This window comes from Novipirellula herctigrandis (assembly GCA_007859835.1).
In the GTDB taxonomy this organism is placed as follows: Bacteria; Planctomycetota; Planctomycetia; order Pirellulales; family Pirellulaceae; genus Novipirellula_A; species Novipirellula_A herctigrandis.
Genome location: SJPJ01000001.1, coordinates 6,521,659 through 6,697,886, shown reverse-complemented (window position 1 = coordinate 6,697,886; position 176,228 = coordinate 6,521,659). Strand labels below are relative to the sequence as shown.

154 protein-coding genes, 2 tRNA genes, 2 rRNA genes, 1 pseudogene and 1 riboswitch (1 of these 160 running past the window's edge) are annotated in these 176,228 nt (G+C 52.5%); of the genes and pseudogenes, 87 read left to right on the top strand and 72 right to left on the bottom strand.

Going from position 1 to position 176,228, the window contains the following annotated elements; all coding sequences use genetic code 11:
* Positions 1-275: 275 nt before the first annotated feature.
* The 14 genes from CA13_RS24595 to CA13_RS24530 form a co-directional block, all read right to left on the bottom strand.
* Complete coding sequence (locus CA13_RS24595; RefSeq protein WP_146401203.1) at positions 276-986, bottom strand: GAP1-N2 domain-containing protein; 711 nt, start codon at positions 984-986, stop codon at positions 276-278.
* Positions 987-1,006: 20 nt separating this feature from the next.
* On the bottom strand, positions 1,007-1,924 hold the full coding sequence (locus tag CA13_RS24590; protein ID WP_146401201.1) for a TRAFAC clade GTPase domain-containing protein: 918 nt from the start codon (positions 1,922-1,924) through the stop codon (positions 1,007-1,009).
* Positions 1,921-2,946, bottom strand: coding sequence for a formylglycine-generating enzyme family protein (locus CA13_RS24585; RefSeq protein ID WP_146401199.1), 1,026 nt, complete (start codon positions 2,944-2,946; stop codon positions 1,921-1,923). The genes CA13_RS24590 and CA13_RS24585 overlap by 4 nt, the downstream gene beginning before the upstream one ends.
* 58 nt (positions 2,947-3,004) lie before the next feature.
* Positions 3,005-3,550 (bottom strand): hypothetical protein, encoded by a 546-nt coding sequence (locus CA13_RS24580; protein ID WP_146401197.1) that lies wholly within the window; start codon positions 3,548-3,550, stop codon positions 3,005-3,007.
* A 186-nt stretch (positions 3,551-3,736) separates the two neighbouring features.
* Positions 3,737-5,095: an FHA domain-containing protein gene (locus CA13_RS24575; protein WP_146401195.1), complete on the bottom strand. Its 1,359-nt coding sequence runs from the start codon at positions 5,093-5,095 to the stop codon at positions 3,737-3,739.
* The gene (locus CA13_RS24570; protein WP_146401193.1) at positions 5,092-6,750 is read right to left on the bottom strand and encodes a response regulator; all 1,659 of its coding nucleotides are present in this window, start codon (positions 6,748-6,750) and stop codon (positions 5,092-5,094) included. The genes CA13_RS24575 and CA13_RS24570 overlap by 4 nt, the downstream gene beginning before the upstream one ends.
* Positions 6,747-9,602: a hybrid sensor histidine kinase/response regulator gene (locus tag CA13_RS24565; RefSeq protein ID WP_146401191.1), complete on the bottom strand. Its 2,856-nt coding sequence runs from the start codon at positions 9,600-9,602 to the stop codon at positions 6,747-6,749. The genes CA13_RS24570 and CA13_RS24565 overlap by 4 nt, the downstream gene beginning before the upstream one ends.
* Positions 9,603-9,613: 11 nt before the next feature.
* Positions 9,614-10,882 carry a methyl-accepting chemotaxis protein gene (locus CA13_RS24560; protein ID WP_146401189.1) on the bottom strand — a complete coding sequence of 423 codons (1,269 nt, stop codon included), beginning with the start codon at positions 10,880-10,882 and terminating at the stop codon, positions 9,614-9,616.
* Positions 10,883-10,971: 89 nt separating this feature from the next.
* Entirely contained in the window at positions 10,972-11,556 is a 585-nt protein-coding gene (locus CA13_RS24555) for a chemotaxis protein CheW (RefSeq protein WP_146401187.1), read from the bottom strand.
* Positions 11,557-11,589: 33 nt separating this feature from the next.
* Positions 11,590-12,009, bottom strand: coding sequence for a hypothetical protein (locus tag CA13_RS24550; protein WP_146401185.1), 420 nt, complete (start codon positions 12,007-12,009; stop codon positions 11,590-11,592).
* A gap of 12 nt (positions 12,010-12,021) precedes the next feature.
* Complete coding sequence (locus tag CA13_RS24545) at positions 12,022-12,411, bottom strand: response regulator (RefSeq protein ID WP_146401183.1); 390 nt, start codon at positions 12,409-12,411, stop codon at positions 12,022-12,024.
* 76 nt (positions 12,412-12,487) lie between these two features.
* A riboswitch (cyclic di-GMP riboswitch) is annotated at positions 12,488-12,562 on the bottom strand.
* 176 nt (positions 12,563-12,738) lie between these two features.
* Positions 12,739-13,035 carry an ATP-binding cassette domain-containing protein gene (locus CA13_RS24540; protein ID WP_146401181.1) on the bottom strand — a complete coding sequence of 99 codons (297 nt, stop codon included), beginning with the start codon at positions 13,033-13,035 and terminating at the stop codon, positions 12,739-12,741.
* 330 nt (positions 13,036-13,365) lie between these two features.
* The gene (locus tag CA13_RS24535; protein ID WP_146401179.1) at positions 13,366-14,022 is read right to left on the bottom strand and encodes a transposase; all 657 of its coding nucleotides are present in this window, start codon (positions 14,020-14,022) and stop codon (positions 13,366-13,368) included.
* A gap of 140 nt (positions 14,023-14,162) precedes the next feature.
* A complete protein-coding gene (locus CA13_RS24530) occupies positions 14,163-14,726 on the bottom strand; it encodes a hypothetical protein (RefSeq protein WP_146401177.1) in 564 nt (187 codons plus the stop codon).
* A gap of 618 nt (positions 14,727-15,344) precedes the next feature.
* Between CA13_RS24530 and istA the strand changes: the two genes are divergently transcribed.
* Positions 15,345-16,190, top strand: coding sequence for an IS21 family transposase (istA, locus tag CA13_RS24520; RefSeq protein WP_146401175.1), 846 nt, complete (start codon positions 15,345-15,347; stop codon positions 16,188-16,190).
* 16 nt (positions 16,191-16,206) lie between these two features.
* On the opposite strand, the gene CA13_RS24515 is transcribed toward istA, so the two are convergent.
* The 4 genes and pseudogenes from CA13_RS24515 to CA13_RS24505 all read right to left on the bottom strand — a co-directional run bounded on the left by CA13_RS24515 (position 16,207) and on the right by CA13_RS24505 (position 21,820).
* Positions 16,207-16,881, bottom strand: a complete 675-nt coding sequence (locus CA13_RS24515; protein ID WP_146401173.1) for a transposase — start codon at positions 16,879-16,881, stop codon at positions 16,207-16,209.
* Positions 16,882-17,070: 189 nt separating this feature from the next.
* On the bottom strand, positions 17,071-17,913 hold the full coding sequence (locus CA13_RS24510; protein WP_419195151.1) for a pentapeptide repeat-containing protein: 843 nt from the start codon (positions 17,911-17,913) through the stop codon (positions 17,071-17,073).
* A gap of 21 nt (positions 17,914-17,934) precedes the next feature.
* A pseudogene (locus CA13_RS35605) lies at positions 17,935-18,054 on the bottom strand (pentapeptide repeat-containing protein); the annotation flags it as partial.
* Positions 18,055-18,223: 169 nt separating this feature from the next.
* Positions 18,224-21,820, bottom strand: a complete 3,597-nt coding sequence (locus CA13_RS24505) for a dockerin type I domain-containing protein (protein ID WP_146401169.1) — start codon at positions 21,818-21,820, stop codon at positions 18,224-18,226.
* A gap of 190 nt (positions 21,821-22,010) precedes the next feature.
* Between CA13_RS24505 and CA13_RS24500 the strand changes: the two genes are divergently transcribed.
* Positions 22,011-23,756 (top strand): glycosyltransferase, encoded by a 1,746-nt coding sequence (locus tag CA13_RS24500; RefSeq protein ID WP_146401168.1) that lies wholly within the window; start codon positions 22,011-22,013, stop codon positions 23,754-23,756.
* A 382-nt stretch (positions 23,757-24,138) separates the two neighbouring features.
* A complete protein-coding gene (locus CA13_RS24495; protein WP_146401166.1) occupies positions 24,139-24,912 on the top strand; it encodes a PIG-L deacetylase family protein in 774 nt (257 codons plus the stop codon).
* Positions 24,913-24,958: 46 nt separating this feature from the next.
* On the opposite strand, the gene CA13_RS24490 is transcribed toward CA13_RS24495, so the two are convergent.
* Both CA13_RS24490 and CA13_RS24485 read right to left on the bottom strand, forming a co-directional pair.
* The gene (locus CA13_RS24490) at positions 24,959-26,389 is read right to left on the bottom strand and encodes a phytoene desaturase family protein (RefSeq protein ID WP_146401164.1); all 1,431 of its coding nucleotides are present in this window, start codon (positions 26,387-26,389) and stop codon (positions 24,959-24,961) included.
* 100 nt (positions 26,390-26,489) lie between these two features.
* Positions 26,490-27,200, bottom strand: coding sequence for a hypothetical protein (locus CA13_RS24485; protein ID WP_146401162.1), 711 nt, complete (start codon positions 27,198-27,200; stop codon positions 26,490-26,492).
* 38 nt (positions 27,201-27,238) lie between these two features.
* Here CA13_RS24485 and CA13_RS24480 point away from each other — a divergent pair, with 38 nt between their 5' ends.
* From CA13_RS24480 to CA13_RS24460, 5 genes are all read left to right on the top strand, one after another.
* On the top strand, positions 27,239-27,568 hold the full coding sequence (locus CA13_RS24480) for a nucleotide pyrophosphohydrolase (RefSeq protein WP_146401160.1): 330 nt from the start codon (positions 27,239-27,241) through the stop codon (positions 27,566-27,568).
* Positions 27,569-27,667: 99 nt separating this feature from the next.
* A complete protein-coding gene (locus CA13_RS24475; RefSeq protein WP_146401158.1) occupies positions 27,668-29,923 on the top strand; it encodes a ribonuclease R family protein in 2,256 nt (751 codons plus the stop codon).
* A 131-nt stretch (positions 29,924-30,054) separates the two neighbouring features.
* Positions 30,055-31,182, top strand: a complete 1,128-nt coding sequence (gcvT, locus tag CA13_RS24470; RefSeq protein ID WP_146401156.1) for a glycine cleavage system aminomethyltransferase GcvT — start codon at positions 30,055-30,057, stop codon at positions 31,180-31,182.
* Between the two features lie 60 nt (positions 31,183-31,242).
* Complete coding sequence (gene gcvH, locus CA13_RS24465; RefSeq protein ID WP_146401153.1) at positions 31,243-31,644, top strand: glycine cleavage system protein GcvH; 402 nt, start codon at positions 31,243-31,245, stop codon at positions 31,642-31,644.
* 409 nt (positions 31,645-32,053) lie between these two features.
* Entirely contained in the window at positions 32,054-32,881 is an 828-nt protein-coding gene (locus tag CA13_RS24460; protein ID WP_146401151.1) for a PhzF family phenazine biosynthesis protein, read from the top strand.
* Positions 32,882-32,933: 52 nt separating this feature from the next.
* Here CA13_RS24460 and CA13_RS24455 read toward each other — a convergent pair whose 3' ends face one another.
* Positions 32,934-33,146, bottom strand: coding sequence for a hypothetical protein (locus CA13_RS24455; RefSeq protein ID WP_146401149.1), 213 nt, complete (start codon positions 33,144-33,146; stop codon positions 32,934-32,936).
* Positions 33,147-33,359: 213 nt separating this feature from the next.
* On the opposite strand from CA13_RS24455, the gene CA13_RS24450 reads away from it, so the two are divergent.
* From CA13_RS24450 to CA13_RS24405, 11 genes are all read left to right on the top strand, one after another.
* Entirely contained in the window at positions 33,360-33,671 is a 312-nt protein-coding gene (locus CA13_RS24450; RefSeq protein WP_419194769.1) for a DUF1559 family PulG-like putative transporter, read from the top strand.
* The gene (locus CA13_RS35600) at positions 33,668-34,006 is read left to right on the top strand and encodes an NAD(P)-binding protein (protein WP_473087484.1); all 339 of its coding nucleotides are present in this window, start codon (positions 33,668-33,670) and stop codon (positions 34,004-34,006) included. Before CA13_RS24450 ends, CA13_RS35600 begins: the two co-directional genes overlap by 4 nt.
* Positions 34,007-34,430: 424 nt before the next feature.
* On the top strand, positions 34,431-35,204 hold the full coding sequence (locus tag CA13_RS24440) for a DUF1573 domain-containing protein (RefSeq protein ID WP_146401143.1): 774 nt from the start codon (positions 34,431-34,433) through the stop codon (positions 35,202-35,204).
* Between the two features lie 429 nt (positions 35,205-35,633).
* Positions 35,634-36,578: a hypothetical protein gene (locus CA13_RS24435; RefSeq protein ID WP_419194768.1), complete on the top strand. Its 945-nt coding sequence runs from the start codon at positions 35,634-35,636 to the stop codon at positions 36,576-36,578.
* Between the two features lie 25 nt (positions 36,579-36,603).
* Complete coding sequence (locus tag CA13_RS24430) at positions 36,604-38,529, top strand: hypothetical protein (RefSeq protein WP_146401139.1); 1,926 nt, start codon at positions 36,604-36,606, stop codon at positions 38,527-38,529.
* Positions 38,526-39,572 carry a DUF1559 domain-containing protein gene (locus CA13_RS24425; protein WP_146401137.1) on the top strand — a complete coding sequence of 349 codons (1,047 nt, stop codon included), beginning with the start codon at positions 38,526-38,528 and terminating at the stop codon, positions 39,570-39,572. The genes CA13_RS24430 and CA13_RS24425 overlap by 4 nt, the downstream gene beginning before the upstream one ends.
* Positions 39,573-39,592: 20 nt before the next feature.
* Positions 39,593-40,207, top strand: coding sequence for an NAD(P)-binding protein (locus CA13_RS35595; protein WP_419194767.1), 615 nt, complete (start codon positions 39,593-39,595; stop codon positions 40,205-40,207).
* Entirely contained in the window at positions 40,146-41,201 is a 1,056-nt protein-coding gene (locus CA13_RS35590) for a hypothetical protein (protein WP_419194766.1), read from the top strand. Before CA13_RS35595 ends, CA13_RS35590 begins: the two co-directional genes overlap by 62 nt.
* 326 nt (positions 41,202-41,527) lie before the next feature.
* A complete protein-coding gene (locus CA13_RS24415) occupies positions 41,528-42,325 on the top strand; it encodes an ABC transporter ATP-binding protein (RefSeq protein WP_146401135.1) in 798 nt (265 codons plus the stop codon).
* The gene (locus tag CA13_RS24410; protein ID WP_146401133.1) at positions 42,322-43,128 is read left to right on the top strand and encodes an ABC transporter permease; all 807 of its coding nucleotides are present in this window, start codon (positions 42,322-42,324) and stop codon (positions 43,126-43,128) included. Before CA13_RS24415 ends, CA13_RS24410 begins: the two co-directional genes overlap by 4 nt.
* 44 nt (positions 43,129-43,172) lie before the next feature.
* Complete coding sequence (locus tag CA13_RS24405; protein WP_146401131.1) at positions 43,173-44,156, top strand: ABC transporter substrate-binding protein; 984 nt, start codon at positions 43,173-43,175, stop codon at positions 44,154-44,156.
* A gap of 22 nt (positions 44,157-44,178) precedes the next feature.
* Here CA13_RS24405 and CA13_RS24400 read toward each other — a convergent pair whose 3' ends face one another.
* Both CA13_RS24400 and CA13_RS24395 read right to left on the bottom strand, forming a co-directional pair.
* Positions 44,179-45,903, bottom strand: a complete 1,725-nt coding sequence (locus tag CA13_RS24400) for an FMN-binding protein (RefSeq protein ID WP_146401129.1) — start codon at positions 45,901-45,903, stop codon at positions 44,179-44,181.
* 169 nt (positions 45,904-46,072) lie between these two features.
* Entirely contained in the window at positions 46,073-46,903 is an 831-nt protein-coding gene (locus CA13_RS24395) for a protein kinase domain-containing protein (protein WP_419194765.1), read from the bottom strand.
* Between the two features lie 54 nt (positions 46,904-46,957).
* Here CA13_RS24395 and CA13_RS35585 point away from each other — a divergent pair, with 54 nt between their 5' ends.
* Together CA13_RS35585 and CA13_RS24390 are read left to right on the top strand one after the other, a co-directional pair.
* Positions 46,958-47,104, top strand: coding sequence for a hypothetical protein (locus tag CA13_RS35585; protein ID WP_419194764.1), 147 nt, complete (start codon positions 46,958-46,960; stop codon positions 47,102-47,104).
* A 41-nt stretch (positions 47,105-47,145) separates the two neighbouring features.
* Complete coding sequence (locus CA13_RS24390; RefSeq protein ID WP_146401127.1) at positions 47,146-47,613, top strand: hypothetical protein; 468 nt, start codon at positions 47,146-47,148, stop codon at positions 47,611-47,613.
* A gap of 135 nt (positions 47,614-47,748) precedes the next feature.
* Here the strand turns inward: CA13_RS24390 and CA13_RS24385 are convergent, their stop codons facing one another.
* Entirely contained in the window at positions 47,749-48,285 is a 537-nt protein-coding gene (locus CA13_RS24385; RefSeq protein ID WP_146401125.1) for a hypothetical protein, read from the bottom strand.
* 248 nt (positions 48,286-48,533) lie between these two features.
* Between CA13_RS24385 and rpmB the strand changes: the two genes are divergently transcribed.
* From rpmB to CA13_RS24370, 3 genes are read left to right on the top strand one after another with little or no spacing between them, the layout of a single operon-like run.
* Positions 48,534-48,803: a 50S ribosomal protein L28 gene (gene rpmB, locus CA13_RS24380; protein WP_419194763.1), complete on the top strand. Its 270-nt coding sequence runs from the start codon at positions 48,534-48,536 to the stop codon at positions 48,801-48,803.
* Positions 48,804-48,814: 11 nt separating this feature from the next.
* On the top strand, positions 48,815-49,126 hold the full coding sequence (gene gatC, locus CA13_RS24375; protein WP_146401121.1) for an Asp-tRNA(Asn)/Glu-tRNA(Gln) amidotransferase subunit GatC: 312 nt from the start codon (positions 48,815-48,817) through the stop codon (positions 49,124-49,126).
* 14 nt (positions 49,127-49,140) lie between these two features.
* A complete protein-coding gene (locus CA13_RS24370; protein ID WP_146401120.1) occupies positions 49,141-50,742 on the top strand; it encodes a Na+/H+ antiporter NhaC family protein in 1,602 nt (533 codons plus the stop codon).
* A 558-nt stretch (positions 50,743-51,300) separates the two neighbouring features.
* Here the strand turns inward: CA13_RS24370 and CA13_RS24365 are convergent.
* Positions 51,301-51,594, bottom strand: a complete 294-nt coding sequence (locus CA13_RS24365) for a hypothetical protein (protein WP_146401118.1) — start codon at positions 51,592-51,594, stop codon at positions 51,301-51,303.
* Here CA13_RS24365 and CA13_RS24360 point away from each other — a divergent pair.
* On the top strand, positions 51,575-51,892 hold the full coding sequence (locus CA13_RS24360) for a hypothetical protein (RefSeq protein WP_146401116.1): 318 nt from the start codon (positions 51,575-51,577) through the stop codon (positions 51,890-51,892). The genes CA13_RS24365 and CA13_RS24360 overlap by 20 nt on opposite strands.
* A gap of 141 nt (positions 51,893-52,033) precedes the next feature.
* Here the strand turns inward: CA13_RS24360 and CA13_RS24355 are convergent, their stop codons facing one another.
* The 3 genes from CA13_RS24355 to CA13_RS24345 all read right to left on the bottom strand — a co-directional run bounded on the left by CA13_RS24355 (position 52,034) and on the right by CA13_RS24345 (position 57,316).
* Entirely contained in the window at positions 52,034-53,383 is a 1,350-nt protein-coding gene (locus tag CA13_RS24355; protein WP_146401114.1) for a rhomboid family intramembrane serine protease, read from the bottom strand.
* An 89-nt stretch (positions 53,384-53,472) separates the two neighbouring features.
* Complete coding sequence (locus CA13_RS24350; protein ID WP_419194762.1) at positions 53,473-55,272, bottom strand: flagellar basal body P-ring protein FlgI; 1,800 nt, start codon at positions 55,270-55,272, stop codon at positions 53,473-53,475.
* Between the two features lie 112 nt (positions 55,273-55,384).
* Positions 55,385-57,316 carry a TlpA disulfide reductase family protein gene (locus CA13_RS24345; RefSeq protein ID WP_419194761.1) on the bottom strand — a complete coding sequence of 644 codons (1,932 nt, stop codon included), beginning with the start codon at positions 57,314-57,316 and terminating at the stop codon, positions 55,385-55,387.
* An 823-nt stretch (positions 57,317-58,139) separates the two neighbouring features.
* On the opposite strand from CA13_RS24345, the gene CA13_RS24340 reads away from it, so the two are divergent.
* The 7 genes from CA13_RS24340 (at position 58,140) to CA13_RS24310 (ending at position 65,424) form a co-directional block, all read left to right on the top strand.
* Positions 58,140-58,213: transfer RNA gene (locus CA13_RS24340), tRNA-Ile, on the top strand.
* 70 nt (positions 58,214-58,283) lie between these two features.
* A tRNA-Ala gene (locus tag CA13_RS24335) sits at positions 58,284-58,356 on the top strand.
* 876 nt (positions 58,357-59,232) lie between these two features.
* Positions 59,233-62,108, top strand: a 23S ribosomal RNA gene (locus CA13_RS24330).
* A 113-nt stretch (positions 62,109-62,221) separates the two neighbouring features.
* Positions 62,222-62,330: ribosomal RNA gene (gene rrf / locus CA13_RS24325) — 5S ribosomal RNA — on the top strand.
* A 265-nt stretch (positions 62,331-62,595) separates the two neighbouring features.
* Positions 62,596-63,570 carry a putative 2-dehydropantoate 2-reductase gene (locus CA13_RS24320; RefSeq protein WP_146401112.1) on the top strand — a complete coding sequence of 325 codons (975 nt, stop codon included), beginning with the start codon at positions 62,596-62,598 and terminating at the stop codon, positions 63,568-63,570.
* 40 nt (positions 63,571-63,610) lie between these two features.
* On the top strand, positions 63,611-64,462 hold the full coding sequence (locus CA13_RS24315; protein ID WP_146401110.1) for a hypothetical protein: 852 nt from the start codon (positions 63,611-63,613) through the stop codon (positions 64,460-64,462).
* Positions 64,463-64,560: 98 nt separating this feature from the next.
* Positions 64,561-65,424, top strand: a complete 864-nt coding sequence (locus CA13_RS24310; RefSeq protein WP_146401108.1) for a hypothetical protein — start codon at positions 64,561-64,563, stop codon at positions 65,422-65,424.
* On the opposite strand, the gene CA13_RS24305 is transcribed toward CA13_RS24310, so the two are convergent.
* Positions 65,421-65,777: a hypothetical protein gene (locus CA13_RS24305; protein WP_419194760.1), complete on the bottom strand. Its 357-nt coding sequence runs from the start codon at positions 65,775-65,777 to the stop codon at positions 65,421-65,423. The two genes, CA13_RS24310 and CA13_RS24305, sit on opposite strands and share 4 nt — an antisense overlap.
* 117 nt (positions 65,778-65,894) lie before the next feature.
* Here CA13_RS24305 and CA13_RS24300 point away from each other — a divergent pair, with 117 nt between their 5' ends.
* On the top strand, positions 65,895-66,344 hold the full coding sequence (locus CA13_RS24300) for a hypothetical protein (protein WP_146401106.1): 450 nt from the start codon (positions 65,895-65,897) through the stop codon (positions 66,342-66,344).
* Positions 66,345-66,373: 29 nt separating this feature from the next.
* Here the strand turns inward: CA13_RS24300 and CA13_RS24295 are convergent, their stop codons facing one another.
* The 3 genes from CA13_RS24295 to CA13_RS24280 form a co-directional block, all read right to left on the bottom strand.
* The gene (locus CA13_RS24295; RefSeq protein ID WP_146401104.1) at positions 66,374-67,300 is read right to left on the bottom strand and encodes a sugar phosphate isomerase/epimerase family protein; all 927 of its coding nucleotides are present in this window, start codon (positions 67,298-67,300) and stop codon (positions 66,374-66,376) included.
* A gap of 397 nt (positions 67,301-67,697) precedes the next feature.
* Positions 67,698-67,913, bottom strand: a complete 216-nt coding sequence (locus tag CA13_RS24285) for a hypothetical protein (protein ID WP_146401102.1) — start codon at positions 67,911-67,913, stop codon at positions 67,698-67,700.
* Between the two features lie 58 nt (positions 67,914-67,971).
* On the bottom strand, positions 67,972-70,743 hold the full coding sequence (locus CA13_RS24280; protein WP_146401101.1) for a hypothetical protein: 2,772 nt from the start codon (positions 70,741-70,743) through the stop codon (positions 67,972-67,974).
* Between the two features lie 409 nt (positions 70,744-71,152).
* Between CA13_RS24280 and CA13_RS24275 the strand changes: the two genes are divergently transcribed.
* Positions 71,153-71,443, top strand: coding sequence for a transcriptional regulator (locus CA13_RS24275; protein ID WP_146401099.1), 291 nt, complete (start codon positions 71,153-71,155; stop codon positions 71,441-71,443).
* Here the strand turns inward: CA13_RS24275 and CA13_RS24270 are convergent.
* The gene (locus tag CA13_RS24270; RefSeq protein ID WP_146401097.1) at positions 71,440-72,576 is read right to left on the bottom strand and encodes a M24 family metallopeptidase; all 1,137 of its coding nucleotides are present in this window, start codon (positions 72,574-72,576) and stop codon (positions 71,440-71,442) included. The genes CA13_RS24275 and CA13_RS24270 overlap by 4 nt on opposite strands.
* Positions 72,577-73,108: 532 nt before the next feature.
* Here CA13_RS24270 and CA13_RS24265 point away from each other — a divergent pair.
* The 3 genes from CA13_RS24265 (at position 73,109) to sdhB (ending at position 77,050) form a co-directional block, all read left to right on the top strand.
* Positions 73,109-74,008 (top strand): succinate dehydrogenase cytochrome b558 subunit, encoded by a 900-nt coding sequence (locus CA13_RS24265; protein ID WP_419194759.1) that lies wholly within the window; start codon positions 73,109-73,111, stop codon positions 74,006-74,008.
* Between the two features lie 117 nt (positions 74,009-74,125).
* Positions 74,126-76,090 (top strand): succinate dehydrogenase flavoprotein subunit, encoded by a 1,965-nt coding sequence (gene sdhA / locus CA13_RS24260; RefSeq protein ID WP_146401095.1) that lies wholly within the window; start codon positions 74,126-74,128, stop codon positions 76,088-76,090.
* A 102-nt stretch (positions 76,091-76,192) separates the two neighbouring features.
* On the top strand, positions 76,193-77,050 hold the full coding sequence (gene sdhB / locus CA13_RS24255; protein ID WP_146401093.1) for a succinate dehydrogenase iron-sulfur subunit: 858 nt from the start codon (positions 76,193-76,195) through the stop codon (positions 77,048-77,050).
* Here the strand turns inward: sdhB and CA13_RS24250 are convergent, their stop codons facing one another.
* On the bottom strand, positions 77,051-78,793 hold the full coding sequence (locus tag CA13_RS24250; RefSeq protein WP_146401091.1) for a GspE/PulE family protein: 1,743 nt from the start codon (positions 78,791-78,793) through the stop codon (positions 77,051-77,053).
* Entirely contained in the window at positions 78,790-79,302 is a 513-nt protein-coding gene (locus tag CA13_RS24245) for a hypothetical protein (protein ID WP_146401089.1), read from the bottom strand. The genes CA13_RS24250 and CA13_RS24245 overlap by 4 nt, the downstream gene beginning before the upstream one ends.
* 66 nt (positions 79,303-79,368) lie before the next feature.
* On the opposite strand from CA13_RS24245, the gene CA13_RS35580 reads away from it, so the two are divergent.
* Positions 79,369-79,515: a hypothetical protein gene (locus CA13_RS35580; RefSeq protein WP_419194758.1), complete on the top strand. Its 147-nt coding sequence runs from the start codon at positions 79,369-79,371 to the stop codon at positions 79,513-79,515.
* Between the two features lie 9 nt (positions 79,516-79,524).
* Here the strand turns inward: CA13_RS35580 and CA13_RS24240 are convergent, their stop codons facing one another.
* Entirely contained in the window at positions 79,525-79,893 is a 369-nt protein-coding gene (locus CA13_RS24240) for an ATP-dependent Clp protease adaptor ClpS (protein ID WP_146401086.1), read from the bottom strand.
* Positions 79,894-80,208: 315 nt separating this feature from the next.
* Between CA13_RS24240 and CA13_RS24235 the strand changes: the two genes are divergently transcribed.
* The gene (locus CA13_RS24235; RefSeq protein WP_146401084.1) at positions 80,209-81,594 is read left to right on the top strand and encodes a dipeptidase; all 1,386 of its coding nucleotides are present in this window, start codon (positions 80,209-80,211) and stop codon (positions 81,592-81,594) included.
* A gap of 2 nt (positions 81,595-81,596) precedes the next feature.
* Entirely contained in the window at positions 81,597-82,880 is a 1,284-nt protein-coding gene (gene serS, locus CA13_RS24230; RefSeq protein ID WP_146401082.1) for a serine--tRNA ligase, read from the top strand.
* Between the two features lie 13 nt (positions 82,881-82,893).
* Here serS and galE read toward each other — a convergent pair whose 3' ends face one another.
* Complete coding sequence (gene galE, locus CA13_RS24225; protein ID WP_146401080.1) at positions 82,894-83,877, bottom strand: UDP-glucose 4-epimerase GalE; 984 nt, start codon at positions 83,875-83,877, stop codon at positions 82,894-82,896.
* A 175-nt stretch (positions 83,878-84,052) separates the two neighbouring features.
* On the opposite strand from galE, the gene xerD reads away from it, so the two are divergent.
* Entirely contained in the window at positions 84,053-85,006 is a 954-nt protein-coding gene (gene xerD / locus CA13_RS24220) for a site-specific tyrosine recombinase XerD (RefSeq protein ID WP_146401078.1), read from the top strand.
* 9 nt (positions 85,007-85,015) lie between these two features.
* On the opposite strand, the gene CA13_RS24215 is transcribed toward xerD, so the two are convergent.
* Positions 85,016-85,678 (bottom strand): FHA domain-containing protein, encoded by a 663-nt coding sequence (locus tag CA13_RS24215; RefSeq protein ID WP_146401076.1) that lies wholly within the window; start codon positions 85,676-85,678, stop codon positions 85,016-85,018.
* 233 nt (positions 85,679-85,911) lie between these two features.
* Positions 85,912-87,126, bottom strand: coding sequence for a class I SAM-dependent rRNA methyltransferase (locus tag CA13_RS24210; RefSeq protein WP_146401074.1), 1,215 nt, complete (start codon positions 87,124-87,126; stop codon positions 85,912-85,914).
* Positions 87,127-87,409: 283 nt separating this feature from the next.
* Here CA13_RS24210 and CA13_RS24205 point away from each other — a divergent pair, with 283 nt between their 5' ends.
* Entirely contained in the window at positions 87,410-87,694 is a 285-nt protein-coding gene (locus CA13_RS24205) for a 4Fe-4S dicluster domain-containing protein (RefSeq protein WP_146401072.1), read from the top strand.
* A 141-nt stretch (positions 87,695-87,835) separates the two neighbouring features.
* Here the strand turns inward: CA13_RS24205 and hemQ are convergent, their stop codons facing one another.
* Positions 87,836-88,720: a hydrogen peroxide-dependent heme synthase gene (gene hemQ / locus CA13_RS24200; protein WP_146401070.1), complete on the bottom strand. Its 885-nt coding sequence runs from the start codon at positions 88,718-88,720 to the stop codon at positions 87,836-87,838.
* Between the two features lie 271 nt (positions 88,721-88,991).
* Between hemQ and CA13_RS24195 the strand changes: the two genes are divergently transcribed.
* From CA13_RS24195 to CA13_RS24160, 8 genes are all read left to right on the top strand, one after another.
* On the top strand, positions 88,992-89,681 hold the full coding sequence (locus CA13_RS24195) for a helix-turn-helix transcriptional regulator (protein WP_146401068.1): 690 nt from the start codon (positions 88,992-88,994) through the stop codon (positions 89,679-89,681).
* 48 nt (positions 89,682-89,729) lie between these two features.
* On the top strand, positions 89,730-90,545 hold the full coding sequence (gene sufC, locus CA13_RS24190; RefSeq protein ID WP_146401066.1) for a Fe-S cluster assembly ATPase SufC: 816 nt from the start codon (positions 89,730-89,732) through the stop codon (positions 90,543-90,545).
* A gap of 123 nt (positions 90,546-90,668) precedes the next feature.
* Entirely contained in the window at positions 90,669-92,075 is a 1,407-nt protein-coding gene (sufB, locus tag CA13_RS24185) for a Fe-S cluster assembly protein SufB (protein ID WP_146401064.1), read from the top strand.
* Between the two features lie 165 nt (positions 92,076-92,240).
* Positions 92,241-93,545, top strand: a complete 1,305-nt coding sequence (sufD, locus tag CA13_RS24180) for a Fe-S cluster assembly protein SufD (protein ID WP_146401062.1) — start codon at positions 92,241-92,243, stop codon at positions 93,543-93,545.
* A 156-nt stretch (positions 93,546-93,701) separates the two neighbouring features.
* Positions 93,702-94,022 carry a metal-sulfur cluster assembly factor gene (locus tag CA13_RS24175; protein WP_146401060.1) on the top strand — a complete coding sequence of 107 codons (321 nt, stop codon included), beginning with the start codon at positions 93,702-93,704 and terminating at the stop codon, positions 94,020-94,022.
* Between the two features lie 27 nt (positions 94,023-94,049).
* Complete coding sequence (locus CA13_RS24170; protein ID WP_146401059.1) at positions 94,050-95,075, top strand: ATP-grasp domain-containing protein; 1,026 nt, start codon at positions 94,050-94,052, stop codon at positions 95,073-95,075.
* 6 nt (positions 95,076-95,081) lie between these two features.
* Positions 95,082-96,104 carry a hydantoinase/oxoprolinase family protein gene (locus tag CA13_RS24165; protein ID WP_146401057.1) on the top strand — a complete coding sequence of 341 codons (1,023 nt, stop codon included), beginning with the start codon at positions 95,082-95,084 and terminating at the stop codon, positions 96,102-96,104.
* A gap of 10 nt (positions 96,105-96,114) precedes the next feature.
* Positions 96,115-96,714, top strand: coding sequence for an amino acid kinase family protein (locus CA13_RS24160; protein ID WP_146401055.1), 600 nt, complete (start codon positions 96,115-96,117; stop codon positions 96,712-96,714).
* Between the two features lie 117 nt (positions 96,715-96,831).
* Here the strand turns inward: CA13_RS24160 and CA13_RS24155 are convergent, their stop codons facing one another.
* Genes CA13_RS24155 through tilS form a run of 3 tightly spaced genes read right to left on the bottom strand, consistent with a single transcriptional unit; the run spans position 96,832 to position 100,615 of the window.
* Positions 96,832-98,676, bottom strand: a complete 1,845-nt coding sequence (locus CA13_RS24155) for a tetratricopeptide repeat protein (RefSeq protein WP_419194757.1) — start codon at positions 98,674-98,676, stop codon at positions 96,832-96,834.
* A 47-nt stretch (positions 98,677-98,723) separates the two neighbouring features.
* Entirely contained in the window at positions 98,724-99,587 is an 864-nt protein-coding gene (gene kdsA, locus CA13_RS24150) for a 3-deoxy-8-phosphooctulonate synthase (RefSeq protein WP_146401053.1), read from the bottom strand.
* Between the two features lie 50 nt (positions 99,588-99,637).
* Entirely contained in the window at positions 99,638-100,615 is a 978-nt protein-coding gene (gene tilS / locus CA13_RS24145; RefSeq protein WP_419194756.1) for a tRNA lysidine(34) synthetase TilS, read from the bottom strand.
* 482 nt (positions 100,616-101,097) lie between these two features.
* Here tilS and rny point away from each other — a divergent pair, with 482 nt between their 5' ends.
* The gene (rny, locus tag CA13_RS24140) at positions 101,098-102,666 is read left to right on the top strand and encodes a ribonuclease Y (RefSeq protein WP_146401049.1); all 1,569 of its coding nucleotides are present in this window, start codon (positions 101,098-101,100) and stop codon (positions 102,664-102,666) included.
* A 237-nt stretch (positions 102,667-102,903) separates the two neighbouring features.
* Here rny and CA13_RS24135 read toward each other — a convergent pair whose 3' ends face one another.
* The 10 genes from CA13_RS24135 to CA13_RS24100 all read right to left on the bottom strand — a co-directional run bounded on the left by CA13_RS24135 (position 102,904) and on the right by CA13_RS24100 (position 111,304).
* Entirely contained in the window at positions 102,904-104,196 is a 1,293-nt protein-coding gene (locus tag CA13_RS24135) for a DUF1559 family PulG-like putative transporter (RefSeq protein ID WP_419194755.1), read from the bottom strand.
* Between the two features lie 20 nt (positions 104,197-104,216).
* The gene (locus CA13_RS24130) at positions 104,217-105,140 is read right to left on the bottom strand and encodes a DUF1559 family PulG-like putative transporter (protein ID WP_146403864.1); all 924 of its coding nucleotides are present in this window, start codon (positions 105,138-105,140) and stop codon (positions 104,217-104,219) included.
* Entirely contained in the window at positions 105,137-105,529 is a 393-nt protein-coding gene (locus CA13_RS24125; protein WP_146401044.1) for a hypothetical protein, read from the bottom strand. The genes CA13_RS24130 and CA13_RS24125 overlap by 4 nt, the downstream gene beginning before the upstream one ends.
* Complete coding sequence (locus CA13_RS24120) at positions 105,526-105,990, bottom strand: type IV pilus modification PilV family protein (RefSeq protein WP_146401042.1); 465 nt, start codon at positions 105,988-105,990, stop codon at positions 105,526-105,528. The genes CA13_RS24125 and CA13_RS24120 overlap by 4 nt, the downstream gene beginning before the upstream one ends.
* Positions 105,983-106,504: a hypothetical protein gene (locus tag CA13_RS24115; protein WP_146401040.1), complete on the bottom strand. Its 522-nt coding sequence runs from the start codon at positions 106,502-106,504 to the stop codon at positions 105,983-105,985. The genes CA13_RS24120 and CA13_RS24115 overlap by 8 nt, the downstream gene beginning before the upstream one ends.
* The gene (locus tag CA13_RS24110) at positions 106,491-107,609 is read right to left on the bottom strand and encodes a type II secretion system F family protein (protein WP_419194754.1); all 1,119 of its coding nucleotides are present in this window, start codon (positions 107,607-107,609) and stop codon (positions 106,491-106,493) included. The genes CA13_RS24115 and CA13_RS24110 overlap by 14 nt, the downstream gene beginning before the upstream one ends.
* Positions 107,606-108,532, bottom strand: a complete 927-nt coding sequence (locus CA13_RS35575; protein WP_419194753.1) for a hypothetical protein — start codon at positions 108,530-108,532, stop codon at positions 107,606-107,608. The genes CA13_RS24110 and CA13_RS35575 overlap by 4 nt, the downstream gene beginning before the upstream one ends.
* Entirely contained in the window at positions 108,526-109,482 is a 957-nt protein-coding gene (locus CA13_RS24105) for a type II secretion system F family protein (protein WP_419194752.1), read from the bottom strand. The genes CA13_RS35575 and CA13_RS24105 overlap by 7 nt, the downstream gene beginning before the upstream one ends.
* A 231-nt stretch (positions 109,483-109,713) precedes the next feature.
* Positions 109,714-109,857 (bottom strand): hypothetical protein, encoded by a 144-nt coding sequence (locus tag CA13_RS35570; RefSeq protein WP_419194751.1) that lies wholly within the window; start codon positions 109,855-109,857, stop codon positions 109,714-109,716.
* Between the two features lie 127 nt (positions 109,858-109,984).
* Complete coding sequence (locus tag CA13_RS24100; protein WP_146401033.1) at positions 109,985-111,304, bottom strand: Gfo/Idh/MocA family oxidoreductase; 1,320 nt, start codon at positions 111,302-111,304, stop codon at positions 109,985-109,987.
* A 70-nt stretch (positions 111,305-111,374) separates the two neighbouring features.
* Between CA13_RS24100 and CA13_RS24095 the strand changes: the two genes are divergently transcribed.
* On the top strand, positions 111,375-111,638 hold the full coding sequence (locus CA13_RS24095; RefSeq protein WP_146401031.1) for a hypothetical protein: 264 nt from the start codon (positions 111,375-111,377) through the stop codon (positions 111,636-111,638).
* 63 nt (positions 111,639-111,701) lie between these two features.
* The gene (locus CA13_RS24090) at positions 111,702-112,844 is read left to right on the top strand and encodes a DUF1559 domain-containing protein (protein ID WP_146401029.1); all 1,143 of its coding nucleotides are present in this window, start codon (positions 111,702-111,704) and stop codon (positions 112,842-112,844) included.
* A 211-nt stretch (positions 112,845-113,055) separates the two neighbouring features.
* On the opposite strand, the gene CA13_RS24085 is transcribed toward CA13_RS24090, so the two are convergent.
* Complete coding sequence (locus tag CA13_RS24085) at positions 113,056-113,481, bottom strand: DUF2752 domain-containing protein (protein ID WP_146401028.1); 426 nt, start codon at positions 113,479-113,481, stop codon at positions 113,056-113,058.
* A 229-nt stretch (positions 113,482-113,710) separates the two neighbouring features.
* Here CA13_RS24085 and rpsJ point away from each other — a divergent pair, with 229 nt between their 5' ends.
* The 22 genes from rpsJ (at position 113,711) to CA13_RS23975 (ending at position 126,154) form a co-directional block, all read left to right on the top strand.
* On the top strand, positions 113,711-114,037 hold the full coding sequence (gene rpsJ, locus CA13_RS24080; protein WP_146401025.1) for a 30S ribosomal protein S10: 327 nt from the start codon (positions 113,711-113,713) through the stop codon (positions 114,035-114,037).
* Between the two features lie 309 nt (positions 114,038-114,346).
* Entirely contained in the window at positions 114,347-115,000 is a 654-nt protein-coding gene (rplC, locus tag CA13_RS24075) for a 50S ribosomal protein L3 (RefSeq protein WP_419195150.1), read from the top strand.
* A 7-nt stretch (positions 115,001-115,007) separates the two neighbouring features.
* Positions 115,008-115,661: a 50S ribosomal protein L4 gene (gene rplD / locus CA13_RS24070; RefSeq protein ID WP_146401021.1), complete on the top strand. Its 654-nt coding sequence runs from the start codon at positions 115,008-115,010 to the stop codon at positions 115,659-115,661.
* Between the two features lie 79 nt (positions 115,662-115,740).
* On the top strand, positions 115,741-116,064 hold the full coding sequence (gene rplW, locus CA13_RS24065) for a 50S ribosomal protein L23 (RefSeq protein ID WP_146401019.1): 324 nt from the start codon (positions 115,741-115,743) through the stop codon (positions 116,062-116,064).
* Between the two features lie 63 nt (positions 116,065-116,127).
* Complete coding sequence (gene rplB / locus CA13_RS24060; protein ID WP_146401017.1) at positions 116,128-116,988, top strand: 50S ribosomal protein L2; 861 nt, start codon at positions 116,128-116,130, stop codon at positions 116,986-116,988.
* Positions 116,989-117,012: 24 nt separating this feature from the next.
* Entirely contained in the window at positions 117,013-117,285 is a 273-nt protein-coding gene (rpsS, locus tag CA13_RS24055; RefSeq protein WP_146401015.1) for a 30S ribosomal protein S19, read from the top strand.
* A gap of 18 nt (positions 117,286-117,303) precedes the next feature.
* Positions 117,304-117,663: a 50S ribosomal protein L22 gene (rplV, locus tag CA13_RS24050; protein ID WP_146401013.1), complete on the top strand. Its 360-nt coding sequence runs from the start codon at positions 117,304-117,306 to the stop codon at positions 117,661-117,663.
* A gap of 69 nt (positions 117,664-117,732) precedes the next feature.
* Entirely contained in the window at positions 117,733-118,443 is a 711-nt protein-coding gene (rpsC, locus tag CA13_RS24045; RefSeq protein ID WP_146401011.1) for a 30S ribosomal protein S3, read from the top strand.
* Positions 118,382-118,798, top strand: a complete 417-nt coding sequence (rplP, locus tag CA13_RS24040) for a 50S ribosomal protein L16 (RefSeq protein ID WP_146401009.1) — start codon at positions 118,382-118,384, stop codon at positions 118,796-118,798. The genes rpsC and rplP overlap by 62 nt, the downstream gene beginning before the upstream one ends.
* 99 nt (positions 118,799-118,897) lie before the next feature.
* On the top strand, positions 118,898-119,098 hold the full coding sequence (gene rpmC / locus CA13_RS24035) for a 50S ribosomal protein L29 (RefSeq protein ID WP_146401007.1): 201 nt from the start codon (positions 118,898-118,900) through the stop codon (positions 119,096-119,098).
* A 44-nt stretch (positions 119,099-119,142) separates the two neighbouring features.
* A complete protein-coding gene (rpsQ, locus tag CA13_RS24030; RefSeq protein WP_146401005.1) occupies positions 119,143-119,478 on the top strand; it encodes a 30S ribosomal protein S17 in 336 nt (111 codons plus the stop codon).
* Between the two features lie 85 nt (positions 119,479-119,563).
* The gene (gene rplN / locus CA13_RS24025; RefSeq protein ID WP_146401003.1) at positions 119,564-119,932 is read left to right on the top strand and encodes a 50S ribosomal protein L14; all 369 of its coding nucleotides are present in this window, start codon (positions 119,564-119,566) and stop codon (positions 119,930-119,932) included.
* Positions 119,933-120,008: 76 nt separating this feature from the next.
* Positions 120,009-120,359 carry a 50S ribosomal protein L24 gene (gene rplX, locus CA13_RS24020; RefSeq protein WP_146401001.1) on the top strand — a complete coding sequence of 117 codons (351 nt, stop codon included), beginning with the start codon at positions 120,009-120,011 and terminating at the stop codon, positions 120,357-120,359.
* Between the two features lie 64 nt (positions 120,360-120,423).
* Entirely contained in the window at positions 120,424-121,002 is a 579-nt protein-coding gene (gene rplE / locus CA13_RS24015) for a 50S ribosomal protein L5 (RefSeq protein WP_146400999.1), read from the top strand.
* 79 nt (positions 121,003-121,081) lie between these two features.
* The gene (locus CA13_RS24010) at positions 121,082-121,267 is read left to right on the top strand and encodes a type Z 30S ribosomal protein S14 (RefSeq protein WP_146400997.1); all 186 of its coding nucleotides are present in this window, start codon (positions 121,082-121,084) and stop codon (positions 121,265-121,267) included.
* A 28-nt stretch (positions 121,268-121,295) separates the two neighbouring features.
* Positions 121,296-121,694, top strand: a complete 399-nt coding sequence (gene rpsH, locus CA13_RS24005; RefSeq protein ID WP_146400995.1) for a 30S ribosomal protein S8 — start codon at positions 121,296-121,298, stop codon at positions 121,692-121,694.
* A 74-nt stretch (positions 121,695-121,768) separates the two neighbouring features.
* On the top strand, positions 121,769-122,314 hold the full coding sequence (gene rplF, locus CA13_RS24000) for a 50S ribosomal protein L6 (RefSeq protein WP_146400993.1): 546 nt from the start codon (positions 121,769-121,771) through the stop codon (positions 122,312-122,314).
* A gap of 12 nt (positions 122,315-122,326) precedes the next feature.
* Positions 122,327-122,695: a 50S ribosomal protein L18 gene (gene rplR / locus CA13_RS23995; RefSeq protein WP_146400991.1), complete on the top strand. Its 369-nt coding sequence runs from the start codon at positions 122,327-122,329 to the stop codon at positions 122,693-122,695.
* Between the two features lie 80 nt (positions 122,696-122,775).
* Positions 122,776-123,309: a 30S ribosomal protein S5 gene (rpsE, locus tag CA13_RS23990; RefSeq protein WP_146400989.1), complete on the top strand. Its 534-nt coding sequence runs from the start codon at positions 122,776-122,778 to the stop codon at positions 123,307-123,309.
* 96 nt (positions 123,310-123,405) lie between these two features.
* Entirely contained in the window at positions 123,406-123,915 is a 510-nt protein-coding gene (gene rplO, locus CA13_RS23985; protein WP_146400986.1) for a 50S ribosomal protein L15, read from the top strand.
* 265 nt (positions 123,916-124,180) lie between these two features.
* The gene (secY, locus tag CA13_RS23980; RefSeq protein ID WP_146400985.1) at positions 124,181-125,578 is read left to right on the top strand and encodes a preprotein translocase subunit SecY; all 1,398 of its coding nucleotides are present in this window, start codon (positions 124,181-124,183) and stop codon (positions 125,576-125,578) included.
* A gap of 9 nt (positions 125,579-125,587) precedes the next feature.
* A complete protein-coding gene (locus CA13_RS23975) occupies positions 125,588-126,154 on the top strand; it encodes an adenylate kinase (RefSeq protein ID WP_146400983.1) in 567 nt (188 codons plus the stop codon).
* Positions 126,155-126,249: 95 nt separating this feature from the next.
* On the opposite strand, the gene CA13_RS23970 is transcribed toward CA13_RS23975, so the two are convergent.
* The 4 genes from CA13_RS23970 to acnA all read right to left on the bottom strand — a co-directional run bounded on the left by CA13_RS23970 (position 126,250) and on the right by acnA (position 136,716).
* Positions 126,250-129,114: an alpha-amylase family protein gene (locus CA13_RS23970; RefSeq protein ID WP_146400981.1), complete on the bottom strand. Its 2,865-nt coding sequence runs from the start codon at positions 129,112-129,114 to the stop codon at positions 126,250-126,252.
* 138 nt (positions 129,115-129,252) lie between these two features.
* Positions 129,253-131,352 (bottom strand): efflux RND transporter periplasmic adaptor subunit, encoded by a 2,100-nt coding sequence (locus CA13_RS23965; protein WP_419194750.1) that lies wholly within the window; start codon positions 131,350-131,352, stop codon positions 129,253-129,255.
* 116 nt (positions 131,353-131,468) lie between these two features.
* Positions 131,469-133,583 (bottom strand): efflux RND transporter periplasmic adaptor subunit, encoded by a 2,115-nt coding sequence (locus CA13_RS23960; RefSeq protein ID WP_146400977.1) that lies wholly within the window; start codon positions 133,581-133,583, stop codon positions 131,469-131,471.
* Positions 133,584-134,010: 427 nt separating this feature from the next.
* A complete protein-coding gene (acnA, locus tag CA13_RS23955; protein WP_146400975.1) occupies positions 134,011-136,716 on the bottom strand; it encodes an aconitate hydratase AcnA in 2,706 nt (901 codons plus the stop codon).
* A 228-nt stretch (positions 136,717-136,944) separates the two neighbouring features.
* On the opposite strand from acnA, the gene CA13_RS23950 reads away from it, so the two are divergent.
* The 3 genes from CA13_RS23950 to CA13_RS23940 all read left to right on the top strand — a co-directional run bounded on the left by CA13_RS23950 (position 136,945) and on the right by CA13_RS23940 (position 140,495).
* Positions 136,945-137,799, top strand: a complete 855-nt coding sequence (locus tag CA13_RS23950) for a hypothetical protein (RefSeq protein WP_146400973.1) — start codon at positions 136,945-136,947, stop codon at positions 137,797-137,799.
* A gap of 146 nt (positions 137,800-137,945) precedes the next feature.
* Positions 137,946-139,670 (top strand): hypothetical protein, encoded by a 1,725-nt coding sequence (locus CA13_RS23945; protein WP_146400971.1) that lies wholly within the window; start codon positions 137,946-137,948, stop codon positions 139,668-139,670.
* A gap of 30 nt (positions 139,671-139,700) precedes the next feature.
* The gene (locus tag CA13_RS23940; RefSeq protein ID WP_146400969.1) at positions 139,701-140,495 is read left to right on the top strand and encodes an MBL fold metallo-hydrolase; all 795 of its coding nucleotides are present in this window, start codon (positions 139,701-139,703) and stop codon (positions 140,493-140,495) included.
* 171 nt (positions 140,496-140,666) lie between these two features.
* On the opposite strand, the gene CA13_RS23935 is transcribed toward CA13_RS23940, so the two are convergent.
* Entirely contained in the window at positions 140,667-146,291 is a 5,625-nt protein-coding gene (locus CA13_RS23935) for an ATP-binding protein (RefSeq protein ID WP_146400968.1), read from the bottom strand.
* A gap of 503 nt (positions 146,292-146,794) precedes the next feature.
* Here CA13_RS23935 and CA13_RS23930 point away from each other — a divergent pair.
* Positions 146,795-147,817, top strand: coding sequence for a class I SAM-dependent methyltransferase (locus CA13_RS23930; RefSeq protein ID WP_146400967.1), 1,023 nt, complete (start codon positions 146,795-146,797; stop codon positions 147,815-147,817).
* Between the two features lie 28 nt (positions 147,818-147,845).
* On the opposite strand, the gene CA13_RS23925 is transcribed toward CA13_RS23930, so the two are convergent.
* The 4 genes from CA13_RS23925 to CA13_RS23910 form a co-directional block, all read right to left on the bottom strand.
* Positions 147,846-149,138, bottom strand: a complete 1,293-nt coding sequence (locus CA13_RS23925; RefSeq protein ID WP_419194749.1) for an OmpP1/FadL family transporter — start codon at positions 149,136-149,138, stop codon at positions 147,846-147,848.
* Positions 149,139-149,303: 165 nt separating this feature from the next.
* Positions 149,304-150,410 (bottom strand): HD domain-containing phosphohydrolase, encoded by a 1,107-nt coding sequence (locus tag CA13_RS23920; RefSeq protein ID WP_146400965.1) that lies wholly within the window; start codon positions 150,408-150,410, stop codon positions 149,304-149,306.
* A gap of 16 nt (positions 150,411-150,426) precedes the next feature.
* The gene (locus CA13_RS23915; RefSeq protein ID WP_146400964.1) at positions 150,427-150,795 is read right to left on the bottom strand and encodes an Hpt domain-containing protein; all 369 of its coding nucleotides are present in this window, start codon (positions 150,793-150,795) and stop codon (positions 150,427-150,429) included.
* A gap of 462 nt (positions 150,796-151,257) precedes the next feature.
* Positions 151,258-151,932, bottom strand: coding sequence for a DUF502 domain-containing protein (locus CA13_RS23910; protein WP_146400963.1), 675 nt, complete (start codon positions 151,930-151,932; stop codon positions 151,258-151,260).
* Positions 151,933-152,109: 177 nt separating this feature from the next.
* On the opposite strand from CA13_RS23910, the gene CA13_RS23905 reads away from it, so the two are divergent.
* Positions 152,110-153,168, top strand: coding sequence for a YSC84-related protein (locus CA13_RS23905; protein ID WP_146400962.1), 1,059 nt, complete (start codon positions 152,110-152,112; stop codon positions 153,166-153,168).
* Here CA13_RS23905 and CA13_RS35565 read toward each other — a convergent pair.
* The 3 genes from CA13_RS35565 to CA13_RS36160 all read right to left on the bottom strand — a co-directional run bounded on the left by CA13_RS35565 (position 153,114) and on the right by CA13_RS36160 (position 154,047).
* Complete coding sequence (locus CA13_RS35565) at positions 153,114-153,311, bottom strand: hypothetical protein (RefSeq protein ID WP_419195188.1); 198 nt, start codon at positions 153,309-153,311, stop codon at positions 153,114-153,116. The genes CA13_RS23905 and CA13_RS35565 overlap by 55 nt on opposite strands.
* 91 nt (positions 153,312-153,402) lie before the next feature.
* A complete protein-coding gene (locus CA13_RS35560) occupies positions 153,403-153,627 on the bottom strand; it encodes a hypothetical protein (protein ID WP_419195187.1) in 225 nt (74 codons plus the stop codon).
* Between the two features lie 114 nt (positions 153,628-153,741).
* On the bottom strand, positions 153,742-154,047 hold the full coding sequence (locus CA13_RS36160; RefSeq protein WP_473087483.1) for a methyl-accepting chemotaxis protein: 306 nt from the start codon (positions 154,045-154,047) through the stop codon (positions 153,742-153,744).
* Positions 154,048-154,529: 482 nt separating this feature from the next.
* Here CA13_RS36160 and CA13_RS23890 point away from each other — a divergent pair, with 482 nt between their 5' ends.
* Positions 154,530-158,792, top strand: coding sequence for an FAD-dependent oxidoreductase (locus CA13_RS23890; RefSeq protein WP_419194748.1), 4,263 nt, complete (start codon positions 154,530-154,532; stop codon positions 158,790-158,792).
* A 293-nt stretch (positions 158,793-159,085) separates the two neighbouring features.
* Positions 159,086-159,400 (top strand): carboxymuconolactone decarboxylase family protein, encoded by a 315-nt coding sequence (locus tag CA13_RS23885; RefSeq protein ID WP_419194747.1) that lies wholly within the window; start codon positions 159,086-159,088, stop codon positions 159,398-159,400.
* A gap of 96 nt (positions 159,401-159,496) precedes the next feature.
* On the opposite strand, the gene CA13_RS23880 is transcribed toward CA13_RS23885, so the two are convergent.
* The 3 genes from CA13_RS23880 to CA13_RS23870 form a co-directional block, all read right to left on the bottom strand.
* Positions 159,497-160,669: a hypothetical protein gene (locus CA13_RS23880; protein WP_146400959.1), complete on the bottom strand. Its 1,173-nt coding sequence runs from the start codon at positions 160,667-160,669 to the stop codon at positions 159,497-159,499.
* Positions 160,669-162,594 (bottom strand): FAD-dependent oxidoreductase, encoded by a 1,926-nt coding sequence (locus CA13_RS23875; protein WP_146400958.1) that lies wholly within the window; start codon positions 162,592-162,594, stop codon positions 160,669-160,671. Before CA13_RS23875 ends, CA13_RS23880 begins: the two co-directional genes overlap by 1 nt.
* A gap of 517 nt (positions 162,595-163,111) precedes the next feature.
* Complete coding sequence (locus tag CA13_RS23870) at positions 163,112-165,382, bottom strand: hypothetical protein (RefSeq protein WP_419194746.1); 2,271 nt, start codon at positions 165,380-165,382, stop codon at positions 163,112-163,114.
* 562 nt (positions 165,383-165,944) lie between these two features.
* On the opposite strand from CA13_RS23870, the gene CA13_RS23865 reads away from it, so the two are divergent.
* On the top strand, positions 165,945-167,432 hold the full coding sequence (locus CA13_RS23865) for a glycoside hydrolase family 125 protein (protein ID WP_146400957.1): 1,488 nt from the start codon (positions 165,945-165,947) through the stop codon (positions 167,430-167,432).
* Positions 167,433-167,569: 137 nt separating this feature from the next.
* Positions 167,570-167,914 carry an alpha-L-rhamnosidase C-terminal domain-containing protein gene (locus CA13_RS23860; RefSeq protein WP_419194745.1) on the top strand — a complete coding sequence of 115 codons (345 nt, stop codon included), beginning with the start codon at positions 167,570-167,572 and terminating at the stop codon, positions 167,912-167,914.
* Positions 167,915-168,040: 126 nt separating this feature from the next.
* Here CA13_RS23860 and CA13_RS23855 read toward each other — a convergent pair whose 3' ends face one another.
* The 3 genes from CA13_RS23855 to CA13_RS35555 form a co-directional block, all read right to left on the bottom strand.
* On the bottom strand, positions 168,041-169,144 hold the full coding sequence (locus CA13_RS23855) for an ROK family protein (RefSeq protein ID WP_146400955.1): 1,104 nt from the start codon (positions 169,142-169,144) through the stop codon (positions 168,041-168,043).
* Positions 169,145-169,321: 177 nt separating this feature from the next.
* Positions 169,322-170,482, bottom strand: a complete 1,161-nt coding sequence (locus CA13_RS23850) for an MFS transporter (RefSeq protein WP_146400954.1) — start codon at positions 170,480-170,482, stop codon at positions 169,322-169,324.
* A gap of 204 nt (positions 170,483-170,686) precedes the next feature.
* A complete protein-coding gene (locus tag CA13_RS35555) occupies positions 170,687-170,818 on the bottom strand; it encodes a hypothetical protein (protein ID WP_419194744.1) in 132 nt (43 codons plus the stop codon).
* A gap of 682 nt (positions 170,819-171,500) precedes the next feature.
* Between CA13_RS35555 and CA13_RS23845 the strand changes: the two genes are divergently transcribed.
* The 3 genes from CA13_RS23845 to CA13_RS23835 form a co-directional block, all read left to right on the top strand.
* On the top strand, positions 171,501-172,859 hold the full coding sequence (locus CA13_RS23845) for a glycoside hydrolase family 99 protein (RefSeq protein ID WP_419194743.1): 1,359 nt from the start codon (positions 171,501-171,503) through the stop codon (positions 172,857-172,859).
* 18 nt (positions 172,860-172,877) lie between these two features.
* A complete protein-coding gene (locus CA13_RS23840; protein WP_146400953.1) occupies positions 172,878-175,052 on the top strand; it encodes a GH92 family glycosyl hydrolase in 2,175 nt (724 codons plus the stop codon).
* Between the two features lie 92 nt (positions 175,053-175,144).
* Positions 175,145-176,228, top strand: the 5' portion of a protein-coding gene (locus tag CA13_RS23835) for a sulfatase (protein ID WP_146400951.1). It continues 398 nt past the right edge of the window; only the first 1,084 of its 1,482 coding nucleotides appear in the window; the start codon lies at positions 175,145-175,147; its stop codon lies beyond the right edge, outside the window.

Below are 176,228 nucleotides of genomic sequence, written 5' to 3'. Positions count from 1 at the left end.
GATTCTTCCCCTTATGACCGATTCTTCCCCTTATGACCGATTCTTCCCCTTATGACCGATTCTTCCCCTTATGACCGATTTTCCCCTTATGACCGACCCTGCGAATACGCCTTAATCACCGCTGGGGCATAGACACGCCGCTTGGGCTGCAGTTTTCCAACAATCTGTTTCACTTCGGTGCCCAGGGTGTCGCAAACAAGGAACGCTCGCACTAGAACCCGTCACGGCAACTTTGACATCCGTATCGACACGCCCCACAGGGCGACAAAAGGAGTTCAGGTTGCACTGAGATACTGAATGCCTTGCGAATCCAGAGTCTGCTTGTTCGGCGAATCGTCCGACGAAAAGAAATGAGCCTGAAAGGGACGATTCACCGAAGCTGACAAACCCGTAGTGAAGCTGAAACACTTTCGAGATTCTGCGGGCATCCTCGATATCAAACAATCGACAAAGTCCAACGGTTGATCAAGTCCACCGACGGCTACGCGGCGGGAGTCGTCGAGAAGCTCAACAACTTCATCAACAACACAGTCGTCAATCTTTCCAACCGAGTTGCGACTCTCCGCAATCGAACGAATCGGCAGCGTAGCTGGTGGCAGCTGTGCGCACGACTTATCCAGTGGAAGGCGAAGCCAGCCAATTCCCATCGCCGTTCGAGCAACCGCAATCGGATTAAATCCATACGCAGCGAACTGTTCATCACGGAGCACCAGAAACAGCGTAACCACTTCGGTACCACCGCGACCACTGTACTCTGGGCCTCCGAGAACGGTGCGTGTAATTGCGAACGAGTTATTGGAGATCGGGAAACAGTTCAACGTCCAATGGCTAGGATTATCGCTCGGCAATCGAGTCGGAGCCCATCGACACAATTCTATGCGGGAGGCTCGGTCCAAGCCCGAGGACTTCGAGATTAACTGATAGCCCTTTATGCTGCCGCGATCGGACGACGCGAATACAGCCTGCTCGACGTTCATGGTTTCCATGTTGAACGAACCTTTGCTGACTAGTCTTGATTGACGATCCACTGAAGCGGTTCCAGCACACCACACGGTTGTACATGGAACGGAATGCGCATCCTACGACCTTGTTGGTCGGCGAGCAGGCCCGAACTTCCAGCTACGCCGGAGGCAAAGAATGCGTGACGCTTAAATTTTTCACGACAATACTCGTGCAAACGTGACGTGTTATTGGCAGCGAATTCACCCGGATTTTCCAGTGCTTCGGGACAGTCGTCACATTTCGTAAAAACGATCGCCACCGCCGGTCCAGCGTTGCGTTTTCGCCGCGTGATCTTGTCATTGTCTAGCCCGTGCATGTGAGCAATATAACTGGCCAACTTAATGGCGAAGAGGTCCTCGCCAGAGCCCAAGTCTCGAACTCGGATTGAATCACACAAGATCAAAATCCCGCTCGACTTTTTCACGACGTGGCCGATCACCGGGTAGGTTCCCGCTTGGTTGACTTCCATCGCAATGGATTCGCCAGCAAAGTCCGGAGAGATCAGGTCCACATTACGTGTCTTTTTCTTTTGAGCGACCGAGATCTGGCAATGCAACCACTTCCATGCATCGGCTTCCGAAGGAGTTTTTTCAGGAAAGGTACGTCCCTCAAGCGCCGAGACGACTTGCTCTTGAAGATCCATTGAGAAGGCACTGGTCGCAAAACCTCGGAACGATTTAGGGCCTTTGCTAAGAATGTCCAGCAGCAAACCTAGATAGACTGTCTTGCCCGCATTGCTAGCGCCCAAAACTGAAACGAAACTCTGGGCCCCGCCACGCATCGCTACCGTTTGCGAGAGCTTCGAGGGCGTATCACATTCAGGACAATATTCGTCTCGCTGAGAAAGCCGATAATTGCAACAAACGCAGTGGAGCACGATCGGAGGAAAATCACTGCGTGTTTGATTCGCTGAGGCGATCATTGGCCACCAACAGATGAGGTTATCGAGTGAGAAGGGTCCACCAAAGCATTATTGCTAACACAGCATCGAAAGCCGACATTGTGGCCGCGATATAAAAGTGGTTGGCCGGTACGAAATTGGCAACTCGCTTGCGTTTGGAAATACGTATCAAACGCACCGCCGCGAATCTCAGCCATTGTTTCATTCAATGCGTTCGAGACACTGGCATCCGTATCAGGACAGAATAAAGTGTTCACCCATTCCCATACATTACCAATCAATTGCCGGACTCCATTCGGCGTGCTTGCGGCGCTAAATGATGTAACCGGAACCGTATCACCGATTTCACTGGCCCACACGTTGGCCTTTGACGGGTCGAACCCATTTCCCCAAGGATATCGCAACTCGGTCCCGTGACCGCAGTGACCCTTGGACCAAGTCCCGGCACGCTGCCACTCGTCGGACAATGGCAACCGTTTCCCAGCCCAATTTGCATAAGCGTTTGCCTCGTGCCAGCAGACCCCAACGACTGGATGATCCAGTTTTTGTGGCGGTGGAGTTCCATCGGACCAAAATTTGGGCCCTGCTTGTCCCGTGCTATCGACAAACTGTAAGACAATTGGCAGAACCGCTTCGGGCCAATACTCTGGATTTCCGTAGCCATCAGCCATCACAAACCTTGCAAAGTCAGCGTTTGTGACGCAATCGCGGTCGACGTAATGGGACTCGACGGTAATCACTTGATCGGGGGTAGAGACCATTTCAAAACCCGATTGGGTCGCGACAATCACGTCACATACACGGCGAATCTCACCGCCTGGAACCAGCGCCATATCGTGTTCGAGGGCTTTCCATGCAAACGATAGTGATACCTCATCGAATGGCAATTCATTCTGCTTCGCCAAGACACGGCAGTAGCGTCGATTTCGAATCAGCCGGCGAGAGTCAGGTGGTGCGTCTGCTACATCCGGAAAAACAGGAATCGTGTCATCCGGCACTCGACATTTCCAGATCCCCACCGCATTGGTTAAAAGCGTTGCCAAGGACAATTCAATTCTCCGCAAAATAGTTCATCGATTGATGCTCGATTTCGAGTTTCCATTACCGCCGTCCCAAATGAGGCCGGCTCGATTCGATTTCTCGCCGTAGACGTTGAAACTGTTGAACAGTCGTATCTGATGAATGTTTGACGTTCGAACTGAGCGAATCTGCCGAAGGTATCGGTTCGCTTTCGTACCGCTCTGGGCTCGTCCTGGTCACCGCAGAAACTGCGTCACCGGAAACCGAAGATTCTTGCGAACCGAGCATTTGTAGTTCCTTAGCCTGGAGAAGTTTACGTTGCTCCGCCTCAAGATGAAGCCAAGCTTGGGTAATTTCATCCAGTTTTCTTTGGATTTCTAACTCCTCACATTGGCGTTGGTTGTCCCACTCTGCTTGCTGACGCTGAAAATCCTTAATGCGTTTGCGAAGTTGCGGATCTGTGGTGGGAAGTGGTTGGTGCGAAACCACTGTATCCGATAATCGATCCAACCAGCACGACAGGAATTGGTCAACGTCGGAGACGACGACTTGCAACTCCTCCACCGCCGCTGCAACGACCATTTCCGATTCTTCTGTATTTTCGGGTTGTGTGTATGTTTGGTTCATCGAGTGTCTTGAATATGACGAATTTAGCGACAAGCACGTCGCCCACTTCTCAAGGATCTTTAACAAGATCCACTACCTCAAAACTAAAGGTGGATGAAGCACTTGCTTTTAGTCAATATTGAATCGCAGGCTAGCCGCCTACGCTACGTTAATCCGCCTACTACCAAACTTAGTTTTGACGAAGCACTAGTACTCGACTCGCTTCCAGAGCTTTGTGAGACGCGTGACAATGGATGCCTCCTTCTCTTCCGCCTTCTCCTGCTCGTGAATCTCACGCAGGTGCTGACGTAAGCCTTGAATCCGTTGCGCAGTCTCCGTGTCGGCAGTGCAGTCAGACTTGGGAAGTTCTTCGACTTTGGCCAGTTTGCTGGAGAGTTCATAACGCAGACGTGAAAGCTTAGCATGTTCTTTGGCTATGTTCACGCGTTCTTCACGCAGGCTGAGTTCCTGATCGCTGGAAATTTGTTCGCACCGTTGCTCGAGTGAACTCTTCTCTTTCTTGAAACGTGCCAATTCCTCCTGCAACGACTGATTGGTTGCTTGTAGGTTCTCTAATGTGTCTTCGTATTGCTTTGGAGCATTTCCGCTAGCAGCAGCCTGTCGAAGTTGCTCTCGTAGTTTGTTCTGCAGTTCTGTCGATTCCTTCAATTGCTGATTAAGGACATTGATCTCCGCTGCATGTTCTTCTTCATGTTGTCCAACTCGGTTTTCAATATCGGCAACCCAGGCTTCCAACTGTTTGCGTTCCTCTTTCGCGGACCGATTTGCCTCTTCGGCTGTCGTCAAGATCTCTTCGAGCATCAAGACGCGTTCATCGCTACGGTTGGCTTCGTCAATCAGTTCCTGCATTCTTAGCATCACGGTATCCGGATCGGAGTCCATCGTATCGTCGTGGCCCTGTTCACGCCGCTCTTCACATCGTGCGCAAGACTGCTCGAAATCTTGCGCGGCATCACGTTGTGCAAGGGCCGCCTGCAGGTCTTCGATCTCTGCAAAAAGCAAGGCGACGGTCTCCTTGTCATAAGTTTCCTCCTCTGCAAATTCAAACAGCCCGGACTCAAAGTCGACTGGCTCGGGAATGTCAGAAATCGGCATGTCCTCGATGCACTCTTGATTCATTGCTCCATCAATTTCCGACACCACGACCTCTTCCGTTGGTGAAACGCTGAGTTCGAATTCAGGAGTTTCAGATTCGAAACGCTCTCTTTTTGGCACCTGCAGAGTTCGGTCGTCAGACACCAAGATTTGATGCTTGCCGATTTGAATAACATCACCAAGTCGCAGTTCAACCTGTCCCGACATTTCCTTACCATTGACGCAGGTCCCTTCGGCCGATAACCATTCCTGGATATGCAACTTGCCGTTTTCACTCGAAACATGGCAATGAATACTGCACAACCCAGGACCGTTTAGCTGCAATCCACAGTTCGTTGATGATCCAACAAAGACACTCTGGTTTGATTCCAAATCGTAATTACGAGTTGCACCGGTCGGGTCCGTTGCGATCAAACGAATCGTCTCTAACATAGTATCTTCTTTGATCATGATTGGACTCCAACCGAGTTATCGACGTGTTGATTCAACGGTGCGACTTGAACCGGGGCAACCGGGGGCGCGTCCGACTGGACATGCTGTTCGCGTGCATCGTTCGACGCAGACTTGCCACCAGCAAGCAGTCGGTCCATTTCGCGGAACATCAATTCTGCGGTGCAGGGCCTAGCAATGATTACCTGAGGATCAAATCCAACGCGAGCCATCCAATCGATCGGCGGATCGTTGGCCGTAGAACCCACTAAGGCAATGCGTTTTATTCTTGCAGCATTGGGGTTTTGGGTTGCAAAGAGTTTTCGGACCATCTGGCAACTTGATTCGTCATCAGCGGCAAATATTAACGTATGTGGCAGGACTCGCTTGAGCAAAAGTTTAAGGGCCAATTGGTCCCGAACAACCTTCCCGACGTAACGATTGTCACTGTCCTCCAAGGACGTTCGAAGGTTTTGTGCTGCCACAGCGTTCGGTTCAAAAACGACGAACTCGCCGCGAACTTGGTGAGTTCTCTGTTCCACAATCTCTGCCATGACGAATCCACGCATGACTTGGTGTACCTCATCGGTGTTCCAACCGAGGGCGGAGGCGAGTTCGTTAGCATCTTTCGGTTCGGAGAGTACGTTCAAGACTTTCATATGCCGCGCTGATAGCCCCGCGCGATCGAGGTTTTGCCCTCGAATAGCTCGACGAACATAACACCGATTGTCCAACTCCGTGGTCTCTGAATCATCGTTGTAAAATGCGCCTTCGACCAACAGCGCAAGCAAGCTAATATCCAATGGTAGATTCTTGTGCAGCGCATTTGGAGAGTTCCCGAAATCAAAACGAAATTTGCTGAGTTTGCGAGTGAAGGCGGAATGGACCAGCATTGCAGCCTGGAAGCGAAGTAGCTTCGTCATCAATCGCGGATCCAAGACCTTTTGGTTCAGCAACTGAACAAACCCGTCGACTTCAGCGCAACTACGACCGCCGATCGTCATCCTCAACACGGGCGCCAAATTCACCAATGATTGCGGAAGTAGGCTCACCATGCGATCGATCTCTTCAGATTCAACTCCTGAGGCATACACACCTTGAATTCGCCCATTGTTCAAATGAAATCGAATCCGTGAGCGTTCGGCTTCGACCTCCAACACACCGGTTTTGCGTCCATTAGTGAGAAAGTCGATCAGTTCGCGAAGTCCGATGAATGCGAATGATCCCGAGACATCCGCGTCTTCCAACTGCTCAATGACTTCGGGAACCGCGGTGCCACCGGACTGTGACGTGACGACCATCACCGCGGTCTCGATTGCGTTAGCGACTGTGGATTGCAGCAATTCCTCGGTGTAAGGCTTCGGAAGCATGTCGACAACGTTGTCTAGGTCGAGGTACTCGGCGTACGCTTTCTTGCGCAATGTCGAGCTGACGACAACAGGGATTCGACAAAGCTTTGGTGACTCGACCAACCGACAGCAGACCTCATAGCCGGTTGTGCCAGGCAATTGATGATCCAACAGAATGAGATCAGGGTTCACCTCGGCTGCCAGCTGCAAGCCATCCTCCGCGTTCGGTGCTAACACGACGCGGAATCCTGCGGGTGTCAGGTGAGTGTCGACAAGTTTCCGAATGGTGGCACTATCATCAATCACAAGTACTGTTTTTTCGCTCATTGGTTCTCTCCGTTTGGCCTAGATGTTTCTGTTGAGTTGGCTCGTAAATCTTTTAGCGGCTCGATGCCTTTTAGCGACTCATCAAGAGATTCGTCTGCGACTGGCTTCATCAAATAGCAATGAGCACCTAACTGTTTGGCGCGGTCTGTGAATTCCACTTCGCCGCGACTACTGATGATGACCACGGGCGGCGATTGGGCACCTTGGCGTGATCGGATCTCTGACAGTAGTTCCATGCCGCTGACGTGAGGCATTTCCATATCGGTAAAGACGGCTGCGAAACGCTGTCCTTTCAGAAACTGAAGTGCTTCCCGGCCGTTGGATGCTTCAGAGATGTCGATGGCATATCGTTTGAGCGAGCGAACAACACGTTTCCGGGCACTGATTGAATCATCGACGACGAGCACTCGCGGTCGAATCGCGGTATCGCCCACGCACTGTTTTTCCGACTGGCCGAGAGTGCCGGATGACATCACCGCTTTGGTCGATTGAAGTAGTTTTCCGTGCGATTCTACAACGCGGTGTGCGTCAAGGAATAGAACGGTCTGTCCCATGCCTGAAAGAGTTGCACCGGAGCAGAATGGATGGTTCTTTAAGAGCGCAGGAAGTGGGCGCACAACGACTTCCTCGGGGCCTACGATCTCGTCGACCAACAGCGTAATGCGGGACGGACGATCACCAGTTCCCTGCGTGGTTGGATCCATGCAGACTATCTCGATCCCTTGACGTGGTTTGCCGTTTTGGCCTGCAGTTGCGTTCAAGAGATGTGACAAGACGAGACAATTTGATTCCATGTCAATAACCCCCGCTCTTTGCACAGACTGCATCGGCAAGGCGAACAGTTGGTCGGCTGATCGAAACACCATTGCGTGTTGAATCACAGATGGCAGCGGGAAACTCAGGCGAATTCGTGTGCCCCGGTTTGTATCCGAGTCGATTGCCAGCCAACCTCGCATGCGTTGCAACGTGTTAGCGACAACATCCATCCCAACCCCACGGCCAGCGGTTTGGTTGGCGGTTTGTCGAGTCGAAAATCCCGGATGAAAAATTAGCTGAGAAAGTTCCTCGTGGCTGGCCATTTGGTTTGCGGCCAAAAGCCCTGTTTCGATTCCCCGACGCCGAATCGCGTCATAGTCCAGCCCTCGTCCGTCATCACGAATCTCGATCACAAATAAATCGGGACCTGAAGTTGCTTCGAGCGTGATTGTACCGATGGGGGGCTTTCCACATCGAGCACGTTCATCAACCGATTCGATTCCGTGACAGACACAATTCCGAACGATATGCAGCAGTGGCTCATACAAACGTTGCTGCAATGAACGCTCAATCCCAGCATCTTCACCGAGCAGTACCAATTGAACTTCTTTGGATTCCGCGTGTGCTGCGTCGCGAACCACCCTTTGCAATCGACGGAACAGACCTGCTACGGGCGTTCGTCGAAGCTCCACCAGCTCTTTGCGAAATTGGCGAATGAATTGTGATACAGCCGTGTTCCCTTCGGCGACCGGACGCGCACAAGTGCGAACATTCTGGGCAACTTCCAGCACGTCATTGGCGATTTCTGAAAGCTGCGATGAACTAGAGACGACGACACCATCGTGGTTCTCGTTGCTCAGTAGCCGCATCTTTGAAACACTTCCGATCAGCTCATGATATACCTCTTGTAACTCGGATAGTTCTGTCTCGCGGCGATTTCGAAGCATCACCAACTCGGCAAGCATATCCATGAGTCGATTGAGCTGCGACGATTTCACTCGCACCGACTCGTCGTCCGACTGGCCCTCGTCAAAGGAAGCGAGGGGGGGGGGCGACGCTTGCTGGCCAGGAAGGTCAGTCGTGCTGTGTGCGGGAAATTGCTCCGATTCTGGCGGAGAGGGCCCTGACCCTTCGGATACTTGCGAACGGATTGAGTCGACAATCTGCAACAATGAATTGATTTTCGGGGCTCGACCGGCGACTTCATCTTCGCGAAGGCTGTCTTCCAGTTGATGCAGTTGATCCGCCAAATCATTCAGCGCCACGCTCGCTGAAGCACCCTTCAACGTATGTAGTTCTCGACAAATTTGATTCAACGATTCCTGGTGCTGGGGATCCGACTCCAGACGAAGCAGCGCCGCTTCCATCGAACTGACACAACTCGCCGCATCTTCAAGAAACGCCTCCCGAAGTTCGGGATCAAGTGATGCGATTGTCACTGTCGGTGGTTCCGCATTGGATGCATTCGCTAGCTCTGATGCTGGCTCATGCGAGAGCATCGCTTCGGCACGAAGCTCAGATGATTCCGATAGGTGGTCCGACGGTGGTGTGTCTGTCTGTCCCAATGAGCTGAGCAAGGATGCGATCTCAGCAGCGCTCGGCGCGACAACATCGGCATCGGTATCGTGATTCTCCTCGGAGTCGCTTTCTTCGCAATCGCCGATGTCCCACACGTCGTTCGTGGATAGATCGTTCGCGGAAAGATCGTTCGTGGATAGATCGTTCGTGGATAGATCGTTCGCGCACAGATCAAATTCGAATTCATCATCTGCCACCAATCGATCTCCCCAACGTTTCAATGCCTCCGTTTGAAGCGATTCGATTCGTTCAGAGTTGGGAGCTTCCGATTCCATGGCTAACTGAATCTCTTTGAGGCTGCTATCGAGGAAGGTCTTGATTCCTTCATCGATGATATCATCGCTAAGCGAGCAATCATTTAGTTGAAGCACTTGGCATACCAACGTCGCGAAGTTACTCAAGTTGTGCTGTGACGTGCCTTCGGTTGCCAGGTGTACTTCGCTCAATAGCTCACGCGATTCATCGAGCGAGAGCTGCGAGTCTTGCTGAGCATGATCAGAATTGATGTTTGTATCCATAATGCCTCCTTTCAACCGACCGGGGTCATAGTGGGATTCAACGCCGGGACGACAACCGGCGCGACGGAGGTTGATCGAGTAGATTCCTGCTCAGGCTGGACCCGTGAGTCAACGGCGCAACCTCGGAGTCGATCGATGGCACCGCTGATTTGTGGATTTCCTTTGGAGAGTGACTTCATTGTCCAGCCAATTCTCTCGGCCCCACCACGATTTGCCTTAGCGATTTTCGATATTTGCTCAATGGCCAATACGACATCATGCGTGAGTTGCAACTGCTGGCTAGACGACGCCGCTATCTCGCTGAGATGCGAAGCATCATGTTCGAAAGCGTCACAAATCGTTTGTAGTGCATCTTTGACCGCGGCGGCGCGGTCGGTAGCTGACTCGACTTCATCTCGCTCAATTTCGATGCCGCGGATGGACTCCTGCGTTACTACCTGCATTGACTCGATTAGGCTTTCAATTTCTCGAGTCGCGTCGGTCGCTTGTTCAGCCAATTGCCGAACTTCATCCGCAACGATTGCAAATCCGCTGCCATGTTCACCGGCTCGAATCGATTCGATTGACGCGTTCAAAGCTAACAAGTCCGTCTTTGCAGCGATTTCGCTGATCGTTGTGACAATGGCGCTGATCTGCTGCGAAGGATCGCACAGACCTCGTAATTTTTTCTCGCAAGATAGAGAGACGCTGCGTACTCGATTCATGCTCTCATTCAATTCCCCAACCAAACTGAGTGCTGTGGAGGCCGATTCATGGCTGTTCTGGGCAGCGATGTTCGCGGAAGCAACGTTGGCGGAAACCGAATCGATTGTCGAAGCTAGTTGCTCGACGCAAGCGGTCGTCTTGACAACCACATGACCTTGAGCCTCCGCACCATCAGCGATCAATTGTCCGGATTCTTGAATTTCAACACTCGTGCGATCGTACTCTTTAAATTGTGTGTGCAGAGTGTTTCCCAATCCAGCAAGCAATCCACGGAGTTGCATGCTGGAAGGTTCGTCATTCGCATCGCGCCGATTAAGCAATTTCAGCAAGGAATGAAACTCGCTAGATTGTTTTCGCGTATTCGCCGCGATGCTTTCCCAACTCGCGGCCTTCGTTCCGATTCGTATCGCCACGGCATCAAACTCAGCAATTCCCGTTTTCAATGCATCGGTTTCCACGTCGTGCGATATGGCTGATTCCAGCACAGACAGTCCTGCTCGGATACGCCTGGAAGCGAACCAGGTCGAGAGCAAAATCGTAGCGATCGTGACGATGCCGGCAGTCGCGATAGACAATGTTGAGCCCAATTGGGTAGCGGCAACAGAACAACTCGCGATTAGGACGCTGGCGACCGCATGGGTCCCGAGAAAAAGTGTATTAGTCTTCAAAACTGGGTTCCCGATTTCGTACCAGATGGATGGTCACTTGGCGTGTGACTGAGCGGTTGTTTTGTGGCGTTCCACAATTCCTCGAGCACTCGACGCACTTGACGGTAGAGTGTTACCGAATCGAGAATGCGTACGATTTCTTCTCGAAACATCGCAGTGCCCATTACCGGAGACTGAGAAGTGTCATCTGCACGAGACTCGGCAGTGCCGAGAGCTTCGAGAGATTCCAACGAGGCCGCCTCTGCAATTTGGATTGCCCAGCAACCAGCTGTTTGGCTCCCCACTCCATGAATCACAATCAATTTATTGTTGGGCTGCGATGCAGACGTTTTTTCAAAACCAAGCAAAGCGTTTATTGAAATTACCGGCACGAACTCACTCCGCAGATGACAAATACCCGCGAGTGATGAGTGACACGCCGGAACCTGAACCAGATTCGGCAACAGTGCGATCTCACGAACCGAAACCGCTGGAACAGAGAACCACGAGGCACCGCTACGAAAAACGCAGTGCTTGTCCGACGCGGGAGCATCGTTCATTGCCGTGGCCGTCGAGTTCAATTTTTGTTCGTTTGAATTCATGAGCTTGGGGTATGTCGCTGACAACGTTCTGTCTTAAGATGCATTCTCGATCTGCTTAGCCAAACGAAGTTTGATGGCGCTAAGTCGATCGAGCGCGTCAATGTCTTCATCCGGTTCATGGCGTGTTTCTGGTTCAATCGCTTGTTCTTTTTGTTCTAGGTACGATGAACTTCGTATTTCCGTGCTTAGCTTTTCAGCGGGTACTGCAACAGGTTCGGGCCGACTGCAGTCATTCGGTGCATCCGATTGTATTTTGGTCTGGTGTTGGGATTCATGATGTTCAGAAAGAGATTGAGATAACGAAGTCAACCGGTTTTGTGTTTGCGTCAGAAAACCATTGAGCTCTGACTTCCATTGATGAAACGTTTCCGAGTCCAACACTGGCGTAAGCGTTGTCTCATCGTCGTAATGGCGATCACATTCGCGCGAATCACTGGTACTTTGAGAATTCAACCTTGTGTCTCCCTAGCAGGATTGTGCGAGAGATTGGCGGCTCAGTAGTGATCGAACAGTCGCAAGAAGGGTGTCTCCGCACACCGGCTTTTGGAGGTACGCGCCGAGATCGTTTCCGAGTGCATCAAGATGTTTTGCGTTATTTTTGGTTAGGAAGATGATCGGCAGATCGTCTCGGCGACCCTCAAGTTTCAGAATCTCTTCACACGCCGCGTAGCCGTCCATTTCCGGCATCTGAATGTCCAGAATGACAAGATGTGGACGTTCGCAGCGAGCCAGTTTGACCGCCTCAATTCCGTCGCACGCGAGTATCACATCGAAGTTTTCTGCGCAAAGGGTGCGATAAACGACGGCGCGAATCGTACGGCTATCGTCAGCGACGAGGATGCGTGGTGGATGCATGAGACTCTCCGGCAAGTGATCCTCGACACCCGAAAGTGACAGTGATCAAATGTTGGTTGAAAAGGGGAATAGCTTCTTCGGCAGCCCGGCCATCTCATAGAGATCCGTGGCTTTGCGTCCCGGCCTCGCGACCGGTTTGCCATTTTCGGAAGACCCGTTCAGAGTCCCAGCGATTGGGAAATTGAATTGGTACACCGATGTTTGCGCAGACGCGACGTGACTCGCGCCCACCTGAAACATGGGTTACCTATGCGAAGAGTCAAGTAAAACCATCAAAAAACAGATTGACTTCGGCTATTTGGGCAGCCAAGTACCCTGCTGTCGCAATTAGGCGGACTGTTTCCGGTCGCCGCAGAGGCTTTGATAGAAGCGGTTACGTCCGATCAAGTCTTGGTGGCGACCGCTATCGGAGATATTGCCGTTTTCAAATACCACTACTCGATCTGCCATTGATAGGCTTGTGGGGCGATGAGTGATCATGACGCCGGTTCGCCCGATCAAGAACTTGGCAAGCGTTTGATGGATCAATGGCTCGCTTTCTAAATCGATTTGGCTGGTCGCTTCGTCAAGAATCAGAATATCGGGATTCCTCAAAAACGCTCTTGCTAATGCGATTCGTTGCATTTGGACAAATCAAAGCACTGCCATGGCTGTATTCGTTGATTGCTGTCAGCGCGTACGTTCAGCGGACTACCTACGAGGGTAGTTTTTTCGGACTCGATTGTCCAATGGCTTGTGGCGTCAGAAGCACTCTCTGTCGCTTTCCGGAGGTTCAGTCTCGTCACCCTGGTAGATATCCGAAGCTCGAAGGCTCCACACTGTCTCATCCGACGTTTGAACCGCGAACAGAGCATCACGCTTTTGCCACGGTCTTGTTGACTGCGGCTCCGTAAAGCCACGTCTATCCCTCGGGGTCAAGACGACGTTGTTCTTGTGCTTCTCACGACCGACAAGTCAGCGGGAACTTCGAGCTTCGGACGTTTCTGATTCTACTGCTTCAGGGTCACTGACTCCAAGACGGGCTAACAACGGTACCAGGAAGTCGCCGAGCGCCGTCGGCCCCCGACCTTTCTTGCGGGCCAGTTCGGCCAGCGGTCTGGCTTCCTCGGCGTAGCATGACTTTGGGAGCCAACCGAACGCTTCATTGAGTTCTGCGACAGATTGGGAAACTTGTATTTGGTGCTTTTGATGAAAGATCTGAAGCTTCGACAACAGGTACTCGCGATCAACCCCTTTGCCACGCCAAAGCTGCCTACCGCCGACGATCTGGTAGACCATTCGCATCGCACGGTTGGCGATTCGGCAACGACGATCACGGGGATCGACTCTACGTTGCTTCCAAGTGTTCGATAAACCGCGATAATACGGATGACACTTGATCAAGTTTTCCGCCACCAACATCGCGGCGCTGCGAAGGCGACGGTTGGCCTGACGAACCAACTTTCCGTCAGGGTTGTCGACCTCGTCGCTTTGGTAACGCGAGGGATACAGGCCGGCCCGTCCGTTGATCGCGCGGGCCGAAGCGTAGTGCTCGATCGGCACCGCTTCGCCAACAAAGAAAAGGGGAACAAAGAAAAGGGGAAGTGACAAAGAAAAGGGGAAGGGGGTCATTTTTTGGGTTTTCTTCTCTTTTGGGAAAGCAAAACGCCCCCCTTCCCCTTTTCTTCTCTTTTCTTCTCTCAACCGCAACCGCAACCGCTAGGGTCACTGGAAAGATCTGCGGTGATGAGCCAGTTGCCAAACCCTAAAAACTACCTGCTTCGTCTTTTGTGATTTTCGTTTTCGCCGAGCAAATACTCCCGGTCGCTTCGTGCGAGTACAAACGGGATGACTCGTCGGAGTTTATGGAGCCGAATTGCGCGCGGACCAAATGTCCCAATACCGAGCAGCAGATCGGGACTGAGCTGTCGGAGTTCGCCGCGAAGCCAACGAATCGGACCGCGGTTCTTTGTGCGGTAATCGAGGATATACGAGTAACCGGCAACGATATGCGAATGATCGATCAAGGTGTCCATCGGTAACCGTGCCTGACGGTCCGCGATCGTTCCAAACGCGTTGTAGCCTTCGCCCACAATCTCCGAGACAGGCCGAAAAGCCTTGCCCAACCAAGGCCCCGTTGCTCCAAAGGCTGTCCGAATGAATAACGCTCCAACACAATCCCCTTGATCGAGTAGCGTTCCGTCGTATTCGCCCCTGACATCAGCCATCTGAGGTGCCTGAAGGTCTTGATAGATCAGCTTCAAGCGAAACCGATCGAGACTCCGTAATTCGGCGAGCCGATCCTTGTCGCGAAACGACAGATTTTGGCCGAGCATCCACCCAACTCCAATTTGACTGAAAACGAACCTAACAACCAACTTTCCTAGCAGAAACCCGCTTCCCACCGCAACACATCTCCCACTCCGCGTTACGACCCCAGTCGAAGTCGAAGTCAACCAAGTGTGTAGTCAAATTCAGCGTTGGGACAATTGCGAGCGGAGCGTTTGGAACGCGAAGGCGTTGGCAAAATGATCATCGGCATCCGTTTCAAGTTACGAACCCGCCCTTGCAGCATTGGTATCTACACAAGTCAGGAAAGGATTACGTCGGCAATCGAGGTCATTGAAAAATCTAAATTGACAATTGTAAATTTGAAAGTCTAGAAACGTTTCAGTGGAGAAGATCGATGGATCAGCGCGGTGAAGATCTGGAAGACCGATTGTTGGATTTTGCAGCACCCATTGGGAAATTGGTAGATGCGTTGCGGGACACTCGGCAAGGCTGTGTCTAGCGACAATTAGTTTTCCCTGTCGGCGACAACTAGAATTCCCCGGTTTGGCTGATTGCCCAGGGGTTTCACGCGGCGGCGTTTCCCGCGTTAGCGACAACTAGAATTCCCCTGTTCGGGACAATGATTGCATCATCACAAGCTCCTGCTTTCCAAGGAGATTGCGATGGTCACGGATGGACAAGTTTCTGAACTCAGGCGTCTGATTGCTGCTGGCAAGTCACTCGCCGCCTCTGCCAGGATGGCTTTGATGGACAAGAAGACCGCTCGATCCTATCGCGATGATCCGCGACTGCCCTCGCAACGAAAATCGCCACGCGATTACCGAACTCGCGTCGATCCGTTTGCCGACGTTTGGGACGATGTCGAGCAGTTGCTCCGGCACGAACCCGACCTCAAAGCGATCACCCTGTTCAGCGACCTGCAACGACAGCATCCCGGCAAGTTCGATAATTCGACCCGCCGCACCTTTGAACGCCGCGTTGCCAACTGGCGAGCGATTCATGGACCCGATAAACCCGTGTTCTTTCCGCAGGATCACCACCCCGGACGCTTTGCCGCAAGCGACTTCACCGTCTGCAACGAACTCGGTGTGAAGATCGCCGGAGCGACGTTCAAACACACGCTCTTTCACTGCGTGCTGACGTACAGCAACATCGAAGCGGTTTCGTTATGTTTCTCCGAATCCTTTGAAGCACTCAGTGAGGGAATTCAAAATGCCTTCTGGCAATTTGGTGGCGTGCCCGCTCAGCATCGAACCGACTCGCTCAGCGCAGCCGTTCGCAACCATTCCGATCGAACGACACTGACGATGCGATACGCGGCGCTCATGGATCACTATGGCTGTGTCGCTCAGAAGACTAACGCCAGGTGCGCCAACGAGAATGGGGATGTCGAATCACAAAACGGACACCTCAAGGATCGCATCAACCAAGCACTCTTGCTTCGCGGCAGTCGTGACTTCACCAGTCGGGGGACGCAAAAGGTGTCAAACACCATTTTGGGGGTTTAGGCGGTTTCAGGTGTCGTCACGTCAGTTTCTTCGGGCGGCCTCGCGGCCGCATTGTTGATTCAAGATCGAATTGTCGGGCAATCGCTTCCACCCAACTCTCCTCGCCAAAGGGCACTCCTCGGCGAACACTCCACTCGAGTTGCTCCCGCTCGGATTTACTGAAGTCGGTGCGGACACGCGAAATCCAATTGCTAGAACGTCGTACCGGCCAGGACGAAAGAACTCGTCCGAAAGGTTGCGTTTTATTTGACCAGTGATACAAGCTGCCCCAACGCCACTGTTCAGGGCTATCGCACAACTTAGCAGCGAATGCATTCCGCTCGACGTAACGGCAAACGGTCAGGAAATGTTCGTCGTTCTGAACGGGAAACGATTTGAAACGCCCCTGGTAGAGATGCCCCGAACCAGCCGTGTGATAGTGGGCATGGTAGCGCTGCGTGTGAGTTAAAATCAACCACTGAGCAAATCGGCCCATCTCGCCGTCCGCGTTGGGGCTGACGCACATGTGCCAGTGGTTAGGCATCAAACAGTAAGAAAACAAACGGATGTCAAATCGCTGAACCGCTTCGACAAGCACTGACTCGAAAGCATCGTAGTCTTGTTCTTTGTGAAAAATGGTCGCGCGAAGGTTTGCACGATTGAGCATGTGATAGCAGTGGTTGGCCGCATCGGCCCGTTTTGGACGTCCCATGACACCACAGCATAGCCGCCCAAAGTTATCTAGTCAACCAAATCGGTGTCCGACACCTTTTCTCCGATGTCCGACACCTTTTCTCCGATGTTTTCCCTGAAGACCCGCGTCGCTTGCCCTTCTTCGAGTGCGCAGATTATGGCTGGCACCAACATCTTTGCTGGCTGGCCCCAAAATTTTTGCTTTCCTTTAATCGAATAGACGATTCGGGAGTTCGATATCCGTCATGTGACCGTGTTTAAAGTTCCATGTCGATTCTATTTGCTCGCGCGTGAGCCCGGTACACTCTTTGAATGAACTCGCCGTAATGACCGCATCGTCGAACTTGCAGTTCGTGAAATCGCATCTCCAAAACTTTGAGTTGGCAAGAAGTTGGCCCGAGAAATCCGCGCCGGACAGATCACTCGTCGAAATTCGGACCTCGGACAGATTACCTGTTTTGTAGCTCTTAGTCACATGAATGTTGGCTCCGTCGAGTCCGCCTTTTGCGACAAAACCATTGATTTTGGCATTCTCAAAATTCACATGAAAGTCTGAATGGCTGTTTAATGCTCCACCAACTAAGTTCCTGCCGGAAAAATCGATGGGCCCGGAAAATTCAACTCCTGCAAACTCAACACCCGAGAAAGTGAACGACGCTGCGCTGCTCCAACGCTTCAAGTCAATCTTGCAGTTTGAAAACCGGTTTCCGTAAAGGACCGCATCATCAAAAGCACAGTTTGTCAAATCACAGTACTGAAATGTTGCGTCTGCGATCCTTGACTTTACGAATTGAGCGTTCGAGATGCGAAAGAAGTAAGCACCTGCCAAGTTGAAATCTGCAAAGTCATAGGACGAGTCAAAGGAATTGCTTGGTACAACACAATTATGCAAATCTCGATTTTTGTACGACCAAGTAGTCATAAATTGCGCCGCGCTCATTCCCATAGCTTCCCATTGGTCATTCAGATCTCCATAATTGATACCATTGACAACGGCATCCGAAAACTCGTTTTCGCCCCAATCGCAATCGTTGATCGTCATTCCAGTCATCAAGGTGCGTCTGAAAGTGGTGCCGAATAAATTGCACTGACGAAAAGTAACACCTGTTAATTCACAATCATCAAAAGATGCATGCGAGAGATCTTGACCCACGATTTCTGATCCCCAAAGGCGATATCCCTTGGCGACCATACCAGGCTCGATCTTTAAGTCGCCCGCCCAGGGGCCCAATTCAACCTTCGGCTGATAAACATCTCCGCTGGTTATACACGGGATAAGTACGGATAGTAGGATTGATATCCAAGTCCGGAAATGCTGTTTGTTGACCACAATACGTTGGTTCGTACGTCGTATCCTATGTTTAAGGCTCATACTTTGTCACCTTCATCGATTTGAACTGAACACCACTTCCCCAGTGCGATTGCAAGCTAAACCTACCGAGGGCACCTGGGGTAAAGTCGTTGTCACGAAATGTCTCATCACCTCCTAGCCTGACAACGAGGGTCCACTTCTCGCCGACTTTCGTGAGATCAATGACCATTTTTCCATCGGGACGGTTCTTGTTGCTCAGATGAGTAAGATGATACTCTTCCGCGTCGGCTGGCTTGTCAGTCGCTAAAGGTTCGGGGTCGTACCTTGGATTGTCCCTCATCTTTTCATACTCACCTCCATAAACCACCGCAGTCATCAACCTATTTAGAGGCTCGGCCATGTAATCCGGCGTCACCACGTCAATCTGCCCGTTGTCACTCGTAGCATTTTCTACCACTGCCGCACTATCAGCTCCTTCCGGAAGGGCGTCTACATCCAAGCCCGACGCTTCGGCAAACAATGCATCCACATCGAGAATGTTGATTTCCCATGGGTTGTCAGAGGTGGCGGGTTTAGTACCAAACTTAACCCCGCTATTACCCACAAAGCTGAGCCTTGCCCCCGTGTCAATCGCTTGAACATATCCATTGGTTCCCCGATGCACGAACTCGTAAGTAATCTCAGCTTTAAAACCGTTGGGATATGACTCGGTACTTTCGGATAGTTCGCCATCATTGTCCGTTCTGGCCGGAACAATTGCACCAGTCGCCTCATGTGGTGCCGTTGTGCCTGGATGAACGGTTTCGATCGTGCCTAGATCGCTTGGTTTTTTGATGTAGTCGATCAGTGCTTTGTCAATGAACCATCCCTCGTTCAGTTCGAGTCCAATCCATTTGCTGGAGTTATCTGTCGGAAAGTCCTGATATCCCGCAGGAGGATCTGCAAAGGGCCAGACAATCTTTTCAACGCTGAAAACAATCTTGTCAGTCGCAATGACCTCGTTATGAATGTTTGTTACTTCCGCGATTATCGAGTAGGTTCCGGTTTGTATCCCCTCAACATAGAACTCAGTAGGATAATGGTACTCATGATCCCATAAATCCCAAACCGAATATCCGTCCGCCGATTCGGGCAGTTCAAGAAGCTCTTGCTTTGCAGTGCTCCAGATTCGCAGCCCACTAGGAACTGTCAGCCAAAGGTCGTTGCCAGGAATCTGCGAATCCGCACTGATACTGAGCGTGACCTTTGCCAAGTCGTTCTCATTCTCTACTTTTGGAACGAGTTCTTTATCTTCGTCTTTGTCGGCGATGCCGTTGCGGTTGTCATCGTCGATATTGATAAATATTCGTTTCGCTTGATCCTCTTCGATTAAGTCTTCAGGAACTCCGTTTACGCTATCACCAATCAAGCCGGTGTTGTTGGAATCGGTATTCATGTCAAGTGCGGGTACAGGAACCGTCACAAGAACCTCACCAAGAAGCAGGAGATCGTCCGTCTGCGTGTTGTTGTCGTCGGCGAGATAGCTGACATAAATCGTGTCGGTCCCGAACTGAGTTCCTTCCACCCAAACACTAGTTACTCCCGCTGGCAACTCCCAACCAAAGTAGGAATTGCCGATATTTAATGTTTCCGTCTTGTGGCTGTCTAACCAAATCCGAGCGACGGTGGATATGCCATACTCATACGCCATTTGGTCATAGTTGTAGTCAATGTAGACGGTTCCGTTATCCGAAGTCGTTTTGCCATTGAGGATCGCAGAGAGGTCCAATTTAACGAGATCGTCTTCCTCGGGAATCCCTAATACTTCTTCCCGATCCTCGATCAAGTTGACGTTATCGTCATCAGAATTGAGACCGACGGTTAGCGTCTCGAACCGGTACTTCGCCACTCCGGTGTCATCATCGGCAATCGTTAACGTTACCGGATAAACTTCCGGTGCCCGGTCGGATGCCGACACGGAGAAGACCCGAGTGATTCGGCCGTCTTCGGATACTTCGGTCGGCTCTCCGTCACCCCAGTGGACCGTTTGGGTGATTACATCATCGACACCTGGATCGGTAAAAGCAATGTTTGTCACCGCGACTTGCAGATTTTGATCGTCAACCCATGTTGAGCCAACGTCAGGTCGTTGGCTCAATTTTGGTGTGACGTTGAGTGCGGTCGCCGTAAGCTCTTCAGAGTCACCGGTCACCAAGGAAACCTTGACGTTGATCGTGTCCTGTGCGGTTCCATTGCCGCCAGTCGTTGTACCGTCGTTGAGCGTTTCTCCCGATGGCCCATCGTCCTTGACGAGAAACTGTTTCTCAAAGTAGTTTCCACCGGTCGACAATCCGGTAAACGACTCACCGGCGTCCTCTTGGTCGTTATCGTTGAGGTCGGCAAAAATGGTGATTTCCGGTAAGTCGGTATTACTGCCGTCCGAGGCGGTCACGCGGGCCGAGACTCGCAAATATTGGCCTTCGGGGATTTTATCAATCGCGGTATTCCCCGAGAAACCGAGTCGGACTTCTTCGAGTGAGTAGGTTACCGGCCCGGTGGGGCCTGTTTCACCGCCACCGCCGTCACTATCACTGGAATCGTCCACTGCCCCATCGCCAGACGAATCATCTCCGTCACTTTCGTCGGTTTCACCGCCTTCCTCCGAGCCACCGCCGTCGCCGGTCGGCCCCGTGCCGGTCGTACCCATTTCACCAGTCGCCCCCGTGCCGGTTTCACCCGTCGAGCCGGTTTCGCTCGTCGTACCAGTCTCACCTGTTTCGCTCGTCGTGCTGGTTTCACCTGTCTGGCCAGTCGGTCCCGATGGACCGCTGGACGATGTCTCGCCGGTCGAACTGGTTTCACTTGTCGAACTGGTTTCACTTGTCGAACTTGTCGAACTTGTTTCGCCCGTCGTCCCCGTTGGCCCGCTTGGTCCGGTAACGCCCGTGCTTCCCGAGTCGTCTGTTGTTCCCGTATCGTCTGTTGTCCCCGTATCGTCTGTGGTTCCCGAGTCGCTGGTTTGTCCACTCGAGCCTGTCCCACCCGTCTCGCTTGTGGTTCCCGTACTACCAGAATCACCGGTCGGGCCGGTTGGACCACTTGAACCCGAGCAACCGAGCTGGCTCAGCTCGGCTTCGGCAGCCTGTATCAACGACTGGACATTAGCCAGCTCCGCCTGCAAGTCCGCGCCGGTCTCTTGCATCTGTTGCTCGTACTGTGCGGCTTGAAAAAAGAGCTGATCAATTGCAAATTGTTTGGCCATGCAAACCGGGTCTTCCGAATAGCTCGATGCAGCATATTGCATTTCCGGTGCCTGGAAGTCCGACAAACTGAGTAACGCCAACGCTTCGATCTGCAACACAGCATCAAGTGAATCGACAACCGAGTCGTCATTGAGATCAAACTGCGGATTGGTTGTAGCGTCCACGGCGGATGCGGTAGCATTGATCACTTGCAGTGCGTCCAGCGGCGTAAACACTCCATCGCCACTGACATCGACACCCACAAAATCATCCAAGGTCGAATCACCTGCAACTACTATGCTCGCCCCCCCCGTTAGATCCGCTGCAAGTAGTTGTCGGCGTTCGAGTGATTCCACCAGCAAGTGACGACGTTGACGGCGAGAGGTGGATCGGCGATGCCAACGGGGTAGACGCTTTCGTTTCATGATTGGCCCCAAAACGCTCCAAAATAAAACAGATGCGGCTTGAAAGATGATTCGTCAACCGAACACCGCAAAATGAATCGGATGTAACCCTTTGTCCTAGACCGGCAATCCGATGTCAAGTAAAAACGGCTTCTCTTGTGGATAAATGTCTATTTTTCTGTTGTCGTTCTTTTTATGAGAAAACCGACTGATGGTTGATCCTGATGAAAGTCAATCGCGTCGCTGTGTGGTAGTGGGATGTTATCGAAGCGGCACAAGCCTTGTCGCCGGAGTGTTGCACTACCTCGGTGTCGATATGGGAGCGCCGTATAAAGATCCATTTTTTGAATCCGACGACTTAGCCCGACGATTGAGACATTGGTGGACCGAGCCTCGTTTGGTTGCTTCAGTCGCACGCAGCTCGCGGCGCACGCAGTTGTCACACTGGATAGAAACGAGATCGAGCAAAGCGGCATTGGTCGGAGCGAAACACCCGTTGTTGTCACTCTGTCTGGAGGATATCTACCACGAGTGGGGAGCCGACACAATTTTCATCTGGTGCCGACGCGAGTTGTCCGAATCGATTGCGTCGCTTGAACGGATGCAATGGTGGAAGGACGCCGCCAGAATCCAACAAACGCTCCATTCCGCCAACGAGCGGTTCTTTAGCGACCATGACTGCATTGAGGCTGACTTTCGCTCGATGATCAATGCCCCAGCCTCGCAAATCCAGTGGCTTATCGGTTTATTGGGCCTGTCACCCACAGGTGAGCAAGTCGAGCAGGCAATCGACTGGGCATCAGGCGGGCACAAAACGTTCTTTGACGAACCTTCGAGCGAAAGCGACGGTTCGATTGCGAACGATCGATCACCAACCTGGATGGCTACTCCAAGTAAGATTGTCGCAACCATGTTGAGCGGGAATTCCGAAAAGTTTGTTGCTGACGCGGTGAAGTCGGCATCGGATTGGGTGGATGAGATTTGTTTGATTGACACCGGAATCTCAGATGCAACGGTTGAACGAGTCAAACAGGCAGCGGGCGAGAAGTTTTCATTGTCTCAATTCGCCTGGTGTAACGATTTTGCTGCGGCGCGAAACGCGGCACTGGAAATTGCTGCGGCACATGGTGCCCAATGGGCAATGACATTGGACACTGACGAACGAGTCGAGTTTGATGGTATCGCATCGAAATCCGAGTTAGTGGCAACGCTGAATTCCGAAGAAAGGGTACAGGCTTGGATGGTCGCCAGTCGTGATGGTCGTTATCAAAAAGAGCGTTTCATTCGGCTTCCTGCAACCGTCCGCTGGCAAGGGGCAACTCACGAAGCACTTGTTGGCTGCAACGAACCCGAACGTCAAACGCTTTTGGGATGCCAGTTCTGGGAGACATCCAAGAGCAAACAGGGCTTTCGTGAAAAACTCTCGCGGGATTTGGAAATTTTGTCTCAGCAAACCACCGCAGACCCATTGAACGCTCGGTGGTGGTACTATCTCGGCCAGACGCATGAAGGATTAGGGCAGGACGCAGCCGCAATTGAAGCCTATGATCGTTGCATTCGGCTCGATGGATGGCCGGATGAATCGGCATGGGCCTGCTACACGGCGGCGCGGTGTCTGACGCAACTAAAAGAGTATCGGGATGCGGAGGAGTATTGTGTGTTGGGGATGACTCGGAAGCCAACGGTCCCAGAGTTACCGTGGTTGGCCGGTTGGTGTTGCCATCAGCGAGGATCCTATCGCGATGCAATTCTATGGTGTCGGTTGGCGGCCGAGCTTGGGAAAAAGAAAGAGCGGTCTCATGCGGCTGCGTTTCGGCATGTACCGGCGTGGTACGAGGCGCCGTATGACGTGCTGCGTTTTGCCTATCGTGAACTCGGCGATCAAGCTAACGCAGAAGCAGCCGAAAAAGCATACTTCGAACGAAAACGGTCGCGAGAACGGATGACAAACATTTGATTGATTTTGAGCATCGCCTACTTCGCGATCGCCGCCTACTTTGACTGCGACAAAGCTGGATAAAATCGCCCAAGCCATCGGGTCCCCCAAGAATCGCAATCGCCTCGACCCCATAAGCCTGCTCCATGCGGCCTGCTCCATGCGGCCTGCTCGTGAAGCAGACCATTGCGTTGACTCTTCACCTTGTAACATCCCAAGGTAACATCCCAAGGGAGAAAACAAAGGCAGCTTTCACGTTCTCTTAATAGGCAGACGCGAAGGCTTCAATTCATGATCCATCAACACAGGCTACCGGAGAGAAGGAAGACCGACTATCTTTTAGCCTGAGCAATCGATCCGTTTGCAATCGAAACAACACCCGCCGTTCAGAGAAGAACCCATCATGCCATCCGTCCTCGCCATCGCGGCCCACCCTGACGACATCGAATTCTACATGGCCGGCGCAATGCTACAGCTCGCTCGTCGTGGCTGGGATTTGCACTATGTGAACCTGTGCGACGGCTCACGCGGGTCGACCACATTGGACCGGCCGACTTGTGCCGCCGTTCGGCTGCAAGAAGCGAAGGACGCATGCGAAGTACTGGGCGCCACCTTTTACGGACCAATTTACTCCGACATGGAAGCGTCTTACACGACCGAGAATTTGAAGAAAGTGGCCGCGATTGTCCGCATGGCAAAACCGACGATCGTGCTAACCCATTCGCCAACCGACTACATGGAAGACCACGAAACAGCATGCCGATTGGCTGTTAGTGCCGCATTTTGTCACGGCATGCCGAACATGGAAAGCGATCCGGAAATGGACGTCTACATGGAACCGGTAACGGTTTACCATGCACAACCGGTCGGATTGCACACACCGTTGGGTGAATTCGTTACACCGCATCTGTATGTCGACGAGACCGATGTGATTGAACAAAAGGTGAAGGCGTTAGCGTGTCACGCTAGTCAAAAGCAGTGGCTCGATGAAAGCCAAGGGCTCGACAGTTATCTGCAAACATTGCGTGACCTGAGCACGGAAATGGGAAACCGCAGCGGTAAATTCCCGGTCGCTGAAGGATGGCGACGGCGACAACACTGGGGTTTCTGCAACGCAGACGATGACCCGTTGCGAGATGCATTGAAAGACATCATCGTTGATACACGCCAAGCGTAGGCGTGCATTGGCATTCCTACTCGGGCCTACTCGGGCCTACACCGGACTACACCGGGAACGCTTTGCTAACCAACGCTTGATCCACTTCGTTACTGACGATTACGCCATAGTTGATCGCTCCGAGCCATCCACTCATGATGATCCCAACACTGCCGGCGTGATACATGCCGCCGACTTGTTGCGGTAGTTCGCGGCTTACACCAAGACCTTCGAACTTCGTCCCAAAACTGGCGCCCATTTCGTGACGCGTATAGTGTTGAAAAGTGCGGGGCGTCGCAGCCTCGGCCCAATCGATTTTCTGCCGAATGCCGGGCAAATACTTTTCTAACGCATCGATCGTCGTTTCGACCAAATCCTTCTTGCTCGCTTCGTAATCCGCGTCATTTAAATCAGCCCAATCGGACCAATTCGCATTCGTGCTACTGACCACCGCATAGCGATCTTTTTTCTCTGGTCGCGTCCGTGGATAGTAAAAACTAAATGTACGACTGGTGATGTCGCGACTTAACAGCAGATCCGTTCGGAATTCTTTCGAAGTACTAGTGAAAAACAGATCGCCACTCGACTCATCGATGTGCTCTCCCTCTTTCAGTGCCATGTAAACCTGCGTGCTACTGTTGTTCAACCGCACCGCATTCGCTCGTTCAATGAAATCCTTATCGAGAACTTCGGTGCCGAGCATCTTCAAAATTGTTGTCTTCAAATTTGCATTGCTGACGACAGCCTTACAGCGGATCGTTCGTCCGTTGGTTTCCACCGATTCAACATGGCCGTCTTTGACGTTGATCCGATCGACGCCACATCGAATGCGTATGTCAACATTATTCGATTCGAGTTCCTTTTTCATCCGAGCCACCAAATCCTCCGTGCCTCCTTCGTAGATGAACACACCCTTGCTCATAAAGTTGCTAAAGACGATCCCGTAAGTGATCGCGGGGTCTTCCAGCGTCGAGCCGTTGGCATAGGTAATCGGTTCCATCAACAACCGGACCACATCATCGCGTCCAGGAAAGAACCGCTCGAACAATTGTTTGGTTGTCGTGGCTTGGTCATCGTAGAAATTCATTCCACGAGCGGTGTCGAAAAAATCGACGACGTTTTGATGCTCTATTCCGAATTTCGTCGTCAGCAGCTTCGTGAAATCTTCACGATTGAACGTGGTCGATAACGAGAACTGCGGATTGTCGAAACGGATGTTGTTGAGTTGAACGATCCGGTCGGCGATGTCGCGGTTCCAATAGCGGCGACACGACTTGATCATCCCGTGTGGGAACCCGTGCAATGAGACATCAAAGATGTGCCCACCGGGTCGCAAGAACCAAGTCGCCAGCCCCCCGAGTTTGTAGTGCTGTTCAAGGAGCAGCACACGGTGGCCGGCCCGGCCGAGAATATTCGCGGAAGTCATCCCGGCAAGTCCGCTGCCGATCACAATGACATCGTATTCGTCAGCGGCACCTTTAAGGAAATCACGTGGCATGAGAGGAAGCTTGAAGGATGAAGGGTGAAGGTGGAAAGAAATAAGTTTGGCATTGGAACGGAAAAAGCATTTCACGCTTTACTCACTCCATTTCAAACTTCTAAATCGGTCCTGCGTCGGGCTGCAGCTCAGCAAAGATTCCGATGGTGTCCGCTTCGGGCGGCCTATCACCGTACAAAAAAACGCCTCCGCCGCCGACCAGCCAACGCTCATCAAAGAGCCGAATGGATCCATTTTTTTCCGCAATGACGGTTTCATTACCAATTCCGGCACGAATCGCGTCGTTTGATGACCGAAAGATCGGCACTTGGTCCTCGGGCAACGTCGTGGCAACTCGCTTCGTTCCCAAAGAGCTGCGAGCAACGGCCGAAATTTTCCATATGGAATCGCGTGGATCGGCTTGGACTTTTACAGTCAAAACGCACTCGCCTGGAGGCAAATCCAGCGCTGCGAACCATTCGGGATGCCCTGAGTGCCTTGGCCACAGTGTGCTATAACAAACTCGGTATCGGCTCCGATTGGGTACGCGAATTCGAGCCCGGTAGGTGAGTGGTTGGTCCGAGGGTGCACGCGAAGCAGCGATTTGCCCCTCTTCGCTGGGGGCTAGGTAGCCATTTTCGGCTCGCAACCGCGCCAATTCCAATTCGGTCGCCCTTAGCCGCGCTATCGTGACCGCGAACCCAATCAACAACATCATGATCGTCGATAGGCCGATGAATTCGCGCAGACTCAACCTCCACCATGACGAATTCCGCTGTGCGGCGTGCGTCTTAGTGTTTGAATTCGCAGGCGTTTGATCATCGATTGCCATGCGACCATTGTATAAGCATGACCATAGAGAATAAAAACATGACGGACCAAGAAACGACCGTGGCTCAGTTAAGGGACGTTGTCGAGCGTTTTGTGGCGGAGCGAAATTGGCACTCGTTCCACAACCCAAAGAATTTATCGATGTCGCTGGCGATCGAAGCAGGGGAGTTGATGGAACATTTCCAGTGGCTCAGCCTGGATGAAGCGGCATTGGTCGCCGCGGATCCGAAACGAAAACATGACGTCGGCGAAGAATTGTCCGATTGTCTGGCTTACATTCTGGCAATCGCCAATGCGATGGAAATTGACCTTACGGAAGCCTTGAAAGCGAAAATGATCCGCAACGCAGTGAAATACCCCGCCTCCTAGGTGCCTTTTCGTCGTGACGTGGCCAATCTCGCAGGCAAATAAGCCAATCTCGCTGGCAAAGAACGACACTCCCCGCATAAATCGGATATCTTCTCCCCAATGGATGTATCAACTGAATTAACGGACCGGCTGCTCCGTCACCTAAGCATGCCTGCTTACCGCCCGAGCAAACCGAAGCAAATCGCAGCGGAATTGAAGCTTGCCCCCGACCAAACCAAAGAGCTTCGCCGCGTTGTCAAACAATTGGTCTTGGAGGGCCGCGTCGTCTACGGCTCGAACCACTTGGTCATTCCCGTGGGTGCATTTACAGGAGAACCGGACATTGTTCGTGGCACGTTTCGCCGGGCGATGGGTGGCGGCTTTGGATTCGTCCGACCAGGCGACCATGAGAACGAAAACGAAGTCGCCGAGCATTTATTCGTTCCGCCTGGCGCGACCCTTGGCGCGTTAGAAGGCGACCTCGTCGAAGTTCGCGTGCGTCCGAGTCGAAAAGGTGGCGAGGAAGCTGCCGTTATCAAAATTCTCGAACGGGCTCGGCGTCAATTCACCGGCACGTTCCGAATGCTTGATGGCAACGCCACGGTGCTGCTTGATGGTACACCGTACGAGCATCCCGTTTCGGTTGGCGATGTTCGCGGATTGCCGCTAAACGAAGACGACAAGGTTTTTGTTGAGATCGTTGAATTTCCCGGCGAGGATGGCTTTGGCGGTGAAGCAGTCATCCTCGAACGTCTCGGTAGCAGCAAGAACCCGGCGATCGACACGCTGCTGATCATGCGACAATTCGGGCTGCCTGATGAGTTCCCGGAAAAGGTGCTCAACGAAGCTCGCGCCCAAGCCGACGCATTCAATGACGAATCGGTTCCCAAAGACCGCAAGGATTTAACCGATCTATTGACAATCACAATCGACCCGTTCGATGCACGCGATTTTGACGATGCGATTTCGCTTGAACGAGAACAAGGGCGATGGCGACTTTGGGTCCATATCGCGGATGTGAGTTCGTTCATTCCCGTCGGTACCGCACTGGATGAAGAAGCGAAAAACCGAGCGACCAGTGTCTACTTGCCGGACCGCGTCGTGCCGATGATCCCCGAAATCATCAGCAACCATTTAGCGAGCTTGCAACCCGAACAGATTCGGTTGGTGAAAACGGTCGAAATCGAAATGCTCGATGATTTGACGATCACCCACACCGAAGTCCACAATGCGGCAATCCGCAGTGACAAACGGCTGAACTACGAAGAAGTCGACCAATTTTTAGCCGACGAAGAACGACACGTCGAATTGTGGGGGTCCCCGGTTTGCGACTTGCTTTCACGGATGCATAAGTTGGCGATGCAAATGCGTCGTGCCCGTTTCAAAGCGGGGTCGCTGTCGATGGACATGCCCGACACGAAACTACTCTTTGATGGTAGTGGCAAAGTCAAAGGAGCGTTTTTGGTTCAGAACACCGAAAGCCATCAGCTCATCGAAGAGTTCATGTTGGCGGGCAACCAAGCGGTCGCCACATGGCTTGATGACATGGAACTCAATTTTTTACACCGTATCCATGAAGCACCTCAGCGGCGAAAACTTCGTGCATTGCAAATCTTTGTCCGCGACATTGGGCTCGATGTGGGCTCAGTCGAAAGTCGCTTTGAAATCCAAAAAGTGCTCGATTTAGTTGTCGGAACGCCACTCGAACAAGCGGTGAGTTTTGCGGTTTTAAAATCGATGAACAAAGCGGTCTACGGGCCTCAGCGTGAAGGGCATTACGCCCTCGACATGCAACACTATTGCCACTTCACCAGCCCGATTCGTCGCTACCCGGATCTGACGGTCCATCGCTTGGTGCAAAAACTGCTTGAAGGAAAGAAAACGCCCGATGAGCCCTTCCCGGTGCTGCTGAAGTTAGGGCATCACTGCAGCGACATGGAGCGGAATGCACAACAAGCCGAGCGTGAATTGATCGAACTGAAATTGCTGCACTTTTTGAAAAAGAAGATTGGCGAGTCGCTCGATGCCGTAGTCAGCCGTGTGTTTGCCGACGGCATTGATGCGCGGTGTATCAAATTGCCGGTCGACGGTTTCTTACCGGTCACATCACTGCCAAAGGACAAGTACCGGTTCGAACGCCAAGGGCAACAGTTGGTCGGTTTTCGCGAGGGACACCGATTCCGGCTAGGAGATCTGCTCACGGTGAAAATCGCCAAAGTCGATTTACAGGAACGGCAATTGTTCGTCGATTTTGTCAAAAACCACACTTCGGCAGGCGAGGTAAAATCGAAAAGGAAAAGCAAACCGACCAACTCGAAATACAAATCCAAACGCAAGACCGAACGTCGCAGCAGTAAAAAACGCCGAAAACGGTAAACTGAACAGCACTCGACGAAAGTTTGCCGGGGTTTGTCGCGAAGGGTCTGACAGCTAGACTTTTCGTGCAGAGATTTCTCGATCGTGTGGCTTCCCTCCGACCTAAACTCCATCTCCACGACGAACCAACCATGACTTCGACTGGTACCGCGACGACCCTTTCTAAAACTCCACTCGATGCTTGGCACCGAGCCGCGGGTGCCAAAATGGTCCCGTTCGCCGGCTACGAGATGCCCATTCAATACAGCTCGATCGTTTCCGAGCATCAAGCCTGCCGCAGCTCGGCGGCATTGTTTGATGTTTCGCATATGGGACGAATCCGCTTCGATGGCGAAGGAAGCGAACAACTTCTCGATCGGCTTTTGACGCGGCGTGTGACTGGCATGGAAGTGGGCCGGGTTCGCTATGGATTGATTTGCAACGAGGCGGGCGGCGTCCTTGACGATGTATTGGTTTCGCATTTGGAAACCCCATCGGGCCAACGCTACCACTTGATGGTCGTCAATGCGTCGAACCACGACAAGATTGTCCAATGGATCACGCCGCTAGTCGCCGATTTCCCAGGCGTGACCATGAGCGATCGGACCCAACTAACCGCGATGATCGCGGTACAAGGCCCCAAGGCGATCGAAGTATGTAAAAAACTATTTTCGTTTGACCCAAGTCGTTTGAAGTACTACCACGCTCGCATTACCGAACAATTCAAGAAACCAGTCATCGTCAGCCGCACCGGCTATACGGGCGAAGATGGTTTCGAACTGATCGTTCGCGCCGAAGATGCGAACCGCGTATGGGAAAACATTTTGCTCGCCGGACGCGACGAAGGGTTTACGGCCGCAGGACTGGGGGCCCGCGATACCCTGCGGATGGAAGCTGCCATGCCGCTCTATGGTCACGAATTGGATGAAGCGACCGATCCGATTTCGGCTGGCCTATCGTTTGCGTGCAATTTTAAGGACCGTACGTTTATCGGCAGCGATGCGTTAGGTAAGATTAAGGCCGATGGACCGTCGCGTGTCCGCGTCGGCATGATCCCCGAAGGCAAACGCCCCGCTCGCGAAGGATGCCCCGTGCTCGACGCAGCGGGAAAAACCATCGGTGTCGTGACAAGTGGCGGGCCCTCACCCACGTTGGCTCATCCAATCGCAATGGCTTACGTCGATACGGAACATGCATCGGATTCCGAGTTTCAAATAGACATTCGTGGCAAAGCCGTTCGCGCCGTACCGACCCCTTTACCGTTTTACAAACGCCCCTAGTTTCGTCAAACTGATCCCCCAATCCAAACCCAACCAAAAAACCTCGAAGGACAATCAAACATGTCACGCGATCCCGCCAAATTGTTGTATGCAGAAAGCCACGAATGGGCCGATGTGAGTGAGCAAGATGGTCAAAAGATTGCCACGATTGGCGTATCCGCATTTGCAATCGAGCAATTGAACGATTTGGTCTACATGGACCTTCCCGAAGTCGGCAAGGTGGTTTCAGCGGGTGAAGAATTTGGCGAAGTCGAATCGGTCAAAGCGGTCAGCCCGTTATACAGCCCCGTTAGTGGCGAAGTGATCGAAGTCCATACCGAGTTACCCGACAACTTGGATAAGCTCAACGAAGATCCGTACAATTTTGGCTGGGTTGTCAAAGTGAAATTGAGCGACGAAGCAAGCTTGTCAACGCTCATGGACGCAGCCGCCTACCAGAAGCAATGCTCCGAAGCAGGTTAAGGACCGGGCTCGAGAACGATTGCCCCATCAAGCGTCCTTTTTTTGAAGATAGTCGACGCGAGTTCTTCAAGGTGGTGGACGAAGCAATGAGCCCCATAACCACATGAACCCGAAATCAGGGGGGGGCCGGCTCCTGGTCCACAACGAGCAGTTTCCTTCGAACCTCCCCAAACCTCCCGGCGATCCTTCGCCTGTGGGGCAACGCGTGGCACACCATGCAATGGGGAAATTCAATGCACAAGGTAAACGCAGAGCCGAGCCACACATCCATCGGCAATCTCGGATTGGAGGGATTTTCGTTTGTTTTTTGCCTTGATGCCGTGCCCTCAAACAATGAACTTGGCGCCGCACCAACTTCATTAACCTCATTGCAACAAATTTCGATGGCATTCCGGAAACATCCTAGCCAATGATTCAAAAGCACAGCGTTCCGATTTGGCAAATTGACGCATTTACCGATCGCCCTTTCACCGGAAACCCTGCGGCAGTTTGTATCCTGGACGAATTTCCCCACGACCAGTGGATGCAAAACGTTGCCGCTGAAATGAATCTCGCCGAGACAGCATTCGTCGTCCCCACCGCGGATGATGACAAATTTCGATTGCGGTGGTTTACGCCGACAACCGAAGTCGATTTGTGTGGCCATGCCACGCTGGCTGCCGCGCATGCGTTAATCGAACAGGGGCATGTCGAACAGGGGAGGGCGATTCGGTTTGAAACTCAAAGTGGAGAATTGACTTGCCAAAAGCAAGGCAACCAACTTACCCTCGACTTTCCGGCGACTCCGATCGTGGAGACCGTTGCCCCGTCGATGACAAGCGAAGTATGCGAAGCTCTTGGACTCCAACGTGCCCTCGTCATGCGTTCCAAGTTCGACATCGTGACGATCGTCGATGAAGCAAAAATCGTTCGCCAAGTGGCTCCTGACTTTCAGCGTTTGATCAAAATCAACACACGCGGCGTCATCGTGACTTCACCATCGGATCATGCCGAGGCCGACTTTCTTTCGCGTTTCTTTGCACCGCGATGCGGCATCAACGAAGACCCTGTGACCGGATCTTCCCATTGCTGCCTCGCACTGTATTGGGCCGATCGATTCGGTCGAACGAATCTTGTCGGCCATCAAGTATCGCCTCGCGGTGGAACGGTTCGTTGCCAGGTCGCCGGCGATCGAGTCAAACTTGCCGGCTCGGCAATCACGGTCCTGGCGGGACATCTGCTCATCGGCCAAATGTAAGCTAAAAGGCGCCAAACGTAAGTTAAAAGGCTTTGTGCCGGTATATTTTCTTCTACTTTGGCAATCTCCACTCCAACACACCGCCGGACACGTTCGGTTGGAGTTGGGCTTCGATCCGCAACCCCGTCGTTGTGATTGGACGGAATGTCACCGCATTGAATTGGTCCGGAGCAACGCCGTAAGGAACCGACGCATCGACGGGCCGCCAAGCGTCACCGGACTTGTACACCAATTGCCAATTCGCTCTTTTGCCGTGATCACTCACAGCTGCCCAGCGTCCCGACGAACAAGCTCAAAGTAAGCTCTTGTCCCCTATCGTCGACAAGGAACTCGAAGGATCGCGTTGTTTTTAATCCCATTGACGCACATTGCCTGCCACATAGGTCAAGCAGGAATCGATGGAGCCAGACAGCAGGGCACTTGATGGAAACGGTTTTCCCAAATCGTCGATAGGATTATTGTCCAACCAGCGGCCGAATTGACCGGAACGCGTTGGGCCGGCGGTCGTCCGTACTATGCCAGTGCTGCGACGGCGTTGCCACCGTGTGCGCCCAAGTGCGCTTCGGGCGGGGGCGATTTTCAATGGGGCGTTTATACCGCGGGAAGCCGTCATCCCGGTGGTGCGCACGTGGCGATGGGCGATGGTGCGATTCGGTTTGTCACATCCAGTATTGACGCGGGCGATGGAACGGTGGATGGCGTGAGCACATTGACGGGCCCGTCGCCGTACGGAACATGGGGCCAAATGGGAACCAAAGCGGGACAAGAAGTCGCAAAGGAATCGTTTTGAAAGACAAAGGGGTAAATCGATTGGCCGACTCGGACGACCCGTCCTGCAACCAAGCAATCATCATCGGTGCCGGTCCGGCGGGGTTGACTGCGGCATTTGAACTTGTCACTCGCACGAATTGGAAACCGATTGTTCTCGAAGCAACCGATTGTGTCGGAGGCATCTCGCGCACCACGGTTCACAATGGCAATCGCATCGACCTTGGCGGCCATCGTTTCTTTTCCACATCCGATCGGGTGATGACAACGGCTTGGCACAGAGATCGATTACTCGTGTTGGTCAAAGATGAAGAGGAACTCGTTGAAATTCATCCACAACGAGCGAGCAACATCTAAGGTTTTTCACCACACGAGAATATGTCAGGAGCTGATTGACCGTCCAGGAGAATTGATTTGCTCTCGCCGGTTTACCCTATAGGCTCTCGAGAAAAAAACAATAGTAAGCCCTATTGCTTTGCCCAAGTCGGTCTCGTAGCATGTGTCCAAGAAGGACTCTGCTGGCTTCCTGGTTTTGGCGGGATCGGCTGCAGTGAGTTTCTGTTAGAACACAATAGGGGCCAGGGGCAATGAGCGTAAACGCTTATCCAACCAATCTCGCCGGGGATTCAATCAACCCGGATCAACCCGGATCAACCCGGATCAACCCGGATCAACCCGGATCAACCGCGATGTCAAGAGTCTTCTTTACGTTCTGACTCGGTTGGGGATCGGCGCAGCTTTGCTGTATGCGGGAGTGAGTAAGTCTTGGGGAGGTCAGTCGATGCTGATCGCAGGCCAGTGGATTTTGCCGCCAGCCGTCGTTGTCACGCTGGGATTGTTCGAATGTGTGCTGGGTTGGCTGGTGATTGCTTTCATCCCGTCGCGGCGATTATCGATTGTCGTGGTCAGCGTTTTTGTGCTATTCGTTGGTGTTTTGGCTTTGCAAGCGAATGCGGGCTTGCAGCGATGTTCTTGTCTTGGCAGCAGTGGATTGCCGGTGAACACGGTTCTCGTTTTTGACGTTTTCGCCGTATGCAGTTGTATGTGGTTACGTGAGCATTGGTGTCAACCGCTGCGTATATCCAGTGATATGGTCGCCGATCTGATTGGCGGAATCAAGTTCGCAGTTCCGGCGGCATTGGTTGCAGCACTGGGGTGGTTTGGTTCGTTGGAAGCGGCTTCAGACTTCATCGCTGGCAGTCCTCTTCGAGTGAACTCGCGAGAGCAGTTTCTGGGGCAAGTTGAACCGAATACCGAAATCGTGACAACATTTTCTTTACGCAACACAGCAGCGGAATCGATTCGGATTCTCGGTGCGAAGTCATCCTGCCGATGCTTCGCCGTCAAGGACTTGCCGCTTGAACTCGCCGCTGGCGAAGAGAAGCAAATTAGAATATCGCTTTACAGCCAATCGGACGCAGGCTCGCAACGCGAGAGCGCGATGCTGATATTCAGTCGTTCCGCACCCAGAATCGTTCTGGGTGCGACGGTCTTGGTGCATCCGGGCCGCGATCAACAGGATGCAAAGCTTAAGAGGGAGAAGTCAGGTGATTAGAAGTCTTATGAATTCGCTCGGGTCGTTGGGGATTGTGCTCGTGCTGTCTGCAATCATTCCACAACAAGCGGCCCTTGCATCGACGTACACCGCGGCTTCTTGCAGCGGTGGATGCAATGACAATCCAGACCCGGCAAACGCCAGGAAAAGGATTTGCGAACCCAAAGCGGGCAGTGATGTGTGCGCCGGAAATATTGGCACGACATCGTGTTCATGTGCCTTTAGATCGGGAAATTGTGGGTGTGATATCGGTGGTTAGATTACCCCTACGCTCGCCCATCTAATTGCGTAAAACAATTTCCATAACAATGAGCAGATCATTTACCGGTAAGATAAAATTGTTTCGGCTGTGATGGCAACCGCTGGCTTTGCGGCAAATATGCCGCAAAGCCAACTTTCGTCTCTTCAAAAGTAGTCGCAAAGTATAGTATGAAATTTATATTTCTGGTCTTCAGTTTTTCAATCATTCCCAGTTTATCGCTGGTTGCTAAGGACGAAGTTCGTTCCGCGGAGGAAATACCTGAGCAACTCAAAACGCTGCATGCGATCATGGATGCGCAGCAGCAGCGAGAACGCCTCTACGACAACATGCATGGAGTTTGGGAGATTCGAGAGCAAAAAGAGGATGGAACCGTTTCGGAAAAGACTATTGAATACTGGGCCCGCGAAGGAAAGTACTTTCGTGTCGAATGGCGCCCTCACGCGAAAAACGGTGCCGCCGTTTCAGCGACTCGTGTCATCATTCGTCCTGAAGGCTACGTTCGCCTGCTTATCGACTCTAGTACAGACATCGGTACGATTATAGAGATTGATGAAGCCGACAAAGGAATGTGGCGGGCAACAGATGAGCATTTCTATGCTCAAGGGAATCGCACTTACGACCTGCCGATGTGGCAAATTATCCGCGATAAAATCGAAGGAACCAGCTCGACTGAAAAGTTCCTCCTGGAGGAAACCGATGGCTTGGTCACCCTCCTGACGCTATTTGAGAAGGGAGAGAACTATCAAATCGTTGAAACCGTTCGATTCGCTTCCGACTCGAAGTTGGTTCTAGGTTCCTCCGACAACATTGAATATGATGATGGCAAAATCGCGACAAACACCCTCGATTACACTTATGAAAGTATTTCGCCGCAGGTTCCTTCGAGTCTCAAGATTACGTTTCTACCAACTCATGGCAAAAAAAGCATCGAAACCCACACATTAAAAGAGTTGCAACTAGAACCTGCGGCGATGGAAGCCTTCGACATCGACTCGAGTATTTTTGCACCGCCCACTGTGGGTTGGAGTTGGCCTCGAAGAATCATGGTGATGCTGATTGGCTTAGCTTTGATTGCCGCATATTTCCATTGGCGACGTAAGGCGAACGCTTAGCATGTCCAAGCGGGCAAGATCGCAAATGTTGCTCTTGGTGGGGCTATGTTCGGCCGTCGTTTTGCTCACGCAAGCATTCTTGAAGTCGCCGGTGTCCGATGAAGTGGGCCAGTTCTATGCGTCCGTCGCAACGGTTCGTTATGGCGATCCCGCGTACTATCGCGTTAACCCGCCACTGCATCGCTGGGTCAGTGGCGTGGTGGTCGAAGCGTTGTGCGATGTGCCGATCCCGCGACCTTACCCAGCGTCGATGATGGTCTCCGGAAATCGGGCCGAATTCCCAATGGGGACGCGTGCCACCGAAGCTTCCCCTAACACCTATCGTTGGCATTTCCTCGTCGGACGCATTCCACGCATTATGGTTGTGGTCGGGTTTGCGTGGGTTCTTTTGCGAGGCTTTCCGATGCTGTCATTGCGGTCCAGGACGATCGCCACCGTGTTGTACTTGACCAGCCCACTGACACTTGGTCACGGGTGGACGATGATGCCCGATGCGCTGTCGGCTTGCACGATGATATTGCTCATGCTGACGACGTTACGCTGGCTCAATGACCGTTGCTGGCTCAATGACCGTTGCTGGGTCAATAGTGTTTTGGTCGGAGTCGCCTGGGGTGCTTGCCTAAACGTCAAGTTCACCTATTGCCCAATCTATCTGCTATGGCCGCTCCTACTGGTTGGCCACGAAGCGGTCGCACGGCGAATCGGTTGGGGCAACTTCATGCGACTTGGATTGAATCATTTCGGACACGGTGTCATCGCGCTACTAATTACGATCGTAGTTTATGAGGGCAAGGATGTTGGCGTGCCGATGATCAATCATTTGTTCGCGAGTGAGTTACTCTGGTCGTTGGCGACTCGCCTTGGAAGTCTGCCGTCGCCACTGCCTACTCAATACCTGATGGGGATCGACGAACAACAATTGTTTATTCAACGGGGTGTTCCCAGCTACTTTTGCGGTACTTTTTATCCCGAGGGGATGTGGTGGTATTACATCGTAGGAGTTTTCGCAAAAGAACAAATCGTGTTTCTAGGCGTCTGTGCGTTGCTGGCTGTTTGGTTACCGATACAAGCGATTAAACGTTTCTATCCACCGCTGCTCCGTCAGCGTAAAAAGTTTGGGCTCGCCGTAGTGGACCAGGCAACGAGTCCTCCGAGTACGATTCAGTCGCAAGAACACGTCGCCTCGTCCAGTACGATAACAGTCAACACCACCGACCCGAGGTTTTGGTCCGCCGTGTGGTTTCTCGTCGGCGTTGTCACCGTTGTGTTTGGCATCCTGAGTTGGAACTGGCAAATGGCGCTCAACGTTCGGTATCTTTTTCCAGGATTACCGGCTTGTTATTTGCTACTCGGAGTCGGTCTGGACGCATGGTTAGCGGAAACGCGTCTGTCCACACGGCTTATCTATGCGATCGGGTTAACGGTTATCGCGTTTGATATTGCAATCGCTTGGCCGCACCAATTCGCTTACATCAACCCGCTGTTTGGCGGCAGCTATCGAACTCCGACAGTTTTACATGACAGCAACTTTGATGGCGGCCAGGATGTGTGGACGCTGGAGAAATGGGATCGTGAGCATCCTATTCCCGAGGGTACTCGGCGGTACTATGCGTTCTATACTGACATTGCTCGTTCGGCAATCAATTTACCCAAAAGCGTTCCCTCTGAAGCGATCCTCGAAGCACTCGTTGAAAGTAGGTCCGAGGATTCGTCGGACACGTCGACGCTGGAACTCAGTTCGGAAGACGTAGTCCCGGTTGAAGTAATCATCGCACGTTGCTTGCAAGCACCCGCGCCCTGGCATCGCTTGTGGGAGGAGTCGGAACGCTTTCATGACTTGGTGCATCAGACGGCGACTATCGTGCCCGACGAGTTCATAAGTCCGACCGTGGTCGTCTATCGCTTTGAATTTGAGAAGCTCCAGAGCGATCATGGGGAGGAATCACCATGAAGGCAAGGCACAATGCTTTTACCTTGATCGAAGTACTCGTGGTGATCGGAATCATCGGGGTTCTGGTTGCGATCGCATTGCCAGCGGTTCAAGCGGCACGCGAAGCCGCCCGGCGGATGCAATGCTCGTCCATTCTGAAGAATATCAGCTTGGCTACTGCGAACTACCAATCGGCCTTTCGGGTTTACCCCGCGCCTCGTCGCAGTGTGGTTAGCCGCGTGGATGATAACGGCGAAGTTGGGTTGAGCTGGGCAACGGCAATCCTGCCGCAACTCGAAGCCGAGGCCTCAGCATTCCGGCTGCAAGCAAAAGTCAATCGAGGCACGGTGCGTGATCCTTGGCTCGACCCACTTTTTTATCGAACGATCTATCCGGCGGGCGTGTTCGCTTGCCCCAGCGACGTAACGAGTGCATCAAGCGTGTTTGATAACACGGGACAACTCAGTTACCGCGCCAGCTTGGGGGATACGATCGAAGACCATCACTTACCAACCACCAAGTCACGAGGCATGTTTACCGACAATCGGTCACCTCGGCCGGCCGAGGTGACCGATGGGCTTAGCAATACGATCCAGTTCATGGAAATGGCGTCCGGGCGACACGCGGGGCCATCCGACAGGATGGGCGGGATGTTGCTGGTTTCCGATGGCGTGTTATATCGCAGCCCCAAACCGAATGATTGTCGCTCGGCGTGGGACGGCGAGAACATTGTCGTCCAACCAGCGGCCGAATTGACCGGAACGCGTTGGGCCGACGGTCGTCCGTACTATGCCAGTGCTGCGACGGCGTTGCCACCGTGTGCGCCCAAGTGCGCTTCGGGCGGGGGCGATTTTCAATGGGGCGTTTATACCGCGGGAAGCCGTCATCCCGGTGGTGCGCACGTGGCGATGGGCGATGGTGCGATTCGGTTTGTCACATCCAGTATTGACGCGGGCGATGGAACGGTGGATGGCGTGAGCACATTGACGGGCCCGTCGCCGTACGGAACATGGGGCCAAATGGGAACCAAAGCGGGACAAGAAGTCGCAAAGGAATCGTTTTGAAAGACAACAGGGTAAATCGATTGGCCGACTCGGACGACCCGTCCTGCAACCAAGTAATCATCATCGGTGCCGGTCCGGCGGGGTTAACTGCGGCATTTGAACTTGTCACTCGCACGAATTTGAAACCGATTGTTCTCGAAGCAACCGATTGTGTCGGAGGCATCTCGCGCACCACGGTTCACAATGGCAATCGCATCGACCTTGGCGGCCATCGTTTCTTTTCCAAATCCGATCGGGTGATGGCGTGGTGGCAACGAATGATGCCACTGCAAGGGACTGATGCGAACGATTCGATAGGATTGAAGTACCAGGGGCAAGCCCGCACGATTGACGGTGATGGCAATGGGCCTGATCCCGAAACGACCGAAAATGTGATGCTGGTGCGGCAGCGCAAAAGTCGGATATATTTTCTCGGCAAATTGTTCAACTATCCTTTGTCGTTAAGCGCGACGACCGTGAAAGGCTTGGGGATGGTGAGGATGACACGGATCGCGATCAGCTATCTACGCAGCTCGCTGTGGCCCATCCGACCCGAGAACCATTTAGAAGATTTCTTCATCAATCGGTTTGGGCGTGAGTTGTATCGAACGTTCTTTAACGTCTTATACCGAAAAAGTTTGGGGGGTTCCCTGTGATCGGATTAGCGCCCAATGGGGCGCGCAGCGGATCAAGGGGATGAGTATCCGCCGCGCGGTCGCCCATGCGGTGAAACGCACCGCGTCTCGATGGTTCAACAACCGGGTGAGCAACTCGGTGGCAAGCAAAGATACCGAAACGTCTTTGATTGAACAGTTCTTGTATCCGAAGTACGGTCCTGGCCAAATGTGGGAGAAGTGCGCCGAAGAGATTGTCAAACTTGGCGGCGAGATTCACTTTCAATCGCGTGCGACGAAAATTGAGGCAAACAATGGTTTGTGTATCGGTGTGGTGGTTACCGATACGGTTACCGGAACGGAACGAAGGTTCGATGCAAAGTATGTGTTTAGTTCGATGCCGGTGGTAAAACTGATTCGCGCCATGGAGCATCCTCCGCTGGAGGTTCGCGAAATTGCCGAAGGACTGGTCTATCGTGACTTTATCACGGTGGGGGTTCTGCTGCGGCGGATGCGCAGCTTGGATCGAATCGAATCGGCAATGACCGACAATTGGCTTTATGTTCAAGATCCCCAGTACACGGTGGGCCGCATTCAGCTTTTTCACAACTGGAGCCGATGGCTGGTTCGCGATTCAAGTTTGGCTTGGCTGGGATTGGAATACTTTTGCAGTAAGGGAGACGCATTGTGGCAACAATCCGATGAGGCGATTGCCGCAACCGCGATGGATGAGCTGGTTGCCATGGGCATCGCTGACCGCGATGATGTGTTGGACCAAATTGTATTGCGGGTCCCCAAGGCGTATCCGGCCTACTGGGGAACTTATGCGCGGTTCGACCGTATCGTCCAGTGGACCGACGGGATCGAGAACTTGTATCTGGTTGGCCGAAACGGCATGCATCGCTACAACAACCAGGACCATTCGATGCTTTCGGCGATGGTTGCGGTAGACAATATTATCGCGGGACGCCGAGACAAATCGAACGTCTGGCGAGTCAACGCGGAAGAAGACTATCACGAAATCGACAGCAAATGAGTCACGCGATGGGTTGCTTTGGATGTGGCATGCCGATGGCGCGTTCCACAAGCTCAGCGACGCTGGAAAAGCTGTGGAGCGTCCTGCGGATTCTTAGCCGCCACGTGTCACGCCACATGTGCACCTTCATACCTAAACGGATCGATGTCGATGAGAAATATTCCCGTCCCTACGGGATTTAGGCAAAAAAGACAAAATAATTCGCGTAAGCATCTCTTCGCAAAAGCATTTCGGGAGAGACACATTTCTTGAAAGCGATGCGATGGGTAGAATCCAAGCATTGAAAACTATCGACTGGAAATTATCTTTCTTAACCACTTGAACTCATGTCAGGCAATCCCGCCAAATCGTTGAAGATGAACCAGGCGGACGATGCAGCTCGCTTCTCGATTCGTTGCAATGACTTATCCGTTCAATTTGCAAACAACTTCGTTGCGGTCGATCATGTGCAACTTGACATTGAAGCAGGCCACATTTCCGTTCTGATCGGGCCGAGCGGTTGCGGAAAGACGACGATTCTTCGTTTAATCGCCGGTTTGCAGACACCATCGACAGGCAACGTCGATCTCCGCCCGAATTCAACGGCCGGCGACGGGCAAATCGCATTCGTGTTTCAACAACCATCGCTTCTGCCCTGGCGAACGGCGATGGAGAATGTGATCCTACCACTTGAACTACTTGGCCGTGGCGATGCTAAGGATCGTCACAATCAAGCCATGCAGACGCTGGCGTCGGTCGACTTGGCCGATTCGCATGATCGACTGCCACACCAACTTTCAGGCGGCATGAAAATGCGTGTCTCGTTGGCTCGCGCGTTGGTCACCGAACCAAGTGTGTTGCTTTTGGACGAACCCTTCGCGGCACTTGACGATATGCTGCGCAGCCAACTTGGCGAGCTACTTTTGAGACTGTGGCAAGAGCGATTATTCACCACCGTCATGGTGACGCACAACATTGCCGAAGCGTGCGTAATGGCCCATCAAATCCATGTGATGCGAGAAGGGCAAATCGAGCAATCGATTGAAAACCCTTTGCCGTGGCCGCGTAGCGAAACACTGAGGCGACGTCCCGAATTCGGCGATTTTTACGGCCGCGTCGGCGATGCGTTGAGGGATGACGCATGATGAGCACAGGTGACGAACATCGAACCAAGCAGGTTTGGCTCGGTGCGGCGTCGGTCATCGGCGTCGCAGCGTTGGGCTTGGTTCTTTGGCAATGGGCGATTTACTTTTTTCACTTGCCACCCATTCTGCTACCGTCGCCTTGGCAAGTTCTGCAAGCCGCAATCCAAGAGCGGCACCCCCTCTTTGAAGGGACTCTTGCGACCGGTATCGCGGCCGTCGTGGGATTAGCGACTGCAGTCGGAATCGGCTGTATTTTGGCGATCGCGTTCAGCCAATCGAATTTGATTCGCAAGGCAGTGTTCCCTTACGTCATCTTTTTGCAAACGGTCCCCGTTGTCGCGATTGCACCGCTGTTGATCACCTGGAGCGGCTACACATTTCGAACGATCGTATTGGTTACAGTCATCATTTGTTTGTTCCCAATCGTCAACAGTGTGACCGAAGGTTTGATGTCGGCCCAAAAGGATCTCAATGATCTGTTTCGTTTGTACGGTGCCGGACGAGCCAAACGGTTGGCGTGGCTGCAAATGCCGACCGCAATTCCGTTCTTGGTGATCGGCATGAAAACCAGTAGCGGCTTGGCCGTAATCGGGGCGATTGTGGCCGAGTTTTTTGTCGGAAACGGTTCCAATTACAACGGGCTCGGTACATTGATGACCGGATGGCAAGCTTACCAACGAACCGATGCGTTGATCGCGGCGATTTTTGCTTCAACGCTTCTGGGTTTGCTACTTTTTGGATTGGTAAGTTTGCTTTCAATCACGGTTTTCGGCCGCTGGACAACCGGCTATCGTAATCGTTAGTCGTCTTTTCGCGTCATGGTTCCGACTTCTGAAAGCATCTGACTATGCAACCCAAGTACATCTTTGTCGTCCTGGCCTTTCTGTACCCGCTATTTGCTGGATGCAGCACCGAAAAAGAGAGCTCCGGATCGAAAACATCCGGTAACGAAATAGCCATTCAATTGAATTGGTATCCTGAATCGGAACATGGTGGAATGTACCAAGCTCTTGCTGATGGAACTTACGGTGCTGAGGGATTGGAGGTTGAGATTCGGCCTGGTGGACGAGCGACGCCGGTTGCGCCCGAATTAGTGCTCGGACGAGTCCAATTCGCGATGGCAAACGCCGACGATGTCGTTTTGTTTCGGGCTCAAGGAGCCGACATAGTCGCCGTGATGGCTGCAATGCAAAACCACCCTCGCTGCATTTTGGTTTGCCAAGACAGTGGCGTCGAAACGTTCGCTGATCTAGCGGGCAAGACATTGCAGCGACAAACCGGCCGTGTTTTCATTGACTTCATGCGATCCAAAGGACTACTCGATAACGTCAAGGAAGTCCCTTATCACGGCAGCGTTTCTTCCCTTGTTACCGACCCTGGCATCGCCATACAAGCTTACTCGTTCGCCGAACCGCATTTAGCGGAACAACAAGGCGTGAAGGTGCGAAAGCTGATGCTCAGCGAGATTGGTTGGAACCCGTATTCAAGCGTTCTGATCACCAGCGGGGAACTGATTCAAAAGGATCCCGACCGAGTCCGAAGGTTCGTGAAAGCCACTCGCCAAGGCTGGATGAACTACTTGACGGATCCAACCAAAGGGAACGAAGCGATCTTGGCGGCGAACCAACATGGCATGACCGCCGAAGCTTTGGCGTTTGGCGAAGCGGAATTGCGGTCGCTTGCGTTGCCAAACGACCAACCGATTGAATCGGCGGGGCAGATGTCAGCCGACCGATGGGACACACTGGTCGACCAAATGGTCAAGCTCGGTGTCGTCGACTCGGGAAAAGTTCAAGCCGAGGAATGTTACACAACCGAGTTTCTGAAGTAACCGAACGTTAACTAACGTAACGTTAACTAACGTAAACCGCAAAGGCAAAAATTGTGAGACACGTAGCCAGCGTGTCACGGCGATTCCATCGGCCGCTCGATCCGGTTAGCCGTACGTAACCTAGCACGGCGCCGGTGGGGCAACCGTAATGGCAATATGCCATGGGAACAAACAACGATGCAACCAACCCCACAATCGCAACCGTGATCGTCGCCCAGCCTGCGATACGAAACACGAACGCGTCAAACGGCTCAATGCCGACCAGCGATAGCGGCAAATGCAACATTGCAACCGAGACAACAACGATCAAAAGCACCGCTGGAACCAATCGTAACGTCCGATCAACCACACGAGGCACGCGTAGGCGCAGTGGCACACGCCGGGCCCAATCCTGCATCGCACCGAAGGGACACAGATGCGTGCAGTAAACTTGGCGTCCGGTCACGATTGGACACACGAGTGCTGCGATCGTAAGGAGCACCAGCGCCGGTGCGGCTTTCCAAGCGATTCCGTTTTGCGTCCATCCGACGGCTTGTGCTTGCGAGAGCATGTCGGCATTGATGAAACCAAGATAGACGATCAAAACGAACTGTAACCCAATTCGCACCCAACGTTTCCCTCGCAAGTGCGTTAGGGCGACGACAAGAGAAAGCAACACGACGGTGGCAGTTCCGTAGTCACGCCCCGAAAAGGACAGCCACGATTCGGGCTCTCGTTGAGTTAGCGGTTGTTCAAGCTCAATTTGCTTGGCGGTGTAAATCAACGCTTCCGCGACGGTCGTGCTTGTTTTGGTTGCACCGGAAACCCCTTCAATACCTGCGTCGACCATATCCAACGAGGAAACATCCGTAAGCGTAAAGCCTTTGAACAAGTTAAAAAAGTAACGGTCTTCTTTGACGTAGCGGACGTAAGGTTCATTGTCAAAACTCTGTCGAATGGCCGCCCCTAAAACACGACCTTGGTTGTCCATGGCGACTAACGTATCGGTTGGCCCTTGGTAACCAATCATTTGGTCGGCGTGAGGCGAAGTGCGAAACAGTTTCCCAAGTTCGGCTCCTGATGGGTCGATCACGTTCCACATACTCGGTTTTTGCGGGTCGGGTTCCAAACCCGTTGCTGCGGAAAAAAACGCAGACGCCTCCTGGATCGTGATCGGATCCGAAAAACGCGATGAAGGGTTGGCTCCTCCGAGTCGTCGCCGAATTCCATCAATGACCGACATGCTAGTGAGCGTCGCGCCCGAAACCGAATCCACGTCTGCCGCACTCGCTTGCTGCCAATTCAATCCGTGAAGCGACTTCATGAAGGATTCGTTGTGGATGACGTCTTCGGTATGCTCTCGCGTATCTCCACTTCGCAAGACCGTCATTCCGCAGATTCGATTGTCCGTGCCAAACGCAACCAACGTATTGATCGGCCCAGAAAAACCGATCACATCGTCCGATTCAGGCGACGTTTGCACGACAAATCCAAGCGACTCTCCCGCGGAGTTTAGAACGGTTTGACCACCGTGATCGGGATTGAACGGGCCCAGCGAAGCGGCGTTCGGAAACAACGGCAGCACTTTATCAATGGCAACCGATTCGGATGTTTGTCCGCGTTTCTGCGCGGTGAACCAGCGATGCTCGGCATGGACGAGTCCAACGATGACAGCCAGCAAACCCATTCGATAGGCATGCATCGCGTAGGTGCGCATACGCCCATGACGACGCGATGTCGGTCGATCGACGATAGGCAAGGACGTCATAAAGCGAATACATGGTTTGAGTTGGCAACCCGAAGCCAACAGTTTAGCACCATCAAGGAAAACCGTGTCTCATTCACGCGGCTCAATGGTTTCGCGGTGACGGGTGTATCCTAATCCTCGTCGAACCGAAGGAGAGTCGCCGGCTCTACTTCCAAAGCCGTCCCGAGTCCTACGCCGCTCGGCGGCTACGTCGCTCGGGTTCGATATGGCAGCCCAGACTCTCGATTTCAAGTCTTAACAGTTCGCGTGTGATGCCACTGGCGGTCGGCCGCTCGGTGGGATTTTCAGCGACCATTTGCTCAATCAATTCAGCAACAGGCGATAGTTGCAGTTCGCTGGCCGTTTTGACTCGCGTCATCCATTGCCAAAGCACCCGTCCGAGCGAAAAAACATCCGACGCAGGCAACGTGACGGATTGTCCAGTCAACGTTTCCGGAGCCGCGTATTGAGGTGTTCCACGGAACAATCGACTGGGTAACGAATGCACTCGATCCGCAAAACCCAAGTCAATCAAAGTCACGTGGCCGGTTGGCCCAATGATCACGTTATCCGGCTTGACGTCACCGTGGACCCAACCGCTGGCGTGCAAAGCCTCGAGGGCCTGCGAGACTTGTCGAATGAACCACAGTGCCACAGGCAGTGCTTTGCGAGGCTCCGCATCGAGGGACGTTTGCATTGTTTCGCCGTCGAGCCGCGGCATTACCAAGAACGGAGACGTATCCGAATCCGACGCATCCAAAACCGCGATCAAATTAGGATGAAAAACTTGCGATGCGCATACGGTGAACTGGCGGACTTGTCGAACGCTCTCGATTTCACTCGCGCCGATCGATCGCCGCAGGATGTAATCCCACCTTGGGCTACCCGTCGCGTCGGCGGGCTGGGCCAACGACAACTCGGCGCTCTCGCTGCGGTAGACCACCTGACCAAGACGCCAAATCCCAAGGATGGTGCCGCTGTTGGTCTTGGCGGTTTGTTTTTTTAGCAAAACTTCTGGCACAACAATTTTTCCCACCACAATGTCGATAAGTCAAAGACGCATCCCAACGTGGCGATGGCTCGAAAACCAATCTTGGGACGCAACGTCTACCTGTTGACCATCGACCATTTGGCGATCGAGCGTCGAACTAGCGAAAAGGGAACCGTAGAAAGCCCCAGGATTGCCCAATCGCACCTTGGGAAAAACATTGGCGTCGAGTAGCTTTAGTCACACTATCACTATGGAGCCCTCACGGAGCCACAATGGAACCCGAAAATCCCCCCCAGGCGTTTAATCCCTACCAGCCGAACGATGCAGAGAACGTGTCTGGCGTTCCGACTGGGAATTTTTCGACATCGGTGAAGGAGCTATCGCGGTGGCAATACTTTTTTGCTGTCCTTCTGATCATCGGTTTGGTATTGATGATCGGCATTTTCGTCGTATCGATGCTGATCGAATCCAACAATGATGTCACGGCCGCGATATCCGGGATGGTTTGCATGGGCTCGTTCGGATTGATTCTGTACGGCCTTCCCGCCTTACTGCTGTGGCGAGCAGCAACGTCGGCAAAAGAATTGGCCAACGGAAATACGCAAATTCAACTCGAGAATTTCGCCTCAACCCAAGTCAAGTTCTGGCGAGTCCTTGGAATCATCGCGTTGATTGTGATGGCTTTCTACGCGATCGCAGTGGTGGTTGTCGTCGCGGGGTTTACGTTCCTTGATGTCTGACAAACCTTGATGTCTGACAAAGCCCGCGTTTTCCAGAGCGTGGGTTTCGCGATCAACCATCATGGTGCCCGCGACGACAGCGAACATGCTGATTCACCGTCCAATGGCGCCCCGTCGATAAGGGGCCGCAGTGGTTTAGATTCCCAAGGTTGCGCTAAACAAGTTCTTCATATCGATCCCTGCGGACCTTTGGACATAGACTCGGTCGCCGGGGCGAAGGGCATAATCAGATTCTGGGACCACCGTTTTTCCGCCAGGGGACATTTTGACGGCCATTCGCACGCCGCCGATCGATTGAGGCGAACTGCGGTACAAGATCGGCGCCACTCCACCCATTTTCTTCACCGCACCACTCTGAGTCAGCAGCGTGCTGACGAATACCGATTTGCCGTCTGGGGGTAAAGGTAAAACTCGCGAAGCATCGCTATCCCCTTGAACTTGGAAGACGATCGCATTGTTCGCTTGCGCCTCGCGGACCTTGTTGTACACGGTTTCGTCCATGGTCTCATCGAACCCGTTGAACTCGCCGCCGCCGCCCCCGGAAACGTACTTTGTCCCGTCTGGAGAGAGATCCAAGCTAGGGAAATCGAAGCTGGCGCAGCCGGTAAACGACAGCGCGAACAGCGAAAACAGCAGCACCTTGGCGTACGTCGGGTTGGCTGGCTGGTGCATCGAGTCACTCGTATTTTGGGGAGGATGTTAAACTTTTCGGATTACAAAGCTTGTAGGGAGCATCGTCGTTCAGCGGGAAAAAACTGAAGCAAAAACACCAAAAGTCAGTAAATTCGTTGAAGAACCGGCCGAGCGGGGCCGTTTTCCTGCTTCACGCCGAGCCGCTCGATCGCTATATTGCCGAGCTTCTATCAGTTCCAAAAACAGCTTTTGACAGCGAATAACCACAACGAGTGGCGGAGAATAAGATGGCACGGCAATGTGAAGCGTGCGGTAAAGGCGTCCAAATGGGCAACCGCATCGAAACTCGAGGTAAAGCGAAGTACCTCGGCGGTGTTGGTACCAAAATCACTGGATGCACCCGACGTAAATTCGTTCCCAACCTGCAAAAAGTGCACGTCACGATGCCAAATGGCACCAACAAGACGATGCGTATCTGCGTTCAGTGCCTGCGTAGCGGTGCGGTTCGCAAGACCGTCAAGGTCAAACCATTCGATGTTAGCGGCACCAAAAAGTAGCATTTCTAGCGATGTCTTTGACCGCAGATGATGTCCGCCGACTCGCGTTATTGGCTCGTTTGGAATTGACCGACGAGGAAGTGGATGCGATCGGACCGCAAGTCACCAAGATTTTGGGGTTTGTCGAACAATTGGCTCTCCTTGATACCGAGGATGTCGAGCCGATGACGACTGCGCTGGATCTGGACAACCGTTGGCGAGCCGATGAGCTGGTCCCCAGTTTGACCAACGAACAAGCCCTTCAGAATGCTCCGGCGAAGGACGATTCATGCTTCCTGGTTCCGCCGGTTCTCGGAACGGCGGCATCCAAAAGTAGCCATTAGCGGAATCGATCACCGTGCAGCATGGTTTCGAGAGTTTACTGCCACCGATTGTCGCCATTGCTCTCGCAATCCTAACTCGCCAAGTTCTGCTGCCGCTCGGGACCGGCATTTTTGTAGGCGCGGTCCTGCTTTCTTATAGCCAACCCGAAGCCCGTTGGTTCGATAGCGTCCTTGTATTCCTTGAATCGCTGTATCGATCGGTTCATGACTTCGATCACCTCCAAACGCTTGCCTTCACGTTGCTTCTCGGGGCAATGGTTGGAGTCATGGAATATGGCGGTGGCATTCGCTCGCTTGTGACGAACCTTTCCAGCCGCATTCGCACCCGCTCCGGTGCTCAAACAATGATCTCGCTGAGCGGCCTAGCGATCTTTTTCGACGATTACGCCAACACGCTTCTGATCGGCGGCACGATGCGGTCGCCCGCCGATCGCTACGGACTTTCGCGGTCAAAGTTGGCTTATTTGGTCGACTCCACCGCGGCACCGGTCGCGGGATTGTCGGTGATCAGTACTTGGACCGCGATCGAAATCAGCTACATGGCGGATGGACTTAGCGCCGCCGGCGTGTCCGACGGTTCGGCGGCCTTTGCATTATTCCTTGAATCGATTCCTTATCGGTTTTATCCGTTCCTTGCCCTTGCGATGGTATTTGCGGTGTCGATCACTGGCCGAGATTTCGGACCAATGCGACGAGCGGAACAAAAGGCATTGGATGAGTCGCCTGATTTAGTGGCGAACCTTACCGAGGGTTCATCGGGATACGATGCAAGTGAGCCAAAGCGATTGTGGCTCGCTTCGGTCATTCCAATCGCCCTTTGCGTCGCAGCGATCGGTATCGTCCTGGTGATAACGGGGACCAACGAAGCAACGATTTTGGAATCGATGGGCCCGCTTCGCGCCGCCATTGAAACACTCGGAAGCGGCAATTCGTACTTGGCGTTGATTGCCGGCGGTGCAATGGGGTTATTCGCAGCGATTTTGATGCACATGGCAATTGCGGACTGCGGCCTCCAGCGATTGCTTGACGGTGCGATGCGAGGTGCACTGCAAATGATGCCGGCGATGTTGATCCTGTGGCTCGCCTGGGCACTCAGCGCGATGACGCGCCCCGATGCACTCGACACGGGCGGCTATCTATCGAGCGTCCTATCGAATCGACTCGATCCCCGCTTGCTTCCCACCGCAGTCTTCCTAATCTCTGGGTTCGTTGCGTTCTCGACAGGTACCAGTTGGGGGACGATGGCGATCCTGACTCCGCTGTCAGTGACGTTGTCGCTGCAACTTGATATTTCGGGTGACCCCAGCGGCGTGATTTGCTTGGCAACCGCCGGTTCCGTTTTAGCCGGTGCCATTCTCGGAGATCATTGCTCCCCCATTTCAGATACAACCGTTTTGTCGAGCCGCGCGAGTGGTTGCGACCACTTACAGCACGTCCAAACGCAAATGCCGTACGCGTTGACGGTCGCCACTGTCTCGATTCTTTGTGGTTGCCTGCCTTGCATGCTTGGGATTTCTCCATGGGCGTGCCTCGCTACGGGAGTGATGGCGATCTTTTTGCTAGTGCGACTGGTTGGTCGCCGCCCCAATGGCCAGCAATCCAACGCACAGGAATGAAAAGTTTACAACCGTTTTGTAACAATCACGGACTCTCGGGCGTCTTTCGATCTATATCTCCCCGATTCTGAGAATTTCAGAAAAACGGCATTCCTATTGCACTGCATCCCCAAAAGACACTAACAGGCGAGATGTAAATCTGCGTCATGCTGACAGGATAGTAAACGAAGGTAAAGGAATGACACAATACAATCTCTTTTCGATCGTAGGCTTGGCTCTTTTTCTAGCATTGCCGACCGCCGCTCATGCCCAAACGCCTTCGGCCACTTTCGACACACCGCAAACTCGCTTAAGGCCGATTGGTGCTCCGAGTGCCGTTGATCGCTACCGAAACGACGACCAATCCAGCCGTGAAACACAAGCCAGGTTGGCTTCCGCCAATAGGTCTGTTTCAGCAACCGGGGATTACCCAGTTCGACAAACGGTATTGATGCAGTCAAACGGTCAAAATATTGCTGCGCCACAATTGCCTCCTGGCGGATTTACCCCGCCGCCAACCATGAACGCAGCTCCGCAGACCCAGCCCCCAGCAGCTCAATTTACACCACCGCCATCGGCCTATTCGCAACCACCGATGACCGCGCCACCGATGACTGCGCCGCCGATGACCGCGCCACCGATGACCGCGCCGACGACGAATCCGGCACCTCGCAGCCCCGCATCACCAAGCAACTCAAACGCACTTTCGCCAGTGCCTCCCATGCCGTTGGGGACAACATCATCTAGCACAATGTCGCCCGGCGGCCCCTTGCCTCGAAACAGCGCACTGCCCGTTGCCACAAGCGACTTTGCTCCGCTTTCCCAACCGACGCTGCAGAGCGAATATGCAACGATGAATAACTGTAGTTGCATCTCAGGACCGAGCGACTATTCGGTGTATGATTGCGGCATTGGATGTTCGCCCGTCAGCTACACAACCGTCACTCCAACAACCTCTGCACCCACGTCGGTTGCTGCACCTATGGTCATCGCTGGGCCACCAACGTTAGCTCCTACGATGACGACCGCGACAGTTGCCCCGATTAGGTCGCTCTTTACGCTCGGCCAAGAGGCAAACCCGGTTCAGGTCGGGCAAGGTCTTTGGGGCCAACCGGTCGCCTACGTTCCCGGTCAAGGCATTCGAAACTGGGTACGATATTTTTTCCCATAATCATTTGGCCGACTGAATCCGAAGCCCAAAACGCGAAACGGCAAAACGGCAAAACGGCAAAACGGACCTGCGGCAAAAGCGTGCTTCGCTAGTAGTGAAGGGCACTTGGCGCTAAACAATTAGCGAACGAAAAAGGAGCGATTACTGAACCGACGCCAACAGTTGCTGGCGTTTTTTTAGAATATCTGGTTTTTGGTTCGGCGAGGCATCAATTTGCTGAAGCGTCACTAGGGCCAACTGCGGTTTTTTCAAGACCGAAATTTGGACCTGGGCAATTCGGATTCTTGATTCGTCAGCCAACGCTCCATTGCGATTTGCGATTAGATTCAAAGGACGAATCGCCTCGACCCATTTCTTCTGTTTCCCCAGCATCGCGACATACCGAAACAACATCCGCTCCGACAAACCGGGTGTCAATTTCAATTGTTCCAGTCGCGAAAACGCCTGCTCGGCCATTACCAAATTCTCGGTGTCGACCGATTGCCTGAGAGTGAACGACAGCCGATTGAATTCGGGATGTGCGTTCACGTCGATCACTGGAACCGCCGCATTGGACATCGACGTCTGCTCTGCGGCGGGTTTTGCCTTGGCAGGTGTTTTGGTCGCCGCGGAAGCAACTGGCCGTGGCGTCGATACCACAGGCTTCCTGACAGGTGCTTTTGACGGAGACGCATTCGCCGATGCCCCCGCTCGCCCCTTGCTGGCACCATCGAGCGCCAATGCTCGTTCGACTGGATCATCATCCGTTCGATCGGTCGTTTGGACTCTCCGGCGTTGATCGTCCGACGCCAACCAAGGAAGTTCCAACAGTGCCGGATTTCGCGAGACGACGTCCCACCCTTCGCAATCAACCCAACCTTGCCGCAGCATCAGAAAGCCGACCGGCGTGCCGATCACAGCCCCAATCATGTGCAGCATCTCCGACGACATCGAAAAACCGTTTAAGAACAAGAACGCGACCTGCATAAAAACGAAGGTTACCGCCAGGGTAATGATGCGAATGTCGACCGACCCAACCAATCGAAAGAACCAATAAAAACAACTAATTTCGTTCTCGGGCGCCCAAATCAACGCGATCATCATCAATGCAAATATCACTCCGGAGGCTCCAAGCGCGCCGCTTTCGCCACTGAGGACGAACATCGGAATTTGCACCATCGCCCCATCGATCGCCGTCATCGCAAAGTACAAAATCGTGAAAACGACGCCGCCAATTTTGCCTTCCACCACGACGCCGAAAGCCCACAAAAAGAACATATTGCCTAGCAAATGCGAAAAATCCGCATGCATAAATGCTTGGCTAACCCACTGAAATGGATTGATTTGGTTGAATTCCAGAATCAACCAATGCAACGATTCATACTCGATATTGCCACACATTGCTTGAAACGTGGTGGCGAAAAAGACAATCACATTTACTGCGATGATCGAGCCCGTCGCGATCGGCCAATGATATAGCGGCGCATCGGTGCTATAGGGGACAAACAACATGGGATGCTTCCACGACTGAGCCAGACACAGGACGAGCAAATCGTCAACCCAATCATTTTAGCAGGCTCCCAGAACCGCTGCAGCCACTTCTACTGGTCGTCTTCCGATGAGTTTCCATCGGCGTTATCGCTGCTCGCAGACAGTTCCTCGTCCAGTTCCTCGTCATCTGGGTCACCATCATGATCTGGGTCACCATCATGCTCACCGCGGAAGTAGGTTCGCAAGCGTTTGGGCAGCGGATTGATCGCCAACTGGTCCTTCAAGAAATCTCGGTGTTTCGCTTCTCGTAGTACCGCCACGACATCGCCATAACCGCCACCCACCGCTGCGATCCCTTGGATCACCGATTTGGCATCGGATGAAACCGTCACGCGTTTGTCGTCTTCGCCCGCTTTAAACCGGCTGATTCGTACCATCCCCGGCTTGCTAGGCTCGTTCTTCAACATGATGCCGTGCGGCCCCATCAAGAACGTCGGAATTTCAATCGGCCGAGGATTTCCCATTAACACAATTTCAGGGTGTTCTCGCAGTGAAACAATGATCGCAGGGGAGGCATCGGAGGCGACATCGTACAAACGAAACGAATCGGCGAGAACTTCAGCGGCAAGGTATTGACGAGCATCCGGACGACGGCGAATTGCACAAAACGCACCATAGCGAGCTTCTAAACTCGCCTCGTTTAGCAGCCGAGACAGACCATCGATGGCTAATCGCTGTTCGATACCCTCTAGCGCGATCAGTGCTGGATGCCGAAACGCAGCCGTACTGCTGGCTGCTTCGATAAGTGGATCAATCGCCTCGACTCGGTCCAAGTAGGCCAGCGCTTCGGCCGCATAGAACCGCAGTTCGGGATCGGACGCCTGCAAACCTTCTAACAACGTCGGAATGGCGCTTTCCCCGAGTCCTTCAAGCTGTAGAGCGGCGTCAGACGAGGTCGCTGGCTCAGCCAAACGACGAGCCAATTCCGCTAACCGTTTCTGAGTGGCCGATGACTCCGGTGCGACGCCAAGCGACCTAACCACGGCAACCATACGGTCTTCGTTACCACGATAACGTGGATGAACTTCGATTTCGATATAGTCGTCTTCGATCGCTTTGGCGATCCCTCGACGGGTCGTCCCATCAAAGAAATAGAATCGGCGATTGATTGCCGACGCTATCGCGGCGGACATCTTCACATGCTGGTATTCAGGACGAAGGATCAATCCTAATTTTCGTTCGATTTGAACCCGTCCGCCACCCAACACAATTCCTTCGAGACGATACGCCACATCTTCGGACGGATCATAATCGGCTCGTGTCAAAACCGGCCCCGTACCGACGACCATCACCTCACTTTGGCGAACACTGCTTTGCAGCATCTGCTGATGACGTAACCTGGACTCCAAGACCCAACCGCCATGCAAATCCTTCGTTTCCGTTCGCGGCGGAGACATCACCTGCAGATCGACCGGATCGCCACGCCGAGCGCCTGGCGGAATGAACGCGCGAACGCGAACGAGCGAGGTTTCATTGAGTTCAAGGAAATGATTCGGGTCTTTCACATCATGCCGACGCATTTCTTCAAGCAATTGATCTCGGTAGATCGATGGAATCGCCGGTGCCCCGGTACCAGACAACCCGTTGACGGCGGCAACACCATCAACTTGGATCGTATTCATCCCCTGAGTGATCGAGGCATCCCGAATCAAATCAGGTGGCTTGGGAACGGTCAGCAGCTCTTTGAGTCTCGCTTCCTTTTCGCTTTCATCGTTTTTCCCCGTCCAAAACGATGTGCAACCTCCCATCGCAAGGAGACTGACGAGCATCATCATCGCAACCGATGCGGCGTGCCAACGGGCGGCGTAACGGGCAATGGGGTAAACGGGTTGGGGCTTCCTGCCTCGCATCGGATCACTCAATTGAGAAAAAAAAAAGAACCATTTCAACCGCTGGACAGCGGACACAAAGTCTTTAAAGCAAAAGTCTTCAAAGCAATCGAAGACGCCTTTCGCTCTACCACTACTTCGTCAATTTATTCAATTCGGTTTCGAGCTCTGCGGCTCGAACGTTGTGGCGAACCACTCGGCCTTTTTGGTCGACCAACATCATCGTCGGCAAAGTCTGGACGCCGAACGCCTTGGCCAAATTGCTCGATTCCAAACCACCATCGCTAAACAACTGAATCCACGGCAACGAATTCTCCTTCAAGAACCGCCCAGCCATGTCGCGAGTCGCGTCAACATTGATGCCTACCAATTGAATCCCCGCTTTCGCATAACGAGCTTGCAAGCCTCGCAGCAGCTTCATGTCTTGCTTGCACGGTTCACACCATGTCGCCCAATAATGGATTACCACAGGACGGCCGCGAAGCTGCGACAATCGGAATGCTTTGCCATCGATCGACTTGCCCTCCAATTCAATCACTTTGCCGACGGATTCGAGTCGCCGTGCGGCGCCAGCAGCCTTCTCGGCGGCTTCGGTTCCACGGAACACTTGAGCGATTTTTTTGTAATAACCAAGTGCATCCTTTTCCTTGTCTTCAAACTCTTTGCTCAATGCCAATTGCAACATCGCTTGTGCCGCTTCAGGCATCTGAGGATGGCGATCGACAAAATCGGTTAGCGTTTCAAGATACCATTCCTGAACTTTGGCAAAATCAGCATCAGGGGTCTGTTTCGCGGCATATTCGGTACCAATCAGCACATATTCCGAATACGCACGCATCGGTTCGTTGTCTTCGCCAAGCGAATTGGAAATCGCCCGGAGCCGCTCCAAACCTCCGGGATAAAAACCGCTTTGCGTCGCCGCACTGACCGTATCGATCAACTGGCGAGTCCAGGCATCACGTTCCTCTGGTGCATCGGTCGCCTTGATCAAACGTGCAACCAATTGGGCACGCGACTCATGCAACGTCGCCACTTTCTTCGGATCGGTGGCTTGCGATAGCTCTCGGTCCACCTTTTCAAGGTCGGTTACCAATTGCTGAGTCTGAGGTGCGATACCGGGCCCCGCGTCTGTGTTCGCACCGCCGATTCCACCCGGAGTAAAGAAATTGCCCGCCGATTGCGCAACGGCTTCGCCCTCGGCTCCCGCATTTGGAATGTCAACAATTCTCCAAGTATCGCCAACTTTGATGATCGTCCCAACCAACAATTGACCGCTGCTGCCGTTGTCGTCAAACATCGCTACGGCGTTTTCGTAAACCGTAACATCCTTGCTCGAGCCTTCCGTTCCCGCAGGAACCACGCCTGGTGTGGCTGCAGCGAATTGAACCCAACGAGCCGAACGACCAACAGCCGTTTGGCGTTTCGCGAATCCGTCAAAGTCAGTGGCTGCTCGGTTAGCCTTGGTCGCCAATCGGCGGATCGTCTCTTTGCCCAACCCGATCGACGCAAGCTCTTTTTCGCTTATCAGCAGACGTGCGAATCGAACGGCATCTGCTTCACGGATAGCCGAAACGACTTCTTCGGTTACTTCCTCGGGTGAAATTTGAACCCAGGAATCGATTTGGCCGTTTTCATCACGGTCCACACCCCAGCGTGTGCCGGCGGTCCCGAGCCAGCGATACTGGTCTGCTTTTCCATTGAAATCCTTATCGACATCCCGATAAATCTCGACCCCATAGTTGAAATAGCACCATAGGTCGACCTTATTGTCACCGTTGGTATCCGCAAAGCGACGCAGCAAGGTTCCATCAGCTGCATGAACTTCCCATCCCGACCAATCGGGGTGGTCGATATCGTTGACGGTGCAATTCGCGACTGCATCCGCCTCCGGCTGTTCATACTGGATTCCTTTCTGGACTGGCGTCAGTGTCAAAGCGTCCTTCGCCGATGGTGTCGCTGCAAATGCAGTTGCGTTTACAGCGACAATTCCAATCGCGACAACAAAAGATCGAAAGATGCGGGAGCGATGCGGCGGGAACTTTGCGGAAGGATGAACGTCCATCATGCCAGACAATTCCATTGGTAGGGTTAGGGGGTTTGCGAGGAAGCGAGCTTAAGCCCTTCCCCGCAAAAGGTTCATAGGTCAACGAATCGCCATATCTTTCATGACATTGGGGGTTTGAAGCAAGACCAGTCTCTCCAGACAACCAACGGCCCCGAATGCCAATGCCGGCCAACAACACCGCTTCACAACCGATTTCGCCAACATACCCACCGGCAGTGCACGTTTGTTCCGCATCAATATTCAGTGGCAATATTCAATCGCAATCGATGGTAGGAACGGACGATGGCTTCCTTTCCAGTGGGGCGTTGGTGCAAGACAGAAAGCAGCTCACCGCCGAAGCGGATCCCGATTGGCGGTCCTGCGTTCTCTTGTTTTGGACTTTTGCGTTGAACCCAAATGGCATCATTCGCGTCCAAATAGACCGGCAAGTGACCGCTCGTTTTCGAGCAGGATCAATAAAAGCCGGAGCGTTCGAACAGAAAAGGGAAGGAATTGCGATCATAAGACGGTTGATAGGTCTGAGCCTACGGCGGAATACCTTCAACACCCTCAACCTTCACCACTGCGGGGCATCGATTAAAGTCCGAAGGGGCCTGCAGCCGAAAACAATTCTTCGCGAAAACACTCAAATGAGATGACAAAAGCGACGCATTGGCATGAAAAGTGGTGAGATTTCGCAGAATCGGGCGAGTCTTCCCTTTGACAGCCAAACGAGTTTGCGTAAACTTTGCCGCTCACGAGTCATTCGTGTTGGCGATTCACGTCACATGAAGGTATCGCGAGGAACCTGCCTCACCCGGCGGCAGTTTCTAAAAGAGAGTTCGGGCGTGTAGCTCAGTTGGTTAGAGCGCGTCGCTGATAACGACGAGGTCCCAGATTCGAGTTCTGGCACGCCCACTTCTCAGTTCACAATGACCAGTTGACAGTTTCAACCTGTTAACTGACAACTGTGACCTGATAACTAGTTGGGGGTATAGCTCAGTTGGGAGAGCGCCTGCTTTGCACGCAGGAGGCCGTCGGTTCAAGTCCGTCTACCTCCACTTTTGTGAATCACTCATGTGACTCATAACAGTGACCACAAAAACAAGTAAGTTCGTAAGAAGTATAGAGGGAAGTGTCTCCGAAGCCGTTTTTAGCGAGTCTTCATGAGACCCAAACAAAATCGCAACTTTTCCTCAATCAGAGGTTGACCAAAAGCTGCGAACCGCTATCCTTCTCATTCGCTCAGGAAATGAGCCACACAGCAACCTCCAAGGCACCATGACCGGGCCTTCCAGGTGCGAAAAGATGGCCTCCACTGAGCGGATTCAACCAGTTGAAAAAAACTTTTCAAAAGTCTTTCAAACTCGGTTGACGGCAAAGAACCGCCTCGCTATTCTTCGCCCTCGCTTGTGACTAACCGGCTGACGCCGAACGCCTCAGAGAGAGATTCCTGGGCTACCTGCGTCGACCGGCTGTTCACAAGAACAGCGTCTCTTGCTGACTTGGCTTACCGCCATAGGCAAGACATTGATATTTGACAATTTGGTTGTTTTGGTAGTTGGCATCTAAAAGAGCACCACGCTCATTTGGAATACCGCGAAGTTACCTTCAAGCTTGCTTGCTGGTGACAGAGTGTCCAATTGAGATGGTAGTTTATAAGAACAAGTTCTACGAAGCGTGCCAGCCGAGGAAACTCACCGCTACTTAACGGTCGAGTAAACGAAGCTGGCAAAGTATTCTAATAGGATTCTGTGCGAACACGATTGCCGCCATGGATTGAAACGCTTTCGGGCGATTGGATTTCAGCGTGGCAATCGACACATGTGATATCGTTAATCATAGAAACCATCGAGGTTCTAGATTTCAAGATCGCAAATTTAGTCGAGCGAGCAATCGCAACGCTAAGCTTGTTGTTTTGAGTTCGGGATTTCGACGGCCAATCTATTAAGGGCACATGGGGGATGTCTTGGCGTTAAAAGTAGAAGGGCGTGGAAGTCTGCGAAATGCCTGGGGGAGCTGACAAACAAGCAATAATCCCGGGATTCCCGATTGCTACCTGCTGAATACATAGGCAGGCTAGTTACAACCTGGTGAACTGAAACATCTAAGTAACCAGAGGAAGAGAAAGAAAAATCGATTCCGTCAGTAGCGGCGAGCGAAAGCGGAACAGCCCAAACCGAGAGGGTTTCCCTCTCGGGGTTGTAGGACTCCAATGTTGGATTGTGTGTTGTTAGTGGAAGATTCTGGAAAGGATCGCCACAGAGGGTGACAGTCCCGTACACGAAAATAAACACACACCATAGGAGCACCTGAGTAGGTCCAGTCACGTGAAACCTGGACTGAATCCACGGGGACCATCCCGTAAGGCTAAATACTCTTTAACGACCGATAGCGTACCAGTAGCGTGAGTGAAAGGTGAGAAGAACCCCTGCTAGGGGAGGAATGTGAACCTGAAACCATGTGCCTACAAGCGGTCGGAGCACTATTTTAATGTGTGACGGCGTGCCTTTTGCATAATGATCCGGCGAGTTGTGGTAAATGGCTTGGTTAAGTTCTTACGGAACGAAGCCCAAGGGAAACCGAGTCTGAATAGGGCGATTTTGTCATTTGCTGCAGACGCGAAACCTGTGTGATCTACCCATGAGCAGGTTGAAGCGCGGGTTAAACTGCGTGGAGGACCGAACCCACTTAGGTTGAAAACTGAGGGGATGACTTGTGGGGAGGACTGAAAGTGTAATCAAACCAGGAGATAGCTCGTTCTCTCCGAAATAGCTTGAGGGCTAGCGTCGAGTAAATTAGTAACCGGGGGTAGAGATACTGAATCGGATGGGGGCCCTTCCAAGGGTACCTCACTGAACCAAACTCCGAATACCGGTTTACCTTACCTCGGCAGTCAGTCCCTGGGGGATAAGCTCCAGGGTCGAGAGGGAAACAACCCAGATCGCCTGCTAAGGTCCCTAAGGACCACTTAGTCACTAAGGAAGTTGAAATGCTGTGACAGCTGGGATGTTGGCTTAGAAGCAGCCACCATTTAAAAAGTGCGTAACAGCTTACCAGTCGAGCATTTCTGCGCCGATAATGAACGGGAGTAAGTGGTACACCGAAGCAGCGGGTTCTAACATTCGTGTTAGAGCGGTAGGAGAGCGCCGATGATCAGATACAAGCCGTACGGTAACGAGCGGTGTTGGGGTCATCGGGTGATTATGCCGGAATGAGTAACGATAAAACAGGTGAGAATCCTGTTCGCCGAAAACCTAAGGTTTCCTGGGGAAGGCAATTCCGCCCAGGGTTAGCCGGTACCTTACCCGAGGCCGAAAGGCGTAGGGGATGGATAGAAGGTCAATATTCCTTCGCCGGTTGTGTATTCGATGCAGGGACGGCGTCCAGAAAGTAAGCGGTACGAATAGAAATGTCCGTAGCGAAAACTGAGGTGTTGGGGGTTAAAATACCTGACATAAGCCAAGGTTGAGCTCGAGAGCGTTTAAGTTCTCGAAGTTACTGGAAGGACGTCCAAGAAAAGCTGCTAGGTTAAGCAACTGACCGTACTAAAACTGACACAGGTAGGTGAGAAGAGAATTCTAAGGCGCTCGGGAGAACTGTGGTTAAGGAACTCTGCAAAATGGCCCCGTAAGTTCGCGATAAGGGGCGCCCACTTCGGTGGGCCACAGAAAATCGGCTCTAACGACTGTTTATCAAAAACACAGGTCTCTGCTAACACGCAAGTGGATGTATAGAGACTGACGCCTGCCCGGTGTTGGTAGGTTAAGGAAGACTGTTAGCGTAAGCGAAGCAGGCGACCGAAGCCCCAATAAACGGCGGCCCTAACTATGAGGGTCCTAAGGTAGCGAAGTTCCTTGTCGGGTAAGTTCCGACCTGCATGAAAGGCGTAACGATTGGAGCACTGTCTCAACCACAGACCCGGTGAAATTGTAGTTGTGGTGAAGATGCCACATACCCGCGGTTAGACGGAAAGACCCCGTGAACCTTTACTGTAGGCTGATATTGGGTTGAGATATAATTTGTGTAGGATAGCTGGGAGGCTTTGAGACCGGTACGCCAGTATCGGAGGAGCCATCGTTGAAATACCAGCCTGGTTATATTTTAATTCTAACTTCGATCCCCTGAATCGGGGCGAAGGACAGTGTCAGTCGGGCAGTTTGACTGGGGCGGTCTCCTCCCAAAGAGTAACGGAGGAGTGCAAAGGTACACTCAGCCTGGTCGGTAATCAGGCGTAGAGAGTAAAGTTAGAAGTGTGCTTGACTGCGAGACTCATAAGTCGAGCAGGTACGAAAGTAGGTCTTAGTGATCCGGTAATCCCGAATGGAAGGGTTATCGCTCATCAGATAAAAGGTACTCCGGGGATAACAGGCTTATCGCATCCGAGCGTCCACAGCGGCGATGCGGTTTGGCACCTCGATGTCGGCTCATCACATCCTGGGGGTGTAGAAGCTCCCAAGGGTTTGGCTGTTCGCCAATGAAAGTGGTACGTGAGCTGGGTTCAGACCGTCGTGAGACAGGTCGGTCCCTATCTGCCGTGGGCGTTCGAGTCTTGAGGAGATTCAACTTTAGTACGAGAGGATTTAGTTGGACGAAGCGCTGGTGTACCAGTTGTCACGCTAGTGGCACGGCTGGATAGCTAACTTCGGAAAGGATAAACGCTGAAAGCATCTAAGCGTGAAGCCCGCTCCAAGATTAGGACTCGTAGTCTAACGACGAGAGCCCCCTGAAAGACGATCAGGTTGATAGGCTGGACGTGTAAGCACGGTAACGTGTTAAGCTAACCAGTACTAATGGGCGAAAGATTGGCCGTCGATATCCCGCACTCAAATCTATTAGAATTGAGCGTTTCGACGAGCTTGAGTTTTAGTATACAACTACCAAACAACCGGCGTCATAGCGGTGAAATACCCGTTATGATGTCTTTCCGGCGACCATATCGTAAAGGTTATACCTGTTCCCATCCCGAACACAGTAGTCAAGCTTTACGAGCCGATGATAGTGCATACCAGCGTGAAAGTAGGTATTGCCGGATTTTTAAAAAACCTTTTTGCAGCTTGCTGTAAAGAGGTTTTTTTTTGCGCTGTGTCGATTGCCGTTGGGAATCTTTATACGGAGTCCAAACGGTATCGCGAATGTCCGTCGGTACTCATGCGTTAGCGACAATCTTGGGATTGCTGTGTAGAACCTATTTGAAGGATACCTTCTGTACTTTTTTCGGGTAACGTCTACGGTTGAGCAGCGTTTTCCAATTTTGCAGACTCATCGTCTTCAAGCAATCTTTTTTAACAGATCGAATCATGACCAAGAACACTTACGCGGTGATAGGCTCTGGGGCCCTCGGCGGTCTTTACGGTGCTATGCTCGCTCGCTTAGGCTTCGATGTTCATTTTCTTCTCAATAGCGATTACGACTTCGTCAAGAAAAACGGCTTGAATGTCGAAAGCGTTTGGGGTGATTTTCATCTTTCGGATGTCAACGCCCATGCCTCCACCGAAACGATGCCTCCCTGTGACGTTACGATCGTTGGTTTGAAAACGACGAACAATCACTTGTTGTCTGAACTGCTGCCATCGCCGACTCGCGAAGGTGGCGTAATTCTGGTTCTGCAAAACGGTCTCGACGTCGAGCTAGATTCAGCAGAAGTCGTTGGGGAGGGCAGAGTGTTCGGCGGGTGTTGCTTTCTCTGTAGCAACAAGGTCGGGCAAGGGCATATTCGCCACATTGATTACGGACGAATTGTTTTCGGGCAATATGGAACAGTGAACGATGCCATGACTAAAGTTGGTGGACAAATCAACGCTGACTTTAATGCGGCAGGGATCGACACGAAGTTTTCAGATGACTTGGCGGTCGTGAGATGGCGTAAATTAATGTGGAACATTCCGTTCAACGGATTGTCAGTTGCGTTAAATGCATCGACAAAGGAAATCGTTGAAAATGATGCTGCATGCCAATTGGCTGACGATCTTATTCGTGAAGTCCACGCCGGAGCAGCCGCGTGTGGGGTCAAAATACCTGACGAGGCGATTCACATCACCCTGGATCATACTCGTAAAATGAAACCGTACGATAGCAGCATGCGATTGGACTTTTTACAGAGGCGGCCGATGGAAATTGAGTCGATTTTGGCTACTCCGCTACGAGCTGTTCAAAAGTTTGGATACAGCATGCCAAAAGTTGAGATGTTATATCAACAGCTTAGCTACCTTGATGCAAAAAACCGCGAGGCAAAAGGAAGTTGTGAAGATCAAGAATCTGTTCCCTCTCGGTAGAATCATCAATCCCCACGAGAGATGCAAGAAATGCAAATGGTTGCTGCCTTCCCCGCCTAGCATTTTTGCATTGGCGTGCATTTTTCTTTTGACGGTAGCGACCTTTGCAGAGGGCATCACGGTACTTCCGCCAGGGACGGATGTGGACAATTCGGATAGGTCGGCATGGAACCGAGTCGTTTTAGTAGCGACACCGCGATTCGCTAGCGGTGATGTGGATGCGGTCAGCGAGTCAATTCGGCAATCGGTCTCTGATTTCCAGCTAACCATTATGGCTCGAACCAGCCAAGCCCCTCAAACATCGCAATATTCATTGGCGGATGTTGGGGTCGGGTACAGCATGGTGATAGATGGAAGATCGGTCGTGATTGATTCAGAAAGTGCATCACAACTTGGTGCTTCGCTCGGATTCATCCAAAGACGCATACTTAGCGGGAATGAGGCCCAAATTGTAAAAATTGTTGTCAAGGTTCGGACGACGACTCTGTTGATCTTTGACGTTCCATCTATCTTTTTGCATCGAAAAGATGGCCAGTTTGAGCACCGTGATTTCGTCAATCGCCATTTGGTATGGATTGATCCGACATCGGGGGAAATCTTCATGGCAACTTGGCTAATCGATCCCACTGAAAAGATACCCGACGTGCCGCTACGAATCGTCGCTGCCGATACGCGAGAGGATCGAAGGATTCACATCGACAAGAGTGCGTTTTTCTTGGGGATTCCGAACGAACGTGCCTTCGCGCTAGAAAATCTACCGCCAGGAAAAGAGATTGGCTGGAACGAGTTATTACGAAAATTAGCCAGTCGTGATTCGTATAACCTTGAGTCGCTTCGTCAATTGACCGATGCCATCAATCGAGTGTCTCGGCGGGATCCGACGGACGGTTGAACATCCGTCGAAGACCGAATTTCTACCGCGAGATTTTTCCTGAGGAGAAAAAATGTTATTTGCCGAACGCCGAACTTAGTTTGAATGCAGTCTTCGCCATGATGTCTACCGAACGGTTGTTGGGGGAAAAACGGATTCATATGGTTCCGTTAGTATTGAACTCGATGTCAGATGGGTATCGTGGCGATGCGTTTGAGAACCAACGAAATAAGCAATCCAATAGGATCAAATTGATGGAATCCTTCACTCCGATCACGCTTCGTATCCCTGGAATTTGGTCAAATCCAGCGGAACTCCTCAGCCGAATCCCAGACGGTTTTCGAATGACACCGGATGGACTTGTTTTACCGGATGGTGATTTGGTCAAACTCATTCCGATGGAACCGGATGACCAATTCGCTGACATCTTCCAAATCTCATGTCGCCGGACCGCATCTGAGGGAGATATGGCGATCGTTCGCGACTATACCGTGAACATCGCTTTGACCGCACCGGGAGGATCGCTCAAGGCAGCACGATCGATCATGAAAGCCGGCGCGGCAATCGTTCAAGCAGGCGGAGGAGGTGTCTTTATCGACAATAGCGCGTTAGCCCATGGCGGCACGGCGTGGGTCGAATTGGCCGAAGATGGCAGCCCAGACGCATTGAGTTTTGCCTTTGTGGGCATCGTCCGCGGCAAGACCGAAGCACGAACGATGGGCATGAATGCACTTGGCTTGCACGATGTTGTCATGCAATTGGCAGACTTGGATGAAACGGGCGAATCAATGATCGAGTTGATTCGCTACATGGCGAGCAGTGAAAATCCGATCGGCGATGGACACATTTTGGCAGACGAACATGGTCTCAGGTTCAAAGCAGTCAAAACCAGCGACGATGAGTTTGATGGTGACAGCCCCATGCACAATCCGCGGGGACGTCTGAAATTGATCAGCTTCAAAGAGATTGCTGAGCAGAATTAAATTGGATCGTTGCTGGATTCTTCCGAAATTTTGCTCTCATCTCGCCCCGCTTCCAATGCAGCCTTTGCGGCTTTCTTGGCTTTGCGTTTGGCGAGGTGGTGGGCAGCCATTTGTTCGATCGACAGAACGTTGTCGGGCAAGTTTTTACCGAAACTTTTCTCGTAAAGGGCTTCGATGTACTGTGGCAGCGGCAATTTCCACGGTTGTTCTTTGCAATTGGCGTAGGAGCTGAATCGCTTTGGATTGAGCCCCAGTTCACGAGCCATTTGCACATGAGCGTGTGAGAGATTGAATTTCTTCCGAACATCAATCCAAGGAAGGAATTTGTGGGGAATTCGGTTCTTTTTGGCCATGCTTTGGGTCAATCGTTCTCTGGGGGGTAATCGCGCGTGTTAGAATCGAGTTCAAGACGTCTCAGGATCCATTTCCACCGCAACAAAGTGATCCTCCGGTTTGACGGAGTATTCTACATGCTGCAACATTTACACCAATGGGCAAATCAATTGCCATCGTGGACGTTACGACTGCTCGTAATGATCGCGATTTGCACGCTCGCTTACACGGGAAAATTGAGAGCAATTGGCCAAACGTGGGTTGTTTGGTTCACTTTGGCGGCAATTTTTACCGAGCTCACCCGAGCAGCGGTCATCTTTGGTGGTTATCTCTGTTCAAGCCGTCCCAATCAAAAAATGCGTTTGCGAGAGAATCTGGACGATCCGAGAATGGAGGAGCTAGTTCAAGCCTACGATGCCTCGAAGCAGACCGAAGATAGGCTGGAATGCCTGTATCGCCACTCGGCATGTGCTGCGGAAGATGTCATCCGCGCCAATGCGATCCGATTGAAAGCCGAAATTGATCTGGTTCGGTATCAAAGCGGGCCAAGAACTTGGCAAGAAGAGATGCAACACGATCTTGGCTAGCGACTCGCACAAACGCATCGACAAAGCGATCAAGTATTCTGCAGACCGGCCAGCACACGGTTGCGACCTTCGCGATGAGCTTCAACGGCGGACATCGTCCTCGGCGTTTTTTCCTCGATGCACTGCTCCATCACGATATGCGGATGAACAATTTTCGAATTGATAAATTCGAAAATCGCTGTGTAGTCGATGTCGCCGTCCAACTGAAACGCTTCGGTCCAAATGCCATCAACGGATTGTCGCAAGTGGAGTTCAACAATACGATCAAGATATCGCTTTAGCGAATCAAACACAGCCACTTCGGAATCGCCACAACCGCGAAATACCCAGTGTGAATCGAGACAAAACTTGACGTTTTCGGGGTTGGTCGCGGTCAGCATGTGGTGAAACTCACGTGCACCTTGCCGCATTTCTGCGTCATGGTTGTGGTAGGCCAACGTTTGCCCTTGGCTTCGGAGTTCTGCGCCAAGTCGATCGAGAGCCTCTGCTTGTGTGCGAAGTTGGGTATCCGATTTGTCTTCCGGTTCGCCCCAACGAATGGGCGATGGATTGGTGACGACTATCTTGGTCCCCAGCTTTGCTGCGGCCTTTCCGATTGCCAACACTTCCGCGATGCTTTTCTCTGCGTCGTCTTGCTCGTGAAGCGAACTATTGACATAGATCGAACGCATTTCGAGCCCGTGATTCTTCAGTCGCTCCTTTAAACCGTCGAATTCAGCAACGTTATTAATAATGGGTTCGTAACCGGTGATAGCGGTCGATGCTATTTCGCCAAGCAACTCATCGGTATGCAAAACCTGCTCGTATCCTTCACGGCGAGAAAACGTATACCAGGGATAGGTATTGGTCGCGATGTGCGGGTTGTCTGGGTCGGCTGCGAACGCTCGATTGGAGATGGTGGCCAGAAGAGCCGAAGTGCCGATTGCGGCAAGGGATTCGCGACGCGTAAGTTTCATGGGGACACACTTTAAGTAGGCGGGTGGGTTTGGGTATGCGAGGGTGTCTCACTACCAACTATTTTTGTCGTCGCACCCAGGCAAGGAAACCGGCAAGTTGCTCGTGCGCGAGCAACGCTTCGACGCTATGGTAATCGCGCCCCAGTTCTTTTTCACTGGGAATAAACTTGTGAATGGAATGGTGGCAATCGCGACAGACGGAGATGGTTTCCCGCATTTGCTCGCGCGTGAATCGTCTTTTGAACCATTTATTTGAATGGCAGGTGCGTGGGATCAGATGGTGCTCGGTCGTGCCTCGTCGGGTCACTCTTCCACACAACCGGCACGCTCGCAATTGGATGTTCGACATCAGAAAGCTCTTTCGGAGCGGAAAGGTCCGTTCGCCTTATCCCACCCCTTAACCCTGCGATGAATCGATCTCGTAGAGGACGACTAACATCAAGTGACCAGCGGCAAACGAGTTCATTCCGCCTGCGGTGGGGGCGGGTTGAGCGGTTAGATTGCCGGTCACGGAAATCACTTTGGCACCGCTTTTCCGCATCCAGCGGTTCATTTGCTGCTCCAATTCCGAGATTTCGTTATCGACACCTTTGAATATCTTGACTTGTTGCATCGTGTGGGACTCTGCGAAGGATCATGTGTTTGTTTAGACACACAGTATCGCCTAGACCCTACCGGTTTGTCGACTCGTTCTTTTCGTCACCTACAGACGCGTTAAGTGGGTAAAACGCGGCGGGCGGCTTCATATTGGTGTCAGTATCCCAAATTCTCAATTCCACCTCGTCGATCATGACTTCGCCATCGCCGAGCAATTCGAACATCACGCTGACTTCGGTTTCATCGATCGTTTGCCGGTACAACCGCACGGGCGTCCACGCCGACCGGCCACGCAAAAGCACTCCCGTTTCTTGCCCACCGATTGTGTCGTAGACCAACACACCTTGATGAGGCCTGCCAAATCCAATGGTTCGAACCAGGGCATCGATCCGAACCGCTGTTCGCGGCGGGATGCGCACTGCGGGACTGCGAATTTGGATCACGGTTCCTTCATAGCCGCCGGGGAGAGGATCGTCGACGATTGATGTTGCGCGTGCCATTAGCGCCCCTGGACCGCTATAGGAACCGCGATTTGCAAACACGACTTCGCTATCGGCGCGACCTTCGAGTCGTTTGCCAAACGTCCATCGGTCTTTGCCGATCATGTCAGCACTGTCGAGCGAACCGGTCGTCATGAAATTCGTACTCCAGCCGCGGTCTCTCATCAGCGGATACCACACCGCTTGAACTTCCGCTGCACCACAATCGATCGTTGGGCAACTGGTTGGACGCGGCCAATCAGGCATCAACGTTTCGGACAGTTGCCATTGACAACGCAGTGCCCATGCATCGGCTCGGCGTGCCATCCGTAAACTGGCATCCGTATCGCCAGCGCGATACAACGGTTCGGCATCGGCGAGTGTTTGTTGCGCGATACGAACAAGATCGGTTGGTGGAGGCCGGCTGGTGATTCGTGACGCCACAGTCGTCTGCCATTCATCACGCGAGCGACGAACCAAATCACCCGCCAATTGCCAACGATCCAGGGCAGCTTGGCGTGCAAAGCGAGCAGCGTTTTGTGTTAATTCGGAACCAACCGCCGGATCGCTACTCATCACGATCACTTCGGTGGCATCAGGTGAAACGATTTCCAAACGCGCCCCTTGCCCAGTACCTTGGGGCGTCAATCGTTCGGCTGAAAAATGGGTCAAACGCCAAATCATCTTGTTCGCATCAGTAGGTGAAAGCAACAAATCGAGCGACTGGCCATCACCGGCTAACACTTCCGAACCTCGCGACGCGGAGGACGTCAGAATCAACACCTCCACATTTCGTTTAAACAAACGAGTGCATCGATAGGGAGCACCCTGCATCGGAACAGCAGTAACCGACGTGGCACCGGCTGCCCAAGGTTCAATCATTGCGACCATGCGATTGACATAGCTCAATGCCATCGAACGTTGGTTTTCAATCTCGCCACCACTAACGAGAGAGCGAGTCGATCGAAATACAATCGCGGAGGGGGCTGTTTCTAGACTTCGCATCGCCTGCAACCACATCGAATGCCACCGAAACGCGGTTGGCCGAGGGGCGCCGATCGAATCCGCGATCGATTCGGCTTGTATGATGGTGGCTTCGGGCGGCATGCTCATCACCCCAACTGCCATTTGCATTCGATCACCTACTCGCCGATGCACGCTGTCCAATTGGGCGACTTCTTCGTGATCGGTCACACCTCGCGATCGAATGGGCATGTCGTACAGTAAGGCGTCGATTAGCGGTACATATTGGCTAAAACTCTCCGTTGGCGCGGCGACGATCGGGCGTTGCCAGGGAGTTGGAAAAGCTCGAATGCGCCGCGATGTTCGTTCGGCAGCGGCCAGCTGACTTGAATCGAGTGTCGTATGGCTTCCCAGATACCAACCCGCCACGGGTTGCAAGAGCGGCTGCAGCGAGGGGGCCGGCGACGATGGCGGTGGGCAATAGATTGCCACGCGTGCTCGAATTGCTTCACCAAGGATCGCAGCATCCGGTGGGCGGGACAACAAGACCGCGTCGAAACCGAGTGAACGCACCCACGAAAGAGGTTCGCCATTGTATTGTAGAATCCGCGTGATTCGCCCCAGAGGGAATGCATTGGATTGGATTGAGTTATCATGCTCACTCATACGAGCCGCACGAAACGAATCAGAATCCTGATAGTCCGAAGCTGAAGGAACCGTGGCGGCAACTTCGCTGACGCTGACTAAACCATCGACTCGAAGCTCATCAAGACGCAACGAACTGACGCCTGCTCCGGTGTAAGCATTCACAACCACCGCATCAACGTAGGGATCACGCAAATCAACATCGCTTCCGAATTCACCTCGAATGGCGATTACTTTTGAGCTCAACGGTTTTTCAATCATGCCGACGCCGATCGAAGCGAACTTACCGGGATCGTCATAGCTAGCACCGTAAACGATGACCGACTTCGCTTGACGTGAAACTTTGCTGCGCAAGTAGGGAAACCGAACACGGAAACCGATTCTCGCTCCTTCTAAAGCACTCATCACGGAAATGTTGGCGGTCAAACCATCGATGGGAAGCACCGGTTCAATCGGGTAAGCCAGAACGATTTCGGTACCATGCGTTGCGGTCACCGTGACGACTTCACAGGCGCGGTCGTCCACGCCACCGTTGGCGAGATGTTTGTGTGAAACAAGTCGTGCTTCACAATCGGAACTGTCCAAGTGCCATCGGGGCGGATAGGCATCGAGCGAATCGTAGATTTGGGCATGTGCCACAGGTGCAGCGAGAAGTAGCGCCAAGAAGATAAAAACCGACTTACCTAACGCAAAACGTAGGGCTTGCCAGGTCGGAATGTTCCGCTGCGAATTTGGTGAGGTTTGGTTTGGATATGACATTGATCGTTGACCTAGCAGATCAATAACGGAACAATCACACGCAAGAATTGCCCGACGAAGAGTTCTGCTCGAAAACGAGTTCCTCTCACAATCCGGCAACTTGCAGCGAGGTGTGCGGTGAACGCGACACGGTGTTGAGAAAAATCCACAACCGATCGCCAGCCGTCCTCATACAACGTAAAACCTTTCCATACCAAGATTTAAGTCACCGAGCCAAGGTGAATTCGTGATTACTTTTCGCAACGTGGCGTTTTGACAACGCAGCCATGCGAATCACGCTAAAGCATTGACACAAAAGGGTTTACACAAGCGAGGGAACGCAAATACCAGGGATTTGGTATCGCAAATGCAATGGATAGCAAATCAACTGAATCACACAACTTGCTGTTTTTTCTCGGAGCACACTCGCATGCCTAACACAATCGGAAGCACTAACAAAGTCAACGACGAAACACCTGTCGAGCTTCAAGAGATGGTCGAAGCGATTAACGCTCTGCCTGCTCGCTACCGTGACGCTGTGACACCGGCGCTTCAACGCGTTGTCGAATGCAGCACTCGTCGCCGTCGGATTTTGAACTTGGTTCAAGAGGCCTTATCGCAATTGCGATTGGACATGAAATACTTGATTTTCGATCTCGAAGCGACTCGTCGCGAGCGTGATTCATTCCGCGAGCAATTGGAAAATCGCGGCGACGTTTAAGCCCAATTCAAACCGAATGGCAATTCATTCAGATTTCTTGGTTCGCCTTCGGTAACGACTAGCATATCTTCGATTCGCACGCCGCCAACTTCGCGGCCATAAAGTCCAGGCTCGATGGTAAAAACTTCACCTTCGAGCATTTCGCTGCCTCCAAAGTCCAACAGAATCGGCTCATGCACATCGAGACCGATGCCATGGCCCGTACCGTGTTGGATACTTGGCTTATCGGTCAACGAGCCACGGGAAAGGGGGTAGCCGTGACGTTTGAGCACATTTTCGGACGCGACGTGGACTTCGCTTCCAAAGTTACCTTCGACCAATTTTTCTTCGGCCGCTTGCTTGGCTTCCACCACGGCCGCATGCATCGCTTTGACCGTATCGGACGGTTCGCCGTGAACAACGGTGCGAGTGCAATCGCCGTGATAGCGGCTCGATTCATCTCGTGGGAACAGGTCTACAATCACCGGATGACCGGTAAACAGCGGGCCACTGCCTTCGTGATGACAATCGGCCACCTGAGGAAGGGTCGCAATGATGGCGCCGTGAGTCATGCTACATCCTCGGCGCAGAAACTCCATCGCGGCGAGACTGCGCAGGATTTCACTCGTAAGCATTTCGCCATCGACGACCAAACGGCCTTCGGTATCCACGGTGGCATTGGCAATTCGGCGAAGCATCAGCTCCATCACTTCTTCGGTTTTTGCTTGAGCAACAGCAAGTGCTTCGATTTCCTGATCGCTCTTAGACCGACGATCTAGAACGCCGAAGTCTTCGTCATAGAGAACTTCGATCTCCGCTTGTTGCAGATGCCAGGCAAAGATGTAGGGCAGGGTTCGGTCGGCGACGACCCGTTCAATTTTCTTGGAGCGAAGAATTTGCACGGTCGCTTGTGCCGTCGCGGTCTCTCGGTCGGGGCTGAGACCTAATGGCGTTTCGTGTTCGCCCGGGCAAGTGACGTGATCGGCGTGGCTTCGTTGGCGGACCCGGTCCATTTCCAAGTCGCGAACCACCGCGATCGTATGATCAGGGAGCTCGATCCAAGCGGCCGGATCACCCAAAGGAACCTGAACGCGGCGGTAGAGTGAAGCGTTTTTCTCAGCAAAGCCGGCTAAGATTCTTGCTTTTAAATGCATGAGGATTGGATCACTGCAAAAGAGGCTTCGGAATATGGATTCGGAGCAAGGATGCCGAGCAGTTTAGCAAATTTTGCTTGCATCAGGTTGGTCGCCCTCTACGAGATCTTGATTTCCAGGTGTGGCATACTGTCCGCTTCGCAAAAACCGTTGGTCGCGGACCTTGGCATTTTCCCCTTTCAACCGTAGATTCTGGGGCATCGAAGTGAGCCAAAGTCATTGGTTTGCTAAGCGAGAGCGGCTAAATGTGTTAGCCCGGTTAGCTATCCGACGGTAATGAGGGTAACAGGTTGTACAAACTGCCCTTGGTCCGATTGGCTCGACTTTTTCGCTCCAAGCAGCATTGACGGGCTTTTGCTTGAAGGCTTTTTTCCGTTACGATGTCTTGTTCAAGACTTTTCCTGTTTTGACTATGCGTCTTTGACTCCCTTGTTTAACGCGTCGATTGTTTAACGTGTCGACCGGATCCAATTCCGAATCGACATGGCAAACGAAGACGGTTTCCACTTCCGCTTTCCCCCCGACGACAGACGTGTCCAACTCTACCCCTGAAACTTCGTTCTTCCTACGTCACGAGTTTGCACTTCGCCGACTTCACTCTCTCACTGGGATTGTACCGTTAGGGTTGTACATGATCGTTCACCTGACGGTGAACGCCAGCCTCCTTAACAGTGTTCAGTCTTTTCAAGGAGCGGTGTACGGCATTCATAGTGCTGGCAAGATTCTCCCCTTGGTTGAATGGGGCGGCATTTTCGGACCGCTGTTGTTCCATGGGCTGTTCGGCGTTTGGATTGCCAAAAATGCCAAACTGAACACCAACCATTACAAGTACGTTAGCAATCGCCGCTACTCGTGGCAGCGTTGGACCGGCGTGATCGCGTTGGTTTATCTGTTCCTACATATTCTTCACCTGCATGGCTGGTTCCATTTCGAACCTTACCTTGCTGTCATCCAGCCACTTGGGCTCGGATCGTTCAAACCGTACAACGCTGCTAGCACGTTAGCGATTGCGATGAACCAATTTGGCGGTGTCGTATGGCCTCCGATTTACCTGATTGGCGTGCTCTGCTGTGTTTATCACTTGGCCAACGGAATATGGACCGCCGGGATCACATGGGGAATCTGGATTTCACCGACCGCTCAGGCACGTGCGTCGAAGGTGTGTACGGCATTCGGTCTTGGACTTGGATTCGTTGGAATGGTCGCCTGGTGGGCAGCCGTCTCTCCGGGAGACAACGAAATCGAAGTGGCAAAGAAGATTGAAGACCGGATGTATCGCGTTGGTGTCGAGGCAGGCTATGTCCCGCTAATGGAAGAAAAGCGGTCTCAACCTGACGTCGTTGCAGAGGAATTCGAAGCAAAAGGATTCGTCGAATACGAAGCGATGGAACACTCCGAAGAGACAGAAGAACTGGCCGACTCGCAAGAATAGCAGCGACCAGCGAAGACTGAGCAAAAATGGAGAGCCACGCGTGCCCCTTTCGGGCCACCAGCGAGGCCTTCTTAGAAACAAATTTTTTAGCTAACCACAAACCGTTTGATTTGAATTATGTCTGAGCATCGTGTTGTCGTGATTGGTGGTGGACTTGCCGGGCTAGCTTCGGCAATGAAACTGGCCGAACTTGGCGTCAAAGTAGACCTGATCAGCCTTACGCCCGTCAAACGCTCGCACAGCGTTTGTGCTCAAGGCGGTATTAACAGTGTGAATGATTCGACTCGCCAACTTGGTGATGACGAATGGAAGCACTTGGACGATACGGTTTACGGTGGTGACTTCCTAAATCACCAACCTCCCGTCAAAGAAATGGCTTATTGGGCACCGAAGGTCATCGATTTGATGGACCGACTCGGTGTGACCTTTAATCGAACAGGCGAAGGTTTCCTCGATCACCGACGTTTCGGCGGCACGCTCTACAAGCGAACCGCGTTCGCCGGAGCAACCACAGGCCAACAATTGCTTTACGCTTTGGACGAACAAGTCCGGCGTTGGGAATCCGAAGGAATGATCAAGAAGTACGAGTTTTGGGATTTCTTGAATCCGATCGTCGACGAAACCGGCCGTTGTCGCGGTGCAGTTGCCCAAGACATGGTGTCGATGGAAATCCGAGCCTTTCCTGCGGATGCGGTCGTCGTGGCAACCGGTGGTTGCGGTCTAGTTTACGGCCGAAGCACGATGAGCGTGTTCTGTACCGGAAGTGCTGCGAGTCGTTGTTTCCAATCGGGTGCGAAATACGCCAATGGCGAATGCATCCAAGTTCACCCAACAGCGATCCCCGGTAGTGACAAGCTGCGACTGATGAGCGAATCAGCCCGCGGTGAAGGTGGCCGAGTTTGGGTGCCACGCAAGGCCCAAGACCCTCGCCCACCGATGGAGATCCCTGAGAACGAGCGTTACTACTTCCTCGAAGAACGCTACCCCGCATACGGCAACCTCGTTCCGCGTGACATCGCGACTCGCGAGATTTTTGATATTTGCGTCAACGACGGCCTGAGTGTCGACCCAGACAAAATGTGCGTCTACCTTGACCTGACACATATTCCGCGGGCGGAACTCGATCGTAAGCTTGGCGGCATCTTGGAAATCTACGAGAAATTCCAAGGTGTTGACCCACGCGACGAACCGATGCGTATTTTCCCAGCGGTTCACTACAGCATGGGTGGATTGTGGGCCGATTATGTAAAGTCGGCCGAAGGTGGCTTAGAATCAGGCGCCCCGGAAAACCACATGACCAACATCGAAGGCTTGTATGCCATCGGTGAGTGTGACTACCACTATCACGGTGCAAACCGACTCGGTGCAAATTCGCTGCTTTCCTGCATTTTCACCGGCCTCTTCACCGGCCCATCGATTTTGAACTACGCCAACAATCAAAAGTCGGGTTCAAACGATGTTGCACCGGAAGTCCTGTCAGCAGCCGTAGCCAAAGAGCAGAAACGTCACGACGATTTGCTCACCGGCAATCCTGGAAGCGATGAAAATCCCTATTTGATTCACCAAGAATTAGGCAACTTGATGACGCGTGTGGCAACGGTTGTTCGCCGCAACGACCAATTGGCCGACGCGATTGAGAAGGTCAAAGAATTGCATGAACGAGCAATGAAAGTGAACCTTTCGGACTCGGGCAGTTGGACGAATCAAAACGTGATTTTCGCCAAAGCACTTCAGGACATGTTCCCACTTGCAAAGACAATTTTGCAGGGAGCTCTTTTGCGTGACGAATGCCGTGGTGCCCATTACAAGCCAGACTTCGAGAAGCCATCGTTGACCGCAGAAGATCCAGCCGAACGTCGCCGACAAGCCGAAGTTTGGTGCGATGAGTTTGAAGCCAACAACGAACGGTTCCTCAAGAGCACGATTGCGGGTTGGAATCACGACACCCAAATGCCCGACATCACGTACGAAGATGTGGATACGTCTCTGATCCCGCCTCGCCCACGCCTATATGGATTGGTTGGTGCTGAGGAAATCGAAGAGGTTTGGAACGAGCGTGCTCGTGCCAAGGCCGAAGGATAATCTCGTGACCCGGCTGGAGCCAACTAGGCTTCATCCTTTTCTGTATCACACTGCGTTTTAACTTACAACTTTTCCATTCATTGAACTCGCCAGGATCGACGGATGACCACCGCCATCGAACCCACTAAAAAACACCGTATCGACTTCATCAAGATTCGGGTGCGTCGCCAAGACGGCCCCGGCAAGAAGCCATATTGGGAACTCCACAAACTGCCATACGAGCCTGAGCTGAATGTGATCAGCATTCTGCAAATGATCGCCGCTCAAGCAACGACAAGCGACGGAAAAAAAGTTGCGCCCGTGACCTGGGACTGCGGTTGCCTCGAAGAAGTATGCGGCGCTTGCACGATGGTGATTAACGGCAAGGTACGGCAAAGTTGCAGTGCATTGGTGGACCGCTTGCTCGAAGACAACCCCGACGAGATCGTCTTGGAGCCAATGCGGAAATTCCCCGTTCTGCGTGACTTAATGGTCGACCGGCAACGACTCTTCCATGCCCTGAAACGTGTAGAGGCATGGGTTCCCGTCGACGGTTACTACGACATGGGACCTGGTGACAAGCAATCACGCGAAGCCCAAGAAAGCAATTATCCGCTTAGCCAATGCATGAGCTGCGGTTGTTGCGTGGATGCTTGCCCTCAATACTTGAAGATTGAAGTAGCGCGTCTGGATGGTGAAAGCGACGAAGCGTTCGAGAAGCGAAAGCTAGCCGAATACGAAGCCGGCTTTGTCGGTCCGCATGCAATTTCGCAAGCGATTCTGTTCAACAACAACCCAACGGGCAAAGTCCTCGAAGGCGAGCGACTCGACGCACTCAGTGGCGAAGGCGGCATTCAAATTTGCGGCAATGCTCAAAACTGCGTCGCAGTTTGCCCGAAAGAAATCCCGCTGACAACTTCAATCGCTCGAGCAGGTCGCGCTACGACGCTGCACGTGATCAAGCAGTGGTTTGAGAAGTAATCACGGCCGTTCGGAAATGACATCCGCACTAACGTCGCCCGCTAGGACGTGCGAGCGGAGCATTTCGCCGATCATCGGCAATCCAGCGGAAACCGCAGAGGCATAAAACGCCTCTGTGTCTCGGACTTCGCGAATCGCTTTGGCAGTCGATTGGTCAACAGGGATCACCTCATAAGCGGTGACGCTGCCCTTGTATCCCGTTTGGGCGCAGGTTGAGCACCCCGTCGGCCAAGCAACATTTGCGTCCGATTCGACGCCAAGCTTGAGCGCCAATTCTAACGACAACGGCGTTTCGTGTCGGCACTGGGCACAAAGCCGGCCGACTCGCGTTTGGGCTACGATACCCACAAGCAAACTGGCCTGTGCGGCATGATCCATGCCAAGCTGTTCGAGCCGCACAACCGCACTGGCAGCATCACGACTATCGATCGTTGCGATCACAAGGCAACCTTCCGCCGCTAGCTGCGAAACCATCGCGACACTGTCACGATCATCAAGCCGGTCAATCGCCACGACATCGGGCAACTGAGTCAGAACTAACTCGATCGCGTCGGGCTTGGTGAACCCTGGCAACTCGCAGAGCGACACTTGATTGACGCCATCCACCACCACCGACGCTGCGTCTTCGATACTGCAGACATGCCGAGCGGGTGTCTTTGTGTCAGCGAGTGCTGAGTAAAACGTTGTCGTCTTGCCGCTGCGCCGTGGTCCTGCGATGACGATCAGACCATTCTTCCTCTGTAACGCATTACGAAGACTGTCATGCTGGGCCGTTTGCAAACCAATCTCGCGAAGGTGCTTTGCGGTGGAAAAGACCGCACCTCGCACGATCGTCACCATCACGCCACCAGCAGTTGGACAAAACGTCGCTCGAAGCGGAACACGCCGATCGCCATAGCGAACGCGAAACTCACCCGTTTGACCACTTGCAATAAAATCCTTTCGCGAAGCGTCCGCTTCCAAGCCAACTCGCGACAGGATTTGCGTGAGGACATTTTTGCCGGCGGATCGGCTGAGTGTTTCAAGTTCGTACAGTCCGCTGCCGTGGCGAGCTCGGATTTGAAAGGTTCGTCCACGCGGTTCAATGAGAATTTGCTCAACAATTCCCTGCACCAAATGACGCAAAATCCGACTCAGCAATTGCGAGTCGTTTTCCGCCTCGGACCCAACGACGGCGATCGATGGTGTCTTCGACGGCTCTTTTGTTGGGCTGGCTTCGCTAGCTGGCCCAATTTCGTTTGGATTTAGAACAAGATCAGGTGTGTAGAGGAGATTCAACAATCGATCGACTACGCTCGAGGGCGCGAAAAACGGCCGCATTTGTCGGCCACTGAGCGTCCGAATTTCGTCTGCCAATAACAAACTGTCAGGCTTGGTGATCGCGACTTCTATCGTTTCCCCGTCATCGCTAAGCGGAGCAACTCGGTTCTCGAAGCACCACTTGCTCGGCAACGACTCCCCGACGTTTGGTCGCACCGGCAACGGTTCATTGGCGGGCGGATCGAACAGCGGAAGCAAGTAATGCTTGGCGTATCGCTTTGCTTCGTCGAGCAACACTTCATCCGAGTCGAAGACGTCACTCTCCGACAAGCGACTTTCATCTCCCACTTCCGTTTCCACGATGTCCGACGATTTTGACGGGGCTAGGATCGCAAACCCGTCCTGGTCGAAACCATCGCTGAACTCGGCTCCGTTATTGGATGATACAGCCAAAGCGATTGGAAACGCGGGTGTGGTACTCATCGGTCTAACTTTGCAAGCGTCATGCGGTGGAAACAACGAGACATTTGGGCTGAACACGATACGAGTGATGTCTCAACCGACGAACGTGATGCGTCAAAACCTGAATCATCGAAAGTGATCTCGTAGTCACCAAAGACAGGTGACAAGCCGGCTCGTTGGATGGTCAATCGCCAATGAGCATTCGAGCTATCGGAAGCAGTCAATTCCATGGACCCAATCGAAAAATGAGCGGGAGCTGGCTTTGACAAATCCAGGTCGACAAGATTAGCAGCGTAGTGCCCGGTTTGCGTTTGATAGAGTTGCTGGGCAAATTGAACTTCAACCAAGTACTCAAACGCTTCCGTTGCTCGAGCTGTTTCGAGCTGTTGTGCGCGAGCAACAAACAGAAATCCGCCGATACCACTCAGGCACGCCAAGAAGGCAACGACGCCAAACGTCGAGAGCCCTTTTCGTGCGGGCATCCTCAACGGAGGAGTCTGCGGGATGTTTTGGATGTTGAACAATTTCATGGCAATGCTTCGAGACCTTGGGTCAGCTACCTAAATGGATAGCTCGAATGCCTCGAAGTCGGCCTGATGAACACCCCAAAAGAACCCGCACTTCATCCGACCGGGTATCGGATGTGCGGGTATTGCGGACAAGAAGGATTAGCATTCGGAACGAATGCAGCGTCAGCACCCAATGCGTGGTTCAAGCACCCACCGCTTGGTGAAGTTGGCTAACGCGTTGGATCAGTCACCAATCGGTTCGATCGTCGCCGACATACTGCCTTTGCAACGGGCGATCAATTCATCTTTGCCGAACGAGTGAATTTGGTCACGTTTCAGTTCAGCGTGCTCAAGCGTTGTGGTCAGAACAATGGCTTTGCCCGAAGCGTCGACTTCCTTAGCAATTTGGAATCCCGATTCGATAGGGAGACGAAAAAGACTCTTCATCATCAACACAACGTAATCGTAGCTGTGATCGGTATCGTCCCAAAGAATGACGCTATAACGAGGTTGTCTCTTGACTTCTTGCTTCTGTTCGGGCTTGAATTTCGGGCGTGCGACTTCAGGCGGGGCCAATTCAGGTTCTGCTACTGCGGATTGATGATCTGACATTGCTGACCATACTCCTTCAATACTTAATGACTTTTCTGGTGGTGGTCCGCTTCGGGAATGCAACCGAAAGAACCTACAACCTTTGAATGGATGAAATGAAACGTAACGCCTATGTCCAATGGCACTTCTCGTGCTCGATACGTAGGATGGACTCACGTTTTCGTCTGTGACGAAGCAGCCTATATTGTAGCGCACGACATGTAGAATCGGCAGGGCTGAAAATGAGGTTTTTGCCTATCCTGTCGCCAAAATCACCTGTGCTATGGTAATCTTTGCGGGCATCAAGACCACTTCCAAATCACCCAAACCGGACAAATGAATTTCTCTAACATCCTCGCCGCTTTGGACAACGCCAAGGAACGCCATCTCGAAGATTTGACGGAATGGCTGAAAATCCCGAGTGTTAGCAGTGATTCCACACGGAAAAGCGAGGTCGCCGCAGCCGCGAATTGGGTCGCGGAAAAGCTGAAGACTGCAGGAATTGCTACCAAAATCGTTCCCACCGACGGCCATCCTCTCGTGATCGCCGAAACTCCGCCAATTTCCGGGGCTCCGATTGCATTGGTTTATGGACACTATGATGTTCAGCCCGCCGAACCGCTCGAAGATTGGATCTCCGGAGCATTCGAACCCACGGTCCGCGACGGGAATCTTTATGCTCGCGGAGCGACCGATGATAAGGGGCAAGTGCTGACGCATATCCAAAGCGTTTGCGACTGGATGGCAACCGGCGAGCCGCTACCCCTTCAAATCAAATTTTTGATCGAAGGCGAAGAGGAAGTCGGTAGCGAGAATTTGGAACGAATGCTTCCGAGCCTGCGCGACGAATTGGCTTGCGATTGTGTCGTGATCAGCGATAGCGGCCAATACGCCAAGGACCAACCAGCGATTACGTACGGTCTGCGAGGCATCGCGACCTATGAATTGAAGATCCAAGGTCCGAGCCAAGATCTCCATAGCGGCTCGTTTGGCGGCGCGGTCATGAACCCCGCAATCGCCCTATGCCATCTGCTTTCATCCATCGTTGATAGCGAAGGTCGAATTCAAATCGATGGCTACTATGACGATGTCCAAGCCCTCAGCGAAGCCGAGCGGGCCGCTTGGGCGAAGTTGCCTCAGTCCGACGATCAATTCGCCAAGGAAGTTGGCGTCGACGCTCTGTTCGGCGAAACTGGATTTACAACTGACGAACGACGTTGGGCACGACCAACGTTTGACATCAACGGATTGACTTCGGGGCATCAAGGCGAAGGGGTAAAAACAATCATTCCAGCAACAGCGTCAGCGAAAATCAGTTTTCGTCTGGTGCCAAACCAAGACCCTAAGAAACTCACAACCGCATTACAAAACCATATCAACCAACACGTTGCCACCGGGGTGAAAGCGACGTTGGAACCCTCACATGGCGCACCGGGAATGGCGGCAGACCCCGAAAGCCGATACGCCAAAGCAGCAGCACGAGCAATTGCGTCCGCGTTCGGTACTCCGCCAGTGATGATTCGCGAAGGGGGATCGATTCCGATCGTGACTCGTTTCCAGGACGTGCTCCAATGCGACTGCCTGTTACTGGGATGGGGCTTATCCGACGATAATGCCCATAGCCCGAACGAAAAATTTTGTGTCCAAGATTACTACCGAGGCATCAAAGCATCGGCAATTCTGTGGACGGAACTAGGAAAATTGAACGAAAGCCAAGCGTAAACATGCTCGACCGAAAATACATTATCCAAAACGCAGAAGCCGTTGCTAAGAATTGCAAACGGCGTGGGGTTGATTGCGATATTGAAAGACTCGTCGCACTCGAAGAACAACGACTCGCAAAATTACAATTGGCACAAGACCTCAATCGACAAGCCAACGAAGTTAGCAAGAAGATCGGGCCGGCAAAGGACGCCGAAGAACGCCAGCAGTGGATCGAAAAGGGCCGCGAATTGCGTGAGCAAAAAGATGCCGCCCAACGCGAGCATGACGAACTTGACACCGAAGTAGCCGAATTGCAAACGGTAATCCCAAACCTAACGCACCCCGACGCACCTACCGGTGGCGAAGAGGATGCAAATGAGTTGTCGTTTGGTAAAACAGCAAAGCCAAAGTTCAGTTTTAAAGCTCTCGATCATCTTGAACTGAGTGAAAAACACGACTTACTTGATTTTGAATCAGGTGCCCGTGTCGCAGGAGCTGGGTTCTATTTCTTGCGAAACGCAGCGGTTCGAATCGATTTGGCATTGCAGCAGTTCGCTATCAGCTTCTTGTCCGACCGAGGATTTACGCCGGTCACGACACCCGACTTGGCACTCACCAGTGTGCTGCACGGAACCGGGTTTAACCCGCGCGGGCCGGAAACCCAAATCTACAGCATCGAAAACACCGAGCTGAACCTTGTCGCGACTGCCGAGATTCCGCTTGGCGGAATGATGTCGGGACAAACGGTGAATGTAGAAGAGTTGCCACTTCGACTATGCGGACTGAGTCATTGTTTTCGCACCGAAGCAGGGGCCGCAGGGAAAGCGTCAAAGGGGCTTTACCGCGTGCATCAATTCACCAAAGTGGAAATGTTCGCTTTCGCCGCACCCGACCAAAGCGACGCGATTCACGAAGAAATGAGGGAATTGGAATGCGAACTGTTCGATTCACTCGAAGTTCCCTACCGAGTGATCGATACCGCCAGCGGCGATCTTGGCGGACCTGCGTACCGCAAGTATGACCTGGAAGCGTGGATGCCCGGGCGAGGTGAAGCGGGCGAATGGGGCGAGGTGACCAGTACGAGTAATTGCACCGACTACCAGGCAAGACGACTCAATGTTCGCTTCAAAAGGCCCGGCCAAAAGGGAACGGAATTTGTTCACACGCTCAACGGAACCGCAATCGCGACCGGTCGAGCAATGATCGCGATTCTGGAAAACCACCAGCAAGCCGATGGCTCCATCAACATCCCCAAGATCCTAAGACCTTGGGTGGGTAAGGATGTACTCAGCACAGAAGACTGAGGTCCTACGGTCTTTATTTCGCGTAACCGTGCGGATGAGACTGGTGCCACTTCCATGCGGTTTCGACCATCGATTTCACATCCATGTACTTCGGCTCCCAACCTAGCAACTCCTTTGCCAAGCGAGCGTCGGCGACCAACTTCGGTGGATCGCCGGCTCGTCGTGGGCCCATTTTTTCAGGGATCGGATGCCCGGTGACTTCGCGGCATGCTTCGATAATCTCGCGGACACTTGTGCCACGCCCCGTACCCAAGTTAACCCGCAACCCCTTTCCGAGCTCAATCTTTTCGAGTGCCAACAAGTGGGCGTCGCCGAGATCGTGAACGTGAATGTAATCACGAACGCAGGTCCCATCCTCCGTTGCATAGTCATCACCAAAGACGGTGATTTCATCGCGTTGGCCAAGTGCAACTTGTAGCACGATCGGAATCAAATGCGACTCGGGATCATGATCTTCGCCAATCGATCCGTCGGGACGAGCACCCGCGGCATTGAAGTAGCGAAGTGCGGCGTATCCAAAACCATAAGCGGACGCGTAATCCGCGAGCGCATGTTCGAAAACGAGCTTTGTGAACCCATACGGATTGATCGGATTCTGAGGAGTCGTCTCAGGGATCGGCACAATTTCAGGTTCGCCGTAGGTCGCTGTGGTGCTGCTGAATACGATCTTCTTGACATCCGCTTCGCGCATCGCATCGAGCAAGTTGACCGCATCGATCACGTTGTTGCGATAGTAGAGAGCGGGATCGTTCACCGACTCGTTGACGAGTGCGAAAGCAGCAAAGTGCATGACCGCATCGATTTTTTTGTCACGCAGCGTTTTGACCACTTTAGCGGTATCCGATAGCTCTCCTTCGACCAGCAGCCCCTCAGGAACGGCCCCCCGGTGACCTCGCGACAAATTATCGTAAACGGTGACCGAGTGACCGGCATCGAGCAACAAACGGACTGCATGCGAGCCGATATAGCCGGCGCCACCTACCACTAGAACATTCATGGTAATCGTACTTTCTGGAAAACATGGAATGGTTGAATCGTCAACGCAACAAAAACGGGGCCATGGACAATCGACTTGGGATAACCGCCATCACTGCTGACGATGCAGGATAAGGGCAGATAGCGTTATCTGCCAACACCCTTAAGATCGATCCGCTCGTATTATTGAACCGCCTGTGGCAAAACGACCCACTAAGCTGCAATTACTTAGCCAAACCGGACCTTCGACCAAAACGTGCCAGGCGACTGAGTCGGTCTGCGCTGATTTTTTGGACTATTTACGCAGCGAATGCCATTTGGCCGCCAACACGATTGCCGCCTACGGTCGTGACATGCAGCGGTTCGCCACCTGGGTCGGAAAGCGAAAACTCAATCAAATTACGATTCGCGATTTGTCCGGCTACATCGCTGACCTGCAATCCTTCGGCCTGGCCCCCGCCTCGATCGCCCGCAACGTTGTCGCGACGCGGACTTTTTTCAAATACCTGCAACTCGAAGGAATCGTTGAAGGCAACCCAGCGGAATTGATCGCCACGCAAAAAATGTGGCAGCGAATGCCGGGCGTGTTGTCAAAGAGCCAAGTCGAAGCATTTTTGCGATCGCCTCGCAAAACCGACGCCTATTGGCAACGCGATATCGCGATGTTGGAAGTCCTCTACGCGACCGGATGCCGTGCGTCGGAGGTCTGCTCGCTTCGCGTCCGCGATCTTTCTCTCGTCGAGAAACATCTCAAATGCGAAGGCAAAGGAGGCAAACAGCGAATGGTGCCGATCGGGGCACGTGCGATCACGGCCATCCACTTTTACACCGAACAGATCCGAGGCAAGTTAGCCGCCAAAAGTCCTCATCCACCCGAGCAACTTTTTCTATCGCGCAGTGGTCGCGCACTCGACCGAATTCAACTTTGGCGACTCGTGAAATTTTATGCTCGTCGCGTGGGAATCGATCCAAAGATCAGTCCGCATAGTTTGCGACATAGTTTCGCCACCCATCTATTGGCTGGCGGTGCAGACCTTCGATACGTGCAGGAAATGTTAGGTCACGCCAGTATCCAAACGACACAGATCTACACGCACGTGGAACATTCACGACTCAAGAAAGTACACCAAAATTTTCATCCCCGCGCGTAATCGCTAGCCTCAACTAGGCCAATCAGGGTCAGCGATTTTCCGCGCCATTGCCGAGAGGCATGCTTGGGCATCAAGCAACCGTTGCCACGCCGAAAATTTCAGATGGACCTCGTCGTTGGCCTCGTCCGTTTTGGCTCCATCGATCAACTTGTGCAACCGCGACTGCAAGTAATCAAGGATCTCGCAGAGTTGAGCTTTTTGCCCTGGTGACATGTCATCCGGAATCGATGGCACTTCCATGATTTGAATGACGTCCGCCGGATAGGGCGACTTCGGTTCTTGGTTCAATTCCACGGCGATTGAACTATCTGACGATGACATTTCGCGACTCAACGTTGGGCTGTCGTTGCCCATCGCCGCCAACCGTGCAGCGATTTGTTCTTCGGAACCGACCAGGATCAAACTTCGGCCGACCGCGATCAAATCACCATGCCGCAAAATCTTCAGTTGGCATTCGGTCCCGTTTACCTTGGTCCCATTGGTGCTGTCCAAGTCGGTCAGGACCAAACGGTCGTTGTCTCGTTGCACTTTAAAATGGCATCGGCTAACGCGTTCATCGTTTAGCTGAATATCGTTACCTTCTTCACGTCCGATCGTCAGCGGCGGCTGCAAGTCGTCATATACTTTGCCACGGTCAGCACCATGAAGAATTTTGAGGGTCACGCCCGGCATGGAGGGAATCCGAAGGGGGAAAAGTAGGGTGATCGCGTCGTCCAAGACGCTAAAAAGTATAGACCGAAATCGATGACGCTGTAAGGATTGGGCGTTTCTTTATCGTTGGGACCAAGGGGCTTAATCGCTGGGACCAAGGGTCTTAGTCGCGGGGATCAAGGGCAGTACCAATGCCCCGCTGCAAACACCAACCATCCAGAACATACGTTACTCTGAATCAATACGCGTCAAAATCACTCAACTTGTGCAATAACACATTTCAAGTAATCGGTTTCTGGACAAGATATCGCGATCGGATGATCGGGCGCGGGGCCCCGATTCTCCAGCATAATCAGATCGCGACGTCGTCGACGGCCAACATCCAAAAGCATGTTCAAAAAATCAGTTCGTGAGACACGTCCCGAGCAACTGCAAGTGACCAAAACACCACCAGGTGGAAGTAAGTCAACCGCCATCGAGTTGAGCCGGCGGTAAGCGCGCAGTGCCGTGTCGACCTGATGCCGATTACCCGCGAATCGGGGTGGATCGAGAATGACCGCATCGAACGACTGGGCTTCCTCGCCAAGCTTCTTCAGCTCGGCAAAACAATCCGCCATACGAAAGCTTGATTGGCCGAAGGCCTCGCCATCAAGTCCGTTACGAGCAATCGATAGCTTTGCCTGCTCGAGCGCCGGGGCACTGGAATCGATTCCCGTAACCGAAGCGGCGCCATGCTTGAGTGCCAACAAGCCAAAGCCGCCGTTGTAGCAGCAGACATCGAGCACATTTCGGCCACTCATGTATTGGGCCGCCGCAAGATGATTAAGGCGCTGATCAAGATAGCCACCCGTCTTTTGGCCTTCGTGAAGGTCAACTGCCAATTGCAGGCCGTTTTGGGTGTATAGCACCGGTCCATCAGCGTTGGCTCCCTCTAACCATTGGCCCTGGGGTTCGACACCCTCATGTTTCGAAGTCTTCTCATCCATTCGGACCATTACACTGCGAGCCGACAAAGCGGTACGAAGGTGATCCAAAATCGCGCCTTGCCAACGCAACATTGCTCCGGCGGTAAACTGCACCCCTAGGCAATCGGCGTAGCGATCGACGATCAATCCACTCATTAGATCCGATTCGCTGAAAATAGCCCGTTCAGCTCCCTCGGGATCGAATGGGCCAGTCAAACGACGGCGAGCGATCGCCGCATCGATCCGTGATCTCCAAAGCGACTCGTTAATATCGATATTCGCATCAAAGGTGTACAAACGAATCCGCAAGCGGCTCTTTGGATTGATCACCCCACGAGCGACCCAGTTGCCTTCGAAATCGAGCAAATCGACGACTTGCCCACAATCAAGGTCGTCGCCCAATTCGGCTAGGGCGTGAGCATGAACCCAAGGATGGCGGGCTAAAAAAGGAAAATGACGCGATGGTTTGAGCCGAAGCGGGACGGGAATGTCAGAGATGGCCACGCAGATTCCTAAAGGAGACAGTAATAAAGACGGCAATTCACGGGGAAAACAACAGGCTTGCCCATTTTCGCGAACCCAATCGATTGGATGAAGCTCTTTATCATGCACGATTCCATCGAAAATCAAAATGCCCGCTCGCCACAGAACACGAAACTGGGCACAATAGGCATGTTTAGAGTGCAGAGGCCGGAGTGTCCGACCGATAAATCCAACGTAGCGGGAGTCGCTGTTTCGAAGCGTCTCCGTTGCACCACGAATAGCAAGAAAGAAAGGTCACATACTCATGACACACGTTGTTTGCGAGCCATGCTCAGGATGCAAATACACTGACTGTGTAGTCGTTTGCCCCGTTGAATGTTTCTACGAAGGCGACCAAATGCTGTACATCCACCCGGAAGAATGCATCGATTGCGAAGCATGTATCCCCGAATGTCCGGTCGAAGCAATCTTCCACGAAGACAATGTCCCCGAGGAATGGAAGAGCTATACCGAACTTAACGCTGAAAAAGCGGAGTCGGATGAATGTGACGTGATCACCGAAAAGAAAGAACCTCTGTGCGACGACTAAGTCCGCAGAACACTTCGTATCGACGAAGTTCAAAGCCTGACGAGTTCAAAGCCTGACGAGTTCAAAGCCTGACGAGGAAAACTCGTTAGGCTTTTTTTGTATCGTCTTTCTGTATCACTGCTCGTTCAAAACACTGCTCGCTTACTTCATGCGGCAGTGCTCGATAATTTCGTCCGCCGTCGCCTTGTATCCAACATAAAACGGCCCGAATTCACCGTATTTTGCGCTCGCTTCATCGAATCGCATTTTATAAACGATATCCTTCAAATATTGCGGATTTCGCCCCCAAAGGGTCACCATCCATTCCCAATCATCCAGCCCAACGCCGACCGTAATTAATTGGCTCACTTTACCCGCGTACGCCATGCCACTTTGGGCATGTTCGGCCATCATCGCGTTGCGTTTGCTAAACGGTTCGGTAAACCAATTCGCACCAACGACCCGGCTTTTGTTCATGGGATAAAAACATGCCGACGGCCAATCGGGAATTTCTGGCCGAAGTCGTTGCTCCATCATCATCGGCAAACGTCGCTCGTATGCGTTCATCTTTGCCACCAATGCCGGTGAATCGGGCTCCGCACCACTCGCGATCAATCGTTCGCGGTACTGGTCCAATGACGGAACATATTCGCTAATCTCGCTCATCGAAACAAACGACCAAGTCGCTTCGACAAACTGCCCAAGCGGCGGCGCCATGATCTGTTGATGAACCGCGTCGACCTTGGCGGGATCCGGATCCATCGCCATAACTACAAAATCCGCCCGATGACCGCTCGTCCAATATGCCCCTAATCGCTCAGGCCCTTCGCCCGATTCAGAATGCAATGCCGCACGGAATTGATCCTGACAACTTCGACTCAGAGGCCCGCAAATCAATTCGCGGCGGAATCGATACATCGTATGGCCACAGTGCCAGCCCTGTTCGGGAATAGTCGATGGCTCGGGCAGTGCTGAGCCGTGGTGGCCTGGACGCGCAGGTGGACGCGGGGGGCTAGATGGACGGTGGGGTTCAGGAGCGGATGTCATGAGACTTCGGTACGAATGGAAGAAAAAGGGGGGATAAACCAATCGTGTCAAACTTAGCCCAGCGGCTGACCGGCTGGAAGCCTAGCCCCCATTTTGGCAGGGCCAAATCGAACCCTCGGGGCGTTTACTGGGAACCCAGCGGCCTTTAGCTAGCTTCAGCGGAATCTCACCTGCCATTTTTAGCAAGAGGCGTTGTCAAAAAAGAGTTCGACGTAATAATACCACCAAACATAGCGATCACGTCCGCCACTCCACATCCGTCCTCAACCCGATGCCTAGCACCCCAAATACCATCTCTCAGCCTGAGTCTTTGCGATCGGTTGATCGAGCTTTGCTTGTTGTGATGCGTAGTGGCGAAGCGTTCGGAGTTGGGGAATTGACCGAACAACTTGGTGTGACCGCGACCGCCATCCGCCAACGGATCGAGCGTTTGTTGGAGATGGGGTTGATCGAGCGTCAAAAAATTGTCGCGGGACGAGGTCGGCCGACATTTGAATACCAACTGACGGTTGATGGCCATCGCAGTGCTGGCGCGAACCCGGCGGACTTGGCCGAAGCGATGTGGCAAGAGATTTTGGCAATTCCCGATTCTGAGATTCGGCAAAACGTCCTTTCCGCTGTCGCGGCCCGTTTGGGACGACGAGTGGCTGAGGGGATTCATCGAGCCGCGATCGACGATGAATCGCTTGAATCACGTATGAAACGCGTCTCCGAAATGTTGGCCGAGCGTCACATTGCAGCGGAGATTTCGCATACAGGCGCGCTGCCTGTCATCGACGTGGGGGCTTGTCCCTATCCGTCGCTGACCGACACCTCCGACGACCGAGCGATGTGCCGTTTGGAAGAGGAAATGCTCTCCGAAGCACTTGGCCGCCCGGTACACCTTAGTAGTTGCCGTCTCGACGGTGATCACCTTTGTCAATTCGCAACCGATACGTCATCGGTGGATTCATCCAATTAACGTAAACCATCCATTCCTTTTCAAAACTCGAAACCTTTCACATCAAGCATGACACACGTACTGCAAATCAAAAATCTGCACGTCTCCGTTGGTGATAAACCGATCCTTCGCGGCGTAAATCTATCGATCAATCATGGTGAGACTCATGCTTTGATGGGGCCAAACGGCAGTGGCAAGAGTACGCTCGGACTCGCAATCATGGGCCATCCTGGCTACGCGGTGACCGAAGGCGCAATCACGATGGACGGTGAAGACGTTCTGGCAATGGCTCCTGACGAACGAGCTCGTTCTGGCATTTTCTTGGCTTTCCAACGACCGATGGCGATTCCGGGGGTCAAAATGGCTGACTTCCTTCGCCATGCAACAACCAATGTGCGCCGACCCGACCGCAAAGAAGGCGAAGAACTGATTCCGATGCGTGAGTTCCGCGCCGAGCTAAAAGAAAAGATGGCTCATTTGCGTATGGATACCGAATTCGCTCGCCGTTACGTCAACGATGGTTTTTCGGGTGGCGAAATGAAGCGAGCCGAGATTCTTCAACTGGCAATGCTGCAGCCGAAATTCGCAATTCTTGACGAAACGGATAGCGGTTTGGATGCCGACGCAGTTCGCTTGGCGAGTGAGTCAATTGCCGAGATTGGTCACGGCAAGATGGGGCTATTGATCATCACGCACCACGACAAATTGCTTGAGCACAATCCACCGGAATTCACGCACGTGATGCTGGGTGGTCGCTTGGTTGAAACAGGCGGCACGGAATTGGCCGATGAACTGCATCGTCACGGCTACGACCGTATCCGCAAAGCGTACCCTGAAGCAGAAGCAGCAAATCAAGAGATGCTTGCCGAAGAAGCAACTGTTTAAAACGTAGGCCGGAGCGACCCATGGGAGTTCTGGCACAAGCCTCGACGAAAACGCAAACCACGCAACATGCCAGAACTTCTCTTGATTGTTCCGGTCTAAAAATGAACGAGTTAGGAAATAAAGATGTCTACTGACGTAACTGAAAAAGCTGAAGTTGGCGAAATCAACAAATACAACTTCCGCACCGAGACGACCGGAGTCTTTAAGGCAAAGAAAGGGCTCAGCGCTGAGGTTGTCAATCAAATCTCGGATATCAAGAACGAACCCGATTGGATGCGGAAATTCCGTCTTGAGTCGTTGAAGAAATTCGAAGAACGGCCAATGCCCAATTGGGGCGGGTCGATCGACCTCGACTTCCAAGACATCTACTACTATCTCAAACCAACATCCGGCCAAGGTAAGTCGTGGGACGATGTACCTCAGGAAATTAAGGACACGTTCGACAAACTAGGCATTCCTGAAGCCGAAAAGAAGTTCTTGGCCGGTGTGAAGGCCCAATTCGAAAGCGAAGTCGTTTACGGTTCGCTTGAAGAAGACCTTGCCAAACAAGGTGTAATCTTCACCGACACCGATACGGCTGTACGCGAGCATCCCGAACTACTGCGTGAGTACTTCGGCAAGATCATTCCGCCAGACGATAACAAATTCGCAGCACTCAATAGCGCCGTTTGGTCGGGTGGATCGTTCATTTACATTCCCAAGGGCGTCCACATCGACTTCCCACTTCAAGCCTATTTCCGTATCAACGCGGAAAGCATGGGCCAGTTCGAACGGACATTGATCATTGTCGATGAAGGTGCCAGCGTGCACTATGTCGAAGGCTGTACCGCGCCAATGTACACAACGGAAAGCCTTCACAGTGCCGTGGTCGAAGTGATTGTCAAACGCAACGCGCGGTGCCGCTATACGACGATCCAAAACTGGGCCAACAATATCTATAACCTCGTCACCAAACGTGCCTACGCCTATGGCGATGCAACGATGGAATGGGTCGACGGGAACTTGGGCAGCAAATTGACGATGAAGTACCCGGCGGTCCACATGATGGAACCGGGTGCTCGCGGTGAGATATTGTCGATCGCATTTTCGAGTGCAGGACAACATCAAGATGCGGGTGCGAAGTTAGTGCATGCGGCTCCCAATACAACGGGCCAAATCATCAGCAAGAGCATCAGCAAAAATGGCGGACGAAGTAGCTATCGCGGTCTCGTTCGCGTCGAACCTGGGGCCCACAACAGCAAGAACAGCGTTGTTTGCGACGCTTTGATTTTGGATCCTGAAAGCCGCAGCGATACGTATCCTTACATTGAAATCTGTGAACAAGATGTTCAAATTGGACACGAAGCAAGCGTTTCGCGAATCGGCGAAGAGCAGATGTTCTATCTGCTTAGCCGCGGTCTGACCGAGCAAGAAGCAAGCACGATGATCGTCAATGGCTTCATCGAGCCGCTCGTAAAAGAGTTGCCGATGGAGTATGCAATCGAAATGAATCGCTTGATTCAACTGCAAATGGAAGGAAGCGTCGGCTAAGCGGCCACGGCTTCACGAAAACATTGCGGAAGTTGCTGAGACTTTCGCGGAAATCCCCTAAGCCACCGGACTCTCCGCGGGCTCGGCTATCGGCCGATATTCCCGAATTCTCTGCGACTTCGGCCACGACGAAACATCTATATTACCACCACAACCTGACTTCTGATGACTCAAACGACCTCTCTTACTTTTGATTCCGTCGGCTTCGAATCGTTCCTCCGCTCGCGAACGGAACCACAATGGCTCATTGAGCTCCGTCGCGACGCTTGGCAACATTTCGAAGCGATGGCATGGCCCGAGCGTCGGGCGGAAGAATGGATTCGCACCGATATCCGCGCTTTCAAGTTAGATCGATTTGGATTGCCCGCATCGGAATCACGCGACGTGCCTTCGAAAGCACAACTGCGTCAGGGGGTCGACCTCGGTGGTTTGATCGAAACGGTCGATAGCTACGTTATCAGCGAATCGCTAGACCAAGAACTTGCCGATAAAGGTGTCATCTTTTGCGACCTGTCCAAAGCCAGTCAAGCGCATCCCGAAATCGTTCGTCCGCACTTGTTTACGGCGTTCGATCCTGATTGTGACAAGTTTGCAGCACTGCATGCAGCGTTCTGGGCTGGGGGGCAATTTTTGTACGTGCCACGCGGCGTCGTTCTCGACAAACCGCTGTACATCGGATCGATGATGAGTGATGGTGGAACCGACACGACCCATACGCTCATCGTGCTCGATGAAGGTGCGGAAGCAACCGTGCTTCACGAATCAAACGGTGTTGCCGAAAAGTCCAAAGGGCTGCATGTCGGCTCCGTCGAAGTGGTTCAAAAGGCCAACTCGCATTTACGCTATGTCAATTTGCAGGAATGGGGCTACGGCGCCTACCACTTCGCTCACCAAAAAGCATTGGTAGGCAAAGACGCGACGATCCAGTGGACGATTGCGGCAATGGGGTCGATGCTGTCGAAGGTGAACCAATCGGTTGATCTCGTTGGCCCTGGTGCTGACAGCCAAGTCAACGGAGTCATGTTCACCGAGGGACGGCAACATTTGGCCTACCACACTCAGCAATACCACCGCGCACCTTCTTGCCATAGCGACTTCTTGTATAAAGCAGCTCAGCAGGACAAGAGTCGAACCGTTTGGCGAGGGATGATCAAAGTCGATCCGATCGCCCAAAAAACGGACGGATATCAACGAAACGACAACCTTGTTTTGTCCGAAGCGTCCCGAGCGGACTCGATCCCAGGCCTGGAAATTGAGGCGGATGACGTGCGCTGCACTCACGGCAGCACCACGGCGAAGGTCGATGAAGAGCAAATTTTTTATGCCCAATGTCGTGGGTTTACGCGGAAAGAAGCGACACGAATGATCGTCAGCGGCTTCTTCCAGCAGATTTTCGATCGAATCACGATCCCAAGCGTTCGTGACGCCCTTGGGGCTGCGATCGCCCGCCAGGTGCGTGAATACGAATAACGGCTGCGAAATCGCTCAGTCTTCCCTTAAGCGGCTATTTTGGTAGAATTCAAGACATTGGTTGGAGCCGTTTGGGCGTGTGACCCCAAACGCTGGCGACTTTTATTCCGCCGCCTTCCATGTCGTTTCCGATAATCAACAGGCAACGAACGTCCCATGGCACTTGCAGAAGATAAAGTTCGAGAGGCTTTGAAACAGGTCATTGACCCCGAACTTTTCGTAAACATCGTCGATCTTGGATTGATCTATGAACTTCGCGTCGGCGACGAGAAAGAAGACGGTCGCCACGACGTGCAGATCGACATGACAATGACGAGCCCGATGTGTCCGGCTGGACCTCAATTGGTCGCCGGAACCAAGTCGGCTGCCGAGGGACTCGATGAAGTGGATTCGGCGGAAGTCAAAGTCGTTATGGACCCACCCTGGTCCCCCGATTTGATGACCGATGATGCCCGAGACCATCTCGGCATTTTTTAGGATTTCTTTAGCTGGCATCAAATTAAAATGCGTATTTTCGTGGGCGAATACACGTGCGGTGGCGGGTTGGCCGACAAGGATTTAGTCGACATACCTTCCTCACTTCGCGACGAAGGCTCCGCAATGCTTCGTGCAATTGTCACGGACTTATCGGAGTTCGCCGACGTGACAGCTCCCCTTGATCCGCGTTTCGACGTGGAACTCGATGCGGCGGAAATTGTCCCAATGCGTTCGGACTTGGCATTTTTCGGCCAATGGGTTGCGGCGGCTCGCAATTGTGACGCAGCTCTAATAGTTGCACCCGAAAACGATGGAATACTGGCTAAATCGGTGGCCATGCTGCGTGCCGCTGGCGTTGATGTGATCGCCGGAAGTGGGGATTTCCTTCGCGTTGCGAGCGACAAACTTCAAACCGCGAAAGTGCTCCTTTCGTCAGGCGTGGCTCACCCCTACTATGTTGCGAGCTCCGACAACCGTTACGAATCGGAAATCCAAGGTTACGATCGGTACGTGCTGAAGCCACGCGATGGTTGTGGCACACAGCAAATCCGCACGTTCGATTCGTATGACGAGGCAAGAGCGGAATTGAAGGATGATTTGCTTCTTCAACCGTGGGTTTCTGGACGAGCGATATCGGTATCGTTGGTTGCGTCGGGCCAACACCAAGTCTTCTTGCCCGCAGTCAGCCAAATGCTCGAAAGCGACTCGTGTGAATATGCGGGCGGACAAGGTCCGCTTGACGACGACTCGCAGTCACGAGCCGCCGTGTTGGCGTCCCGTGCGATCGCAGCCATGCCGCCAACCGTTCATGGGTTCGTCGGTCTTGATTTATTGCTTGGAGATTGTGCCAGCGAAGACTACGTGGTGGAAATCAACCCACGCTTGACAACCAGCTACGTCGGTTTGCGTCAGATGATTCAGGGAAACATAGCAGCAAGACTTTTCGATGTGGAAACGGGCCCCGTTTCCTGTATCGCAGGAGTGAACTCGGTTCGCTGGACACCAAGCGGCCAAGTTTGGATCAATAACGCCGCAATCGCTGAACCGATATAGAGCGGAGTGACACATCCAAAACGCATTCTCGGCATCGATATTGGTGGTGCCAATCTTAAGCTAGCGGATGATCGTGGTCATACGCGTTCGCGATCGTTCGCTTTGTGGCGACACCCCGATCAACTCGCCGATCAGCTGTGCGAAGCAATCTCATTCTTTGAAAATCCAACGTCGATCGCCGTGGTCATGACCGGCGAATTGACTGACTGTTTCGTCGATCGCATTGAAGGCGTCGCCCACATTGTCGCCCATGTTCGCACGGCCGCCAAAAAGTGCAAAATTCCGAGCACGCATTTCTACGGCGTCGATGGACGCTTCCGCGAATCCGTTTGCATTGACAAAGAGGCCGATTTGTTGGCAGCCGCAAATTGGCATGCATTAGCAAATTTCGTTGGTCGCGAGATTTGCTCGACCGGGTTGCTTGTCGACATTGGTTCTACGACCACCGATATTATCCCCATTCTTTCAGGCCGAGTCGCCACGCAAGCGAAAACCGATTACGACCGACTCACCGAAGGCTCGCTTATCTACGTCGGATGCCAACGGACACCGGTTTGCGCGATTGTCGACTGCTTTGAGTTTCGTGGAAAACGCTGTCCGGTAATGAACGAGGTGTTTGCAACAATCGATGATGCCAGAATTGTATTAAAAAATGAACCGGAGCATCCCCAAGACAATGAAAGCGCTGACGGCAAACCCCGCTCACGCTCCTTCGCGACGAACCGATTGGCACGCATGATTGGTCTTGATCGTCGGACGGTTTCGAGTGGAGAGGCAGTTCCACTGGCAAAACAAGTGATGCAAAACGCCATTGATAGAATCGATTCATCAATAACCAAGGTCTTGGAACTCCACGGACTATCAACAGATACGTTCGTGATCAGCGGTCATGGAAGCGATCTATTGAAACCATGCAAGGACAAGCTGCGAATCCTCCTCGCGGATCAGCTCGGATCGTCCATTTCTCGATGTGCGCCATCGTACGCAGTCGCCCGATTGTTAAAAGGCAAACAGCAGCCGACGATTTGAATGTTGCCCTATGAACCAATCGCTTCCAAAGAAAACAATACGACGCGTCATCAAAATTGGCGGTAGTTTGTTGTTGCGAAAGGATTTGACACGCCGCATGCCGCGTCGTATCAAGGAAATCGCTCACGGCCAGCCATCCCAAAACGTGGCCATCGTCGGCGGTGGTGAACTAGTCGACGCCGTTCGCAGCTTGGATCAATGCCGATCGCTCGATGCGACTCAAACGCACTGGCGATGCATCGAATTGTTGCAGCACACGTTCGAAATCTTCCATCAGTGGTTTCCAACCTGGCACCGAATCGACTCGTTGCAACAGCTTCACGGTGCGACGGATGTCGGTTTTGTAACCGACCGACCAACGCTTGTCAACGTCAATGCCTTCTACAATCGTGAAAACGCATTTGACCTACCGACGGATTGGCGAACCACAACGGATTCGCTGGCGGCGTTATTAGCAAAACAAGTCGACGCAGCCGAACTCGTCTTGCTAAAATCCTGCGAAATCGATGGTTCCCGATCCACCACGGAATTAGCAAGTGCGGGAATCATTGACACCACGTTGCCAAAATTCAATCCAGTGGATTGGAGACTTCGGATTGAGCAGTTCTAGACGTGAAGTTAGAAGTTTCTCGCGATAGGATTCAGACGAATCAAAACCGTTGGCCCTAAATACTCAGCCTCACCAATGCGAGAGATTCGCAGGCAGTTCATGAAGGCCCACGTTCATCTAATCACTAACCGACTTTGACAACAATCGAGCTCGGATTCGATTTCCGTGTTCTTGTAAGTTGCCGTCGTTTTTGTAGAGTTCAATCGCATCGGATTCTCCGTCCAAATGCTCGATCGCACGACCGAGATTGTAACGGGCCGCGGGGACCCAACGTGAGACTTGACTTTTATCAAGCACGCGTTTTCGGAACCATGTTTCAGCATTGTCGAAGCGTCCGTCGTCGTATTGAATTAAACTCAGCCAATACGTCGCGGTTTGCTTGCCCATTCGCATCATCGTTTGTGCTTGCTGCAATTGACGATCGTAAATTTGGGGATCCTGGCCAAGTTCACGTCGCACTCCGTAGGCTTTCTGTAACTCGACATCGATTCGCAAATCCTCAATTTCAAACTCGGGAGCTCGCATCTCGAGATAGAGCGGTCGGGCCCCTTTTACATCCCCTTCATCATTGGTGTCAAATTGTCCGTGAAGGTGACGCCAGCGAGCGAGTGCAAATTGCTTGCTCGACCGCATTTCCGATTCCAATACGGCCCACCGCGAAAAGAACCAAAATGCCAATAGCGGATCACGTTCCGCAGCTTGCTCAACCGTCTCCTTGTACACTTCGGATTGAACCGGGACCGCCCACAGCCGAACTCCTGCCACTCCGCCAACATCATCGAGTTTCTTCCCGATAGCATCAACGTCGTTGTAGAGTGCCATTCGTTTCTCGCCAGTCAAACGTGACTGCAAGTGTTTCATCCGGCCACTCATCGCAACCGGCGAGACATTCAGCAGGGCAATGTTTTGCTGGACATCTGGCTTGCTATACGGGTAGTCAAAAAAGCCGGGAATGTTTAACCGACGCATCACTGACGCATCGGTTCGTGCTTGAGCAAGCGTGGCAATCCCGATCTGGTCGGGACCAGAGATAAACATGCCAAGCGACGGTTCGAATAAGTAAATGTCGTCGCCGATTAGAACCCCCACCGACCATGGTTGTAGCTCGCCCGTTTCGGTTGATTGGATCGCCAAGACCGCGGCGACAATTCCCGCTTGATTACATAGCTGCGTAAACACACCTGACCGCTGCAACGCATCGCCAGTCCCACGCCAAATCGCTTGATAATCCGTTTGCCGATACCCAGGACCTTGGAAAACCATCCCCAACGGGAACTCCGGTGGAGTGATCTGCATATTGGGAAGCTCAATGACTGGCTCAATCGCAATATTTCGAATCGTCCAATCAAATAGGCGGCATGCTGTTTGAAGCTTGCTCGTGTTGGCCTCGCCCAACGTCGCCTGTTGGTCCGCCAACCACTGCGTCAGCAACACATCATCACTAGGCGGTGCATCGACCCAATTCTGGATCGTTTGAAACAAATACGCGTCTCGTAAATGGTCCACGTCGTTTTTGATGAAAATGTCGCCACGAAGTTGCTCATCAGCAAGTGTTTCGGGCACCAAGTCCTTGATCGTTTTGAACATTGCTGGGATCACCGACGGTGACAAGTCTTCCTCAGGGATCGGATTCGCATCGGTCCAACGATTGAGGTGATAGGTGATTTGGCGCCGCGATTCGTCGGGGTTCAATTCGATCAATCGCGTCAGCATGTTGTGAACTTCCCCCAAATGGTCCTGCTTCGTTTGGGTCTGTAGCCGCGTTTGCCGCTGAGCTTGGATCTCTCGCACAACATCCGAATCGTCACCGCATCCGACGACAAACATGGCGATGAAGGCCAACACAAAAAACGAGACCGATCGATTCAACCAATCAGCCTCCCCAAACCGCATGGTCGGGAAATGGAGTCGCCACCAGCCGTTGGCGAGATTTGAAAGTCGAGCAGGGATGATTGGAGCCATTGTGAATTCTTCAAACGCCTCGTTTGCCGCTCGTGAAAGCGGGTTCGCTATTGCATGATTTCTTTGGCGACGCGGTGCAGTCGAAGCAGCCGATCGATCATTGGCTCAAAAGCAGCCAGACGAATCATGTTCGCGCCGTCACTTGGCGAAGAATCGGGATCGGGATGCGTCTCAAAAAAGATCGCGTCGATACCGATTGCTACGGCGGCGCGAGCCAAAGGTTCGACCATTTCGCGATTTCCGCCCGTCGCCCCCCCTAAACCACCTGGACGCTGGACGCTGTGAGTGGCGTCAAAAACGACCGGCACGCCGAGTGAACGCATGATCGGTAGGGACTGCATATCGTTGACGAGCCGCCCATAGCCAAAAAACGTCCCTCGCTCGCAAAGCATCGCCCCGCCCGATCCGCTGGCCTGAACTTTTTCGACCACGTATTTCATATCCTCGGGCGACATAAATTGGCCCTTTTTGACATTCACTGGCCGACCTGTCTTCGCCGCAGCAACGACCAAATCGGTTTGCCGAGCCAGAAAAGCGGGGATTTGAAGCAGCGAGCAAACTTCCGCAACCGCCGCTGTCTGGTCTGGCAGATGAACATCCGTCGTGACCGGCAATCCACAATGCATCTTGACATCTTCTAGCATCCGCAGTCCCGTCTCGATTCCCGGTCCGCGGCGGGCATCGACGCTCGTTCGGTTGGCTTTGTCAAAGGAGGCCTTAAAGACGACGTTCACGTCATCACGCTCGTTGATTTTCGCCAAGCAGTCGGCAATCTCAAACGTACGTTGTTGGGTTTCTAGGACACAGGGCCCCGCGATCAACAGCAGCGGTTGACCATCGCCACAGCGATACGGGCCGACAGCAACGGGAGCGACAACGGGCACTGGGCTTGAATATGGGGATGTGTTCATTCCGCCATCTTTAATGATCGCTCAAGCTTCGGCAAGGGATTGAGTTTTACTCATATCGGAGTAATCGTCACATGGTCGCCACTTGCCCGCACATCCAAACCACCGGGCAACTGATAGCGTTGGCTAGACCGACCGGCGATTGTGCCCACAATCGATTGCCAATGCGACTTCGTCATCTCACCAAGCGCCCAATTCCGATCGCCCCAAATCCGTTGCAGTGCTGCTACAACGATCGCCCCATCCGTCCGCGAATCGCGTCTCAATCGCAGCGTATCTGCTTCGCAAGCATGCCCGTCTACGCAGATATGAATGTCGATCCACTCCGAAGCCGCCGAATCAACCAAGTCAAGCCAATCCCGTTGAGATTCCGACGCTCGCGAAATCGCCGCTTCCGCATTGGGATATTTTGATGTAATCATGGGGATCAATTTGTGGCGAATCCAATTCCTGCGGTAACGCGGGTCCTGATTACTCGCGTCTTCTCGCCAAGAGCAACCCTTGTGGCGAAGTCCCGCGCGAATTTGCTCACGTGTGATTGCCAACATTGGCCGCACCAGCACCAAGTCATCGCCGAGCGAGCGATGGGGAGCGATTCCCGCCAACCCAGTTGGCCCGGTGCCGCGAAATAAATGATGTAACACGGTTTCCACATTGTCGTCCGACGTATGCCCCAGCGCGACATAACGTGCACCGACATTTTCGGCCTGAGTCCGCACGAACGCCATCCGATTTTCGCGGAGTGACGCTTCGTCCGTTACATCGGAGCCAACGATCCTTTCGACCACGATTGGCACATCAAGCGATTGAGCCAAGTCACGTACGAATGCTTCATCGGCGTCCGACTCTTCTCCTCGGATCGCATGATTCAAGTGGGCTGCGACAATAAACCCTCGACGGCCCTCCGCAGGTTGCTGGGACCGAATTTCGCACAACCCCCTTAGCAGCCCGACACTATCTGCACCGCCGCTGACCCCGACTACCACACCGACGTTTCCCCAGCGTGAGACGGGCCACCGGCGTGAAATCATTGAACAAAACGCTTGCCAATCGGATGGCTCAAACGGGCCATCTAGCATTGCAACGACTCATCCACCGGCCTCAAAAATCCAATAACATAAAGTGTACGCATTTACATATTCCGTCGCATATTTAGACGCATCTACTCAGAATTCTGAATCCGTTGTTTCGCAGCAATAAGCCACCTGTTAATCTGGATTGTTCATCGTTCGGCTCGAAAACAGCGGTACAAACGGCCGTTTCTGTGGCGTTCGGTGTTACAAATTGAGACTTACAACCAAAAATTCCTCTGAACAACAGAATCGAATTCGCTACGATTCTTTACCCAACCAATCCATCATGTGGACCTTTTTCTTACTACTAGTCGCTCGGATTAACGTTCCATGGACATGCGCCAGCATCGCCGGTGGCGCCGACCGAACCGAATCGGTTGCAAAACAAAAGATTGCTTGTGAAGGTAGATTCTGGTGTTCTCGTTTCCGAGGACATGACCATGATAGCCGCTATCGAGACGACAATATTGTATTGCTCGCTCGCTTTTTTCCTTGGTGCCGCAATCGTAGCAGGCATTGCCCAACGATTGCAGGTTACTCGCCGTAAACAGATCCAACAGGAAGCTGACAAACTTCTAGAATCGACCAAGGTTCAAGCCAAAACACTTCGCCAAAAAGCCATTCTGGACGGTAAAGAGTCCGTCTTGGCGATTAAGGCCGAAGCTGAGAAAGAAATCGCCGCTGAGCGAAAACAAGTACTGCAACGCGACGCGAAACTCGATCGCCGTGAGGAATCGTTGGTGCAGCAGGAGGAAGGTCTGCGCAAACAGCAGCGTGGACTCGAAAGCACCCAAACACGACTCGACACTCAACTGCGCAACGCCGGCCAACAGCGAGCTCAGCTCGAAGAAACGGTCAAGCAGCAGCAAGTGGTCTTGGAACAAGCCAGCGGCATGACCCGCGAAGAGGCCAGCGAGAAGCTGCTCTCGACACTCCAACAAGATCTTGAGCAAGAAGTGGGCTCGGTCCTGCTCAAACACCAAAAGCAACTGAGCGAAACCGTCAAAGCACAGGGCCGCGAGATGCTGCTGACCGCGATCCAGCGATACGCATCGGCGCACACAGCCGAATCGACCACCAGCACCGTTGATGTCCCGAGCGACGACATGAAGGGCCGCATTATCGGCCGCGAAGGTCGCAACATCCGCGCTTTTGAAAAAGCGACGGGCGTCGACGTGATCATCGACGACACACCGGGCGTAGTGATCGTCAGTGGATTCGATCCGGTCCGCCGCGAAATCGCGCGTCAATCGCTCTCGCGCCTGATCAATGACGGAAGAATCCATCCCTCGCGAATCGAAGAAGTGGTCAAAGAGGCAACCGCCGAAATGGACGACTTTGTTATGCAGAAAGGCCGCGAGGCCGCGGACGAAGTCAACATCAACGGTATTCACGACCGCGTCCTGCAAATGCTCGGCAGGCTCCACTTCCGAACCTCGTATAGCCAAAACGTGTTGCGGCATAGTGTTGAAGTCGCCTTCATCGCGGGGCTACTTGCCGAGATGCTCGGAATGGATGCAACCCTCGCTCGGCGCTGCGGACTTCTGCATGACATCGGCAAAGCGGCCGATCACGAGCTCGAAGGGGGACACCCCAAAATTGGTGCCGACCTGCTTCGCCGACACAACGAAGGGCCTGAAGTCGTTCATGCCGCATTGGGGCATCACGACGAAATCGTTACCGAACATCCCTACACGATGCTTGTCGCAACCGGAGATGCCTGTAGCGCGAGCCGCCCAGGGGCTCGTCGCGAATCGCTGGAACGGTATATCAAACGAATGGAAGAACTTGAATCGATCGCGGAGCGTTTCTCGGGCGTTCGACAAGCCTATGCAATTAGCGCTGGCCGCGAACTTCGCGTGATTGTCAACAGCGACAAAACAAGCGACGAACAAGCGGCAACCATTTGCCGAAACATCGCCAAGGCCTATGAACAGGAGCTAACGTATCCAGGCGAAATCAAGGTCACGGTGCTAAGAGAATCACGGTTTACCGAAACAGCTAGATAAAAAACGGAGTCGTACAAAACCTGACTTTCATACGCGTCATCCTCCGCGATTTCAGACTCGACCGGAGGAGCCCAACGCGACAGAACGAGAAGTTTCTAAAGCATTCTCATCATTAACGTGGGATCACTGTAGCCCACATTGAGATAGCCCAGCATTGAGATGCTCTCAAGGATCGATGAAAAGACACCTCTGTGGCAACTCGGGTGCCATGCCAATTCAGCGTTACTGGATTCAGCGTTACTGCACCGACCTGGTTTCAAACCCGATTGCTTTCCATTCTCCGCTGAATCGCGTCCCTAAAGCTCCCCATAATCCGAACGGGCTCTTGCTGCCGGGCGGATTAGAGCCTCCGTCGAACACGGTACATTGGTTCGTGTCTCCCGCGTCGATGCTGTCGGTCACAAACACAATCGTCCCGTCGACCATGCAAACGTGCGCACCACCTTGATGACGACTACTGGCAGTCAAAACGCCTGAGGATTGGTCGTCGTCTTTCTCGAGAGTGATCTCGCGGTTGGGAGGCAAGATCGTATTAAAACCAGTATACAGGGGCATGCCATCCGCCCATCGATACCCGCGCCGCATTCCAGCCGAGCCAAGCAACTTGCTATTATTGAATTGATTGACCCAAAAGCGGGGACGCTCAACATCGATCTTGTCCGTATCTCGTGCCCACGTTGGATGACAACGAAGCGGAGTGCCGGCGCCAGCCAAAGGGCCCGGAATCGGCATCGTCCGCGTGTCTTTGTCTCCCAAATCGGTCGCAATCTCTCCGAGAAGAATCGTCGTTGATAAGCCATCGCTGACATCCGAAAGCCGCGTCACCACTCGCGGCACAAAAACGCCTCTCATCGATGCATTCGTTTGTTTTGCCAACTCCGGGTCATAGACGAAACGACCATTGACTTCTTTGAACGGCCCTGTTTCGGCCGCCATCATGCCATCGCCAAAACAGGCGGCATAGTTCGACCGTCCAATGGACGGTAACCCCTCGCCGGGATCACTTGGACATCGATACGTCGATACGTCATGCCACGGCCCGTATTGATACACGAACGGTTCCGGACCTCCGGCAACCCAATTCTTCGGCTCCCCGTCGGCGTCCATCGAATCACTTTCCGACGCTTCGTCCATGCCTCCCGTCCCATACTCATCCATGGACCAATCGTCATACCCCATTGAGTAACCCATGTCATAAGAGTAGCCCATCGAGCTATCCATTTCGTCGCGTGGTAACGCTTGCTGGATTTCTTCCCATCGCGGCTGCTCGTCGATCATCGGCAATAGGGCAACGAGGAAACTCAATCGCCGATCGTTATCTTGCTGTGCCTTCGTGCTTCCGTCGGTGCCCGACAATTGCACAGGAAATTGATCAAACGAAGTGTGGTAGACGTGCGTGGCAAGACCAATTTGCATAAGGTTGTTTGCGCAACTGGTCCGTCGAGCCTGCTCGCGAGCCGATTGAACCGCTGGCAGAAGCAAGCCGACCAAGATACCAATGATTGCCACAACCGAACAAATTTCGATCATGGTGAAAGCGTTCCGCCTGATCATTCGCTTTGATCCTCTTCCGCTTCGGCTGGTTTCGTCACTTCGACCGGTTTGGTTACGGGTAATGATTCGCTTGGTGGCTCGATCGTCTTCCATTGAAGGGGTACCTCACCATCGGCACGCGTCCCCATTTGACGAAGCACTTCCAAATCGGTCGACTCGCTCATGAATTTGTAATCGCCTCCACCCATCAATAGATGAGCACCGCCAGGATGATCACTGGCCAAACCACCAACGTACGAGATATCCGCTTCGAGATTAAAACTTTCCTGACCGCGAACGCGAACGAGCTCAGCATTAATTCGATGCCCCATATTGCGGAGGCTCGACCGCGTACCACTGATCCAACCCAAATCTTCTTCGAATCGCGACAGTTTTTCGCCGAGAAACGCAGTATAAGAAAGCCCGTCCGTAATGTCGTCGTCTCGCACCGGAATGTTCAAGAACAAAACTCCATCGTTGGTTTCATCAATAGGGGTTTCGATCGAAGCGTGTATGCCCGCGTAGCAAGTCGTGTTTTGACGCATCCCTGATTCCGAAGGGCATCGGAGCGTCGGAATCGCCAAACTTCGAACATCCGCGTTGCTAGGTGCATAAACACTCACGTCACGATCGATTGCGTCATAGACAGCTTGCGCGTCGAGCGTCGGCAAGATGCCTGTGATCCAGTTGTGATGGTAGCCAGCGGCCTCATTTCGAATCGGTCCCGATTCGGCAATCGTACCCATCGGGTAATGCGTGTGTCGTAGCGAATAAGCGGACAAGCCGAGTGACAATTCGACTAGATTCTGCTGGCATGCGTTCCGTCGCGACAACTCGCGCAAGTTCTGCATCGCTGGCAGGGACAACCCCACCAACACGCCAATAATCGCGATCACGACCAACAACTCGACCAGCGTAAAACCGATGTTTCGCTTTCTCATTCTTCATCCTCTTCAGTTGTTTCGTTGGTTTGGATCGCTCGCGTTTCGGAATCAAGCGTGACGAAATCGAGCTTCTTATCGCCACGGAACCAAACGGCCGTTCGTTTTGTTTTGTCGTCGCTGACGTTGACGATGATCCGCTCTGACGGAGTCACCGGCAATTCAAGTTCCACCACGGAACCATCAACGTTTTCGTCAAAGATCGGCTTCGCGGCATCGATAGCGGCAATCATCATTCGCACACGCTGTCGTTCCGTGCCGCCACGGCGCGAGGAAACTTCGGCTTTGACCATCGTTCGCACCGCTGCCACAACAACGAGTAAAACGAGAATCACCAGCAGCAAAAACGCTGCCCCCGATCGCGGTTGAGATTGAATTCGCTGTTTCATCTTGCCGCCTCAATTACCCAGGCTGGGATCACGCCCGCATCCGTCAACCGCACCGAAACACGATCCGAATCGACCTCAACGACGCGAGCGTCCGATTTGGGAAGAAGAAACGCATCGACCGACGAGGGCGAATCACCGCCGGTAAACACGCTGCGGCGAAGCATCGAATGCGTCGCATCGACTTCATAGCGGATACGCATTTGGTCACTCTGCAACTCAAGTGGAAAACCGTCGCTTTCAACATCAATTTCGTCCGCCAAGCTTACATCAGCACGTAGTCGATCAGCCAATCGTTCGGCCGACCGGCGTGCTTGGTTCGCCTGGTTCCCCTGCCGTCCAATTTCGGTCACCGAACGCAAAATGCCTGCTGCCGTGACGCCAAATGTCAACAACACCGACATCGTCGCCATGATTTCGATCAACGTGATCCCGCGACGATTGCAGTTTGCCACTCTACTCATCATCGTCTCCCGTTGTCTCAAAACGCCAATCATGCAGAGTGACCGACACGCTATCCGATTGCTTTGCTCGGACAACAAAATGGACGCCAGTCCGTTGGTTTGATTCAAACAGTTCCGTTTTGACATCCACATCGCATTGACACGTTTCTGAAATCGCTTTGGAGATCTCGTCGGACGAACTGTCGATCAAAGCAAACGGCAACGCCTGCAATCGCCCGATTGCATTTTGTGCTGCAAGGGTCACTGCCAAACGTCCGTTGGCTTGTTCGTTGAGTACCTTCATGGCTTTGGCAAACTTCAATAGGGCTACCGTTGCAGTCACTAAAAGCACGGCTGAAATCGCAGCTTCGACGAGCAAACTGCCTCGTTTGCGTCGTGCGGATTGCCGACGGCCCGCATATCGACGGCCCGCATATCGACGGCCCGCATATCGATGGCCCGTTTGTCGATGGCCCGTTTGTCGATGGCCCGTTTGTCGATGGCCGGTTTGTCGATGGGTATTACGCAAGTCCACGAATCAAATCCGTCAACGAAAGGAAAAAACCGGTCACATACATCATCACCAATGCCCCAATCACCAGAATCACTGCGGGGAAAAACAGCTCCATAAACCAACGTGCATTCGCACTCGCATCTCGCCTGTCTTGGTCCGCAATGGATCTCAATAGTTCAGCGGTTCGCTGCGGCGATGCGTTGGCAAGCCATTGAGCGTCCTGGCCGTTAATCCATCCACATTTCTGCATCGCTGCGACCGGCGTAGCGCCTTGTTCGACTCGAATCAATGCTCGCTGAAACTCGGCTCGCTCGTTTGCCTTGGTCGAAATTGACTGGCCAATGGCAAACACTTTTTCGACCGGAAAGCCTGCCTCGATCGCATCGGCAAGTCCTCGCAACCGCTCCGACTTTCGCTCGGCAAACCGAGGCAGCAACGGCATAAAGATTCCAAGGAAACGACCAGTGCTGAAGACGGGAATCACCACCAGCATCAATGCAACCAATACCAACAGCCCCCAACTGATCCACGGCCCCGATAGGAGCCAACGATATTCGGAGGTCGCCATACCAAATTCCTCGAGCATTTTCTCGATCGTTGGAGTGATAAACACCGTCATAAACTTGAACACCGACAGCGTAATCAGCGCCGTGAGCACCAAATAAATGAATTGACCGTAGAGGGGAAACGTCGTCGTGTCCGCGCTGTAAAACTCGTCTCGATAATCGCGCCGACTTGTTTTGGATTCCTGCGTCTGTTGTGCGGCTGAACTTGGAATTCGAAGCGCGATTGCGGTCGACAATTCCAGTGGCACCCCTGAAACCGCTGCGGCTTGCAGCGGCTCTTGACCTGCGCGAAGTCGCTGAGCGTATTCATAACATTGCCATCGCATCGGTCCCGAGCGAGCGAAGGACGACACCACTTTTTCTAACCCTTTATCCTGGCCCGCAACGGTCCGGATCGCCGAATTCATCATCCGAACATAATGACCACGACGACGATAGCGAAAATCTATGATTGCCGAAGCAAACAGAATCGCAATGATGAGACTAAAAAGCGATGGTAGAAGGAAAAGCACCAACAACACGGCAACGGCATAGGCAATCCCTGTGTAGATTTTCCTCATGTCAGTCCTCCGATTAAACGAGTGACCGTCACCCAAAACCATCCAAGTGAACTGGAAATCGCGAACCAAATGATAAAACCAGCCACGACTGTCGATAGGAACGGCATCGACTGAGTCAAAAGCGTCAAACGCCCTTTCGCAACCCGATAGAAATGGTCTGACGCCAATTGCCATTGCTGAGTGGGATTCTCGCCCGTTGGATCGATCAACGATTCGAGCATCGCAACATCGTTGCGTGAGTAGGGGGACACACCGCGAACCGTCTCCCCTCGCTCAACTCGCATTGCTGTTTCCGTTAACCATGTACGGCTGGTGCGATTCTGGACGACTTTGGCCGCCGTCGAGTAGGCCTCGGGATAGGTACAACCAACCGCAAGGAGCCGGGTGACCGCATCCGTCGCAGTGGACCAATCGATCGCGGAACTTGTTGATCGGTAACCGGGAAAGAAGCCAAAAAACGCCCCGATGATGCCGCCAACGACCACCACCAACGAGACAACGACCATCAAACCAGGAATCCAAAAAAGCCGCCATCCGCTATGGCCGTACACATCGTCCAACCCCATTTCAGATGCCATCTGATAGACATCCATCGACAATTTCACGCCGATGACACTGCCAACGATCGCCGCGACGGCAACCATCAGCCAACTGCTGATCGTGCACGATCGCGCTCGCCAAATCATCGCTCGGCGAACGTGCTGTCGCTCGAGCCACTCGATCGCATTGGCGGATTGAGAATCGGTCGGCAAGTCAACCGACGCCTCCGCAGGACGCGTCTCCCCAGGACGCGTCTCCCCAGGGCGCACCGAACCGCTACACGCAGTATCGCCACCTGGCGAATCGCCCGCGATTGAATCACAAGCACCTAGCAAACGCTTTGCCACTGGATCGAGTTTCGCCTTGGAGCGTTCCGTTACCATTGCGCCACCTGACGATAGATTGGGCCCATCACCCACCAAACATAGGAGATCGCCAAACCACCACCAATCACAGCCATTGCAATTCGTGGCAACAAGCAAGACAAAAGGTAAACGTGGCGACGTGATCGCTCGGCGTACATCGCAGCCAAATAGTGAAGCACCGATACGGTCAATTGCTTTTGGTTGACATTGCCAATCGCTTGAGCGGGAATGTCCGCTTGTGCCAGAATCTGCTCCATTTCCGGGGATTGCATCGATGGATTACCAATCGATTGCATTTCGCTATCGCCTGATAACTGTGCCGCCGAGCGAATCGCCACATCATCGGGGACATCATGCGAAATCTGGTCGGCCAACGAGCTACAAAAAAGTCCCATCCGAACCGAATGCGGAAAATGGTCTCGCCATCTCAGTGCAAAGTATGCCAACAAACACAACACCGCGAACACAATCGGCGGCCATACCCAATTCACCTGCAGCCAATCGGCGGTCGCAACAACCCAATCTGCCCAAGCGATTTCCCCGTTGTAGTTCACTCGAACCGTGTTGCCCCGAATCACCGGCGCAAGAAAAAAGACGGCGACTCCGTACCCAACAACAACCAGGAGCAGCGGATAAAACCAAGCGAACCAAAGCGAACGCGTATATTCAGAACGACGCTTCAGTTGCGCCGCAAAACGCTCGATCAATTCAGGACTGTTCGCCTTTTCGCTTGCCGAAACCGACGCCGCCACCTGAGTCGCCAAGGAAGAATCGAGTGACTGGACCGCAGAGTCAAACGACTCGCCTCGTTCAAGACGACCAGCAATCATCGATGCCGTTTTAGAGACACGTCCGAGACGGTTTCTCTCGAGCCGACGCATCGAATCGGCCAACGGGATGCCCCCACGCATCGCACTAGCGATCTCTTCCAACAACGACGCGAATTGCAAATCGGAAAGATTAGCCACAAGGAAACCAAAAACAAGAGTCCAGCAGGTCCAAAAGCTCCCCTCACGATAGGCTAACGGAAAAGAGGACGCAACTAGGAGGAGAGGGCTACACGCAGACAAAACAGCCCACAGGGCAAAGCAGTGGCAGAACATACTGCAACAGAGGCTAAATGAAGGGCGTTCCATGCCCAGGATGCCAGCGTTGAGGATGCCAGCGTTGAGGATGCCAGCGTTGAGGATGCCAACGGTTCAGACAACAGCATTGGCCTTGGCCCAGTGGAGCCTTCCCTTCATGCCGAACTCAATCATCGCATCGAACTCAATCATCGCATCGGGCTCAATCATCGCATCGGGCTCAATCATCGCACTGGGCACAATTGACCATCTAGTCAACCAAGCCGTCCTGGCACCTCGCGACCAAAAAGGGCGAGGCGCCGAGGAAGAACGGAGTCCTTGAGACGGTCGCGTCATCTCAATGCAATACAAGAACTCGATGCTTTACAAGAAGATGCAACGACGATCAAACACGCGGAATCTCAAAGCCGTCGCGTTGCTCTCTCGCGAAGAACGAGGCGGCTTGCTCATCGCCAACGATCGTTTCTGCTTTGGGATCCCATTTGATTTCACGCCCCAAACGAGCGGCAATTGCCGCTAAGTGGCACGAGTTCATTGTCTGCACATGAGTGAAGACGTCCGAAACGGGCAAGCCACCTTCACGAATACAACGATAGAAATTGTCTTTGTGCCCTTCGTATGGCTTGCCTTTGTATAGCGTCGACAAATCGTCCGGTCCAAACTTGCCCTTGTCCCAATTCTCTTCAATCGGTTTGCCGGAAATTCGTTGACGATTGACAAAGATGCGTCCCTTCGTTCCTTCGAACAACAACCCATTGTCACTTCGGCTATCGACAACCATTTCAATTCCATCGTCGAACTTACACGTGATTGCAAAGTCGTGAGCCGTATTGTAACAATCGTCTACCGTAGGATACCCATCTTTAAATGGAACAGGATGCTTGGCGTCGCTACCGTCGAACGAAACGGGCCCTGTTCCATCACCATTGCGACCGAGTGCCCATAGCGCGATGTCAATATGGTGGGCGCCCCAATCAGTGAACTTGCCACCGGAGTATTCATACCACCATCGGAAGTTGCCATGACCACGTGACTTAACGTATTGCACCTTTGGAGCTTGCCCGAGCCAAAAGTCCCAATCCAATTCCGCTGGTGGATCCGCCGGCTTAAATGGCCCGCCAACGGATCCGCCATCGATCCCAACCGTTATTTTCGCGATGTCACCTAAAAGCCCCTTTTGAACCATGTTGACGGCACGCAGGAATTTTCGACTGTCGCTGCGTTGCTGTGTCCCAACAAAAAAGACCTTGTTTTCGTGTTTCTTACAGGCATTTCGGATCAATTGGTTTTCTTCGAGCGTCAACGTCAGCGGCTTTTGGCAAAAGACATGCTTGCCAGCTTCGAGTGCTTCGATACAGATTTTGACATGCCAATGGTCAGGCGTGACACAGCTAATCACATCAATATCATCGCGACTAATCAGCTCGCGATAATCGGTATACTCGTCGCCTTTGCCCTGATTAATTTTTTTTGCCGATGCAAGATGACGCGTATCGACATCACACAAGGCAACCACATCTCCAAACCGTCGATGCCCCCCCAAGTCACCACGGCCCATCCCGCCAAGCCCAATGCATCCAATCACCGGCCGATCGTTTGCTGATTCGTTCGCAAAAGCTCGTTGAGCAGAAGTGAAATAGGGAGTCGAAGCGAAAGAACCTACTACTGCAGCAGATGTTTTCAAAAAGTTACGGCGGGTGGTCATTAAATGTACCTATTCGACGGGGAAGGGAAGTTCAGGAGAGGTAATCCATGATATTAAACAAATGGACGCGATGGTACTCAAACGACACGTTCATAAACAAAAACTCGTCGCAATTCGCCCGAATCACGAGAGTGAAATCGAATTAGGAGAGCGAAAGCAGCAAAATGGAGTCGACGATCACGAATCGACGACCCTCGTTCGCAATACCCCCTCAATCGCAATCCCATTCCTCATGCTGGCGGTTTCGCTTCTGAAGATCGCGAAAGAGCCATTACAAAAGACAAAGGCTCGATTTGCCCCCGCCAAACCGACAACCAAGTCGCTTTTGAGTTAAACTTGCAGACGATGACGGCACCTGCCTTTCCAGGAATCACTTTCCGTTACCGAGGAGCCATCCATGCAAATGCGTAGGGCCTTCACACTGCTCGAACTTTGTGTCGTGATCCTCATTGCGGTCATTCTGTTCGCGTTGCTTTCGATATCGCTCTCTGATACGCGGGGACCTTCGCGCCGCACACAATGCTCACACAATCTAAGGAACCTCTCGCTCGCTGCGATTCAGTACGAAAACACCCACCGCCAATTCCCTGGCTACCTGATGAACTTTGGCACTTTCCCAGGTTCAGTCGACCCTAGTAATCCGGATGCTTCACCAAAATCCCTCCAACCTCACCGCAAGATCGGCACGGTAAGCGTTGCCCTTCTGCCATGGCTCGATGCTCAACCCACGTACGAACATTGGACGGAAGATCGATACCCGATCGTCTACTTCGATGGCGTATCGCAAACCGCAAGCAAGAATGGATTCGTGGAATTGGCAGCACCCAATCTCGCTATTTTCCAATGCCCGCAGGACTCCAATATCCACTGGAAAGTAGGACGAAACAGCTACATTTCCAACAATGGAATGCACCATCAATCGCCATCCGGGCTCGATTCGTGGACGCTTACCCGCAGCGATGGCACCGCAACTGAGGTGAATTTCGCTCGTTCCATGGAGATTGCCAACGGCGTTTTCAACAACCAATTCGCTGGCCTCGATCCCGATGGCGTCCCGATGCCCATTGGTCCGCAGATTGGAATGGAGGACTTCAAGGACGGCCAGGGCAATACCGTATTGTTCAGTGAAAGCCTTCAAGCCCTGCCGTGGCAACAAGCCGGCTTTGTGGACGCGGAAGCACTTCGGGTTGACGAAACAGCCGCCGAAATCCGCTATCCCCGCAAAGCACGCTTTGGCCAAGGAATGGTTTGGCACTACGAAGACAGCGATCAAATCAACGGTGCAGGCACAGTATCGCCAGTCCATCGGATCAACGGTGGCTCACCCCTTTCAACCAAGATGACACCGCTTAATGCCGCCGATATCGCCCGCCCATCCTCAGCCCATACCGACGGCGTCAACATGTCGATGGGCGATGGAAGCACGAGGTTTATAACGGAAACCATTGACTACCGCGTCTATCAAGCCCTGATGACACCTCGTGGAAAATCGAGCTTGGTGCCAAAAGAGGATTACGTCTTGGACGCGGATGCGCTGTAGCGATCACCGCCGGCTTACTCAGCATTCGGCAAATTGCTCCAGACCCCTCGTCACATGAAAGTGCAACGATTCTTCGGATGAACCGAAAAGTGCCGACGCCAGCCTCGACATCCTCCTGCAAATTGCAGCTTCGGTGTGCCGATTAGAAAGCAACGGGCCGACAGAAGACTGAAAGAAACACAACACGTGCCCAACAACTAAAAGTGCCCAACTAACTGAACAAACGCACAAACCAATCGATCATCGTCACCGCAGCGATCCCAATCGCGGTGAGGGCGACGGGCTTTTGGTACGAAAACAGCGGTGTATCAGGCTTCGCGACGCAGAATGCGGCAACTCCAATCACCCCCCAAGCGGCGATTGCCAAAAGAAAACCGCCTAGATTCGTAGCCGCACTCTGAAACCACTGGCCATGCATAAAATAGGCCCAAGATGTCGTCATCCCGCAGCTTGGGCACCGCACACCAAACAATATTCGAGAGGTGCAGGGCGGAAACCCGAGCTGCTGATGCGTGCCAAGCCCAGCAGGGCTCGGGTCCAATCGGGCAGCAGTCATCATCAACGCCAGCGGCACAGAGGCAATAAAAACAGCAAAGATACGCACCTTAAGCAATTTACTCCGCGGTGATTCACTCATCAATCAGGCAAACCTCACGCAGAATTCAAAAAGTTTTTTCACGAATTGTTCAACAGCCGTTGACGCACACCGCACCGGAACGTAAATTCTCCGCCTTCCACCTGGGCGAATTGTTCGCTCCGGGGCAAGTGTGTTCTAACCTGCAGCCGACTTCCCTTCAACAGGGAAACAAAGGGTTGCAAATAACACCCCATTCGCATCCACCTATCTATCCGACGGGTCCTGAATCGTGTCAGCCGGTACAAGTGAAGTCATTCGCATTCGTATGGAAGCATACGACCATTCCGTGCTTGACCAAAGTGCTCAAGAGATCGTTGATACGGTAAAGCGAACACACAGTGAAGTTCACGGTCCGATTCCACTTCCGACTCGAATTGAGCGGTACACGGTTTTATCGGGTCCGTTTGTTAATAAAAAAGCTCGTCAACAGTACGAGATCCGAACGCACAAGCGTTTGATTGATATTGTCCAGGCAACCGCCAAGACGATTGAAGCACTAAACAAGCTAAGCCTTCCAGCGGGCGTTGACATCAAGATCAAGGCATCAGCGAGATAAGTCGCTGGTTGGTAAAGTTCCACGACAAGCCGCCTGCCCCTCGCGGGTTTCTCGAGATTCTCTTTGGTCTCGTTGGTGGTTTTCTGGCTCAAATTGTACATCAGTCTATTTTAGCGGTTTCCGAATGAACGGAAGCCGAGGCGATAACCTCGAGGATTGCACAACTGTGGCTCGCGTATGCGACACGGTTCACTGCGTCTAGGGTTCGCTTCGGCAAACTTGGGTTCCAACTCGAACGACGGACGTCCTGCGAAAGCGTGGGGCGAGATGAAAGTTATGTCACCATCAATTCTCGGCCGAAAAGTCGGGATGACTCAGATTTACCTGGAAGACGGTACCTCCGTACCTGTGACTGTGATCCAAGCGGGTCCATGTCCAGTGCTGCAGGTCCGCAGCGAAGATCGTGATGGCTACCAGGCCGTGCAGTTGGGATTCGAGGATAAGCCGCGTCGGTTGGCCATTCGCAGTGAGCGTGGCCATGTCGCGAAACTAGACAGCAAGCGTGCGAAAGATCGCACCGCGAAAGGTGTTGAGCTACTGCAGAAGGCTGATTGCGAGCCCCAGCGATTCGTACGCGAGTTTCGCGGTGTCGCCGACGTTGAAGTTGGAACGACTTTGACCGTCGACCAGTTCGCTGAGACCAAGAAGGTCGACATCACCGGCACCAGTAAGGGCCGTGGTTTTTCGGGCGTGATGAAGCGACACAACTTCGCTGGCCAGCGTGCGACTCACGGTGTGAAAAAGTGCCATCGTTACGCAGGAAGCACGGGTTGCAGTGCTTCGCCGAGCCGCGTATTTAAAGGCCGCAAAATGCCTGGCCAATACGGCAATGCCCAAACGACGGTACGGAACCTGGATGTGGTTCGCGTTGACGCTGAGAACAACTTGTTGCTCGTGCGTGGTGCGGTACCAGGGCCTAACGGCGGTTTTGTGACGGTCCAAGAAACAAATAAGGTTGGTTAGACAGAAGATGGCTACGCTAACAATTTACAGCGAAACTGGCAGTGAAGTTGGCCAGTACGAAATCGACACCGAGCAGATCGCCGCTCGCATCAGCAAGCAGCTGCTGCACGACGTGGTTGTGATGTACCAAGCGAACAAACGCCAAGGTTCACACAACACACGAACTCGTGGCCAGGTTTCGGGAACGACGAAGAAAATGTACCGCCAAAAAGGCACGGGCAACGCACGTGCCGGTAGCAAGCGAACCAATGTTCGTCGCGGTGGTGGTGTTGCACGAACGATTAAACCACGCGACTATTCCTATCGGTTGCCGAAGAAAGCAATTCGATTAGCGACTCGCATGGCGATTCGATCGAAGATCGATGATGGGCAAGTGGTTGTCGTCGATACGCTTGGATTCGGTGAGCCGAAGACGAGCAAAATGGTCTCGATCCTAAAGGCTCTCGGGCTCGATGGAAAAACCACCTTGGTCGCGACTGCGGATCAAGACAACATGGTTTACAAGAGCGGACGCAATATTGAAGGCGTCAGCGTATTCCCGGTTCGCGAATTGAACGCGTTGTCGGTTTTGGCTCCCAACCAATTGCTAGTGACCAAAGCGGCAATGGACAGGATCAAAGACGGCTCGTTCGCAAGCCCCATGACTGCTGACGCCGAGTAGGGTCGGCGGTTAACGATAAGCCGCGTGCTTAATCGCTAGTTCAAAATCGAAACGATTGACAAAACAAACGATACGAAACATGACAAAGATTCAACCCCCAGTGCAAACGGAAGGTGCGATTCAGCTCGAGCCGCATCAAATTCTTTTGCGTCCACTTGTGACGGAAAAGGGTGTTCACCGTGCTAGCCGCAACAACCAATACGCTTTCCAAGTTCATCGCGATGCGACCAAATTGGATGTCAAGCGAGCTGTTGAGGAGTTGTTTCACGTCAAGGTCGAAAAGGTGCGGACCCAAAACCGCAAAGGAAAGATTCGCCGTTACCGCTATCGCAGTGGCCGAACGAATGATTGGAAGAAGGCAATCGTGGCACTGCACGAAGATCACCGCATTGACTTCTTTTAACGGACGCTCTCAACACTGCGTCTGATTACTGAAAACTGAAATCTGTTAACTGAAAACTGAATCATGGGAATCCGAGTCTACAAGCCGACGAGTGCTGGTCGCCGCAATGCGTCGGTCAGTGACTTTGCCGAATTGACTCCTGGTTACACGCCAGAGAAGAATCTGCTTCGCAAACAGCAGAAGACGGGTGGCCGAAACAACCAAGGCAAGATCACAGCTCGCCACCGTGGTGGCGGTCATAAGCAAATGTATCGTTTGGTCGATTTTCGCCGAGCCAAAGATGGCGTCGCAGCGACGGTCGATTCGGTGCAATATGACCCCAACCGTTCGGCCCGCATCGCACTGCTGAAGTATGCGGACGGCGAAAAGGTTTACGTGATCGCAGCGAGCGGATTGAAAGCGGGCGATAAGGTTTTAAACGGACCTGACGCGCCGCCGACGGTTGGCAATTGCTTGCCTCTGAAAAACATTCCATTGGGAACGAGCATCTGTTGTATCGAACTTCGTGCCGGACGCGGAGCAACTTTGTGCCGATCGGCGGGAACGCAAGCGACCTTGATGGCTCGCGAGGCGGATTGGGCCCAGATTTCGCTACCAAGCGGTGAAATCCGTCGTATTCCTAGCGTTTGCCGGGCGACGATTGGACAAGTCGGAAACAGCGACCACATGAAAGTGCGGCTTGGAAAAGCAGGCCGTTCACGTTGGCTCGGACGTCGTCCACATGTTCGTGGTACCGCGATGAACCCGATCGATCACCCGCACGGTGGTGGTGAAGGTCGAACCAAGGGTGGTCGTCACCCCGTGAGCCCGCAAGGCAAAAGTGCCAAGGGTGGGGCGACTCGCCAAAAGCGTAAGCCAAGCAACAGTTCGATCGTCCGTCGACGCAAGAGTCGTCGTTACGGCCAGTTGAAATTACACAAGTAACACAAAAACGAATTTGATTGATTTATGAGCCGCAGTAGCAAGAAGGGCCCGTTCGTCGACCCCAAGGTTTACCAGAAAGTTCAGAAGCAACTAGACGGTGGACGGAGCGAACCGATCAAGACATGGTCACGTTCATGCACGATCGTCCCCGAATTCGTGAACATCACGTTCATGGTTCATGACGGACGTAAGCATGTGAAGGTTTTGGTATCCGAAGACATGGTCGGCCATAAATTGGGCGAATTCGCTCCGACCCGAACGTTTCGTGGTCACGGCGGCAAGGGCGGCAAGAAGTAAACGAACGCGAGAAAAGTTATGGCCAATTTCACTTCACATTACCGAAACGCTCGCATCAGCGCACAGAAGGTGCGTTTGCTTGCGAATTTGGTTCGGGGCATGTACGCCGACGAAGCACTTGATACCCTTAAGTTCCAACCCCAACGTGGTGCTCGGATGCTTGAAAAGGTAATCAAGAGTGCCGTTGGAAACGCTCAAGATCCAGACCAGAACGATGGCCGTAGTCATCGTGTCGAGGAATTGGTTTTGACAGACGTTCGCGTTGATGGCGGACCGATGCTCAAGCGAATTCGTCCTCGTGCACGCGGCACCGCGTTCATGATTAAGAAGCGAAGCAGTCACATTAGTGTCGGATTGACTCCGATTGACGAGATATAGTTGGAATCCAGCCTTTAGGCTGCGTCCTCAAAGCACACACCTAGAAAGAAAAAACACGAGTCCTAAGTTATGGGTCAAAAAGTTAACCCGATCGCGTTTCGAACTGGCGTCACCCGCGGCTGGACCAGTCGTTGGTATGCATCGAAAAAGGACTTTGCGGATCTATTGGTTGAAGATCGCAAATTGCGTCAGTTTATTACCAACCATCCAAAAAAGACACAATACAAAAATGCCGGTATCGACCGGATCGAGATCGAACGAACTCGCGACGAAGTTCGCGTGATGATGTACGTTGCTCGGCCAGGTTTGATCATCGGCAAAAAAGGCCAGGAGATTGAGATCTTGCAGGCTGAACTTCAGAACCTGATTGGTCGGCGAATCAATTTAAAGGTGGAAGAAGTCGGCCGGCCTGAGCTGATGGCTCAGTTGGTTGCTGAAGATATCGCACAACAGTTGTCCAAGCGATCGAGTTTTCGTCGTACGATGAAACGATCGCTAGAAACAACGATGGACGCCGGAGCGAAGGGGATCAAGATCCAATTGGCCGGGCGTTTAGGTGGAGCCGAAATGGCTCGCCGAGAAAAGCAAATTGCGGGTTCAATTCCGTTGAGCACCCTGCAAGCAAAAATTGACTACGGAACAACTGAAGCGGTGACGCCACAGGGGCACATCGGGATTCAGGTTTGGATTAATCAAGGTACTTACGGAGACGAATCCGATGGCGCTGATGCCCAAGCGGGTCAAGCATCGAAAAAGCCAAAGAGGTCGCATAAAAGGTAGCGCGACGCGCGGCAACACTGTCGTCTTCGGTGACTATGGTATCCAATCGCTAGATGCGGGTTGGATCAAAGCCACGACGATTGAAGCCGGTCGTATCGCTGCTCAGCAATACGTCCGCGGTGAAGGAAAGCTTTACATTCGAATTTTCCCAGACAAGTCAGTGACCAGCACGCCGCTGGAAACTCGGATGGGTAAAGGGAAGGGTGAGCCTGACTTTTGGGCCGCGGTCGTAAAACCTGGGACCGTTTTGTATGAACTCAGTGGAGTGACAGAACAACAAGCCAAAGTTTGCTTTGCCCGTTTGGCAAGCAAATTACCGGTTAAAGTTCGTTTTGTCGAACGACGTACTGCTTAATTCGGTTCGTTTGCGGCGAGCGGATTACACAGGTAAGACTGCAAACCAGTCAACCACGGCTTACCGTTAAACGATTGAATAAAACTCGAAGCTAGAACCATGACCAAAATTAAAGAACTTCGCGATATGAGCGATGAACAGCTGCAGGCAACGATTAACGAGGCAGGTGAAACCCTGTTTCGGCTTCGTTTCCAATCGCAGTCTGAACGGCTCAATACGCCCAGTGAGATTCGAAAGAATCGTCGGCTGATCGCTCGGATCAAAACGATCCAAACAGAGCGTACGGCGGCGAGCACTTAAGTAATACCCATTTTCCCGTTAACCAGGCGGGGCCAAGAAGAATTATGCCAAAGCGTGTCGTATCCGGTGTCGTAACCAGTGACAAGATGAGCAAAACTCGTCGTGTCGAGATCAATCGTGTCGTCAAACACCCAAAGTACAAAAAGTACGTTCGGCGACGTACGGTTTGCCACATGCACGACGAGAACAACGAGTCGAGCCAAGGCGATCGAGTGGAACTGATCGAATCGGAACCCTTGAGCAAGCTGAAGCGATGGCGTTTGGTTCGCGTACTTGTGAAAAGTACCGAAGTAGACGTCGCTGCCCTGCGAGCCGCCCGTAGGGGTGCCGAAGCGGAAGCACTCGAAACGACGCACGCCGGGGACGCTCCCGAAGCGTAAGCGGCGAGCGTGACGACGCACGACATTCACTATCCAATCGATTTCGTTTAGAAACGCAAAGGGCCTGCAAGCGGCCACGTAAATCATGATCCAACAAGAATCCCGACTCGAGGTTGCCGACAACACCGGTGCTCGCCAAGTCATGTGCATCAAGGTACTCGGTGGCTCGCGCCGTCGTTTCGCCAGTGTGGGCGACGTGATTGTGTGCAGCGTCAAGAGTGTCATTCCTGGCAGCGAAGTGAAGAAGAAGTCGATCGTGCGTGCGGTAATCGTTCGGACCAAAACGCCAACGCGCCGTGCGGACGGCAGTTACATCCGCTTCGACTCCAACGCCGTTGTGCTGATCGACAAGGATAAGACACCGCGCGGAACACGTATTTTCGGTGCGGTGGCTCGTGAGCTTCGCGAGAAAAATTTTATGAAGATCGTCTCGTTGGCAAACGAAGTCGTTTAGCCCGGCCATCCGAAAATGGATGTTTTGCCAGACAACAATTTAAGTAAGTCATTTAGAAACCAAACACGAACCGACCATGAATTTTCGCATTGATGACGAAGTTCAAGTGATTGCTGGAGCCGACCGCGGCCACCGAGGCAAGATCTTGAAAATCGACCGTAAAAAGAACAAACTCGTCGTCGAAGGTGCTGGTCGAGTGTGGAAACACGTTCGCAAGAGCCAAAAGAACCCGCAAGGGGGACGACTGAACAAGGAAATGCCGATCTCGGCGAGCAACGTGATGTTGATCGATCCGTCCACTGGCAATCCAACCAAAGTCGGCGTCCGTTTCTTGGCCGATGGCAGCAAAGAACGTTTCGCAAAAAAAAGCGGCACATCGATCGGCAAGATCGCACCTGCCCGTGCTGGTCATGCGAATAAGTCATAGTCAGCCGAAGATAAATAGTTAGACAATACAACCGCCCAATCATTTAGACGCAGTAAGAGCCAAAATGGCTGATTCCAAAACACGAATGCAGATCCGCTATGATGAGACCATTCGCAAAGCGATGGCCGAAAAGCATGGCTACAAGAATCCTCACCAGATTCCTCGGCTCGAGAAGATCACACTCAATATGGGTGTAGGAACCGCGACCGGGGACAAGAAGGTTCTCGATTTGGCGTACGATGCAATGACACAGATCGCCGGTCAAAAACCAGTGATCACGATCGCTCGCAAGTCGATCGCTAGTTTCCGTCTGCGTGAGGGAATGCCGATTGGCTGCATGGTTACTCTTCGCCGCCAGCGAATGTACGAATTCCTTGACCGTTTGGTCTCGATCGTGCTTCCTCGTGTTCGTGACTTTCGCGGAATCAATCGCAAGGCATTTGATGGCCGAGGGAACTACACACTTGGTTTGACGGAGCAATTGGTTTTCCCTGAATTGAATCCCGACAAGTTTACTCAACCGCAAGGGATGAATATCACGATCGTGACTTCGCCAACGTCGAACGACGAGGCCCGCGATCTGCTTGAAATGTTTGGAATGCCGTTCACGGCAGCACCAAAGAAGAAGACGGACGCCGCTTAGGTCGACCGAGAGTTTTGATAGCGGATTACATACAACAACTTTTAAAGTACCCCTGAATTCACCAACGGAACTTTTCCACGTGGCAAGTAAATCAAAAATCGCGAAGGCCGGTCGAAAACCGAAGTTCAGTACGCGACAAGAGAGTCGCTGCAAGTTTTGCGGACGTCCGCGAAGCGTGTATCGCAAGTTTGGTTTGTGCAGAATCTGTTTCCGTGAAAACGCGAACATTGGGTTGATCCCAGGCGTTCGCAAGGCGAGTTGGTAATTGAGCCCGTTAGGGGAGAACACAAATTATGATGACTGACCCAATTGCCGATATGCTGACTCGAATCCGTAACGCGGTTCGTGTGGAAAAACCATTCGTGGATGTTCCCAGCAGTCGGGTGAAGCGTGGCGTAGCCGACGTACTGAAGCGTGAAGGTTTTATTTGGGACTGGAAGGAAGTCGACGAGGAAAACCCTTCGTCTACCCTCCGACTAGAACTGAAGTATGGCCCCAACGGCGAACGTGTGATCCAAACGATCAAACGAATCAGTAAGCCAGGACGACGCCTTTACACTCGCAGCAAAGAACTGCGTCCCGTACTCGGTGGGCTGGGAATCAGCATCATCAGTTCGAGCAAGGGTGTGATTAGCGATCGCGAGGCTCGACGAGATAACGTTGGCGGCGAAGTGCTGTGCGAAGTCTCCTAAGAAACAATTTATACAAAACGTGTTAGGCAAGCGGCGGATTTTCAGTCCGCTGCCATAGAAAACGAAGTCAAACCATGAGTCGTATCGGAAAGAAACCGGTCTCTGTTGTTGGTGGTGCAAAAGTCTCCATCAATGGCGCGACGATCGAAGTCGAAGGCCCCAAAGGCAAATTGAGCTACGAGCACCGCCCGGAAGTCTCCGTGGCTTTAAGCGAGGATGGTAAGGAAATCGTTGTCAGTCGTGATAGCGACGAGCGACCTGCCCGTGCCTACCATGGGCTGACTCGTGCGATCATCAACAACATGGTCGAGGGTGTCACCAAGGGGTACGAAAAAAAGCTCGAAGTTGTCGGTGTTGGTTATTTGGCTGCTATCAGCGGGGACACATTGCAACTCCGCGTCGGCTATGCCAACGAATTGCATCGTAAGATCCCAACCGGCTTAACGGTCACTTGCCCTGATCAGACTCACGTGGTGATCCAAGGCTGCGACAAACAAAGTGTCGGTCAGTTTGCAGCTGAAATTCGGGCGTTGCGAAAGCCAGAGCCTTACAAGGGCAAGGGCGTTCGTTACCAAGGTGAACAAGTCAAGATCAAGCCAGGCAAGTCGGCTACTAAGTAAGCGAATAATAAGATGGATAAGAACAAGAAACTTCAAAAGCAACGCATTCGTCGGCGTCACCACAATCGCAACAAGTTGCGTGGTGATGCGGATCGGCCGCGGTTGTGCGTCAATCGTTCGCTCAAGCACTTTAGCTGCCAATTGGTTGACGATATGACCGGCAAGACATTAGCGAGTGCTAGCACACTTGATAAAACCGTTCGCGGTGACATCGGGTACGGCGGCAACGCCGAAGCGGCTGCAAAGATCGGCAAGATAATCGCTGAGAAAGCGACCGCAGCCGGAATCAAAATGGCGAAATTGGATCGTGGTCACAATCGTTATCACGGCCGGTTACAAGCTTTCGCGGACGCTGCACGCGAAGCAGGCCTGCAATTTTAAATCGTTGTGGTGGCTTCGAGCCGCCAACCATTTAGCAAAACAAAGCCACTCTGAAAACAATTTAGTTCGAGGACAAAAACATTAGTAATTCACCACGAAACAAGCGGAACCAAGGCGAAGAAAATTCGCTCGGTGATTTGCTCGATCGCGTTGTTAAAATCAAGCGTTGTGCCGCCGTGGTTAAAGGTGGTCGACGGTTTAGTTTTGCTGCGATGGTGGTTGTCGGCGACGGCAATGGCAAAGTCGGCTGGGGGTATGGCAAAGCGAACGAGGTTCCGCCAAGCGTCCAAAAGGCTCAAAAGCAAGCAAGCAATAGCATGATTGAAGTGCCACTGGTTGACGGTACGCTGCCTCACCAAGTTTTGGGTCACTTCGGTGCTGCGAAAGTGGTACTGATTCCCGCCGGTGCGGGTACCGGTATCATCGCCGGCCAAGCGGTTCGCGCAGTTTGCGAAGCATGCGGGATCCACGACATTTTGACCAAATCCTACGGCACGAATAACCCAGTGACTTTGGTCAAAGCGACCCTTGACGCATTGGCAAAATTGAGAACTCGCGAACAAGTCGCTGCTCTTCGCGGACTTGAGGTCGAAGATCTAGTGACTGCGAAGTAAGTTTCCGTTGCAACAGATCGACCCGTCGCCAATGGTGCGGCGAACATCCAACATTTTCCAATATCCAATTTAAACGTATTTGATCCAGGTTTCGTCATGAACCTTAACGATATCCATCGCGGTATTACCAAACACCGCAAACGCAAACGCATCGGGCGTGGTCCCGGTAGCGGTACCGGCAAGACTGCGGGCCGTGGTCACAAAGGTCAAAAAAGTCGCAGTGGATACAGCCGAAAGCCCAGTTTCCAGGGCGGCCAAATTCCAATGTTCCGCCGTATTCCAAAACGCGGATTCAACAATAAGTGGTCGGTCGACGTATTCGCGGTAAACGTGGGCAAGTTGAACGATACTTTCGAAGACGGCACGGAAGTCACCTTGGAATTGCTCGCGGCAAAGGATTTGGCCAAAGGCACCTTTGACGAAGTGAAGATCCTCGGCGACGGCGAATTGACTAAAAAATTGACGGTTTCGGCACATCGCTTTAGCAAGAGTGCCGAACAGAAGATCACCGCTGCGGGCGGAACCATCAATAAGCTTGCCCCCAAGCGACAACCCGCAGAGCGTGTTGCCGATTTGAAGAAGCAAAAGGAAACCTCCAAGGCGTAATTGCCACATAGTAGGAGAATGCTGGAAAGTGTTTCGTTTGTTCCAGCACGAGAAGATGCTCAAAAGCTGATCTCAAAAAATACTCCGGGTGGATGGTGACATCTGCCCTTTTTTTATGTCTGTAAATAAAACACTTTCTGGCCCGCCGATTGGCTTGATTCCTATCGCTCAAATACCGACTAAACGGTAAACTTCGCGTTGGGAACCGGATCGCGTCGGCCATGCCGGCATTAACCGCACAGTTAAGCACGAGATAGTTTGACGTATGTTTGAGAAACTGCGAATCATTTTTTCGATACCTGAACTTCGCAAGAAGGTTCTTCTAACCATTGGTTTGTTAGCCGTTTATCGAATCGGTTTCCACATTCCGCTTCCAATGATCGCGACCAACATGGGCGATATTGGCGGGGGGGCATCGGACTTTTTCGAGAAAGTCAGCGTATTCGCGGCTAGCGATTTGCGTCAAGCAACCATCTTTGGTCTAGGGATTATGCCCTACATTTCAGCGTCAATCATTTTCCAGCTTCTCGGTAGCGTCTACAAGCCGCTCGAAGAGTTAAAGAAGGAAGGTGAAGCCGGGCGGAAAAAGCTAAACGAATATACCCGTTACCTGACCGTCTTCATTTGTGTGATCCAAAGTTACATGTACTTGAAGTTCATGTTGATGGCGGGTGGAAGTACCGGCTATGGCAATATTAACCCCAACTTTTTAAACGCAGACGCAACCGGGCTGTTCTTCGGATGGCAGATTGTGGCCGTTTTGGTGATGACCTGTGGAACGGTGTTCCTAATGTGGCTGGGTGAACAAATCGACGAATACGGGATCGGTAACGGCATCAGTTTGTTGATCATGGCGGGCATCTTGGCTCGCATGCCGCAAGCGTTGTACGAATTGATCCGAAATATGAAGACCGAACTGACCGGCTTGAGCCGCGGCCAAGTTGGTATTGAAACCCTCATTTTGCTTGTGTTGTTGTTTGTAGGTGTCGTCTTCGGAGTGGTCTTTATTACTCTTGGACAACGCAAAATCCCAACCCAATCAGCTAAGTTCACTCGTGGACGACGTGTCTACGGTGGAACACGTCAACACCTGCCGCTTCGAATTAACCAAGCGGGTGTGATGCCGATCATTTTCGCTAGCAGTTTGTTGATGATTCCGGGCGTTATGTTCGGTTTCTTGGCGGGCCAGTTTGAAAGTGGCGGATCATTGTTCAACTTTTTGAACTTGTCGAGTTTGACGCTGAGCGATCAATCGTCCTACATCTTCAACTTGTTGTACGTCGCATTGATTTTCTTCTTCTGTTTCTTCTGGACCGCTATCACCTTCAATCCAAAAGAAATGTCGGACAACTTACGAGACAGCGGTACGTTTATCCCAGGGTATCGTCCTGGCAAACGGACCACGGACTATCTTGAGAAGGTAATGGTACGAATTACCTATGTCGGTGCAGCTTTCCTTTCGATCGTCGCAATTGTCCCAACAATCGTTTATGGTTCGCTCGGCGTTCCTTACTCCATCGCCGGTTTCTACGGCGGGACGGGGCTACTGATTGCTGTTAGTGTCGCGTTCGACCTAGTGCAAAAGATCGACTCTCACTTGGTAATGCGAAATTATCGTGGCCTCTTGGAAGGAGCTGGCGGCGGAGTCTCGCCTGTCGTTTAACCAATTGAAATGCGGATTGTCTTCATCGGGCCACCCGGGGCGGGCAAGGGAACTCAGTGCAAGCGATTGGCTGAACACCTTGCCATCCCGCACCTATCCACCGGCGATATGCTTCGTAGCGTCGACAAAGCAACCGATCTTGGGCAACGCATCTCGGCCTATATCGATGACGGTGGCTTCGTACCCGATGAATTGGCGATGGAAATCGTCACGACTCGGATGAAGGATTCTGATTGTGTCGAATCCTGCCTTCTCGACGGTTTCCCTCGAACGCTTCGGCAAGCCGAATTGTTTAGTGAATATCTCGCTTCGAACGGCGACAAGATTGACTTGGTCATCAATTTGTCAGCGGATCGAGAAGAGCTGACATCGCGTTTGCTACATCGTGGGCAAATCGAACATCGGGCCGATGATTACGCCGAAGCGATCGCGCTTCGCTTGAAAATCTACTTCACTCGAACCGCTCCCGTTATTGATTTCTATGCCAACAAAGGAATCGTCCGAACGGTAGACGCAATGGGAACGCCCGACGAGGTTTTTGAGCACCTAACTGCGTCGATCCCCGCAAGAGAATAATTCGAAATAACGCCTTTGAGCCTGCGAAAATCTTCTCGGCAGCGCTATCGACAAGTCAGATTACGATAGGAATCGCCTGGATTCCTTTCCATGCGTTATCCTTCAGTAAAGGTGACCAAATAATAGGGTGTCTTGTCGACCACGCCGTCGACCATAAACGATCCGTTGTCGTTGACTTGAATCGTTGCTCCTGTGCTTCGGCCATCATGATCGAGTTTTTCAACGACGAACGGTCGGTCGGTGTTAAGTTTCAATGCAGCGTTAACCGGTTCGAGCACGACCGGTGACTGCCCTCGTTTCAGGATCATCCGATCGGCGAGGACTTTCGATTTACTATTGCGAGCGCGAGCCATCGCAACGATCAACAACTTCTTCGCGCTGCGAATCGTTTCGTCTTTACCTTGTGCAGTCAAATAGACGGCCGCGAAGCGAGAATCGCTTCGCAGGGTAACCTCGTCAAATCGAAACACCTGGCCCCGGGCAAAACCGACCACCGCTTTGGTCGACGGAGTATCGATCGTCACATAACCGTCCATCGAATTCTGCCCTAAGTGCCAACGAAGTTGATCGCCAATGGCAATGCAAGTGGCGTCTTCACAATTGGGAGCGAGTTTGAAAGCCTTCGTGCTTCTAAATTCGTCTGTAAATTCGATGGTTGTTCGCGCCACTGCAATCGTCTGTTCTGGCACATCTTCGCTACTGAACAATTTGACGTCTTGCTGCTGAGTCATCTGGTCATCGAACCCGACTTTGCCTTCAAGGAGTGACGGGACATGAACGTAGCGTGGGACGACCAAATCACTCTCTTTCACATCGTTACGGTGGACTTGCCGGGCGACAGCTGGAAAAACACCCATGATGTGCGGCACCGCTGCTTCCCATAATTGGTCACCAACTTTGTCTTGGAATCGCCCAGGATCTTGATTCTGAAAGAAGTATGACACGTCCCATCCCTGTAATCCCATTCCATAGGCACCAATCAAAGCAGGCCCTTCGACTCCCCACTGGGTCGGATAAACATGGCCCCATTCAGAGAGCATAAACGGTCTGTTGGCAACTTGTTGAAGTCCTGCGGAAAGGGAACCGCCCCCGGGAGTTTGAAGCATCGAAGCGTTTTCAATTTGAGTGTTAGTTCCGCCACCGAAATAGTTATGCCGATCAACAATTCCAACCATTGCATCGGAATGCAAATTGTAGAAATGACTCATCGCTCGGCCCGCTTGCCAATTCGACCCAACCAATTCGCCTTGATATCCGGTTTCGCGTATCGCTTTTACGAAACGGCTGTAAAACTCATTTTGCAGTTCATACAAAAACTGCATGGTATCCAACAGTCGCTGTCGTTTACTCGCTTGAGTCCCCGCCAATTGATCAGGATCAAAAAACCATGGATTGCCGGCCGGATAGATGCGATTTTGTTCCCAACTCTCATCAGCCAAGCCTTCTTTGACAAAGACATTCAGTCCGCCCCCATCACCCCAAGCATCAAGAAGTGCAGCTTTGTTTTCGTACTTCTCTTTTAACCAAAGAGCAAACCGTTCCCCGGACCGCAGTCGCAAAGTCCGAACGTTTTGAATAGTCGCCAATGTCCCAAAAAACAGGGCACTATCTTCGTTGTACAGTTCCACCACCGCAATGGCAGGGTCATCGGCGTAACGCATCCCCGTGAACGGATTTTTGTGGCGAAGCATGTTGGTCGTTTGTCGAATCATCAAGTCTTGAAGCTCTGTCGACAAATAGATCGAACCGTGTCCTGTTTCGATCCGTTCATTTCCGTCGAGCTTGCCAAATTCGGCTAAGTAAGGCACGTCCTTCAAGTCCCCTGGGCCAAGCTTCGTAATAAACACGGGTGATAACTTCGTGTAAATCCCTTCTTTCTTCAGTTCGTTGACGAAGAAATCCATCTGCTTCTGCCGGTCCGCATCGACGCTCAAGAAACTGTCTTGCCCTTGGATTCCTGCCCAGCCCGGTCCATCGGCGTATTTATGCAGTCGAACGCTGTTGATGCCGTACTTTGCGTACATCTTCGCACGACGCCGAGCCAACCGAGAATCTGGCATACACGCGCTGTAACACAAATTGATTCCCCATAGCTTGATCGACTCTCCGTTGTAAACCAGCCTGTCTTTGTCACTGGAAATTCGTCCATGTTTCCCTGCTGGTTTTTCAAGCCAAGTCGATAGACCTATTTCACCTTGATCATCAAAATCATTTTTCGGTTCAAAGGGAAACCAGCGATGAAATCCTTTCTCGGTCGGTAACAATTTTGGATCAGTGAAATAGTCCAAAGGCCCAGGGAAAGTGATCGTCATGGTTTGCTTTTTTGAATGAAGTTTTTCGATTCGATCCGATGCCAAAATAAGTCTTAGTCCGCTATCGACGCTCGCCTCGATAGGGGGATCAAACGTGAGGGTCGTTTTCTGTTGGCCACGTTTATCTTGTAGCATTACGCTGCGAACCGTTCTCCCAAACGCCTTGTTACCAAACGGCATTTCGACGTAAGAAGTTGTGTCGTCATCAAAAGTCAACAATGCTTGGCTTCCCCCGTAGATCACATCACCGGGAGTCAATTCCAAGCCAATGAGCGTCAGTGGCGTATTTTTCTTCGTCGAAATGGTGGTCTGAATCCGGAGCGACTGGGGACCGATTTTTTCGACCTGACCCTCGACACGAACAATTGCTCTTGGTTGGTCAACAAGCATCGAGTTAACAAATCGAGTTTGGTTTCCGTTCGCCGACAACGCTCCGTTCACGCTGGCCCAGGACCAATCGGGGCCCCATCCAATAAACTGCAATTGCATCAAATTCTCGTCCCCAGAGAGAAACGAAAACGACGTCGATTCGATAGGACAACCAAGAATGCGCTGCTCCGTATTCTCTTCCGCGTTCGCAGGGAAGAACATGCAAAGAAGCAACACGAATAGACAGCACGATCGAATGTAACCAATGGATCGAAACATACGGAGAACTCAAAGAGTATTGCGTTGAACGCAGAATAAGCCGGATCGACCAACTGGATTTTCCGGCAGGACAAAATCCACGTCTCGGCTATGCATTGTAACTCTGAAATCAGCCGCTTGTCCTAATCGGCGTAGCGATCACCGAAACCTCAGTAAACTACTAAGACTTCGTCCGATCCGTCCCACCACGGAAATCGGTTTCGCTTCGATTCGACTGATGACTTGAGCCCCGGCCACTCCGCTTGCTCTGGAGATCACTTGACCGTCATCCACCGAAGCACGCACCACATAGGAAGTTGATGGCGGTGATAGATTTCGGCTCGCTTCGGGGTCGTCCCACCGCGGAATATCCCGTTCGGGTGACCATTCCGCTCGCGAGATGTCGACCACTTTGCCCGTAAAAACAACAGCGGGATTCGATTCCAAAGCCAATTTCACGTTCGCCCCGACATCAATGCGCTGAACCTCGTTCTGGGGCAAAACGATTTCGACATCCCAATCATCGCTTTCAGCAATGGTCACTACTTCGGTTCCCGATTGCAGAAAGCAGTTCAGATTCCCTGCGTCGGTGGGATAGCCGACCCATGTGACAAGCTCGAACTCATCGGAGGGCTTTGAAAGCCGTAACTCCGGTTTTCGCGAACCAGCCATCAACGTACCGCTCGCCGTTGCTCGGATCACCAAACCTTCTCGGCGTCGAAGTCGCGAATCGAGTTGCTCTTCGAGATCCTCAAGCAAGGCTTCGGTGGCTGGCAATTCATTGGACGCTTGGTTTGATTCATAGCGACTTTGCCGTAGTGCATTCACTAATTCACGTTGCTTCTCTGCTCGACCAAGTGCGACCAAATACTGATATTCAATATCGTGGTTCAGAAGCGCCGCGATTACATCACCTTCGACGACCGTGTCGCCAACCGAGTGGTGCAGCGACTGGAGTACGCCTGGCGTGGTGATGTACACCGACGTTTGTTGACGCGGAGTCAAACGAGCGGCCGAATCAATCGAGCTACCAAAGGGCCATAACAGAATCAGGCAAACGAATGCCAAACCCGCCAGCGAAGCCAATAACCGCGTCATTCGAATTTTCCCTCGACGTGTTGGATTGTTTAGGAATTGAAATAGGGGCCTTAGTTGGCCATAGATCATCCCGGCTAGCACCAAGACGCAAAGCATTTTCCCAATGGATTCGAGCCCTACCGGACGAAGCATCAACGACAAGAACCACAAAATCAACAGTGTCAAGCTCCAACGGTATGCAGCTGCAGTCGCGGCGTAGACGGCCAACCCCAAACGTCCCTGTGGCGTCATCGTTTCTTCGACCGGTTCCTCGATACCAAGGAACCATCGATTCAAATTACTAGAAAGTACCCGGCGAGATCTCTCGCCCAAATTGGGTACATCGACGAAGTCCGACAACACATAATAGCCATCGTACCGCAACAACGGATTTGCATTAAACAAAACAGTACTGACGCCACAAACGAACATGACATTCATCGAGAGAGAATGAACAATGCCGGCAGCCGTGAATGCCCAAACAAAGGTCGCGGTCGCTGCAAGAAAAACTTCGACTGCAACACCCGCCATCCCCACCGAAGCGCGTTCGAACCGTCTCGTAAGCATCCAAGCGTCCGAAGTGTCACAGTACAGGGCAGGGGTAAAAACGAGTAACATCGGCCCAATTTGGTGACATTCACCACCAAAATGTTTGCAGACAAACGCATGGCCAAGTTCGTGAAGAATTTTCGTACCGCCAATCACTGCCGCAAGAAGAAAAAGGGATTCGAGCCGTAGCCACGCCCCTATCGTCGGAAATTCTGCTGTGAATACGGTCAGGCGAGTCAGAAACAGGACGCCCGCTGAAAAGCAAAGCAGTAGAAATAAAAACAACGTCAGGGGATGAAACAGGGGTTTCACCCAAGGATAGACTCGTCGAAGCAACGGTTCGGGGTCAACGCCTGGGAATCGAATAAACAGCAAGCTAGTGAGCTGCGAAACCAATTTCTGCTGTCGCTCCTTAGATCGTTTTTGCGCCAATCGATCCCCTTGCTGGATCGTTTCGGAAACGGTCAGCCCACTTTCATGGAATCGAAACAGCAATTGATTCAATTCCACCTTGGTCACTTTTTGAGGACTAAACTCGTCTTGATATTCGCGACATAGCTGGTCAAGCGAACGAGTACCGTCGAGTCGTCGCAGAACGAACCACTCGCGGGGACCGATCCGATGGTATTTCATCGCAACGGGATCTTTTAATACATACGCCGATTCATGCGCATGCCTTGTTTCGACCGTGATGAGATCGGCTCGTTTTCGAACCTGGATACGGTTCTGCGGGGTCGAAGAAAGAGAGCTCATCGGAAATAGAACAACACTTTGCGATTGACAAAATCAAACACGTCACTGAACCAACTTCGCAGTAGCGAGCGGCGGCCACAGTAAACACGTGCGGTCACATCGGCTCCGATCCGAACGTCATTTGCTGTGAACATGTCGGCATCCTGACTGGCTTCGCCGTTCATAACCACCGCGGCGACCGCATCAATGACCGAATGTTTTGTATCATCAACACGTGCCGCACTTGCGACATGGATCAGTGTTGCCGCGTAGGATCGCTGCGGCTGGGTCGCGACAGCAAAGGTAACCGGTAAATTACGTTGCAGGGACAAGGATTCCAACATCGCATTGGACTGGGAATCGTCCACTTGCAGGTTCAATTCCCAGGGCCCGTTTTCATTGACTACGCTTAAGAGCAGATTGCCACGAGAAACCGGTCGACTGGCAAGCCGTTGGTGCAATTGCCATCCAACAATCGAACCATCGATCGGGCTCTTGACCAGCAAATTGCGACGCTCGGCCTCCAGCACTTCCTGTTGTGATTGCAAATTGGCAAGCTCACTCTCATACTGCTGCTGCTCAACCGCCAACCGACTCGATTGACTCTCTTGCTTGTCATCACTCAATCGGACCGCTTTAATCGAGGCCAAACGTTGCAACGTGGTTTGAATTTGTCCCGCCAAGCTTTCAACGCGGTTATCCAATTCAGTATTTTCGAGCTCCAACAGCAGGTCACCGGATTGAACTGACTCGCCATCGGCAACGTGCAGCATATTGACGACACCGTCGACCAATGCAAACACTTGCCGGCGTGATTGCGGTTGCACCGTTCCGGTCGCCACAATGTAGTGATCCAATTGAATCCATGTCGATGCAAAAAATGCGATCGCTACAACAAACAATGCGAGTGCAAGCCGGAACGATTTACTTGATTGTTTGATCTTCCCGAGAACACGCCAAAATGACACACCCCAAATGCCTTCATACTCAAGCGAATTTGCGAGCGCCACAGACGATTCACTCGCGATGGTTGACATCACTGGGGAAAGCCCTTTGTTGCCAGCTTCCGAGAACGATTCGACCAAGATCACACCCACCAACCTCCCTTCTCGCTTGAGCGGATCATTGGCGTGAGAGCGGGCCTCGTCGCTCGCCTCATCTTGTTCGACTCGAATCGGAAGCAGTACCACCGAGGCGACACCCGACTCGTCTAGGTATTCATCAAGCGGCCGCTGAATTTGCGGAGGCAACATTTCTTCGCCTGGCAAAACCAACGGTCGTGACATTACGATCGCTCGATCAACGAATCTCTCGATCGATCGCACCGCGTTACTACGCCGATCGACCACCGCCACACCACTGACCGCTCGGACCTTCCATTTCCGAGCCTTAGGAATTAGCACAGTCACACGATCGCATCGAATCAAGCGACGCGATTCGTTCGCAATACGGTAAGCCGTTGCACCAACGTTCAGATTTCGGTGCAACTGCAACATGGCGTTACGGTCACACAACATCGATTCGGACTCGGCCGCGAGGATTTGTTGATGCACAGGATTGCCGCGATATCGATCGAGCGATTCACCCACTGGTTTCGCATACAGACCAAGCTTGTGAATCGCCGCAAGTTGTTCGGATGGCTCCGGTCGGTACCGAAGTCGGTGCACTAATAGCACCGCAATCGGATCTGGGAAACGATGGAGTTCGACTTGAAAGGCTCGCACCGAAAGCGAATCCGAGGGGGGGGCTTGATCGTCAACGCTGGTCGACGAGGGATCACGCAATGCAACATCCGTTGCCGTTGGGGTAGGGGAGGCGATAGCGAGCGAGGAGCGAACCGAAAGTCGATGAATTTGGCGCCCGAGCGTCTCATCGGCGACCAGCATAATTGGTTGTTCCCAATCGGCGGCTGAGATTGCGACAAGCCCTACTCCGAATTCGGACTGAAAATGTTGCGCGAGCGAGCGGAGAAACTCGGCCCGCGTCGCATTCTCTTCAGCGATCTTGGCAACCACCCTTGCCGTCGCTTCAGCCGTGTCAACCGATTGGCTTAACGAATCACCGCTCGGTAAATCACTGCTCTGTGAATCACCGCTCGGAGTCGTCGATTCGGAGTTCAACGAACTACTCATAGAAATCGCTTTTGATGGAAAAGGCCTGACGCATCAGACCTGAGCGTAATTGAACATTCAGGCACGACACCAAGGAGGTCCACGTTTTTATTCGACTCGGGGAGACAAAGACCAATCAAACCGAAAAACGGAGCCAGAAGCGTCCTCACAGTCGCAACGGAATTATCGATTATAGTGGCAAAGTCGCCTACATTAGGTTTCGATCCCAATACGGAATCACTTTTCCTTGGGCGACGCTTCCGGCAGGCCCCAAAAAGCGACGGCAAGCCAAAAGCGACGGCAAGCCAAAAGCGACGGCAGGGAATAACAGCGACAACCTCGGAGCAGCCGAGGGCTGAACTCCGAGACGTTGCATCGGGCTGTTGGCCTGACGACCGGCGCGAGACGGTCATTCAGGTCTAGATAAGGCGATGGTGCCAACCCAAGTCTATTTAGACAAATTCCGTAGGACGGTTGGCAAAATTCCACCGTTTTGGAAGTAGCTCATTTCGACAGGTGTATCGATTCGCACTACACATGGGAACGTCTTGGTAAGGTTACTGGCATCGGTAGCATGAACCATGATCGTCGAACGTGGCTCAAGTTCGTTCGACAAATCAGGAATGTCGATGGTTTCTTCGCCGGTCAAACCGAGTGATTGCCATGTCGCTCCATCGGCGAACTCAAGCGGCAAAACGCCCATCCCAACGAGGTTGCTCCGGTGAATCCGCTCGTAGCTAGCTGCGATTACCGCCTTCACGCCCAATAACATTGTTCCCTTTGCGGCCCAGTCGCGGCTGCTGCCGGTTCCATATTCCGCACCTGCGAACACAACCAATGGCACACCATCCGCTTGGTACTTCATCGACGCATCGTAGATGCTCATCACTTCGCCATCGGGCAAATGTCGCGTCACGCCGCCTTCGGTTCCAGGTGCCATTTGGTTACGGATACGGATATTCGCGAAGGTACCCCGGACCATCACACGATCGTTCCCGCGTCGTGATCCGAAACTATTGAATTCGCGAATGGGGACGTTGGAATCTTGCAAGAACTTTCCAGCCGGTCCGTCCGATGCGATCGCTCCGGCGGGCGAAATATGGTCAGTCGTGACCGAATCGCCCAGCAGCGCCATCACGCGAGCTCCCTTGATTGGCTCGATATCACCAACGGCTTCGCCGGTCACGGAATCCAAGAAAGGTGGATGATGGATGTAGGTACTGGTATCGTCCCAAGGATAGATCGCACTATCGGCCACTTCGATCGCATTCCACTGCTCGTTGCCGGTGACCGAAGCTTCGTATTGCCCCGTGAACATCTCGGGCTCGATTGACCGGAGCATCGTTTCGCGGATTTCTTCGTTAGTCGGCCAGACGTCTTTTAAGTAGACATCATTGCCGTCGCTTCCTTTGCCCAGCGGTTCGTTGGCCAAGTCGATATCGGTCGTCCCGGCTAATGCGTAGGCGACAACGAGCGGAGGACTTGCCAAATAGTTCGCCTTGGTCAGCGGATTGACGCGTCCTTCAAAGTTACGATTACCACTCAAAACAGCCGAGGCAACTAGATCGCCTGATTTGATCGCCTTGGCAACATTTTCAGGAAGGGGGCCGCTGTTGCCGATACAAGTCGTGCAGCCATAACCGACCGTGTTGAAGCCAAGTTTGTCAAGACTTTCGCTCAGTCCCGCTTTGTCGAGGTATTCTGTGACAACCCGTGAACCTGGAGCCAAACTGGTCTTCACATGTGAGGCGACCTTCAAACCCAGCTCGGCAGCTTTCTTAGCCAACAATCCAGCACCGACCATTACCGAGGGATTGCTCGTGTTGGTGCAGGAAGTGATCGCAGCGATAACGACGGCACCGTGAGTGATCTCGCTACTATGGCCGTTGTCTTCGACCGTACCGGTTCGCTCTAAGTCGCTCTTCTGGAGACCAAATCCTGTTTTGCCAACTGGCGCAGTCAGCGACTTTTCGAACGATTGCTTCATCTCCGAAAGGGCGATGCGATCTTGCGGTCGTTTCGGCCCTGCCAAACTTGGCACAACCGTCCCAAGATCGAGTGACAACGTCTTGGTGTATTCCAGTTCTGGCCCGTCATCAGTGCGAAATAGACCTTGCTCCTTGCAGTACGTTTCGACAAGTTTGACTTGCTTTTCGCTGCGTCCCGTTTGCCGCATGTACTCAAGCGTGACATTATCGACGGGAAAGAAGCCCATCGTCGCGCCATATTCGGGTGCCATGTTGGCGATCGTTGCACGATCGGCCACACTCATCTTGTTCATCCCTGCACCGAAGAACTCGACGAACTTGCCAACGACCCCTTCTTCGCGAAGAATTTCCACGACACGAAGGACCATGTCGGTTGCCGTTGCCCCCTGTGGCAATGCGCCGATCAATTCAAAACCAATCACTTCGGGCATAAGCATATAAAGCGGCTGACCAAGCATATTCGCTTCCGCTTCGATCCCTCCGACGCCCCACCCCAGTACACCAAGGCCATTGATCATCGTCGTGTGGCTATCGGTGCCGACCAGCGTATCAGGCACTGCGACCGGGCCATCTTCGGTCTCCTGAAGGGCGACGACGCGAGCGAGATACTCGAGATTGACTTGATGGACAATCCCAACGTTAGGAGGAACAACACGGAAGTTGTCGAATGCTTTTTGCCCCCAGCGTAGGAACTCGTAGCGTTCTCGGTTGCGCTCGAATTCCCTTTCCACATTTTTACCTAACGCCAATTCGCTGCCAAAGAAGTCGACTTGAACCGAGTGGTCAATGACCAAGTCAACCGGAATCAACGGGTTGATCTTCTCAGGATCACCACCAATTCTCTCCATCGCCGACCTCATCGCCGCAAGGTCCACGATTGCGGGAACACCGGTGAAGTCTTGCAGGACGACTCGATACGGTTTGAAGGGCAACTCTTGCTTTTCAGGAGCCGCCGCGTTCCAAGCCGCGAGATTCTTGACATCTTGCTCTGTGACCGAGAAACCGTCGCAATTTCGCAGAACCGCCTCGAGCAATACTCGAATCGAGAATGGCAGTCGGCTGACTTTGCCGAGCCCCGCTTCCTCCAACTTACTAAGGCGGTAAAGGGTGGCCATGCCGTGGCCAGTGTTAAATTGATCGCGTGCACCAAAGGGATCGAAACTCACAGCTTTTTTCTCTGCCAAAATAGTCGTTAAAGATTAGGTAAATCCGCCAAGAGGAACAGTTTAGCGTTCTCAGAGCGAGTTGTCTGCAAGCTTTCTCTAGCTCAGAACGCACTCCGGGGCGGATAGGCAAAATAGGGCGATTTTGCCGTTCGTTCGGATTCTCTTGGTCATTCCGGTTCTAGCGGGTCGATACCCAGAAGCAACACGCATACCCAGAAAAGGTTCTCGATGATGATTCATACACCTGTCCGCTCCAGTATCGCGAATCGCCGCCTCCCGCTTGCAACAGCGGGTTTACGGCTGGCGATCGCCGGTGTCCTCTCGCTCGCCATTTCGAGTCAATCCTCGATACTATCGGCGTCCGATTGTGGCTGCGAGACTTGTGAAATGCCATTTGCATCGATGGACGATTGCTCCTGCGGATGCGATGTATCGGCTGCTTGCCCCCCCAAACACAATCCACTCTATCGGACCCTAGACGCCTTTGCGGGAGGCATCGAGAAACTATTTGGGCTCGATAAATGCCCACCTGCAAAAGGATTTTGTGACGAATCACTCTGCGATGGAGCCTGTGATTCGGCGCCTATCGATATCGGGATGATGTCGATTCCCGAGCCAATGATGCTCGATACACCGGGACCGCTCTATTACGAGCCAATACCTAACTCACGTGCTATGCCCCCAGCCCCGGTTCTGACGGCACCACCAGCCCCGATGTCGTCGACGCCGCTTTATTCAGCACCCCGCTCGAGCCCACGAAGCTCAACTCCACAAACAAGTATGCCACGGTCACCGATGCATATGACTGCGCCGCGGATTCAAACCGCTCCTGTCATTCCCGTGCAGCCTGAGCCGACCGTGCAGCCCAAGCCACGCCCCGAACCCAACATCCGTTCCCAACCGCGCATCCCTGAACCGCAGCCCAAAAGCGATTCGTTGTTCGATGCGTTAAACGATCCATTTACGGACGGAGTCAACAACCAACGTCGTCAATCGGTTCGCCCATCGGCTTACACTTCTTCGTCGCGGAAACAGACGATCTCAAAAGTAACATCGAGCCGACGCAGCTCAACTCAACGCTGAGAAACCCCTTAGAGCTGCAAGAACCTGAGAGCTCCGAAACCCTTAGAGCTCTGAGAAAACGACGTAATGCTTTCAGTGACCCTGACGGTCAGTTATGATCGGATCGCGATACGAACCACGTGATCCATCCTCCGCAGGCCGTCCCCATGCATCTCAATCGACGTCGATTCTTTCACCTAGCCGCAACTACCGCTAGCGTCTCCGCATTGCCCTCTTGTTCGTTTGCAGCAGATACGTCGGACGCGCCGCGATTGCCAATCGGCATGAACTTAGCCGGCATCGCCGACTACGAGCCGGGATTCCCCTTCAAGAATTTGATGTGGGGAGCCCGTGCTTGGCTCACTCGCAACGTCGATGGCCAAGGAGCTTGGAATACGGAGCAAAATGAGGCGATGGCGATCGACGCCAATGGCTATCCAGTCGAGGTTCCTTTTGAGGGCAGTGACCGAACCGAGCAAGACGTCTTCACGATCTTGCCGAACGTTTGTAAACCAGGTCGTTACGTGCTGGTTTACGAAGGCGAGGGGCAAATCGACGTCGCTGGCCGAACGAAAATTGTCGCTTCCGCGCCTGGTCGGATCGAACTTGAAATGGCCCATGCTGTTGGCGACGGCAATCTTGAGATCATTCGAATCTTGCGTAGCCAGCGTGGAAACCATCTTCGGAATATCCGCATTGTTGCCGCAGAATTCGAGCAATCGGACTTGGCCGCTGAACCCTTTTTGCCCGAAGTGGTCGACTACTGCAAACAGTTTCACGCACTACGGTTTATGGATTGGCTAGGGACCAACGACAGCATCAACGTTCATTGGGCCAACCGAAAAACGCTTGACTTTTTCACGCAAACGGGCACGCAAGGCGACGCAATCGGGTTTTGGGGTTCGCCGATGGAGCCATGGAAAAAGCGTTACGCGTCCGGTGTTGCCATCGAGTTGTGCGTTGACCTAGCCAATGCTGCAAAATGCGACGCATGGGTCTGTGTCCCACACATGGCTGACGATCAATACATCACCGAAATGGCAAAGTTGGTTCGTGACCGACTCGACCCTTCGTTGAAAGTCTATGTCGAATACAGCAACGAAGTATGGAATTGGCAATTCCAGCAAGCCCACTGGAATTTACACAGTAAGCGACTCGGTGAATTGCTCGAAAAACAAAACATCGAGGGGTGGAAACAAGGAACCACACCCGAGTTCAATGATTTCGATGTAGCCGCCAACCAAGTGGGAACGAATTTCCCTGAACGCTTGGGAATCGCCACCCACCGAATCCATGCCCTTTGGGAAAAGATTTTTGTTGGAATAGACCGTAACCGGCTTGTCAGGGTCGCCGCCGGACAAGCTGCATGGTTGGATATCACCGCCCGTTGCCTACGGACAGTGCTATCACTTGGCAAATGTGACGCGATGACCGTTGCAGGTTACTTTGGCCCCAGTGACGAAGTCTACGAAAAGTGGGCAAAGGCTGGCCCCAAGTTGACAAGCGATCAAGTCATCCAAGACATGCAACAGATCATCAAAACAGATTCCGTCGAAATGGTCAACGACATCCGTGATCTTTGCCAAGACGAAGGGGTGGATTTTCTCGTTTACGAAGGTGGCCAACACATCCAACCGAAGGGCCAGGAAGAAACGTCCTACATGCCAGCGTTAAAGGAAGCTCAATTCTCCGCAGGCATGCACGATTGTTACTTAAAGCAATTGAAACTTCACGCCGATGCCCAATGCCGTCTCTACATGGCGTTCTCCAGCATTGGTCGCCAAGGAACACGGTACGGAAGTTGGGGGCATTTACAGCGTTATGACCAACCAATCAGCGAAATGCCAAAAATGCGTGCGCTCGTCGAAGCGAACACACCCAAAAGCCAATGACGAAAGATCGATCAATGACTATCGCCTTACATGTCTTGGGACGCTACACTTTTGGCCATGGAAGTCATCGCTCTACAATCGGGAAGTAACGGCAATTGCATCTACGTCGAAACAGGCGGAGTGAAATTGCTTTTTGATGCCGGCATCAGTGGCGTGCAAGCGGAACAACGACTTGCTAGTCACGGCAAGTCGATTCGTGATGTCAACGCGTTACTTATTTCGCATGACCATAGTGACCACACCCGGTGCATGGGGGTCTATCATCGAAAATTTGGCTTGCCGATCCATGTCAGCAGGGGGACGATTCGTGCGATTAACAACAAACCACGACTTGGCCCAATGCAGAACATTCAGCTGTTTGATTCTGGCAGCACAATGGTTTTCGGCAGCGTCAAGATTGAGACGATTCGAACGCCGCATGATGCCGCCGATGGAGTTGCGTTTGTCGTCGACGATGGCTCGCATCGATTGGGAATACTGACCGATTTGGGCCACGTTTTCGATGGTCTCGACGGTGTCGTCGAATCACTCGACGCGGTGATCATGGAAAGCAACTACGACCCCATGATGCTCGACACCGGACCGTACCCCGAATCGCTTAAGAAACGGATCAGCGGTCCCAAAGGCCATTTGTCCAACAACGATTCGGCTGGTTTGCTCAAGCGAATAAAGAACGCCAAGTTGCAATGGGCTTGCCTAGCTCATCTGTCCGAACACAACAATGATCCCGAGTTGGTCTTGGACACCCACCGAAGTGCGCTTGGCAAGCAATTCCCGATATTGGTTGCTGACCGCTACGGAGCAACCGAAGTGCTAAGCGTTTAACCGCCCCAGCAATCGATAAACGTGCAAAAGATATCTTCCCGAGGTAGTGATCAACCATGCCGGGATCTGCAAGTGACTTTGAAAATCAAGGAGTTTGAAGCTAACGGATTCGTGCAATTCTCTCCGATGTCGACTCTTGCATTCGCCTACGCACCGGCATGCGGAGATGGCCTACACCACAACACAACGTTCAATGGTACCATAACGTTCAATGGTCTCGAATAGTTTGTCAGGCTGGATCGGTTTGGGCAGATGCCCGTCCATTCCAGCTTCTTTGCATTGACCCCAGATTTGGTCGCCACTATGTGCGGTCATCGCGACAATTGGCAAAGCCGACTTAACATTATGCATTGACGCTCGAATAGCCCGCGTTGCGTCCATGCCATCCATCTTTGGCATGTCGACATCCATCAAACAAATATCGAAGTCTTGCTCGGCTGCTCGCTCAACAGCCTCCTGTCCATCGTTCGCAACGACGACCTCGTAACCTTCCATTTCAAGGATGCCGACAATGACCTCTTGATTAATCACTCCATCCTCGGCGACAAGAATCCGCGCCGATCGATTTTCACAACGGCTATCATCGCTTGAACATGGATCGCCAAAGCTAACATTATTTTCTTTCGAAAGGTGTGGTTGAGATTCGCTTTCGAAACCTCGTTCGACTGTATGTCGTTCAGCAATATCTATCTCGGCAATATCTATCTCGGCAGTGTCTATCTCGGCAATATCTATCTCGGTAATATCTATCTCGGCAGTGTCTCCCTCGGCTATGGCTAGTGGGATCGTCACCGTAAACGTGCTACCGAACCCAACAGCACTTTCAAGTTCGATCGTCCCGTTCATTTTTTCTGCAAGCTCACGACAAATCGCGAGGCCTAGTCCGGTGCCTCCGAAGCGACGCGTTGTACTGCTATCGGCTTGCGAAAACGATTCGAACACTTTCTCTTGCTTCTCAATGGGGATTCCCAATCCGCTATCTTTTACTGCAATCGAAAGCATAATCGACGAATGGTCTCTTGGAGTCGCTTGCATCATAAGTGCCACACTTCCTTCGGCCGTGAACTTCAGTGCATTGCCGACAAGATTCACGATGATTTGACGAAGCTTTGAAGGGTCACCAACAAGGATTTGAGGTAAATCGGGAGCAAGCTCGCAGCTCAATTCCAACCCCTTTTGCCAGGCAGACGCTCCCATCAATCGACTCACTTCGCCCGCCAATTCCTGCGGACGAAAGGGAATTTCTTCAATCACCATTTTGCCGGCTTCAAGCTTCGAGAAGTCGAGTAAATCGTTAATAAGATTCAACAGGGATTGGCCGCTTTCCTGAACCGTATCGAGGTAGCCCTTCTGGCGTCCGTCAACGGAGCTTTGCTGAGCGAGCCGAGTCATTCCGAGAATACCGTTAAGTGGCGTCCGTATCTCGTGGCTCATCGTTGCCAAAAAGCGTCCTTTTGCTGCGTTCGCTGCATTCGCTACGGTCATCGCTTCGCGGAGCTGTTCTTCGGTTTCGTGCAACTGCGAATTCTTTTCGGCAAGTTGTTTTGCGCGATCTTCGGCTGCTTGGGTACGTTCCAGAACACGCTGTTCGAGTGTATCGTTCATTTGCCTCAGCTGAAGAAAACCATCGGCATTTTCCAAAGCCGCACCAGCGAGCGTGGTGACAAAGTCAGCAATGCGGAGTTCGTCCTTGCCGAACAAATCGGACAATTCCGAATGAGAGACCAGAATCACTGCGACGAAGTGGCCCCGAAACAGAATCGGAGCAGCCAGCGTGCTTCCATTCGCTGTATTTGGTTTACCATTCGTTTCTAGCGTATTGTCGTTTCGACAAACTGCGTACCCTTGCTGAAGTGCGACCCGGACAAGGTCGACATTTGCATCGATACGACATTGACATTGCTCATCAAACGGCAACGCGGACGCTGCTTCGAACTGAAAATCACCCTGCTCACTCCGTACCATGACGACATCGGCGTTTTGACCACGCAGTAGTCGTCGTGCCGATTCACTTGCTTCGATGTAGACACCGCTTGCCGTCAAGGCTTGCGCAATACGTCGCCCCGACTTCAACAGTGTTACAAAACGATCCGCGAGCGACAGATTCGCGTCCGCATCGCCCACGGACGGGCCCCCTTGCTGTGACGTCTCTACGGTTTTCAAAAGCTCGTCAAGACGCAGTTGATATCGCAATGGCAAAGGACCGAACTGTTCGATTTCTCGATCATGCAAGGCAGCAAGTATTTGCAGTGATTCAAGTTCTTCGGCTCGCTGCGCATAAAGTTGTGCTGCTCTCACACTCCGTTTCAAGTGTGCAACAGCCTTGCCAATATCTCCTTCAATTTCATCTAGCGCCGCGATCTCTCGCCAACAATGGGCAAGATCTGCGGGATAGAACTTCGCGATTTTCAATGCCTTTCTCGTCGCTGTTCGGGCATCGCGTATTCGTTGCTTGCGGCGATGGCCATCTCGACAATCCGTGACTTCCACTTGTTGCCGTCGAGCCGTTCCAAGCCATGCATAACAGGGACTGATATAAGTGTTCAGGTGCCCCGCATTTCGGCACCGTTCGATCGCGCCCACCAACGTGTCAATTCCGTCATTGAGTTGGCCATGATGCAAGAGAACAACGGCATACGCTAGCTGAGACTGAGCATGGCTTTGTGCATCGGGACGATCTTGCGCAGCATCTTCGGCAATCATGTCTAAAGGCAACGTTTCGGGTGAGCATCGAGCCCACACGTCGAGACTGATTCCCGAAGCCTGTAAATCGCCAATTTCACGTCCTGATTCGTACATTTTCGAAGCCCACTGAACGGCCTCCGAGAAGCACCCGATCCGATAGAACGCATTGGCCCCTTGGTAGCGAGCCATATTCATTTCCCAAAAATCGCCTGTCTGACGAAGCATCTCAACCGCTGTGTGAGAAGTTTCGATGGCGTCTTGGAATTGACATTCGGCCAACTTGACGACGCTACCATAGTGATACGATTGGCCTTGGCCCCAAACGTCGCCGCGTTGCCGGCGAATCACCAGTGATCGTTCGAAATACTGATTTGCCCGACCAAACCAACGAAGCAGACTCATCACTGGGCCATGTTCGCTGTAGACTGCCGCGAGCGTCTCTGACGGATTGTAGAGTTCGGCTTCGTTGAGCGAACGAAGATGGTTGCCCAAAGTCCAAAGTCGATGTCGACTAAACCAATACACTCGCGAAAGCTGACTGAGCAATTGCATTCTCAGACAATCCAGCGGCGTTAAGTCTCCGCGACGAGCAATCCACTTTTTCGGTGCAAATGCATGAATAACTTGTCGCGCCGTTTGGAGTGCTAAACAGAGCAGCATCGTCATCAGTGAGAGCGGCACACGAGCACCGGTCATCGATAGAGCTTGCTGGTATTCCGTCGCGGCATCGGCAAACCGACCGCGTTTAAACGCAAGTTCACCAATTTGCTGTTGGATACGAGCCTTATCGAGCGGCGTGGTTGCCAACGATAACGCTTCATGTAAATATTCGCCGGCGGCGTCGTATCGCCCGGTTAGCAAGTGAATCTCACCTAGCCCTCCCGAAATGATCAACCGCGTTGCCAAGTCATCCTGTGCCACCCACCGCTTCGCAATACACAATTGATCTTCGGCGACTGAAAGCGAATGCTTGTGCCTCGCACTTGCCGCAGCTTCGAGCGAATATTCGAGTGCCAGATCGGAGATTTCCGCTGCATCGTAGTGAAACGCCAAATCATAAACGTTATCGGGCGTGTGCTTCTTCAGATACGCGGCGGTCCTTCGATGAAGTTCTTTTCGTACATCATCCGAAACACTCGAGCAAAGTTGCCGGTGAATCGGGTCGTTCGCAAACCGAAACCACCCTTGCTGCGAATCACGCCACAACAGTCTGCGTCCGAGAGCTTCCGTGACAACCTCCAATACATCAGCGTAGCGTTGTTTGGACACATCAGCCAATATCGCAAGCTCAAAACGCTGCCCCACCACTGCGGCGGTAGATAAAACATTCAATGCACGACTAGATAGCTCATCAATTTGACATTCTAACAGTCCCGTGAAGGTCTCGTCATGACGCAGGGCATCCCTTAAGACGCCATCGGGGACCCAACCCTGATCGGTCAACTTGATGGCTTTCGAATCGATCATCCGGCGCAGCATGGCGGACGCAATCGTAACATTGCCGTCAGCAACTTCGACAATCGAACTTTTGATCGTATCGGATAGTTTTCCCGCCATCGATTCGAGATGGCGTTGCAGGGCATCATCGGAAAGTGGACCGAGATGCATTGCGTCTAGGCTTTCGCCATAGCTCAACGCATCTGCGGAATCACTCGATATAGCACAAAACAGAAAACGGGTGTCTTCATTTTGAGTTCGCTCGATCAGCGAACGAACGACATTTCGTGTCAATTCGTCCGCAGCGTGAAGATCATCAAACAGAAACGCTGCGCCCGAGGGTTCTTTCGCCAAGGCAACGAACAAGTCTTCTAACGCCACTTGAACACGCTGACCGCCATAGGCATCCGGCCCGGTGACGACCAATGAACGCTGCCAGTACGATGCGAGGTTGGGCAACAGGTCTATCAGTGTTGCCGAATGCTCTTGCGTCAATTCCGCCAAGCGAGTTGCGAGGGCAGGATCCTGATTGCAAATTGTCGTGATCGCGGAAAAAACGGTATCGAGCGATTGCAGTGGCTTGGGATTGGTCGTCGTCGAAGCCCCACCGCGCAACACTGCCATCCCAACGGACGCGGCACGCATCTCGATTTCATCAATATAATTTCGACGAACGCCGGCTTCCGGACCCGTAATCAACTGCACACAACATGTCCCCGACAACGCTGACTGGATTGCCAGTTGGGTCCGCGACAAGTCTGCTTCATAACCCACAAACGCAGCTTCTGTCATCGTTTTGCGAATGTCTGACGTCCCAACCGCATAACGCAATTCCTCATCACCGGTAGTGTCGAGATCCGCGATGTAGCGAAGATCGTCTAGCAACGCATTTGCTGTTTGATAGCGATCACGTGGATCACGAAACAACAAACGTGCAACCAAGTCATCGAGCGGTTTGGAAATGTCCAACCCGAATTCTCTCAACCGAGGTGCTTCCACACAAAGCTGCTGATTCAAATATTCGCTAGCGTTCGATGCCTCGATTGGTGCTCGGCCCGAGAGCATTGCGAACAGCATAACGCCCAAAGAATACAGATCCGATGCGGGGCTAACCTCTCGCGCCAACGAGCCGCTCGACTCAGGCGATAAAAAGGCGATGTCGTGAACATCCAACAGCGAAAAATCAATCTCGGCCAGATGATGAACCGCGGAAACATCTCGCAGTTGAACCTTACCTGATTCTTCACAATAGACACACTCACCATTGAGCCAACCATGAGTACGTGATTGAGTGTGCCAATCCGCAAGACAAGTCGCAAGCTCTATCGCAGTCGTTAATGAAGTGGCAACGTCATGCCGACGCTGAAAAACAAACTCATTGAGCGGTCGACCGCGAGGAGTTTCGATAATCCGAGAGACTCGCTCGTGAGACCCGAAAAATGCGAGTTGTTTCAAACTGCCGGTCGGTTGGCATCGTTCATTGCTTCGCCAATGCTTGTCGACGCAGCCAAACAATTCACCAGAGGTATTCGATGCATCAATCCATTCGGCGTCGAAGGATTCTGACGATCGTACCGATTGCACAACACAAGTCGCCAGGGGACCGCGGCACATAATGCCGGATACAGCAACGTAGTCGCGGAATTCGGGAAAAGGAGAGGCGACTTTGATCATCTCACTCGTGTCTTCTCGTCTATGAAATGGACGGCTTAACGGTATGGCACGAGATAGAAGTACGTCTTTGTGCCCTGTCAAAAGTTAGGTCAGAAACCCATTGCGAGCTGAATCCGCACAAGAAAAACCTTATTTTTCCCACTTTTTCTAGCCGGTTGCGAGCCCCGTCTGCAGGGCGGTGCGAGGTTGTGCCAAACCATCAAAATGAATGGAACATTTTTTTGATTTATCTCCAGAGCACTTGAGTTGTAACGACTGCAGAAGGACACCGGTCAGTCGAGACACCTTCATTGCGTAGCGGCTGCAACCTGAATAGCCACACTTGAGATCTTTATGAGGACGCCCCGTCACATGAGCTCACGAACGGGCCGAAGCAATCGCGGAAAAAGCTTGACAGTTTGGATTTCAAAGGGATATTGCCGGGGCTGCTTCGCCAAGTGTGTTCGAAAGCAACAACAATCCAGTCCCATTCCTAACTTAACCGGTCGCGGGGGCAACCAACGATGAGCTTAGCTACACAAAGTCACGTCACACCTACCTTCAGTCAACAAACCGAACCAGATCACCATCAAGATGAAAAGGGAGATCCTAGCCATGGCTTGCTTGAAGACCTGCTCGACAAAGTCCATTCCGTACTCGCGTCCCCAAACGCAAACGCCACTGAAATTGAAAACGCCGTCGATCAATTGTTTCGAGGACTAAGATCGATCCGTGAAAAAACGCCGAAGGATCAGTGGAAAGAAATGATTCAATTCGGCAGAAACCATGCCCTGTGCCAACTGGTCCATCAGGATCCCTTCACTCGCCGAGCATTCGAAAAACCACGCGGTTACGCGGGCGATGCAGTCATGATGGATTACATTTACGGCCGTGAAGAAGATTGGAATCAACCCGATGCGACGGCGCTTGGCTCGGCAATCTTCAACTATACCAGCGGAGCCCCCGCATCAGCCGGCGTGCGAGAGCGACGTTGTTACATCGCCGAATTGCTCGATCGTATCGGGCGAGAGAAATCAAACCAACATGCGCTTGCAGTCGCAGCGGGACACCTTCGCGAAGCGAGCCTTTCGTCGGCCATTCGGCGAAACCGGTTTGATCGATTCGTTGCGATGGATGCAGACGCACAGAGCCTCGAAGAGATCCAACAAGCGTATGGTCGATTCGGAGTTGATGCGGTCGTTGCCAATATTCGACGAATGTTGACTGGACGGCTTGACCTAGGCACCTTTGACTTGATTTACACGACTGGCCTTTACGACTACTTGGCTGATTCCACGGCGAAGCGTTTGACTGCAAACCTGTTCGACCATGTTCGGCCAGGTGGACGGTTGGTTATCGCGAATTTTCTTCCCGAAATTCGCGACGTCGGTTACATGGAAATGTATATGGATTGGCACCTTATCTACCGAAGCCGCGGCCAGATGATGGTGTTGGCGGATGACTTGGATCAATCAAGCGTTGAAGAAGTTCGAATCGTCGCCGAGAGCAACGAGAATGTGGTCATCATGGAAATGACCAAACGCTGAAACGGATCGCGTAAGGCTTAGCTGTTTTCTAAAAACGACGCATCGCACTAAGGAAAACCATGTGCGTTTGCGTCTTTAGAATTGCATCCGAAAAGTCGCCACCTGGATAAACACTCGTAGCGGTATACACATTAGGCGCGAATGCGAATTGATAGGCCGTATCAATCTCCCAGCCTGAATGCTTGAAACCATAACCAGCCGAAAAATGGTGCTCGAGCGTCGTTTGCAGGTAGGTCGAAGCGGTCGAGGGCGGCACGGGGTTATCTTGATATCGGTATCCCAATCGGACCGTTTGGTTGGAACCAAAATCACGCTCGTAACCAGCACTCACGACCAGCGAATCCTCCCATAGAAGCGGGAACACTTCGTCAATCGATGGTCCTGCAACAGCCTCAAAAACAGGATTGCTTGGGTTCGTAAACGTCAAGCTTGCATTATCGTATGCATCGGACCAGTCTTCCCAAATGAAATCGATTGCGACGCGTTGACGTGCATCGACTTGGTGCATCATCCCGATGCCGACCGACCGAGCCCACGCCAAACCTACATTCACGTCGTAGTCACTATCCCCTAGACCGGCAATGGCAACATTAGCTTTCCCGTTGGAAGTGAATTCGTTTTGACTCTGGTAGCGAACGCCAATGGTGGTCTGGTCTGAAACGGCGTACTGCATGCCACAGGACCACGATAGCGCCGACCCCGTACTTTGCAGATCAAGCATCGTTGGGGTTCCACGCAGCGGCATCGAATTCAAATAGTATGGTCCCTCGATTTCGAGGTGGCTTGCTGCTAAACCAAAGGTTCCACCCACCGTTAGTCTGTCTGTCAATCGAAGTGATAGACCGGGCAGGATCCGGACCAGGGCGCCGAACGAAAAATAGTGATGTTCCCCGGGAAGAGTAGCAGGGGGGCCCTGCAAATCATAATCGGACGCAAATCCAGCCGGAGCGAAGGCACCAAATCCGAACACGATGTCGTCATTGATTCGCCGGCCAATCATGAGGTGCCCTAAACCAGCGGGATTGTCGTATGCGTGCGTCTTGGAGTTGTCAGCATCCTGATAGTTCATGTCGGTGAATAGCCCGACTCCCCCCACATCAAGGTAGGTGTCATCATTGGAACCATACCCAAGAAGCGACTGCATGCCGGCGGTATTGTCCATCAAGATGACACCATTGTCACCAAAAGCTAGGTTCGTTCCGCCACGCCCCGCCGATCGAGCGGACAAGGCATTGCTAATGGTTCCGGCGGCGGATGCAGGAATTGCAGCTACGAGAACGAGCAGCAATGCCACATGCGAACAAATGCTTTTTGAAATCACGATTACCCCTAAGTACAACGATTACCTGCATCGGGCACGGCGTTTCCACAGCGTAAAAAAGCGGCCGCTGCAACACGCCCCGATAATTCAAGGATCGGAGGGGAAAGGGATGGGGATTTTCACCAACACGGTTAGATAATTGGCACCGCTCGACGCATGTTCTGATTACACCGATTGCGGTGTCTGTGCGGTCGCTGCGGGAACATCCTTGCACCTAAACATTGGCATAAACTCCGAGTCTTCCTTTTCCGGAGTATCGTTCATCGATTTTTTGATTTCCTTGAAATCGGACTCAAGTTTCAAGAACGCACGAACCAGATTAGGATCGAAATGCGTGCCCGATCCTTCGGAAATGATGTCGACAGCCTTTTGATGGTTGTATGCTGGTTTATAGACACGGTGGCTGGTCAAGGCATCGTAAACGTCAGCAATCGCCACAATGCGACCGCAAAGAGGAATGTCTTCGCCAGCAAGCCCATTTGGGTACCCCGCTCCGTCCCAACGCTCATGATGCGTCATTGCAATCTCATACGCCATTTGTAAGAAGACCGCTTCAGGATGAGCTTCGGCCACAGCCTGAAGCGTATCGCCACCAATTTTGGCATGCTGAGTCATGATCGAAAATTCCGCTTCGGTCAGTCTTCCTGGCTTCAGAAGAATGCGATCAGGAATCCCCACTTTGCCGATGTCGTGCAATGGGCTCGTTTCGTAAATCGACTGTATATAGATTCCATCGATCTTATTTTGATATTCGGGCCAAGTAGCAAGCTCGAGTGAAAGCAATCGACAATACTCACGAATGCGATCCAGATGGCTACCGGTGTCATGGTCGCGACTATCCGCTAACTTTGCGAGTGCAAAGATCATCAAATCGCGACTCTCGAGCATCAGGATCCGCTCGCCAGCACGAATTCGCATTTGCATTTCGCTTGGCGAAAACGGTTTGGCAATGTAATCATCAGCTCCGGCGTCAAGTCCCTTTACGACGCTAGCGGTGTCGCTGCGGCCGGTTAACAGAATCACGTATGTGTAGCCGCACGAACCGCGTCGACGAATTTCCCGGCATAGGTCGATACCGTTCATTTCCGGCATCTCGACATCCGAGATCACAATTCGATATTTTCCGCTACGCACGTATTGAAGTGCGTCCATCCCATTGAGTGCAATCGTGGATGAATAGCCAAACTGCGATAACGCATGGCTTAGCGTTTCCGCCGCGATCGGATCGTCGTCAACCACCAGGATTTGAATTGGACTTGCCTGTTTATTCATGTTTGCGGTCCCGCATTTAGATCAGGTTCGCCAAACCGAGTTGTTGGACTTGACGCACTTCATCATGCAACATTCGCATCTCGCCAAGTATCGCGAGCAACTTCGATGTGGGATCGGTATGAGCCCGTTGTTCAAGTTCTGCTGCACACTGGGCTACTCGAGGAATCGCCATGGTTTGAGCAGTCCCCTTATGACGATGCGCCAGCGACGCGATCGCTGGTTTATCTCCGAGACGGACCGTTGATTCCATAAGATCAAAATCCGCGTTCGCTGTGTCAACGAATCGTTTCAGCATGCGTTCTGCCATGGGAATGCTTCCCATCATCCGATCAATCAACTCATCCCGATTCACCACCGGCGCCGACCGTTCTGTTGACGAATTCATCAAATGTCCCTTTTTGCGGATCGTTCTCTCATCGCATGAATTATGCAACGACCAAAAGAAACTCCGCTTTCAGGGAAATGCTACGTTCCGGTTAAGGAATAACCTGACGTTTGTTATCAAAAAGATGCCATGGAATCGCTGAGAATCGGGCAATCACTTACCCCAACTCCTATGATCGTTGCAACGGGAACACGCGAAACTGGTTCCATGGGAAACGAGCAGACAAACCGCTTGCCGTTTGTATATTATGTTCGGCATTGAAGTCCGATTCTTCATTGACGGCCTTTTGCACTCGGCGGAAGTCGGCTTTCATTTCCTCGGCGGCGAGCCTTAGAGCAACCAAGACGTTCCCCTGCGTTTTTGTTGCTACCCCTTCCTCGACGACCGACATCGAAGCAGCAAAAGCCTCTGCTTTTTCTCAACAAGATCTGTTGCGCAACAAGAAAACGAGCGGGCACAAGGTTACTCACCAGGAGATTTGGGAACAAAGCTCCCGGCTGGAGCATTCCCCAAAGCTGGAAACTTCACGCCTTCGAGAACCGTCTGTGAATCACGCCCGAGACGCTCGAAGATCCCGAGGGTCTCATTAAAGTCGATGTCGGTTGGAAAAACACGATCCTTCGGAACCAACATCACCGCACCAATCCACGTGTCCGGCGCACCTGGTGCATAAATAACCACTAGACCATTATCTAGGCGATCCGCTTCAAAGGCCAACCGGTAGCCATCAACGCTCAAAACCACCACCGGCGTCAGCGACGGGCCGATACTTTCGTGCCTTAAATTTCCCGCCAACAAATCTTTATAGATCGCGTATTTGGGAAATACGATGGTTAATTGCTTTTCAATCGTTTCCGAGAATTTACGACCGATAGCGCGTCGAGCGGCGATACCGGCGGCAAAACATAGCAACACGATCACGGTAACCGACAACGAAAATAGGAATGTGATACCAACGGGTGTATTCAGCGGTAACCAATCCGGTAACGCATCATGCAGTGGCACCGCCACTGCGGAAACAATGTTGTAGACATACCCCAACAGACCGATAACAACCGCCAACGGAAGCAGAAAAAAGAGTCCCCCAATCGCCGTCGCCCGTAAAAAACCGATCGACTTGGTTAAATTGTCTCGCATGGTTCACATTCGCCCTGGAACGGTAGATTTCGCATTACCCAATCTAGTATCGGCACAATTCCAAGCATTTCGGGCGCACTGAAACGGATTTTTTCGTGTTTTGACGACGCTGCCAATCGATTACACTCGCGTCTTGGCCGCCTCTTGATCCCATTCGTCAATACGGACACAAACGTCATGATTCGACACGCTTACCTGATTGCCGTCTTCATCACGGCCTTCTCGATCTTGATCTCGCCCACTGCCAACGCTCAATCCGCCTTAAACGAAGAACAAATCGTTCAGGCATCCTCTGCGATATTGACCGCAACGATGGCGACCCCTGGGAACCGGATTCCACAGGCGATGCTCACCAACGCATCCGGCGTGGCGATCATTCCCAACGTCGTCAAAGGAAGTTTTATTGTCGGAGCACGGCACGGACGCGGCTTGCTATTTGTCCGTGAAGCCGACGGAATTTGGCATGCTCCCGTCTTCATCACGTTGACTGGCGGAAACGTCGGATGGCAAGTCGGTGTCCAATCCTCCGACATCATCCTCGTTTTCAAAACGCCTCGGAGTATCCAAGGTTTGCTTTCGGGCAAGCTTACCCTTGGCGGCGATGCATCCGCTGCGGCGGGACCGTTGGGCCGGCAAACCGGCATTGCTACGGACGGACAACTTCAAGCTGAAATCTATACCTATTCGCGAAGCCGAGGCCTGTTCGCGGGTGTATCGCTTGACGGATCGATGGTTCAAGTTGACCAATTTGCGACCAGTGCCTACTACCCCATCCCCTCTGCCGGGCAACCCGTTGTGGTGCCTCCATCCGCATTGAAGCTCACTTCGGACGTGGCCGCTTATGCGTCGGGTGGCGTTCCTGATCCAACATCATCAGTCGCACAACAGACACCATTGCCTCTTCACACTGAACTTGCACAGCAAAACAGTGCGTCGGAGGCAGACGTCCTGCGCAGTCAATTGACTCAGCTTGCACCCGAGCTGTATAGACTTCTAGATGACCAATGGAAAAACTATTTGGCTCTTCCATCGTCAATGTTCCTTGGGACAACCCATCCGAATCCGCAAGAGATTCAAACCGTCGTCGAACATTTTGATAGGGTCTCAGCAGACCCGCGTTTTGCCTCGCTGACGACACGTCCTGAGTTTCAGTCCATCGACGGATTGCTCAAGCATTATTATCAATCGTTAACGGCATCGGGATCGTTCATCCAATTGCCGCCACCACCACAATAGCGACCCGCTCGGCTAGCTAGCTGTTTGATTGCCTTTTTCCGTAAAAATCGATCGAGCGAATCAAAAACGCCGTCGCTGCCTTGTTCCATGTGCTCTAGTGCTGCTAACAATCGATCCCCCATAACGTTTTCGGATTGAAGCATATCGAAAACGTTCTTGGTTCCATCATGAACGTGACTATGCGACGTATCCAGACTTCCAAACGACGGCGTGGAAGCAAACGAGTCTTTCCCATCACCCGAGTCGTACCATTTTCCAAGTCGGCAATTTGTGGTGATCCACAAAGTCAAACGCTGGCTTATTATCGATAACGCATAGGTACGTGTTGACCTTCCAAATGATATGATCCAATTTCGCCAAGCACATGAACGCGCGATCATTCTCATTTTCGACTCCCACTGTGGCCTCGGCATTCATCTCGCCGGTCTCATGGATACGCGAATTTAGGCCAGCGACCATTTCGCATATCTGTTTACTTTACTGATCGACACCGTACATTTGTTTTGTCACTTCCTTTGATTTGATAAGCGTCGATCCGATGCACTCTCGGACGCTCTTTGCCGCAGCCTTGGTTTAATTGAAAAGTGCCTTGACTTCGCTGGCGACGACGGCGAAACTGCGTCCCGCTTCGCCGGCACGGACTGCTTCGATCGTTGCATTGAGTGCCAACAAATTTGTCTGCTCTGCAATGTCTTGGATCATGCCGACGAATTGTATCATCTCCTTTAGCTGAGTCTCCGATTCGTCGACCACTGTTCTCATTTGAGACAACACATCACTCAACTCGAGCGTATCCCCATCAATCAAATTCGATTCATTCGACAATTGCCGACACTTCCCCTCAGTTCGTCGACTATTTTCCAATTTGTCGCGGTTCACCGTTACAGCATTGCCCAAGTTCGCCTGTACACGGGCAAGACCATCCCGCAGTTGCTAGTTTTCACGCCGGAGCATCTCAATCAATTGGCTCGGCTCCAATGCATCCACTTGTCTCTGATGCTGTTCGATCATCTTACCCGTCTAAATCCTAGAAACTTAAAGTGACAAATATTTACAAAACCATTGTTTGCGTTTTTGGCTCGTGCCGAAGTAATTGCGGAACGAATTGACAATCGTCAACAATCTTGCATACCAAAGAGCTGCGCCCCCCCATACTTGACTCACCACCCGCTCAAACCGGTACGATCATGGCAAATGGATCGAATAGTCAAGTTAATCGCAGGGATGCCCAGAGCCGTGCGAGAGACAGCGGTGCAGTGCCGCTGGTTGACATGTGATCTCCGACCACTCGCGATGTTGGATCTGATAGAATGGGAGGAGCGATTTCCCACCCCATCTCTTGCCCTTTCCCGAGTTCGTCAATGAAACTCTTTCTGGAACGCCCGTTAGCAAAAATTGTTTTGATCAGTCTTTTTGTTTGTACGGGTCCGTTACAAACCAGCCGTGCGGAAACAACCATCCTTGAAACAGCACGCGATATCCCGGTTTGCTACGACGTCGATGTTGTCGTTGTTGGCGGAACCACCGGCGCGGTTCGCGCCGCGATCGCGGCGGCCGACAATGGCGCCTCCGTCTTTCTAGCTGCACCACGTCCCTATCTCGGCGAAGACGTATGTGGAACTCTGCGGTTGTGGCTAGACGAGAACGAAAAGCCAAACGGCGAACTCGAGAAAAAACTCTTTGAGGTGACGACACCTCATTCGGACTGGGAGCGCGGGATGCCACTTAGCTACCAAGCGGATCAGCCTAGCGACTCCGTTCATCGTGATACTGCCCCCCCTTCGCGATTGACCGATCGGAGATATTCCAGTGCAGCAAACGACTCGGTCCAATTCAGCAACGACGTTACGATCGTCGCCAACCTCGAAAGCAACCAACGGGTCAAACAGTTGCATTTGTTGTCCTATCAACGCGACGGTGTATTTGAAGTCGCTGATGTTCAAGTTTGGACATCACCCAACGGTACACTTTGGCGAGACTTGGGCACGATCAAGAATCCCAAACTCGACATGGGGGGTTCTGAAAACACGCCAATTGATTTGTCACTTACCATCGAACAACCCTGTAAATTCATCAAGCTTTTGGTTCGCAAAACGGAACGAGCCGAGCGAATGCTATTGGCGGAGTTAGTGGTCGTCGGCGACGAACCTGCGATGGAAGCCGAAGCAAAAAATCGCCCACCCACGCCGATGCAAATCAAATACACGCTTGATCAAGCGCTAATCGATGCGCGGATACCGTTCCTATATGGATCACCTGTGACCGATGTTTTGCATGATGCCCAAGGCGAACTTGCAGGCGTCGTGATCGCCAATCGGGCTGGCCGTCAAGTCGTGAAAGCCAAGATGGTAATCGACGCTACGTCACGAGCCTCCGTAGCCCGAATCGCGGGTGCATCGTTTACCGATTACCCCAGTGGTTCTCACACTTTTGAGCGGATTGTCGTTGGTGGCGAACCAAAAGCATCATCCGCGTTGAAGGTCAGGAAGGCCGATGTGCAATTTTACTCTGCCAAAGGACCGCACGATGTGTTCGTTTGCACGATGGATATCCCGATGAAAGATTCTGGATTTGCATCTTTCGCCGAGGCTGAACAAATCATGCGAGAGGCGACTTTCGACGCGGCTTTGGCTGACGAATCGGATGTCCTTTTCGAATTGCCACCGGATTCGATTGTTTCGGCTGCCAACGTCGAACAGCGTTCCTTTGATCCCGAAACGATTGCACTGGAAGCCTGTCAACCGAAGAAGATGCCTCGTTTGTATGTGCTTGGAGCGATGGCAGACGTGTCACGTGGCGTTGCGGAACAATTGATCCGGCCACTTAACTTAATGCGTCTTGGTAAACGAATCGGTGCTTCGGCAGCCGAACGAGCAAGGTCCATCCCAACAACAGAATCGGTGACCATTTCCGCATCCCCCGCCTCGAAAACGAATACGTATGCGGAAGTCAAAGAATTCTTGCAAGGCGTTCGACCAACCGACAGGAATCGACCGGTGGTTCATTCGCCCGATCGTGCTCTACCAATTTTGGGGCAATACGACGTCGTGGTTGTCGGCGGGGGAACCGGTGGTGCGCCAGCCGCGATCGCTGCTGGGCGACGGGGCTCCAAAACATTGCTTATCGAATATCAAGACCATCTCGGTGGCGTTGGGACGCTTGGCCTGATCAGCAGCTACTATCACGGGTACCGTAAAGGTTTTAGTAGCGAAGTCGATCAAGGTGTTGAATTGATGGGTGGGCCACAGCGTCATGGGGGCTGGAACCCTGTGACCAAACGCGAATATTGGCGGCGTGAAGCGAGAACAGCGGGTTGCGATATTTGGTTCTCAACACTTGGCTGCGGCACTTTGGTCAGTGGCAATTTCGTCAAAGGGGTTGTTGTTGTGACGCCGCAAGGTCGAGGCGTAGTTTTAGCGAAAACCGTTGTCGATTCGACCGGCAATGCCGATGTCGCGGCCGCCGCCGGAGCTGCCACCATTTCCACGTCCGCGGATCATGTTGCTATGCAAGGGACCGGATTGTCACCACGAGCACTGGGAACCGGATACACCAATACGGATTACTCGTTTTCCGACGAATCGGACCCGATAGACCAGTGGCGTATGATTGTTTCGGCACGCGAGAAATACAAAGACGCCTACGACATTTCTCCGTTCATTGATTCGCGTGAACGCCGGCGGATTGTTGGTGAGACGTTTATCACTCCGCTCGATTTGATGAACAACCGGACTTACTATGACACCATCGCCATGCATCAAAGCAATTTTGATACCCATGGATTTACCGTTCATCCTGTTTTCTTAATCCACTTTCCCGATAAGAAACAAATGACGGTTCCGGTTCCCTATCGAGCTCTGTTACCTAAAGATCTCGATGGCGTTTTGGTAACGGGCTTGGGCATCAGTGCTGATCGCGATGCCATGCCGATTCTGAGAATGCAAGCGTGCATACAAAACCAAGGCTATGCAGCCGGATTGGCGGCATCGATGGCCGCAACACAGAATACATCTCTGCGATCGATTGATATCCCGGCATTGCAAAAGCACTTGGTTCAGATCGGTTCTCTCGAACCCAACGTGCTTGATCAACAAGATTCACCGCCGCCCTCGATCGATACGGTCAAAGCGGCGGTGCAGTCCGTGATCCTCGACTACCGTGGACTTTCGATCATTTTGGACCAAAGTGATACTGCGATACCGATGCTCCGCACCGCTTACGCTGCGCAGTCCGACGAAAGCAACCGATTGATTTATGCCAATATTCTCGGCATGCTTGGCGATCCCACCGGAAGCGAATTACTTGCCAAGACCATCAACGAATCGAGATGGGATGAAGGTTGGAATTTCCGTGGCATGGGACAATTCGGCGGCAGCCTATCACGACTCGACTCCCTCATCATTGCACTCGGGCGATCGCAAAGCCCAATCGCACTCGAATCCATTTTACAAAAACTAGAACAACTCGATGCATCATCCGAGTTTTCGCATCACCGCGCCGTCGCGATTGGGCTGGAAACGCTCGCCAATCGACAAGCTGCTGCTCCGCTGGCAAACCTATTATTGAAACCTGGCATGAGCGGGCATGCGATCACCGATATCGCTGCGAAAGAGAAATCGGCGGGCAATGAAAAACGATCCCAACCGCTGCGTGAAATCATCCTTGCTCGCGCACTCTATCGCTGTGGTGACAAAGAGGGGCTCGGCGAAAAACTCCTTAGCACCTACGCAAAAGATCTGCGAGGCCTCTTCGCTCAGCACGCCACAGCTGTGCTTGCGGAGGAGCTTGCAGGGGAGCCTTCGAGGGCGAATAAGAAACCGGAATCCAAACCGCTGTTTCCACAAACGCCGGGGATGGTTTCTTATACGTATCGCAACGAGTTCACTACCGATTTCGAAGGGACGCTTGATACGATCCGCTCACTCGGTGTGATCGATATGGAGTTCTCCAACCTGTTCGGAAAAACAGCAAGCGAGATTCGCGCGATGCTCGATCAACGAGGTATGAAATGCTCGTCATTTGGAGTGAGCTATAACGACGCCAGAAACAACATTCGCCAAGTTGCCGAGAACGCAAAAACGCTCGGTGCAAAATTTGTGCGAGTCGCCTGGATCCCCAATCGCCAACCCTTCACCTATGAATTTGCTCAGCAAACCGCACGCGAGTTCAATGAAATTGGTAAAGAGCTAAAGGAAAAACACGGATTAACGTTCTGTTACCACAACCACGGTTTCGAGTTCATCCCTTACCAAGACGGGACACTGTTTGATGTGCTAATGGCTAATACGGACCCGAAATATGTCTTTATCGAATTGGACATTCTTTGGGCGTACTTTCCCGGTGCCGATCCACCGGAACTACTTCGCCGCTATGGTGATCGCATCAAGTTGATTCATTTGAAGGATCTCAAAAAGGGAGTCCAAGGCGACCTCTCAGGCCATACTTCGCCCGAAAACGATGTCGCTTTGGGGACCGGACAATTGGACATTCCGGCTATCTTGATTGCAGCAAAGCAAGCCGGGGTCGAGCATTACTATATTGAAGACGAAAGCCCTTCTATCGAAACGCAAGTTCCCCAAACCATCCGCTATCTAAAGTCGCTTTCAACGAAAACCAAACCATGAATACGGAACACCTATTCCCGTAAGCATCCATCACGAAACCGCACGACTTTGGATCGGTTTGCATGATGGTTCCACGGACTTGTCATACATCCAAATCCATCATGGATGCATCGGCTGTTCTTTACTGAATCGTAAATGTTATGATTCCGTTGTTACCCAAAACGGGCCGCGGACGAGTTACAAAGTAGGAGGCCAAGAACGAGACCTTCATCAACAATGACCAAACCAAACAGATGCTCTTCTAGAATAAACGCGATCCGTTTGCCTATCTCCTTTACTAAAAGACCGTTTCCATGATTCCGAAACCATACAAACAAATGCACATCGACCACCCCGAGTTGATGCAAGCCTATGAAGCATTCGGCAAGGCAACGCGTGAATCAGGGCCGTTATCCGAACGCGAGATTGCGTTAGTGAAACTCGGCATCTCGATCGGCGCAGCCTTGGAAGGCGGAGCCCATTCGCATTGTCGAAAGGCGCTCGAAGCAGGCTGCACCGCAGACGACCTTCGCCACGTTGCCATTCTTACTGGCCCAACCATCGGGTTCCCAACCATGATGCGTGCACGAAGCTGGGTCGAAGATGTCGTGTCAAAACCGAAATCGTGACTGTCAACGAAGCAAAGCCTCTTGGACACACGACATGCGACTGTAAAGCCTTCGCTCGATCCGCTCGAAAATGCGGGTCGTTGAAGCCGATCATTGCTAAAGGATATCCGAGTGTCGTTTCCGAAACGCCTCTAGCTTTGCGTTCTCTGTACCAGAAAGAGCACATTCACAAAGAGCCCAATAAACTCTTCGAGCGATAAGCAAATTTTCGCTTTCTAATAGCTTGACCAATTCAGAGATGACTGGCGAAGACATTTTCTCTCGACTACTTGCGAGATCCACAAAGAGAGCAACTTCTTGATAGGACACCGAACGGGAAATTTGCTTCGCCAAATTTGCATAGACATTTGCCGAGGGCGAGTGTTCTGAGTCCAACAAGGAACGAAGACTCCTCAGACGCATTTTTTGATTCTCGGACGAGAAAAACAGTTCAATCATCGAAAAGTAACGATCGGCTGTCGCATGCTCCGCGTACTTGATTAGCAACTTTTGCAATGTTAAATCATCAACGGAAATCAATTGGTTGATTGCGTCAAGCGATTCGGCATCGTACGCGTCACGCTCGATTAGTTGTTCAAGAGCAAACTGTTTGTGAGCTTCACTTCCGTCCCGCAAATATGCCCTGAGCTCTCGTCGGTTGCTGGCCTCGGCGGTCTTGCCTCGAATGACCGGTCCAATTCCCCCATTGACCCAGTGCCACAGGGTGTAACAAGTCCATGCAGCGCCAACTACATACTTGGACTCATCGAGTAACTTGGTGGCACCGGACATGCCGTCCAAGTCCGTATCGGGCTGGGCGACGACATCCTGATACCCGGCAATTTCTTCATACTTGAGATCCCACATCGTGGTGTTTCGGTCGCCGAGAACGCAATGCAATTGGTCATAGTCCGTAGCCGAAAACGGTTTCCCTTCTGCCTTTTCGAGCTCCGTGCCAGGTTCCAAATTGAACCGAGTGTAACGTCCCAGTTCATCCAAAAATATCCGCACTTTTACTATTTTACATAAATGGTCCGCACAAAAAACAGATTCAACGATTAGAGAATACTCTTGGGACAGATCGGTTTGATCGCGTGTTTCCAAGAGCAGGCAATCCACTCCTTCGGTGGTCTTCAATCCCGGGTGTTTCAGTCGCACGTGGTGCTGCTTGTGAATCTTCGTCACATCAGCGGCATACGCATGCCGACCCAAAACGGGATAGTGGCCCATAACGAGCATTCCGGCAACCGCGGTCAACATCACCGCAGAGATTTCCATAAGACGACGCATCAGGCGTAGCACCGCACTTCAAAGAGTTTTGCATTCTCGCAACCGTAGGTTTCTTTTGCGCGAATTCGAATAGCCGTTACCTCAACAGGCTTAAACTGAAATCCGATCAAACGCGTTCGGTTTTTTTCTTCTGCACCAACACTAACCCATTTGCCACGGACGCGAGCCTCCACTTCAAGCGCCTTGAGCAATTCCTCTGGAACGGTATTGGTAAATGTCTCGCTCACTCTTGAATCCTTACGCATCAAAATATTGCGTTTCACGTTAGTGTCACACTTTATTTCCACTTTCGAAAGAGATACCGGATGTTCCCATTCGAGTTGCACTTCCGCCGGAAGTCCATCAGATTGCCAATGATGAACCTGGTCATCGACATCGCGAGAGACACCATCGTTAAGTAGAGCCGCGTCTCCGGTTATCGTCGACGATGCAAAAATCAGACTCGCTGTTTTGGCTAAATCCGCGTCGTCATTCGCGGGTCGATTGGGGATAAACGCGTCGTCTCGCAGCAATCGTTCCTGCAGTTCGTTGATGTGCTGCTGTGCAAGTTCGCGGGGCGGGATAGTTTTTGTCACGCACAACGCGGCCGCCGTGCCGGCCGCCTGCCCCATCAGAGAACAAGTTCCCATCACACGCGATGAAGAAAGGGCAATGTGCGTTTGGCTGATGTTTCTTCCAGCGAATAGAAGATTCGAGATATTCTTGGAATACAGACTTCGAAATGGGATCTCATAAACCTTCGAAAAGTGGTCGTGAAAATAGCTCGGAGGGTCCTCAAGGTTTTCAATTCCACCGGGGCAATGCTCATCAAGCGACCACCCACCATACGCGACGGCGTCTTCAAAATGCCGGTGCTCGGTAAGATCTTTTTCGGACAGAACGAAATCTCCGATGAAACGACGTGACTCACGTCGTCCAGGAAGCGTGCCGACCCAATCGAGGACATGATTCGCCGATTCAGGATACTCTCCGGAATTTTTGATATAGTCCCAAACACCGTGCAAATAGCCCATCAACTTGTGCCGATTCTTTTCCTGGTCCGCGATGATGTCGAATTCGCTACCCAGTTCGATCCACCAAATTCCACCTTCGTAAGGGCTAATCTTTCGTTTTGGGTGCGACTTTTCCGCTTCGTATTTAATCACGTAGGACGGTGGCTCATAGGGCATTGGCTTGCCCATGTCTTTTGTGGACAACAACAGCGATGCTCCCATTTGCCATCCGTCCGCGACTTTGGGTGCAAACCGTTCATCAAACTCCGACGACGCCTCTCGTCCGGTTCGGTAAAGCGCACCGGCGGTCGCTGCCAGCAATCCATCGCCCGAACAATCGATAAACTGTTTTGCTCTGATCGTAATTTTCGTTTCCGTCGTCATTTGCCAACAACGTGCCGCTACGATCGTTGAACCAGCCATTTCTGCTTCGATCGCCTGCGTATTGAGCATCAAATCAAGATTAGGCTCGCGGGTCACGAAATCGTAAAGCACATGATCCCAAACCGGATACGACTCCTGCGCGTTATGGAAACGGTTGTGCAGAAGGATCTCTTCAATTATCCCTGTCTCACGTTCGGGAATCCCCTTTGGCCTTAGATGAGTAACGCCATTGACGTGAACCCGAATCTCACTTGATGCGTTTCCACCAAGAACGGATCGGTCTTGAACCAAAATTGTTTTCGCACCATTTCGTGCAGCGGCCACCGCAGCACACATGCCTGCCAGCCCGCCTCCCAAAACAGCCACATCCGCGTCCACCGTCTTCTTCCGATCGGGCAGCCCCATTTGCCCTGTGCCGAGCTGGAGCCATTGATCAGACGTTCGCTCGCCGGATGAACTCGACGGCTCGGCCGCTTGAGAGGACACAGGGATCAAGCCAGCCGCAATCGCTCCGGTGGCGCTCTTGTTGAAAAAATCTCGTCGTTTCATGGAAGCCAACTTTTGATCGGAATGCCTGACACTACTTACCTGACACTATGTAACAGAGAATCAGTTCACAAGAAGCTCCCTTGCCTTGATCATTGCGTTAATTGCGCGGGAACCAGTCCTCGAACTTGTGCAACTAGTTTACACGACGGCGCCGCTGCAATCGATGAGTTAAGTGAATGCATTATCGGGGAGCAATTGATTTTTACCGGGCCCCATTTACCGGGCCCCATTTACCGGGCCCCATTTACCGGGCCCCATTTAATGCGTGCCTACAAATTCCCTGCGAAATTGCGTCAAAACGGGACTCGTTCCGCCGCAGCGTGTGAACGGATGCCCCTGATTGTTTGCTTTCAGAAACCTTGCAGAGGAAGATTAAGACCGCGGTTCTCCAAAAATCCACCGTGTCCAAAACGGCGAGCAGATCTCGAAGCCAAGGCTTCGAGAAATCGCTGGCCCCCATTAGGTACCAGCGATTTCCGATAACGGAAAGCGGCAAAGACACCGATAGATTCGACGGTCAATTTGCCGAGTAAATGATGGTAACCGAGACGGGTTCCGGCCCTGCAGAATGCTGAACAAGCAGCGTCCGCGAATCGCTGTCCCAGTGAAAGTCTTCGCAGGGCACATCGTCAACCAAAACGTCACTCGGCAATTTGCTGATGCGCAGCCGAGTCGTTGCCACGGTGCCCGCCGGTGCGGTGATTTCGTATTGCACCTGTGTCTCGTCGACCATCCAATTTTCGATGCGCCCCGCGGCGGCTAACACCATGACGTCGGGACCACTGACGCGATCCAAATCCAACAACCACGTCTGTTGACCTGGCTCGACGACAACTTCATTCAACACCGGCAAGTCGGCATCGAGAAGGTCGACGTAGTTACCTTCGATCCGCAACGGTTGTTCGCTGATTGATTCATCGTAAGTTGCCGCAATTAGATACGGACCACGCTGCAGTCGGATGTAATTCTTGGGCTCGTAAACACCACCACTGGCCAGGACCGCTGCCTTTACGACTGCTCGATACTGGTCGGCATTCTCTTTTGAACGCGAATAGAATGCCGGGTGCGTTCGCTCGATTGTGACGTTTCCTTGTTGGACTTGATGGACACCGACCTCAGGATTACGGCCCATCCCAAGAGTCTCGAAGAGATGCTCAGCGGGACTTTCATAGTGAGCCGGACCGCTGTTCCACCAATCATTGGCTTGGTTAAATGGATCCGTGTCTGCGCCTACATAAACTAAGCTGCCACCTGCCCACACCCATTGTGCGAGAGCTTGGTGCAGCGCCGGTGTCATTGGCTTCATGAATTCGTAACTGAGCACCAACGTCTTCATATTGCTCAGATACCCAGGACTGCGAATCAAATTATCAAGTTGCACGGGACGAACGGGAATACCATGCTTGGTCAAAGGTAGTGTCAGCCCGTAGAAGCCGGTTAAATCTTCAAGTTCCAACGTTGACGCGCGCGTCGAATCGCTGGGATCTTTCGTCACATTGGTCGTGAACGCAGGCTTGGCTCGTTGGAACATTGCTGAATCGGACAAGAAGACTCCCACCTCGGTCGACTTTGTGTCATAGGCGACTTCCGTTTGCTCCATATCACGGAGTTGATTAAAAACAACCGAAAGCGTGGTGGCGTATTCAGCGGGGATTTTGGTCGCATCTGGACTGCGACTCGGATAACGCCCGTTAAAGACACGGCTGGGCCACGGGCAAACTTCGTAATGCCAAACGCCCGCATGCAGCAGCGATGCGACGAGCGTGCGGGTGTAGTTGGTTCGGTAGTCGTTCCAATCGTGACGCGGGTTGTCTTCGATTGGGTCGTGCAAGAACCACATTCGACGATCCGTTCCACGAACCAGTTCTTGCATCACGCCATATTCGAGGTAGGCCGTTTCGAAAGTTCGCTCCTTTCGGATGCCTTCGTAGGTGTTTTCGGTTCTCGAAGTGCCAGTCCATATCTGAGCAATGTATCCGTCGATGGCAGGCAGGTCCAAAAGCGCCGATTCGGGACTGACAATCTCCCACTGAGCATAGTTCAGCAAGCTATGGGTTGGCACATAGAACCGAACCTCGCGATCATACTTTGTTAATGCGTATTCTTTCAGCGACGAACAAATTCGATCGAGAGTACGAGCATACAAGTAGTATTTCAGCTTGCTGGCACGGTACTGAGCATCGATGCTGCTATCGGGACGCTGGAACGGTTCTTTGTAATAAATTCGCCATTCACGTTTGAACGCTTCGGAGAATCCGGTGCCGGCCCAAAACTCAGGCTCCTCAAGGTGAACAGCGACCGCACCTGCGTCAATCGCCCGTTTAACACCTTCGCTGAGGTAATTGCTAAACGCGACCGATGGAACCATATAGGGAACACGCTCACCATGCGAGACTTTATTCCCGTTGGCTCCTACCTGACCTTCGTCCCAGTGCTTTCGTCCGTCATATTCGCCGTCAAGATAATCTTGGTAATTGCCCCACGAAACGCCCGTCATCACTTGAGGAACGTAACCCGCTTGCTGCCAACGGGCCAAACGCTCTCCAAGCGAGCGATCAATCCCGTAGGCCATGACAAAGTCAGTACGCAGATCCGAACGAACGTCGTAGGCTCGTGACTCCTGGAAACCAGTACGTTCGATATCGCGAGGCGTCGTCAAGTCGGGGGATTGGCGAACTTGCTGGGCACCCAAGAAAGAGGGTGACGCTACGGAAGCGACAAACGCAAAGACCGCTATCGCCGATCGGCAAAACGATGCCAACGAGTGTTGGGAGAATGCAAGTATCAACAAACTAACCTTTTCAAGGGTGTTGGATGGGTAAACAACATTAGGTGGAAACAGAATCGCAGCGGCCACGAGCTGCGTCAATCACCAATCACAAAATCGCGTTAGCCCGTCAGGTCACATTCTAATCGCCACTGGCATCACAACTTCGCTTCAGCAAGCGAACGTAGTGTTCTTTAGGATTTTTATTCCCAGTCAAAAGATCCCTTGATTAAAGTCACCGTGATGGCATTTGCGTCTTCGAAAATCGATCAACAAGCATACAGATCGACAATCCTCCTGAGCCGATGCCTTCCCTTCGCTGCGACGGAACACCGCTGTAACGAAAAGTCACAGCGATGAGGAGGGACGAAGACTCGTATCAATGTATCGAATCGGACGGTTGAATCCGATCAAAAAATCGATCCTACATACCTTCAACTGTGTTCGAAAAACGTTTGTGTTCACGTCATTCTTCCACTTCCGCGCATCGTAAATTTGATGTAGTTTCCATCGCTGCCGTGCGGAACTACAGTCATCCCACCTCTCCCATGCCCTCTCGCCCAAACCAGGAAAGCTAACCCTCATGACATCTAAACTCAATTTTCGTGACACCACTAACAATCCAAAGTTGGTTTCCAGACGCGAAGCGTTGACAACTGCCGCCGGCGTGACTTTAGCGTTTGCCAGTGGAAGTGTGGCCAAGGCAGCTGGTACCGAAGCGGGCGTCACCAAGTTCATCAGCAAGCGTCCTGCCCCAGATCAACGGCATTTCACGAGTCCGTCGGTTGAAGAAACGATTAAAAAGGTACGAGCCAAGATCGCGGACCCCGAATTGGGTTGGCTGTTTGAAAATTGCTATCCCAATACGCTCGATACAACCGTGGACTACGAAGAGATCGATGGCAAGCCAGATGCATTTATCATTACCGGTGATATTGATGCGATGTGGCTACGTGATTCAACGGCGCAAGTTTGGCCTTACTTGACTTATCTAAAAGCCGACCAAAAACTCAGCCGCCTTGTGAAGGGACTCGTCCATCGCCAAAACATGTGCATCCTGCTCGATCCATATGCCAACGCATTCTACAAGGACATGACGAGGCCGTCGCACTGGGCCAGCGACCGCCCGGCTCCGATCCCCGGCGTTCACGAACGCAAATGGGAAATCGATTCACTGTGTTACCCGATTCGATTAGCAAACGCTTACTACGAAGAAACGGGGGATGCCTCTATTTTCGACGACGAGTGGCAACAGGCAATGCGATTGGTGGTCAGCACCCTGCGTGTGGAGCAACGAAAAGATGACACAACGCCGTACCGCTTTACCCGGGAAACGTCTCGCATGTTGGACGCGCCACCGTTCGACGGAACAAGCCGCCCGATAAACCCAGTGGGTCTCATTGTTTCGGCGTTTCGCCCCAGTGACGACAGCAGTTTGTATCCATTCTTGATCCCATCGAACTTGTTTGCGGTCCAATCGCTACGACAATTGGCGACCATCTTCAGCAAGCATGTAAAAGACAACGCATTCGCGGCCGAGTGCACTGCTTTCGCGGATGAAGTCCAAGCCGCGATTGATAAGTATGCGGTTGTCTCGCATCTCGATTTCGGCAAGATCTATGCCTACGAGGTCGACGGCTTTGGCAACGCGGCGTTCTGGGATGACGCAAACGTCCCAAGCTTGATGTCGTTGGCCTATTTGGGAGTCCACAAGCCAAGCGATCCTTTGTACGTTCGCACCCGAAAGTTCTTGCTGAGCGAAAACAACCCATACTTCCTACGCGGAACCGCCGCTTCGGGACAAGCTAGCCCGCACACCGGCAAGGTTCGTATTTGGCCAATGGGAATTATTTTACGGGCACTATCGAGTACGTCCGAAGAAGAGATTTTCGAGTGCCTTACCATGCTACGAAATACTCATGGAGGAACCGGATTCATGCACGAAGCTTTCAACAAGGACGATCCGGCAGACTACACTCGCGACTGGTTTGCCTGGGCAAACACCTTGTTTGGCGAACTAATTGTGAAGGTGCATGACGAGTATCCAGAACTGCTTTCCCGATCCTTCTAAGGCGATCGGTTGGATGCCACCTGCCCCATTCCAAGCGGCACATTCATTCCTTCGCCCAAGAAGGGGCGAAGCAGAACAGGAAGCTTGCGATTGAGTCGCCAAAGTTTCGACATCGTGCTTGCCGCGAGGTGCAGGCTGTGTTCGCCGGGATTGATACGATTAGTCCTGGATTCAAGACGATTCGCATTCACCCCACAATTGCACGCATTGGCCAAGGACTTGATTCAGCCCACGGCTCTTACGATTCCATCCGAGGCATGATTGAAAGCCAATGGAAACGATCGGCCGATGGGATTGAACTCAACGTCACGATACCTGCCAACACAACGGCGACCGTTCATGTTCCGACAACGGATGCGAGAATCGTTCGCGAAGGCGACTCGGTTGCCGCCCAAGCCGCCGGTGTCAAGTATCTTCGCAGCGAAGACGGCTATGCGGTCTACGCGGTCGGTTCAGGCGAGTACTCATTCACGGCTGAATGATTCACCTTTGCTTGGGTTTGTCACTTGCCACCCTCCTCTTGGCCAAATCGATGCCAAGCGGGGGAGGGCAGTGGCGGGGGGAAGGCGTGAGCGACACTCCTTTCAGCTAAAGTGTCGCCGACAAAACTACTCCGTCATTTGTTGCAACGCGAATGCATAGGCACCGATAGCAGTCGCTAGGTTGGCGCCTAACGTCGATGTTCCCACGCCAATTCGCTTGAGAGGATCAACCTTCATTTTGCGGTCCGAGCGAGGAATCGTGATCTCTTTTGATTCCCCCTTTAGGAACTCAGGCCACTGTGCGTCGTCGGTCAGATCGTAGACTTTCTGACTCAATCGATTTACCTCGCCACCGCTGTACGATTTCATCGTGCTGTTCATTTCCTGCATCAGTCGTGGCATGAACAACGGTGCGGCTCCTGCTAATCCGCCACCAATCACGGCCAAACCGTCCAGCAGCATCATTGCACTTGCCAAGGCGTCGCCGACCACTTCGCCCAAGGTTTCGAATGATTTTTTCGCGGCCGCTTGATTGCCAGCTGCTTGCCCCATGCCGATTTCAAAAATCTCCGCTGGCGTCGGTGCGGTTGCCGGATCAATTCCGGCTTCGTTAGCGTAGACTCCTTGAACGGCACGAGCGCTGGCGCCTTCCTCTGCGAAAGCTTCAGGGTGGACTTTATTGCGAGCAGTCCAAATCTCGCCGCCCGCTGAGTTGTCGCCAGTCAACAATTGACCGTTGAAAACAATTCCCCCACCGAAACCAGTCCCCAGCGTGACGGCGAATAGATTCTGATAACGCTTCGGACTGCCGGCTTCTTCTAACCGACGGTTCACATCCGGCAGCAATCCGGCAATTGCTTCGCCATAGGCAAACAGATCACCATCGTTGTTCAGATACACGGGCATTTTGAAGTGTTCGGACAACATCGGCCCGATCGCGACACCGCCTTTATAGGCTGGCAAATTACCGACATTGTAGATGACGCCACGGGGATAATCCGCAGGCCCGGGGAACGCAAAGCTAATCGCAACGGGTCGCTGGGGAAGCTGATCAATCAACTTTTGGAAACCGGAAATCAGATTATTGAGGCTGGCATCTAGATCGTTCGCTTCCGCTGGCAGGATCACGGACTCGCCCAATTTTTTTCCGCGTTGGATCGCTGAAAACGCGAAATTGGTTCCGCCTGCATCGAGGGTCAATACAATTCGTTCGTCAGTATCGTAATTCATTTGAAAGGGACCATTTTTAAGGTGAGGGAAGGTTTATGGGGCGGATGCCGGTGTTCTTTCAAGTATGAACCAAAAAACAAGGCTCGATCTTGGTTCATACTCAAACGACATCGCGTAGGCCCACTGTTTCGGACAACCAAAACGTGGGCCGAATAGTCACAGCGAACGGCGACACCACTAGCTTTGTGCTGTATCCGCTTTATGAGCTGGTCGCAGCGAAATCATGAACAGGTAGGCGAAACAGATGACGGGGACGATAAAAGCAGTTGCTCCCCATTCCAAATCGCCAAGCCATCCCATCACCAGTGGTACAAACGCCCCACCTGAAATTGCCATGCACATCAATCCACTCAGTTCGTTCGCACGGTCTGGCTGATCTTCCACCGTGATCGAGAACAGCAAAGGCCAAATGTTTGCGAACCCAAAGCCCGCCAAAACAACGCCGGGGATGGCCAAAGGTGACGATCCGGTCATCAACAACACCCCACCAATAACGCCCAATAAAGCCGAACCACGCAGGCAAACTTGGGGACTAAGGAAGGATAGAATCACACCACCGAGCAATCGGCCGACGGTCAGAATCAAAAAGAAGCTCGTCGGCCCCATGAAAGCAGCACGCTCATCGGAAAAACCAAGCTGAGTCAGCGCTGGCTTCAGAAATCGCCCCATGCAGACCTCGGCTCCCACGTAGAGGAAAATACCGAGCACTGCCATTAGAAATACGGGCTGTTTCAATAGGCTCAGACTGCTGCCAATACTGGGCGGAACATCCGGTTTGGCTTCGTCAACCTTCATCATCGCGACTAGCACAAATGCCACCACCATCAAGACAAAGAAGATAGGAAACGAACCTCGCCACCCCATCGATTGGAACAGCGTCAACGAAGTAACCGCAATCACCAAATAAGCGGACGACGCGCTTCCCAATCCCTTGATACCCTGTGCAAGACTAAGGTTGCGACTGTACGTGCCCTCTGGGCTAACATCTCGCATGATCGGATTCCCCGCGACTTGCAGGAATGTCGTACCGATGCCGAGGACAAAGATACATCCCAATAACAATGCAAATCCGGGCGAAACAACGCTAGGAATCAACATGGCCACCGCGTTAAGGCCAAGCCCCAATAACAGCAGGTTTTTCTTACCGATCCGACCTGCCAATAACCCCCCGGGAACACTGAACACAGCGAAGGCAAGAAACACAAAAAATGGCAACAGCGTGGCAACCAGCTTGCTGACATTGAACTGTTCTTCAATGGCGTCGGACATCGGCCCCATGGCGTCAGCCACGCCCATAACCAAGAAGGCGAGGAAAATGGGAAAGGTCTTGTTCTTCATGATTCAAATTACTTTCGGGGCAAGGTGCGGGCAGCGACGCCTTCCCACCACGAATCGAACGCAAGTTCGAAGGAAGTCCACGTCATTGATAACGAAAATTTAACAGATGTCGGATTAAACGTCTTGCCCCCCGTTCGCACTTACGCCGGCCGTTGTTGCGAGTCGTATCCGATGGCCGATTTCGTTGGGCCTTCAAGACGCATTTCAGACACAAACACCCGACACAAAGTACTCAGCAAGCTTCAAAGGAAACCGGACAACCAAATAGTACTCGATGCTAAGCTCTCTCAATTTTTGAACTTGCCAAACTCGTGGAAGAACCGATGAAACTCGCATCGTGTTTCCTTGACATTGCTCAGCCGGCTAATTATTTCGGCATATCTTGGGGTTTTCGGCATCGTCTCGAATCCACGGCACCAAGATCTCGCATCAGTAGGCACAGAGCTCTTTCCGAAATTATTTGAAATCTTCATCTAGATTGACCGTACTCAAATCGCGTTGACGGCTATTTAACCATATCAACCGTCCACATTGATCCCAGATCTTCGCGTATTGGCTACACGCCAAACACGGCAACCTCGCCAAACAGTGAGCTGACCGGCGGGCGCCCGTCGCGGAATGGCAATGTCCTAAAGCAAAAAACCAGCCGTTAAAACACAAACCTTCGCATTCGCTTTTTCAAAACTCATGATGGAGAAAATGAACCAACGCGACATCCCAAAACCCCAGACCCCTGTTCGACGCTTGGAAACGCAAGCCTACCACTCAAAGGTCACATTGAAGGACTTCACGCGGCACGAGACGTTCCACCCAGGTGCCACAAATCAGGTTTCTGTTCTCTGCACCGCCCATCGACTACAATGAAAATCCTCGCCAAAGCAGATGTGGAGATGTTACCGGCATGCTACCACTGCGACGCAAAAAAACGGTCGCTGTCAGAGTCAAAGCTTTCCCTCGCCAAATCCGTGGGGCCAAGCAAACGCCCTGCATTCCCACCACCCACCTAAAATCCCTCCCCATGACCAAAATCTTCCTGCATCACTGCACGCTGCAAGTCCTATTCGGATTAGTGCTTGCCACCGCCATTTCGTGCACAGCCATTTCCAGCGAAGCATGTGCGCAGCCAAGCGTTGGAGCCAGTCCGAACAAACACAGTCCCACATCGCAATTCACGTCTTACCAGGGTCGTATCATGTGTGGCTATCAAGGCTGGTTTCGCGCCGAAGGTGACGGTTCAGGCCAGGGATGGGGGCACTACGGCGCGGCCAGAAAATTCGATCCAGCGCACTGCACGATCGACATTTGGCCCGATGTTTCGGAGTACGAAAAGACTTATCCAACCGCGTTCAAACTTGACGATGGAACGCCGGCACGAGTATTTAGTTCCTGGGATGCCAGCACCGTCGACGTCCACTTCCGGTGGATGAAAGAATATGGCATCGATGGCGTATTCATGCAGCGTTTCTTTGATGTCACTCGTAACGAGCGGAGTCGGCGTCGGGGGCGAATCATCCTTGGCAATGCTTTGAAATCGTCGCAAAAACACGGACGTGCGATTGCCACAATGTATGACTTGTCGGGCTTGAGGCCTGGACAAGACTGCTCGTCGATTATCGAAGATTGGAAGGAACTGGTCGACCAATTGAAATTGACCAATCAGGGTGCCGACCAAACCTACTTGTACCACCATGGCAAACCACTCGTTGCGATTTGGGGTATTGGCTTTCCTGATCGTCCCTACGACATCCGAAAAATCGGAGTCGAGAACCTACTGGACTTCTTGAAGAACGATCCCGAATATGGTGGTTGCAGCATCATGCTCGGTGTACCGACCTATTTTCGCGAACTCAAATCAGACTGCACCAGCGATCCCTATCTTCATGAATTAATCGAACAAGCAGACATCGTTATGCCGTGGATGGTGCAACGGTTCACCTCACTATTGCACAACGAGATGCAGCGATATGACACCCAAATCCGCGCGGACATCGCTTGGTGCAATGCAAAAGGTGTGGACTATGCACCTTGCGTCTATCCCGGCTTCAGTTGGTTCAACCTCAGTCGGCATGAATTCGACGGGCGTCATCCGTTGGGACAAAACCCACGTCAAAAAGGTGCCTTTTACTGGAACCTGTTGACGACGGCCATCGAAGCGGAGTCCAAAATGATCTACGTGGCAATGTTCGATGAAGTGGATGAGGCAACGGCGATCTTTAAGTGCACCGACCATCCGCCTCCGAACCAACCACCTTCGAAGTTTCTAACGAACGAAGGTTTGCCCTCCGATCATTTCTTGTGGCTAACCGGCAAAGCAGCCGAAACGCTTCGTGGCGAACGCGTCGTCGACAAAAACCTCTATCAACAAACCGACCACTAATTCAACAACAAAACACACATGAACATCAAATCGGTATCGCTTGTCGCCGTTCTCCTCTGGGGAACTTTTTCCCTTCCCTGTTACGCTCAGGTGGAGTGGGTGGACCCTACGATCGGAGGTGTTGGCACGCTCCTGCAACCGACCCGTCCAACCGTCCATCTTCCCAATAGCATGGTCCGGATGTATCCGCTGCGAAAAGACCAGTTGGACGACCAGATCCGAGCATTCCCCTTGACCATTATCTCTCACCGTAATGGTGAACTCTTCTCAGTGATGCCTGGCGAGGATGCAAAACCCGCGGCATGGGACCAAGAGGAGACAACGCCTTATTACTACTCAACTCGATTCGATGAGTCGCTAATCCGGACGGAGTTTACCCCCACCGAACGGTGTGGCTTCTTTCGGTTCACCTTTCCCAAAAATGAAGCCCCAAAAGGTGAAGCGTCCCGGGGTGAAGCCGTTGTACGAATCGCAAATCTCTATCCGGGCAATCTCAAACCGCTCAGCGAAACAACCTTTGGCGGCGAGGAACAATTCGTCGACATGAAAGCCTATGTCTATGGACAATGGAGCCAAGCGGCCGAAATGGAAGTCAGCGGACAAGACAAGAAACGACTTAAGATTCACACCGACGCTTCGTCACTAGAACTTCGCTATGGGATCTCGTTCATCAGCGTCGATCAGGCGAAACGAAACCTCGAGAAAGAAATCGCAGCATCGGATTTTGAGACGATCAAGCAACAGGCAAAGTCGCGTTGGAATACGGTGCTAGGCCAGATCCAAGCCGAAGGAGGAACGGATGCTCAGCGGCGAGTCTTTTACACATCGCTTTATCGTACTTATGAACGGATGATCTGCGTCACAGAAGACGGACGCTATTACAGTGCGTCCGACCATCAAGTCCATCAAGACGATCGCCCGTTCTACGTCGACAATTGGATTTGGGACAGTTTCCGCGCCCATCAGCCACTTCACACACTGCTGAATCCCGAAATGCAAGCGGATCAAATCCAATCCTATGTTCGGATGTACGAACAGTCGGGTTGGATGCCTTCGTTCGCGATTCTGTGGGGTGACAACCCTTGCATGAACGGAAACCATGCGGCGGGATGGATAGCGGACTGTCTGTTCAAAGGAGTCAAGGACTTCGATCTAGAAAAAGCTTACGACGGCCTGCGCAAGAACTCCCTTGAAGCCACGTTGTTGCCATGGCGCAATGGACCGAAGTGTTCGCTCGATGACTTCTATCACGAACACGGCTATTTTCCTTCGCTGCCCCCTGAAGCAAAAGAAACCGAACCGTTGGTTCACCATTTCGAGAACCGTCAATCGGTCGCAGTCACCCTGGGTACGGCCTATGACGATTGGTGTATCGCCCAATTGGCTAAAACGTTGGACAAAAAAGACGACTACGATCGATTCATGAAGCGAGCCGATTTCTACAAGAACGTGTGGAATTCGGGGAAGGGGTTCATGTGGCCCAAGGATGCCGAAGGCAACTGGGTTGAGCCGTTTGACCCCAAATTTGGCGGTGGACAAGGCGGACGTGCGTACTTCGATGAGAATAACGCTTTCACTTACAACTGGGATGTCCTTCATGACTTTGACGGACTGTTCGAATTGATGGGTGGTCGCGAAGCGGCCGAAGCAAAACTTGATCAGTTGTTCCGTGAAGGATTGGATCGAAGCAAGTACGAATTTTGGTTCAAGTATCCGGACTCGACTGGACTTGTTGGTCAATTCGTCATGGGCAACGAACCAAGTTTTAGCACGCCCTACCTCTATAACCGCATGGGGTCGCCCTGGAAGACACAAAAGCGAATTCGATCGCTGCTCAACGCATGGTTCAATGACACCATCCACGGAATCCCCGGCGACGAAGATGGCGGCGGGATGACGGCTTGGGTCGTCTTCTCGATGATGGGATTCTATCCGGTTACCCCCGGTATACCAACCTATGATCTTGGAAGTCCAATCTTCGATCGCGTGCAAATCCAGATGCCTGGCGGCAAGACGTTTAAGATCATCGCAAAAGACAACTCGGTGAACAACAAGTACATCCAAAGCGTCAAGCTCAACGGTAAAGCGATCGACCAAGTCTGGTTCCATCATGCCGACATCGCAAACGGTGGCACTCTGGAATTGCAGATGGGCAATACACCAGGGACCTTTCCCAAAGACGACAACCATTGAAACACTCCGCCCGAATTTGGGGATATCTTGGAAGTTGCCATGACTTGTCGTGCCGACGTTCTATTAGGCAATTCAACGATACAGGAAATACCATGAAATATTGCACGCCGTTAGTTGCGGTCATTTTCTGCGTGACGCTTTCCGCGTCCGCTGCCGAACAACCAAATATCATCTTCTTTGCGACCGATGACTTATGCGATTGGGTTGGGCCGCTTGGTTACGATCAAGCGATCACGCCCAATATGGATCAGTTGGCTAAACAAGGCGTTGTGTTCACGAATGCTCATACTGCGGGCACGTTCTGTGCTCCTTCACGCAGTTCGATCTTCACCGGACGGTATGCGACCACGACCGGCTGCTACACGAACGAGGTCTATTTCCACGATCACCCGGAACTTCGGCCTCTGCAAGCGAGTTTCCAAGCAGGCGGCTACGCGACGTTTGGCGCTGGCAAATTGTTTCATCATCCGGCCGGCTATGTCGATCTGCGAGGATGGGATGAGTTCTTTGTGCGAACCGACGAACAGAAGCAACGGGGTTGGGATCTGGATTCCTGGGGCGACGGCACGCCGATTCCGCAACCCTACCCAAATAGCATCTACAATTTGGGACGCGTTCCCGCGAACCGGTTCTTTTTGGAATGGGGAGCAGTACCGAATGATCGAGAAGAAGAGATGGCCGATACGATTCGGACTCAGTGGGCATGCGATGTGTTGCGTCGAGAACACGACAAGCCGTTTTTCCTTGCCGTTGGACTCTACACGCCTCATTTCCCCAACTATGCGCCCAAAAAATACTTCGACCTTTATGACGCCGATCAAGTCAAGGCACCCGAATATAAGGCCGACGATCTGGATGACTTGCCACCCAAAATTCGCCGAGCAAAAATTAACCGACGAAGGGCGCATCACGCACGACTTGAGGAATTGGGGGCCATTGAGGACGCCGTTCACGGATACTTGGCTGCCGTGTCCTATGCCGATGCGATGCTCGGCCGCGTGATGAAGACGCTTCAAAAGAGCCCTCATCGCAACAACACTGTGATTGTTTTGTGGAGCGACCATGGCTATCACCACGGCGAGAAAGGCGATTGGGGAAAACACACTCTCTGGGAACGAACGACCAACGTGCCGTTTATCTGGTCAGGCCCTGCTATCAAACCAGCTGCGAAGGTGG

Coding starts and splice junctions, on each gene's coding strand:
- CA13_RS24410 (WP_146401133.1), top strand. CDS start 42,322: ATGATGAGCACAGGTGACGAACATCGAACCAAGCAGGTTTGGCTCGGT.
- CA13_RS35585 (WP_419194764.1), top strand. CDS start 46,958: ATGGCTCGAAAACCAATCTTGGGACGCAACGTCTACCTGTTGACCATC.
- rplN (WP_146401003.1), top strand. CDS start 119,564: ATGATCCAACAAGAATCCCGACTCGAGGTTGCCGACAACACCGGTGCT.
- CA13_RS24425 (WP_146401137.1), top strand. CDS start 38,526: ATGAAGGCAAGGCACAATGCTTTTACCTTGATCGAAGTACTCGTGGTG.
- rny (WP_146401049.1), top strand. CDS start 101,098: ATGATAGCCGCTATCGAGACGACAATATTGTATTGCTCGCTCGCTTTT.
- CA13_RS24215 (WP_146401076.1), bottom strand. CDS start 85,678: ATGCCGGGCGTGACCCTCAAAATTCTTCATGGTGCTGACCGTGGCAAA.
- rpsS (WP_146401015.1), top strand. CDS start 117,013: ATGAGCCGCAGTAGCAAGAAGGGCCCGTTCGTCGACCCCAAGGTTTAC.
- CA13_RS23970 (WP_146400981.1), bottom strand. CDS start 129,114: ATGTTTCGATCCATTGGTTACATTCGATCGTGCTGTCTATTCGTGTTG.
- CA13_RS23930 (WP_146400967.1), top strand. CDS start 146,795: ATGAGCTTAGCTACACAAAGTCACGTCACACCTACCTTCAGTCAACAA.
- CA13_RS23965 (WP_419194750.1), bottom strand. CDS start 131,352: ATGAAATACCATCGGATCGGTCCCCGCGAGTGGTTCGTTCTGCGACGA.
- CA13_RS24285 (WP_146401102.1), bottom strand. CDS start 67,913: ATGCAACAAGTCAAGATATTCAAAGGTGTCGATAACGAAATCTCGGAA.
- CA13_RS24085 (WP_146401028.1), bottom strand. CDS start 113,481: ATGAGTGAATCACCGCGGAGTAAATTGCTTAAGGTGCGTATCTTTGCT.
- rplV (WP_146401013.1), top strand. CDS start 117,304: ATGGCCAATTTCACTTCACATTACCGAAACGCTCGCATCAGCGCACAG.
- CA13_RS24160 (WP_146401055.1), top strand. CDS start 96,115: ATGAACCAATCGCTTCCAAAGAAAACAATACGACGCGTCATCAAAATT.
- CA13_RS24240 (WP_146401086.1), bottom strand. CDS start 79,893: ATGTCAGATCATCAATCCGCAGTAGCAGAACCTGAATTGGCCCCGCCT.
- CA13_RS35575 (WP_419194753.1), bottom strand. CDS start 108,532: ATGGTAACGGAACGCTCCAAGGCGAAACTCGATCCAGTGGCAAAGCGT.
- rplO (WP_146400986.1), top strand. CDS start 123,406: ATGAACCTTAACGATATCCATCGCGGTATTACCAAACACCGCAAACGC.
- CA13_RS35580 (WP_419194758.1), top strand. CDS start 79,369: ATGAACACCCCAAAAGAACCCGCACTTCATCCGACCGGGTATCGGATG.
- CA13_RS24540 (WP_146401181.1), bottom strand. CDS start 13,035: ATGCAACGAATCGCATTAGCAAGAGCGTTTTTGAGGAATCCCGATATT.
- CA13_RS24480 (WP_146401160.1), top strand. CDS start 27,239: ATGACGGACCAAGAAACGACCGTGGCTCAGTTAAGGGACGTTGTCGAG.
- CA13_RS24135 (WP_419194755.1), bottom strand. CDS start 104,196: ATGATCGAAATTTGTTCGGTTGTGGCAATCATTGGTATCTTGGTCGGC.
- CA13_RS23960 (WP_146400977.1), bottom strand. CDS start 133,583: ATGAGTAGTTCGTTGAACTCCGAATCGACGACTCCGAGCGGTGATTCA.
- CA13_RS24090 (WP_146401029.1), top strand. CDS start 111,702: ATGCAAATGCGTAGGGCCTTCACACTGCTCGAACTTTGTGTCGTGATC.
- rplC (WP_419195150.1), top strand. CDS start 114,347: ATGACTCAGATTTACCTGGAAGACGGTACCTCCGTACCTGTGACTGTG.
- CA13_RS24435 (WP_419194768.1), top strand. CDS start 35,634: ATGAAATTTATATTTCTGGTCTTCAGTTTTTCAATCATTCCCAGTTTA.
- rplR (WP_146400991.1), top strand. CDS start 122,327: ATGGATAAGAACAAGAAACTTCAAAAGCAACGCATTCGTCGGCGTCAC.
- CA13_RS24125 (WP_146401044.1), bottom strand. CDS start 105,529: ATGAAACAGCGAATTCAATCTCAACCGCGATCGGGGGCAGCGTTTTTG.
- CA13_RS24320 (WP_146401112.1), top strand. CDS start 62,596: ATGACCAAGAACACTTACGCGGTGATAGGCTCTGGGGCCCTCGGCGGT.
- secY (WP_146400985.1), top strand. CDS start 124,181: ATGTTTGAGAAACTGCGAATCATTTTTTCGATACCTGAACTTCGCAAG.
- CA13_RS24400 (WP_146401129.1), bottom strand. CDS start 45,903: ATGACGTCCTTGCCTATCGTCGATCGACCGACATCGCGTCGTCATGGG.
- CA13_RS23865 (WP_146400957.1), top strand. CDS start 165,945: ATGACATCTAAACTCAATTTTCGTGACACCACTAACAATCCAAAGTTG.
- CA13_RS24355 (WP_146401114.1), bottom strand. CDS start 53,383: ATGTTGTTTGTCCCCTATAGCACCGATGCGCCGCTATATCATTGGCCG.
- CA13_RS24100 (WP_146401033.1), bottom strand. CDS start 111,304: ATGACCACCCGCCGTAACTTTTTGAAAACATCTGCTGCAGTAGTAGGT.
- CA13_RS23940 (WP_146400969.1), top strand. CDS start 139,701: ATGTCTTGGGACGCTACACTTTTGGCCATGGAAGTCATCGCTCTACAA.
- CA13_RS35555 (WP_419194744.1), bottom strand. CDS start 170,818: ATGCGAGTTTCATCGGTTCTTCCACGAGTTTGGCAAGTTCAAAAATTG.
- rplF (WP_146400993.1), top strand. CDS start 121,769: ATGAGTCGTATCGGAAAGAAACCGGTCTCTGTTGTTGGTGGTGCAAAA.
- CA13_RS24270 (WP_146401097.1), bottom strand. CDS start 72,576: ATGCATTTAAAAGCAAGAATCTTAGCCGGCTTTGCTGAGAAAAACGCT.
- rpmB (WP_419194763.1), top strand. CDS start 48,534: ATGGCACGGCAATGTGAAGCGTGCGGTAAAGGCGTCCAAATGGGCAAC.
- rplX (WP_146401001.1), top strand. CDS start 120,009: ATGAATTTTCGCATTGATGACGAAGTTCAAGTGATTGCTGGAGCCGAC.
- CA13_RS23840 (WP_146400953.1), top strand. CDS start 172,878: ATGAACATCAAATCGGTATCGCTTGTCGCCGTTCTCCTCTGGGGAACT.
- CA13_RS23915 (WP_146400964.1), bottom strand. CDS start 150,795: ATGAATTCGTCAACAGAACGGTCGGCGCCGGTGGTGAATCGGGATGAG.
- CA13_RS24430 (WP_146401139.1), top strand. CDS start 36,604: ATGTTGCTCTTGGTGGGGCTATGTTCGGCCGTCGTTTTGCTCACGCAA.
- CA13_RS24130 (WP_146403864.1), bottom strand. CDS start 105,140: ATGAGAAAGCGAAACATCGGTTTTACGCTGGTCGAGTTGTTGGTCGTG.
- CA13_RS23950 (WP_146400973.1), top strand. CDS start 136,945: ATGATGATTCATACACCTGTCCGCTCCAGTATCGCGAATCGCCGCCTC.
- CA13_RS24510 (WP_419195151.1), bottom strand. CDS start 17,913: ATGACTGGAATGACGATCAACGATTGCGATTGGGGCGAAAACGAGTTT.
- rpmC (WP_146401007.1), top strand. CDS start 118,898: ATGACCAAAATTAAAGAACTTCGCGATATGAGCGATGAACAGCTGCAG.
- CA13_RS24095 (WP_146401031.1), top strand. CDS start 111,375: ATGGTACTCAAACGACACGTTCATAAACAAAAACTCGTCGCAATTCGC.
- CA13_RS24590 (WP_146401201.1), bottom strand. CDS start 1,924: ATGATCGCCTCAGCGAATCAAACACGCAGTGATTTTCCTCCGATCGTG.
- rplD (WP_146401021.1), top strand. CDS start 115,008: ATGGCTACGCTAACAATTTACAGCGAAACTGGCAGTGAAGTTGGCCAG.
- CA13_RS23855 (WP_146400955.1), bottom strand. CDS start 169,144: ATGAATTACGATACTGACGAACGAATTGTATTGACCCTCGATGCAGGC.
- CA13_RS23890 (WP_419194748.1), top strand. CDS start 154,530: ATGAAACTCTTTCTGGAACGCCCGTTAGCAAAAATTGTTTTGATCAGT.
- CA13_RS24580 (WP_146401197.1), bottom strand. CDS start 3,550: ATGAACCAAACATACACACAACCCGAAAATACAGAAGAATCGGAAATG.
- CA13_RS24415 (WP_146401135.1), top strand. CDS start 41,528: ATGTCAGGCAATCCCGCCAAATCGTTGAAGATGAACCAGGCGGACGAT.
- CA13_RS24120 (WP_146401042.1), bottom strand. CDS start 105,990: ATGAGTAGAGTGGCAAACTGCAATCGTCGCGGGATCACGTTGATCGAA.
- galE (WP_146401080.1), bottom strand. CDS start 83,877: ATGAATGTTCTAGTGGTAGGTGGCGCCGGCTATATCGGCTCGCATGCA.
- CA13_RS24535 (WP_146401179.1), bottom strand. CDS start 14,022: ATGACCCCCTTCCCCTTTTCTTTGTCACTTCCCCTTTTCTTTGTTCCC.
- CA13_RS24390 (WP_146401127.1), top strand. CDS start 47,146: ATGGAACCCGAAAATCCCCCCCAGGCGTTTAATCCCTACCAGCCGAAC.
- CA13_RS24545 (WP_146401183.1), bottom strand. CDS start 12,411: ATGCATCCACCACGCATCCTCGTCGCTGACGATAGCCGTACGATTCGC.
- tilS (WP_419194756.1), bottom strand. CDS start 100,615: ATGATTTCACGCCGGTGGCCCGTCTCACGCTGGGGAAACGTCGGTGTG.
- CA13_RS24245 (WP_146401089.1), bottom strand. CDS start 79,302: ATGAAATTGTTCAACATCCAAAACATCCCGCAGACTCCTCCGTTGAGG.
- sdhB (WP_146401093.1), top strand. CDS start 76,193: ATGACCACCGCCATCGAACCCACTAAAAAACACCGTATCGACTTCATC.
- rplP (WP_146401009.1), top strand. CDS start 118,382: ATGGCGCTGATGCCCAAGCGGGTCAAGCATCGAAAAAGCCAAAGAGGT.
- gatC (WP_146401121.1), top strand. CDS start 48,815: ATGTCTTTGACCGCAGATGATGTCCGCCGACTCGCGTTATTGGCTCGT.
- CA13_RS24475 (WP_146401158.1), top strand. CDS start 27,668: ATGGATGTATCAACTGAATTAACGGACCGGCTGCTCCGTCACCTAAGC.
- CA13_RS23910 (WP_146400963.1), bottom strand. CDS start 151,932: ATGCGAGACAATTTAACCAAGTCGATCGGTTTTTTACGGGCGACGGCG.
- serS (WP_146401082.1), top strand. CDS start 81,597: ATGCTCGACCGAAAATACATTATCCAAAACGCAGAAGCCGTTGCTAAG.
- CA13_RS24350 (WP_419194762.1), bottom strand. CDS start 55,272: ATGCGAGGCAGGAAGCCCCAACCCGTTTACCCCATTGCCCGTTACGCC.
- CA13_RS24490 (WP_146401164.1), bottom strand. CDS start 26,389: ATGCCACGTGATTTCCTTAAAGGTGCCGCTGACGAATACGATGTCATT.
- CA13_RS24110 (WP_419194754.1), bottom strand. CDS start 107,609: ATGAGGAAAATCTACACAGGGATTGCCTATGCCGTTGCCGTGTTGTTG.
- CA13_RS24385 (WP_146401125.1), bottom strand. CDS start 48,285: ATGCACCAGCCAGCCAACCCGACGTACGCCAAGGTGCTGCTGTTTTCG.
- CA13_RS24530 (WP_146401177.1), bottom strand. CDS start 14,726: ATGCTCGGCCAAAATCTGTCGTTTCGCGACAAGGATCGGCTCGCCGAA.
- CA13_RS24485 (WP_146401162.1), bottom strand. CDS start 27,200: ATGGCAATCGATGATCAAACGCCTGCGAATTCAAACACTAAGACGCAC.
- hemQ (WP_146401070.1), bottom strand. CDS start 88,720: ATGACATCCGCTCCTGAACCCCACCGTCCATCTAGCCCCCCGCGTCCA.
- CA13_RS24155 (WP_419194757.1), bottom strand. CDS start 98,676: ATGGCTCCAATCATCCCTGCTCGACTTTCAAATCTCGCCAACGGCTGG.
- CA13_RS24500 (WP_146401168.1), top strand. CDS start 22,011: ATGGTTGATCCTGATGAAAGTCAATCGCGTCGCTGTGTGGTAGTGGGA.
- CA13_RS23845 (WP_419194743.1), top strand. CDS start 171,501: ATGACCAAAATCTTCCTGCATCACTGCACGCTGCAAGTCCTATTCGGA.
- CA13_RS24280 (WP_146401101.1), bottom strand. CDS start 70,743: ATGTCATATCCAAACCAAACCTCACCAAATTCGCAGCGGAACATTCCG.
- gcvH (WP_146401153.1), top strand. CDS start 31,243: ATGTCACGCGATCCCGCCAAATTGTTGTATGCAGAAAGCCACGAATGG.
- CA13_RS24365 (WP_146401118.1), bottom strand. CDS start 51,594: ATGCAACTACAGTTATTCATCGTTGCATATTCGCTCTGCAGCGTCGGT.
- sdhA (WP_146401095.1), top strand. CDS start 74,126: ATGTCTGAGCATCGTGTTGTCGTGATTGGTGGTGGACTTGCCGGGCTA.
- rpsC (WP_146401011.1), top strand. CDS start 117,733: ATGGGTCAAAAAGTTAACCCGATCGCGTTTCGAACTGGCGTCACCCGC.
- CA13_RS24175 (WP_146401060.1), top strand. CDS start 93,702: ATGGCACTTGCAGAAGATAAAGTTCGAGAGGCTTTGAAACAGGTCATT.
- CA13_RS24250 (WP_146401091.1), bottom strand. CDS start 78,793: ATGAGTACCACACCCGCGTTTCCAATCGCTTTGGCTGTATCATCCAAT.
- CA13_RS24305 (WP_419194760.1), bottom strand. CDS start 65,777: ATGGCCAAAAAGAACCGAATTCCCCACAAATTCCTTCCTTGGATTGAT.
- gcvT (WP_146401156.1), top strand. CDS start 30,055: ATGACTTCGACTGGTACCGCGACGACCCTTTCTAAAACTCCACTCGAT.
- CA13_RS24495 (WP_146401166.1), top strand. CDS start 24,139: ATGCCATCCGTCCTCGCCATCGCGGCCCACCCTGACGACATCGAATTC.
- CA13_RS24440 (WP_146401143.1), top strand. CDS start 34,431: ATGCTGATCGCAGGCCAGTGGATTTTGCCGCCAGCCGTCGTTGTCACG.
- CA13_RS24575 (WP_146401195.1), bottom strand. CDS start 5,095: ATGATCAAAGAAGATACTATGTTAGAGACGATTCGTTTGATCGCAACG.
- CA13_RS24460 (WP_146401151.1), top strand. CDS start 32,054: ATGATTCAAAAGCACAGCGTTCCGATTTGGCAAATTGACGCATTTACC.
- CA13_RS24595 (WP_146401203.1), bottom strand. CDS start 986: ATGGAAACCATGAACGTCGAGCAGGCTGTATTCGCGTCGTCCGATCGC.
- CA13_RS24170 (WP_146401059.1), top strand. CDS start 94,050: ATGCGTATTTTCGTGGGCGAATACACGTGCGGTGGCGGGTTGGCCGAC.
- CA13_RS23880 (WP_146400959.1), bottom strand. CDS start 160,669: ATGCGTCGTCTTATGGAAATCTCTGCGGTGATGTTGACCGCGGTTGCC.
- sufD (WP_146401062.1), top strand. CDS start 92,241: ATGACTCAAACGACCTCTCTTACTTTTGATTCCGTCGGCTTCGAATCG.
- CA13_RS24360 (WP_146401116.1), top strand. CDS start 51,575: ATGAATAACTGTAGTTGCATCTCAGGACCGAGCGACTATTCGGTGTAT.
- CA13_RS24555 (WP_146401187.1), bottom strand. CDS start 11,556: ATGAATTCAAACGAACAAAAATTGAACTCGACGGCCACGGCAATGAAC.
- CA13_RS23935 (WP_146400968.1), bottom strand. CDS start 146,291: ATGATCAAAGTCGCCTCTCCTTTTCCCGAATTCCGCGACTACGTTGCT.
- istA (WP_146401175.1), top strand. CDS start 15,345: ATGGTCACGGATGGACAAGTTTCTGAACTCAGGCGTCTGATTGCTGCT.
- CA13_RS24515 (WP_146401173.1), bottom strand. CDS start 16,881: ATGGGACGTCCAAAACGGGCCGATGCGGCCAACCACTGCTATCACATG.
- CA13_RS24300 (WP_146401106.1), top strand. CDS start 65,895: ATGCTGCAACATTTACACCAATGGGCAAATCAATTGCCATCGTGGACG.
- CA13_RS24295 (WP_146401104.1), bottom strand. CDS start 67,300: ATGAAACTTACGCGTCGCGAATCCCTTGCCGCAATCGGCACTTCGGCT.
- CA13_RS23885 (WP_419194747.1), top strand. CDS start 159,086: ATGATTCCGAAACCATACAAACAAATGCACATCGACCACCCCGAGTTG.
- sufC (WP_146401066.1), top strand. CDS start 89,730: ATGACACACGTACTGCAAATCAAAAATCTGCACGTCTCCGTTGGTGAT.
- CA13_RS24275 (WP_146401099.1), top strand. CDS start 71,153: ATGCCTAACACAATCGGAAGCACTAACAAAGTCAACGACGAAACACCT.
- CA13_RS24565 (WP_146401191.1), bottom strand. CDS start 9,602: ATGGATACAAACATCAATTCTGATCATGCTCAGCAAGACTCGCAGCTC.
- sufB (WP_146401064.1), top strand. CDS start 90,669: ATGTCTACTGACGTAACTGAAAAAGCTGAAGTTGGCGAAATCAACAAA.
- kdsA (WP_146401053.1), bottom strand. CDS start 99,587: ATGAACACATCCCCATATTCAAGCCCAGTGCCCGTTGTCGCTCCCGTT.
- CA13_RS24235 (WP_146401084.1), top strand. CDS start 80,209: ATGAATTTCTCTAACATCCTCGCCGCTTTGGACAACGCCAAGGAACGC.
- CA13_RS24570 (WP_146401193.1), bottom strand. CDS start 6,750: ATGAGCGAAAAAACAGTACTTGTGATTGATGATAGTGCCACCATTCGG.
- CA13_RS23975 (WP_146400983.1), top strand. CDS start 125,588: ATGCGGATTGTCTTCATCGGGCCACCCGGGGCGGGCAAGGGAACTCAG.
- CA13_RS35560 (WP_419195187.1), bottom strand. CDS start 153,627: ATGGTCGCTGGCCTAAATTCGCGTATCCATGAGACCGGCGAGATGAAT.
- CA13_RS23875 (WP_146400958.1), bottom strand. CDS start 162,594: ATGAAACGACGAGATTTTTTCAACAAGAGCGCCACCGGAGCGATTGCG.
- CA13_RS23920 (WP_146400965.1), bottom strand. CDS start 150,410: ATGAATAAACAGGCAAGTCCAATTCAAATCCTGGTGGTTGACGACGAT.
- rplB (WP_146401017.1), top strand. CDS start 116,128: ATGGGAATCCGAGTCTACAAGCCGACGAGTGCTGGTCGCCGCAATGCG.
- CA13_RS23850 (WP_146400954.1), bottom strand. CDS start 170,482: ATGAAGAACAAGACCTTTCCCATTTTCCTCGCCTTCTTGGTTATGGGC.
- CA13_RS23945 (WP_146400971.1), top strand. CDS start 137,946: ATGCATCTCAATCGACGTCGATTCTTTCACCTAGCCGCAACTACCGCT.
- rplW (WP_146401019.1), top strand. CDS start 115,741: ATGACAAAGATTCAACCCCCAGTGCAAACGGAAGGTGCGATTCAGCTC.
- CA13_RS24505 (WP_146401169.1), bottom strand. CDS start 21,820: ATGAAACGAAAGCGTCTACCCCGTTGGCATCGCCGATCCACCTCTCGC.
- CA13_RS24195 (WP_146401068.1), top strand. CDS start 88,992: ATGCCTAGCACCCCAAATACCATCTCTCAGCCTGAGTCTTTGCGATCG.
- CA13_RS35565 (WP_419195188.1), bottom strand. CDS start 153,311: ATGCTTCAATCCGAAAACGTTATGGGGGATCGATTGTTAGCAGCACTA.
- rpsH (WP_146400995.1), top strand. CDS start 121,296: ATGATGACTGACCCAATTGCCGATATGCTGACTCGAATCCGTAACGCG.
- CA13_RS24310 (WP_146401108.1), top strand. CDS start 64,561: ATGATGTCTACCGAACGGTTGTTGGGGGAAAAACGGATTCATATGGTT.
- rpsQ (WP_146401005.1), top strand. CDS start 119,143: ATGCCAAAGCGTGTCGTATCCGGTGTCGTAACCAGTGACAAGATGAGC.
- CA13_RS24405 (WP_146401131.1), top strand. CDS start 43,173: ATGCAACCCAAGTACATCTTTGTCGTCCTGGCCTTTCTGTACCCGCTA.
- CA13_RS24345 (WP_419194761.1), bottom strand. CDS start 57,316: ATGATGGACGTTCATCCTTCCGCAAAGTTCCCGCCGCATCGCTCCCGC.
- rplE (WP_146400999.1), top strand. CDS start 120,424: ATGGCTGATTCCAAAACACGAATGCAGATCCGCTATGATGAGACCATT.
- CA13_RS23905 (WP_146400962.1), top strand. CDS start 152,110: ATGATTCGACACGCTTACCTGATTGCCGTCTTCATCACGGCCTTCTCG.
- CA13_RS24205 (WP_146401072.1), top strand. CDS start 87,410: ATGACACACGTTGTTTGCGAGCCATGCTCAGGATGCAAATACACTGAC.